220 protein-coding genes, 2 tRNA genes and 1 pseudogene (2 of these 223 cut by a window edge) are annotated in these 221,695 nt (G+C 68.4%); 112 read left to right on the plus strand and 111 right to left on the minus strand.

Features of this window, described 5'->3' with window-relative positions:
• Positions 1 to 162, minus strand: the 5' portion of a protein-coding gene (locus tag LC068_RS08795; protein ID WP_226636398.1) for a DsbA family oxidoreductase. It extends 75 nt beyond the left edge of the window; only the first 162 of its 237 coding nucleotides appear in the window; the start codon lies at positions 160 to 162; the stop codon falls past the left edge of the window.
• Between the two features lie 101 nt (positions 163 to 263).
• On the opposite strand from LC068_RS08795, the gene LC068_RS08800 reads away from it, so the two are divergent.
• Positions 264 to 410, plus strand: a complete 147-nt coding sequence (locus LC068_RS08800; RefSeq protein WP_226636400.1) for a hypothetical protein — start codon at positions 264 to 266, stop codon at positions 408 to 410.
• A 52-nt stretch (positions 411 to 462) separates the two neighbouring features.
• Here the strand turns inward: LC068_RS08800 and LC068_RS08805 are convergent, their stop codons facing one another.
• The 3 genes from LC068_RS08805 to LC068_RS08815 form a co-directional block, all read right to left on the minus strand.
• Positions 463 to 1,146, minus strand: coding sequence for a DsbA family oxidoreductase (locus LC068_RS08805; RefSeq protein ID WP_226636402.1), 684 nt, complete (start codon positions 1,144 to 1,146; stop codon positions 463 to 465).
• A gap of 561 nt (positions 1,147 to 1,707) precedes the next feature.
• On the minus strand, positions 1,708 to 2,385 hold the full coding sequence (locus tag LC068_RS08810) for a bifunctional 4-hydroxy-2-oxoglutarate aldolase/2-dehydro-3-deoxy-phosphogluconate aldolase (protein ID WP_226636405.1): 678 nt from the start codon (positions 2,383 to 2,385) through the stop codon (positions 1,708 to 1,710).
• Positions 2,386 to 2,441: 56 nt separating this feature from the next.
• Entirely contained in the window at positions 2,442 to 3,206 is a 765-nt protein-coding gene (locus LC068_RS08815) for an alpha/beta hydrolase (RefSeq protein ID WP_226636407.1), read from the minus strand.
• A 116-nt stretch (positions 3,207 to 3,322) separates the two neighbouring features.
• Between LC068_RS08815 and LC068_RS08820 the strand changes: the two genes are divergently transcribed.
• On the plus strand, positions 3,323 to 3,577 hold the full coding sequence (locus LC068_RS08820; protein ID WP_226636409.1) for an Lrp/AsnC family transcriptional regulator: 255 nt from the start codon (positions 3,323 to 3,325) through the stop codon (positions 3,575 to 3,577).
• Positions 3,578 to 3,583: 6 nt separating this feature from the next.
• On the opposite strand, the gene LC068_RS08825 is transcribed toward LC068_RS08820, so the two are convergent.
• From LC068_RS08825 to LC068_RS08845, 5 genes are all read right to left on the minus strand, one after another.
• Positions 3,584 to 4,951, minus strand: a complete 1,368-nt coding sequence (locus LC068_RS08825) for an amidohydrolase family protein (RefSeq protein ID WP_226636411.1) — start codon at positions 4,949 to 4,951, stop codon at positions 3,584 to 3,586.
• A 1-nt stretch (position 4,952) separates the two neighbouring features.
• Positions 4,953 to 6,449 carry an amidohydrolase gene (locus LC068_RS08830; protein ID WP_226636413.1) on the minus strand — a complete coding sequence of 499 codons (1,497 nt, stop codon included), beginning with the start codon at positions 6,447 to 6,449 and terminating at the stop codon, positions 4,953 to 4,955.
• Between the two features lie 103 nt (positions 6,450 to 6,552).
• A complete protein-coding gene (locus LC068_RS08835; protein ID WP_226636415.1) occupies positions 6,553 to 6,831 on the minus strand; it encodes a DUF167 domain-containing protein in 279 nt (92 codons plus the stop codon).
• 148 nt (positions 6,832 to 6,979) lie between these two features.
• On the minus strand, positions 6,980 to 7,909 hold the full coding sequence (locus LC068_RS08840) for an electron transfer flavoprotein subunit alpha/FixB family protein (protein ID WP_226636418.1): 930 nt from the start codon (positions 7,907 to 7,909) through the stop codon (positions 6,980 to 6,982).
• Complete coding sequence (locus LC068_RS08845; protein WP_209119740.1) at positions 7,909 to 8,673, minus strand: electron transfer flavoprotein subunit beta/FixA family protein; 765 nt, start codon at positions 8,671 to 8,673, stop codon at positions 7,909 to 7,911. The genes LC068_RS08840 and LC068_RS08845 overlap by 1 nt, the downstream gene beginning before the upstream one ends.
• A gap of 135 nt (positions 8,674 to 8,808) precedes the next feature.
• Here LC068_RS08845 and LC068_RS08850 point away from each other — a divergent pair, with 135 nt between their 5' ends.
• Entirely contained in the window at positions 8,809 to 9,150 is a 342-nt protein-coding gene (locus LC068_RS08850; protein WP_226636419.1) for a hypothetical protein, read from the plus strand.
• A 3-nt stretch (positions 9,151 to 9,153) separates the two neighbouring features.
• On the opposite strand, the gene LC068_RS08855 is transcribed toward LC068_RS08850, so the two are convergent.
• The 3 genes from LC068_RS08855 to ahcY form a co-directional block, all read right to left on the minus strand.
• A complete protein-coding gene (locus tag LC068_RS08855; RefSeq protein ID WP_226636422.1) occupies positions 9,154 to 9,726 on the minus strand; it encodes a cob(I)yrinic acid a,c-diamide adenosyltransferase in 573 nt (190 codons plus the stop codon).
• A gap of 3 nt (positions 9,727 to 9,729) precedes the next feature.
• The gene (locus tag LC068_RS08860; RefSeq protein WP_209119743.1) at positions 9,730 to 9,936 is read right to left on the minus strand and encodes a twin transmembrane helix small protein; all 207 of its coding nucleotides are present in this window, start codon (positions 9,934 to 9,936) and stop codon (positions 9,730 to 9,732) included.
• A gap of 67 nt (positions 9,937 to 10,003) precedes the next feature.
• Entirely contained in the window at positions 10,004 to 11,395 is a 1,392-nt protein-coding gene (gene ahcY / locus LC068_RS08865; RefSeq protein WP_226636424.1) for an adenosylhomocysteinase, read from the minus strand.
• A gap of 176 nt (positions 11,396 to 11,571) precedes the next feature.
• Between ahcY and LC068_RS08870 the strand changes: the two genes are divergently transcribed.
• Genes LC068_RS08870 through LC068_RS08885 form a run of 4 tightly spaced genes read left to right on the plus strand, consistent with a single transcriptional unit; the run spans position 11,572 to position 14,571 of the window.
• A complete protein-coding gene (locus LC068_RS08870) occupies positions 11,572 to 12,498 on the plus strand; it encodes an aspartyl protease family protein (protein WP_226636425.1) in 927 nt (308 codons plus the stop codon).
• Positions 12,499 to 12,541: 43 nt separating this feature from the next.
• Positions 12,542 to 13,540 (plus strand): biotin synthase BioB, encoded by a 999-nt coding sequence (gene bioB, locus LC068_RS08875; RefSeq protein WP_226636426.1) that lies wholly within the window; start codon positions 12,542 to 12,544, stop codon positions 13,538 to 13,540.
• Positions 13,537 to 14,178, plus strand: coding sequence for a hypothetical protein (locus LC068_RS08880; protein WP_226636427.1), 642 nt, complete (start codon positions 13,537 to 13,539; stop codon positions 14,176 to 14,178). Before bioB ends, LC068_RS08880 begins: the two co-directional genes overlap by 4 nt.
• A 57-nt stretch (positions 14,179 to 14,235) precedes the next feature.
• Positions 14,236 to 14,571, plus strand: a complete 336-nt coding sequence (locus LC068_RS08885; protein WP_209119747.1) for a Tat pathway signal protein — start codon at positions 14,236 to 14,238, stop codon at positions 14,569 to 14,571.
• 6 nt (positions 14,572 to 14,577) lie between these two features.
• Here LC068_RS08885 and LC068_RS08890 read toward each other — a convergent pair whose 3' ends face one another.
• Positions 14,578 to 15,552 carry an ABC transporter ATP-binding protein gene (locus LC068_RS08890; RefSeq protein ID WP_226636428.1) on the minus strand — a complete coding sequence of 325 codons (975 nt, stop codon included), beginning with the start codon at positions 15,550 to 15,552 and terminating at the stop codon, positions 14,578 to 14,580.
• A gap of 94 nt (positions 15,553 to 15,646) precedes the next feature.
• Here LC068_RS08890 and LC068_RS08895 point away from each other — a divergent pair, with 94 nt between their 5' ends.
• From LC068_RS08895 to polA, 4 genes are all read left to right on the plus strand, one after another.
• Positions 15,647 to 15,895 (plus strand): zinc-finger domain-containing protein, encoded by a 249-nt coding sequence (locus tag LC068_RS08895; RefSeq protein WP_226636429.1) that lies wholly within the window; start codon positions 15,647 to 15,649, stop codon positions 15,893 to 15,895.
• A gap of 101 nt (positions 15,896 to 15,996) precedes the next feature.
• Positions 15,997 to 16,437 carry a VOC family protein gene (locus LC068_RS08900; protein ID WP_226636432.1) on the plus strand — a complete coding sequence of 147 codons (441 nt, stop codon included), beginning with the start codon at positions 15,997 to 15,999 and terminating at the stop codon, positions 16,435 to 16,437.
• The gene (locus LC068_RS08905; protein ID WP_226636434.1) at positions 16,434 to 17,045 is read left to right on the plus strand and encodes a DUF6655 family protein; all 612 of its coding nucleotides are present in this window, start codon (positions 16,434 to 16,436) and stop codon (positions 17,043 to 17,045) included. Before LC068_RS08900 ends, LC068_RS08905 begins: the two co-directional genes overlap by 4 nt.
• Positions 17,046 to 17,102: 57 nt before the next feature.
• Positions 17,103 to 19,994: a DNA polymerase I gene (gene polA / locus LC068_RS08910; protein ID WP_226636436.1), complete on the plus strand. Its 2,892-nt coding sequence runs from the start codon at positions 17,103 to 17,105 to the stop codon at positions 19,992 to 19,994.
• Positions 19,995 to 20,006: 12 nt separating this feature from the next.
• Here the strand turns inward: polA and LC068_RS08915 are convergent, their stop codons facing one another.
• Positions 20,007 to 20,978, minus strand: coding sequence for a calcium/sodium antiporter (locus LC068_RS08915; RefSeq protein ID WP_226636438.1), 972 nt, complete (start codon positions 20,976 to 20,978; stop codon positions 20,007 to 20,009).
• A gap of 81 nt (positions 20,979 to 21,059) precedes the next feature.
• Between LC068_RS08915 and LC068_RS08920 the strand changes: the two are divergent.
• Both LC068_RS08920 and LC068_RS08925 read left to right on the plus strand, forming a co-directional pair.
• A pseudogene (locus LC068_RS08920) lies at positions 21,060 to 22,285 on the plus strand (NAD(P)/FAD-dependent oxidoreductase).
• Positions 22,286 to 22,545: 260 nt separating this feature from the next.
• Positions 22,546 to 22,872, plus strand: a complete 327-nt coding sequence (locus LC068_RS08925) for a TFIIB-type zinc ribbon-containing protein (protein WP_226636440.1) — start codon at positions 22,546 to 22,548, stop codon at positions 22,870 to 22,872.
• A 6-nt stretch (positions 22,873 to 22,878) separates the two neighbouring features.
• Here the strand turns inward: LC068_RS08925 and LC068_RS08930 are convergent, their stop codons facing one another.
• On the minus strand, positions 22,879 to 24,591 hold the full coding sequence (locus tag LC068_RS08930) for a hypothetical protein (RefSeq protein ID WP_226636442.1): 1,713 nt from the start codon (positions 24,589 to 24,591) through the stop codon (positions 22,879 to 22,881).
• Positions 24,592 to 24,770: 179 nt separating this feature from the next.
• Between LC068_RS08930 and LC068_RS08935 the strand changes: the two genes are divergently transcribed.
• From LC068_RS08935 to LC068_RS08955, 5 genes are all read left to right on the plus strand, one after another.
• Positions 24,771 to 25,475, plus strand: a complete 705-nt coding sequence (locus tag LC068_RS08935) for a response regulator transcription factor (RefSeq protein ID WP_226636444.1) — start codon at positions 24,771 to 24,773, stop codon at positions 25,473 to 25,475.
• Complete coding sequence (locus LC068_RS08940) at positions 25,450 to 27,063, plus strand: ATP-binding protein (RefSeq protein ID WP_226636446.1); 1,614 nt, start codon at positions 25,450 to 25,452, stop codon at positions 27,061 to 27,063. The genes LC068_RS08935 and LC068_RS08940 overlap by 26 nt, the downstream gene beginning before the upstream one ends.
• Positions 27,060 to 27,509 (plus strand): HPr kinase/phosphorylase, encoded by a 450-nt coding sequence (locus tag LC068_RS08945; protein WP_226636448.1) that lies wholly within the window; start codon positions 27,060 to 27,062, stop codon positions 27,507 to 27,509. The genes LC068_RS08940 and LC068_RS08945 overlap by 4 nt, the downstream gene beginning before the upstream one ends.
• A gap of 107 nt (positions 27,510 to 27,616) precedes the next feature.
• Positions 27,617 to 28,021: a PTS sugar transporter subunit IIA gene (locus LC068_RS08950; RefSeq protein WP_226636450.1), complete on the plus strand. Its 405-nt coding sequence runs from the start codon at positions 27,617 to 27,619 to the stop codon at positions 28,019 to 28,021.
• On the plus strand, positions 28,018 to 28,311 hold the full coding sequence (locus tag LC068_RS08955) for an HPr family phosphocarrier protein (protein ID WP_226636451.1): 294 nt from the start codon (positions 28,018 to 28,020) through the stop codon (positions 28,309 to 28,311). The genes LC068_RS08950 and LC068_RS08955 overlap by 4 nt, the downstream gene beginning before the upstream one ends.
• Here the strand turns inward: LC068_RS08955 and arsC are convergent.
• Positions 28,308 to 28,655, minus strand: a complete 348-nt coding sequence (arsC, locus tag LC068_RS08960) for an arsenate reductase (glutaredoxin) (protein ID WP_226636452.1) — start codon at positions 28,653 to 28,655, stop codon at positions 28,308 to 28,310. The genes LC068_RS08955 and arsC overlap by 4 nt on opposite strands.
• A gap of 37 nt (positions 28,656 to 28,692) precedes the next feature.
• A tRNA-Ala gene (locus LC068_RS08965) sits at positions 28,693 to 28,768 on the minus strand.
• 151 nt (positions 28,769 to 28,919) lie between these two features.
• Here LC068_RS08965 and LC068_RS08970 point away from each other — a divergent pair.
• From LC068_RS08970 to hisS, 5 genes are all read left to right on the plus strand, one after another.
• Positions 28,920 to 29,243 (plus strand): YggT family protein, encoded by a 324-nt coding sequence (locus LC068_RS08970; RefSeq protein WP_226636453.1) that lies wholly within the window; start codon positions 28,920 to 28,922, stop codon positions 29,241 to 29,243.
• Between the two features lie 95 nt (positions 29,244 to 29,338).
• Complete coding sequence (locus LC068_RS08975; protein WP_226636454.1) at positions 29,339 to 30,217, plus strand: 3-hydroxybutyryl-CoA dehydrogenase; 879 nt, start codon at positions 29,339 to 29,341, stop codon at positions 30,215 to 30,217.
• Positions 30,214 to 30,783 (plus strand): phthalate transporter, encoded by a 570-nt coding sequence (locus LC068_RS08980; RefSeq protein WP_226636455.1) that lies wholly within the window; start codon positions 30,214 to 30,216, stop codon positions 30,781 to 30,783. The genes LC068_RS08975 and LC068_RS08980 overlap by 4 nt, the downstream gene beginning before the upstream one ends.
• A 92-nt stretch (positions 30,784 to 30,875) precedes the next feature.
• Positions 30,876 to 32,123: a DUF418 domain-containing protein gene (locus LC068_RS08985; protein WP_226636457.1), complete on the plus strand. Its 1,248-nt coding sequence runs from the start codon at positions 30,876 to 30,878 to the stop codon at positions 32,121 to 32,123.
• Positions 32,124 to 32,170: 47 nt separating this feature from the next.
• Positions 32,171 to 33,688, plus strand: coding sequence for a histidine--tRNA ligase (gene hisS, locus LC068_RS08990; RefSeq protein WP_226636459.1), 1,518 nt, complete (start codon positions 32,171 to 32,173; stop codon positions 33,686 to 33,688).
• Between the two features lie 324 nt (positions 33,689 to 34,012).
• Here the strand turns inward: hisS and LC068_RS08995 are convergent, their stop codons facing one another.
• Positions 34,013 to 36,160 (minus strand): M13 family metallopeptidase, encoded by a 2,148-nt coding sequence (locus tag LC068_RS08995; protein WP_226636460.1) that lies wholly within the window; start codon positions 36,158 to 36,160, stop codon positions 34,013 to 34,015.
• Between the two features lie 166 nt (positions 36,161 to 36,326).
• On the opposite strand from LC068_RS08995, the gene LC068_RS09000 reads away from it, so the two are divergent.
• The 3 genes from LC068_RS09000 (at position 36,327) to LC068_RS09010 (ending at position 39,725) form a co-directional block, all read left to right on the plus strand.
• Positions 36,327 to 38,213: a cation:proton antiporter domain-containing protein gene (locus LC068_RS09000; RefSeq protein ID WP_226636461.1), complete on the plus strand. Its 1,887-nt coding sequence runs from the start codon at positions 36,327 to 36,329 to the stop codon at positions 38,211 to 38,213.
• 127 nt (positions 38,214 to 38,340) lie between these two features.
• A complete protein-coding gene (locus tag LC068_RS09005) occupies positions 38,341 to 38,994 on the plus strand; it encodes a TetR/AcrR family transcriptional regulator (protein ID WP_226636462.1) in 654 nt (217 codons plus the stop codon).
• Positions 38,995 to 39,239: 245 nt separating this feature from the next.
• Entirely contained in the window at positions 39,240 to 39,725 is a 486-nt protein-coding gene (locus LC068_RS09010; protein WP_226636463.1) for a DUF805 domain-containing protein, read from the plus strand.
• A gap of 32 nt (positions 39,726 to 39,757) precedes the next feature.
• Here the strand turns inward: LC068_RS09010 and LC068_RS09015 are convergent, their stop codons facing one another.
• Complete coding sequence (locus tag LC068_RS09015; RefSeq protein WP_226636464.1) at positions 39,758 to 40,873, minus strand: aromatic ring-hydroxylating oxygenase subunit alpha; 1,116 nt, start codon at positions 40,871 to 40,873, stop codon at positions 39,758 to 39,760.
• Between the two features lie 123 nt (positions 40,874 to 40,996).
• Between LC068_RS09015 and LC068_RS09020 the strand changes: the two genes are divergently transcribed.
• Together LC068_RS09020 and LC068_RS09025 are read left to right on the plus strand one after the other, a co-directional pair.
• Positions 40,997 to 41,920: an alpha/beta fold hydrolase gene (locus tag LC068_RS09020; protein WP_226636465.1), complete on the plus strand. Its 924-nt coding sequence runs from the start codon at positions 40,997 to 40,999 to the stop codon at positions 41,918 to 41,920.
• A 129-nt stretch (positions 41,921 to 42,049) separates the two neighbouring features.
• Complete coding sequence (locus tag LC068_RS09025) at positions 42,050 to 44,143, plus strand: transglycosylase domain-containing protein (protein ID WP_226636467.1); 2,094 nt, start codon at positions 42,050 to 42,052, stop codon at positions 44,141 to 44,143.
• On the opposite strand, the gene LC068_RS09030 is transcribed toward LC068_RS09025, so the two are convergent.
• Positions 44,140 to 44,859, minus strand: coding sequence for a M48 family metallopeptidase (locus LC068_RS09030; RefSeq protein WP_226636470.1), 720 nt, complete (start codon positions 44,857 to 44,859; stop codon positions 44,140 to 44,142). The genes LC068_RS09025 and LC068_RS09030 overlap by 4 nt on opposite strands.
• On the minus strand, positions 44,831 to 46,105 hold the full coding sequence (locus tag LC068_RS09035; protein ID WP_226636472.1) for a polyhydroxyalkanoate depolymerase: 1,275 nt from the start codon (positions 46,103 to 46,105) through the stop codon (positions 44,831 to 44,833). The genes LC068_RS09030 and LC068_RS09035 overlap by 29 nt, the downstream gene beginning before the upstream one ends.
• A 712-nt stretch (positions 46,106 to 46,817) precedes the next feature.
• Here LC068_RS09035 and LC068_RS09040 point away from each other — a divergent pair.
• From LC068_RS09040 to LC068_RS09050, 3 genes are all read left to right on the plus strand, one after another.
• Positions 46,818 to 47,489: a hypothetical protein gene (locus tag LC068_RS09040; RefSeq protein ID WP_226636475.1), complete on the plus strand. Its 672-nt coding sequence runs from the start codon at positions 46,818 to 46,820 to the stop codon at positions 47,487 to 47,489.
• Positions 47,490 to 48,135: 646 nt separating this feature from the next.
• Positions 48,136 to 48,720: an RNA polymerase sigma factor gene (locus LC068_RS09045; RefSeq protein WP_226636478.1), complete on the plus strand. Its 585-nt coding sequence runs from the start codon at positions 48,136 to 48,138 to the stop codon at positions 48,718 to 48,720.
• A complete protein-coding gene (locus LC068_RS09050; protein ID WP_226636480.1) occupies positions 48,717 to 49,094 on the plus strand; it encodes a DUF6768 family protein in 378 nt (125 codons plus the stop codon). The genes LC068_RS09045 and LC068_RS09050 overlap by 4 nt, the downstream gene beginning before the upstream one ends.
• A 3-nt stretch (positions 49,095 to 49,097) precedes the next feature.
• On the opposite strand, the gene LC068_RS09055 is transcribed toward LC068_RS09050, so the two are convergent.
• On the minus strand, positions 49,098 to 49,736 hold the full coding sequence (locus tag LC068_RS09055; RefSeq protein ID WP_226636483.1) for an SCO family protein: 639 nt from the start codon (positions 49,734 to 49,736) through the stop codon (positions 49,098 to 49,100).
• 83 nt (positions 49,737 to 49,819) lie between these two features.
• Here LC068_RS09055 and LC068_RS09060 point away from each other — a divergent pair, with 83 nt between their 5' ends.
• Positions 49,820 to 51,361 (plus strand): ActS/PrrB/RegB family redox-sensitive histidine kinase, encoded by a 1,542-nt coding sequence (locus tag LC068_RS09060; protein ID WP_226636486.1) that lies wholly within the window; start codon positions 49,820 to 49,822, stop codon positions 51,359 to 51,361.
• A gap of 19 nt (positions 51,362 to 51,380) precedes the next feature.
• Entirely contained in the window at positions 51,381 to 51,935 is a 555-nt protein-coding gene (locus LC068_RS09065) for an ActR/PrrA/RegA family redox response regulator transcription factor (RefSeq protein WP_209120731.1), read from the plus strand.
• Positions 51,936 to 51,938: 3 nt separating this feature from the next.
• On the opposite strand, the gene mmcB is transcribed toward LC068_RS09065, so the two are convergent.
• From mmcB to thpR, 4 genes are all read right to left on the minus strand, one after another.
• The gene (mmcB, locus tag LC068_RS09070) at positions 51,939 to 52,394 is read right to left on the minus strand and encodes a DNA repair putative endonuclease MmcB (RefSeq protein ID WP_404825211.1); all 456 of its coding nucleotides are present in this window, start codon (positions 52,392 to 52,394) and stop codon (positions 51,939 to 51,941) included.
• Between the two features lie 44 nt (positions 52,395 to 52,438).
• The gene (locus LC068_RS09075) at positions 52,439 to 52,969 is read right to left on the minus strand and encodes a lipocalin family protein (protein WP_226636488.1); all 531 of its coding nucleotides are present in this window, start codon (positions 52,967 to 52,969) and stop codon (positions 52,439 to 52,441) included.
• A 63-nt stretch (positions 52,970 to 53,032) separates the two neighbouring features.
• The gene (locus LC068_RS09080; RefSeq protein WP_226636491.1) at positions 53,033 to 53,599 is read right to left on the minus strand and encodes a GNAT family N-acetyltransferase; all 567 of its coding nucleotides are present in this window, start codon (positions 53,597 to 53,599) and stop codon (positions 53,033 to 53,035) included.
• Entirely contained in the window at positions 53,596 to 54,135 is a 540-nt protein-coding gene (gene thpR, locus LC068_RS09085; RefSeq protein ID WP_226636494.1) for an RNA 2',3'-cyclic phosphodiesterase, read from the minus strand. Before thpR ends, LC068_RS09080 begins: the two co-directional genes overlap by 4 nt.
• A gap of 128 nt (positions 54,136 to 54,263) precedes the next feature.
• On the opposite strand from thpR, the gene LC068_RS09090 reads away from it, so the two are divergent.
• Complete coding sequence (locus LC068_RS09090) at positions 54,264 to 55,007, plus strand: Bax inhibitor-1/YccA family protein (protein WP_226636497.1); 744 nt, start codon at positions 54,264 to 54,266, stop codon at positions 55,005 to 55,007.
• Between the two features lie 78 nt (positions 55,008 to 55,085).
• Here the strand turns inward: LC068_RS09090 and LC068_RS09095 are convergent, their stop codons facing one another.
• The 4 genes from LC068_RS09095 to LC068_RS09110 all read right to left on the minus strand — a co-directional run bounded on the left by LC068_RS09095 (position 55,086) and on the right by LC068_RS09110 (position 59,507).
• Positions 55,086 to 55,430 carry a DUF2794 domain-containing protein gene (locus tag LC068_RS09095; RefSeq protein ID WP_226636499.1) on the minus strand — a complete coding sequence of 115 codons (345 nt, stop codon included), beginning with the start codon at positions 55,428 to 55,430 and terminating at the stop codon, positions 55,086 to 55,088.
• A gap of 436 nt (positions 55,431 to 55,866) precedes the next feature.
• Positions 55,867 to 57,210: a trypsin-like peptidase domain-containing protein gene (locus LC068_RS09100; protein ID WP_226636501.1), complete on the minus strand. Its 1,344-nt coding sequence runs from the start codon at positions 57,208 to 57,210 to the stop codon at positions 55,867 to 55,869.
• Positions 57,211 to 57,241: 31 nt separating this feature from the next.
• Positions 57,242 to 58,690 (minus strand): sensor histidine kinase, encoded by a 1,449-nt coding sequence (locus LC068_RS13860; protein ID WP_226636504.1) that lies wholly within the window; start codon positions 58,688 to 58,690, stop codon positions 57,242 to 57,244.
• 7 nt (positions 58,691 to 58,697) lie between these two features.
• Positions 58,698 to 59,507: a response regulator transcription factor gene (locus tag LC068_RS09110; protein WP_226636506.1), complete on the minus strand. Its 810-nt coding sequence runs from the start codon at positions 59,505 to 59,507 to the stop codon at positions 58,698 to 58,700.
• 148 nt (positions 59,508 to 59,655) lie between these two features.
• On the opposite strand from LC068_RS09110, the gene LC068_RS09115 reads away from it, so the two are divergent.
• The gene (locus LC068_RS09115) at positions 59,656 to 60,459 is read left to right on the plus strand and encodes a DUF3313 family protein (protein WP_226636508.1); all 804 of its coding nucleotides are present in this window, start codon (positions 59,656 to 59,658) and stop codon (positions 60,457 to 60,459) included.
• On the opposite strand, the gene LC068_RS09120 is transcribed toward LC068_RS09115, so the two are convergent.
• On the minus strand, positions 60,456 to 61,643 hold the full coding sequence (locus tag LC068_RS09120) for an acyl-CoA dehydrogenase (RefSeq protein WP_226636510.1): 1,188 nt from the start codon (positions 61,641 to 61,643) through the stop codon (positions 60,456 to 60,458). The two genes, LC068_RS09115 and LC068_RS09120, sit on opposite strands and share 4 nt — an antisense overlap.
• 127 nt (positions 61,644 to 61,770) lie before the next feature.
• Between LC068_RS09120 and LC068_RS09125 the strand changes: the two genes are divergently transcribed.
• Positions 61,771 to 62,037 carry a DUF6356 family protein gene (locus LC068_RS09125; RefSeq protein ID WP_226636512.1) on the plus strand — a complete coding sequence of 89 codons (267 nt, stop codon included), beginning with the start codon at positions 61,771 to 61,773 and terminating at the stop codon, positions 62,035 to 62,037.
• Between the two features lie 74 nt (positions 62,038 to 62,111).
• Complete coding sequence (locus LC068_RS09130; protein ID WP_226636513.1) at positions 62,112 to 63,341, plus strand: CaiB/BaiF CoA transferase family protein; 1,230 nt, start codon at positions 62,112 to 62,114, stop codon at positions 63,339 to 63,341.
• On the opposite strand, the gene LC068_RS09135 is transcribed toward LC068_RS09130, so the two are convergent.
• From LC068_RS09135 to LC068_RS09185, 11 genes are all read right to left on the minus strand, one after another.
• The gene (locus LC068_RS09135; RefSeq protein ID WP_226636514.1) at positions 63,338 to 63,781 is read right to left on the minus strand and encodes a putative signal transducing protein; all 444 of its coding nucleotides are present in this window, start codon (positions 63,779 to 63,781) and stop codon (positions 63,338 to 63,340) included. The genes LC068_RS09130 and LC068_RS09135 overlap by 4 nt on opposite strands.
• A 15-nt stretch (positions 63,782 to 63,796) precedes the next feature.
• Complete coding sequence (locus LC068_RS09140; protein ID WP_226636515.1) at positions 63,797 to 64,156, minus strand: hypothetical protein; 360 nt, start codon at positions 64,154 to 64,156, stop codon at positions 63,797 to 63,799.
• Between the two features lie 42 nt (positions 64,157 to 64,198).
• Positions 64,199 to 65,707 carry a 2-oxoglutarate dehydrogenase complex dihydrolipoyllysine-residue succinyltransferase gene (odhB, locus tag LC068_RS09145; RefSeq protein ID WP_226636516.1) on the minus strand — a complete coding sequence of 503 codons (1,509 nt, stop codon included), beginning with the start codon at positions 65,705 to 65,707 and terminating at the stop codon, positions 64,199 to 64,201.
• A gap of 28 nt (positions 65,708 to 65,735) precedes the next feature.
• A complete protein-coding gene (locus LC068_RS09150) occupies positions 65,736 to 68,762 on the minus strand; it encodes a 2-oxoglutarate dehydrogenase E1 component (protein WP_226636517.1) in 3,027 nt (1,008 codons plus the stop codon).
• A gap of 151 nt (positions 68,763 to 68,913) precedes the next feature.
• Positions 68,914 to 69,816 carry a succinate--CoA ligase subunit alpha gene (gene sucD / locus LC068_RS09155; RefSeq protein ID WP_226636518.1) on the minus strand — a complete coding sequence of 301 codons (903 nt, stop codon included), beginning with the start codon at positions 69,814 to 69,816 and terminating at the stop codon, positions 68,914 to 68,916.
• 62 nt (positions 69,817 to 69,878) lie between these two features.
• Complete coding sequence (locus LC068_RS09160; protein WP_226636520.1) at positions 69,879 to 70,484, minus strand: hypothetical protein; 606 nt, start codon at positions 70,482 to 70,484, stop codon at positions 69,879 to 69,881.
• Between the two features lie 26 nt (positions 70,485 to 70,510).
• Positions 70,511 to 71,065, minus strand: a complete 555-nt coding sequence (locus LC068_RS09165) for a hypothetical protein (protein ID WP_226636522.1) — start codon at positions 71,063 to 71,065, stop codon at positions 70,511 to 70,513.
• Between the two features lie 27 nt (positions 71,066 to 71,092).
• A complete protein-coding gene (locus LC068_RS09170) occupies positions 71,093 to 71,560 on the minus strand; it encodes a hypothetical protein (RefSeq protein WP_226636524.1) in 468 nt (155 codons plus the stop codon).
• On the minus strand, positions 71,560 to 72,750 hold the full coding sequence (gene sucC, locus LC068_RS09175) for an ADP-forming succinate--CoA ligase subunit beta (protein ID WP_226636526.1): 1,191 nt from the start codon (positions 72,748 to 72,750) through the stop codon (positions 71,560 to 71,562). Before sucC ends, LC068_RS09170 begins: the two co-directional genes overlap by 1 nt.
• 95 nt (positions 72,751 to 72,845) lie before the next feature.
• On the minus strand, positions 72,846 to 74,393 hold the full coding sequence (locus LC068_RS09180) for a spinster family MFS transporter (protein ID WP_226636528.1): 1,548 nt from the start codon (positions 74,391 to 74,393) through the stop codon (positions 72,846 to 72,848).
• A gap of 138 nt (positions 74,394 to 74,531) precedes the next feature.
• A complete protein-coding gene (locus tag LC068_RS09185; protein ID WP_226636530.1) occupies positions 74,532 to 76,733 on the minus strand; it encodes a TonB-dependent receptor in 2,202 nt (733 codons plus the stop codon).
• Between the two features lie 209 nt (positions 76,734 to 76,942).
• Here LC068_RS09185 and LC068_RS09190 point away from each other — a divergent pair, with 209 nt between their 5' ends.
• Complete coding sequence (locus LC068_RS09190; protein WP_226636532.1) at positions 76,943 to 77,692, plus strand: TetR/AcrR family transcriptional regulator; 750 nt, start codon at positions 76,943 to 76,945, stop codon at positions 77,690 to 77,692.
• Here LC068_RS09190 and LC068_RS09195 read toward each other — a convergent pair.
• The 3 genes from LC068_RS09195 to ftsY form a co-directional block, all read right to left on the minus strand.
• Positions 77,689 to 78,321, minus strand: coding sequence for a MarR family winged helix-turn-helix transcriptional regulator (locus tag LC068_RS09195; protein ID WP_226636534.1), 633 nt, complete (start codon positions 78,319 to 78,321; stop codon positions 77,689 to 77,691). The genes LC068_RS09190 and LC068_RS09195 overlap by 4 nt on opposite strands.
• A 115-nt stretch (positions 78,322 to 78,436) precedes the next feature.
• The gene (locus LC068_RS09200) at positions 78,437 to 79,108 is read right to left on the minus strand and encodes an inner membrane-spanning protein YciB (protein ID WP_226636536.1); all 672 of its coding nucleotides are present in this window, start codon (positions 79,106 to 79,108) and stop codon (positions 78,437 to 78,439) included.
• Positions 79,105 to 80,046, minus strand: coding sequence for a signal recognition particle-docking protein FtsY (gene ftsY / locus LC068_RS09205; RefSeq protein ID WP_226636538.1), 942 nt, complete (start codon positions 80,044 to 80,046; stop codon positions 79,105 to 79,107). The genes LC068_RS09200 and ftsY overlap by 4 nt, the downstream gene beginning before the upstream one ends.
• A gap of 136 nt (positions 80,047 to 80,182) precedes the next feature.
• On the opposite strand from ftsY, the gene LC068_RS09210 reads away from it, so the two are divergent.
• Together LC068_RS09210 and LC068_RS09215 are read left to right on the plus strand one after the other, a co-directional pair.
• On the plus strand, positions 80,183 to 82,264 hold the full coding sequence (locus tag LC068_RS09210) for an NAD(+) synthase (RefSeq protein ID WP_226636540.1): 2,082 nt from the start codon (positions 80,183 to 80,185) through the stop codon (positions 82,262 to 82,264).
• Positions 82,261 to 82,485, plus strand: a complete 225-nt coding sequence (locus LC068_RS09215; protein ID WP_209119635.1) for an alkylphosphonate utilization protein — start codon at positions 82,261 to 82,263, stop codon at positions 82,483 to 82,485. Before LC068_RS09210 ends, LC068_RS09215 begins: the two co-directional genes overlap by 4 nt.
• Before the next feature lie 11 nt (positions 82,486 to 82,496).
• Here LC068_RS09215 and LC068_RS09220 read toward each other — a convergent pair whose 3' ends face one another.
• Together LC068_RS09220 and LC068_RS09225 are read right to left on the minus strand one after the other, a co-directional pair.
• The gene (locus LC068_RS09220) at positions 82,497 to 83,378 is read right to left on the minus strand and encodes an alpha/beta fold hydrolase (RefSeq protein ID WP_226636542.1); all 882 of its coding nucleotides are present in this window, start codon (positions 83,376 to 83,378) and stop codon (positions 82,497 to 82,499) included.
• Between the two features lie 56 nt (positions 83,379 to 83,434).
• Positions 83,435 to 83,962: a D-glycero-alpha-D-manno-heptose-1,7-bisphosphate 7-phosphatase gene (locus LC068_RS09225; protein ID WP_226636544.1), complete on the minus strand. Its 528-nt coding sequence runs from the start codon at positions 83,960 to 83,962 to the stop codon at positions 83,435 to 83,437.
• Positions 83,963 to 84,150: 188 nt separating this feature from the next.
• Here LC068_RS09225 and LC068_RS09230 point away from each other — a divergent pair, with 188 nt between their 5' ends.
• The 3 genes from LC068_RS09230 to LC068_RS09240 are packed head-to-tail and all read left to right on the plus strand — an operon-like array spanning position 84,151 to position 86,747.
• A complete protein-coding gene (locus LC068_RS09230) occupies positions 84,151 to 85,323 on the plus strand; it encodes a DegT/DnrJ/EryC1/StrS family aminotransferase (RefSeq protein WP_226636545.1) in 1,173 nt (390 codons plus the stop codon).
• Between the two features lie 5 nt (positions 85,324 to 85,328).
• Positions 85,329 to 86,249 carry a Gfo/Idh/MocA family protein gene (locus LC068_RS09235; RefSeq protein ID WP_226636546.1) on the plus strand — a complete coding sequence of 307 codons (921 nt, stop codon included), beginning with the start codon at positions 85,329 to 85,331 and terminating at the stop codon, positions 86,247 to 86,249.
• 51 nt (positions 86,250 to 86,300) lie between these two features.
• Positions 86,301 to 86,747: a hypothetical protein gene (locus tag LC068_RS09240; protein WP_226636547.1), complete on the plus strand. Its 447-nt coding sequence runs from the start codon at positions 86,301 to 86,303 to the stop codon at positions 86,745 to 86,747.
• On the opposite strand, the gene LC068_RS09245 is transcribed toward LC068_RS09240, so the two are convergent.
• Genes LC068_RS09245 through LC068_RS09255 form a run of 3 tightly spaced genes read right to left on the minus strand, consistent with a single transcriptional unit; the run spans position 86,725 to position 88,723 of the window.
• On the minus strand, positions 86,725 to 87,285 hold the full coding sequence (locus LC068_RS09245; RefSeq protein WP_226636548.1) for a DNA-3-methyladenine glycosylase: 561 nt from the start codon (positions 87,283 to 87,285) through the stop codon (positions 86,725 to 86,727). The genes LC068_RS09240 and LC068_RS09245 overlap by 23 nt on opposite strands.
• Complete coding sequence (locus tag LC068_RS09250) at positions 87,282 to 87,734, minus strand: MaoC family dehydratase (protein WP_226636550.1); 453 nt, start codon at positions 87,732 to 87,734, stop codon at positions 87,282 to 87,284. The genes LC068_RS09245 and LC068_RS09250 overlap by 4 nt, the downstream gene beginning before the upstream one ends.
• Positions 87,731 to 88,723, minus strand: a complete 993-nt coding sequence (locus LC068_RS09255) for a threonine ammonia-lyase (RefSeq protein ID WP_226636552.1) — start codon at positions 88,721 to 88,723, stop codon at positions 87,731 to 87,733. The genes LC068_RS09250 and LC068_RS09255 overlap by 4 nt, the downstream gene beginning before the upstream one ends.
• Before the next feature lie 82 nt (positions 88,724 to 88,805).
• Here LC068_RS09255 and glpK point away from each other — a divergent pair, with 82 nt between their 5' ends.
• Positions 88,806 to 90,323, plus strand: a complete 1,518-nt coding sequence (gene glpK / locus LC068_RS09260; RefSeq protein WP_319002490.1) for a glycerol kinase GlpK — start codon at positions 88,806 to 88,808, stop codon at positions 90,321 to 90,323.
• Positions 90,320 to 91,396 (plus strand): phosphotransferase family protein, encoded by a 1,077-nt coding sequence (locus LC068_RS09265; RefSeq protein ID WP_226636554.1) that lies wholly within the window; start codon positions 90,320 to 90,322, stop codon positions 91,394 to 91,396. The genes glpK and LC068_RS09265 overlap by 4 nt, the downstream gene beginning before the upstream one ends.
• A 3-nt stretch (positions 91,397 to 91,399) precedes the next feature.
• Here LC068_RS09265 and LC068_RS09270 read toward each other — a convergent pair whose 3' ends face one another.
• The 6 genes from LC068_RS09270 to LC068_RS09295 form a co-directional block, all read right to left on the minus strand.
• A complete protein-coding gene (locus tag LC068_RS09270; protein WP_226636555.1) occupies positions 91,400 to 93,133 on the minus strand; it encodes a CHAT domain-containing protein in 1,734 nt (577 codons plus the stop codon).
• 31 nt (positions 93,134 to 93,164) lie between these two features.
• A complete protein-coding gene (locus tag LC068_RS09275; RefSeq protein WP_226636557.1) occupies positions 93,165 to 93,848 on the minus strand; it encodes a hypothetical protein in 684 nt (227 codons plus the stop codon).
• Between the two features lie 115 nt (positions 93,849 to 93,963).
• Complete coding sequence (locus LC068_RS09280; RefSeq protein WP_226636559.1) at positions 93,964 to 94,719, minus strand: DUF1223 domain-containing protein; 756 nt, start codon at positions 94,717 to 94,719, stop codon at positions 93,964 to 93,966.
• A 71-nt stretch (positions 94,720 to 94,790) separates the two neighbouring features.
• Positions 94,791 to 97,031 (minus strand): prolyl oligopeptidase family serine peptidase, encoded by a 2,241-nt coding sequence (locus LC068_RS09285; RefSeq protein ID WP_319002491.1) that lies wholly within the window; start codon positions 97,029 to 97,031, stop codon positions 94,791 to 94,793.
• Positions 97,032 to 97,196: 165 nt separating this feature from the next.
• The gene (locus LC068_RS09290) at positions 97,197 to 99,344 is read right to left on the minus strand and encodes a prolyl oligopeptidase family serine peptidase (protein ID WP_226636563.1); all 2,148 of its coding nucleotides are present in this window, start codon (positions 99,342 to 99,344) and stop codon (positions 97,197 to 97,199) included.
• A gap of 98 nt (positions 99,345 to 99,442) precedes the next feature.
• Complete coding sequence (locus tag LC068_RS09295; RefSeq protein ID WP_209118700.1) at positions 99,443 to 100,252, minus strand: potassium channel family protein; 810 nt, start codon at positions 100,250 to 100,252, stop codon at positions 99,443 to 99,445.
• Between the two features lie 91 nt (positions 100,253 to 100,343).
• On the opposite strand from LC068_RS09295, the gene dapF reads away from it, so the two are divergent.
• Both dapF and LC068_RS09305 read left to right on the plus strand, forming a co-directional pair.
• A complete protein-coding gene (gene dapF, locus LC068_RS09300) occupies positions 100,344 to 101,189 on the plus strand; it encodes a diaminopimelate epimerase (protein WP_226636565.1) in 846 nt (281 codons plus the stop codon).
• A 102-nt stretch (positions 101,190 to 101,291) separates the two neighbouring features.
• On the plus strand, positions 101,292 to 103,571 hold the full coding sequence (locus tag LC068_RS09305) for an NADP-dependent malic enzyme (RefSeq protein ID WP_226636567.1): 2,280 nt from the start codon (positions 101,292 to 101,294) through the stop codon (positions 103,569 to 103,571).
• A 22-nt stretch (positions 103,572 to 103,593) separates the two neighbouring features.
• Here LC068_RS09305 and LC068_RS09310 read toward each other — a convergent pair whose 3' ends face one another.
• The 9 genes from LC068_RS09310 to rdgB form a co-directional block, all read right to left on the minus strand.
• The gene (locus LC068_RS09310) at positions 103,594 to 105,330 is read right to left on the minus strand and encodes an AmpG family muropeptide MFS transporter (protein ID WP_226636569.1); all 1,737 of its coding nucleotides are present in this window, start codon (positions 105,328 to 105,330) and stop codon (positions 103,594 to 103,596) included.
• 35 nt (positions 105,331 to 105,365) lie between these two features.
• On the minus strand, positions 105,366 to 106,877 hold the full coding sequence (locus LC068_RS09315) for a response regulator (protein ID WP_226636571.1): 1,512 nt from the start codon (positions 106,875 to 106,877) through the stop codon (positions 105,366 to 105,368).
• 34 nt (positions 106,878 to 106,911) lie between these two features.
• Positions 106,912 to 108,489: a YifB family Mg chelatase-like AAA ATPase gene (locus LC068_RS09320; protein ID WP_226636573.1), complete on the minus strand. Its 1,578-nt coding sequence runs from the start codon at positions 108,487 to 108,489 to the stop codon at positions 106,912 to 106,914.
• 53 nt (positions 108,490 to 108,542) lie between these two features.
• Positions 108,543 to 109,793 carry a M1 family aminopeptidase gene (locus tag LC068_RS13865; RefSeq protein ID WP_226636575.1) on the minus strand — a complete coding sequence of 417 codons (1,251 nt, stop codon included), beginning with the start codon at positions 109,791 to 109,793 and terminating at the stop codon, positions 108,543 to 108,545.
• 155 nt (positions 109,794 to 109,948) lie between these two features.
• Positions 109,949 to 110,893 (minus strand): glutathione synthase, encoded by a 945-nt coding sequence (gene gshB, locus LC068_RS09330; RefSeq protein WP_226636577.1) that lies wholly within the window; start codon positions 110,891 to 110,893, stop codon positions 109,949 to 109,951.
• Between the two features lie 15 nt (positions 110,894 to 110,908).
• A complete protein-coding gene (locus LC068_RS09335) occupies positions 110,909 to 111,328 on the minus strand; it encodes a YraN family protein (RefSeq protein ID WP_226636578.1) in 420 nt (139 codons plus the stop codon).
• On the minus strand, positions 111,325 to 112,206 hold the full coding sequence (rsmI, locus tag LC068_RS09340; RefSeq protein WP_226636579.1) for a 16S rRNA (cytidine(1402)-2'-O)-methyltransferase: 882 nt from the start codon (positions 112,204 to 112,206) through the stop codon (positions 111,325 to 111,327). The genes LC068_RS09335 and rsmI overlap by 4 nt, the downstream gene beginning before the upstream one ends.
• Before the next feature lie 42 nt (positions 112,207 to 112,248).
• On the minus strand, positions 112,249 to 113,400 hold the full coding sequence (gene hemW, locus LC068_RS09345; protein WP_226636580.1) for a radical SAM family heme chaperone HemW: 1,152 nt from the start codon (positions 113,398 to 113,400) through the stop codon (positions 112,249 to 112,251).
• Positions 113,393 to 113,995 (minus strand): RdgB/HAM1 family non-canonical purine NTP pyrophosphatase, encoded by a 603-nt coding sequence (gene rdgB, locus LC068_RS09350; RefSeq protein ID WP_226636581.1) that lies wholly within the window; start codon positions 113,993 to 113,995, stop codon positions 113,393 to 113,395. The genes hemW and rdgB overlap by 8 nt, the downstream gene beginning before the upstream one ends.
• 462 nt (positions 113,996 to 114,457) lie before the next feature.
• On the opposite strand from rdgB, the gene LC068_RS09355 reads away from it, so the two are divergent.
• Genes LC068_RS09355 through LC068_RS09365 form a run of 3 tightly spaced genes read left to right on the plus strand, consistent with a single transcriptional unit; the run spans position 114,458 to position 115,815 of the window.
• Positions 114,458 to 115,033 (plus strand): DUF2975 domain-containing protein, encoded by a 576-nt coding sequence (locus tag LC068_RS09355; protein WP_209118635.1) that lies wholly within the window; start codon positions 114,458 to 114,460, stop codon positions 115,031 to 115,033.
• Between the two features lie 19 nt (positions 115,034 to 115,052).
• Positions 115,053 to 115,298 carry a helix-turn-helix domain-containing protein gene (locus LC068_RS09360; protein WP_226636582.1) on the plus strand — a complete coding sequence of 82 codons (246 nt, stop codon included), beginning with the start codon at positions 115,053 to 115,055 and terminating at the stop codon, positions 115,296 to 115,298.
• Positions 115,282 to 115,815 (plus strand): Smr/MutS family protein, encoded by a 534-nt coding sequence (locus tag LC068_RS09365; protein ID WP_226636583.1) that lies wholly within the window; start codon positions 115,282 to 115,284, stop codon positions 115,813 to 115,815. The genes LC068_RS09360 and LC068_RS09365 overlap by 17 nt, the downstream gene beginning before the upstream one ends.
• A 77-nt stretch (positions 115,816 to 115,892) precedes the next feature.
• Here LC068_RS09365 and LC068_RS09370 read toward each other — a convergent pair whose 3' ends face one another.
• Positions 115,893 to 116,375, minus strand: coding sequence for an Hsp20 family protein (locus tag LC068_RS09370; RefSeq protein WP_209118629.1), 483 nt, complete (start codon positions 116,373 to 116,375; stop codon positions 115,893 to 115,895).
• A gap of 287 nt (positions 116,376 to 116,662) precedes the next feature.
• On the opposite strand from LC068_RS09370, the gene LC068_RS09375 reads away from it, so the two are divergent.
• The 3 genes from LC068_RS09375 to LC068_RS09385 all read left to right on the plus strand — a co-directional run bounded on the left by LC068_RS09375 (position 116,663) and on the right by LC068_RS09385 (position 119,607).
• Positions 116,663 to 117,442, plus strand: coding sequence for a class I SAM-dependent methyltransferase (locus tag LC068_RS09375; RefSeq protein ID WP_226636584.1), 780 nt, complete (start codon positions 116,663 to 116,665; stop codon positions 117,440 to 117,442).
• Positions 117,443 to 117,556: 114 nt separating this feature from the next.
• Entirely contained in the window at positions 117,557 to 118,495 is a 939-nt protein-coding gene (locus LC068_RS09380; RefSeq protein ID WP_226636586.1) for a class I SAM-dependent methyltransferase, read from the plus strand.
• A complete protein-coding gene (locus tag LC068_RS09385) occupies positions 118,492 to 119,607 on the plus strand; it encodes an alpha/beta fold hydrolase (RefSeq protein WP_226636588.1) in 1,116 nt (371 codons plus the stop codon). The genes LC068_RS09380 and LC068_RS09385 overlap by 4 nt, the downstream gene beginning before the upstream one ends.
• Here LC068_RS09385 and LC068_RS09390 read toward each other — a convergent pair.
• From LC068_RS09390 to htpX, 6 genes are all read right to left on the minus strand, one after another.
• Complete coding sequence (locus tag LC068_RS09390; protein WP_226636591.1) at positions 119,604 to 120,743, minus strand: serine hydrolase domain-containing protein; 1,140 nt, start codon at positions 120,741 to 120,743, stop codon at positions 119,604 to 119,606. The genes LC068_RS09385 and LC068_RS09390 overlap by 4 nt on opposite strands.
• Positions 120,740 to 121,999 (minus strand): BaiN/RdsA family NAD(P)/FAD-dependent oxidoreductase, encoded by a 1,260-nt coding sequence (locus tag LC068_RS09395; protein WP_226636593.1) that lies wholly within the window; start codon positions 121,997 to 121,999, stop codon positions 120,740 to 120,742. Before LC068_RS09395 ends, LC068_RS09390 begins: the two co-directional genes overlap by 4 nt.
• Positions 122,000 to 122,658: 659 nt before the next feature.
• Positions 122,659 to 123,192: a hypothetical protein gene (locus tag LC068_RS09400; RefSeq protein WP_226636596.1), complete on the minus strand. Its 534-nt coding sequence runs from the start codon at positions 123,190 to 123,192 to the stop codon at positions 122,659 to 122,661.
• A 33-nt stretch (positions 123,193 to 123,225) separates the two neighbouring features.
• Positions 123,226 to 123,672 (minus strand): hypothetical protein, encoded by a 447-nt coding sequence (locus LC068_RS09405; RefSeq protein ID WP_226636599.1) that lies wholly within the window; start codon positions 123,670 to 123,672, stop codon positions 123,226 to 123,228.
• Positions 123,673 to 123,805: 133 nt separating this feature from the next.
• Positions 123,806 to 125,041 carry an argininosuccinate synthase gene (locus LC068_RS09410; protein WP_226636601.1) on the minus strand — a complete coding sequence of 412 codons (1,236 nt, stop codon included), beginning with the start codon at positions 125,039 to 125,041 and terminating at the stop codon, positions 123,806 to 123,808.
• A 113-nt stretch (positions 125,042 to 125,154) separates the two neighbouring features.
• Entirely contained in the window at positions 125,155 to 126,105 is a 951-nt protein-coding gene (gene htpX, locus LC068_RS09415) for a zinc metalloprotease HtpX (protein WP_226636603.1), read from the minus strand.
• 107 nt (positions 126,106 to 126,212) lie between these two features.
• Here htpX and LC068_RS09420 point away from each other — a divergent pair, with 107 nt between their 5' ends.
• Together LC068_RS09420 and LC068_RS09425 are read left to right on the plus strand one after the other, a co-directional pair.
• Complete coding sequence (locus LC068_RS09420; protein WP_226636605.1) at positions 126,213 to 126,446, plus strand: succinate dehydrogenase assembly factor 4; 234 nt, start codon at positions 126,213 to 126,215, stop codon at positions 126,444 to 126,446.
• A 101-nt stretch (positions 126,447 to 126,547) separates the two neighbouring features.
• Positions 126,548 to 127,201 (plus strand): hypothetical protein, encoded by a 654-nt coding sequence (locus LC068_RS09425; RefSeq protein ID WP_226636607.1) that lies wholly within the window; start codon positions 126,548 to 126,550, stop codon positions 127,199 to 127,201.
• On the opposite strand, the gene pyrF is transcribed toward LC068_RS09425, so the two are convergent.
• Complete coding sequence (gene pyrF, locus LC068_RS09430; protein WP_226636609.1) at positions 127,198 to 127,923, minus strand: orotidine-5'-phosphate decarboxylase; 726 nt, start codon at positions 127,921 to 127,923, stop codon at positions 127,198 to 127,200. The genes LC068_RS09425 and pyrF overlap by 4 nt on opposite strands.
• 95 nt (positions 127,924 to 128,018) lie before the next feature.
• On the opposite strand from pyrF, the gene LC068_RS09435 reads away from it, so the two are divergent.
• Complete coding sequence (locus tag LC068_RS09435; RefSeq protein WP_226636611.1) at positions 128,019 to 128,717, plus strand: MarC family protein; 699 nt, start codon at positions 128,019 to 128,021, stop codon at positions 128,715 to 128,717.
• Here LC068_RS09435 and LC068_RS09440 read toward each other — a convergent pair.
• Positions 128,714 to 129,514 carry an SDR family NAD(P)-dependent oxidoreductase gene (locus LC068_RS09440; protein ID WP_226636613.1) on the minus strand — a complete coding sequence of 267 codons (801 nt, stop codon included), beginning with the start codon at positions 129,512 to 129,514 and terminating at the stop codon, positions 128,714 to 128,716. The genes LC068_RS09435 and LC068_RS09440 overlap by 4 nt on opposite strands.
• Positions 129,511 to 129,975, minus strand: coding sequence for an Rrf2 family transcriptional regulator (locus tag LC068_RS09445; protein WP_226636615.1), 465 nt, complete (start codon positions 129,973 to 129,975; stop codon positions 129,511 to 129,513). The genes LC068_RS09440 and LC068_RS09445 overlap by 4 nt, the downstream gene beginning before the upstream one ends.
• Before the next feature lie 164 nt (positions 129,976 to 130,139).
• On the opposite strand from LC068_RS09445, the gene LC068_RS09450 reads away from it, so the two are divergent.
• On the plus strand, positions 130,140 to 132,122 hold the full coding sequence (locus LC068_RS09450; RefSeq protein ID WP_226636618.1) for a potassium transporter Kup: 1,983 nt from the start codon (positions 130,140 to 130,142) through the stop codon (positions 132,120 to 132,122).
• Positions 132,123 to 132,125: 3 nt separating this feature from the next.
• Positions 132,126 to 133,409: an RsmB/NOP family class I SAM-dependent RNA methyltransferase gene (locus LC068_RS09455; RefSeq protein WP_226636620.1), complete on the plus strand. Its 1,284-nt coding sequence runs from the start codon at positions 132,126 to 132,128 to the stop codon at positions 133,407 to 133,409.
• On the opposite strand, the gene LC068_RS09460 is transcribed toward LC068_RS09455, so the two are convergent.
• Positions 133,406 to 134,410 (minus strand): adenosine kinase, encoded by a 1,005-nt coding sequence (locus LC068_RS09460; protein WP_226636622.1) that lies wholly within the window; start codon positions 134,408 to 134,410, stop codon positions 133,406 to 133,408. The two genes, LC068_RS09455 and LC068_RS09460, sit on opposite strands and share 4 nt — an antisense overlap.
• 91 nt (positions 134,411 to 134,501) lie before the next feature.
• Between LC068_RS09460 and LC068_RS09465 the strand changes: the two genes are divergently transcribed.
• Positions 134,502 to 135,377, plus strand: coding sequence for an ATP-grasp domain-containing protein (locus LC068_RS09465; RefSeq protein WP_226636624.1), 876 nt, complete (start codon positions 134,502 to 134,504; stop codon positions 135,375 to 135,377).
• Here the strand turns inward: LC068_RS09465 and nth are convergent.
• A complete protein-coding gene (gene nth / locus LC068_RS09470) occupies positions 135,367 to 136,089 on the minus strand; it encodes an endonuclease III (protein ID WP_226636627.1) in 723 nt (240 codons plus the stop codon). The two genes, LC068_RS09465 and nth, sit on opposite strands and share 11 nt — an antisense overlap.
• A 164-nt stretch (positions 136,090 to 136,253) precedes the next feature.
• Between nth and LC068_RS09475 the strand changes: the two genes are divergently transcribed.
• The 5 genes from LC068_RS09475 (at position 136,254) to LC068_RS09495 (ending at position 140,940) form a co-directional block, all read left to right on the plus strand.
• A complete protein-coding gene (locus tag LC068_RS09475; RefSeq protein WP_226636629.1) occupies positions 136,254 to 137,375 on the plus strand; it encodes an HlyD family secretion protein in 1,122 nt (373 codons plus the stop codon).
• On the plus strand, positions 137,372 to 138,973 hold the full coding sequence (locus LC068_RS09480; RefSeq protein ID WP_226636631.1) for a DHA2 family efflux MFS transporter permease subunit: 1,602 nt from the start codon (positions 137,372 to 137,374) through the stop codon (positions 138,971 to 138,973). Before LC068_RS09475 ends, LC068_RS09480 begins: the two co-directional genes overlap by 4 nt.
• Positions 138,973 to 139,572, plus strand: a complete 600-nt coding sequence (locus LC068_RS09485) for a TetR/AcrR family transcriptional regulator (protein ID WP_226636633.1) — start codon at positions 138,973 to 138,975, stop codon at positions 139,570 to 139,572. Before LC068_RS09480 ends, LC068_RS09485 begins: the two co-directional genes overlap by 1 nt.
• An 89-nt stretch (positions 139,573 to 139,661) precedes the next feature.
• The gene (locus LC068_RS09490; protein ID WP_226636635.1) at positions 139,662 to 140,414 is read left to right on the plus strand and encodes a creatininase family protein; all 753 of its coding nucleotides are present in this window, start codon (positions 139,662 to 139,664) and stop codon (positions 140,412 to 140,414) included.
• Between the two features lie 22 nt (positions 140,415 to 140,436).
• Positions 140,437 to 140,940: a phasin family protein gene (locus LC068_RS09495; protein WP_226636637.1), complete on the plus strand. Its 504-nt coding sequence runs from the start codon at positions 140,437 to 140,439 to the stop codon at positions 140,938 to 140,940.
• Here LC068_RS09495 and LC068_RS09500 read toward each other — a convergent pair.
• From LC068_RS09500 to tsaD, 3 genes are read right to left on the minus strand one after another with little or no spacing between them, the layout of a single operon-like run.
• Positions 140,937 to 141,329: a Rieske (2Fe-2S) protein gene (locus tag LC068_RS09500; RefSeq protein WP_226636640.1), complete on the minus strand. Its 393-nt coding sequence runs from the start codon at positions 141,327 to 141,329 to the stop codon at positions 140,937 to 140,939. The genes LC068_RS09495 and LC068_RS09500 overlap by 4 nt on opposite strands.
• Positions 141,326 to 142,327: an NAD(P)H-dependent glycerol-3-phosphate dehydrogenase gene (locus LC068_RS09505; RefSeq protein ID WP_226637083.1), complete on the minus strand. Its 1,002-nt coding sequence runs from the start codon at positions 142,325 to 142,327 to the stop codon at positions 141,326 to 141,328. The genes LC068_RS09500 and LC068_RS09505 overlap by 4 nt, the downstream gene beginning before the upstream one ends.
• A 23-nt stretch (positions 142,328 to 142,350) precedes the next feature.
• Complete coding sequence (gene tsaD / locus LC068_RS09510) at positions 142,351 to 143,502, minus strand: tRNA (adenosine(37)-N6)-threonylcarbamoyltransferase complex transferase subunit TsaD (RefSeq protein WP_404825206.1); 1,152 nt, start codon at positions 143,500 to 143,502, stop codon at positions 142,351 to 142,353.
• Positions 143,503 to 143,577: 75 nt separating this feature from the next.
• Here tsaD and hemC point away from each other — a divergent pair, with 75 nt between their 5' ends.
• From hemC to LC068_RS09530, 4 genes are all read left to right on the plus strand, one after another.
• Complete coding sequence (hemC, locus tag LC068_RS09515; protein WP_226636642.1) at positions 143,578 to 144,522, plus strand: hydroxymethylbilane synthase; 945 nt, start codon at positions 143,578 to 143,580, stop codon at positions 144,520 to 144,522.
• A gap of 4 nt (positions 144,523 to 144,526) precedes the next feature.
• Positions 144,527 to 145,207, plus strand: coding sequence for a uroporphyrinogen-III synthase (locus LC068_RS09520; protein WP_226636645.1), 681 nt, complete (start codon positions 144,527 to 144,529; stop codon positions 145,205 to 145,207).
• A 41-nt stretch (positions 145,208 to 145,248) separates the two neighbouring features.
• Positions 145,249 to 145,324, plus strand: a tRNA-Thr gene (locus LC068_RS09525).
• A gap of 419 nt (positions 145,325 to 145,743) precedes the next feature.
• Positions 145,744 to 146,367: a 2OG-Fe(II) oxygenase gene (locus tag LC068_RS09530; RefSeq protein WP_226636647.1), complete on the plus strand. Its 624-nt coding sequence runs from the start codon at positions 145,744 to 145,746 to the stop codon at positions 146,365 to 146,367.
• Between the two features lie 133 nt (positions 146,368 to 146,500).
• On the opposite strand, the gene LC068_RS09535 is transcribed toward LC068_RS09530, so the two are convergent.
• From LC068_RS09535 to LC068_RS09555, 5 genes are all read right to left on the minus strand, one after another.
• Positions 146,501 to 147,046, minus strand: coding sequence for a lasso peptide biosynthesis B2 protein (locus tag LC068_RS09535; RefSeq protein ID WP_226636649.1), 546 nt, complete (start codon positions 147,044 to 147,046; stop codon positions 146,501 to 146,503).
• 89 nt (positions 147,047 to 147,135) lie between these two features.
• A complete protein-coding gene (locus tag LC068_RS09540) occupies positions 147,136 to 147,702 on the minus strand; it encodes a hypothetical protein (protein ID WP_226636652.1) in 567 nt (188 codons plus the stop codon).
• A 279-nt stretch (positions 147,703 to 147,981) separates the two neighbouring features.
• Entirely contained in the window at positions 147,982 to 149,838 is a 1,857-nt protein-coding gene (locus LC068_RS09545; protein WP_226636655.1) for an asparagine synthase-related protein, read from the minus strand.
• A gap of 5 nt (positions 149,839 to 149,843) precedes the next feature.
• Positions 149,844 to 150,137 carry a PqqD family peptide modification chaperone gene (locus tag LC068_RS09550; RefSeq protein ID WP_226636658.1) on the minus strand — a complete coding sequence of 98 codons (294 nt, stop codon included), beginning with the start codon at positions 150,135 to 150,137 and terminating at the stop codon, positions 149,844 to 149,846.
• The gene (locus tag LC068_RS09555) at positions 150,134 to 151,114 is read right to left on the minus strand and encodes a phosphoenolpyruvate carboxykinase (ATP) (RefSeq protein WP_226636661.1); all 981 of its coding nucleotides are present in this window, start codon (positions 151,112 to 151,114) and stop codon (positions 150,134 to 150,136) included. Before LC068_RS09555 ends, LC068_RS09550 begins: the two co-directional genes overlap by 4 nt.
• A 169-nt stretch (positions 151,115 to 151,283) precedes the next feature.
• Here LC068_RS09555 and LC068_RS09560 point away from each other — a divergent pair, with 169 nt between their 5' ends.
• The 4 genes from LC068_RS09560 (at position 151,284) to trmB (ending at position 155,525) form a co-directional block, all read left to right on the plus strand.
• A complete protein-coding gene (locus LC068_RS09560) occupies positions 151,284 to 152,444 on the plus strand; it encodes a putative 2OG-Fe(II) oxygenase (RefSeq protein WP_226636664.1) in 1,161 nt (386 codons plus the stop codon).
• Between the two features lie 397 nt (positions 152,445 to 152,841).
• Complete coding sequence (locus LC068_RS09565; protein ID WP_226636666.1) at positions 152,842 to 153,405, plus strand: biotin transporter BioY; 564 nt, start codon at positions 152,842 to 152,844, stop codon at positions 153,403 to 153,405.
• A gap of 60 nt (positions 153,406 to 153,465) precedes the next feature.
• Positions 153,466 to 154,656, plus strand: coding sequence for a methionine adenosyltransferase (gene metK, locus LC068_RS09570; RefSeq protein WP_226636667.1), 1,191 nt, complete (start codon positions 153,466 to 153,468; stop codon positions 154,654 to 154,656).
• 164 nt (positions 154,657 to 154,820) lie between these two features.
• The gene (gene trmB / locus LC068_RS09575) at positions 154,821 to 155,525 is read left to right on the plus strand and encodes a tRNA (guanosine(46)-N7)-methyltransferase TrmB (protein ID WP_226636668.1); all 705 of its coding nucleotides are present in this window, start codon (positions 154,821 to 154,823) and stop codon (positions 155,523 to 155,525) included.
• Here trmB and LC068_RS09580 read toward each other — a convergent pair.
• Entirely contained in the window at positions 155,486 to 156,001 is a 516-nt protein-coding gene (locus LC068_RS09580) for a phosphatase domain-containing protein (RefSeq protein WP_226636669.1), read from the minus strand. The genes trmB and LC068_RS09580 overlap by 40 nt on opposite strands.
• Positions 156,002 to 156,178: 177 nt before the next feature.
• Here LC068_RS09580 and rimP point away from each other — a divergent pair, with 177 nt between their 5' ends.
• The 14 genes from rimP (at position 156,179) to LC068_RS09650 (ending at position 171,913) form a co-directional block, all read left to right on the plus strand.
• The gene (rimP, locus tag LC068_RS09585) at positions 156,179 to 156,736 is read left to right on the plus strand and encodes a ribosome maturation factor RimP (protein ID WP_226636670.1); all 558 of its coding nucleotides are present in this window, start codon (positions 156,179 to 156,181) and stop codon (positions 156,734 to 156,736) included.
• Between the two features lie 3 nt (positions 156,737 to 156,739).
• Entirely contained in the window at positions 156,740 to 158,503 is a 1,764-nt protein-coding gene (gene nusA / locus LC068_RS09590) for a transcription termination factor NusA (protein ID WP_226636671.1), read from the plus strand.
• 18 nt (positions 158,504 to 158,521) lie between these two features.
• The gene (locus LC068_RS09595; RefSeq protein ID WP_209119592.1) at positions 158,522 to 159,238 is read left to right on the plus strand and encodes an RNA-binding protein; all 717 of its coding nucleotides are present in this window, start codon (positions 158,522 to 158,524) and stop codon (positions 159,236 to 159,238) included.
• Between the two features lie 80 nt (positions 159,239 to 159,318).
• Positions 159,319 to 162,279, plus strand: coding sequence for a translation initiation factor IF-2 (gene infB, locus LC068_RS09600; protein WP_226636672.1), 2,961 nt, complete (start codon positions 159,319 to 159,321; stop codon positions 162,277 to 162,279).
• A 35-nt stretch (positions 162,280 to 162,314) separates the two neighbouring features.
• Complete coding sequence (locus LC068_RS09605; RefSeq protein ID WP_226636674.1) at positions 162,315 to 162,833, plus strand: hypothetical protein; 519 nt, start codon at positions 162,315 to 162,317, stop codon at positions 162,831 to 162,833.
• A gap of 72 nt (positions 162,834 to 162,905) precedes the next feature.
• Positions 162,906 to 163,445 (plus strand): hypothetical protein, encoded by a 540-nt coding sequence (locus LC068_RS09610; protein ID WP_226636676.1) that lies wholly within the window; start codon positions 162,906 to 162,908, stop codon positions 163,443 to 163,445.
• Between the two features lie 23 nt (positions 163,446 to 163,468).
• A complete protein-coding gene (locus LC068_RS09615; protein ID WP_226636679.1) occupies positions 163,469 to 164,161 on the plus strand; it encodes a DUF2459 domain-containing protein in 693 nt (230 codons plus the stop codon).
• A 73-nt stretch (positions 164,162 to 164,234) separates the two neighbouring features.
• Positions 164,235 to 164,675: a 30S ribosome-binding factor RbfA gene (gene rbfA / locus LC068_RS09620; protein WP_226636681.1), complete on the plus strand. Its 441-nt coding sequence runs from the start codon at positions 164,235 to 164,237 to the stop codon at positions 164,673 to 164,675.
• 142 nt (positions 164,676 to 164,817) lie between these two features.
• A complete protein-coding gene (gene truB / locus LC068_RS09625) occupies positions 164,818 to 165,780 on the plus strand; it encodes a tRNA pseudouridine(55) synthase TruB (protein WP_226636684.1) in 963 nt (320 codons plus the stop codon).
• Between the two features lie 19 nt (positions 165,781 to 165,799).
• Complete coding sequence (rpsO, locus tag LC068_RS09630) at positions 165,800 to 166,069, plus strand: 30S ribosomal protein S15 (protein WP_209119599.1); 270 nt, start codon at positions 165,800 to 165,802, stop codon at positions 166,067 to 166,069.
• A 219-nt stretch (positions 166,070 to 166,288) separates the two neighbouring features.
• Positions 166,289 to 168,526, plus strand: a complete 2,238-nt coding sequence (gene pnp, locus LC068_RS09635) for a polyribonucleotide nucleotidyltransferase (RefSeq protein WP_226636687.1) — start codon at positions 166,289 to 166,291, stop codon at positions 168,524 to 168,526.
• Between the two features lie 263 nt (positions 168,527 to 168,789).
• Positions 168,790 to 170,382: a murein biosynthesis integral membrane protein MurJ gene (gene murJ / locus LC068_RS09640; protein ID WP_226637088.1), complete on the plus strand. Its 1,593-nt coding sequence runs from the start codon at positions 168,790 to 168,792 to the stop codon at positions 170,380 to 170,382.
• A 45-nt stretch (positions 170,383 to 170,427) separates the two neighbouring features.
• Positions 170,428 to 171,462, plus strand: coding sequence for a tryptophan--tRNA ligase (gene trpS / locus LC068_RS09645; RefSeq protein WP_226636690.1), 1,035 nt, complete (start codon positions 170,428 to 170,430; stop codon positions 171,460 to 171,462).
• A 1-nt stretch (position 171,463) separates the two neighbouring features.
• Entirely contained in the window at positions 171,464 to 171,913 is a 450-nt protein-coding gene (locus LC068_RS09650) for an OsmC family protein (RefSeq protein WP_226636693.1), read from the plus strand.
• Here the strand turns inward: LC068_RS09650 and LC068_RS09655 are convergent.
• The 5 genes from LC068_RS09655 to LC068_RS09675 form a co-directional block, all read right to left on the minus strand.
• Positions 171,910 to 172,659, minus strand: a complete 750-nt coding sequence (locus LC068_RS09655) for a dienelactone hydrolase family protein (protein WP_226636695.1) — start codon at positions 172,657 to 172,659, stop codon at positions 171,910 to 171,912. The two genes, LC068_RS09650 and LC068_RS09655, sit on opposite strands and share 4 nt — an antisense overlap.
• A gap of 105 nt (positions 172,660 to 172,764) precedes the next feature.
• Complete coding sequence (gene purH / locus LC068_RS09660) at positions 172,765 to 174,366, minus strand: bifunctional phosphoribosylaminoimidazolecarboxamide formyltransferase/IMP cyclohydrolase (protein WP_226636698.1); 1,602 nt, start codon at positions 174,364 to 174,366, stop codon at positions 172,765 to 172,767.
• Positions 174,367 to 174,477: 111 nt separating this feature from the next.
• Entirely contained in the window at positions 174,478 to 175,356 is an 879-nt protein-coding gene (locus LC068_RS09665) for a metallophosphoesterase family protein (RefSeq protein ID WP_226636699.1), read from the minus strand.
• Complete coding sequence (locus LC068_RS09670; RefSeq protein WP_226636700.1) at positions 175,356 to 176,309, minus strand: diacylglycerol/lipid kinase family protein; 954 nt, start codon at positions 176,307 to 176,309, stop codon at positions 175,356 to 175,358. The genes LC068_RS09665 and LC068_RS09670 overlap by 1 nt, the downstream gene beginning before the upstream one ends.
• 56 nt (positions 176,310 to 176,365) lie before the next feature.
• The gene (locus LC068_RS09675) at positions 176,366 to 176,701 is read right to left on the minus strand and encodes a hypothetical protein (RefSeq protein ID WP_226636701.1); all 336 of its coding nucleotides are present in this window, start codon (positions 176,699 to 176,701) and stop codon (positions 176,366 to 176,368) included.
• A gap of 185 nt (positions 176,702 to 176,886) precedes the next feature.
• On the opposite strand from LC068_RS09675, the gene LC068_RS09680 reads away from it, so the two are divergent.
• The 3 genes from LC068_RS09680 to LC068_RS09690 all read left to right on the plus strand — a co-directional run bounded on the left by LC068_RS09680 (position 176,887) and on the right by LC068_RS09690 (position 180,094).
• The gene (locus LC068_RS09680) at positions 176,887 to 177,243 is read left to right on the plus strand and encodes a YMGG-like glycine zipper-containing protein (protein ID WP_226636703.1); all 357 of its coding nucleotides are present in this window, start codon (positions 176,887 to 176,889) and stop codon (positions 177,241 to 177,243) included.
• 91 nt (positions 177,244 to 177,334) lie between these two features.
• The gene (locus tag LC068_RS09685; RefSeq protein WP_226636705.1) at positions 177,335 to 177,802 is read left to right on the plus strand and encodes an OmpA family protein; all 468 of its coding nucleotides are present in this window, start codon (positions 177,335 to 177,337) and stop codon (positions 177,800 to 177,802) included.
• 114 nt (positions 177,803 to 177,916) lie between these two features.
• Positions 177,917 to 180,094 carry a protein-disulfide reductase DsbD family protein gene (locus tag LC068_RS09690; protein ID WP_319002494.1) on the plus strand — a complete coding sequence of 726 codons (2,178 nt, stop codon included), beginning with the start codon at positions 177,917 to 177,919 and terminating at the stop codon, positions 180,092 to 180,094.
• 17 nt (positions 180,095 to 180,111) lie between these two features.
• On the opposite strand, the gene LC068_RS09695 is transcribed toward LC068_RS09690, so the two are convergent.
• Positions 180,112 to 180,594, minus strand: a complete 483-nt coding sequence (locus LC068_RS09695) for a hypothetical protein (protein WP_226636707.1) — start codon at positions 180,592 to 180,594, stop codon at positions 180,112 to 180,114.
• 143 nt (positions 180,595 to 180,737) lie between these two features.
• On the opposite strand from LC068_RS09695, the gene pgi reads away from it, so the two are divergent.
• Positions 180,738 to 182,372 carry a glucose-6-phosphate isomerase gene (gene pgi, locus LC068_RS09700; RefSeq protein ID WP_226636709.1) on the plus strand — a complete coding sequence of 545 codons (1,635 nt, stop codon included), beginning with the start codon at positions 180,738 to 180,740 and terminating at the stop codon, positions 182,370 to 182,372.
• Positions 182,373 to 182,375: 3 nt separating this feature from the next.
• Here pgi and LC068_RS09705 read toward each other — a convergent pair whose 3' ends face one another.
• Entirely contained in the window at positions 182,376 to 182,894 is a 519-nt protein-coding gene (locus LC068_RS09705) for a hypothetical protein (RefSeq protein WP_226636711.1), read from the minus strand.
• A gap of 127 nt (positions 182,895 to 183,021) precedes the next feature.
• Between LC068_RS09705 and LC068_RS09710 the strand changes: the two genes are divergently transcribed.
• From LC068_RS09710 to LC068_RS09745, 9 genes are all read left to right on the plus strand, one after another.
• Positions 183,022 to 184,566 carry a tetratricopeptide repeat protein gene (locus LC068_RS09710; protein ID WP_226636714.1) on the plus strand — a complete coding sequence of 515 codons (1,545 nt, stop codon included), beginning with the start codon at positions 183,022 to 183,024 and terminating at the stop codon, positions 184,564 to 184,566.
• Between the two features lie 136 nt (positions 184,567 to 184,702).
• Positions 184,703 to 184,990: a co-chaperone GroES gene (gene groES, locus LC068_RS09715; protein WP_123288102.1), complete on the plus strand. Its 288-nt coding sequence runs from the start codon at positions 184,703 to 184,705 to the stop codon at positions 184,988 to 184,990.
• Positions 184,991 to 185,044: 54 nt separating this feature from the next.
• A complete protein-coding gene (groL, locus tag LC068_RS09720) occupies positions 185,045 to 186,691 on the plus strand; it encodes a chaperonin GroEL (protein ID WP_226636716.1) in 1,647 nt (548 codons plus the stop codon).
• A 278-nt stretch (positions 186,692 to 186,969) separates the two neighbouring features.
• A complete protein-coding gene (locus LC068_RS09725; RefSeq protein WP_226636718.1) occupies positions 186,970 to 187,926 on the plus strand; it encodes an ABC-three component system protein in 957 nt (318 codons plus the stop codon).
• Between the two features lie 52 nt (positions 187,927 to 187,978).
• On the plus strand, positions 187,979 to 188,167 hold the full coding sequence (locus LC068_RS13870) for an ABC-three component system middle component 8 (RefSeq protein ID WP_319002498.1): 189 nt from the start codon (positions 187,979 to 187,981) through the stop codon (positions 188,165 to 188,167).
• On the plus strand, positions 188,154 to 189,950 hold the full coding sequence (locus LC068_RS09730; protein WP_226636720.1) for a DUF2326 domain-containing protein: 1,797 nt from the start codon (positions 188,154 to 188,156) through the stop codon (positions 189,948 to 189,950). Before LC068_RS13870 ends, LC068_RS09730 begins: the two co-directional genes overlap by 14 nt.
• On the plus strand, positions 189,944 to 190,477 hold the full coding sequence (locus LC068_RS09735) for a hypothetical protein (RefSeq protein WP_226636722.1): 534 nt from the start codon (positions 189,944 to 189,946) through the stop codon (positions 190,475 to 190,477). The genes LC068_RS09730 and LC068_RS09735 overlap by 7 nt, the downstream gene beginning before the upstream one ends.
• 281 nt (positions 190,478 to 190,758) lie before the next feature.
• Positions 190,759 to 191,412, plus strand: coding sequence for a LysE family translocator (locus tag LC068_RS09740; RefSeq protein ID WP_226636724.1), 654 nt, complete (start codon positions 190,759 to 190,761; stop codon positions 191,410 to 191,412).
• A 128-nt stretch (positions 191,413 to 191,540) separates the two neighbouring features.
• Positions 191,541 to 192,092 carry a CC0125/CC1285 family lipoprotein gene (locus LC068_RS09745; RefSeq protein ID WP_226636726.1) on the plus strand — a complete coding sequence of 184 codons (552 nt, stop codon included), beginning with the start codon at positions 191,541 to 191,543 and terminating at the stop codon, positions 192,090 to 192,092.
• A gap of 26 nt (positions 192,093 to 192,118) precedes the next feature.
• Here the strand turns inward: LC068_RS09745 and LC068_RS09750 are convergent, their stop codons facing one another.
• Positions 192,119 to 192,859: a DUF6065 family protein gene (locus LC068_RS09750; RefSeq protein ID WP_226636728.1), complete on the minus strand. Its 741-nt coding sequence runs from the start codon at positions 192,857 to 192,859 to the stop codon at positions 192,119 to 192,121.
• 82 nt (positions 192,860 to 192,941) lie between these two features.
• On the opposite strand from LC068_RS09750, the gene LC068_RS09755 reads away from it, so the two are divergent.
• Genes LC068_RS09755 through LC068_RS09770 form a run of 4 tightly spaced genes read left to right on the plus strand, consistent with a single transcriptional unit; the run spans position 192,942 to position 195,373 of the window.
• Complete coding sequence (locus LC068_RS09755) at positions 192,942 to 193,544, plus strand: prolyl-tRNA synthetase associated domain-containing protein (protein ID WP_226636730.1); 603 nt, start codon at positions 192,942 to 192,944, stop codon at positions 193,542 to 193,544.
• A complete protein-coding gene (locus tag LC068_RS09760) occupies positions 193,545 to 194,462 on the plus strand; it encodes a thioredoxin family protein (protein ID WP_226636732.1) in 918 nt (305 codons plus the stop codon).
• Between the two features lie 10 nt (positions 194,463 to 194,472).
• Positions 194,473 to 195,132, plus strand: a complete 660-nt coding sequence (locus tag LC068_RS09765; RefSeq protein ID WP_226636734.1) for an LON peptidase substrate-binding domain-containing protein — start codon at positions 194,473 to 194,475, stop codon at positions 195,130 to 195,132.
• Between the two features lie 46 nt (positions 195,133 to 195,178).
• Positions 195,179 to 195,373: a Trm112 family protein gene (locus LC068_RS09770; RefSeq protein ID WP_209119621.1), complete on the plus strand. Its 195-nt coding sequence runs from the start codon at positions 195,179 to 195,181 to the stop codon at positions 195,371 to 195,373.
• On the opposite strand, the gene LC068_RS09775 is transcribed toward LC068_RS09770, so the two are convergent.
• Together LC068_RS09775 and LC068_RS09780 are read right to left on the minus strand one after the other, a co-directional pair.
• Positions 195,370 to 195,699, minus strand: a complete 330-nt coding sequence (locus LC068_RS09775) for a hypothetical protein (protein ID WP_226636735.1) — start codon at positions 195,697 to 195,699, stop codon at positions 195,370 to 195,372. The two genes, LC068_RS09770 and LC068_RS09775, sit on opposite strands and share 4 nt — an antisense overlap.
• Entirely contained in the window at positions 195,699 to 196,952 is a 1,254-nt protein-coding gene (locus LC068_RS09780; RefSeq protein ID WP_226636736.1) for a UbiH/UbiF/VisC/COQ6 family ubiquinone biosynthesis hydroxylase, read from the minus strand. The genes LC068_RS09775 and LC068_RS09780 overlap by 1 nt, the downstream gene beginning before the upstream one ends.
• Positions 196,953 to 197,110: 158 nt before the next feature.
• Between LC068_RS09780 and LC068_RS09785 the strand changes: the two genes are divergently transcribed.
• The 3 genes from LC068_RS09785 (at position 197,111) to LC068_RS09795 (ending at position 201,444) form a co-directional block, all read left to right on the plus strand.
• Positions 197,111 to 199,474 carry an FtsK/SpoIIIE family DNA translocase gene (locus tag LC068_RS09785; RefSeq protein ID WP_226636737.1) on the plus strand — a complete coding sequence of 788 codons (2,364 nt, stop codon included), beginning with the start codon at positions 197,111 to 197,113 and terminating at the stop codon, positions 199,472 to 199,474.
• Between the two features lie 253 nt (positions 199,475 to 199,727).
• A complete protein-coding gene (locus LC068_RS09790) occupies positions 199,728 to 200,384 on the plus strand; it encodes a LolA family protein (RefSeq protein WP_226636738.1) in 657 nt (218 codons plus the stop codon).
• A gap of 262 nt (positions 200,385 to 200,646) precedes the next feature.
• On the plus strand, positions 200,647 to 201,444 hold the full coding sequence (locus LC068_RS09795; RefSeq protein ID WP_226636740.1) for an exodeoxyribonuclease III: 798 nt from the start codon (positions 200,647 to 200,649) through the stop codon (positions 201,442 to 201,444).
• A gap of 3 nt (positions 201,445 to 201,447) precedes the next feature.
• Here LC068_RS09795 and LC068_RS09800 read toward each other — a convergent pair whose 3' ends face one another.
• Entirely contained in the window at positions 201,448 to 202,854 is a 1,407-nt protein-coding gene (locus tag LC068_RS09800) for an SLC13 family permease (protein WP_226636742.1), read from the minus strand.
• 103 nt (positions 202,855 to 202,957) lie between these two features.
• Here LC068_RS09800 and LC068_RS09805 point away from each other — a divergent pair, with 103 nt between their 5' ends.
• Positions 202,958 to 203,824, plus strand: a complete 867-nt coding sequence (locus tag LC068_RS09805) for a hypothetical protein (protein ID WP_226636744.1) — start codon at positions 202,958 to 202,960, stop codon at positions 203,822 to 203,824.
• Between the two features lie 43 nt (positions 203,825 to 203,867).
• Here LC068_RS09805 and LC068_RS09810 read toward each other — a convergent pair whose 3' ends face one another.
• Complete coding sequence (locus tag LC068_RS09810) at positions 203,868 to 204,554, minus strand: response regulator transcription factor (RefSeq protein ID WP_209119628.1); 687 nt, start codon at positions 204,552 to 204,554, stop codon at positions 203,868 to 203,870.
• 60 nt (positions 204,555 to 204,614) lie between these two features.
• Positions 204,615 to 205,313, minus strand: a complete 699-nt coding sequence (locus tag LC068_RS09815) for a YggS family pyridoxal phosphate-dependent enzyme (RefSeq protein ID WP_226636746.1) — start codon at positions 205,311 to 205,313, stop codon at positions 204,615 to 204,617.
• Between LC068_RS09815 and LC068_RS09820 the strand changes: the two genes are divergently transcribed.
• Complete coding sequence (locus LC068_RS09820; RefSeq protein WP_226636748.1) at positions 205,312 to 205,968, plus strand: thiamine phosphate synthase; 657 nt, start codon at positions 205,312 to 205,314, stop codon at positions 205,966 to 205,968. The genes LC068_RS09815 and LC068_RS09820 overlap by 2 nt on opposite strands.
• On the opposite strand, the gene LC068_RS09825 is transcribed toward LC068_RS09820, so the two are convergent.
• Entirely contained in the window at positions 205,965 to 206,408 is a 444-nt protein-coding gene (locus tag LC068_RS09825) for an NtrZ family periplasmic regulatory protein (RefSeq protein ID WP_226636750.1), read from the minus strand. The two genes, LC068_RS09820 and LC068_RS09825, sit on opposite strands and share 4 nt — an antisense overlap.
• A 370-nt stretch (positions 206,409 to 206,778) precedes the next feature.
• On the opposite strand from LC068_RS09825, the gene LC068_RS09830 reads away from it, so the two are divergent.
• The 4 genes from LC068_RS09830 (at position 206,779) to holA (ending at position 211,477) form a co-directional block, all read left to right on the plus strand.
• Positions 206,779 to 207,237, plus strand: a complete 459-nt coding sequence (locus tag LC068_RS09830) for a DUF3576 domain-containing protein (RefSeq protein ID WP_226636752.1) — start codon at positions 206,779 to 206,781, stop codon at positions 207,235 to 207,237.
• A 116-nt stretch (positions 207,238 to 207,353) separates the two neighbouring features.
• The gene (gene leuS / locus LC068_RS09835; RefSeq protein WP_226636754.1) at positions 207,354 to 209,915 is read left to right on the plus strand and encodes a leucine--tRNA ligase; all 2,562 of its coding nucleotides are present in this window, start codon (positions 207,354 to 207,356) and stop codon (positions 209,913 to 209,915) included.
• Entirely contained in the window at positions 209,912 to 210,418 is a 507-nt protein-coding gene (gene lptE, locus LC068_RS09840; RefSeq protein WP_226636756.1) for an LPS assembly lipoprotein LptE, read from the plus strand. Before leuS ends, lptE begins: the two co-directional genes overlap by 4 nt.
• Positions 210,419 to 210,424: 6 nt before the next feature.
• A complete protein-coding gene (gene holA, locus LC068_RS09845) occupies positions 210,425 to 211,477 on the plus strand; it encodes a DNA polymerase III subunit delta (protein WP_226636757.1) in 1,053 nt (350 codons plus the stop codon).
• A 27-nt stretch (positions 211,478 to 211,504) separates the two neighbouring features.
• On the opposite strand, the gene LC068_RS09850 is transcribed toward holA, so the two are convergent.
• The 11 genes from LC068_RS09850 to hemE all read right to left on the minus strand — a co-directional run.
• Positions 211,505 to 211,708, minus strand: coding sequence for a hypothetical protein (locus tag LC068_RS09850; protein ID WP_226636759.1), 204 nt, complete (start codon positions 211,706 to 211,708; stop codon positions 211,505 to 211,507).
• 26 nt (positions 211,709 to 211,734) lie between these two features.
• Entirely contained in the window at positions 211,735 to 212,628 is an 894-nt protein-coding gene (locus LC068_RS09855; protein WP_226636761.1) for a ParB/RepB/Spo0J family partition protein, read from the minus strand.
• Positions 212,629 to 212,654: 26 nt separating this feature from the next.
• Positions 212,655 to 213,479: a ParA family protein gene (locus LC068_RS09860; RefSeq protein WP_209118729.1), complete on the minus strand. Its 825-nt coding sequence runs from the start codon at positions 213,477 to 213,479 to the stop codon at positions 212,655 to 212,657.
• The gene (gene rsmG, locus LC068_RS09865; RefSeq protein WP_226637092.1) at positions 213,463 to 214,035 is read right to left on the minus strand and encodes a 16S rRNA (guanine(527)-N(7))-methyltransferase RsmG; all 573 of its coding nucleotides are present in this window, start codon (positions 214,033 to 214,035) and stop codon (positions 213,463 to 213,465) included. The genes LC068_RS09860 and rsmG overlap by 17 nt, the downstream gene beginning before the upstream one ends.
• A gap of 53 nt (positions 214,036 to 214,088) precedes the next feature.
• On the minus strand, positions 214,089 to 215,945 hold the full coding sequence (gene mnmG / locus LC068_RS09870) for a tRNA uridine-5-carboxymethylaminomethyl(34) synthesis enzyme MnmG (RefSeq protein ID WP_226636763.1): 1,857 nt from the start codon (positions 215,943 to 215,945) through the stop codon (positions 214,089 to 214,091).
• Between the two features lie 64 nt (positions 215,946 to 216,009).
• Positions 216,010 to 217,329, minus strand: a complete 1,320-nt coding sequence (mnmE, locus tag LC068_RS09875) for a tRNA uridine-5-carboxymethylaminomethyl(34) synthesis GTPase MnmE (RefSeq protein ID WP_226636765.1) — start codon at positions 217,327 to 217,329, stop codon at positions 216,010 to 216,012.
• A gap of 7 nt (positions 217,330 to 217,336) precedes the next feature.
• Entirely contained in the window at positions 217,337 to 217,561 is a 225-nt protein-coding gene (locus tag LC068_RS09880) for a DUF6489 family protein (RefSeq protein ID WP_209118735.1), read from the minus strand.
• A gap of 112 nt (positions 217,562 to 217,673) precedes the next feature.
• Entirely contained in the window at positions 217,674 to 219,074 is a 1,401-nt protein-coding gene (gene rho / locus LC068_RS09885; protein ID WP_226636768.1) for a transcription termination factor Rho, read from the minus strand.
• Between the two features lie 235 nt (positions 219,075 to 219,309).
• The gene (locus tag LC068_RS09890; protein ID WP_226636770.1) at positions 219,310 to 219,780 is read right to left on the minus strand and encodes a CopD family protein; all 471 of its coding nucleotides are present in this window, start codon (positions 219,778 to 219,780) and stop codon (positions 219,310 to 219,312) included.
• Positions 219,777 to 220,838: a ferrochelatase gene (gene hemH / locus LC068_RS09895; RefSeq protein WP_226636773.1), complete on the minus strand. Its 1,062-nt coding sequence runs from the start codon at positions 220,836 to 220,838 to the stop codon at positions 219,777 to 219,779. Before hemH ends, LC068_RS09890 begins: the two co-directional genes overlap by 4 nt.
• Positions 220,838 to 221,695, minus strand: the 3' portion of a protein-coding gene (gene hemE / locus LC068_RS09900; protein WP_226636775.1) for a uroporphyrinogen decarboxylase. Its footprint extends 177 nt past the window's final position; the window shows 858 of its 1,035 coding nt (coding positions 178–1,035); its start codon lies off the right edge, out of view; the stop codon is at positions 220,838 to 220,840. The genes hemH and hemE overlap by 1 nt, the downstream gene beginning before the upstream one ends.

A 221,695-nucleotide genomic window follows, 5' to 3' on the forward strand; every position in this document is an offset into this window, starting at 1 on the left:
CCCCTCTACCGCCACGGCAGGCACGGCGGTGATGCCGCGGCTACGCCACAGGGCCTCGGTGTCGCGGACCTCGGCGGCATAAAGGGCGTCCACCGGCGCTCCGGCTTCCGGAGAAACCGGGGGACTTGCGCCCGGCCCCGCCTCGGTCATTCTGTGCCCCATGACCCGGCCCCTAGCCCCCGCCCGTCGCCGTCCGCTCCGCCAGGGCCGGCGCCGTCGCGTCCGGCGCGGGCGCCCTGGGGACCGGGGCGGTCGGCTCGCTGATGCTGGGCGCGCTCGCCGTGGGGGCGCTGGCCATCGGCGCCCTGGCCATCGGCCGGCTTTCGGTGGGCCGTGCCCGGGTGCGCCGCCTGCATGTGGACGAGCTCAGCGTCGGCCGCCTGCGCATCGGACGGATCGAGCGGATCTAGCGGGCACGGCCGAGGCGGCGCGATCCTGATCCTTCTCCCATCGGGAGGGGGCTCAAACCTCCCCCGCGATCTTCCTGAGCGCCTCTTCGAACACCGCCGTCGGCTGGCCGCCGCTGATCAGGTATTTGCCTTCCACCACCACGGCGGGCACGCCGGTGATGCCACGCGCGTGCCACAGGGCTTCGGCCTCGCGGACCTCGGCGGCATAGAGGCCGTCGGCCAGCACGCGGGCGGCCTCGTCGCGGTCCAGCCCCGCGGCCTCTGCGGCGCCCGTCAGCACATCGGCGTCGGGCAGGGGGCGGTTGTCGGTAAAGTGGGCGCGGAACAGGGCTTCTTTCAGCGCCCTCTGTTCGGCCGGCCCCACCGTGCCGGCCCAGTGCAGCAGCCGGTGGGCGTCAAAGGTGTTCCAGATGCGGCTGTCCGGCCCCATCCGCATTTCGAAGCCCTTGCCGTCATCCGGCCAGGCTTCCGCCGCCCGGTCGCGGATCATGGCGCGGTTGTTCGCCGACTGTTCGGGGGTGGCGCCGTATTTGCGGCCGATGTGTTCGGTGATGTTTTCCCCTTCGGGCGCCATGTCGGGGTTCAGCTCGAACGGCTGGAAGTGGATCTCCGCCGCGATCCCCTCGGCCGCCAATGCCCCCAGCGCCGTCTCCAGTCCGCCCAGCCCCACCACACACCAGGGACAGACGACATCCGAGACGAAATCGATCTGCAGGGGTCTGGGCGATGCGGTCATGGGGGGCTCCTTTGGCTTTACATGGTCCTTCTCCCCCCGGGGGAGAAGGTGTCGGGCGAAGCCTGACGGATGAGGGGGACGCCGGACTTGCACAGGAAGGGCGGCCGCGTCGGCACCCGCCCCCTCATCCGGACCGCTCCGCGGCCCACCTTCTCCCCCGAGGGGAGAAGGGCGCTCCGGCCCGCACGCCTGCCCACCGTTTTCGCAATCCTTTCAACACCCCCGCCCGTTTCCGCCCCGATCTGCCCGACCGGGTCGCGGGGTGGTGCAGGATGTCCGGTTACCCGCCCCCCCTCACGGCACGGAGACGCAATCGAGACGATTCAGACGGTTCAGACGGTAATTTCTCGAAACCAGGCCCTCGAAGCACCTCCCCTCCCCCTCGATGGGGGAGGGGTCGGGGGTGGGGGTGCTTGCACTGTCTTCCAGGGAAAAGGCGCGCGAGAGACGGGTGTCAGAGCGATCGGCGCCTGAGGGTGCGCGGCACCCCCACCCAACCCTCCCCCATCGAGGGGGAGGGCTCTGGATTTGAGACCATTCAGACGATTCAGACGGTCTTTTTTACCCGCGCACCGACCGCGCCATCTGCACCGCCCGGCCGATGTGGGCTTCCAGGGCGTCCCAGTCGGCCTCGTCGACCAGTTTGTCGGGGATCAGGCGCGAGCCCATGCCGGCGGCGATGATGCCGGCGTCGAACCAGGCCTTTAGCGAGGCCTCCTCAGGCTCGACCCCGCCGGTGGGCATGATCTTGGTCCAGGGCATGGGGCCCATGACCGCCTTGACGAAGGCCGGGCCGCCGACCTGAGCGCCGGGGAACAGTTTGACGACGTCACAGCCCCATTCCTGGGCCTGGCTGATTTCGGTGACCGAGCCACAGCCGGGCATATAGGCCACGCGCTTGCGGTTACACAGTTTCGCCACCGCCTCGACGCCGCAGGGGCTGACGACGAAGCGGGCGCCGCGCGACAGATAGAGGGCGGCCGTGCCCGGATCGACGATCGAGCCGATGCCGAGGATCACCTCCGGGTCGGTGCGGGCCAGCGTCTTCGACAGCTCGGCAAACAGGTCGGCGGCGTGGTCGCCCCGGTCGGTGAACTCGATCACCCGGGCCCCGCCGCGGGCCGAGGCGCGGATGATGCCGAGGCAGGCCTCGACCTCGGGGTGGTAGAAGACCGGGCAGATGCCCTGCGCCTCCAGCGCGGCCACGACGGTCAGGCGGTCGGCGGGGTAGGCGGGCATGGGGCAGGCTCCGGAGGCTGGGTCAGTCCGAGGGGTGCGACCAACCGGGCCGCGCGTCAAGCCGGGGCGGCTTCACGGCTGGTTTCGTGGGCCAGCTGGACCAGTCGCGCGACCTCCGGGCTGCTGGCCTCGAACAGGGGGTCCAGCACGGTGAAGTGGTTCAGCCCGGGAAGCTCGCGGACCGAGGTGTCGGCGCCGCCCGCGCCCCAGCGCTCGGCCATGGCGTGCGACTGGCGGCGGAACTCGGCGCTCTCCTCGGCCCCGACCCAGCAGTCCAGGGTGGTGCCGCCGGGGCTGGACCCATCGGGCACCGGCCAGTGGATCGGCGACAGGGCGGTGGCCATCAGGGGGTCGAGCTGGAGCGCCTCGTTCAGGCTGGTGCGGGTCAGGGGCAGGAGGTCGAACACGCCCGAAATGGCCACGGCCGCCCCCGCCCGGCCCTCGGACAGCAGGGCCGCCGCCATATGGCCGCCCGCCGAATGGCCGAACACCAGCGGGCGGTATCCGGTGCGATCGCGGATCAGCTCCGTGGCCGTCCGGACCTGCCGCAGGATCCGGCCCAGGCTGACCGCCGGGGCGAGGTCATAGGTGGGGATGGCGACCGCGATGCCGTGGCTCAGCAGCGCCGGGGCAATGCCGTGGAAGGCCGCCCCGTCCAGTGCCTGCCAATAGCCGCCGTGCAGGAAGACGGCGACCGGTGCCTCCGGCTGCCCCTCGGGCGTGAACAGGTCCAGCACCTCGCGCGGCCCGGGGCCATAGGCGATCCGCTGGTGCGGATGAGCCGCCCGCGTCGCCTCGGCCCGTTCGGCCCACCTCGCCATGACGGCGCCGTGGTCGGGCACCCGCCGGCGGTTGTTGTATTCGGCTTCGAGGTCCAGGCCCTTACTCCGTCCGTCCGCATCCGCTACAGACCTCCGACCGACCGGAGGGACCGCCCATGATGACCGCCATCTTCGTCTTCATCAAATGCGAGCTGGGGCACGCCAACGATGTCGCCGCCGACATCGTCGACAACGTCGAGCGGGTCTCCGAGGTCTATTCGACCTCGGGCCAGTACGACCTGCTGGCCAAGTTCCAGCTGCCCAGGGAGATGGACATCGGCACCTTCGTCACGAAGGAGGTCCAGACCCGGCCCCACATCCGCGACACCTTCACCGTCATCACCTTCTCGCCCTTCCTGCCGGGCGCCTGACGGCTCCTACTGCGCGGAGTAGGCGGGGGGACGCGCCCCCTCGCCCCCGCCCAGATAGCGGTCGCGCAGCAGATAGGGCCGGCTCTCCAGCGGCTGCTCGACGCCGCCGATGTAGATGGCCACGGGCTGGCTCAGCGGCTCCAGCGGATCGCCGGTCCAGATGACCACATCGGCGGCGGCGCCCGCGCGCAGCTCTCCGAACTGGCCGTCCATGCCGAAGATGCGCGCCGGATTGACCGTGATGGCCGCGATCGCCGCCTCATAGGGCAGGCCGTGCGAGACGGCGTTGCCGGCGTTGTAGCGGGTCTCGCGCGCCCGGTGGATCGAGCCCTCATTGCCCTTGATGGCGATGACCACCCCGGCCGCATTCAGGGCCGCCGCATTCTGCATCCGCGCCGCCCGGCGCTCGAAATTGCCGGGCAGGTTGGTGATGGGGTTCAGCAGCACCGGCACACCGGCGGCGGCGATCTGGTCGGCGACCAGCCAGCCTTCCTCGGCGCCGTCGAGGATGACCTTGAGGCCCTCTTCCTCGGCCAGACGCAGGACCTGCAGAATGTCGGCGGCGCGCGACACGGTAATGATCAGCGGCATCCGCCCCTCGGCCACCGGGATCAGGGCCTCGAGGTCGGCGCGCGACAGCGACAGCGGGCGCAGGTCGTCGCGCTGATAGGCCGCCTTGTTGCGGGCGTAGAGGCGGACCTCCGCCAGGGTCTCGCGGAACAGGACCATGGCCCCGCCGCGCGAGCCACCGGCCACACCGGCGCCGGCTTCACCGAAGGGGGCGACCATGGCCACGCGCGGCTTGACCAGAATGTCGGTCCCGGCCGCCAGATGAATGACGGCCGCCTGACCCGCGAACAGGCCCGGCGAGTGATAGCCGCCCTCGCCCGCGCCGGCGGTGTCTTCCTCGTGATAGTGGCCGCTGGACGAGCCGGGGTGGTTCGGCACCACAATGGCGCGGGTCACCCCGCCCAGCCGCGCAACCGGCAGGGTGATCGACCAGGGGTCCAGCCCGTAGGAGACGTCAAAGGCGGCACTCAGGGTATTGGAGGCATTCCGGAGGTCATTGGTGCCGCCGACCGAGGACACCTCGGATCCGCCGAGGCCCGAATCGACCGCGACGAAGCCGGGCGCGACGACCTGGCCCGTCGCGTCGATAACGCGGGCACCAGCCGGAGCCGCGCCCGTGCCGACCGAGACGATCCGGCCGCCACGCATGACCACGGTGCCGCTCTCAATGACCGAGGTGCCGGTCAGGACGCGACCGCCGGTCACGGCGACGGTGTCCTGGGCGAGGGCGGGGCTGGCTGCCAGACCGACGGCGGCCACGGCCCCGAGAACCAGCGACTTGAGGGGAGAAAGACGAAGGGTCATGTCAGCGTGCTCCCTGACGGGTACCGGCGGCCGACAGGCCATAGCCCGGCTGACCCAGTTCAAAGTCGGAGACCGGCTGATAGGCCGGGTCGAAGCGATCAAAGGCCAGGCCCCCGTCCACGAACACCTGATCGGCGCGGGCATAGATCGAGAAGGGATCGGCGCTCCAGATCACCACATCGGCGCGCTTGCCGGGGGTCAGCGAGCCGGTCTGGTCGTCGATGCCGATGGCGCGCGCGGCGTTCAGCGTGATCCAGCTGATGGCGTGCTCCTCGCTGATGTCCATCCCGGCGCGGCGACCGGCAGCCAGCGCCGCGGCGGCTTCCTGGTTGAGGCGCTGGATCAGCTCGGCGTCATCCGAGTGGACGACGGCGCAGGAGCCTTCGGGCGCATCGACCAGGGCGACGTTCTCCTCGATCGCGTCGAGGCTCTCCATCTTGAAGCCCCACCAGCCGGTCCACATGGCCGCGCAGATGCCCTCGCGGGCCAACAGCGGCGCCACCTTGTAGGCCTCGGTCGCGTGGTGGAAGGTGGTGATGCGATAGCCGAACTCCTTCGACATATCGATCATCAGGGCCATCTCGTCCCCGCGATAGCAGTGGTTCTGGATCAGGATCGAGCCGTCCAGCACGCCCACCAGTGTCTCATGCTGCAGGTTGCGGGTCGGCGGCGAGCCCTCGCCCGTCTCGCGCCACTTGTCCCACTTCTGCTTGTAGTCCCGGGCGGCGATGAAGGCGGCGCGATAGCCGGCCATATTGCCCATGCCGGTGGCCGGCGAGCGGCCGCGACCGCCATAGACGCGGCTGGGGTTCTCGCCGCAGGCCATCTTCACCGTATAGGGGGCGTCGGGGAACTTCATGCCCTGCATGGTGACCGAGGGCACATTGCGCAGGGTCACACCACGACCGCCAAACAGATTGGCCGAACCGGGCAGGATGTGGAGGGTGGTCACGCCGCCGGCGCGAGCGGTGTTGAAGCCCGGATCCTGCGGCCAGACCGAATGCTCGGCCCAGACCTCGGCGGTGTTGGGGTTGGTGGCCTCGTTGCCGTCGCTCATCCCCTGCACGCCGGGGGACGGATAGACGCCGAGGTGGCTATGCACATCGATGATGCCCGGCGTCACATAGCGGCCGCGCGCATCGATCACCCGGTGCCCGCCCGGGACGGCCGTCGAGGCGTCACCGACCGCGGAGACCTTGCCGTCAGTCAGGATGACCACGCCGTTCTCGATCTTGCGGCCGTCACCGGTCAGCACCGTGGCGCCGACGATGGCCAGGTTCTCGCGCGGCAGGCCGCGATAGGTCGAGGGATAGGGGTCCGGATTGGCGGCGGCATCCATACCGGTCGGCAGGGCCCTGGCCTCGCGCGCGGGCGTGGCCTCGCCATTGCCGGAGGACGACCCCTCATCGGTCGTGGCACAGGCCGACAGGCCGAGCGTGGCCGCCAGAACAAGGGCGAGCGGCCCGGACGCGGACCCCCGCAGACGTGATGTGAACATGGTGGTCAGCTCCCCAGTCAACCGGATCGTCACGCGCCCCGGGCAGGGCGAGCGAAGACGCGATTACAAGAGGCTTCCGCTCGCCGCGTCAAAGCCCGATTCATTACAAAGCTGTAAGGCGCTCCCGGACTTCATCGTCGTCGAGGCCGTCGACCTCCAGCCGCTTGATCCGGCTGCGGTCCCCCTGCACGAGAGAGACAGCACGACGCGGGACACCCAGGGCGTCGGCGACCAGACGGACGAGCGCCTCATTGGCCTTGCCCTCGACCGGGCGGGCGCGGACCCGCACCTTGAGCACGGGCCGCCCCTCCGGATCGCTGTCCCAGCCGTCCAGTCGATCCTGCGCCGCCCCGGGTGTGAGCTTCACGAATAGGCGAGCCATCAGGCCAGCGTCAGGGCGACCAGCCCGCCCCCGGCGCACAGTTTCTCCGGCTGATCTTCGCTCTCGATGGTCACGAGTGGCGTCCTTCAACGAGAAAGGGGCGCGGGTCCGTGACGCCGCGCCCCCTGCCTTCAGTCTGCAGACCGGATCAGCCCAGCGCCGCCATCAGTTCGGGCACGGCGATCTTGTAGTCCGCGACCAGGCCATAGTCGGCGACCTGGAAGATCGGGGCATCGGGATCCTTGTTGATCGCGACGATGATCTTGGAGTCCTTCATGCCGGCCAGGTGCTGGATGGCGCCCGAAATGCCGATGGCGATGTAGAGCTCGGGGGCGACCACCTTGCCGGTCTGGCCGACCTGATAATCGTTCGGGGCATAGCCGGCATCCACGGCGGCGCGCGAGGCGCCGACGGCGGCGCCCAGCTTGTCCGCCAGCGGATCCATGACCGCGTGGAACTCCTCGGAGGAGCCGAGGGCCCGGCCGCCGGAGACGACGATCTTGGCCGCACCCAGTTCCGGACGATCCGACTTGACCATCTCCTCCGAGACGAAGGTCGTCTTCGGAGCATCACCACCGGTGACGGACTCGACCGGGGCCGAGCCGCCTTCTTCCGCGGAATCGAAGCCGGTCGGACGCACGGTGATCACCTTCTTCGCATCGGACGACTGCACCGTCTCCAGCGCATTGCCGGCATAGATGGGGCGCACGAAGGTATCGGGCGACACGACCTCGATGATGTCCGAGATCGGGGCGACATCCAGCTTGGCGGCGATGCGCGGGGCGAAATTCTTGCCGTCCGTGGTGGCCGGGGCGAGGATGGCGTCATAGCCGTCCGCCAGCGGCAGGACGGTGGCCTCGACGGCCTCGGCCAGCACCTTGCCCAGACCGGCGCTCTCGGCCAGCAGGACCTTGCGCACGCCCTTGATCTTCGCGGCCGCATCGGCCGCGCCCTTGGCGCCTTCGCCCACGACCAGGATGTCGATGTCGCCGCCGATCTTCGCGGCAGCGGTCACGGTCTTATGGGTGGTGTCCCGGACGGTCGCGCCGTCGTGGTCCGCAATGACGAGAACGGCCATCAGATGACTCCCTTGGACTTGAGCTTGGCAACCAGTTCGGCGGCGTCGGCCACCTTCTCACCCGCCTCGCGCTTGGGCGGCTCGGTGACCTTGATGACCTTGAGGCGCGGCGCCGTATCGGTGCCGTAGTCGGCGACCGCCTTGGTGGCGATCTCCTTCTTCTTGGCCTTCATGATGTTGGGCAGCGAGGCATAGCGCGGCGTGTTGAGTCGTAGGTCGACGGTGATGACCGCCGGCAGGGCGACCTCGATCGTCTGCAGGCCGCCGTCGATTTCGCGCGTGACCTGGGCCTTGCCGTCCTTGATCTCGACCTTGGAGGCGAAGGTGGCCTGGGGCCAGTCCAGCAGGGCAGCCAGCATCTGGCCGACCGCATTGTTGTCGCCGTCGATGGCCTGTTTGCCCATCAGCACCAGATCGGGCTTTTCCTCGTCGACCACGGCCTTGAGCACCTTGGCCACGGCCAGCGGCTCCAGATCCGTGTCGGACTGCACCAGGATGCCGCGGTCGGCGCCGATGGCCAGGGCGTTGCGGATCGTCTCCTGGGCCTGGGTCACGCCGACCGAGACGGCCACGATCTCCTCGGCCGTATTGGCCGCGTGATGCCCCTTGCCTTCCTTCAGGCGGACGGCCTCCTCGACGGCAATCTCGTCGAAGGGGTTCATGCTCATCTTGACGTTGGCCAGGTCGACACCGCTCTGGTCGGCCTTGACCCTGGCCTTGACGTTATAGTCGATCACCCGTTTGACAGGGACGAGAACCTTCATGAGTCTATCCATTGAAACGCCGCAATATGTGGCGAGGGACATGGAACGGTCGAACCGGACTGTCAATGTAACGTGGGGTCAAGCTTTCTGCGGCAAAGGCGCCGCGCGCCCCTGTAATCGAGCCTTGAGGCCCCCATGCGTCGCTTTCTGACCCTTCCGCGATTGGCCGCCCTGTTCTTTGGCGTGTTCGGGGTAATCGCCGCGGGCGTTCTGGTGTTCCATTTCTTCTGGGTGACGCCGGGCGAGCGCTGCGAGGCCAGGGGCAACTGGTACGACATCGAGACCCGCACCTGCGCCACGCCCATCTATATTCCGGACATCACCGGCCGCCCGCCCGGCATGTCGCGGGCCGAGGCGTCGAAGGCCAAGGGGCAGGAGCTGGTCCAGCTGGAACGGCAGGTGGCGGCCGAAAGGCGTGCCCGCCAGGAAGCGACCGACGCGGAACGGGCCCGCGTCCGGGCCCTGCAGGGCAAATAGGCGTTAGCGCGTGGCGCCCGGGCGCCATTTGACGTCATCGGCGCCGTGGTGATTGGCGCGGCGACCGGCGACAAACAGGTGATCGGACAGCCGGTTCAGATAGCGAAGCGCGGCCGGCGTCACCGCCACCCCGGCCTCGACCAGGCGCACGGCGCACCGTTCAGCCCGACGGCAGACCGTCCGGGCCAGATGCAGATGGGTCGACAGCGGTGATCCGCCCGGCAGGATGAAGCTGTCCAGCGGCTTCTGGCTCTCGTTCATCCAGTCGATTTCCTGCTCCAGACGCTCGACCTGGCTGTCGATGATGCGCAGGGCCTCCCACTCGGGAGGTGGGTCGAGCGGCGTCGCCAGATCGGCGCCCAGATCAAACAGTTCGTTCTGGATGCGGGCCAGCATGGCGTCGATCCGGTCGTTCTGGCCCGAGTTCAGACGGGCCAGGCCGATGACGGCATTCAGCTCATCGACCGCGCCATAAGCCTCGACCCGCAGGTCGGTCTTGGACACAGGCGCGCCATTGGCCAGACGGGTCTGACCCTCGTCGCCGGTACGGGTGTAGATCTTGTTCAGAACGACCATGGCCTAGGCCCCGTGCGTGGATTTCCACCACATGGCAGCGACCAGCAGCACGACGGCCACGGCCTGAAGCGCGACCCGGAGACGCATCAGATGGTTCGAGCGGCTGCGTGCCGCGTCCCCCGGCGTGAACAGCGCCTTGAGACCAAAGCCCAGGGTGATGGCGACCGCCGCGATGGCGCCGAGGATCAGGATGTCGACGATATTGCCCATGCCGGCAACCTAGGCCCGCCGCCCCGCCCTGACCAGAGGGCCGGGCGGGGTGCGGCGTCAGCGCCGGTCAGTAGCGGTAGTGGTCGGGCTTGAACGGCCCTTCGGTCGGCACCGAGATGTAGTCGGCCTGGGACTTGGTCAGGGTCGTCAGTTTGGCGCCCAACTTGTCGAGGTGCAGGGCGGCGACCTTCTCGTCAAGGTGTTTGGGCAGGACGTAGACCTGGTTTTCGTACTTCGACTTGTTGGTCCACAGTTCGATCTGGGCCAGCGTCTGGTTGGTGAAGGAGGCCGACATCACGAAGCTGGGGTGGCCCGTGGCGTTGCCGAGGTTCACCAGACGGCCCTTCGACAGCAGGATGATCTTCTTGCCGTCCGGGAATTCGACGTGGTCGACCTGCGGCTTGATCTCGTCCCACTTCATGTTCTTCAGGCCCGCGACCTGAATCTCGGAGTCAAAGTGGCCGATGTTGCAGACGATGGCGTTGTTGCGCATGGCCCGCATGTGATCGACGGTGATGACGTCCTTGTTGCCGGTGGCGGTGACGAAGATGTCGGCCTTGTCGGCCACATCGTCGAGGGTCTGGACCTCGTAGCCCTCCATGGCCGCCTGCAGGGCGCAGATCGGGTCGATCTCGGTCACGATCACGCGAGCGCCGCCCTGGCGCAGCGAGGCAGCTGAACCCTTGCCCACGTCGCCATAGCCGCAGACCACCGCGACCTTGCCCGACAGCATGACGTCGGTGCCGCGACGGATGGCGTCGACCAGAGACTCCCGGCAGCCGTACAGATTGTCGAACTTGGACTTGGTGACGCTGTCGTTGACGTTGATGGCGGGGAACGGCAGCTCGCCGCGCTCGGCCATCTGGTACAGGCGGTGCACGCCGGTAGTGGTTTCCTCCGAGACGCCGCCAATGGCGTCACGAATGGCCGAATAGAAGCCCGGCTTTTCCTTCAGATACCGCTTCATCACGGCATAGAGGGCCTCTTCTTCCTCGTTCTCCGGATTGTCGAGGATCGAGGCGTCCTTCTCGGCCTTGGGGCCCAGCACGCACAGCAGGGTGGCGTCGCCGCCGTCGTCGAGGATCAGGTTCGGATAGCCGCCGTCGGCCCATTCGAAGATCTTGTGGGCATAGTCCCAGTACTCTTCCAGCGTCTCGCCCTTGGTGGCGAACACCGGCGTGCCGTTGGCCGCGATGGCGGCGGCGGCGTGGTCCTGGGTCGAGTAGATGTTGCACGAGGCCCAGCGGACCTCGGCGCCCAGCGCTTCCAGCGTCTGGATCAGCACGGCGGTCTGGATGGTCATGTGCAGGCTGCCGGCGATGCGGGCGCCCTTCAGCGGCTGGGCCGCGCCATATTCCTCGCGCAGCGCCATCAGGCCGGGCATTTCGGTCTCGGCGATGGCAATCTCTTTATTGCCGTAGGGCGCGAGCGAAATGTCGCGAACGATGTAGTCGGTCATGGGGATACCTTCGCGGCAGGGGCCTTTCGGCCGGTCACGGACAGGGGGCCGCTATAGACCGCACGGGCCGCCGGGGCAACAATCATATAAGGATATCCTTATATCCCGCCCTCGCTTCCCGGCCCGTCCTGTGCCAGCCTCGGCTCCGGACACCGCTTTGGGAGGAGCGATCCGTCATGAACAGAGCCGGGCTGTCACGCCGTCTGGTGCTGGCGGGATCTGCGGGTCTCGTCCTTCCCGGACTCGCCCTGGCCCAGGATCCCGTGCCGGCCGCCCCGGACCACTCCGGACGCGGCGTCGTCGAGGTCGAAATCGACGGACAGCCGGGGCTTCGCTTTGCGCTGGACACGGCGGCCAGTGCCTCGGTGCTCTCGGCCGACATGGTCTCGCGCCTCGGCCTGACGGTCGGCGGCGAGATTGAAATGCACACCGTCGTCGGACGCGAGCGCGTGCCATGGGTCCGGGCCGGTGAGATCCGGAGCGGCGCCATGCACCGGCAGGGCGCCCGCCTGGCGCTGGGAGACCGTCGGGGCTTGCTGGGCCTCGACGGACTGCTGGGACTGGATTTGCTGGCCGGGCAACGGCTGGAGTTCCGCTTCCGCGGGCGACAGCGCGCCAGCATCGGCCGCCCCCGGATCGAGGAGCAGGGCTTTCTGGCCGCAGAGCGACCCCGCGTGCGCTTCACCCCGCCCGTCGTGCGCGAACCGGACGGAGTGGCCGAGGATCTCATGGTGGTCGACGCCCGCGTGCGGGGACGCCCTGTCCGCGCCGTCATCGACACCGGGGCCGAGGTCAGCCTGATCAACCCGGTTCTGGCCGCAGAGGCCGGCGCGCGCGATCTGGTCCTGCGCAATTCCGACACCGGACAGGCCGTACAATCCCCCACGGGACGCGCCACAGCGGCGCGGCCGATGGTGGTGGATGCGGTGCGGCTGGGCGACATGGTGCTGGACCGGCTGGGCGTGCTGATGGGGGACTTCTACATCTTCCGTCACCTCGGGCTGGCGGATCGCCCCGCCATGCTGCTGGGCGTCGACGTTTTGGGGGTATTCAGTCGCGTCGTGATCGACCTGCATGACGGTGAACTGCTGATGGAAATCTAGCGGCCTCTTGCCCCGAGGCGCGGGTCGTCGCATCAAGCGCCCCATGACCCGTGACCTCGCCATCCCCCGCCACGACTGGACCCTTGAAGAGGTCGAGGCCCTGTTCGAACAGCCCTTCATGGAGCTGGTGTTCCGGGCCGCCGAGGTGCACCGCCGGACCTTTGACCCGTCGGAAATCCAGCTGAGCCGACTGCTGTCGATCAAGACCGGCGGCTGCGCCGAGAACTGCGGCTACTGCTCGCAGTCGGCCAGTTTCGACACGGGCCTCAAGGCCGAAAAGCTGATGGACACCCAGGCCGTGCTGGCCGAGGCCATGGCGGCCAAGGCCGGCGGCGCCGACCGGTTCTGTATGGGCGCAGCCTGGCGCGAGTTGAAGGACCGCGACACGCCGAAACTGGCGGCGATGATCTCGGGCGTGAAGGCGCTGGGGCTCGAGACCTGCGCGACACTGGGCATGCTGACCGCCGATCAGGCTCGCCAGCTCAAGGACGCGGGCCTCGACTATTACAACCACAACCTTGACACGGGCCCGGACTACTATGCCGACGTCGTGACCACCCGGACCTGGCAGGACCGGCTGGAGACGCTGAAGCATGTGCGGGATGCGGGGATGAGCACCTGCTGCGGCGGCATCGTCGGCATGGGAGAGGCGCGGCGCGACCGCGCGGGCCTGCTGCATGCCCTGGCCACCCTGCCCGCCCATCCGGACAGCCTGCCGGTCAATGCCCTGGTGCCCGTGACCGGCACGCCGCTGGGCGACCGGGTGAAGCGCGAGGGTGAGATCGACCCGATCGAATTCGTCCGCACGGTCGCCGTGGCCCGCCTCGTCTGCCCCCGCGCCATGGTGCGCCTGTCCGCCGGACGCGAGACCATGAGCCCCGAGATGCAGGCCCTGTGCTTCCTGGCCGGAGCCAACTCCATCTTCGTCGGCGACCGCCTGCTGACCACCGCCAACCCGGACGCCGACGCCGACACCCGGCTGTTCAATCAGCTGGACCTGCGGCCGATGACACCGGAACGGGCCGGCGCGCCCCTCCAATGACTCCGGCCCGGGGGGCTCTGGCGCTCGTCTGTCTGGCGCTCGCAGCCTGCTCCGGACCTGCGGGCGACGATCCGATAGCGACCGGGACGACCCTGCTGGAGGTTCGTCCGGCGACGGTGGCCGCCCCGGCAGGCGATCGCTCGGTGATCTACGGCGGCGAGGATGATCCCCGCCTGACGTTCAGTGCGGGCTTCATGAAGCGCGTTGACCTCGGCAGGATCCAGCCGGTGTCCACCCTGTCGTGGGCCCCGGATTCGCGCAGCTTTTACGTCAATGACTCCGGCAATGCCGCCTGGAGCGAGCTGCGGCTATGGCGCGTCGGAGGACGGCAGGTGGCGCAGGAATCCGCGACGGTTCGCGAGGCGGCCGTCGCCGACCTGGCCAGACGAAACACCTGCAGTTCGCCAGCGCCTGATGAGTATTCGACCCGGGCCCTCGGCTGGGGCGACCGTGGCAAGACCGCCTATGTGCTCACGGGCGTGCGCCGCGTGGTGAACTGTTCGCCGGACATTCGCCAGGAAGAGCGGATCAGCGTGATCGAGGTCGAGACGGGCCAGGTCATTCAGTCGGCGGCCGTCGACGACGCGGTCCGCGAATGGCCGGCGCTCTCGGCAGTCTTGCGCAGACCGGCCCCGTAACCGGCCCTTAAGCCCGGTGTGTCAGGACTGGCCCGACGACAGTTTCGGGAGACAGCCATGTCGGGCGGCGGTGGCGGCGGTGGAACCCGCCAGACCTATATCCAGATCGGCACCTCGACAGCCAACTACACCCGCTCGGGCGGGCGTCGGGGCGTGCTGACGGTCGAGACCGGGCTGGATGTGGCCGATGCGGCCCTGCACACGCGTGCCGGACAGTCCGCGCCTCGCCTGCGCGCCGCCTACAACAGCGTGATCACGCGGGTGGCCGGCAGTCTGAGAGGCGATGCGCCGCCGGACGTCGAGCGGCTGGCGCGCGAGCTGCAGGCCGCGACCGACCAGACACTGGGCCAGTCCGGCGCACGGTTCCTGCTGGGCACAGTAATGGCCTACTGAGGCCCCTCAGTCCTTCGTGGGATCACCCTGGGCTTCGTCGCCGTAGGTCAGGGCCAGGAAGACGTCCTCCAGATCCGGGTCTTCCGTCGAGATGTCGGCGATCGTCACCCCGGCCGCACGGACCGCCGCCAGCACCTGTTCCACCGATGAGCGCCCCTTGCGGTAGGTGACGGCAAAGCCGCCGCCTGACCGGGCGGTCACATCGAAGCCGTCGAGCACCGGGGGCGTCTCCAGCGGCGTCTCGGGCGTCACCACCACATTGCGCGTATCCAGCCGACGTAGCAGCTGGGGGGTGGGCTCGCACGCCACGACCTGGCCCCGGTTGACGATGGCGATGGAGTCGCACAGCTCCTGCGCTTCCTCCAGATAGTGAGTGGTCAGCAGGATGGTCACACCCTCGGCGTTCAGCCGCCGCACATAGTCCCAGAGCTGGCGGCGCAGTTCGACATCCACACCGGCGGTCGGCTCATCCAGGATCAGCACAGGCGGGGCGTGCACCAGTGCCTTGGCCACCATCAGCCGCCGCTTCATCCCCCCCGACAGGGCCCGGACATAGGCATTGGCCTTGTCCGACAGGCCCAGCGCCGCCAGTAGGGCGTCGGACCGGCGCTCGTCGGCGGGCACGCCGTAGAAGCCGGCCTGGACCTCCAGCGCCTCTCGCGGCGTGAAGAACACGTCGGCGACGATTTCCTGCGGGACGACGCCGAGGGCGGCACGGGCATCGCGGGGCTGGGTGTCGATATCGCGCCCCCAGATCGAGACCTCGCCCGAGGTCTTCTTCACCACGCCGGCCAGAATGTTGATCAGCGTCGACTTGCCCGCCCCGTTCGGGCCCAGCAGGCCAAACATGGCCCCGCGCGGAATCTCGAGATCAATGCCCTTCAGCGCCTCCTTGGGCGGGGCCTTCTTCGACCCGGCGTAGGTCTTGGTCAGACCCCGGATACGGATGGCGGAGTCGGGTAGCGAGGAATCAGAAGTCATGAGGTCCCGGGAGGCAAGATCAGGCGTTTGACGCCGATGGGCGCGCCGCATAGGTATGCCTCGCCCGCCTCCGCGCCAAGATCAGGGTTCACAAATGCCGCCGCGTCACCCGCTTCCCGCTCCCGGTTCCTCGGAACTGACCCCCGAGCAAATCGCCGTCCTCCATCACCGTGTCGCCTGTGACGGCGGTGGCGGGGCCCTTGGACATCCGCTGGTCTATATGGAGATCGGCGACGAGGGCTTTGTCGAATGCGGCTATTGCGACCGCCGCTTCGTGCTGGTGGCCGAATCGGTGACCGACGCCGAATACCGCGACCCGGCCCCCCGCCACGACGCGCACTGAGGCGACCGCCTCCGCCTTTTACGCGAATTGATTCCCCGGACGGACAGTGAGCGGCTAGACCTCGGCCCTCCTGTTCCCTCTCCCCGAACCGGCCAGACGTCATGCGCTATCTGCACACCATGGTCCGGGTGTCCGACCTGGACGCCTCGCTCCGCTTCTACTGCGACCATCTCGGCCTGACCGAGGTTGGACGCATGGACAATGAGGCGGGCCGGTTCACCCTGGTCTTCCTCGCGGCGCCAAAGGACATGGACCGCTCGGCGGCGGACCGCTCGCCCGAGCTCGAACTGACGTACAACTGGGATCCCGAACCCTATACCGGCGGCCGGAATTTCGGCCATCTGGCGTATAAGGTGGATGACATCCATGCGACCTGCCAGCGCCTGATGGACGCGGGCATCACCATCAACCGCCCGCCCCGCGACGGCCGGATGGCCTTTGTCCGCTCGCCCGACGGAATCTCGATCGAGCTGCTGCAGGAGGGCGAAGCCCTGAGCCCGTGCGAGCCCTGGACCTCCATGCCGAACGAGGGCAGCTGGTGAGGGGCGCGCTCGCGACCGGCCTGATGGCCCTGACGCTGGCGGCCTGCGCCTCGACCACCGAGACCAATCCGGGCCGGACGGCGACCGAACAGCTGCTGGTGGCGCGCGCCACCGACGCGGCGGTCGAAAGCCTGCGCCTGCCGGTGCCGCCCGGGACGCGGGTGTTTGTCGACGACACCTATTTCCGCGCCGAGAGCGCCCCCTATGCCGTCAGTGCCATTCGCGGCGCGGTGGCCGAGGGCGGCTATCGCCTCGCCCGCACCCGGGACGAGGCCGACGTCATTCTGGAAATCCGGGCTGGAGCCCTGTCGCTGGAGCAGATGCGTCGCGTATTCGGCATCCCGGCCGTGCGCCTGCCGATCAACGACAGCTTCAATGTCGTCTCCCTGCCCGAGCTGTCGGTCTACAGCCGGCGCGACCGGGTAGGCGTCGCCGAGTTCTCGGGCTTCGTCTACGATTCCAAGACCGGCGAGGCGCTGGGCGCCATCGTGCCGATGACGGGCCAGTTCCGCATTCGCAGCCACCAGATGCTGATGATCTTCGCCTGGGGGCAACAGCGGTTGGATCCGGGCGATCGCGAGCCGGGCGACAGCTGGTTCGAGTTCTGACGAGCGGCGCCGTGCTTGGCGGCTGACGGACGGCCCCGGCCGCTCTATGGTCGCCGCATGAGCGAGCCCTCCCTCCCCGAATCTGACGCCTCCGCATCCGGCGGCGACCTGCGCCTGTGGCTGATCGATGCCTCGGCCTACATCTTCAGGGCCTATCACGCCCTGCCGCCGCTGACCCGCAAGTCGGACGGCCTGCCCGTCGGGGCGGTGCAGGGATACTGCAACATGCTGTGGAAGCTGTTGCGCGAGATGAAGGGCGAGGGCGGACCGACCCATCTGGCCGCCATCTTCGACCATTCGGAGAAGACCTTCCGCAATGATCTGTATGCGGACTATAAGGCCCACCGCCCCCCGGCGCCCGAGGATCTGGTGCCGCAGTTCGCCCTGGTGCGCGAGGCCACGGCGGCCTTTGGGGTGCACTGTGTCGAACTGCCGGGCTACGAGGCGGACGACCTGATCGCCACCTATGCCTGCAAGGCGAGGGATGCGGGGGGCGAGACGATCATCGTGTCGTCGGACAAGGACCTCATGCAGCTGATCGGCGGCGGGGTCGTGATGTGGGATCCGATGAAGGACCGGGTCATGGCCGAGGACGCGGTCATGGAGAAGTTCGGGGTCACCCCGGACAAGATGATCGACCTGCAGGCCTTGGTCGGGGACAGCGTCGACAATGTGCCGGGCGCGCCGGGCATCGGCCCCAAGACGGCCGCCCAGCTGCTGGATGAGTACGGCGACCTCGACACCCTGCTGGCGCGTGCCGGCGAGATCAAACAACCCAAGCGGCGCGAGACCCTGCAGACCCACGCCGAACAGATCCTGCTGTCCCGACAGCTGGTGCGGCTGACGTGTGATGCGCCGGCGCCCGAGCCGATCGCCGACTTTGCCGTGCGAGATCCCGATCCGGAGACGCTCTCGGCCTTCCTGGAAAAGATGGAGTTCCGCTCGCTGGCGCGACGGGTCGGCGACGGCAAGGCCACGCCGCTCGAGCCCGCACCCAACGGCCGGCCCAGGGCGCTGAACGCCCCGGTGGCCGCGCCCCGCCATGCGCCGCGTCCGGCGGTCGCCGAGGTGGCTCAGACCTTCGACACCACCGCCTATGCGTGCGTCCGGACCGTGGACGACCTCAAGGCCTGGATCGCGCGGGCGACCGAAGCGGGCGTGGTCGGCTTCGACACCGAGACCGACGCCCTGTCGTCCAGCCATGCGGGCCTTTGCGGCGTATCGCTGGCCGTTGCCCCGGGCGAGGCCTGCTACGTCCCCCTGACGCACGAAGCCGAGCCGAAGGCGCAGTCGGGCGGGCTGGATTTCGACGGCGACGCGGCCCCGGAAGCCATCGACCAGATTTCGCCGGACGAGGCCCTGCCTCTGCTTAAGGCCCTGCTGGAAGACCCGGCGGTGCTCAAGGTCGGCCAGAACATCAAATACGACCTGGCCGTCATGGCCCGTCACGGCATCGCGGTCGGGCCCATCGATGACACCATGCTGATCTCCTATGTGCTTGAGGGCGGGGTGCACGGACACGGCATGGACGAGCTGTCGCGCCTGCATCTCGGTCATGAGCCCATCCCCTTCAAATCAGTGTGCGGCACCGGCAAGTCGCAGAAGAGCTTCCGCCACGTGGCGCTTGAGCCCGCCACCGCCTATGCGGCCGAGGATGCGGATGTGACCCTGCGGCTGTGGCACATCCTGAAGCCGCGCCTGGCCGAGGCGCGGCTGGTGACCGTCTATGAGACGCTGGAGCGGGGCATGCCCGCCGTGCTGGCCGACATGGAACTGGCCGGCATCCGCGTCGATCCAGATCGCCTCAAGCGGCTTTCGTCCGAGTTCGGACTGAAGATGGCCGAGCTCGAGGCCCGCGCCCACGAGGTGGCCGGACGCCCGTTCAACATCGCCAGCCCGCGCCAGATCGGCGAGATCCTGTTCGGCGAGATGAACCTGCCCGGCGGCAAGAAGACGGCCTCGGGCCAGTGGGGCACCGATGCCGCCCAGCTGGAGGCGCTGGCCGAGAGCCACGACCTGCCGCGCGTCATCCTTGACTGGCGCCAGCTGGCCAAGCTGAAGGGCACCTATACCGACGCCCTGACCGAAGCCGCCGACCCGGCCACCAACCGGGTGCACACCGCCTATCAACTGGCGGCAGCTTCGACCGGGCGACTGGCCAGCTCCGACCCCAATCTTCAGAACATTCCGATCCGCACCGAGACCGGGCGACAGATCCGGCAAGCCTTCATCGCCTCACCGGGACAGGTGCTGATCAGCGCCGACTACAGCCAGATCGAACTCCGCCTGCTGGCGCATATCGGCGACATCCCCGAGCTGAAGTCTGCCTTCCGCGCTGGCCTCGACATTCACGCCGCCACGGCGTCCGAAATGTTCGGCGTGCCGGTCGAGGGCATGTCGTCCGAGACCCGGCGGCGCGCCAAGGCCATCAATTTCGGCATCATCTACGGCATTTCCGCCTTTGGCCTGGCGGCCCAGCTGGGCATCGATAACGGCGAGGCCGCGACCTACATCAAGACCTATTTCGAGCGCTTCCCGGGCATCCGGACCTATATGGACCGCACCCGGGCCGAGGTGAAACAGGCGGGCTTCGTGTCGACGCTGTTCGGCCGCAAGGTGCACATTCCGGCCATCCATTCCAAATCCGGCGCCGAGCGCCAGTTCGGCGAGCGGGCGGCCATCAATGCCCCGATCCAGGGCACCGCCGCCGACATCATCCGCCGCGCCATGATCCGCATGCCGGGGGCGCTGAAGGCCGAAGGGCTCGAGACGCGCATGCTGTTGCAGGTGCACGACGAACTGGTGTTCGAGGCCCCCGAGGCCGAGGCCGAGCGGGCCATCACCGTCATCCGTCAGGTCATGGAGAGCGCGGCCGAGCCCGCCGTCGCGCTAAGCGTGCCGCTGGTCGTCGACGCCCGGGCGGCGAACAACTGGGACGACGCCCACTAGCCCAAAAACCAACTAACCGAGCGGCAGCAGGTCCCGCGCCAGCCAGGTGACATACACCCCGTAGGCCACCAGCAGGGCCAGGCCCTCAAGGCGCACGATGCGCATGCCCGTGCGCACGAACAGGATCACGAGAGCGGTGGCTGCGACCATGACCCAGATGTCCAGCCGGATGATCTCGGGCGGCACCCGTATGGGCGAGACCACGGCGGTGACGCCCAGAATGCCCAGCACATTGTAGATGTTGGAGCCGACGACATTGCCCAGCGCCACATCCGCGTGCCGCCGGAAGGCCGCGACCACCGAAGTGACCAGTTCGGGCAGCGACGTCCCCACCGCCACCACGGTCAGACCGATCACCGTGTCCGATACGCCGATGTCGCGCGCGACGATCACCGCATTGTCGACCAGCAGGCGGGCCCCGCCGATGGTCAGGGCGATCCCGACCACAGCCAGACCCAGCCCTGACCAGAAGCCACCCCGCGCGTCGGGTACATCCTCGGTCATATGTTCGAACTTGCGGGCCTCGCGGTCGCGGTGACGACGCTCACCCCACCAGGCCCAGACCATATAGGCCAGCAGCAGCACCAGCATGGCGGCGCCCCAGCGGGCATCGATCGTCCCGACCAGAACCGCGCCCACGCAGACCGCCGTGGAGAGGATGAGCATCCAGCCATCTCGGCGGAAGGCGCCCCGGTCCACAGCGATGGGGGCGATCAGGGCGGTCGCGCCCAGGATCAGCAGCACATTGGCGATATTCGAGCCGACCACATTGCCCATGGCCAGACCGGGTGAGCCCTGGAGCACAGCCGTCAGGCTGGTGACCAATTCCGGGGCGGACGTCCCCATACTGACCAGTGTCAGGCCGATCAGCAGGGGCGACACCCCCAGACTGCGGGCCGCGGTGGTAGCCCCACGGACCAGGGTGTCGCCGCCGAGGATCAGCAGCACCAGGCCGGCCACCAGCAAGCCGTAGGTCATGGTCATGGGCAACACCCCCCTGCTAGAACCCGCCTCTCACAAAGCGATGCGCCACACAACGGCGGTCGCCGGAAAAGGGTTTCCCGCGTGTCTTCTACGGATGTCGATGTCCTGATCGTCGGAGCCGGCGCTGCCGGCATGATGACGGCCATCGAGGCCGGGCGTCGCGGCCGGAGCGTGCGCATCATCGACCATGCCCGGGCGCCGGGCGAGAAGATCCGCATCTCGGGTGGCGGGCGCTGCAACTTCACCAATCTGGGCTGTGGGCCGCATGCCTTTCTGGGCCGCAATCCGCGCTTTGCCACCTCGGCCCTGAAGCGCTTCACCCAGCAGGACTTCATCAAGCGGGTGGATCAGGCGGGCATCGCCTGGCACGAAAAGACCCTCGGCCAGCTGTTCTGCGACGACAGCGCCAAACAGATCATCCGTATGCTGACGGACCAGATGCGGGCCGCCGGGGTCACGCTGTCTCTGGGACTTGCGGTGGATCGAGTGACGCGCGAGGCCGACGGCTTTGCCCTGTCCCTGTCGGACGGGACCACCCAGCGCGGTCGCTCTCTGGTGCTGGCGACCGGCGGCAAGTCCATCCCGAAGATGGGGGCGACGGACTGGGCGCTGGACACGGCCCGTGCTTTCGACCTTGCGGTGACCGACACCCGCCCGGCACTGGTGCCCCTGGCCTTCGAGCCCGGCTTTCTTTCGCGATGGGAGGGTCTGGCCGGCGTGTCGGTCGAGGCCGAGGTCGCCCATACCTTGCCCAAGGGCACCCCCCGGACGGGCCGCCCCACCGGCACCACCCGGTTTCGCGAAGGCCTGCTGTTCACCCATCGGGCCTCAGCGGCCCCTCTATCCTGCAGATCAGTTCGTACTGGCGCGAGGGCGAGGCCATCCGCCTCAACCTTGTGCCGGACGTGGCCACCTTCGACTGGCTGAAGGCTCAGAAACAGGCCGAGGGCCGGCGGCAGATCACCACCGTCCTGTCGCGGATCGTGCCCCAGAGGCTGGCCGAGCGCATTGCCGCCCGCCACGGCCTGTCGGGCAATATGGCCGACCTGCCCGACAAGGCACTGGCCCGGCTGGCAGAGCAACTGAACCAGTGGACCGTCACCCCGGTCGGCAGCGAAGGCTATCGCACCGCCGAGGTCATGCTGGGCGGCGTCGATACCGCCGAACTGGATCAGGCCGCGATGGAGGCCCGACGTGTCCCGGGCCTGTTCATCATCGGCGAGGCGGTCGACATAACCGGCTGGCTGGGCGGCTATAATTTCCAGTGGGCCTGGAGTTCGGGCTGGGCGGCCGGACAGGTCGCCTGAGGCGAGGATCGCCGCCGGGCCTGTGACGTCCTGTCACCTTGTTCCGTCGCGTCAAGCTGGAGAGATTGGCGATGCGGGACGGGCCCCTCTGGCACGTTCCGGGGCCCCCCTCGTCCTCCGCCCCGGGATGTGTGATGTCGGACCGCATCGGGTGCGCCCGGTGTCGGTCCTGATCCCGTTCAGACCTCACCGGCACCGGGTGCATTTTCTTCCTGATCACTGCCTGCCGCAGAGCAGGCGGTCCCGTGCCCGGAGAGACCATGCCGCTGCTGATGTGCCCCAACGACAATTCCGCCATGCAGACGGTGGAGCGCTCTGGCGTCCAGTTCGACATGTGCCCCGCGTGCCGGGGTGTCTGGCTGGATCGGGGCGAGCTGGAAAAACTGATGGCCTCGGCCGCCGACGAAGGGCGCGCGACGGCCCCGGCCGCCCCTGCCCCGGCGTGGTCTGCCGCTCCGGGACGGGTGACGCATCGCGACGAGGGCTCCCGCGATGACAGGCGACCGGATGACCGGCGCTATGATGACCGGGGCCGCCCGCGCAAGAAGAAGCGCGACAGCATTTTCGAAATCTTCGACTTCGACTGAGCCGGCTCAGGCGGCGAGGCCGGCGGTCCGCATCAGTTCGCGAATGGGCTCCAGTTGCGCCGGCGTGGACCCCAGCTCGGCCCGGACCTTGGGGTGGCGCAGCAGCTTCAGCGCCTCGGCCCGCGCCCGGTCGGTCACCGGCCCCTGAGGCCCGGTTTCCCCCGCCGCCAGACGCAGCAGGACTTGCAGCTTTTGCGGGACGGGCACGGGGGCACGCACCATCTGGTCGATCAGGCGGGCCGCCCGCTCGACCGAGGCCCCGACCTTGCCCAGCGCTTCGCAAATCTGGCTCTCGTCCGTGTCGGACAGATCGACCTTGCGCGCGGCCCGCTGGAGCCCGGCGAGGGTGGCCAGCACCTGACCCGGGGGCGTATCGACATTGCGCATCTCGGTCTCAAACCGCAGGGAGCTGAGACAGGCGTGCAGCCAGCGCGCCGCCGACCGCTTGTTGGCCGCACCGGTGACGTTTTCGCACAGGCGCATCAGGTGCTCGGCCTCGCACAGCACTGTGCTGCACGGCTTGACGAAGGCGGCGACGAAATCGGCCGTGATCAGGCTCTTGGAGCGTTCGGTGAAGGCCTCCTGCACCTCCTCCAGCGTCAGCAGGCGTCCGGCGGTCGCCGTCAGCGACACCGCGAGCGCCCGCAGGATATCGATCTCGCCTTCCGGATCGGTGGGTCGCAGACGCCGGGGTGAGCGCAGTTCGCGCAGGACCATGCGCGCCAGCGCGGCCGACAACAGCGGATATTCCGCGCCCTGCAGACGCATGCCCAGCCGCCGGGCCGGGCCTTCTATCGTCGGAATCAGCAGGCGCAGGCGGTGATCCTGGGCGATCAGGGCCTCGATCTCGGTCGGCGCCACCATTCGCACAACGGCCGCGAGGCTGGCGCCCTGATCCAGTGACGGTCCGAGAATGTCGGCCAGACTGGTCCGCTGGGCCATCATCTCGCAGAGGATCTGCTCGATCGCCACCATGACGATGGCCCGCGGCGGGCCATCCATGGGGGCGGCATCGGCCATGTCCATCAGCCGATCCAGGCGCGCCCGGGCCCCCTTCAGGTCCGTCAGCTCGCCCGAGACAATCCCGCCCATGATGAAGGCACGGTCGGCGGTGCCCGCCAGACGGTGTGCGAGGTCTGCAAGGGAGCGTCCCTCAAGCCCGGGAAACTTCTGCGCACGGCCGGCGGCCACCAGTCGCTCGATCGCAGTATCGGCCAGCTTTTGATAGTGGCGGATCAGCTCGTGAACCGGCTGTCCGACGGCCTGGCTTTCGGGAACGGAAACCTTCTGGACGGCGTGCTGGAGCTCGACGCCCGAGGCCTCGAGCACCTCGGCCAGATCCGGGCGGTGCAGCAGTTCAAAAGCCGTGATGCCGCGCCGGGTCAGCCAGTCCTCCAGCACCCGGCCGATCAGCTCACGGGCATGGGGCGTGTAGAAGTCCTGCACGCCTGAGCAGCGCGGGCCGACCTCCTCGTCCGGAATGACGCGCTTCTTGCGGACCTCGGGCGCGCCCCGGGTCAGCACGGTGACGCTGGAGAACTCCATGGTTTCGGAGTCGAGCGTCTCCTTGGTCACGCGGACCGCAACCGCGCGGTTGTCGGCCAGAGTGTCCTCGGCGGTCTCGATGGCGTGGGTACGGCTCTCTGTCGCCATCAGCAGGGCCCATGGCGCGGGGGCGGTCTTTCGGATGAAGACTTCGTAGTGAACGGGGCCGGCCATGATACACCTGAGAACGCAACTGGCCTCCGTTGTGCCCCATGAGGCCTTAAGGCGGGGTTTCGCTATGGCGACACGGGCCGACGCGCCCTAATGTCACCGCGATTGCATCCGAACGGTTACGCTTGCTGCGCGTTGGATCGTCTGGCGGCGTGCCGCGCCGAACCTCTGAGGAGTAAACCTTGGCGAATATTACCCTGGTCGACGACGACGAGAACATTGTCGCCTCCGTGTCCCTCGCGCTCGAAAGCCATGGACACAAGATCACGGCCTACCACGACGGGGCCTCGGGTCTGGAGGCCCTGCAGGCGTCTCCGCCGGACCTCGTCATCCTGGACGTGAAGATGCCGCGCATGGACGGCATGGAGGTGCTGCGGAAGCTCCGTCAGAGCTCGCAGATCCCGGTCATCATGCTGACGTCCAAGGACGAGGAAATCGACGAAATCCTCGGCTTCAACCTGGGCGCCGACGACTACATCCACAAACCCTTCAGCCAGAGGCTGCTGCTGGAGCGGGTCAAGGCCCTGCTGCGCCGCTCGGGCATTGGAGTGGGCGAAGGCGAGGCCAACGGAGACAGCGCCGCGCGCGCCATCCGCCGGGGCAAGCTGACCATGGACCCCGCCCGCCACGAGAGCACCTGGGACGGCAAGCCGGTCAAGCTGACCGTCACCGAATTCCTGCTGCTGCAGGCGCTGGCCCAGCGTCCCGGTTTCGTGAAGAGCCGCGATAACCTGATGGATGCGGCCTATGACGATCAGGTCTATGTCGACGACCGCACCATCGACAGTCACGTAAAGCGCATGCGCAAGAAATTCCGGGTCGTCGATCCGGAGTTCGACGCCATCGAGACCCTGTACGGCGTTGGCTATCGATACCGCGAAAGCTGACCCCGGCGAGGCGCGCGAGGACCGGCCCCGGCCCCGGCGGCTGGTCGGATCGCGCCTCGGCGCGCTGATCCTCGCCCTCAATCTGCTCAGCCTGCTGATCCTGTTCGTGGGGGCCCTGGCCCTCAACGAATGGCGGCGGGGCCTGATTGAGGCGCGCCAGGACGCCCTGACCGCCCAGGCCGAGCTGCTGGCCAAGGTGCTGGGCGACCGCGAGGCCACCCAGGGCGTGCCCTATCCTGCGCTCGATCCGTATGAGGCCGGACTGGTGCTGCGCGACACCTTCGTGCCCCGCAATCAGCGGGCGCGCCTGTACGATGCCGACGGCGCACTGGTGATCGACAGCTATGAGGTCTCCGACACCATCCCGGGCCGGCCGCTCGAGCCCGCCCGGCCCGCCGGCAGCCCCCCCGCCGAGGTCGACCCCGAGCAGACCCGACGGGAGTCCGCAAAGCTTGAAGAGGCCCGCATGGCCCTGGCCGGCGAGGTCGAGGCGGCCCTGACCGGCGAACCCCAGGCCCAGCTGCGGCGCTCGGAAAGCGGCGACCGGGTGGTCTCGGTCTCCATTCCCGTCCGGCACGTGGAAAAGGTGCTGGGCGTGCTGACGCTGGAAGCTGCGGACGTCGACGAGATTCTGGCAGCCCAGCGCGCGGCCCTGATGCCGTTTGCCATAGTGGCGCTGGTCGTGTCGCTGTTCTCCTCTCTGCTGCTGCACCTGTTCGTGGCGCGGCCGGTCATGCGGCTGTCGGCGGCGGCGGACAGCGTGCGTCTGGCCCAGACCCGGGCCATTTCCCTGCCCGATCTGGAGGAGCGTCGCGACGAAATCGGCGACCTCGCCCGGTCGCTGGAGACCATGACGCGCGCCCTGTCCGACCGGATGGAGGCCATCGAGCGCTTCGCCGCCGACGTCTCGCACGAGATCAAGAATCCCCTGACCTCGATCCGTTCGGCGCTCGAGACCCTGCCGCTGGTCAAGGCCGAGGCCCAGCGCGAGAAGCTGACCGCCCTGTTGCAACAGGATGTCCGCCGGCTGGACCGGCTGATCACGGACATCTCCAATGCCTCGCGGCTGGATGCCGAGCTGGCGCGCGACCGGCCCCGTACCCTGGACCTCGCGGCCCTGCTCACCGACATCGTCGACGTCTACCGGACCTCCGCCAAGCCGGGGGATGTTCCGCTTGAACTGACCCTTGAGACGACAGGGCCGACCCGCATCATCGGTCGCGACGGGCCGCTGGGTCAGGTGGTGCGCAACCTGATCGACAATGCGCGCTCCTTCAGCCCGCCCGATGGGTCGGTGCGCATCACCCTCGACCGGCCGGGCGAGGGGTCGCCCACCCTGCGCATCCGCGTCGAGGACGACGGCCCCGGCATCCCGGAAGAGAACCTCGAGACCGTCTTCCAGCGCTTTTATACCTCGCGGCCCAAGGGGACGGTATTCGGCACCAACTCCGGCCTCGGCCTGTCGATCGTGCGCCAGATCGTCGAGGCCCACGGCGGCGAGGTCCGGGCCGAGAACATCGTCGACCCGGACAGCCCCGACAGGGTGGCGGGCGCCCGCTTCACCGTCACACTGCCGACCCGCGCGTGACGGGCCCGCGCCAGATCCAGACCACAGTGGTCGCCCGCCCCTCCGCCGAGGGCTGGGTCGGCGTGGCCCTCAGCGGACCTCCGGGGATGGGCAAGTCGGCACTGGCGCTGGCCCTGATGGGACAGGGTTGGCGGCTGGTCGCCGATGACGGCGCGCTCGTCTGGACCAGCGGCGGGCGGCTGTGGGCGCGCGCGCCCGAGCCGACCCGGGGCATGATCGAGGCGCGGGGGCTGGGCATACTGTCAGTACCCTGTCTGGACCACTGCCGGCTGGCGCTGGCCGTCACCCTGACCGCCGGAGAGCCCGAGCGTCTGCCCGAGCCGACGCAAACCGTGTGGCTGAATATAGCGCTCCCGACCCTCGCGCTCAGGGCCCACAGCACCGCCGCTCCCCGCCTTGTGGCGCTCGCGCTCGCAGAGGCGCTGCGGCGACCCGTCTCACCTTGATGCTTTAACCCGGGCCCGCTTTGCCCTATCAAGCGCGGCTTGTGGCCCGGACCGGACGTCCCGGCCGGGGATGCTGTCGGGGCGGAAGCCGTCGTGGTGAAGGCTGTATGATCGGGCTTGTGATCGTAACCCATGGCGGGCTGGCGTCGGAATTCCTGGCGGCCATGGAGCATGTCGTGGGGCCGCAACGCGGCGTCGCGGCCATCTGCATCGGGCCGGACGACGACATGGAGCGCCGCCGTCGCGACATCGTCGATGCCGCAGGGGCGGTGAACGACGGGGATGGCGTCATCCTGCTGACCGACATGTTCGGCGGCACGCCCTCCAACCTCGCCATTTCCGTCATGGAAGAGACCCATGCCGAGGTCATCGCCGGTCTCAACCTGCCCATGCTGATCAAGCTGGCCAGCGTGCGGGGACGCGAGCCGATGGATGCCTGTGTGGCCCATGCCCAGGACGCCGGCCGCAAATATATCTCGGTCGCCTCGTGGGTGCTGTCGGGGGACAAATGAGCGACGCCGACACTCCGCCGACCGCCAGCACCGTCGTCGACATCTGCAATTCGCGCGGCCTGCATGCTCGCGCCTCGGCGAAATTCGTGAAACTGGCCTCGGAGTACGAGGCCGACATCCGCGTGACGCGCGACGGGGTCACGGTCAATGCCCTGTCGATCATGGGGCTGCTGACGCTGGGGGCCGGCAATGGCTGCGGCCTGACGATCGCGGCCGAGGGGCCGGATGCCGAGGCGGCGGTCGCGGCCCTGCGCGATCTGGTGGCCCGCCGCTTTGACGAGGAAAACTAGAGCAGGGCGTCGACGCGCTCGGCGGGGCGGCACAGGGCCGCACCCTTGCCGGTCACCACGATCGGCCGGTTGACCAGGATCGGGTCCTCGACCATTGCCGCCAGCAGGGCCGCATCGCTGACGTCATCGGCGGTCAGGCCACGTTCCTCAGCCGAGGTCCCGCGCACCCGCAACAGGCCCTTCAGCCCCTCGCCCGACCGCGCGGCCAGATCGGTCAGCTGGTCGGCGGTCCAGCCGGCCTTCAGATATTCGACGACCTCGGGCTCGATGCCGGCCGCCCGCACGCGCTCCAGCACGGTCCGCGAGGTTCCGCATTTCGGATTGTGGTACACGGTGACGGTCATGACGGCCCTTCTGTCAGGGTCATTCCGGATGGGCGCCTGGTGGAGCCGAGGGGAGTCGAACCCCTGACCTCGTCATTGCGAACGACGCGCTCTACCAACTGAGCTACGGCCCCGATCCATGCTCGGGCACAGGCGAGCGCGGGACATAGGCGGGCAGGGCTTGTGGTGTCAATGGCGTCGTGCGTCAGCTCGCCCTTGGACGCCGCGACCGGCTCAGGCTAGAAGCGGTCAACCCGTTCCCCGCCATTGCCGAAAAGGATCGACATGGGCACCGCCATCGCCGGATTCATCTGCTTTCTGGTCGACTCCGTCTTCATGCTTCTGTGGCTGGCGATCATCGTGTCGGCGGTCATGAGCTGGCTGTTCGCCTTCGATGTGATCAACTATCGCAACCGGTTCGTGGGTCAGCTGGCCTATTTTCTGGACAGCGTTACGGCCCCGATCCTGGCCCCGCTGCGGAGCATCATTCCGTCGCTGGGCGGGATCGACATCACGCCGATCATCGCCCTGCTGATCATTTCCGGCATCCGCAGCTACATCCTGCCGGCCAGCTGCACGGCCCTCTACCAGTTGCTGGGCGGATTCTGATGCATCGGGGCCACGCGGGGGTGCTTCCTTGCGGCGCCCCGAACGCCTAAGGTGCCCCTCCCCCGGCGCCCCGGCGCCCACGAATTTCGAAGGTCATGACCACGATCAGGACGGTCGCCATCATCGGCGCGGGACAGATGGGATCGGGCATTGCCCAGGCGGTGGCCCTCGGGGGCTATGCGGTCAGCCTGTATGACGTGGACCCCGCGCGCCTGCCGCTGGCGCACGGGGTGATCGCCGAAAGCCTGGCCCGCCGCGTCGAGCGTAACGACCTGTCGGCCGACGAGGCCCAGGCCGTTCTGGGCCGCATCACTGATGCCCCGGACCTCGAGACCGTCGGTCGCGCCGATCTCGTGATCGAGGCCGCGGTCGAGGACGAGGCCGTCAAGACCGAAATCCTGAAGTCGCTGACGCCCCATCTGGGGGCGGAGACGCTGGTCGCCTCCAACACTTCGTCCATCTCGATCACGCGGTTGGCCTCGGCGACCGACCGGCCCGGGCGCTTCATCGGCCTGCACTTTATGAAGCCGGCGCCGGCCATGCGTCTGGTGGAGATCATTCGCGGCATCGCCACCTCGGCCGACACCTATGAGGCGGCCGTCGCCTTCGCCGAATCGCTGGGCAAGACCACGACCAATGCCGAGGACTTCCCGGCCTTCATCGTGAACCGCATTCTGGTGCCGATGATCAATGAGGCGATCTACACCCTGTACGAGGGCGTGGGCGGCGTGGCCTCGATCGACAAGGCGCTCAAGCTGGGGGCGAACCACCCCATGGGCCCGCTGGAACTGGCCGACTTCATGGGGCTGGACGTCGTTCTGGCCATCATGAATGTGCTGTACGACGGGCTGGCCGACAGCAAATACCGTCCCTGCCCGCTGCTGGTGAAATATGTCGAGGCCGGCTGGCTGGGCCGCAAGTCCGGGCGCGGCTTCTACGACTATTCCGGCGAGACCCCGGTGCCGACCCGATGAAGACCCGTTTCGAACGACCCGAGGATCTGCCCGGCCAGCGCCAGGTGACCTGGCGCCCGTCCGGAGGCTGGATCGCGCTGGCGGCCGTACTCGGCATCGCCTGGCCGCCGCTGATCCTGACCTTCATAAAATGGCCGCCCCAGACCTGGATCGACGGCCTCAACACCGACTGGCGCATTCTGGTGCTGGCCGTGGGCGTGGTGGCTGTGCCGGCCTGTCTGTGGCTGCTGGCCAAGGAGCGCGAGCGCACCGGGCGCCCCGCGACGCGGCTTGGGATCGTGTGGCGCTTCATGTTCTACGGAGGGCTGCTGGCAGCGGCCCTGCAGGCCTTCAATGCCCTGGTCCTGTCGGGCATCGGCGCCTTCCGCTCGGCCGACATCGGTCAGGCCCTGGGCTATGCCGAGACGGCGCTGCTGATCTTTGGCGTGGGCGGGGTGCCGCTCGCGATCCTCGTGGGGATCAGCTACGCCCTTTGGGCGGGCCTGTGCGCCGCCTTCCTCGCCTTCATGCCGCGCAATGCGCCGGTCCGGAACCGGCTGGGTGTCATGGGATCCGACGCCTCCTGACACCGGGAGACAAGGTTACAGGGAATTTAGTTTCCTGAACGCCTTCCGGCTGCGACGGTCCGCCCGGCAAATTTCATGTCGGGGGCGACATCATGACCACTGCAGACCTGCACAGCGGGCCAGGGCTGGACGCGCTTCGGCCCGTCGCACCCAAGGACCGCATCTTCAACCTCGACATGCTGCGGGGCTGGGCCATCCTCGGCATTCTGGCGGTCAATGCGATCGCCTTTGCCTGGCCGGCCGCCCTGACCATGGCCGAGGCGCCGCCCCCCCTCAATGCGAGCCATGCCGACACGATCGGCGTCTGGGTCATTGACGTCTTCTTTGCCGACAAGATGCGGACGCTGTTCACCCTTCTGTTCGGGGTCTCCGTCTTTCTGGTGGGCGGCGAGCGCAGCGATCTGGACCGGGGGGCCCTGCTCCGGCGCCGTCTGGGCTGGCTTGCCCTGATCGGTGCCCTGCACGGGGCGCTGCTGTGGTTCGGCGATATCCTGCTGCTTTATGCCGTCTCCGGCTTCATCTTCCTGATGTTCCGCTCGTGGTCGGCCCGTCGACTGCTCTGGGTCGGCGGAGGCGTAACCCTGCTCTGGGCCCTTCTCGCCATCGGTATGTACTGGGGCATGGCCAATCTGCCCCCCGAGTTCGCGAGCAAGATGGCGGAGGGAATGCCGACCGCGAACCCCGACCGGATCCAGGCAGCCGTCGATACCTACCGCTCCGGCTGGCCGGCCGGATGGATCGCCAACTTCATGGTCTGGATCAGTTTCCTGTTCCCGATGGCGATCATGACCGTTGTGACGGTCCCCCTGATGATGCTCGGCCTTGGCCTCTACAAGTCGGGCTACCTGACCGGCCAGTCGCCGATGTGGGTCTATCTGACTGTTCTGGTGGTCGGGGGCGCCAACCTGGCGCTGTCGGCGATCTGGGGCTGGCAGGCCGCCATGGCGCCGGACGGGGTCGACCCGACCGGCGGGTGGGCCCACGCCTCGACCGGCGCCGCGCCGCTGGTCACTCTCTTCTATGTCACCGCCCTCATCCTGCTGACGAAGTTCGGGCTGAAGGCCGTGACCGCCGTGTTCGTGCCGGTCGGTCGCATGGCCTTTACCAACTATCTGACCCAGACCCTGATCATGGTGACCCTCTACTATGCGCCGTGGGGGCCGTTGTGGTTCGGCACGCACACCACCTCGCAGATGTGGATGGTGGTCGGGGTGATCTGGGTGGCCCAGCTGCTGTGGTCGCCGCTGTGGCTGTCCATGTTCCGCATGGGACCGCTGGAGTGGGTCTGGCGCTGCCTGACCTACGGCCGGATGGTGCGCCTGTCGAAGGGCGGAGACTGACCGGCGGCCGCATTGCGGGACGGGGGGCGATGGCGTAATCGCCCCCCATGAGCACCGACACGCCCGATGACGCCCCGAACGCCGAAGCCGCCCGTCCCGAAGCGCGGGGTCCACGGGGATTTCAGGACCGTCGTGGACCCGACCTGATCGCCGAACGTCGCATCGTCGAGCGGGTCTCGGCCGTCTATGAGCGGTGGGGTTTCGAGCCGCTCGAGACCTCGGCCTTTGAGTATGCCGACGCCCTCGGCAAATTCCTGCCGGACGCCGACCGCCCGAACGAGGGTGTGTTCGCCCTGCAGGACGACGACGACCAGTGGATGGCCCTGCGCTACGACCTGACGGCGCCGCTCGCCCGCTATGCCGCCCAGAACTGGGAGACCCTGCCCAAACCGTTCCGGCGCTATGCCTTCGGGCCCGTCTGGCGCAACGAAAAGCCGGGCCCGGGGCGCTTTCGCGAGTTCATCCAGTGCGATGCCGATACGGTCGGCTCGGACCGGCCCGAGGCGGATGCCGAAATCCTGGCCCTCGCGGTCGAGGGGCTGACGGCGGCGGGGCTGGACCGCGACCAGGCCCAGATCAAGGTCTCGAACCGCAAGCTGTTCGACGGCCTGTTCACGGCCGGCGGCATCGACGATCCGGCCCGGCGCCTGACCGCGCTCCGGGCCATCGACAAGTTTGACCGCCTGGGCTGGGAGGGCGTCGCCGCCCTGCTGGGCGAGGGCCGTCTGGACGAGTCGGGTGACTATACCAAGGGGGCCCAGTTGCCCGGACCGCTGATCGCCACGATCGAGCGGTTCCTCGCATCGGCGGGCGACGCCGCCCTCAGCCGGGCCGACACCCTGTCCGCGATCGCCCGCGCCGGGGACCTGGGGGCCGAGGGGGATCAGGCCCTGAAGGAACTGCAGGCCGTCGACACGGCGCTGGGCCTGATGGGGGTGGATGAGGCGGCCGTCCGGTTCGACCCGACCGTGGTGCGGGGGCTCGAGTATTACACGGGTGTGGTGTTCGAGGCCGAGCTGCTGCTGCCCACCACCGACGAGAAGGGCCGGCCGGTGCGCTTCGGCTCGATCGGAGGCGGCGGGCGCTATGATGATCTGGTCGCGCGTTTCACCGGCCAGAGCGTGCCGGCGACGGGCTTTTCCTTCGGTGTCTCGCGCCTCGCCGCCGCCCTGCGGGCCAGCGGCCGGGACCCGGCGGGCGAAGTGCGCGGGCCGGTCGTGGTGATCGCCTTCTCGGACACCGACATGCCCCACTATCTGGGCGCGGTGGCCGAGCTGCGCGCCGCCGGCATCGCTGCCGAACTCTATCTCGGCCGGGCAGGCATGAAGGCCCAGATGAAGTATGCCGACCGCCGGGGCGCGCCCGTGGTGGTCCTGTTGGGCGGCGACGAGATTGCCTCGGGGCAGGTCACTCTCAAGGACCTCGACGCCGGGCGCCGGCTGTCGCAGGCGGTCTCGGACAATGCCGAATGGAAACAGGCGCGTCCGGGCCAGCAGACCCTGCCGAGAGGCGAGATGGTCGCCGCCATCCGGGCCATTCTCGAAGGATCGTCAATAAGCGGCTGATCCGAAGGCTGACTTATCGACGATCAGTCAAGAAAATGGCGGATTTCGCCTTGGCTTTGATTGACTTGGCCGGTCCGGATCGTATGAATGAACCACTCGAAGCGCGCGACGCGGTGCGACGCGCAAACTTCGTAGGCGTTTCGGGGAGGAAACGTCCGCTCCTAGACGAGCGAGAAGAAGCCCGCCGCGATGTATCCCCCGCGGCGGGCTTTTTTCATGCCTGAAACCCAACGCGCGCCAGGCCACCTCGAAGGCGGCCCTCTGCGCCCATGAAAAAGGGGGCCGCCCCTGCGGGCAGCCCCCTCTTCCAGTCTGCGATGGCGACTACCAGAGGCGGACGCGTTCTTCCGGGGTCAGATAGTATTTGTCGCCCGGCTGGACGTTGAAGGCCTCGTACCAGGCGTCGAGGTTGCGCACCGGCCCGATCACCCGGAACTGGGCGGGCGAGTGCGGGTCGGTCGCCACCTGGTTCTTCAGGGCTTCGTCGCGGTACTTGCTGTTCCACACCTGGGCCCAGCCCAGGAACACCCGCTGGGTACCCGTGGTGCCGTCCAGGATCGGGGCTTCCTCGCCGTCAAGCGACAGTTGATAGGCCGCCAGACCCAGGGTGATGCCGGCCAGGTCACCGATGTTCTCACCCATGGTCAGGGCCGGACGCACCGGATAGCCGGGCAGCGGCTCATAGGTGCCGTACTGCTCGCCCAGCATTTCGGCGCGGGCCTCGAAGCGCTCGGCGTCGGCGGCCGTCCACCAGTCGCGCAGCACGCCGTCGCCGTCCGACTTGCGGCCCTGGTCGTCGAAGCCGTGGCCGATCTCGTGACCGATCACGCCGCCGATGGCGCCATAGTTGACGGCCGGGTCGGCGTGCGGATCGAAGAAGGGCGGCTGCAGGATGGCGGCCGGGAACACGATCTCGTTCTTGGTCGAGTTGTAATAGGCATTCACGGTCTGCGGGGTCATGCCCCACTCGTCGCGATCGACCGGACCGTCCATGCGCCCCAGCTGGTACTGCCAGCGGAAGGCGCCGGCGCGCTCGACATTGCCGACCAGATCATCGGCGCGAACCTCCATGGCGGAATAGTCGCGCCACTTGTTCGGATAGCCGATCTTCACGGTGAAATTGTCGAGCTTGTAGAGCGCCTGCTCCTTGGTCTCCTCACCCATCCAGTCCAGCTGGCGGATGCGACCGGCCAGGGCCACGCGCAGGTTGGCGACCAGCTCTTCCATCATCGCCTTGGACTCGGCGGGGAAGTATTCGGCCACATAGATACGGCCGAAGGCCTCGCCCATCACGCCTTCCGAGAAGCTGACGGCGCGCTTGTCGCGGGCGCGCTGTTCCGGCTGGCCCGACAGGTCACGGCCGCGGAACTCCCACTGGGCGTCCGAGAAGCGCTGCGACAGATAGGGGGCCATGTCGTCGACGGTGTGGAAGGCCTGCCAGGCCTGCAGCACCGGCATCGGCGCGTCGGCGAAGATCTGGGCGATCTTGGGCAGGGCCGTGTCCTGACGGACCACCAGACGCTCGATGCCGCCCAGGCCCGCCGCATTCAGATAACCGGCCCAGTCAAAGCCCGGCGCGGCCGAAGCCAGTTCGGCCGGGGTGAAGGGGTTGTAGGTCTCGTCACGGTTGCGGTTCTGCTCCGGGGTCCAGTGCGCCTCGGCGATCTGCGACTCCAGATCGACGATCTGCTGCGCCGTTTCAGCGGGGTTTTCCCAGCCGATCATGGTCAGCATGCGCTCGACATAGGCGAGGTACAGCTCCTTCTTGTCGGCGTAACGCTCGTCCAGATAGTAGCTGCGGTTCGGCAGGCCGAGGCCCGACTGGCTGGCATAGGTGATGTAGCGGTCGGGGTCCTTGGCGTCGTCGCCGATGCCGATCCCGAAGAAGGAGCTGCCGAAGCGGCCCTGGGTGCCGCCCATATAGACAGCCATGGCGTCATGGCTGTCGACCGCGCGGATCGCGGCCAGATAGGGCTGCAGCGGCTGGGCATCCAGCGCCTCGATCCGGTCGGTGTCCATATAGGAGCGGTACAGGTCCGCGATCTTGCGTTCGTCGGTGCCGGCGGCCAGCGACGGATCGGCGACCAGGGTATCGATCATCACCTTCAGGCGGTTGTCCGACAGTTCGCGCAGCAGGGCGAACGAGCCGTACGAGGTGCGGTCGCCCGGGATTTCGATCTGGTCGAAGGCCAGACCGTTGGCATAGCGGAAGAAGTCATCGCCCGGCGCGACGCTCAGATCGCGGGCGGCGAGGTCGAAGCCCCAGGTGCCGTAGCGCGGCGCATCCGTGCCCTTCCAGCCCGAACCGGCCGGATCCTGGCCCACGCTCGGGAACAGGGAGAAGACAGTGCAGGCCTCGTCCATGCACTCGTGTTGGTGACCGTCGTCGAAGGTGTGCATCTGCTGGGCGAAGGTGGCCGTGGCCGGCAGCATCAGGGCACCGACAGCGGCACCGATCAGAAGGCGTTTCATTCTCGAACCTCTCGAATTGACGCGGGAAGGCCGCGCCCGGAAATTTCCAGTTCCGGACCCTAGAGCCCCCTCGCAGGGATGCTCCTTAAAAAAAATTCATGATCGGCGGCCCGTCCAGCTTCGCCGTGGGTTTCGCGAGCCCTCGGGGCTGCTGTATGCACGACGGATGGCTCCTCCCCACGGCGACGGCTCCGAATACAAGGACCTGCTGGTCTTCCTCGCGGCGGCCGGCGTGGTCGTGCCCCTGTTCAACCGGATCAAGATCAGTCCGGTCCTCGGCTTTTTGGCCGCTGGCGTACTGCTGGGGCCCGATGGACTGGGCCGGTTTGCCGATGACGCGCCCTGGCTGGCATGGCTGGGGTGGCTGACGCTCGACGATCGCGACCAGATCGCCCAGCTGTCGGAGCTGGGCGTCGCCTTCCTGCTGTTCATGATCGGACTGGAACTGTCGTGGGAACGGCTGAAGTCCATGCGGCGGCTGGTGTTCGGACTGGGGCTCAGCCAGATCGCCATCGCCACGGCCGTCATTGCCGCGGGCTTCATGCTCACCGGACAGACCTTTGTCTCGGCCATGGTGCTGGGGATGGGCCTGGCCCTGTCGTCCACCGCCGTCGTCATGCCGGTGCTGGCCGAGCGGAAGCGGCTGCACGGCACGGCCGGGCGCGCGACCTTCTCGATCCTGCTGGCGCAGGACATGGCGGTCGCCCCCATCCTGATCACCGTGACCGTGCTGGCGACGCTGGCGCAGAGCGGCGGGGACCTGAACCCGGCGGTGCTGGGCGCGGCCCTGCTGACGCTGGCGCCGGCGGCCATCGGTCTGGCAGGGCTGATCCTGCTGGGGCGGCTGGTCCTGCGCCCCATGTTCAAGTCGGTCGCCCGGGCGCGGGCGCGCGGTCAGGGACAGGAGATGTTCGTCGCCGCCAGCCTGCTGGTGGTAGTGGCCGCGGGTTTGGCCGCCCAGGCCGTCGGCCTGTCCATGAGTCTGGGCGCCCTGGTCGCCGGGGTGCTGCTGGCCGAGACCGAATTCCGGCGCGAGGTCGAGATCTCGATCGACCCCTTCAAGGGCCTGCTGCTCGGCGTGTTCTTCATCGGCGTGGGCAGCGGCCTCGACATCGATGCCATTGTCGCCGATCCGCTGGGCGTCATCGCGCTCGCCGTCGCCATCACCGTGGCCAAGATCGGCGTCATCTTCACCCTCGCCCGACGCTGGGGACTGGGTCCGCTGGCGGCGCTGGAGACGGCGCTGGTGCTCGGCCCGGCCGGGGAGTTCGCCTTCGTTATCCTGACGGCCGGCATGGTCGAGGGGGTGGCCCCGCCCGGTATCACCCAGTCGGTTCTGCTGTCCGCCACCCTCAGCCTGTTCACCATCCCCTTCCTCGCCCTGCTGGGCCAGAAACTGGCGACGCGGCGCATCGAGACCCAAGTCGACCTGCCCGCCGCCGCGCTGCAGCCGCCGGACTCGGGCGGACAGGTCCTGCTGGTCGGCTATGGCCGGGTCGGCCGTCTGGTCGGCGAAATGCTGGCCGAGCACAAACAGTCGTTCGTGGCGCTGGACACCGACCCCGGTATCGTGGCGGGTGCCCGCCGCGAGGGGTTGAACGTTCACTATGGCGACGCCGGCCGGCGCGAGATGCTGGAGCTCTGCAATGTGGCCACCGCCCGTGCGCTGGTGGTGACCATGGACGCTCCCGGCAAGGTGGATGAGGTGGTCGAAGCCGCGCGCTCGCTGCGGGACGACCTGATCATCATCGCCCGGGCGCGGGATGACCGACACGCGGTCCGCCTCTACGGCCTCGGCGTCACCGATGCCGTGCCAGAGACCACCGAGGCGAGCCTGCAACTGGCCGAGAACACCCTGGTCGATCTGGGCGTCCCCATGGGGCTGGTGCTGGCCTCGATCCACGAGCGGCGGGACCGCTTCCGCGACGTCTTCCAGAAGGCCCAGACCCGGGCGCCCAATCCGACCTCGCGTCCCAACCGGGCCCTGAGGCGTGGGCTTTCCGCGCCTGACGCCGTCCGTCCGCCTGCGACATCTTCGAACGGGACGGAATAGGTTTCGTTCGCATTTTGGTCATTGTTCGGTGAGAAAGCGGCGTTTCCGCCCTCCCCGGCGATGAACGACCGCGGCTCCCGCCTTTCCGACCCGGCTGTTCATGCCTGTTATTCAGAGTAGCCCCTGTATGCGTGATACCGTTGTGAACCCGACCCCGGCCACCTCCGAAGCCGGGTCGCGCCCGCTCAATCGTCGCCAGGTCGCCAAACAGCGCACCCGCGGCAAGGTGATCGAGGCCTCGCGTCGCCTGTTCGCCCAGCGCGGCTATGACGCCGCCACCATCCGCGACATTGCCAAGGAAGCCGGCATGTCGACCGGCGCCGTCTTCGCCAACTTCCAGGACAAGGCCGAACTGTTCGACACGGTGCTGGCCGAGGACATCGACGCCCTGACCCTGGCGCTGGCGGGCGGCATCAAGGGCGGCTCGGACATGAAGTCGCGCCTGCTGGGCGGTCTGACCGCCGGCTATGAGGCTACGCTGGACCAGCTGCCGCTGGTTCAGGCGGTGGTCGCCCGCGCCTGGCACCAGCCGCTGGAGGACGCCCGCAAGGGCCGCGAGGTCCTGGCCCCCGTGACCAGCCAGATCGAAGATGTGGTTGCCGACGCCATCAAGGCCGGCGAGCTGAAGGCCGGCACCGACGCCGCCCTGGTCAGCGAACTGGTCTGGATCGCCTACCTCGCCAACTATCGCCGCGCCGCCTATGACGGCTGGACCGTCGAGCAGCTGAAGTCGCACCTCGGCAACCAGATCGACATGATCCTCGCGGGTCAGCTCAGCTGATAGGCGCGGCATTCCCCTGAGATCGTTGAAAGGCCGCGATCCCCGTCGCGGCCTTTTCGCTGCGTGGGGCCAGGACGGGTCGGGGTGCATTCGCGACGCATCCGGGTTTTGGGCAGTGTCCGACGCGCACCGGCCTCGCTGGCCCGAAATGTGCGTTTCCGGTTCCGCCTTCTCTTGTCAGGCGAGCGACGTTACGCCACGCTACTGCCATCGCATGACGCCGATCAGCAGCGGGGGACGCTCAAATGACCGACCAGGTTTCGACTTCGGGTTCAGGCTTCGATTTCCAGAAAGCCCTGTTCAGCTTTGAGGGTCGGCTGCGCCGCTCGCATTTCTGGATCGGCTGGCTGATCTGCCTTGGCATCGGCGTCGTCGCCGGCTGGATTCCCCTGATCGGTCTGGTCATCTCGCTCGGCCTGATCTGGCCGAACCTCGCCATCACGGTGAAGCGCCTTCATGACATGGGCCTGAGCGGCTGGCTGGCGGTCATCCCCATCGTGGCCAATATCGTCGGCTTCATCATGATGTTCGTCAGCGTCGGAGCCTCGGCCCTGATGAACTCCGCCGCGCTCGAAAACGAGGACCCCGCCGCCATCATGGCCCTGATCGGGCCGATGTTCGGCATTGTCGCCATCCTGTTCCTGGTGAACATCGGCTTCCTGCTCTGGGTCGGCCTGTCCGAAGGCAAGCCGGGGCCGAACAAGTACGGCCCGAATCCCAAGGGCCTCTGAACCCGCCCGGTTGACCGGGGAGACCTACCGCCTCAGCTCTTCCAGCGCAGGGTTTCCGGCTTGACCGGATTGACGAACGGGCGGGCCTCGGCGCGGCTGTTGGCCCACTCGCGTTTCAGCTGCTGGTACCATTTGGCCTGACGGTCGGCGTCGTCGATCCACAGCATGGCCGGGTCGAAGTCGAGCCCCATGTTCTGCAGGTTCACCATGTCGCCGTCCTGCTTGAGGAAGGCGCGCACGCCCTGCCGCAGGATCGGGCGGGCGAGGGCGAAGATCCAGTGGTCCGACCAGAACATCTGGGTGATGCGGGTGCGGTTGGCGGTCTCGGGCGTCAGGCAGGTCAGGCCCAGCACCTGTTTCTCGCCGACCTCGATGTGCTCCCAGCGATAGCCGGGCAGGCGGAAGGTGATCTCGGTCGCCGGCGCCCCGCCCAGCAGCTTGTAGGCCCGGCTGTTCGACGAGGGGCGGTGGCGGACCATGGCAAAGCCCTGATCGCGTGGCTCGAACGCCTTTTGCTTGTCATGCATGGAATGCTGCGAGCGCCACCACCACTGCTGGTGGACGTAGGGGCCGTGCGCCGGATCCATCAGACCGACTACCGCATGGTCGATGTGGCTGTCGAACACCATGGCCTCGACGAGGCGCGGCGCAGGGCCCTCGGCGCCCGGGAACAGCGGCGGGGCGTGATCGGGCTCGGCCGGACGGCGGGGATCGGACGGCATCCAGACGAACACCATCCCCTGGCTCTCGCGCACCGGGTAGGCCCTGACCCGGATGCGATCGACCTCAAAGTCTGAGTCGTCGGTCAGCGAGGGGATGGCCGCACACTGGCCGTCGGTGCGGAACCGCCAGCCATGATAGGGGCACTCGATCGTCTCGCCCTCCCCCGCATGCTCGACCTGTCGGCCCGCCGACAAAGGCGCGGCCCGGTGCGGGCAGATGTCGCGCAGGGCATAGACCTGACCCGACCGGGTCCGGCCCAGCAGGACCGGCTCGTCCTGCAGCATATAGCGCGCCTGGCGGCCGGGCTTCAGCGCCTCGGCCACTTCGACGAAGTACCAGCAGTCCTTCAGGAAGCCCTTGCCGAACGGCATGGGCGCGGGCCGGTTGCGGGTTTCGCCGGGGATGGGGGTCTCAACTGCCGTCATGACCGCAGTGTTAGGACCACTCCCTTTCCGATGCCAGCCTCCGTCCGAATCCATCGCCGGGGATTGCCTGCGGCCGTTACTTTGTTTTACAAAGCATCCCTCGATCACAGGATACCGGCCGTCATGAAACGCTTCGCCCTCGCCCTCGCCGCCCTTGCCCTGACGTCGACGGCGGCCTGCGCCCAGACTGCGCCGGGCGCCGCTCATCCGGCAGGCGGGCATGGGCATGTCCACGCCGATTTTGACTCGGGCCGCTTCCATGTGCGGGTCGAAGGCGAGGGGCGTGACATCATCCTCATCCCCGGCCTGACGTCCTCGCCCGAAGTCTGGGAGCCGCTGGTCGAGCGGCTGGAGGGCGACTGGCGCGTGCACATCCTGCACGTCCAGGGCTTTGCCGGCGCGCCGGCGAAGGACAATGCCGAAGGCCCGGTCTCGGCCCCCGTCGCCGAGGACATCGCCCGCTATATCGAGGAGCAGGGTCTGGAAGATGTCGTGGTCATCGGCCACTCCATGGGCGGCACCATCGCCATGATGCTGGCGGCCCGCCACCCCGATCTGGTCGACCGGCTGGTGGTGATCGACATGATCCCCTTCATGGGCAATGTGTTCGGCGGCGCCAATGCCACCCCCGAAAGCGTGGCCCCGATCGCAGACCAGATCGCGGCCGGCATGGTCAACTCGACGCCCGAACAGTGGCGCGCCTCGTCCACGGCCAGCATCACCGGCATGGTCCAGACCGAAAGCCTGCGGGCCGGGCCGATCGAGGACAGCGTCAACAGCGATCCCGTCGTGGCCGGCCACGCCATGCGCGAACTGATCGTCACCGACCTGCGTCCGGAACTGGCGTCCATCACCGCGCCGACCGAGGTCATCTATGTGACCTTCAACGGACCGGGCATGAGCCCCGAGGTCACCGACGCCATCTATGCGGCCTCCTATGCCAATCTGGAGGGTGTGGCGCTGAAGCGGATCGACGACAGCGCCCACTTCATCATGCTGGATCAGCCCGACGCCCTGGCCGAGGCGATCAACGCCTTCCTCGACTGATTGTCGTCTTCGTCACGCTTTCGACGGAAATTGCCGGGATGGTGCCGGACCACGGGTCTCCGGGTGATTTCCGTTAAGCGCTTTCGGCGCTAAAAGGCCGCAGGGCTCTGGCTGGGCGAGAGGGTGACTATGGCGGGTAACGCCTTTCTGGATCGACTGAAGCGGGGCCCGGGTGGCCAGGGCCAGAGCAACCTGCTGCAACGCATCCTGTACTGGAGCGTCGTGGCCGGCGTTTGGGGCCTGATCTTTCTGGTCGTCTTCTTTGCCGTGTTCGCCCGCGGGCTGCCGGACACCTCTTCCCTCTATGACATCGACCGCCAGCCGTCCGTCACGTATCTGGATCGCAACGGGGCCCTGATCGCCGTGCGCGGCAGCCAGCAGGCTCCGCCCGCCGATCTCGATGCCCTGCCCGACTATGTGCCGGCCGCCTTCATCGCCATCGAGGACCAGCGGTTCCGCTGGCACCCGGGCTTTGATCCCATCGGCATGGTGCGCGCCATGGTCTCGAACATGCGCGCCGGCCGCGTGGTCCAGGGCGGCTCAACCATCACCCAGCAGCTGGCCAAGAACCTGTTCCTGACGCCCGACCAGACCCTGCGCCGCAAGGGGCAGGAGCTGATGCTGGCCGTCTGGCTGGAGATGAAATTCTCAAAGGACGAAATCCTCGCCCTGTATCTCAACCGGGTCTATTTCGGCGCCGGCGCCTATGGCATCGAGGCCGCGTCCCAGCGCTATTTCGACAAGTCGGCCAAGGACCTGACGGTCGGGGAAGCCGCGCTGCTGGCGGGTCTGCTGAAGGCCCCGTCGCGCTATTCTCCGGTGTCCGAGAGCGAACGCGCCGCCGCCCGCGCCACCGTCGTGCTCGACGAGATGGAGGAGAGCGGCGTCATCACGGCCGAACAGCGCGCCGCGGCCGTTCTGGAGCCGGTGCGGGTGTCGCGGACCCTGGCCACCCAGCACGCCCAGTATTTCGTCGACTGGCTCGACAAGGAGATCCGCGGGCTGGTCGGTGAACCGACCGAGGACCTGATCGTCGAGACCACCCTCGACCTGACGCTGCAGACCGCGGCCGAGCGGGCCGTGAGCAAGGTGCTGAAGGACAACGCCTCGCGCGGGGTCGAACAGGCAGCGCTGGTGGCGCTCGACGGCGATGGACGGGTCCGGGCCATGATCGGCGGCGCCTCCTATGCCGACAGCCAGTTCAACCGGGCCGTGGACGCGCGCCGTCAGGCGGGCTCGGCCTTCAAGCCGTTCGTCTATCTGACCGCCGTCGAGGCCGGCTACACGCCCCAGACCCCGGTGATTGACGAACCGATCCGCATCGGCTCGTGGGAGCCGCGCAACTATTCCGGCCGGTTCATCGGGCGCACGACCCTGTCGAACGCCGTGGCCCAGTCGACCAACACCGTGGCCGTGTCGCTGGCCGACAGTCTGGGCCGGGACAATGTGGCCCGCACCGCGCGGCGGCTGGGCATCACCAGCCGGATCGGCCTGGAGCCCGCCATGGCGCTGGGTGCAGTTGAGGTCTCGCCGGTCGAGATGGCCCAGGCCTACGACGCCTTCGCCAACGGCGGCAAGCGCGTCACGGCCTATGGCATCAGCCGCATCCGCACCCGCGAGGGCCGGGTGATCTACCAGCGGTCGGCCCGTGAGAGCCGTCCCATCCAGGCCATCGCCAACCCGCCGCTGCTGTACATGAACGACATGCTGCGCGGCGTGATCTCGTCCGGGACGGCCCGCTCGGTGGCCATTCCGGGCCGGGACCTGGCGGGCAAGACGGGCACGACCTCGGACTACAAGGACGCCTGGTTCGTCGGCTACACCGGCGGCTTCGTCACCGCCGTCTGGGTCGGCAAGGACGACAACAGCGCCATGCGGGGCGTGACCGGCGGACAGGCCCCGGCGGCCATCTGGCGGGCCTTCATGACAGCGGCCCTGCCCCGGCTGGATGCCCCGCGCATTCCCGACGGCCCGCCCCTGCCCGAAGGCTGGCAGCCGCCGGACGCGGTCGGTGAGCTGATCGGCTCGATGGAAGACCCCTATGCCGACGAGATCGAGCGCGGCATCGAGCCGACGCCCGAACGGCGCGAGCCCGAGCGGCCGTCCCCCGACCAGCCGGTCATCCGCCCGACCACGCCCCAGCCCGAGCGGCGCGATCCGGAAGACCAGCGGCCGGAGCCGGCGCCGCCGCCCGAGAAAAAGGCCGATCCGCTCTTCTTCTAGACCGTCAGGGCGTGCAGCGCCGCGCCGTGCTGTTTCAGCCAGGCGCGGTGCGGAGACGGATCGCCGATCCTCTGCGCCACCACCGCCCAGAAGCGCGGGCTGTGGTCGGCATGGACCAGATGGGCCACCTCGTGCGCGGCCAGATAGTCGAGCACGGCAGGCGGGGCGAGGATCACCCGCCAGGAATAGCGGATGGTACCCCGGCCGGGGGTGCAGGAGCCCCAGCGCGAGCGCGGATCGTTGATCGAGACCTTCGGCAACGGCAGGCCCAGGGCGCGGCAGTGAACCTCGGTCCGGGCGACCAGGGCCTCGCGGGCGCGGCGTTTGAGGAAGTTGAGGATGCGCCGGCTCCAGGCCGCGCCCTCGCCGCCGGCGGCCAGTTCCTCGCCCCCGTCAGCACCGACGCGCAGCCGGGCCGCACCGGCGCCCGGCAGGACGGCCAGGGTGACGGGGCGACCCTCGACAGTCAGCACCTGGCCCGGGGCGAGGCCGACGGGCTCGGGGCGATCGGCCAGCCGGTCGCGGATCCAGTCGGCGCGGGTGCGGGCAAAGGCCACGGCATCTGCCAGCCGGCGCTCGCTGGGGGCGACCAGTACGGCCTCACCCGCGCGGGCGTCGATGCGGATCGAGACCCGGCGGGCCCGCCGGTTGACCGACAGGCGCAGCGGCGCGCCGTCCGCGTCGAGCCTAAGCCGCTGCCCGTCGCGATACGCCACGGGCGGCCTCGTTCCGGGCGATGAAATCGCGCACGCGGGGATAGATGTCGTCCCGGAACCGGCGCCCGTTGAAGACGCCATAATGGCCGACCTCGGGGTGGACATACAGCTCGCGCCGGTCGTCCGGGATATTGGGGCACAGGCCATGGGCGGCCTGGGTCTGGCCGACACCGGAGATGTCGTCCTTTTCCCCCTCGACCGTCATCAGGCCGATGTCGGTGATCTTCGACAGGTCGACCTTGTGCCCGCGGTGCTCCAGCGCGTTCTTCGCCAGCAGGTGCTGCTGGAAGACGATGTCGATGGTCTGGAGATAGAATTCCTCGGTCAGGTCCAGCACCGAGAGATATTCGTCGTAGAATTCCTCGTGTTTCTGGACGCCGTCGCCGTCGCCCTGGACCAGATTCTGGAAATAGTCGAACTGGGCGTCGCGGTGGCGATCCTCGTTCATCGACATGAAGCTGTAGAGCTGGACAAAGCCCGGATAGACCCGCCGCCCGGCGCCCGGATAGGGCAGGGGCACGGTGTGGATCATGTTTGACCGGAACCAGGCGAAGGGCCGGGCCTCGGCCAGACGGTTGGTGACGGTCGGCGACAGGCGCGCATCGATGGGCGAACCCATATAGGTCATGCTGAGCGGCCGGTGCGGATCCTTGTCCTCGGCCATCAGGGCGCAGGCGGCCAGCACGGGCGGTCCCGGCTGGCACACGCCGACCACATGGACGCCGGGGCCGATGGCGGCCAGCATATCGCGGATGTGGTCGATGTAGTCATAAAAGTCGAACCGGCCCTCAAGCATGGGCACCTGACGGGCGTTGACCCAGTCGGTGACATAGACGTCGTGGTCCTGCAGGAAGCCCTCGACCGTGCCGCGCAGCAGGGTCGCATAGTGGCCGGACAGCGGCGCCACGATCAGGACGGCGGGGCCATCCGCGGGCTTACCGGCGCGCTGCAGATCGCCGAGGTTGCGCTGAAAGCGGATCAGGCGGCACCAGGGCGAGGTCCAGATCGTCTGTTCCGTGGTGCGGAGGGTGTGGCCCTCGGCCGTCACCACATCGAGGTTCCAGGCCGGCTTGCCATAGCGGCGGGTCAGCCCCTCGAACACCTCGGCGGCGGCATAGGCCGTGCGCCCGATGGCGGTGTCGGCAGCCGGATTGAACGGGGAGGACCAGAAGGACCGGGCCAGCTGGGCCCCCAGGCGGAAAGGGGCGGCCGAATAGTAGGAGAATTCGTGCAGGGAATAGAGCATGCGTCTCTTCGAATGGCGGCGTGCGGCCGGCCGGACTGTGCAGCGCAGCATAGTTCGCAAGGCACTGCAAAAGGATTATCGGACGCAGAGGTTCCCGGGCGTTCAAACACCCGTGAGGGGAGCGGGCAGGCGAAGGCGCCCGTCCGTGGTGGCGGCGGGTTGGAGGGCAGGCGGAGCGCCGGGCCTTCGCCCGGATGAGAACAAGAAATACCGTTTCGACGAAGACCGACGCTCCGCGCGGTGGTTTTCCGGAAGCTTGCGTCGGGTGGCCGTATTCGGGCCTTACCGCAGCGCCCCCGGCGGGCGGGCTGAACCTGCATTCAGTCCCGGAACGGCCGAGTATCCCCCTCGACCCTTGCCCCGATCCCGCACCCGGAGGCGGAGATCGAGGGTGCTCGGACCCGGAGGTCCGACCCCGCTCCATCGCTCCCGTCACTCAAAAGGTCGCAGGCCTTACGAGCCCTCCGTGCGACGGGACGGGGGAAGGTTTGCACAGACCCGGGCTGAGGCGGGAAGAACGGTGCGGGAAAGGGTGGGGGTGTTGAAACGATGGGGGAATTCGGGGGCGGTTGTGATGGCTGGGGGGTTTGGGTCAGCAGACGGCTTCTCGTCCGGGTAGGACGCGCAGTTTGTGGGACGTGTTTTCGACTTTAAGCAATCGCGCTCAAATTCTTCGATAGTGCCAGATGATTCAGGCTTAGGCTCCTGCGCCATGACAAAACCCAACGAGAATGGGCCGCCACAGGCGGCGTTCGACTTCGATGCGCGTTTCATGCGCAAAGGCAAACGCAGCGCAATCGTGCTGCTGCCCCCAGACTACCTCGCACCAATCGGACTAATTATCGCTCATTGGGGGCAATTCGAGCGGCTATTTGCCGTTGCCATCGACGCAATGTTGCGCGCGGAAGCAGCCGACGGGATAGCCCGCGATTGGGTCAGGGACTCAAAGCGGACCAGCTTTAAGACCCGGTGCCGACTGCTGAAGGACCTCTGTCGAGAGTGGCTGGCCATCAAACGTCCAGAGCAGGCCAAGGCTCTAATGGGCATCATTGATCGGGCCAGTAGCCTCGCAAGCAAACGGAACCTGATCGCCCACGGCTCATATGCCTACGCAATTGAGCCGCACTCTAGCACGGTTACAAACTGCCGCGCGGTGGATCACGATACAGGAAAGGAAATGGCGTTCGACGAAACGGTATTAAAGAAATTGTACCATGACATTGCACACGAAACCGCCGAGCTTTGGTTCACTCTTAGGTCGTTCTGCACCATCGATGGTCAGCTTTGGACATTCGAAGACGCAGAGATTTTAAGAATATATCGAGAGACCGATCATCCATGGAACCCCAATCCCAATAGGCAGAAACTCACGCCTCAATCTTAGCGGCGACCACTTCTAAAGCACCGGGCGATCCCAGCAGATCTTTGATCGAGGCATGCCCATTCTCAGATACCGCACCCCCACAGGTAAGTTCAGATACGGGCACCGGCCTCCGCCGCGGGCGGCACCGATCCCTGGGTCGAGCCCGAGGATGACGAGTCATCGCCTTCCGGTCCCTTCTCCCGGTGGGAGAAGGTGGCGCGTGAGCGCCGGATGAGGGTCGGCGGGGTCATTCGGCGACAGCCGTGGCAGGGCCGGTACGACGGCTCACGCCGAAGGCATTGGAGAGCCCCTCACCCCCGACCCCCTCTCCCACGGGAGAGGGGAGATACGCCTAACGGTTCACGTCGCGGGCGGCACCGATCCTCGGGTCGAGCCCGAGGATGACGGGGGCTGCTGTCTCCTCCCTATCGGAGATGGGGAGGTGGCGCGGCGCCTCTTGCGCCGTGACGGAGGGGCTCTTGGGGGCGGGCCTGCGGTGAAGAACCCCTCCACCCTGCTTCGCCAAGGCTTCAGGCTCCGCGCTGCCCTTCGGGTCGCAGGGTCCCCCTCCCCATCGTGACGGGGAGGAGACAGAATGCGGCGACCGATTGAACCGGATCGGGCGTTCGCGGCACCTTGTTCCCGAGAGTGCGGAGGGTCTGTTTCGATGTCGCCGATCCCGAGGGACAAGGCCCGCCTGCTGGACGCCTACCTGGTGGCGGCGGCGCGGGCGGGGGACGTGGCGGCGCGGGCGCGGCTGGTCGCGCGGTGGCAGCCGAAATTGCTGGGTCATGCCTGGCGGCTGACCGGCGATGCCGAGATGGCGCGCGAGGCGGTGCAGGACGGCTGGATCGAGATCCTGCGTGGGCTGGGGGGCTTGCGCGACGAGCTGGCCTTTCCGGCCTGGGCCTTGCGGATCGTGACGCGCCGGGCCCGGCGACTGGGCGGGCGGCGGGGTCTGGACCGGGCGCGGCAGGCGCCGCTGGACGACGATCTGGCGGACGCTGCGGCCGGGGGTGAGGGCGAGAGCGGAGGCGGGGCCGATGTGCTGGCCCGGCGGACGCTGCAGCGGGGCATTGAGGCCCTGCCGCCCGACCAGAGGGCCGCGCTGGCGCTGGTCTATCTGCACGGGCTGAGCGTGGCCGAGGCGGCCCTGGCCCTCGAGACGCCGGAAGGCACGATCAAGACGCGCCTGATGCATGCGCGGCGCAAGCTGCGTGATCACCTGATTGACCAAGGAGTGAGCCCATGACCGACGATATCGACACCCTGATCGCCCGCACGCTGAGGGAAGAGGACCGCGCCCTGCTGGAGCGGGCCGGGGCCGAGCCGGGCTATTTCCGGCAGATCGGGGAGACCTTTACCGGGCCGACCGGCTGGATGAATGTCGTGCTGCTGGTCACCCAGACGCTGCTGTTCATCGCCGGGGTCTGGGCCGCGTGGCGGTTCTTTCAGGCCGGGGAGGCGCTGGAGGCGCTGCGCTGGGGCCTGCCGGCGGCGGTGCTGATCCTGTCGTCGCTGATGCTCAAGCTGTCGATCTGGCCGGCCATCCATGCCAACCGGACGATCCACGCCCTGCGGCGACTGGAACTGCAGCTGGCGCTGCGCGGGCAGGCGCGGCCCTGAGCCCTAGCCCCGGGCCATCACGCGGCGGACGATGTCGGCGGCGGTCTCGGGGCCAAGTTCGTAGTTGAGGGTCTGGCGGGCCTTGCCGTCCGGGCCCATCAACCAGATGGCGAGCGAGTGGTTCATCGTATAGGCCTCGCCCGTGCCCGAGCGGCTGTAGAAGACGTCATAGGCGTCGGCGGCGGCGGCGACCTGTTCCGGGGTGCCGGTCAGGCCGATGACCCCTTCGGGAAAGCCGTCGGACGACAGATAGTCCTTCATCACCTGCGGCGTGTCGCGCCCGGGGTCGACCGAGATGAAGATCATCTGCAGGTCCTCGCCCTGGGGCCCCAGTTCGGTCTTGAGCGCCTGAAGGAAGGCCAGGGTGGTCGGGCAGTAGTCGGGGCAATACGTAAAGCCGAAGAAGACCAGGCTCCATTTTCCGTCCAGCAGGGTCTGGTCGACCGTCTCGCCGTCCTGGTTGACCAGGGTGAAGGGGCCGCCGGCGGTCGGCTGGCCCTCGACGCCGGCCTCGCGCGCCTGACCGGCGGTGCCGGCGTTCGTATCGCCCCGCCCCTGCACCACGATCAGGGTGACGAGCGCCAGAGCCGCGGCAATGCCCAGACAGGCGGCGGCCAGAACGACGGTGGTCTTGCGCGGCATGGGGCCTCCGGAACAGGTGCGGCGAACGATTGCGGCGACGCGGCGTCTCGCCCCGCGTGTCGGCCCGGGTCTATAGAGGGGATGTGGAAACGATAGAAGCCGATAAAGGGCCGCAGGGGCCGGGGCTGAAGGGGTGGCGGAACCTGCCCCGGCGCAGTCGCGGCCTGTCGCTCAGGACGCTGATCATCCTGCGCTGGCTGGCGATCACGGGCCAGAGCGCGACCATTGCGGTGGCCACCCTGGGCTTTCACTTCGACCTGCCGCTGCTGGCCTGTCTGACGGTGATCGCGGCCAGCGTGGCCATGAACCTGCAGGCGACGCGACGGCTGAAGCGGCCCGATCCGCCGGTGGCCGACGGGGGGCTGACGGCGGCGCATCTGGGGTTCGACATCCTGCAGCTGACCTTGCTGCTGGGGCTGACGGGGGGGCTGCAGAACCCCTTCTGCCTGCTGCTGGTGGCGCCGGTGACGGTGGCGGCGGCGTCGCTGCCGGCGCGGCAGGCGATCGTGCTGGGGCTGATGGTGCTGCTGGCGACGGTCGGGCTGTTCTTCTGGGCCCTGCCCCTGCCGTGGCAGGCGGGGACCGAGCTGAACCTGCCGGCGCTGTACCGGTTCGGGATCGGCCTGGCGCTGGTGACCGGGGTGGTGTTCACGGCGGCCTATGCCTGGCGGGTCGCGGCCGATGCCGAGAAGCTGGAGCTGGCGCTGGCGACCACCCAGGACGTCTTGCAGCGCGAGCAGAGGCTGGCGGCGCTGGGCGGGCTGGCGGCGGCGGCCGCGCATGAGCTGGGCACGCCTCTGGCGACCATCCAGATCGTGGCCAAGGAGCTGAAGCGCGCCTTTCCCGCCGATGCGGCGGCGGCCGAGGATGCGGCCCTGATCCTGGAACAGGCCGAGCGGTGCCGGCTGATCCTGAAGCGGCTGTCGCAGCGGCCCGAGGACGGCGATGCCCTGTATGACGACGTGGACCTCAAGGCCCTGCTGGAAGAGGTGGCGGCCCCGCACAAGGGCTTCGACCTGGATTTCCGCATCGTCGTGCGGGTGGCCGACGGCAGCCCGCCGCCGCGCATCAAGCGCATGCCCGAGGTGATCCACGGCCTGTCGACCCTGGTCGAGAACGCCGCCGACTTTGCCACGCGCGAGGTGCGGCTGACGGCGGCGGTCGATGCGGGCTGGATCGAGATCGAGATCGCCGACGACGGGCCGGGCTTTTCGCCCGATATCTTGCCCCGGCTGGGCGAGCCCTATGTGACCTCGCGTCCGCAGGGCAAGGCGCGGCGGGCCCTGGCCGCCCAGATCGCCGCCGCCGCCATGCCGAAGGGCGCCCGCAAGCCGCGCCGGGGCCGTGCCGCGCCTGAACCCGAGCCGACGACCGAAGACCTGATCGCGCCCAGCCAGGGCGGCATGGGCCTGGGCTTCTTCATCGCCCGCACCCTGCTGGAGCGATCCGGCGGGCGGGTGTCGGTCGGCACCGGGGCGGGGCCGAAGGGCAAGCCGCGCGGCGCCCGGGTCGCCATCCGCTGGTCCCGTCAGGCGCTGGAGCCGATGCGGGCGGGCGGGCCCGATGCCGAAGTGTCGCAGGGCGGCGGTGAAACCTTGACCGCACCCGGTTCCGTAACGACGTGATGGACGTTGGAGACAGATCATGACGGATACCGACCCTCGCATCACCCGGCTGGATGACCGGTCGCTGCTGGTTCTGGACGATGACAATGCGCTGAGGACCCGGCTGGGTCGCGCGCTGGAGGCCCGTGGCTTCGAGGTCGCGACCGCCGCCTCGATCGCCGAGGCCCAGACCGCCATCGCCGCCCGCACCCCCGCCTTCGCCGTGCTGGACATGCGGCTGGAGGACGGCAACGGCCTGAAGATCGTCGAGGCGATCCGCGAGCGGCGCGAGGATGCCCGCATCATCATGCTGACCGGCTATGGCGCCATCGCCACGGCGGTGGCGGCGGTCAAGGCCGGCGCGGTCGACTATCTGCAGAAGCCCGCCGATGCTGACGATGTGGTCAAGGCCCTGCTGGCTACCGGCGACGCACCCGAGCCGCCCGACAATCCGATGAGCGCCGACCGGGTGCGCTGGGAGCATATCCAGCGCGTCTATGAACTGTGCGACCACAATGTCTCGGAGACGGCGCGGCGGCTGGGCATGCACCGGCGGACCCTGCAGCGCATCCTGGCCAAGCGGGCCCCGCGCTAGCCCTCAGAAGGGCCGGCGAAAGGCCGCCAGTCGGCCAAAGGCGATGGTCAGGGCCTTGCGGCGCGCGGGCGCCAGCGGCCGGGGACCGGAATCGCGCAGGATGGCCCCGCCGAAGTCGTCGGCGACGATCAGCCCCACCTCGTCCGGCAGGATGTGGTGCGGAAAGCCGGTCGAGACCGCGAAATAGAACCGGTCACAGAAGGGGGCGTAGTCGCCCCATTTGCGGTCGCAGCGATAGTCCTCGGCGCTCGACTTGACCTCGCAGATGACGATCTCGCCGCGCGGCCCCAGCGCCATGACGTCGGCGCGCCGACCGTTGGGCAGGGCCACCTCGGTCAGCGGAGCATGGCCCAGATCGACCATCAGCCGCGCCACCCCGCGCGTCACCCGGCGGGTAGTCTCGGGGCGGGGGCCTTCGACCGGCGACAGGCTGAGCGTGAGGAGCGGCGTGGCAGACACGCCACCACTATGTTCCACCTATGTTCCGCATTCAAGCGCGGCAGTTAGCGGCCCGTGTGGACCGTGCGGCTGGTGTTGAAGCCCAGCTGGCCGGCGCGGGCGACCAAGCGGCTGCGCTCGGCAGCCGAGGGACTGGCGCTGCGGTGCCAGATCCACCAGTTCGACTTGTCCGGCAGCCCCATGATGGCCCAGCTGTAGTCGGGGGCGTGGTCCCAGACCCAGTAGTTCTGGCCGGCCAGTCCGCCGAAGCTGAGCAGGCCGGTCAGGGTGAAGCGGAATTTGGCGTTGGTGGCCGTGTCGGTCACGCGGGCGTTGGCGCGCAGGGTTTCGACCTCGCCGTCCGCGCGGCGGGTGCAGGTGACCGTCAGGCCATAGCGCCCGGCGCGTGACTGGGGCGTGAAGTCGATCTGGGCGCGGCTGCAGTCCTTCTGGACGTTGTTCGGATTGCGGACGACCTCGAACCAGCGGCCGTCGAAGCGGTCGAGGTCGACATTGGTCGCCTGGGCGAAGGCGGGGGTGGTGAATGCCAGGGCGGCAACCGCGACCGGGGCGGCGAGCATGCGCGACAGGGACATGGATCTTTCCTTCAGCGGCTGAACCGTCCCGGCAGTTACGCGCCGAGGGACCGTTCGGTTGCCTCAGGACCGGCTGCGCGCCGCCCAGTCGGCCCGGGTCTGGCCCCACAGATCGACGCGGATCTCCTCGAACGGGGCCGGCAGCCGGGTCGGGCCGCGGTTCACCGACCCCAGCCGTTCGGCCAGCACCTGCGACGGGCGGTTGTCGGGATCGATGGAATGGACCACCTCGTCCCAACCGAGAATGTCAAAGGCATAGTCGATGCTCGCGACCGCCGCCTCCATGGCATAGCCCTTGCCCTGGGCGTCGGGATGCAGGCCCCAGCCGACCTCCGGCCCTGGCCAGCCCTCGGGCTGCCACGGGCCGATGCGGCCCAGCCACTGGCCGGTGTCGCGATCCAGCACCGAGAACATCGACACCCCGGTAAGCGCCCAGGCGCCGGCCATGGTCATCAGGCCGCGCCAGACGGTGGCGCGCGGCTGGACCCCGCCGATGAAGCGGGCGGCCTCGGGGTCGGCCATCAGTTCGGCCCAGCGGGGGAAGTCCGACATGGACGTGGGACGCAGGATCAGGCGTTCGGTCTCGATCCACGGGCCGGGGGCGACGTCGGCGGTGTCGGCAAGGGTCATAGGGGATACTCCTGTTCGAGCCGGTAGGTGCCGCCGTGGGGACCGGTGACGCTGGAATAGAGGCCGAAGTGGTCCAGCCGGAAGGGCGGGGATTGCAGAAGGTTGTGGCCCTGGACCCAGGCGCCCACCCGGTCGGGCCGGGCGTCGCCCTTGAGATAGGCCAGGGTGACGTGGGGGTGATAGGCGCGGCGCGGCGGATTGAGCCCCGCCCGGCGACCCGCAGCCTCGCATCGGGCGGCCAGCTGATGAAGGGCGTCATTCTGGGCCACCCCGGCCCAGACGGCATGGGCGCGGTGGCCGTCGCCGAAGGCCCCGACGCCGGACAGGGACAGGGTCAGCGGCCCCCGCCCGCCTGCACGGGACAGCTCGCCGTCCAGATCGTCGGCCTGTTGCCGGGTGACCTCGCCGTAGAAGCTGAGGGTGATGTGGAGCGCCTCCACCGGGCGCCAGGCGGCACCGGGCAGGCCCGTCTGACGCCGGGTCAGGGTTTCGGCGATGTCGGGCGGCAGGGCCAAGGCGGTGAACAGGCGCAACATGCGACCCTTGGTAGCGGGCCGGATGCGGCCCTCCAAGCCCGGTTTCCCTTGCGTGGAGGGCATGCGCTGACGATATTCAGTCCCAAGGCGGCGATCAGCCGCAGACCATCAGCGGGAGAGACGCGCGAATGAATGAATTCCGGAATCCGGCACGCCCCCTGCCGCAATCCGCCGACATGGCGGTGGACGCAGGCCTGCGTGCCTTCATGCTCGGGGTCTATAACAAGCTCGCCCTCGGGCTCGTGGTGGCCGGGGTGCTGGCCTATGTGACCGGCAACGTCCCGGCTGTCGGGCAGTATCTGTTCGGTGTCGGTCCCGACGGCCGCGTCGGCCTGACCCTGCTGGGCATGATCGTCCAGTTCTCGCCGCTGGTGCTGCTGTTCGGCTCGATGTTCTTCATGAAGAACCCGACGGCGGGCGGGGTGAACCTGCTGTACTGGGCCGTGGTCTCGACCATCGGCGCGGGCATGGGCGTGCTGTTCTTCATCTACACCGACAGCTCCATCGCCTCGACCTTCTTCGTTACGGCCGCCGCCTTCGGTGCGCTGAGCCTGTTCGGCTATACGACCAAGAAGGACCTGTCGGGTCTGGGCACCTTCCTGATCATGGGCGTCATCGGTCTGGTGATCGCCATGGTGGTCAACATGTTCTTGGGCAACGGCATGCTGTCGCTGATCATCAGCGTGGCCGGCGTGCTGATCTTCTCGGGTCTGATCGCCTATGACACCCAGCGCCTGAAGATGACCTACTATGCGCTGGGCGGGAACCAGGCGGCGATGGGCGTGGCCACGGGCTTTGGCGCGCTGAGCCTGTTTATCAACTTCGTGAACCTGTTCCAGTTCCTGCTGGCCCTGATGGGCGGCCGCGAATAGGGGGCCCCCCACGGACACCCGAAATCAAGGGCCCCGGTGGAAACGCCGGGGCCTTTTCATTGGTCCGTTTCCTGGGGGTCAGTCGATCACCTGGAAGCGCCGGGCGTCGAAGACGCGCAGCACCTGGGCCAGGTCGCGGCCACGCTTGAGCACCTGCCCGCCCTGACCGATGACGGCCCACTGGCCCTGGCGGGTCTGGAGCGCCGGACGCTTCTCGATCCGGTAGAGCGGGGCGTCGCCCGAGCGGGCATAGACGGCGAACTCGGCCACATCGGCCCCGCCCGTCATGCTGTAGTCGCGCCAGTCCCCGGCCGCGACCAGCCGACCATAGACCCGGAGCAGCTGGTCCAGCTCGCGACGCTCGAAGAAGACGGGACCGCGCCCCGCCGGGGCCGTCGAAGGATCGTGGGAGGCGCCGCTCATACCCTGAAACCTAGTATGCGATCCGCGAAAGGCCAGAGGCCGCTCCGAAGGGCGCACAGCGCCGACGCGACCCGAAAACCATGACTATCGGAAAAAATGCAGGGGCCACGAAAACGCCCCCATTTGGTCCTTCGCGCGCCCCCTTGCAGAGAGACAAGGACACATCGGCCCGCTGGAGCCCGGAGCGATCCTGGATCCTGAACAGCCCCCCCAGCCCCCCGGGTTCCTCCCCCCAAGGGTTTCAGTGGGCCGACGCTTCCTCCAAGCGAGCATCGCCCGTTCCGGCCATCCCCCCCTCCCCCCCGGCCGGAGCGGGCGTTTGCGTTGGCGGGGACCGGGCAACCGGTCCCCGTCAGCCTCCTCTCCCAGAGCAAGGCAAGGCACGCCGCCCGGGCCGCATCCGGCCCGGCGCACACGCGCATCAGGCTAGCTGCGGTCAGGGATTGAGCGTCAGGGTCACGGTTTCGGACCCGCGCGACACCACCAGACGGATCGCCCGACCGTTCGAGTCGAGCGCGCTGGACAGCCCCTGCAGGCTGGAGACGTTCCGGCCATTGACCGACACGACCAGATCGCCGGCCACCAGACCGGCCGCGGCGGCCGGGGTGCCGCCCTCGACCGCCTCGACCACAATGCGATGATCCTGACCGCCGCGCTCGCCGCTGCGGGCCTCGCGGAAGCCGGCGCCGTGCGCGACCAGGGCATCGCGGCCCAGGGCGATGCGACCGGGCTCGGCCATCTCGACCACGACCGTGGTCTGGCGCTCGAAGCCATCGCGGAGGTAGGCGACGTCCAGCCGGCTGCCGGGAGCCGCCACGCCGACGGTCGCCAGCACGGACCCGGCATTGGCGACCGGGCGCGACTGGATACGGATGATCACATCATCGGGCTGCAGACCCGCCGCCTCGGCCGGAGAGCCGGGCGCGACGTCCCGGACTACGGCGCCGCGCACGATATTCAGACCCAGGTCGCGCGCGGTGGCCGCATTCAGCGAGCTGAGCAGGGCGCCGGTGCCGCCGCGGCGGACCTCGCCCGTCTCGCGGATCTGGCCGACCACATACATCATGATGCGGGTGGGCACGGCGAAGGCGATGCCGTCATTGCCACCGCCGCCGCCCGACAGGATGGAGGTGTTGATCCCGATCAGCCGGCCCCGGCTGTCGAGCAGGGGACCGCCGGAATTGCCCGAATTCACCGCGGCATCCGTCTGGATATAGTCCTCGACCGCATCGCCGAGGCCCGAGCGGTTCAGACCCGAGATGACGCCCATGGTCAGGGTCTGGTCCAGCCCCAGCGGATAGCCGACGGCAAAGGCCAGGTCGCCGGTGCGCAGGGTGTCGGAATCGGCGATCTCGACCTGGGACAGGCCCGTGCCCTGGATGCGCAGGACGGCGATGTCGGTGGCCTTGTCGGTGCCGATCAGCACGGCGTCGAACAGGCGACCGTCAGCGAGGTCGACCGTATACTTCGAGCCGCCCTCGATCACGTGGTTGTTGGTGATGATGATGCCTTCGGCCGCGTCGATGATGACGCCCGAGCCGGTGGCGAAGGGCTGGGCCTCGGTGTCCTCGGAGCGGGGGCCGCGTGACTGGCCGAGGGTGGTGACCTGGACCACCGCAGGCAGGGTACGCTCCAGCCCGGCGGCAAAGGTGAAGACGCCGCGCGCCTCGTCATACGGAAGGGGGCCGGCCTGGGCGTTGGCCATCCCGGCCGGGATCACACCCAGGCTGAGGGCCACCACGGCCGCGGCCGACATCTTCAGCAGGACAGACCGACGCATCGCATTCCCCTTATCCATTCCTGACCGAGTCTTAGCGCGAGAAACGCGCCGTGACGATGGCCCCCGGCGCAGCGTCATCGATTGTCAGGGTTCCGCCGTGGCGCCGCACCACCGCCCGCACGAACGGCAGGCCCATGCCGTGGCTCTCGACCTCGGGCCGGCTGGTCGTGTCGTCGGCATCGACGGCGCCCCGGGCCCGGGCGGGATCCATGCCGGGGCCCTGATCGGCGATGGTGAAGGCGACCCCCGTGTCGATCGGGCGGGTCGACACGGTGACCGTGCCGCCGTCGGGCGAGAACTTGATCGCATTGTCGACCAGATTGGTCAGGGCGCGCTGCAACAGGGAGCGCACGCCCAGCAGGGCGGCCGGCTCGACGTCGGCCACCAGCCGGATGTCGCGGGCCTCGGCGAGCGGCTCATAGAGCTCGACCGTGGCCCGGACGAGGTCGTCGAGCTGGACCGTCTCGAACACCCAGGCCGAGCCGTCGCGGAGCGCCAGGGTCTCGTTCATGGCGCGGGTCAGCTGGCGCAGGTCGTCGCCGGCCAGCCGGGCAAGGCGGGTGCGCTCACCGGGGGTGTCGGCCTCTTCCAGCCGCTCGAGCCGGGCGGTGGCGCGGGCCAGCGGCGTACGGAAGTCGTGGGCCAGCTGGTCCGAGGAGTCACGCAGCCAGCCCAGCAGCTCCTCCAGCCGGTCGAGGGTGCGGTTGACCCGCAGGCTGAGGGGACGAAGTTCCGGCGCGATGTCATCGACCGGCGGGCGGCGCGAGAAATCGCCCATGGCGGCGCGGTCCAGCGAAGCACTGACCTCGGCCAGCGCCTGCCCCAGCCGCCGACGGGCAAAGACGGCGGCAGTCAGCCCCGAAATCAGGATCAGCAGGCCGCTGAGACCGACGATCAGGGCGGCCCGGCCCCAGGCCTCGCCCGCGCGGTCCACCACCCGCCCGACGATGATGCTGAGCGCGCCCGTCTGGCGCTTGACCACCACCACCTCGACGTCACGGCCCGGGCAGAGGGTGCCCGACGGCAGGCGGACCGCATAGACGTCGTCGCCGAGGCCCGGGAGGCGGCGGGCCTTCGCTTCTTCCAGTTCGGCCAGACCGGCGGGCTTGCCGGTCGGAGCACGGATGAAACGGACCCCGGCCCCGCCGCGGCCGGTGCGGCAGACCTCTTCGAGCGTGGCGTCGTTGCGGTTGGGACCCGACTGGAAGGCCGTCAGCCAGGCCGAAAAATAGGCAGCGTCAGCCTCGGTCACCTGATCGGCGCCGAGGTAGGCCTGGACGCCCAGCTTGTCGACCATGGCGGCATAGTCGGCCAGCGCCGAGAGGGCGGCCTTCTGGCGCTGGTCGGCGCGGACGGCCTGCCCGGTGATGACCACTGAGCCGGACAGGGCCAGCGCCGCCAGCACGGCGACGGCGACCGACAGCTGGGCCGTCGTGCGTCGCGACAGCCAGCCGCGCAGGAGGCCTGTCGGGCCCGTCACCCGGGCCTCAGCCGACGCCGTCGAGGTCCCGGAACACCAGACTCTGGCTCCGGGCCGAGACGATCAGCGGATGCATGGCCTCGGGCACCTCGGGGCACTGGTCCTTGAGCCGGCGGCGCAGGGCGCTGATCCGGGCGTCGATGATGTTGACGAAATTGTCGGGCAGAAAATTCCACTCCACCCAGCATTTGTCCCACAGCATGGTCTTGGTCACCGGCTGGCCGCGCGCGGTCATCAGCTCACAGACAATGGCGAATTCGAGCGGGGACAGGTCGATGGCGCGCTGGCTGCCGTCGGCGGCCCGGATCTGCAGGGTGCGGGCGCCGGGCGACAGGGTGAAGGGGCCATTGGTCACATCGCCGCCGTTCGCCTTCGAGCGGCGGCCCGAGCGGCGCAACTGGGCCGCGATCCGCGCCAGCAGTTCCTCGTCGCCCACGGGCTTGGCCAGATAGTCATCCGCTCCGCCCAGCAAGCCCTCGACCTTCTGCCGCTCGGCGCCGAGCGCGGTCAGCATCAGGGCCGGAGAGTCTGCCGAGGGCCCCGATCCCGCGCGGATGCGCTTTAAGGTCTCCAGCCCGTCCAACCCGGCCGTCAGGCGATCGAGGATCAGCACATCATAGGGGGTGTCGGCCACGGCCTCGATCGCGGCCTCGCCCGACTCGACCCGGTCCACCCGGGCAAAGCCGGCGCGCGTCAGCCGGCTGGCAACATGTTCGGACAGGGCCGGTTCGTCCTCGAGCAACAGGGCGGTCAGGCCGGCGAACTGGTCGCGGAGGGCCGCAAAGGCGTCCGTTTCGTCAGTGATCGGGTCTGTCATCTGGCCTCCCCCACGCCCGGCAAGGATAGAGCGCAGACCGGGATTGGCAACGCTTGCACGACCGGCCGGTGCAACCATGGCCGCAGGGCAACGTATGTAAGGCATGCCGGCGCGCCGGGGCGCTGACGTTTTCTGATGAGGCCTGTCCATGAAGCTCCACCCCATGCTGCCTGTTACGCTCGGTGCCCTGCTGGTTGCGGCCTGCGGCACGCCCGGCGCGGCCCCGTCCGGCCTGCTGAGCAATTATGACGGGCTGGTCGAGCGGGACGACATGGTGCGCGCCTCGGTCCGGCAGCGCCGGGATGACGACCGGGCGGCGACGGTCGAGCGCCTGTTCCTTGAGCCCGCTGTGCTGGCCGACGGCGCTGGCGAGGGGCTGACGGAGGCCGAGATCGCGCTGGTCCTGCGCGAGGTCGACCGGCAGGTCTGCTACGAGCTGAGCGAACGCTTCACCGTGATCCCGGGGCCCGAGGCCGGTGCCGGGCGGGTGCGGGCCGTGGTCAGCCGCATCGGGCCGACGGGGCGTGCGGCGTCGGCGGTGTCGGCGGCCAGCGGCTTCTTCATTCCCGGGCCGATCGGCGTGCGGGTGCCCGGCACCCTGGGCGGGCTGTCGGCCGAGGCCGAACTGCTGGCCGGCAACGACCAGGGCCAGGTGGCGGTCATCCTGTGGTCGCGAAATGCCCAGGCCATCGGCACGGACAACCCGTCGCTGTCGCGGGTCGGCGACGCCGTGCAACTGGCCGAACCGTTCGGCGACGCCGTGGGCGATGCCTTTGCCCCGCCCGAGCGGGAGGTCCGGGCCATCGCCGACCCGGACCCCTGTGCCCGCTTTGGCCCGCGCATCCGGCCCGAGGGCTTTGCCGCGAGGCTGGTCACCGGCCTCTATTCGCCCGAACTGAGCGGGGCGGCGGCCGAAGAGACCGAAGAGTCAGACGGGTCCGAAGAACCCTAGAAGGCGCTCTGGCCGGTGATAGCGCGGCCCAGGATCAGGGCGTGTACGTCGTGGGCCCCCTCATAGGTGTTGACCGTCTCGAGGTTCATGGCGTGGCGCATGACGTGCATTTCGCCGGTGATGCCGGCGCCGCCGTGCATGTCGCGGGCCTCGCGGGCGATGGCCAGCGCCTTGCCGCAGTTGTTGCGCTTCATCATCGAGATGGCCTCGGGCACCCAGGCGCCGGTGTCGAGCAGGCGGCCGAGCGCCAAGGCGCCTTCCAGTCCGAGGAAAATCTCGGTCTGCATGTCGGCCAGCTTCTTCTGGACCAGCTGACGCGAGGACAGGGGCCGACCGAACAGCATGCGCTCGCCCACATAGTCGCGGGTGGCGTGGAAGCAGAACTCCGCAGCCCCCATGGCGCCCCACGCGATCCCGTAGCGCGCCTTGTTCAGGCAGCTGAACGGACCGCGCAGCCCCTTGACGCCCGGCAGCAGATTGGCCTCGGGCACGAAGACGTCATTCAGGCCGATGTCGCCGGTGATGGAGGCGCGCAGCGACAGCTTGTCGCCGATCTTGTCGGTGGTGAAGCCGTCGAAGTCGCGCTCGACGATGAAGCCGCGGATCACGTCATCCAGCTTGGCCCAGACGATGGCCAGATCGCTGATCGGGCTGTTGGTGATCCAGTATTTGGCGCCGTTCAGGCGATAGCCGCCGTCGACCTTGTCCGCCTTCGTCTTCATCGAGGCCGGGTCCGAGCCGCCGTCGGCCTCGGTCAGGCCGAAACAGCCGATCAGCTCACCGGCGGCCATCTTCGGCAGGAATTTCGCCTTCTGCTCGTCGGAGCCGAAGGCATAGATGGGGTACATGGCCAGCGACGACTGGACCGACATGGCCGAGCGATAGCCGCTGTCGACCGCCTCGATCTCGCGGGCGATCAGGCCATAGGCCACGTGGCTGGCGTTCGAGCCGCCGTATTCCTCGGGCAGCATGGCGCCGAGGAAGCCCATCTCGCCCATCTCGGTCATGATCGACCGGTCGAAGGTCTCGTCGGCGAAGGCGCGCACCACGCGCGGCAGCAGCTGGTCGCGCGCATAGGACCGGGCGGCGTCGCGGATCATGCCCTCGTCGTCGGTCAGGCGGCTGTCCATATCCAGCGGGTCATCCCAGCGGAAGGTACGGGTGGGGGTGGCGCCGTCGGCCATGGTGCGCTCCTGAAAGTCTGCGGGCGGGTCTCCGGGCGGACCTCTTGTTCAGCCCCTGCCGCGGGGGTGTAGGACAGAACGTGCCGGACGGGTAGAGGGCCGCGCGGACTGCGGCTATGATCCGCGCATGAGCCGCCTGTTTCACCGTCTGTTCGTCGACCACCCGCGCGAGGTGGACGAGGGGTATTTCGAGCATATGGCCGCCTCGTCGCGGTTCGGCTTCCGCCTGCTGAGGCTGGCCGGTGCGGCCTTCGTGCATTCGGTGGTGCCAGGCCTGTGCAAGACCACGGTCTCGCGCGAGGTCTGTTGCATGGCCGAGGAGATGGACGGCCGGGCCCGCGAGGCGCGCGAGTGCCGCATGCGCGAGGCGGGTGTGTGGGATCCGGGGCTGTAGACAGTGATGAGTGGCGAGTGGCGAGTGGCGAGTGACTTTGGCGCGGGGCGGGCAGCACGCCCGGTCATGGCCCGATGACCGACCCCCAGGCGGAGGACCAGCTCGCCACGCGTCACTCGCCACCCGCCACTCCGAAAGGACCGCTGTCCGGGGTGCGGGTGCTGGACCTGTCGCGCGTTCTGGCCGGACCGTGGGCGACGCAGACCCTGGCTGATCTGGGCGCCGAGGTGATCAAGATCGAGCGGCCGGGGGCGGGCGACGATACCCGCCTGTGGGGACCGCCCTTCACCACAAGGACCGACGGGTCGCGCGGGGATGCCGCCTATTTCCTCTGTGCCAACCGGGGCAAGAAATCCGTGGCGCTGGACATCGCCACGCCCGAGGGGGCCGAGGCGGTCCGCAAACTGGCCATGACCTGCGATGTCGTGGTCGAGAATTTCAAGACCGGCGGGCTGAAGAAGTACGGGCTGGACTGGGCCTCGCTGAAGGCGATCCATCCGAAGCTGGTCTATTGCTCGATCACCGGCTTCGGGCAGGACGGGCCCGACGCCCACCGGGCGGGCTATGACTATATGATCCAGGCCATGGGCGGGCTGATGTCGATCACCGGCCAGCCCGACGGGGCGCCGGGGGCCGAGCCGATGAAGGTCGGGGTGGCGGTCGTGGACCTGTTCACCGGCCTCTACGCCTCCAACGCCATTCTGGCCGCGCTCTGGCATGCCCGGGCGACCGGCGAGGGCCAGCAGATCGACATCGCCCTGTTCGATGTCCAGGCCGCCATGCTGGCCAATCAAGCGACCAATTATTTCGTCTCGGGCACCGCGCCGACGCGCATGGGCAATGCCCACCCAAATCTGGCGCCCTATCAGCCATTTCCGTGTACGGATGGTATGGTCGTCATCGCGGTCGGCAATGACGGACAGTTCCGCGCCCTGTGCTCGGCTCTGGGCGCCCAAGGCATGGGCACCGACCCCCGCTATGCCAGCAATGCCGTGCGGATCGAGCACCGCGCCACCCTGTCGGCCGAACTGTCGGCGATGACAGCCGGGCACACCATGAAGGGGCTGATGGCCGTACTGGAGGCTGCGGGCGTGCCCTGTGGTCCGGTGAATACGGTCGATCAGGTGTTCGAGGAGCCGCAAGCGAAGCACCGGGGGCTGGAGGTCGAACAGGTCCGCGCCGACCTGTCGGAGCCCATCCGCACTGTCGCCAGTCCGATCCGGATGTCGGCCACGCCGGTCGCCTATGATCGGCCCCCGCCCGCGCTGGGGGAACATACGGACGAGGTGCTGGGAGACTTCTAGGGCGGGTCGAGGATCAGCTTTGCCGCGATCCAGATCAGCAGGATGCCGAGGCTGACGGCGCCGGCGCTGATCAACATGCCCTGCCATGCCAGAGGGCGAAAGCGGCGCGGCAGGCTGGTGCCCCAGAAGCCGCCGGTCGCGAACGCGGCCAGAGCCATGACCGTGCCGGTAGCGCGTGTGCCGGTGTCGATCGGCGGAAGGTCGTCTCCGTCCGGCTCGGCGAACTCGCCGGCCCTGGCCCGCTCCAGAAGGTCGCGCGCCTCGGCGATCTCGGACTCGTGGGCCATCAGACGGATGCCCAGCGCGCGCTGCATCAGGGGGTCGACCGTCGTCTGGAAGCGCTCGGTGACGGTGACGCGGATACCATGTGACTCGAGGAAGGCCGCCGCCAGATCGGCCTCATAGACATCAACGAAGCGGGCGATTTCACGAAGGGCCATCTATCCTCCTCGGACCTACAGACCCAGCAGGGAGCGAATAAGGGGGGCGCCAAACAAGGCCCCCACGATCACCATCGGTATCACAATGAACGGCGCCCAGCGGGCCAGCGCAGAGGGCGGCCGATACCTCGGGGCAGACGCAAGGTCTGCCCGAAGTTGCTCGGCGACGACATTGCCGGACCCTTCCAGGCCATAGTCGGGGTATGAACCGGCTTCGAGCCGGCGCAGGAAATCACGGGCCTGCCCAGCGTCGTTGGCTGCCACGAACACCGGCGCCTCGCCCACCGCATACCTGCCGCCCTCGGGAGCCCAGGCAGAAACACCGCAGGTCTCAAGATAGTCCACCACATGGGCGGCCATCCAGGTGTCGCTCATCCAGGCGACCGCGACCCAATCCGAGTCCGGCCGCGCCATGGCTTACAGGTCCAGCAGGAAGCGTTGCGGGTCCTCAAGGTGCTCCTTGATCCGTACAAGGAAGGTCACGGCTTCCTTGCCGTCGACGATGCGGTGATCGTAGCTGAGGGCCAGATACATCATCGGGCGGATCTCGACCTTGCCGTCGATCGCGACCGGGCGCTGGACGATGTTGTGCATGCCGAGGATACCGGCCTGGGGCATGTTCAGGATCGGGGTCGACATCAGCGAGCCATAGACCCCGCCGTTGGTGATGGTGAAGGTGCCGCCCTGGAGCTGGTCCAGCGTCAGGTCACCGTCACGGGCGGCCCGGCCCAGATCGCCGATGCCCTTTTCGATCCCGGCCAGCGACAGGACGTCGGCGTCGCGCAGCACCGGCACGACCAGACCCTTGTCGGTGCCGACGGCCACGCCGATGTCGTAGTGGTTCTTGTAGATGATGTCGGTGCCGTCGATCTCGGCGTTCACGGCGGGCAGTTCCTTGAGCGCCGCGACCGTGGCCTTCACGAAGAAGCTCATGAAGCCCAGCTTGATGCCGTGGTGCTTTTCGAAGGCGTCCTTGTAGCGATTGCGCAGCGCCATGATCGCCGACATGTCCACCTCATTGAAGGTGGTCAGCTGGGCGGCCGTGTTCTGCGATTCCTTGAGACGGCGGGCGATGGTCTGGCGCAGGCGGGTCATCTTGACCCGTTCCTCGCGCGGACCGACCTCGCGCGGCGGGGCCGCCGGCGCGGCCTTGGCCGGAGCGGCGGCGGACGGAGCCGAAGCCTGCGGCTGCGACGCGGCCTTCAGCGCATCGGCCTTGGTGATATTGCCCTTGGGTCCGGTGGCCTGGATGGACTTCGGGTCAAGGTTGTTTTCGGCCACCACGCGCTGGACGGCGGGGGACAGGTGCGGCGCGTCCGAGCCGGAGGCGGCCTTGGCGGGCGCGGCCTCGGCCTTGGGCGCCGCGGCAGCAGCCTCGCCCGAGGCGGCGATCTGGCCGATCACCTGACCGGGGGTGACGGTCGAACCGGCCTCGGCCGAAATGCTCAGGACGCCATCGGCCGGGGCGCTGATTTCCACGGCCACCTTGTCGGTCTCGATCTCGACCAGCAGCTCATCCTTCGACACCCGGTCGCCGGACTTCTTCTGCCAGGTTCCGACCGAACCCTCGGCGACGCTCTCGCCCATGGTCGGCACCTGGACGGGCACCGAGGCTTCTTCCTTGGCGGCGGCCGGAGCGGCGGCAGGCTTGGCCTCGGCCTTGGGGGCAGCCTCACCGGCGGGGGCGGCGGCGCCCTCGGTCACCTTGCCCAGCACGGCGCCGGGGGTGACGGTGTCGCCGGCGTCGAAGGCGATTTCGGCCAGGGTGCCGTCGGCGGGCGAGACCACCTCGAGCGAGACCTTGTCGGTTTCCAGCTCGACCAGCAGCTCATCGCGCTTGACCGGGTCGCCGACCTTTTTCGTCCACTTCGCAATGGTGGCTTCGGCGACGGATTCACCAAGGGCGGGGGTCAGGATATCAGCCATGTCAGTTCCGGTTCCGGATAAGCAGGGGTCAGTTCGGGGTGGCGAGGGCGTCGGCGAGGAAGGCGTCGAGCTCGGCCTTGTGGCGGCTCATCAGACCGGCCGCCGTCGAGGCCGAGGCAGGACGACCGACGTAACGGGCGCGCTTTGACTTCACATCGAGCTTGTCGAGCGTCAGTTCAAGCCAGGGGTCGACGAAGGTCCAGCCGCCCATGTTCTTGGGCTCTTCCTGACACCAGACCAGTTCGGCGCCGGGGAAGCGGGCCAGTTCGGTCATCAGAGACTTCATGGGCCAGGGATAGAACTGTTCCAGACGCAGGATGTAGATGTCGTCCACGGCCTTGCCGTCCTTGAAGGCGGCCTCGCGGGCTTCCAGCAGGTCGTAATAGACCTTGCCCGAGCACAGGATGACGCGCCGGACATCGGCATCGCCCTTCAGCGTCATGCCGGCCACGTCGGGACGGGTCTGGGCGTCGTCGTGCAGCACGCGGTGGAAGGAGCTGCCCTCGGCCAGATCCGACAGGGGCGAGACCGCCTTCTTGTGACGCAGCAGCGACTTGGGCGTCATCAGGATCAGCGGCTTGCGGAACGGCCGGTGCATCTGGCGACGCAGGATGTGGAAATAGTTGGCGGGTGTCGTGCAGTTGGCGACCTGCATGTTTTCCTCGGCGCAGGCCTGCAGGAAGCGCTCCAGACGGGCCGAGGAGTGTTCGGGTCCCTGCCCTTCGTAGCCGTGCGGCAGCAGCATGGTCAGGCCGCACATGCGCAGCCATTTGCGCTCGCCCGAGCTGATGAACTGGTCGATGACGACCTGGGCGCCGTTCACGAAGTCGCCGAACTGGGCCTCCCACATGACCAGCGTATTGGGGTCGCTGAGGGCATAGCCGTACTCGAAGCCCAGCACGGCCTCTTCCGACAGGGCCGAGTCGATCACCTCGAAATGGGCCTGGCCGTCGCGCAGGTGATTGAGCGGAACGAAGCGTTCTTCCGTGGTCTGATCAATGATGCCGGAGTGGCGCTGGGAGAAGGTGCCGCGCACCGAATCCTGGCCGGACAGGCGGACGGGGAAGCCCTCGTCCAGCAGGGTACCGAAGGCGAGGCTTTCGGCGGTGGCCCAGTCGAGGTCCTGACCGGTCTCGATCATCTGGCGGCGCCCATCGAGCACGCGACGCAGCGTCTTGTGCACGTCGATGCTGTTCGGGGCGGTGGTCAGGCGGGTGCCGATCTCGACGAGGCGATCCTTTGCCACTGCGGTCTCGCCGCGCAGCTCGTCGCCCTCGGGCTTGCCGATGCCGTGCCACTGGCCGTCCAGCCAGTCGGCCTTCTCGGCCTTGAAGGTCTTGCCGGCGTCAAATTCGGCGTCGAGGAACTCCTCGAAGCGGGTGATCTCGGCCTCGACCTCCTCGGCGGTGATGACACCCTCGGCGACCAGACGCTCGGCATAGAGTTCGCGGGTCGATTTCTGGGCCCGGATCTTCGAATACATCAGCGGCTGGGTGAAGGTCGGATCGTCGCCTTCGTTGTGGCCGAAGCGGCGGTAGCAGAACATGTCTACCACCACGTCCTTGTGGAATTTCTGGCGGAACTCGGTGGCCACCTTGGCGGCGAAGACCACCGCCTCGGGATCATCGCCGTTCACGTGGAAGATCGGCGCCTGGACCATCAGGGCCACGTCCGACGGATAGGGCGACGAGCGGCTGTTGCGCGGGGCGGTGGTGAAGCCGATCTGGTTGTTGACCACGAAATGGACCGTGCCGCCGGTGCGGTAGCCCTTCAGCCCCATCAGGGCGAAACATTCGGCCACCACGCCCTGACCGGCGAAGGCCGCGTCACCGTGGATCAGCAGGGGCAGCACCTTGGTGCGGTCCAGCGCCCATTCGGCCTCGGGCTTGCCGGCATTGGCCTCGCGGATGTCGAAGGCCTGTTTGGCGCGTGCCTTGCCCAGCACCACCGGATTGACGATCTCGAGGTGGCTGGGGTTGGCGGTCAGCGACAGGTGGACCCGGTTGTCGTCGAACGACCGGTCCGAGCTGGCGCCCATGTGATATTTGACGTCGCCCGAGCCATCGATGTCGGACGGCACGGACGAACCGCCCTGGAATTCGTGGAAGATGGCGCGATAGGGCTTGCCCATCACGGCCGACAGGACGTTCAGGCGACCCCGGTGGGCCATGCCGAGCACGATCTCGTCAACGCCCAGATTGCCCCCGCGCTTGATGACCTGCTCCAGCGCCGGAACCATGGCCTCGCCGCCGTCCAGGCCGAAGCGCTTCGTGCCGGGGAAGCGCTTGTGCAGGAAGCGCTCGAAGGTCTCGGCCTCGATCAGCTTGTTGAGGATGGCCAGCTTGCCCTCGCGGGTGAAGGCGTTTTCCTCGTACTTGTCGGGGCCTTCGATGCGCGCCTGCAGCCAGGATTTCTCCTCCGGCTCGGCGATGTGCATGTACTGGATGCCGATGTGCCCGCAGTAGGTGCGCCTCAGGATGGCCAGCACCTCGCGAAGGGTGCCGGTCTCAAGACCGAGCACGCCATCAAGGAAGATCGGCTTGTCGAGGTCGGCCTCGCTGAAGCCGTAGAATTCGGGGGTCAGCTCGGGGTTCTGGACCGGCGGCTCCATGCCCAGCGGATCGAGCGTGGCCTGCAGGTGGCCGCGCACGCGGTAGCTGCGGATCAGCATCAGGGCGCGGATCGAATCGTGGGCGGCGGCGCGCACATCCTCGGGCGTGGCGGCCGAGGCGGCGGGCGCGGGTGCGGCGGCCTTGCCCGGCTTTCCTGCCGATTTGGCGGCGGGCTTCGCTTCGGGCCAGCGGCCGTCGAACACGCCGGTGTCCTCGGACGGTTCGCCCGCGCCCTTGCGGCCCCAGGCACCGGCGCCGGCCGAGGCCTTTACCGTCGAGGCGGAATCGCGCAGCTGGTCAAAGAAGGATCGCCACTCGGCCGAAACCGAGGCCGGGTCATCGGCCCAGCGGGCGTGGAGATCCTCGATAAAGGCGGCGTTCGCCCCGTAGAGAAAGCTGGTCTCGGCAAAGACCTGGTTCAGCCGACCGGCATCATCCGCCATCGTGTTCGTCGCAGTCCCTTGGCCGCGGAGCGGCACGCTCCGTCGGTGACGGGACATATACGCACGGTTCGGCGGCGGGTCATGACCGAAACGGGGCGAAAGAGCGGGAAATTTGGTCCTGCGACCAGAAATTTCCCGCAACAGCCCCGCTTCAGCCCTTCAGGACGTCGACCAGGGTGGTGCCCAGGCGCGCCGGGGACGGCGAAACCGTAATGCCCGCCGCCTCCATCGCCGCGATCTTGGACTCCGCATCGCCCTTGCCGCCCGAGACGACCGCGCCGGCGTGGCCCATGGTGCGACCCTTGGGCGCAGTCCGGCCGGCGATGAAGCCGACCATCGGCTTCTTGCGGCCCTTCCTGGCCTCGTCGATCAGGAATTGGGCGGCGTCCTCCTCGGCCGAGCCGCCGATCTCGCCGATCATGACGATCGACTTCGTGGCCTCGTCGGCGAGGAACATCTCGAGCACGTCGATGAACTCGGTCCCCTTGACCGGGTCGCCGCCGATGCCGACCGCCGTGGTCTGGCCCAGGCCTTCATTGGTGGTCTGGAAGACGGCCTCATAGGTCAGGGTGCCGGAACGCGACACGATGCCGACCGAGCCCTTCTTGAAGATCGAGCCCGGCATGATGCCGATCTTGCATTCCTCGGGCGTCAGGATGCCGGGGCAGTTCGGACCCAGCAGGCGCGAGTTCGACCGGTCGAGACGCGCCTTGACCCGCACCATGTCGGCGACCGGAATGCCCTCGGTGATGCAGACGATGAAGGGCACCTCGGCCTCGATGGCCTCGATGATGGCATCGGCGGCCCCGGCCGGCGGCACATAGATGACCGAGGCGTCGGCGCCGGTCTGGTCGCGGCCCTCGGCCACCGAGGCGAAGATCGGCAGGCTCTCGCCCTCCGACCCGTGCCAGGTCTCGCCGCCCTTTTTCGGGTGCACGCCACCCACCATCTTCGTGCCGAAATAGCGCAGCGCCTGTTCGGTGTGGAAGGTGCCGGTCTTGCCGGTCAGCCCCTGGACGAGGACCTTGGTGTTCTTGTCGACGAGAATGGACATTGTAGACCTGAATTGAGCGCCGCAGGGCGGCAGGCGTTTGAAAGAAAAGGGTTCTGGGGGACCTAGTTCGCGACGGGCCGCATGAACATGATCATGATCACGCCATCCGAATCCCCGGTCATGACGACCCGCACCTGGCCCGACTCGACAAGGGCCTTCAGCTCGTCCTCGGCGAGATCGGCCGGCAGGGCCTGACGTCGGCCGTTGACGAGGGTGTAGGGATAGCCCCGCAGGCCGTCCGTGCTCATGATCGTGTTGGGCGTCATGCCGAGCCAGTCGGCCACCACCCGGTCCACAGCCTCATAGTCGCCCGGCATCGTCCCGATCGCGCAGACCGCCATATGCACGTTACCGCTGTCGGTCAGGGTGCCCATTTCGTCGGCCATGTCGCCGGTCATGGCGATCACCATGCCCTCGCCCTCGAACTTGATGCGGGCCTGCATATTGTCGAACGGGGCATCCGCACCCAACAGCTCCGGGGGCAGCACCTGCCAGTCCTGGCCATCCAGCTTGGCCATGGCGGCATCCGCCGCCCCGTCCGTGGCGACGCAAACCGACTGGAAGGTGGACAGCAGGGGGTCAGGCTGGGCCTGGGCATGGGCCATGGCGGGCACCAGCGTCAGGGCCGCTGCGACGGCGAGGGGTTTGAGAAGCGGGGAAAGAGTCATGGGATGAGCTCCGCGAAGAGATTGGGTTACGGCCGGACAGGTGAGACGGAGACGGATGTGTTGATGACGATCTGACGCGAGAGGGAAATGGCCGCGGCGTTATCAGAGCCTTCGGCATAGGACAGGGTCCACTCGCCGGTCGAGGACCAACTGCGGACGAGGCCGCGCCCGCCCAGGCCGGCAGGCAGATCCGCCGCCTCAAGTCCGAGACTGGCGGCGAACTCCGCGATCTCGCCCTCGAGCGAGGCCGGGGCATGCTCGACCGAGACCACGCAGACGGAGCCCACGGACGCTTCGGACTCGCGGCGAGGATCAGGAATCCGGGTAAGCATGATCTGGGCATCGGGGGTGCGATACGCGACGTTCCAGCCGGCCCCATCCGAGGTCATTCGAACCCGCCGCCAGCGACGTTCCCGACCAAGGCTCTCGAATGCGGTGCGGTCCAGGCCGGTCTCGATACAGGCGTCCCGAATGAGCTGCACTGCGGCACCCCCCTGCTGGGCCTGGGCATGAGCCAGACCGGGAATCAGCGTCAGGACCGTCACGGCAGCGAGCGGCTTGAGTATCGAGGGAAGAGTCATTGGAGAAGCTCCGAGTCCTCTGTCGCGTCAGGGCCGCACGGGGTGGGCGAGGATAAGCATGGTCGTCCCGGCCTCGTGGCTGGCGAAGACGAAATCGAAATCGCGAGCCTCGGCGGCCTCGAAGCTCGGTGCGACGACATACATGCCCTGCGCGGCGTCCACGGCTCCGGTCGCAGGCGACAGCCCCGACGGCAGGCCCTCCAGGTCTTCCGGAACGCTATTGGTCCACTCGAGCGAGCAGGCGTCCTTCGGGCCCCTGACGTCGACCCGATCGGTTGTCAGGGTGATGACCTGATCCCCCTCGGACCGCTCCCACATCTTTCCCGCCGACGTGGAGTCCACAAAGGTCCAGCCGCCGTTCGCCGTCACCAAGGCCTCCACGCTGGCCGTATCGGCCCGCGTCGCCACGCAGTAGTGCGCAAACTCGGCCTGCCGGTCATTGGCGGGGCGCTCCTGGATCAGGAACGCCAGCCCCAGGGCAACACCGGCCAGCATCAGCCGACCGCCTTGACGATCTTCCGGGCGGCGTCGTCGAGGTCGTCAGCGGCGGTGATGGCGAGACCCGATTCGTTCAGGATCCGTTTGCCTTCGTCGACATTGGTGCCTTCCAGACGCACGACCAGCGGCACCTTGAGGCCCACTTCCTTGACGGCCGCGACCACGCCCTCGGCGATTACGTCACAGCGCATGATGCCGCCGAAGATGTTGACCAGGATGCCCTCGACCCGGGGGTCGGCGGTGATGATCTTGAAGGCCGCCGCGACCTTTTCCTTGGAGGCGCCGCCGCCGACGTCGCAGAAGTTGGCGGGCTCCTTCCCGTACAGCTTGATGATGTCCATGGTCGCCATGGCAAGTCCGGCGCCATTGACCATGCAGCCGATGTTGCCGTCGAGGGCAACATAGGCGAGGTCCCACTTCGAGGCCTCGATCTCCTTGGGGTCTTCCTCGGTCTCGTCGCGCAGGGCGACAATGTCGTCGTGGCGGAACAGGGCGTTGCCGTCGAAGCTGACCTTGGCATCCAGCACGCGCAGGCGGCCGTTCTCCATGACGATCAGCGGGTTGATCTCGAGCAGGCTCATGTCCTTCTCGACGAAGGCCTTGTAGAGCAGCGGGAACAGGGTCTTGCCGTCGGTGGCGGCCTCGCCGTCCAGCTTCAGCGCGTCATTGATGCGGGCCACATCGGCATCGGTCACGCCGGCCTCGGGATCGATGGCCACGGTGACGATCTTTTCCGGGGTGTCGTGGGCGACGGCCTCGATGTCCATGCCGCCCTCGGTTGAGACGACGAAGGCCACCCGACCGACCGAGCGGTCGACCAGCAGCGAGCAGTAGAGTTCGCGGGCGATGTCGGCGCCGTCCTCGATATAGAGGCGGTTGACCTGCTTGCCGGCCTCGCCCGTCTGGGCGGTGACCAGGGTGTTGCCCAGCATTTCGCGGGCGTGGGAGACGGCTTCCTCGACCGATTTGGCGAGGCGCACGCCGCCCTTGGAGTCCGGGCCCAGTTCCTTGAACTTGCCCTTGCCGCGGCCGCCCGCGTGGATCTGGGACTTCACGACATAGAGCGGGCCGGGCAGGGACCGGGCGGCGGCCTCGGCCTCGTCCGCCGAGGTGATGGCCACGCCCGCCGCGACCGGCGCGCCATAGCCCTTCAGAACCTGCTTGGCCTGATACTCGTGAATATTCATGGAAACCGTCGCGACCGCTGATGGGAAAGGGTGCGAGGCTTATAGGCCCCGCCTGTTCGCAGGCGCAACAGGCGGGGCGTGTCAGTAAGCGTGGATCAGTCGACCCAGTCGCGCTTCAGGGTGCGCGAGGCGCCGATCAGCAGCAGGGCGGCCAGCACATAGAAGCCCATACCGGTGTAGATGGCCCAGCGCAGGCTTTCGTCGCCGAACTGCGGCCGGAGCATGTCCGAGACGGCGCCGAAATAGTAGAAGCCCACGGCGATGCCGAGCAGGTTGTTGATCAGCAGGAACAGGGCCGAGGCGGTCGAACGCATCGGGGCGGCGACCAGATTCTGGATCGAGGCCGTGATCGGCCCCAGCCAGGCGAGGTTCAGCCCGGTCGGGATGATGAAGATCAGGAAGGCGACCGTCAGCGACTGGGCACGGGTGCCGCCGTCGGCGAAGATCTGGGCGATCAGCCAGTCGGAGTTCATCGCGAGGATGAAGCACGGCGCCGAGATCAGAAAGGCGATGGCCGGGACCAGCGGATAGGCGCCCTTGCCGCGCTTCGCCAGCTTGTCGGCGATCATGCCGCCCAGCCAGATGCCCAGGGTGCCGCCGATCAGGGCGATGCCGGAATAGTACCAGCTGACCTCGCGCAGGGTCAGGTCGAAGCTGCGCATGAAGAACAGGGGCAACCAGCCCGCCACGCCATAGCCGCACACCGAGGACGAGGCCGCCCCAAGGGCCAGCAGCCAGAAGCTGCGCTTCGGAATGACGACCGAGGCCGTCGAGCGGGCGATCATCAGCGAAATGCCGATCACGAGGGCCAGAAGGCCGCCAAAGCCCAGCACATTGCGGCTGGCGAAATCGATCAGGCCGAAGTGGACGAGCGCGGCAAGGGCCATGAGACCGGCGCCGAGGCCCAGCATGATCAGGGAGGCGGTCCGGCCGACCGACGAGGGGGCCGCCGGCGGATGCGAGGCGACGGGCGCCGCATCGGCGGGGGCGGCCGGGGCAATGGGCTTGGGCGTATCGGTGCCGCCCCGCTTCGGGTCGCGCACCGTCAGGCGCAGGACCGGCGCCACAATCAGCCCCAGCAGGCCGACGGTGATGAAGGCGGTGCGCCATCCGTATTCGGCGGCCAGCAGACCGCCGACCAGGGTGCCCGCGGCGGTGCCCAGCGGAATGCCGAAGGCGAAACCGGCCAGGGCGCGCGCCCGCTGATGCGGCGGGAAATAGTCGGCGACCAAGGAATAGGCCGGGGCCACGCCGCCCGCCTCGCCCACGCCGACGCCCATTCGGTAGAGGAACAGCTGGCCATAGGAGCCGGCCACGCCGCACAGCGCGGTGAAGCCCGACCAGACCGCGAGCGCCCCGGTCATGATCCAGACGCGGCTGTAGCGATCGGCCAGCCAGGCCAGCGGAATGGCCAGGGTAGAATAGACCGAGGCGAAGGCGATGCCGCCGAGCAGCCCGAACTGGCTGTCGGACATGCCGAACTCTTCCTTCAGCGGCGCGGCGAGGATGCCGATGATCTGCCGGTCGAGGAAGTTCAGCATGTAGATGAAGATCAGAACCGCCAGCACATAGAAGCGGTATCCGGGGGCGACGGGTTTTTCGCTGCCGGTCTGCTCCGGGCCGGGCACGGTGGCTTCGGTCATGGACGATTTCCCCCTGGTGGTCTTGATGCCGGGTAGGACGGTAGCGCCCCCGGCCGCGCATTCAAAAGAAAAAGGGCGGCGGCCCCCGAAGGAACCGCCGCCCCGTATGGTGTCCTCAGACGGTCACCGGTCGCCGGATCAGAACTTGATCTGGATCGAGCCCGTGACGGTCCGCGGCGGGCCGTAGTAGCCGATGATCGAGTCGTTGAAGAGCGCGCCGGGGAAGTTGTAGCCGCCCACGCGGTACTCTTCATCGGTCAGGTTCTTGCCGAACACGCCGATGCTCCAGCGCTCGCTGGGCGCGGTCCAGATCGCCGACAGGTCAACCAGCGCATAGGCTTCCTGATCGAGGGTCGGGTTCGGGAACTCGAACTGGCTGTAGTCGTCGCGGTAGCTGACCGAGGGGGTCACCACCAGCTCGCCGCCGGCCAGCTGGCTCTGCCAGGTCAGGCCGAAGTAGCCGGTCCATTCCGGAGCGTTTTGCAGAACCACCTGATCCGAGATGTCCTCATAGACCATGGTGGTGAGGTTGTAGCGCAGGAACTGGTCGAACTCGGCGTTCAGATAGCCGACCGCGAAGTTGGCCGACAGGTTTTCGGTCAGATAGACCGAGCCTTCGAACTCGGCGCCGTAGATGGTGGACTGGCCGACGTTGTCCACGAAGCTGGCGATACCGCCCACAGCCGGAACCTGGGTGGTGACCTGCTGGTCCTTGTACTCGTTGTAGAAGATGGCCGAGCTGAACGACAGCGGACCGGCGCGGCCCTTCAGACCCATTTCGTAGCTGTCGACCGTTTCCGGATCATAGCCGTTGACCGTGTCCGGGGTCAGGATGGCGTCGCCGCGCATGTCGAAGCCGCCGGACTTGAAGCCCGAGGACCACGAGGCATAGCCGGTGATGTCGTCGGAGAAGTCGTATGACAGGGCCACGCGCGGCGAGATGTCATCGAAGGTGCGCGAGTTGGTGTAGTCGGTGCGCAGCAGGATCGGCGCACGAGCCGAACCGCCCAGCAGGGGCGAGCGGGTCGCGCCCAGGTAGTTGGCCCGGAAGACTTCACCGGTCTTGGAGTCCTGCGTCCAGCGGACACCCAGGCCCAGGTGCAGACGATCGGTCAGGTCCAGGTTGACGTCGCCGAACATGGCCACGCTCTCGGTTTCCACCGAACCGCCGGTGCCGATCACAATGCCCGCACCGCCGAGGATGGTGTCGAAAGCGCCTTCCGCAGTGGCGTCCAGATAGAAGACACCGAACACGCCCTGGATCCGGTCGTAATCGAACTGGAACTGCAGCTCCATGGTGTGCTGCTCGTCGGCGTAATAGGCCGGGATGTCGAGCGTCGGCGCGGGCGTGTTGTCGAAGTCGATGACCGTGTCCGTGCTGCCTTCGCGCCAGGCGGCGATCGCCTTGAAGGTCCAGTGCTCGCTGACGTCCACCTGACCGGTGAACGACAGCCCCTCGCTCTCGACCGAGTTGTCGTCGCCGACACCGGCATAGGTGTCATAGACGCTGTCGGGCGAACCGGCGCCCGGGCCGACACCGGCCAGTTCACGGTGGCCGTGGCGGGGGTTGGAGTCGTCCTGGGTCCGGTCATAGGCCAGACGGAAGAAGACCTCGTCGCGCGGCGTGAATTCGGCGCTGGCGCGGAAGGCGGTGACGTCCTTGTCGTAGTGTTCGGCGCCGGTGTTCAGATTGGTGCCGTAGCCGTCGCGCGTCAGATTGGCGAAGGCGGCGCCGACGCGGAAGCTGTCGGTCAGCGGCAGGCTGCCCGAAGCGACCAGATCGACCTGGTTGTAGCTGCCATAGGCGGCGCGGACGGTGGCTTCAGCCTCGGGCGACAGGCGCGAGGTGACGTATTTGATCGCGCCACCGACGGTGTTGCGGCCGTACAGCGAGCCCTGGGGTCCGCGCAGGACCTCGATGCGCTCGATGTCGAAGATATCGAGCACGGCGGCCTGCGGACGGGCGATATAGACGTCGTCGACGTACAGGCCCACGCCCGGCTCGAAGCCCCACAGGGGATCCTGCTGGCCGACGCCGCGGATGAAGGAGATCAGGGTCGAGTTCGAACCCCGGGCCACCTGGACGGTCGCGTTGGGCGACTGTTGCTGGAGGGCGGTGATGTCGGTGGCGCCCGTTTCCTCGAGGCGCTCGGCGGACAGGGCGGTCACGGCGACCGGCACGTCCTTCAGTTGCTCGTCACGACGACGGGCGGTGACGATGATTTCGTCCAGCGAGGTAGCGGTCGGCTCCTGCGCCGGGGCCTGCTGGGCGATAGCGGTGGCGGACAGCGCACCCCAGGCGGCTCCCGCCAGGAGGACGGTCTTCACAAGTCTGTTCATTTGAAACCCCAATCTCTGTTTCCAGCCCGAGACGCTTTTTATTCAGCGTTCAATGATTTTCCGCAGAGTGACCCTGTTTTTGCCATTCTGTCAAACGGTGAAGCCTGTCGCGGCCGGGGAATGGGGCGCCCCTGTGGCAGGAATGCACAGGCTTACGACCGTCCGCGCCGCCGATTGCCCCGCTTGACGGGCGCGACTAGCTTGCCGCCATGAGCAAGCCTTCCGCCCCGCAGACCGAGGATGCCGCCGCCGAGCCCGGCCGTCGGACCAGGCCCGAAACCACCTCGGCCAAACGGGGGCGGCCCGCCAAGAATCAGGCCGGCCGGAATGGCGAGACACGCGACTCGATCCTCGATGCCGCCGAGGACCTGTTCTCGAAGCACGGCTTCTATGGGGTGACCATCCGCGAGGTGGCCCGCGAGGCCGGGGTCGATACGGCCCTGGTGCACTATTATTTCGGGGCCAAGCGCGACCTGTTCGACGCTGTCTTCCTGCGCCGGGCCGAGGTCTGGAACAATGAGCGGGTCGAGGCCATCAACCGCTATGCCCGCGAGCACGAAGGGGCCATGACGCTTGAGGGCCTGCTGGAAGCGTTCCTGCGGCCGCCGTTCCAGTGGTCGCTGAAGGGCGGCCCGGGCTGGAAGCACTATTCCGCGCTGGTGGCACAGACCAACGCCAATCCGACCTTCGGCGGCGAGACGATGGCCCGCTATTTCGACCCGTCGATTCGGCGGCTGATCGACCTGTTGCGCGTGGTGCTGCCGGACGCCAGCGACGCCGACCTGTACTGGGGCTGGCACAATCTGTCGGGGGCCCTGACCCTGACGCTGGGCGAGACAGGACGGCTGGACCGGCTGTCGGGCGGCCTGTGCCAGTCCGGGGATCTGGACAGCGCCTGCGCGTATATGGTGCGGTTTGCCTCGGCCGGCTTCCGGGCCGTCAGCGGGACGCGCGCCTAGGCGGCCTCGGGCTCGGGTTTTTCGACAGGGGCGTCCTTGGCCTTGCCCTTGCCACCCTTCTTGCCCGACTTTTTGGAGGCGGCCTTCTCGGCCTTGAGGGCCGCCTTTTCGGCCTTGCGCAGCTCCTTGAGGCGCTTCTTCTCGGCGCGGGCCTCGGCCTTGGCCTCCTCGGGGGCCGCATCGGCCGCTCCGGCCAGTTCGGTCAGGATTTCGAGGAAGGTCTCGCGCCGGCCCTTGGGCAGCAGGGCCATGATCTGGCGGTCGGCCTCAATCACGCGCGGGCGGGCCTCCGCGAGGGCGGTTTCGCCCTCGGGTGTCAGGTGGACGGCCATGGCGCGGGCATCCAGCGTCGAGCGCTCGCGCGACAGCAGGCCCCGCCGGGTCATGCGGGCCACCAGATCGGCCAGGGTGGAGCGGTCGATGCCGGTCGCCTTGACCAGATCGGTCTGGGTCAGACCGCCCCGCAGGGAGACCGCCTCAAGCACGGCGAACTGGCGCTGGGTCAGGCCGTCCGATCCGACTTCGCGCGTATAGACGTCCAGCGCGAGCTGGAGGGCGCGATGGATCAGATGGCTGGGGGATTCGGCGAGCGCGCCGGCCTCGCGCGCCTTCTTGCCCGACTTGACCATACTGATCGCCTCCCCTCGGCGTTCCTGAACATCCAAGGGCTATCAGCGCCGCTTTACGCTTTGACGACGGCTGCGCGACATTTCTTCCGTTGGCGCAGCCCATTGGCCGCCGGAATCACGGCGCGGCGTTGGGCCCCTCGATCGGCGGGACGTCCTCATCGCTGCCCGGCACGAGATTGCGCAGGATCAGGGGCAGGTTGCAGATGCCGAAGACCGAGGAAGCGATCCACAGCACGCCCCGGAAGCTGACCCAGACATCGGCGGGGTCGATCCCCTCGCGCCCGATCTGGCTCATCGCCCAGCCGACCAGCGCCTCGCTGCGCACCAGCTCATTGGTCAGGCCGACGACCGCGAAGAACAGGCCGTAGCGCAAGGTCAGGATGCGCCAGGCGCGGTCATTGATCGGAATGACGCTGCCCAGCAGCAGTTTCAGCGGGTTCTTGCCCAGCCGCAGGCCCCCGAGCAGGGCGACCGCAAGCGTCAGGTTCAGCACCGTCACCTTCAGCTTCACCCAGATATCGTCCTGCGTGACGAGCGTCAGCACGCCGAACACCAGGGCAAAACCCCCGACGATCAGGGGCATGAGGGCCAGACGGCGCTCGACCACCGCCCCGACGATCACCGCGATCGCGGCGCCGCCGACGAGGAACCATGTGGCCTGGACGAGGGCCTCGTCGCCCGGCAGGCCCTTGATCCGGTAGAACAGGAAGGCGCCGCCGAAGGCCGCCAGCGCCCCGAAGTCGACGGCCTGACGGACCCAGGCGGGAGGCTGTTTGTGCGTGCTCATGACCGGGCCTCCAGACCCACCAGCGACCGGGAGAAGGCCTCGGCATCGAAGGGCTGGAGATCGTCGATCCCCTCGCCCACCCCGATCAGCTTGATGGGGGCGTCCGACGCCTGGGCGACCGGGACCAGCACCCCGCCCCGCGCCGTGCCGTCCAGCTTGGTCATCACCAGACCCGAGACATAGGCCGTACGGCCGAAGATCTTTTCCTGCTCCAGCGCATTGCGGCCCACCGTGGCGTCCAGCACCAGCAGGGTCTCGTGCGGGGCCTCGGGATCGACCTTTTTCAGGACGCGGACGATCTTCAGCAGCTCGTCCATCAGGGCCGACTTGTTCTGCAGGCGGCCGGCGGTGTCGATCAGCACGACGTCATAGTCCTCGGCCCGGGCCTTGGTCAGGGCGTCGAAGGCCAGGCCGGCGGGATCGGCGCCGTCGCGGCGGCTCTCGAAGGTGGCGCCGGCGCGGTCGGCCCAGACCTTGAGCTGTTCGCGGGCAGCCGCCCGGAAGGTGTCGCAGGCCACAATCATGACCTTTGCGCCCTGCCCCGTCAGATCGGCGGCGATCTTGCCCAGAGTGGTCGTCTTGCCCGAGCCATTCACCCCGACGAACAGGGTGACGAAGGGGCGCGGGCCGTCCAGCGGCTCATAGCGGGCCTCGTGCGCGCGCAGTTCGTCAGCCACGGCCTCGGCCAGGGCCGTCTTGACCTCGACCTCGGAGGCACCGGCGCCGAAGCGCAGCGCACGGAAGCGCTCGACGATGCGGTCGGTCGCGGCCGGGCCCAGATCGCTTTCCAGCAGATGCTCTTCCAGCTGTTCGAGGGCCGCCTCGGACAGGGGCTCCTTGACGAAGGTGGCCACCACCTGTTCGGTCATCTGGCGCGAGGAGCGGGACAGCCCGTCGCTCAGCCGCTGGAACCAGCCTTTTTTCGGTGCGTCGTTCATGGGTCCGCTTTAGCGGTCGCCGTCGCCAGCGTCACCTGTGACACGAAGAAACCCCATCTTGGGAAATCTGCCTTCTATGTGCGACAAGGCGGCGGTCGGCGCCCAGAGGCGCCTCGGCGCGCGCCCGGATGGATTGATGGCCCAGACACATCCCTTCTTCAGCCCCGCGACCCACGGCTTTGTGCGCGTGGCGGCGGCCACCCCTGTCGTTCACCCGGCCGATCCGAAGGCCAATGCCGACGAGCACATCCGCCTGATCGACCAGGCGGCCGAACAGGGCGTCGACCTGATCGTCTTTCCCGAGCTGAGCCTGAGCGGCTATGCGCTGGACGACCTGCTGATGCAGGAGGCGCTGCTGGACGAGGTGGAACGGCAAGCCCTGCGGCTGGCCGAGGTGACCGAAGGTATGGCGATCACCGTGGTCGTCGGCGCCCCGATCCGTCACGCCGAGCGGCTCTACAACTGTGCCGTGGTGATGGCCGAAGGGCGGGTGGTGGGCGTGGTGCCGAAGACCTATCTGCCCAACTATCGCGAATACTATGAGAAGCGCTGGTTCTCGCCGGCCTCGGATGATGTGTCCTGCGGCCTGCCCTTCATCCTCAACGACGAGGCGGTTCCCTTCGGGTCGGACCTGCTGTTCGAGGCCGACAATCGCCCGGGATTCTGTTTCGGGGTCGAGATCTGCGAGGACTTCTGGGCGCCGCTGCCGCCGTCGACCCTTCAGGCCATGGCCGGGGCGCGCATCCTGTGCAACCTGTCGGCCTCCAACATCGTGATCGGCAAGGCAGACGAGCGCGCCCTGCTGTGCGCCAGCCAGTCGGCCCGCAGCCTGTCAGCCTATGTGTTCTCGGCCTCCGGCTGGGGCGAGTCGACCACCGACCTCGCCTGGGACGGCCAGAGCCTGATCCACGAACTGGGCGCGCAACTGGCCGAGGGCGAACGCTTTGCCCTGACGCCGCACCTGACGATCGCCGACGTCGATGTGGCGCGCGTCGGCGACGACCGCCTCCGGAACGGCACCTTTGCCGACTGCGCGCGAGCCGAGGTGAGCCCCTCCGCTTTTGACACCGTTCTTTTTTCGACCCGCGAGGCATCGGGCGGCGTGGACCTGATCCGCCCCCTCGACCGCTTCCCGTTCGTGCCGGACGACCCGGCGCGGCTGGATCGCGACTGCTATGAGGCGTTCAACATCCAGGTCCAGGGCCTGATGAAGCGGATGACCGCGACCGGGTCGAAGACCGTGGTCATCGGCATCTCGGGCGGGCTGGATTCGACCCACGCCCTGCTGGTGGCCTGTCGCGCGTTTGACCGGTTGGAGCTGCCGCGCACCGGCATACGCGCCTGGACCCTGCCGGGCTTCGGGACGTCGGAGGGGACGAAGGCCAACGCCTGGGCCCTGATGAAGGCGCTGGGCGTGACGGCCGCCGAGCTGGATATCCGCCCGGCTGCGGAGCGGATGCTGGCCGACATCGGCCATCCGGCGGCGAACGGCGAACCGGTCCACGACATCACCTATGAGAATGTGCAGGCGGGCCTGAGGACCGACTATCTGTTCCGGCTGGCCAATCAGCACGACGGCTTTGTCATCGGCACGGGCGACCTGTCCGAGCTGGCGCTGGGCTGGGCCACCTATGGCGTGGGCGACCACATGAGCCACTATGGCGTCAACTCCGGCGTGGCCAAGACCCTGATCCGGCACCTGATCCGCTGGGTGGCCGACCGGGAGCTGGTCGGCGCCGAGGCCACCCCCGTGCTGAAGGCCATCCTCGACACCGAAATCTCGCCCGAACTGGTGCCGGCGAAGGACGGCCAGATCCAGTCGACCGAGGCGACCGTCGGCCCCTATGCGCTGAACGACTTCTTCCTGTTCCACTTCAGCCGCTATGGCATGGCGCCGTCCAAGGTCGCCTTCCTGGCCTGGCAGGCGTGGAAGGATGCCGGAAACGGGCACTGGCCCTCGGGGACGCCGGACACCGAAAAGGTCGAGTACGACCTGGAGACGATCATCTTCTGGCTGCACAAATTCCTGTTCCGCTTCTTCCAGACCAGCCAGTTCAAGCGCTCGGCCCTGCCGAACGGGCCCAAGGTGGTGACCGGCGGATCGCTGAGCCCGCGCGGCGACTGGCGCGCGCCGTCGGATGTGTCGGCCCGCGTGTGGCTGGACGAACTGGATGCCAATGTGCCGATCAAGGCGCCTTCAACGAAAGACCCGAAATGAGCGATACCCCGACCCGCGACGCCAATGGCAATGAACTGTCCGACGGCGACAGCGTCACCCTGATCAAGGACCTGAAGGTCAAGGGCTCGGGCGGAGTCACGCTGAAGCGCGGCACCATGGTGCGCAAGATCCGCCTGACCGGCGACCCCGACGAGATCGAGGCCAATGTCGACAAGGTGAAGGGGCTGGTGCTGCGCACCGAGTTCGTCAAGAAGGCCTGAGCCCCCTTCGCTCAGGGCACGTCCGACAGGAATTCGAAGATGGCGGCCCGGGCGGCGGGTTCGTCCAGCATGGGCGCATGGCCGATGCCGGGCACCTCGACATAGTCCATCTTGGGCGCGCGTTTCCGCATCTTCGCGGCGATGTCGGCGCTGAGCAGGTCCGAGGTTTCACCCCGCACCAGCAGGGTCGGGCGCCCTTTGGCCAGTCGCCCGAACATGGGCCACAGATTGGGGACCAGCGCCTTGTCGCCCGCCTCGCGGATCGGCACCGAAATGTCCGGATCATAGTCGAGCACCGGCGTGCCCTCGGTGCCCTCGCGGAACACGCGCCTGGCAAAGGCCGCCCAGTCGTCGGGGCCATAGTGGGGGAAGGCGACGCCATTGGTCTTTTCGACATAGGCGGCGGCGGCCTCCCAGGTCGGGGTGTCGACCGGCTGGCCGGTGTAGGCGGCGATGCGGGCCAGACCCGCCTTGTCCACCTCGGGCCCGATGTCGTTGAGGATGGCCGCCGCGATCACCCGCGACCGCAGGGCGGCAACCGCCATGGTGATCAGACCGCCCATGGAGGTCCCCAGAAACACGGCGCGCTCGATGCCCGTCTGGGCCAGCAGGGCCAGAACGTCTTTCGCATAGGTGGCGGGCTGATAGGTCATGGGATCGGGGGCCCGGTCCGACCGGCCACGCCCGCGCACATCGACCGCCAGGACGCGACGGCCGCTCTGGGCCAGCAGGGTGGCGATGCCGTGGAAGTCGGCCGAATTACGGGTCAGGCCATGGATGGCGATGACCGGCAGGCGCGCCTGACCGTCCGCCCCGGCGTAGTCGCGGGCATAGAGGTCAAGACCGTCCTCGGAGGTGAAGCGACGCTCGGCATAGGTCCGGGTCTCGGTCATGGTCAGGGCTCCGACAGGCTGGGGCGGGGTATTTCACCCCATGTAGAATTTATGCCTCAGATCGCCAGCAGGTCGCGAACGAAATCGTCGAGATTTCCGCCGTCGAACAGGAAGCCCGGAATGCCGGCGCGGCGTGCGGCCTCCATGTCGCTGGGGCGGTCGCCGATCATGAAGGCGCGCTTCGGATCGATGCCGTGGTCGGCGATGGCGCGGTGGATCATGCCGGGGTTGGGCTTGCGGTCCGGATGGTCCGGGTGGCGCCAGGCCGGATCGACCGCCTCGGCGTGATACGGACAGGCATACACCGCCCCGATGCGGGCGCCCTTTGCCGCCAGCCGACGCACGATCAGATCGTTGAAGGCTTCCATCTGGCGGTGGGTGAACATGCCGCGCGCCACGCCCGACTGGTTGGTCACGATCACCACCAGATAGCCCAGGGTGTTCAGCCGACGGACGGCCTCGGCCGCGCCGGGCACAAAGGCCAGCTGCTCCTCGCGGTGGGGGTAGCCGACGTCGTCGATGAGAACCCCGTCCCGATCCAGAAATACGGCCGCTAGGCCGGCGGACGCCGGTGTTGAAGTCACGCCTTCTCCCGTGGGTGGCTGTCGATCTGGCCCATCCGGGGGACAGGCATTGAGGTCGCCCTGATTAGGGCGCATCGTAAAAAGCCGCAACGTGAAGTGACCGTTTCCCGTTTGGTCAGTGAGGCGCGCGCTTGCTATGGCGCGCCACCGGACGCGGGGCACCCCGCCGCACAGGAAGACAGACGTTCATGAGCATCGCCTTCATCGACCTTCAGGCCCAACGCCGTCGCCTCGGCGGCAAGATCGAGGCCGCCGTGATGGCCGCCGTGGAAAGCGGCGCCTGGGTCATGGGCCCGCCGGTCCGCCAGTTCGAGGAAGACCTGGCCGCCTTTGGTCAGGCCAAACATGCGCTGGGCTGCGCCAACGGCACCGACGCCCTGATCCTGCCGTTGATGGCCTGGGGCCTGCGCACCGGCGACGCGGTGTTCGTGCCCAGCTTTACCTTCACAGCCACCGCCGAGGTGGTGCCGTGGCTGGGCTGCACGCCGATCTTCGTCGATGTCGATCCGAAGACCTACAATATGGACCCGCAGAAGCTGGAGGCCGCCATCGAGGCGGTGAAGGCCGAGGGCAAACTGAAACCGCGAGTGGTCATCGCCGTCGACCTGTTCGGCCAGCCCGCCGACTATCCGGCGATCCGGGCCCTGTGCGACCGCCATGACATGAAGCTGATCTCGGATTCGGCGCAGGGCTTTGGCTGTACGCTGCACACGGCCCATCCGCTGAAGTGGGCCGATGTCACGACCACCAGCTTTTTCCCGGCCAAGCCGCTGGGCTGCTACGGCGACGGCGGAGCGGTACTGACCGACGACGCAGATCTGGCCGAGGAAATGGATTCGCTGCGGGTGCACGGCAAGGTCGTGGCCAAGGACATGCAGGGCCGGACCTTCGACCACGATCCCAAATATCTGGCCATGCGGATCGGCATGAATTCGCGTCTTGATACGATTCAGGCCGCCATCCTGATCGAGAAGCTGAAGGTCTTCCCCGAGGAGATCGAATGGCGGAACCGCATCGCGGCCCGCTACAACGAGCACCTCGCCCCCCATGTCGCGGCCGTGCCGCACGTCATTGAGGGCGGCGTTTCCGTGTGGGCCCAGTACACGATCGAGCACGACGACCGTGAAGGCCTGATCGCCCATCTGAAGGGTGAGGGCGTGCCGACCGCCGTCTATTATCCGGTGCCGATGCATATGCAGCCGGCCTATGCCCGCTTCCCGCAAGGAGCCGGGGGCCTGCCGGTGACCGAGCGGCTGAAGGACCGGGTGCTGAGCCTGCCCATGCATTCGGATCTGGACGAGGCCACCCAGGACCGCATCCTCGCCGCCGTCGCCAGCTACGTCGCCAGCTACAAGGGATAAGCCTGATGCAAGTTCTGAAGATCGGCGTGGCCGGGGCGGGCGTCATGGGCCGCAACCACGCCCGGGTGCTGACCGACATCCGTGATGTGGAACTGAGCCATGTGTTCGACCCCGATGCGGTGGTCGCCCAGGGCGTGGCCGAGGCCTATGGCGCCTCGTCCGTGACCAGCGCTGAAGCCTTTGCCGGGGCAGGTCTGGACGCCGCCGTGATCGCCACCCCCAACCGCACCCATGCCGACCTGGGCGTGGCCCTGCTGGAGCGCGGCGTCCATGTGCTGGTCGAAAAGCCGATCGCGGCGACCGTCGAGGACGCCCAGCGCCTGATCGATGCGGCAAAGGCCAATGACCGGGTACTGATGGTCGGTCAGGTCGAGCGCTTCAATCCGGCGGTCGAGGCGGTCAAGCGCGCGATCAAGGACGAGGACGTCATCTCGATCCAGATTACCCGGGTCGGCCCCTTCCCGCCCCGCATGGGCGAGGTCGGGGTGGTGATCGACCTGGCGGTGCACGACATCGACATCATCCGCCATCTGACGGATTCCGAAATCGTCGAGGTCCAGCCGCAACTGGCCCGCACCAAGGCCGAGCGCGAGGATACGGCCCTCCTGCAGTTCCGGCTGGCCAACGGCACCATCGCCCACATCACCACTAACTGGGTGACGCCCTACAAGACCCGCACCCTGCAGGTCGCGACCAAGGCCAAATTCGTGGTGGCCGACCTGATGACGCGTCAGGTCACCGAATATTTCGGCCAGCAGCCCGACGGCAGCTATTCGACGCGCGGCGTGCACAGCTGGCCCAATGAGCCGCTCAAGAAGGAGCTGGAGGCCTTCGTCCACGCCATCCGCACCGGCGAGACCCCGGCGGTCACAGGCGAGGACGGCCTGCGCAACCTTGAGGTCGCCCTGAGGTGCCTGGGGGAATAGCGGCGTTCTGCCGTCTGGTGCCACAGCCTGATTGCGCCCAATAATTGCGCGATGAAACGTTCTGCATTCAGAACCATCATGATCTTCCTGATCGTGGGCGCCCCGACCGGCGGGATGGCGCTCGGACTTGCGGTCTTTGGCGAGCGCGCGCTGGCAGGGGGAGGCAGCGAGGCCGGTGAGTTGGCGTGGGGCCTGCTCATGTCAGGGCTCGCCGGATATGTTTACGGCTCAATTCCCGCAACGATCACGGGGCTGGTCGCGGCCCACTATTCCGACCGTATCCGGCGTACACCTTCATGGCTGGGAATGGCCACCGGTGTGGGAGCGGCGGTAACCGGTCTCCTGAGCCTCATTGGAGGCCCGGGTCTTCCCGTGTTGCTGAGCCCCTTGGGCGCCCTTGCCGCCTTCGTGAGCGCACTGGTGGCGCTCAGGGTTCGCCCTCTGGGCGGCGGCGTCCGAGCGGGTGCGGGAGAGGTCACCCCCGGAACGGCCGGCTGAGAAACGGGGAGCCCTTGAGGCCGAAGCGCCACGGCGTGTCCACGCCCTTGGTAATGCCGATGCGGGGCCCGATGGCGAGGCTCGCGGGGGGCTGGCCTGGCTCAAGCACGAAGGGCGGGGCATCCAGCGGGGCGTGGTCCAGCGCCTTGTCGATCGCCAGCGCCTGACACAGTTTCCCGGGTCCGGAGCACAGGTTGCGCGGGTCGTCTGTGCCGCGCCGGGTGGTCATGACGTCCAGCCCGTCGGTCGGCTCCAGCGCCCGGATCAGGACGGCGCTGCCCGGCCTTGTCCGGTCACAGACAATGTTGAAACACCAGTGGGCGCCGTAGATCCGGTAGACATAGGCCCGGCCGACGGGGCCGAACATGGCAGCATTCCGGGGCCGGGGGCCGCCAAAGCTGTGCGACGCGGGATCGGCCGGATCGTAGGCCTCGGTCTCGACGATGGTGCCGCCGACACCGTCGACCAATAGCCGCGCGCCGATCAGGTCACGGGCGACCGTGACGGCATCGCGCGCCAGCCAGTCGGTCAGGCTCAAGCGACGACCTGCATCCCCAGCCATTCGGCGATGAGGGCCGGTTTGTCGCCGCCCTCGATCTCGACGGTCAGTTCGTGCTTCAGAAGCCAGCGGCCGCCGCCCTTGTCCTCGGCCGACAGCAGTTTGAACCGGCCGCGCACCTTCGACCCGGCGGGCACGGGGGCGAGGAAGCGCAGCTTGTCGAAGCCATAGTTGACGCCCATCACCACGCCTTCCAGTGGCTTGACCGCATCATAGGACATGGCCGAGGCGAGGCTGAGGGTCAGGAAGCCGTGGGCAATGGTGCCGCCGAACGGGGTGGCCTTGGCCGCTTCCGGGTCGACGTGGATGAACTGTTCGTCCTCGGTGATCTTCGCAAAGGCGTCGATGCGGGCCTGATCGACCTTGATCCAGCGGGAGACCCCCACTTCGGTGCCGATCAGGGATTGCAGGTCACTCGGCTTGGTCATGCGGGGGCTCCGGGCGTGAAACGATCCTCGATGATGGCGGCAAACAGGGCGGGGTCAATGTTTCCGCCTGAGAGAACGATGGCCGTGGTGCGGCCCGCCGCCTCGACCTTGCCCGCCAGAAGCGCCGCCAGCGACACCGCCCCGCCCGGCTCGACCGCCAGTTTCAGCGTGCGGAAGGCATACCGCACTGCCTCGGCTACCTCTTCATCGGTGACGGTGAGGGCGGCGGCGAGTCGCTGGTTGATGGGGAAGGTCAGCTCACCGGGCCGGTCGCTCATCAACGCATCGCAGATCGAGGGCGCGGCCCCCGGCGGGAAGGTCACGCGCTCGCCGGCCTCGAGGGAGCGGCGCGTGTCGTCATAGGCGGCGGGCTCGACCGCCAGCACCCGGGTGTCCGGCGAGCGCGCGGCAAAGGCCAGATTGATCCCGGCGATCAGCCCCCCGCCCGAGGCCCCGCACAGCAGCTGGTCGATGGGCGCATTGGCCTGTTCGAGGATTTCCAGCCCGGTCGTGCCCTGCCCCTCGATGATGAAGGGGTCGTCGAAGGGACGGACCAGCACACTGCCGCGCGTGCGGGCGATCTCTTCGCCGATGGCCTCGCGCGATTCGGTCCAGCGATCGTACGATCGGACCTCGCCGCCGAAGGCGATCACGCCCTCGACCTTCACCCGGGGGCTGTCGGCGGGCATGACGATGACGGCCGGGGTGCCCATCCGGCGCGCGGCGGCGGCCACGGCCTGGGCATGGTTGCCGGAGGAATAGGCGACCACGCCGCGGGCCTTTTCTTCCTCGGTCAGGCGACTGATCCGATTCCAGGCCCCGCGGAATTTGAAGGCTCCCGCGACCTGCAAGGTTTCGGCCTTGATCAGCACCCGGCCACCCAGGCGATCATTCAGCGCCGGGCTTTCGATCAGGGGGGTGCGCACGGCGGCGCCGGCGATCTGGCGGGCGGCGTCGAGGACACCGGAAAAGGAGGCTGTGTGGGTCATGGCCGCATCTAGCGCGGCTTGCGGGCGCGTGGCGAGGGGCATCCCGCTTGCCTCGCCCGGCGTCCGTCGTCACTAATCCCCCATGAGCCGGATGATCCTCTCCATCGACCTGGGCACGACCTCGACCCGGGCCATCGCCTTTGAGGTGTCGGACGCCGGAGCCTTTTCGGCGGCGGCGGTCAGCCAGATCGAACTGCAGCAGCATTTCCCCAAACCCGGCTGGGTCGAGCACGATGCAGGCGAGATCTGGACCGCCACCCTGCAGACCTGTCGCGAGGTGATCCGCAAGGCGGGGGGCATCGACCGCTTCGCCGCAATCGGTATCACCAACCAGCGCGAGACGGCGGTGCTGTGGGATGCGCAGACGGGCGAGCCGCTGCACAAGGCCATCGTCTGGCAGGACCGGCGCACGGCCGATGTCACCACGGCACTGGCGCGTGCCGGCCATGAGCCGGCGGTGCAGGGGCGCACCGGCCTGATCCTCGACCCCTATTTCTCGGCGTCGAAATACGCCTGGCTGCTCGACGCGGTACCGGGCAGCCGCGAACGGGCCGGGGCGGGCGGCGTCAAGCTGGGCACGATCGAAAGCTGGCTGGTCTGGAAGCTGACGGGCGGCCGATCGCACATCACCGATGCCACCAATGCGGCGCGCACCAGCCTGATGGATCTGGGCACCCTGAGCTGGCAGGCCGATCTGGCCGGGCTGTTCCGGGTGCCGATGGAGGCCCTGCCGGAAATACGCGGCTGTGCGGATGCGCTCGGCGACTGTGACCCGTCGCTGTTCGGCCGGGCCCTGCCGGTGCACGGCGCGGCCGGCGACCAGCAGGCGGCGCTGGTCGGTCATGGGGCGTTGCAGCCCGGGGATGCCAAGATCACCTACGGAACGGGCGCGTTTCTGGTCGCCAATGTGGGCGCGGAGCCGGTCATCTCGACCAACCGCCTGCTCGGGACCCTGGCGTATTCCGTGAACGGACAAACTGCCTATGCGCTGGAGGGATCGATCTTCTCGGCCGGCTCCGCGATCCAGTGGCTGCGGGACGGTCTGGGCGTGATCAGTCAGTCGCGCCAGTCCGAAGCCATGGCCCAGAGCCTGCCGGACAATGGCGGGGTCTATCTGGTGCCGGGCTTTACCGGGCTGGGGGCGCCCTGGTGGTCGCCCGAAGCGCGCGGAACCCTGACCGGCCTGACGCGGGATACCGGCCCGGCCCATCTGGTGCGGGCGGCGCTGGAAAGTCTGGCCTATCAGACGCGGGACCTGCTGGATGCGCTGGCCGCCGACGGCGCACCCCGGCTGGCGCGGCTGAAGGTCGACGGCGGGGTGACCGCCAATGCGCTGGCCATGCAGTTCGTGGCCGACATCTGCGAGGTCGAGGTCGAGCGCCCGGCCTTTCAGGAGATGACCGCGCTGGGGGCCGCCAAGCTGGCGGCACTGGGTGTCGGCCTGATCGACCGGCTGGATATTCCGCCCCTCGAGACACCCGCCGTCTGGCACCCCCGCATGGATGGCGCGACCCGCAACCGCCTGCTCGATGGCTGGAAGGGCGCGATCCGCGCCACCCTGGCCGCTGCCGAAACCGCCGCTGAACCGGAAACCGCATGACCGACCCGACCCTCGATCCCCAGTCCGCCTTTTCCGGTACGCGCGAGGTCGATCCCCGGCACGCGCTGGACGAGACCACCCTAAACGCCTGGCTGGCCGAACACGTCGAGGGGTATCAGGGGCCGCTGACGCTCCGCCAATTCAAGGGCGGACAGTCGAACCCGACCTATGAGCTGACCACGCCCGGCCGGACCTATGTGCTGCGCCGCAAGCCGCCGGGCGTTCTGCTGCCCAGCGCCCATGCGGTCGATCGGGAATTCCGGGTGATCTCGGCCCTGCATGCCCAGGGCTTCCCCGTCGCCCGGCCCTATATTCTGTGTACGGACGATAGCGTCATCGGTTCGATGTTCTATGTGATGGACAAGGTCGAGGGCCGGGTCTTCTGGGACCTGAAACTGCCCGATCTGTCGCCAGCCGAACGGCGCGCCATCTATGAGGCCCAGACCGATACACTGGCGGCCCTGCACCGGTTCGATCCGGATGCGATCGGCCTGTCGGACTATGGCAAGCCCGGAAACTATTTCGCCCGTCAGGTGGGCCGCTGGACCAAACAGTATCAGGCGTCCGAGATCGACACGATCGAGGCCATGGACCGGCTGATCGCCTTCCTGCCCGAGAGCCTGCCGCCGGACGGGCCGACGCGGATCGTGCACGGCGACTTTCGCCTCGACAATATGATCCTGGCGCCTGAACGGGCCGAGGTCCGGGCCGTGCTGGACTGGGAGCTGTCGACGCTGGGCGATCCGATGGCGGACTTTTCCTATCTGCTGATCGCCTGGGTGATTCCGGCAACCCTGAGGAACGGCCTGGCCGGGGCAGATCTGGAGGCGCTGGGCATTCCGTCGGTCGAGGAGACGGTCGCACGCTATGCCGAGAAGACCGGAACGGCGGGGCCCGCCAATCTCGACTGGCTGTTCGCCTATAATCTGTTCCGGCTGGCCGCCATCTGTCAGGGGATCGCCGGGCGGGTGCGCGACGGCACCGCCGCCAGCAGCCACGCCCGGACCATGGCCGCCCAGGTCGGGCCGCTGTCGGACGCAGCCTGGAGCTTTGCCAAAAAGGCCGGCGCCTGACGCCTAGCTGGGCGTGCCCACGAGGGTGAAGGCCGCCCAATAGGCCGGGTGCTGCCAGCGGCGTTCGGCGCGCACCTCGCGCATGGCGCCCTGCAGGGCCACGGCCCGGTTGCCGGGCGTGCGGTCGAGGCCCGCAAAGGTGCCGGTGATGAGGGCGGTCGTGGCCTGGTCCGACACTTCCCAGTGCGAGACGAGGATGGAGCGGGCCCCGGCGTAGAAGAAGGCCCGGGCCAGACCCGACAGCCCCTCCCCCCCCGGCCGGCCGTCGGAGGCCGCCGTATTGCAGGCCGACAGCACCACGAAGTCGGCGTTGAGGCGCAGACCGGCCGCTTCCGACGCGGTCAGATAGCCGTCGTCCTCGGCGGTCGCCAGTTCGGGCGGGGTGAGCACCAGACCGGGTTCGGCGAAACTGGCCCCCGCCATCAGTCCGTGGGTCGAGAAGACGACGAAGCGCGCCTCGGACAACAGATCGGTGTCGGTCTTGCGGACGGCGGTCTCGGTGGCCGCCGCCCCGATCCGCACGACGCCCTTGGGATAGATGCGGCCCAGCGCCATCAGCTCGGCCCGGGCGCCGGGCAGGTCCGGCAGGGCGCGCAGTTTCTCGACATCGGCCAGCTGGCCCTCGCCCAGTATGCCGTCGGCATCGGGTGCGCCGCGCGCGGCGGGCTCTGGCGTACCCGTCAGGACCGGGGCCCCGAAGGCCACGAGCGGCAGGCGATCGCCCGTCAGCACGGCCCGGCGGCCGTCCCCGCCGGTGAGACGGGCCGGGCACCCCGGATGGCGGTCCTCGTCCGCGGCCAGATGACAGCGCAGGGCCTTGAGGCTGGACACAGACGGCAGGGTCGCCAGCGCATAACGGTCGATCAACCATTCGGTCGTGGCGAGGGCCTCGGGGGCCGTGTCCTCGCCCACCGGTGGGGCGGTCACGAGGGCCGCGAGCGGGAGGGTGGTCAAAGGTCCGCTGACCACAGTGATCAGGGTGGAATGGCCGGCGAAGATGCCCTCGACCGGCTGGATCAGGGATGTGTAGAGGCGGTAGGCCTCGGCCCGGTCATAGGCGCGGACCGGGCGACCGGCGAACAGGGCGGGGTCGAGCGTCGGGTCGTTGCGCGCGCCCGCCGTGGTCAGCGAGGCCCGCAGGCGGTCGACCGAGGCGGCCAGCGCCGCCTCGCCCAGATCGGCGGCGCGCGCCCATTCGATCCGGTCCGAGGTGATGCCCCAGACATAGGTCGCCTCCGGATTGACGAACACCAGCAAGAGGGCCTCGTCCGGATTGAGCAGGGCCTGGGTCTCGGTGACGCTCAGCGCGCGCGGGCTGGTCAGCTCGGCAAAGGCGGGAAAGGACTCCTGGATTTCGGCGTCGACCTCGCCCAGCTCGGCAAGCGTCTGTTCATAGCTGCGGCTGAGGATCCGGCGGCGCTCGCGGGCCGAGGGTGTGTCCTGGGCGTAGAGGCCCTCGACCTCACGCTCCAGCGCGTCGCGGCGCTGGATCAGCCGCTCGCGCCGCTCGGCCAGCTGCCCCAGGGCATCGTCGCCCTCGGCGAAGCGGGCCGAGACCTTGGCGAGGGCGTCGGCGGCATCGGACACAATGGCCCACTGGGCCGCTTCGAACGCCTCGGCACGCAGGGATTCGGGTGTGTCGGGATCCTGTCCGGACCCGGCGCGCGCCAGCGCCCCCCCGGCCAGGGCCAGACCGAGCAGGATGAGCAGGCCCAGCCTCCAGGCCCCGATCCTCATGCCGCGCTCTGCCCCTGCCCCCATGCCGTCCTCAGTTGCTGAGGATCTGGACCTTGGTCCAGATCGCGCCCCGATTCACCACGCTGACCCGCACCTTGCCCGCCAGCTGCGGCATCAGGGTGCAGACGGGATAGTGGTCGCCGAACCCGTCCTGGCACAACAGCCGGCCCTCGGCGTCGCGCACGATCAGGTCGATATTGGTGTCGCCGTCGCCGATGGCGGCGATGCGGAGGATTTCGCCGCCGCGCGCATCGACGTCAAAGCCGAAGGTCTCGCGTGCCCGCACGTCCTTGACGGTGGCGATCGGGCCGCGACCGAAGGGCGACGACACCACCCCGCGGGTGACCTGTCCGCGCAGCTGTTCGATGGCCGCCAGATAGGCGGGCTGGCCGGCCGCCATTTCCTCGGCCTCGGTCAGCAGGCTGTCGAAGGTCAGGAAGGGCAGCTGGTCGCCCTGGTTGCGCAGGGGCACCTCGCCGACGATCCGGGCCGCCATGATCAGGGCACCGGGGTCCTGATGCGCGCGGCCCCAGTCGGCCAGACCCGCCGCCGTCACCAGTTGCGACACACCGGCGGCCTCGGGCGAGGGCACCATGGGCGCAGGGTCCTGGGCGCGGCCCAGACCGGCGCAGGCCATGACCGTCAGGGCCGCGACGAGCGCCAGCAGCCCCGTGCGGAGCGGGCCGGTTGCGATCCTGTATGCGTGGCTGCCCATGCGTTCGTTTCCCCATGCCGTGCGCGCCAGGGTGCGCGTCGCGACAGTCTGCCCGCCCCCGGGCAACCGGAATACTGACCGAATGTGATGGCGTCCGCAAAGGGGCTTTCGCCGTTCAGCGAACCGCGGCCCCCAGAATGTGGCGATCGTCGCGCGACTGGATCAGCACCGCCACCCGGTCGCCGGCCTCGATCCCGTCGGGCAGGGACAGCAGGATCGGGCGTCCCGTCCATTCGCCGATCGGCTGGATCGAACGGACCACATTGGTGTGCCGGACAACCCGGCCGCGGTTGTCGCCGCTCTCGACCCGGACCAGCACCGGGCCGGGCGTATAAACCACCGCCAGCACATCGGCCCCGCCGTCCTCGACCCGGCCCGAGCCGATACCGACCCGGTCGCCGGAGGTGCGGAACTCGATATCCGGCGCCCACAGCCGGCGGGCGGATTCCTCATTCACCGCGACGCCGAGGCTGTCCTCGTCGCGCGGCGCCACGGTGCGATAGCCGTCGAGGATGACCTGGGGCGTGGAGACGGCGCGCAGGCGCAGGGCCTGGCGATAGGCCTGCTGGCGCTCGCTGAACTCGGGGCGGGCCAGGGTGTCGGTCCAGCCGGTGTAGTCCCAGTAGTCGACCGGATAGGTCAGGACGATCACGCCGGGGCGGTCGACCAAAGTCTCGACCCGCTGGTTGGCTTCGGGACAGCCGCCGCAGCCCTGGGCGGTGAACAGCTCGACCACCACCGGGGCCTCGCGGACCGCCACATCGGCGCGGGCGACGCGGCGCACGGACTGGGCCGAGGTCGCAACTGCCCCGAACAGGCAGGCGCCAGCGGCCCCCGCGATCACCAGACGTGTCCAGCCCCGAACTCCCATGGGTCCGACTCCTAGCCGCTCCGGCGTATTCGCGCCCCTCATTTTCGCGTGAGGGGCGCGTGAAGCCGCCGTCAGTCCATCAGCTGCTGAGCCAGATAGACATAGTGCCGGGCCCAGCGCCGGGCGTTGGCGACCGGATCGGCATCATTCGAATGGCCGCCGGCGGTGTCCTCGAAATAGAGGTGGTCGTGGCCTTGCGCCTCCAGCCGGGCCGCGAATTTGCGGGCGTGGCCGGGGTGGACGCGGTCGTCGCGCGTGTTGGTGGTGATGTAGACGCGCGGATAGTCGACCTCGGGGCTCAGCCGCTGATAGGCCGAGTAGTCCGCGATCCAGGCCGCTTCCTCGGGAATGCGGGGGTCGCCGTACTCGCCGATCCACGAGGCCCCGGCGGGTAGTTCGTGATAGCGCAGCATGTCGATCAGCGGGCTTTCGATCACGGCCGCATTGAACAGCTCCGGATGCTGGGTGATCGAGACCGAGGTCAATACCCCGCCGTTCGACCGGCCATAGATGCCCAGATGCCGGGGCGAGGTGATGCCGCGCGCGATCAGGTCCTCGGCCACGGCGGCGAAGTCATCAAAGGCGCGCTGGCGGTTTTCATTGAGGGCCGCCTGGTGCCAGCCCGGGCCGAACTCGCCCCCGCCGCGGATATTGGCCTGGACGAAGACGCCGCCATTCTCGAGCCACAGCTTGCCCATCTCGGGCTTGTAGGCAGGCGGGAAGCTGATCTGGAACCCGCCATAGCCGAACAGGATGGTGGGCGCCGTGCCGTCCAGCGCGAGGTCGCGCGGCATGACGACGAAATAGGGGATCTTCGTCCCGTCGGTCGAGGTGGCCTCATACTGCCGGACCACATGGGTCGAGGCATCGAACTTGGGCGGCGCGGAGCGGAGGGGCACGATCGCATTGGGCGAGGTAGCCACGTCCGTCTGGTGCCGCTCCACCAGGAAGTCGACATCCAGCAGACCGATCATTGGCGGCGTCAGGAAGCCTTGGGACGAAACGAACAGTTCCTGGCGACCCTTGGACGAGTCTCCCAAGCCGATGGCGCTGTTGGGTGAGACTGAAACCTGTCTTTCCGCCCAGCCGAATTCGCCCGTGTTCTTGAAGAGGGAAAGACGACCGCTGACGTTGTCATTGATCGAAATGGCGACGCGGTCACCAAAGACCGCGACGTCGCTGATCGACTGCCGGGGACCGGGCTGAAAGATCAGCCGCTCCTGATTGCTAATGGTGACCTGGTCTCTCTCGCGGAGATCGGCCATGGGAAAAGACAAGAGTGAACCGGCCGCATATTCTATGCCACCCGGCGACCATGCCTGTTCCGGGGAGAATATCAGCAGGTCGCCCATAGTGCCGTACACGGCGACACGCTCAGGCAGCTTCAGTCTTTGCACCTGCCCGTTCCGCCATTCCGATGTCTCGCTGCGGAAGGTGTCGAGCGGTCGGTTAAACAGCACGGCCTCGATCCGCCCTTCTGCGTCGCGGAAGACCGAGGCGCTGACCCCATAGCCACCGTCACCGGCCTCGCCGCGATAGACCTCGGTCGCCTGGGCGAGGGTCTGGCCGCGCTTCAGCGACTTGACGATATAGGGATAGCCCGACTCGGTCAGGGTGCCGGGTCCGAAGTCGGTGGCGACCAGCAGGGTGTCGGCGTCCAGCCAGCTGATGCGGTGTTTGCCCTCGGGCAGGACGAAGCCGCCCTCGACGAACGTCTTGGTCGTCAGGTCGAACTCGCGGACCACGACGGCGTCCTTGCCGCCGTCGGACAGATTGACGAGGCAGCGGGTCTCGGCGGGCGGCAGGCAGCTGGCCCCCTTGAACACCCAGTCCTTGCCCTCGGCGCGGGCGAGGGCGTCGATGTCGAGCAGGGTCTCCCACTGCGTGTCGCCGGACGCATAGGACTCCAGCGTCGTGCGGCGCCAGATGCCCTTCGGATTAGTGGCGTCCTGCCAGAAATTGCCGATGCCGTCGCCGAGGAAGGACGGGGCAGGAATCCGGTCGGTAGCCGTCAGGATCGCCTCGGCCTGCTGGCGGAAGGGCTCATAGCGGGGGTCGCCCTCCAGCGTCGCCAGCGCGCGTTCGTTCTCGCGGGCGACGAAGGCCATGGCCTCGGCCCCATCCACCTGTTCCAGCGCCAGATGATCGTCGGCGGCCGCCACGCCCTCGGGCGAGAGGTTCGAAGGGAAGCCGGGCATGGAGGCCTGCGAGACCGGGACGGCGGTGTCCGCGGGGTCCTGGACGCCCGGCATGCCGGCGCAGGCAGACAGCATCAGGGCCGGAACGGCCACGGACAGAATCAGGCGACGCATCATGCAAACTCCATCTTGGTGATCCTCCCCCGCCTCGCGGGGGAGGGGGACCGCCTTCTGGCGGTGGAGGGGGCGGAGCCGGACGGTGCGCTTGAAGTCGCCCCCTCCACCCCTTCGGGGTCCCCCTCCCCCGTTTCGCAAGCTTCACGGGGGAGGATCGGGTTTTCAGTCCATCAGGCGGCGGGTCAGATAGGTGTATTCCAGCGCCAGACGCCGGGCGGTCTCGCGCAGATTGGCGCCGGCGGCGTGGCCCCCGTCGGTGTTCTCATAGAAGAGGACGTCATAGCCCAGCTCTTCCATGCGGGCGGCGGCCTTCCTCGCATGGCCGGGGTGGACGCGGTCGTCCTTGGTCGAGGTGTGGATGAAGACCTCGGGATAGGGCTGGCCCGCGCGCAGGTTCTGGTAGGGCGAATAGGCCGCGATCCATTCGCGCTCTTCGGGGATGTCCGGATTGCCGTATTCAGCGATCCAGCTGGCCCCGGCCAACAGCTTGTGGAAGCGCAGCATGTCGAACAGGGGCACCTGGATGACCGCAGCGTTGATCAGGTCCGGGCGCTGGGTCAGCATCGCCCCCATGAACAGGCCGCCCTGGCTGCCGCCCATGATGCCGAGGTGCGGCTGGCTGGTGATCCCGCGGTCGATCAGGTCGAGCGCCACGGCCTGGAAGTCCTCATGCGCGCGCTGGCGGTTCACGCCCTGGGCCGACTGGTGCCAGGTGGGGCCGAACTCGCCGCCGCCGCGGGTGTTGGCGACGACATAGACGCCACCGCGCTCCAGCCACAGCTTGCCGACCGTGGCCGAATAGCCGGGCAGCATCGACACCTGGAAGCCGCCATAGCCGTACAGCAGGGTCGGGTTGGAGCCGTCCATCGGCATGTCCGACCGGCCCACGACGAAATAGGGGATACGGGTCCCGTCGGCCGACACCGCCTCGAACTGGCGGACTTCCAGGCCGTCGGCATTGAACTTGGCCGGCAGGGACTTGATCACCTCGCCCTCGCCGGTCGCGGCGTCGAACAGCCACAGGGACTGCGGGTTCAGATAGCCGGCGACGCTGACGAACACCCGGTCGTCCATGTCCGACGCCGAGCCGACGCCGACGGTGACGTTCTCGGGCAGGTCCAGCCGCGTGCGGCTCCAGTCCGAGGGGTCATAGACATAGACGGCGCCCCGGACATTTTCGAACAGGGCGACGACCAGACGGTTGCGGGTGGCGGTGATGCCCTCGATCGACTCGCGCGGGCCGGGGCGGATGACCAGATGGGCCTCGACCGTCGGATCAGCCAGCCAGGCAGCAAGGTCGTACGCCAGCACGTCGCCGGTCCTGAACTCTTGCCCGGACGGGGCGGCCCAGTCCTGATCCGTGGTCACGATCAGCTGGCCATCGACCAGGGCTGTGATGCCCCCCTTGAGCGGCAGGGGCAGCTGACGCGTCGTGCCGTCCGCGTTCAGCAGCCAGGTCTCGCTCTCATAGAAGTTGATACCGCGGTTGAGCAGCACGGCCTGCACCACGCCATCGGAATCGCGCAGGGTGAAGCCGCTGACCGAGACGTCGGTCTGCCGGCCCTCGAACACCACGGGGGCGTCCTCGATCGACTGGCCGCGCGTCAGCAGGCGCACGGTGCGCGGATAGCCGGAATCAGTCAGGGAGCCTTCGCCGAAGTCGCGCGAGACCAGGAGGGTGTCGGCGTCGATCCACGATACCCCGCCCTTGGATTCCGGCAGGGTGATGCCGCCCTCGATGAACTGGCCGGTCTCGCGGTCGAACTCGCGCACGGTGACGGCGTCCTTGCCGCCGTCCGAAAGATTGACCAGGCACAGCCGGCCCTCGGGCGGCAGGCAGCTGGCGCCCTTGTAGACCCAGTTGGCACCTTCGGCGGCGGCCAGGGCGTCGAAGTCGAGAACCGTTTCCCACTGCGGATCGTCGGTGGCGTAGCTGTCGACCGTGGTGGTGCGCCAGATGCCGCGCACATGGTCGGCGTCCTGCCAGAAATTGTCGATCATCTCGACGCCGCCCGCGCGGCGGAAGCCCGGCGAGGGGATGCGGTCGCGCGCCTCCAGCAACGCCAGCGCCTGATCGTGCAGCCCCTGATAGCGCGGGTCCCCCGTCAGAATGCCCAGCGAACGGGCATTCTGTTCCTCGACCCAGGCCATGGCGCGCTCGCCGTCGACCTCTTCCAGCCAGAGGTAGGGATCGTCGGCGTCGGCGGGTGCGGTCATGGTCGGGTCGGAAGCGCTCTGGGCAAAAACGGGGGCTGCCACCAGCGACAGCGGCAGGGTCAGGGCGAGGGCGGTCAGGGTGCGACGAAGCATGGACGGGGTCTCCGGGCGAGGGTGGGGCACCTTACCCGGGCGAGGGGCGACGACAAGCCATGGCCCCGTTCATTACGGTTTCGTCATCCGTTGCCGGTTCAGACCTCGTAGTTCGGAATGCACAGGCCCTGACCGCAGGCCTTGCAGTGCACCGCATCGGGGTCGTGCCGCTGCAGGCCGCAGTTGGGACAGGGGTGGTGCACCTTGGGCGGGCGCAGCAAGGTCTGGCCCAGCCGGACGAACAGGGTCACGCCCGTCAGCATGATGATGATCGACACGATCCGCCCCCAGGCGCCGGGCAGCAGAATGTCCCCATAGCCGGTCGTGGTCAGGCTGGTGACCGTATAATAGAGGGCGTCGACATAGCCGGTCAGGCCCTCATGGGTGCCGACGAAGGCGGTATAGACGAACCCCGTCGCCACGAAGATGAAGGTGACCAGCGCGGCCAGCGCCTTGATCACATCCTCGACATGGGTGTCGTCATACTTCCGGCCGACCGTCCGCCAGAAGAAGTCGGAGTTGATCAGGGTCCACAGGCGAATGACCCGGAGGAAGCCGAAGTTGAACAGCCAGGCCGGGAACAGCAGGGTCGCCAGGATGAACAGGTCCGCCCAGACTACCGGCCGCTTCAGCCACGAGCGGATGTCGGTCCAGGCCATGGCCCGGGCCAGCAGGTCGGCGGCCAGCAGGGCGGCGATCACATAGTCGAGGACATAGAACAGCCAGCCCAGATTCTGGCCGCGCATGACCGGGGCGGCGACGAAGAAGGCGATGATGGCCAGATCGATCACCAGCACTCCGTAGCGGAAGCGGACCGCCTGACGGGACTGGCCATGATAGAGGGCCCTTAGCCTGGCCCGGATGCGCCAGCCGCGATGGGAGTCTGGGGAGCTCGTCTCGGAGGCCATGCCCTGCGATAGCGCGGATGGCCGCCCGTGCAAACCGTTCGTGATGGGCGGGGCGCTCGCACACCGGCCATGGCTGGCCTATAGGCAGGGCATGAGCGCGCGCGGAATGCCGTATCTGAAGATGAACGGGGCGGGGAACGCCTTCATCGTCCTGCGCGCCGATGCGCCGGGGTTCGATCTCGATGCCGATACGGTGCGGCGCCTGTCCGATCCGGCCACCGGCCCGGGCTGTGACCAGCTGATCGTGATCGAGCCGCCGGCAGAGGCGGGTCGGACCGCCTTCATGCGGGTCTGGAATGCCGACGGCGGCAAGGTCGAGACCTGCGGCAATGCCCTGAGGTGCGTCGGCTGGCTGTTGCTGGAGGCCTCGGAACAGGACCGGGCGGTGATCGGCACCCTGGGCGGGGCGACCGTGGCGCGGCGGGCCGGCGACCACCGCATCGAGATCGACATGGGCGAACCGCGGCTGGCGTGGCAGCAGATCCCCCTGGCCGAGGAAATGGACACGCGCGGCATCGAGCTGCAGGTCGGGCCGGTCGACGCCCCGGTGATCCACACCCCGGGGGCTGTGTCGATGGGCAATCCGCATGTGGTCTTCTTTACCGACCGGCAGGACGACGCCTTTGTGCGTGGGGCCGGCTCGCTGATCGAACATCATCCGCTGTTTCCGGAAGGCGTGAACGTCGGCTTTGCCCATGTACTGGCCCCGGATCACATCCGCCTCAGGGTCTGGGAGCGCGGGGCGGGCCTGACGCAGGCCTGTGGCACCGGGGCCTGTGCCGCCCTGGTGGCCGCCCACCGGCGCGGCCTGACCGGACGGTCCGCCACCCTGACGCTGGACGGAGGCGACCTCGACATCCGCTGGGACGCCGACAGCGGCCACGTCTTCATGACCGGGCCCGTAGAGCTGGAGGGGACAGGGACGCTCCCCCTGTGACCCCTGCCGCCTGACGTAACGTCAAATCCGGCCTCGCTGCCGTTGTTTGCGCGGCACCCGCCCTCTAGGATCGCCGCCTTCCTCTCTGATCGAAACGACCTCATGCCCGACCTGACCGACAAACAGACCTTCTCCGACACCGACGCGCTGGAGTTTCACAGCGATCCCGTGCCGGGCAAGATTTCCATGGCGCCGACCAAGCCCATGGCGACCCAGAGGGACCTGTCGCTGGCCTATTCGCCGGGGGTCGCGGTGCCGGTGCTGGCCATCGCCGACGATGCGGACCGGGCCTATGACTATACGTCCAAGGGCAATCTGGTCGCTGTGATCTCGAACGGCACCGCCATCCTGGGCCTCGGAAATCTGGGCCATATGGCCTCCAAGCCGGTGATGGAGGGCAAGTCGGTCCTGTTCAAACGGTTCGCCGACGTCGACAGCTTTGACGTCGAGGTGAAGACCACTGATCCGGACGAATTCGTCACCGTGGTCAAGAACATCGGCGACACCTGGGGCGGCATCAATCTGGAGGATATCCGCTCACCGGAATGCTTCGTGATCGAGAGCCAGCTGCAGGACCTGCTGGACATTCCGGTGTTTCACGATGACCAGCACGGCACGGCCATCATCTCGACTGCCGGCCTGATCAACGCCTGTCACATCACCGGCAAGAAGCTGGAAGACATCAAGGTCGTTCTGGCCGGCGCCGGGGCGGCGGGCCTGTCGTCGATCGGGCTGATGAAGGCCGTCGGGGTCAAGGCCGAGAACACGGTGATCGTCGACCGCGACGGCGTGGTCTACAAGGGCCGCGAGAACGTCGATCAGTGGAAGGCGGCGCACGCCACCGACACCCCGCACCGGACGCTGGCCGAGGCCATGGTCGGTGCCGATGTGGTGCTGGGCCTGTCGGCCAAGGGCGCGATCACCAAGGAAATGGTGGCCTCGATGGCGGCCAATCCGATCATCTTCGCCATGGCCAATCCCGACCCGGAGATCACGCCCGAGGATGTGATGAGCGTCCGCTCGGACGCCATCATGGCTACCGGCCGGTCGGACTATGTGAACCAGGTCAACAATGTGCTGGGCTTCCCCTACATCTTCCGGGGGGCGCTCGACGTGCGGGCGCGCACCGTCAATCACGAGATGAAGATTGCCTGCGCCTACGCCCTGGCCATGCTGGCGCGCGAGGATGTGCCCGACGAGGTGGCCGCCGCCTATTCCGGTCGCAAGCTGAAGTTCGGGCCCGAGTACATTATTCCCACGCCGTTCGACCCGCGGCTGATCTGGTACATTCCGCCCTTCGTGGCCCAGGCCGCCATGGACACAGGCGTGGCCCGCCAGCCGATCGAGGACATGGAGGCCTATCGCATCGCCCTGCGCCAGCGGGTCGATCCGTCCGCCGCCCTGATGCAGAAGATCGCCTCGGCCGTGCGCGCCGCCCCCAACAAGCGGGTGGTGTTCGCCGAGGGCGAGGAAACCTCGGTCATCCGTGCCGCCTGGGCCTTCAAACAGGCCGAGCTGGGCACGCCGGTCCTGCTGGGCCGCGAGGACCTTATCCGCAAGAATGCCGCCGAGGCCGGGCTGAATTTCGACGATCTGGACATCGAGATCGTCAATGCCCGCATCTCGGACAAGAACGACGCCTATACCGACTGGCTATACGGGCGCCTGCAACGACGTGGCTATCTGCGCCGCGACGTCCAGCGGATGATCAACCAGGACCGCAACTATTTCGCCGCCACCATGGTCGCGCGCGGTGACGCCGATGCAGTCGTGACCGGCACCACGCGGAACTTCAACATGGTGCTCAAGGAAGTCCGGCGCGTGCTGGACGTCCGTGACCGGCTGATCGGCCTGTCGGTGCTGCTGGCGCGCGGGCGCACCCTGTTCGTGGCCGACACCTCGATCCACGAGCTGCCCAATGCGACCGAGCTGGCCGAGATCGCCATCCAGGCCGCCGCCACGGTGCGCAAGCTGGGCCGCACGCCCCGCGTCGCCTTCCTCAGCTATTCGACCTTCGGCAACCCTCCGGGCGACCGCAGCGAACAGGTGCGCGAGGCGATCCGCATCCTCGACCAGAAGGGCGTCGATTTCGAATACGAGGGCGAAATGCCGGCCGAGCTGGCGCTCGATCCCGAGGCACGCTCGTCCTATCCGTTCATGCGCCTGACCGGCGATGCCAATGTGCTGGTCATGCCGGGCATCCACTCGGCCTCGATCTCGACCCGTCTGGTCGAGGCGCTGGGCGGCGCCACCGTGATCGGGCCGATGCTGGTCGGCCTCGAGAAGTCGGTCCAGATCGTCAGCCTGGGCGCCTCGGTCAGCGAGATCATGACCGCCGCCACCTTCGCCGCCTATGACGAGGGCGCGGGCGAGGAGGGCTGACCCGCCAAAAGAGGCAGGGGGCTCAGCCGGCCCCCTCGCCTTCCTCCGCCATCCGCCTGCGGGTTTCCGCCTCGACGGCCGGCTGCCGCGCGGCCACGTAGAAGGCCAGTACAATGGCGAACACGCCGATCACGGTGGAATAGAGGAAGAAGGTGAAATAGCCGGCGCCGAGACCCTGGACGGTCACGCCGCTCTTGGTCGCGCCTTCAACGAGCGTCCCGTCGGGCAACCGGTTGAACAGACCCCTGAACAGGGCGGGCAGCCCCCCGCTGTCGGCCGAGCGGGCCGAAGCCTCGACAATTTTGCCGGACTGCGAGGCGATGATCTTGCCCGGCAGGGCGTAAAGCGAGCTGAACAGGGCGTACTGGGTGGCGGTAAAGCCGATCGAGGTCAGGCTGGACATATAGGCAATCAGGGCCGTGCCCGCGATGCCGGTGGCCACATTGTCGATGCCGATGGCGATGAACAGGGCCGACAGGTCATGGCCTTGGGTCGCAAGCCAGGCGAAGGCCAGGTTGGACACGGGGCTCATGAAGGCGCCGATGACCATGGACCGGATCAGACCCAGTTTGGCGACCATCCAGCCCCCGGCGAACACCCCGACCGAGGTGGCGACGACGCCAAACACCTTGCGGACCTCGGCCACCTCGATCTTCGAAAAGCCGAGATCGAGGTAGAAGGGGTTCATGATGTTCAGCACGAAATCCGCCAGTCGGTAGAGGCAGATGAGCGCCAGAATGGGCAGGGCCAGCCGACCGAAGCGAACGAAGAAGTCCATCAGCGGCGCGCCGAAGGACCCCGCCAGATAGGCGCCCGGCCGGGTCCGGAAGCCGGGCAGAGGCCAGCACGCCAGGGTCAGCAGGGTAAAGCCCGCGATGATGTAGGCGAACTGGATCAGCACGCCCGACAGCTCGCCCTGTTCCAGCCCGGCGCTGACCGCTGCGCTGCCGCCCTCGCCCAGCAGCCCCCCAAATGCCCACAGAAGGGCATCCGCCTTGTCCGTCAGGCCTGTGCCGATGATCAGGGCCGCGATAACGATCAGCGAGAGGCGTACTATCCACTCGACGACCTCCAGCGCGGGGCGCGAAGGAACGTCGCCAACCGGAATCGGACGGATGATGTGCTGGCGCTCGCGCGGCGCCATAACCACGCCGATGATGCCGAAGCCCATGAGGGCAGCCATCACGGCATAGGAGAAGTTCCAGTTGTAGAGCTGGGCCAAAATCAGCGGCACGGCCCCGGCCACGATCTGGGCGGCGCGCCAGCCAAGCTGGTATGAGGCGGCCATGGCGCCCTGACGGTCGTCATCGGTCACCTCGATCCGCCAGGCATCAATGGCGATGTCCTGGGTCGCGCCGAAGAAGCCCACGATGACCGCGAACAGTGCCACTCCGCCAATGTTCGACTGGGGATCCGAACCGGAGATGAGCCACAGGCCGACCACCACCAGCAACTGTGCAGCCAACATCCAGGAGCGCCGGTGCCCCAGCCATTGGGTCAGCACCGGAATGTTGGTGCGGTCCAGCAGGGGTGCCCAGACGAATTTCAGGGCGTAGGTCAGGGTCGCGAGTCCGAAGAAGCCGATCACTTCCAGCGAAACCCCGTCGTCGCGAAGCCACGCGCTCAGGGTATCGAAGATCAGCAGGTTCGGGAGGCCCGACGCGAACCCGAGCAGCAGCATGGCGAAGACCTGCCGCTCGCCATAAACAGCCAGACCCCATAGGCGTCCGGCGGAACGGTCAGCGGTGGGATCGGTCATGCGGCTCGTCCTCTGCGGGGACGCGACAACCGTCCCTATGCGGAGGCGACCTTGGCGCGCTCCGGCGGGTTCGTCCAGCGGGTCAGGGCGGCGGTCAGGGCCTCGACGCCCAGCGGCTTGGTCAGATGGTCGTCCATACCGGCGTCCAGACAGGCGCGGCGATCGTCGGCAAAGGCATTGGCGGTCAGGGCCAGCACGGGGGTGGTGTCGCCGCGCGCGCGCAGGGTGCGGGTGGCGGTCAGGCCATCCATGCCGGGCATGCGCATATCCATGAGTACGAGATCGAACCGGGCGCGCGTCAGGGCATCCAGCGCCTCCTCGCCGCCCGCGGCCGTCTCGACCACACAGCCCTGACGCTTCAGCAGGGTGGTGGCCAGCAGGGCGCCGACCGGATTGTCCTCGACCAGCAAGACCCGCACGCCGGGGAAGGCCGGGCGGACGAGGCGGTCATCCTCGGGCCCGGCGGGCGGCTGGCCGGCGGCCGAAGGACCGGCGCCCAGCGCCCGGGCACGCTCGACAAGCGAGGCGGGGCGTAGCGGCTTGATCAGATAGCCGTCGAAGCCGACGGCGCGATAGTCGGCGATGCGGTCGCGCCGACCGGGCCGGAGCAGGACCACGGCGTGGGGCCGATCAGGACGGGGAGCGAGGGTTTGGTCTTCCGCCCGGCCGTCATCATCGACCAGCATCAGATCGGCCTGCCGGGGATCGACCGATGTAGCCCCCGCCGCTTCGGCCATGGCCGTGGCGGCCGCCGTCGTGAAGGGATGGGCACCCACCACCGCGATTTTCAGACCCTTGAGGGGGGCCGTCGCCGGTCGGGCCTCACCGGGGACCGGATCGAAACGGGCCTCGAACACGAACCGGGCCCCGCCACCGGGCCGGTCGTCGACCGACAGGCTGCCGCCCATGGCGAGCGCCAGCTTGCGGGCCACCGCCAGGCCGAGCCCCGCGCCGTCGTGGCGGGTGGCGTCGGAACTGTCGGCGTGGCCGAATTCCTCAAAGATGCGGGCGCGGGCTGCCTCGGGCACGCCAGGTCCGGTGTCCTCGACGACGAAGGCCAGGGCGCTGTCCTCCGTGCCGGAGACCGCAATCGACACTCCGCCCGACGGCGTGAACTTCACGGCATTGCCGGCCAGGTTAAACAGGATCTGGCGCAGGCGCCCCTCGTCGGCCCGCACGCAGGGCACGTCGGGCGCCACGGCCCAGGCAATCTCCAGCCCCTTGTCGTGGGCCCGGGGGCTGAGAAGTTCGGCCACCCCGCGCACCAGATTGTCGATGTCCACGGGGGCGAGGTCGAATTCCAGACTGCCGGCATCCAGACGGGCATAGTCCAGCAGGTCATTGACCAGACCCAGCAGATGGTCGGCCGAGGTGCGCGCCGCCTCCAGATAGGCCTTTTGCGCCGGATCGAGCCCGCTGTCGGACAGCAGACCCAGCATGCCGATCACCCCGTTCAGGGGCGTGCGCATCTCATGGCTCATCAGCCGCAGGAAGCGGACGGCGGGATCCGTGTCGTCCGGATCGGCGGGGCGGGCAGGCGCGCTCATGACGCCAGACTAGCGCCGACCTCTTAACACCCGCTCAAACGGGGGCGTGGGCCCCCGACGTCGCCCGGTTGAACTGGGCTTCAGCATCCATGCGGTTGTGGCGATAGATGAGGGCCTCGGCCACATGGCGGCGCAGAATGCCGGTCGAGCCGTCCAGATCGGCGATGGTGCGCGCCAGGCGCAGGGTCCGGGTCCAGCCGCGCGCCGTCAGACCCCCGGCCTCGCCCGCCCGCATCAACAGGGCCCGCCCGTCGGCATCGGGTTGGGCGAACCGGTCCAGCAGGGCCCCGGCCAGATGGGCATTGATGACGGGCTCGCCCTCATGGTCGGCCTCGTCCAGACGGGCGGCCTGAACCTCGCGGGCGCGGGTGACGCGGGCGGCGGCCTCGGCCGTGCCCTCGGTCGGGGGTGGCAGGCTCATGTCGGCGGCGGTCACCGGCGGCACCTCGACCGTCAGGTCGATGCGGTCGAACAGCGGGCCGGAGATGCGGTTCTGGTAGTCCCTCTGGCAGCGCGGGGCCTTGCCGCAGGCCCCCTTTCCCGCTCCGCCCAGCCCGCAGCGGCAGGGATTCATGGCGGCCACCAGCTGGACCCGCGCCGGATAGCGGACATGGGCATTGGCGCGCGCCACGATCACTTCGCCGGTTTCCAGCGGCTGGCGCAGGGAATCCAGCGCCTGGGGCGAATATTCGGGCAGTTCATCCAGAAACAGCACGCCGTTGTGGGCCAGCGACACCTCGCCGGGCTTGGCCCGGTGCCCGCCGCCAGTCAGGGCGGCCATGGACGCTGAATGATGCGGCGCGCGAAACGGCCGCTCGCGGGTCAGGCCGCCGCGCTCGATCAGCCCGGCCATGGACCAGACCATGGAGGTCTCAAGCAGTTCTTTGGGCGTAAGCGGCGGCAGCAGGCCGGGCAGGCGCTGGGCCATCATCGACTTGCCCGAGCCGGGTGGGCCGATGAACAGCAGATTGTGCCCGCCGGCGGCGGCAATCTCGAGCGCGCGCTTGGCCCCTTCCTGCCCCCTCACCTCGTTCAGATCGGGCACCGGGCCGTTCGACTTGAGCGGACCCGGGCGCGGTGCGCTGAGCACCTGACTGCCCTTGAAATGGTTGATCAGGCCGATCAGCGACCGGGGCGCCAGCACGGCCACATCCGGCCCGGCCCAGGCGGCCTCGGGGCCGTTGGCCTCGGCACAGATCAGCCCCAGCCCCATGCCGTTCGCCGCCACTGCGGCGGGCAGGGTACCGCTGACCGGCACGATCCGTCCGTCGAGGCTGAGCTCGCCCAGCGCGGCCCAGCCGTCCAGTGCATCGGGCGCGATCACCCCCATGGCCGCCAGCAGGGCCAGGGCGATCGGCAGGTCGAAATGGCTGCCTTCCTTGGGCAGGTCGGCGGGCGCCAGATTGGCAATGATCCGCCGCGACGGCAGGGCCAGACCGATCCCGGCAAAGGCGCCCCTGACCCGCTCGCGGCTCTCGGCTACGGCCTTGTCCGGCAGACCGACGAGGGTGAAGCTGGCCTGGGTGCCCTCACCCCCCAGAATCTGGACCTCGGCATCGACGCGCCGGGCATCCACCCCGTCGAACGCAACCGTCACCACCCGCGCGACCATGGCCGTCCCTCCGCTCCCGCAGATGAGAACAAACTATGAACGAACAATGTTTGTCAAGCGGACGGGACCAGGGCCTCGGCCGAACCGTAGACCCAGCTATCGAAAAGCGGGGACAGGTCGGTGGGGGTCCGGGCCTGCATCGCCCTTTCGAAATCCTCGCTGGTTACGGACCGGCCGAGGTTGTCCCGGGTGTAGGTACGAATGCCCAGCCAGAAGGCGTCCTCGCCCATCGTCTGCCTCAGCACATCCAGAAAGACGCTGGCCTTGGAATACTGGAAGCAGCGGCGCACGCCGAGGGACGGCCACGGACCTGCAAAGGTCAGCGGCACATCCTGCCACCGCTCCCGGCATCCCTCCCACCGGGTACGCGCCAGGCCGATTTCACGATCATAGGCGTCCCGACCCCAGCGGTGCTCCTTCCAGGCCGCCACCATGAAGGTCACCACGCCCTCGTTGAGCCAGAACTGGGTCAGGTCACGCGCCGTGATGCGATTGCCCCACCATTGATGCGCCAGCTCATGGGCCACAGCCCAATCCTCGGTCGGGTCCTCGCGGACGGCCAGAACAGAGCTTCCCCCCAGAATGCTGTGGGAGACCGCTTCCTGGGCCTCATTGCGGTCCGGAATGAAGAGCTGGGCATAGTGCGGCGCCGGGAAGGCCACCCCGGCCCGACCTTCGAAAAAGCGCAGCATGTCACAGGTTTCGGCGAAGACGGGCTCGGTCGTTGCCACGCCTTCGGGGGCCCACACGTCCAGCTTGACCGGACAGTCGCCCGGGAGGGGCATCCCGTGCAGGCGTCCTGCCGCGAAGGCATGAACATAGGCCGGGAAAGGCTCGGCGGTACGCCACAGGTGGCGTTCCCGGTCCGGACCCTGACTTGTGCGATCGACCTGACTGCCGGGGCCGAGGGTGGTCATCCCGCTCGGGACGACAAGCGCGAGGTCCATGGTGAAACGGTCGGCAAAGTCAGACTGTCGGCACACCATCCAGTCACAGGCGAAATAGCCGGTGTAGACCCGATCGGCGGACCGCTGAACGCCGCGCGGCTGGTCCACGGAATAGGCGACCGTCAGCGCATGCTCTGTTCCGACCTGCAGGGCGTTGGGAAGCTGGAAGCCGGTGCCGGCGTCGTCCGTATGCAGGGCGGGAACGGGCTGACCATCCAGCTCCGCCGAAGCCACCTCCAGTGCGCCTGTGTCGAACTGCAGCCGGTCCCCGGCACCGGTCACGACAAAAGTCAGTGTCTGGAGCCCGGTCAGGGTTCCATCGGCGCCAAAGGGGTCGAGCTCGACAGACTGATGCACAATGTCGATCTGTGCAGGGCCAGACGCCGGCGCGGGCCGAGGGGGAGCCTGAACCGACGGTATCGCCGAACAGGCGGCAGGCAATCCGCTCAGCAGAGCCAGCGAGAGGGCCAGGCCCGAGGCCCTGCCCGAGGGGGTGCCGGCCCGTGTCATGATCAGCTGGCCCGCTTCGCCTCGATCACCTCCCACATGCGGGCGGTGGCGTCGATGCCGGTGAAGCGCTTGAGCTGCTGCGCCCCGGTCGGGGAGGTGACGTTGATCTCGGTCATCCAGTCCCCGATCACATCAATGCCGACGAAGATCAGGCCACGCTCTTTCAGCGTCGGGCCGATGGCGGCGCAGATTTCCTGATCGCGCGCGGTCAGCTCGACCGGCTGGGCCGTGCCGCCGACGCGCAGGTTCGAGCGGACCTGATCCTTTTGCGGAACACGGTTGATCGCCCCGACCGCCTCGCCGTCGACGATCAGGATGCGCTTGTCGCCCGCCGACACGGCCGGCAGGAATTTCTGGATGACCAGAGGATCGCGCGAGCCCATGGCGTGGATCTCGACCAGGGCCGCCAGATTGGGGTCGCCGGCCTTGAGCCGCACCACGCCCGAACCGGCGGCGCCGTGCAGGGGCTTCAGCACCACATCGCCGTGGCGCGCATGGAAGTCGGTCAGCTGGACCACATCGCCGGTGATCATCGTCGGCGGCGTCAGGCCCTGGAATTGCGCGACCAGCAGCTTCTCCGGCGACGAGCGCACCTCGGCCGGATCGTTCACCACCAGGGTGTGCGGATGGATGGTCTCCAGCAGATAGGTGGCCGTCACATAGGCCATGTCGAACGGCGGATCCTGTCGCATCAGGACGACGTCGACGTCCGCGCCCAGGTCCAGCCGCACCCAGTCGCCGAAGGTGGCGTGATCGCCCTGTTTCTCCTGGACCGTGACGGGACGCGCCCGGCAGAACAGCCGCCCGTCTTCCAGCGCCAGGGTGCGGAAATCATAGACCCACAGCCGGTGGCCGCGCGCCTGTCCGGTCAGGGCCATCAGGAAGGTGGTGTCCGAGGCGATGTCGACCGCTTCCATCGGGTCCATCTGGATGGCGACCTTGAGCATGGCGGACCTTTCGGATCAGAGACGATAGCGGCCGTCGAGGTCGGTCTCGGCGGCCAGACCCCGGATATGGCGCGGCAGACGCCCGGGCGCCAGTGCGATCAGGTCCAGCCGCAGGGTCAGGGCGCGCAGACCCGGCCGGGACTTGCGCACGGCGGCGGCGGCGCGCACCAGCCGGCCGTGCTGGACGGGGCCCAGAGCGTCGAGCGCGGCCTCGCGCGTGGCGCGGCGCTTGACCTCGACCGCCGCCAGCACCCGGCCCTTGCGAGCGAGGATGTCCAGTTCGCCGTGGCGGGTCTTCAGCCGGAAGCCGAGAATCTGATAGCCCTTGAGCATCAGCCAGACCGCCGCCGTCCATTCGGCGGCGTGACCTTCGGAGTGGGCCAGCCGGCCCTTGCGGGTTCGTCCCTCGCGCCGGTCGGGGACGGTCGGGGTCACCGGCCCGACAGCTCCAGCGCGCGGCGATAGACCTGTTTCCGGGGCAGGCCGAGGCTTTCGGCCACGCGGGCGGCGGCCTCGGACACGGAGCGGTCGGCCAGTTCGGCGGTCAGGGCCTGATCCAGGGTTGCGGCATCGGCCGGCGCCTCGGCGGCGGGCCCGATGACGATCACCATTTCGCCCTTCGGCGACTGGCAACGCGGGTCACCGGCCAGCTGGTCGAGCGGGCCCCGCACCCAGGTCTCGTGCAGCTTGGTCAGCTCGCGGGCGACGACGGCTTCTCGCGGACCCAGCACCTCGGCCATGTCGGCGAGCGAGGCCGCCAGGCGCGGGCCGCTTTCGAAGACCACGACCGTCTGGCCGGGGGCCTTCAGCGACTCCAGCGCCGTGCGCCGGGCACCCGACTTGGCCGGCAGGAATCCCGCGAACAGCACCCGGTCGCTGGGCAGGCCCGCCCCGGTCAGGGCCGCCAGCAGGCTGGAGGCCCCGGGAATGGGGAAGACCGGCAGGTCCGCCGCCACCGCGGCCCGCACCACCGGATAGCCCGGATCGCTGACCAGCGGCGTGCCGGCGTCGGACACCAGCGCCACCACCTGGCCGGCCTCAAGCCGCTCCAGCACCTCGGGGATGGCCCGTTCGGCGGCATGGTCGTCGCAGCGCTCCAGCCGCGCGCGAAGGCCGTAGGCGGTCAGCAGGCGTGCGCTGACCCGTGTGTCCTCGGCCAGCACCAGATCCGCGGCGGCCAGCACGTCCAGCGCCCGGAGCGTGATGTCGCGCAGATTGCCGATCGGGGTCGACACGACATAGAGGCCGGGGTCGACGCGGCGGGGCGGCGGGGCAGTGCCCGTCCAGAGCGGGGGAGCGTCGGGGTGAGTCATCGGCGGGACCGTGCCAGCCGCGAGGCGCCACCTCAAGCACGATCAGGTGAGCAGCGCCTTCAGCACGCCATCCAGCACGGGCCGGCCCTTTGGCGTGGCGACAATCCGGTCGCCCGTGGGGACGAGGAAGCCGTCGGCCAGCAGGTCACCGAGCGGAGCGGTGTCCACCGACAGCCCCAGCCGTTCCAGCCGGGGGAGAGCCACCCCTTCGACGGTGCGCAGGCCCAGCAGCACCGCTTCCTCATCGGCCTCGGGGGCGGACAGGGATGTGACCTCCGACCAGGGCGACCCGCTCGCGACACCGGCGACATAGTCGGCGACACGGCGGTGGGCGACGGTCGCGGTGCGCTGGCCGTCGAGGGTCAGGCGCCCATGGGCCCCGGGGCCCAGACCCAGATAGTCGCCTGCCCGCCAGACATGCAGATTGTGCTGCGAGCGGGCCGCCGGATCGCGGGCGTGGTTGGACACTTCATAGGCCTCGAACCCGGCCTGACCGAGGATCGACTGGGTCGCGTCATACAGGTCGGCGGCAAGCGCCTCGTCCGGCGGGCTCCAGACGCCGCGGCGGACCGCGCGCCCGAAGGCGGTCTCGGGTTCGATGGTCAGCTGATAGGGCGAGACATGCTCAAAGCCGCTGTCGAGGGCCCAGAGCAGTTCGGCGCGCCAGTCGTCCACCGTCTGGCCCGGCCGCGCATAGATAAGGTCGATCGACAGCCGGTCGAAATGGCGCCCGGCGAGGGCGACGGCCCGCCGGGCCTCCTCGCCCGAGTGATTCCGGCCGAGGAAGGCCAGCGCGGCATCATCCAGCGACTGCACCCCGAGCGACAGCCGCGTCACGCCGGCGGCGGCAAAGGCGGCGAAGCGGTCGGCCTCGGCATCCGTCGGATTGGCCTCCAGCGTCACCTCGACGGGATCGGTCGCGGGAAACAGGTCGCGCGCCCGCGCAATGACCTCTGCCACCCGGCCCGGCGGCATCAGGGACGGGGTGCCGCCCCCGAAGAAGATGGACACCAGCGGGCGCGGCCTCAGCCGGGCGGCCTGGGCGTCCAGATCGGCCAGCAGGGCATCAGCAAGCGCATCGGCCTCGGCCTCGCGGCCACGGGCCCGCACCACGTTGAAGTCGCAATAGGGACAGATGCGCGCACAGTACGGCCAGTGGACGTAGAGGGCGACACCCGGCAGGGCGTCAGTCAATCAGGGCGTCTTTCAGCAGGGCGAAGGCGCGGGCGCGGTGGCTGATGCTGTCCTTGTAGGCCGGCTCCATCTCGCCAAAGGTCTGGTCGTGGCCCTCGGGGATGAAGACGGGATCATAGCCGAACCCCCGCTCGCCCCGCGGCGGATAGGTCAGGGTGCCGTCCACCCGTCCCTCGACCACCACGGCCGGCCCCTGCGGCCAGGCCACCGCCAGCGCCGAGGTGAACCAGGCGAACCGGTCGTCCGAACCGATTTCCTCCAGCCGCTGCTCGACCTTGGCCATGGCGTGAGAGAAATCCTTGTCCGGTCCGGCCCATCGGGCGGAAAAAATGCCCGGCGCCCCGTCGAGGGCGCGCACGGACAGGCCCGAGTCATCGGCCAGCGCCACCAGCCCCGAGGCCTCGGCCGCATGGCGCGCCTTCAAGAGGGCATTCCCGGAAAATGTGCTCTCGGTCTCGTCCGGTTCGGGCAGATTTTGATCACTCATTGTGACGACGTCGTAATTTCCATCCAGCAGGGCGGAAATCTCGACCGCCTTGCCCGGATTGTGGGTCGCGACGAGCAGCTGCATCCCCTTGATTAATTTAAGTTTCATCGGGCGGGTCACTCCACGGCTCAGGATTGCCAAAGTTTAACATCGTTAAACGATATGTAACGTGATTTCTCGGCGGGGCAGGGCTATCTATTATTTCAAGGACGAGGGGTTGCAACGTTCTTGCCGAAGGCTCAAAGCGCAACCACATTTCAACCGCGCGAAGATAAGCGCAAAACCCGCCCCCTCAGGGCACTATGGAGAAGAACAATGAACGCCATGCCTGTCACCATGATGATGGACCGTATCGGCACCGTCGTCCTGAACGTCGCCCTTCTGGCCGCGATCCCGACCGCCCTGGTCGCCTTTCTCGTCCAGTCCTTCTGATCCGGCCCGGCCTTGAAGTTTCCGACTTTGACGCTGCCCACAAACACCGCGATTGTAGAGTCCGCGCGGGCCTGAACGGCCGGACACCCGCGCGGCGATCGCCCTGATCGCCTGACGATCCTGCCGGCGAGCCTTCCGATGCGCCTTCCTTCGCCTCGATTTCCCCGCCGTATCCTTCCTGCCTTCCGGGCGCTTGGTCCCGGATCCGTATCCAGCCTGCTGAAGACCGCCCTGGATATCGCCTACGGCCTGCTGATCCTCATGACCCTGCTGGCCTGTCTGGTCTTTGCCGTGGTCGCGGTCATTCCCATGGACCAGGTCGGCCTGACGGTCATGTCCGACACCGGCGGCACCCGCATTCCCCTGCCCCGTGCCCATGCCCTGTTCGGGATCGGCGCCTTCATCGGCTATTTCGGTGGCTTCGCCCTGATCCTGCGCCACCTGCGGCGGATCTTCCGCACCCTGACGCTGGGCGACCCCTTCCATCCCGACAATGTCAGCCGTCTCAAGCAGATCGGCCTGATCCTCGCCATCGTCACCGGCGGAGTCTGGCTGGGCCAGATGCTGGTCTCGCGCCTCGCCCGCGGCGTGATGGACCCGCCCAGCCTGTTCAACCTTGTCACGCCGGCCTTTTCCGTGCTCGTGGTCTTCGTGCTGGCCGAGGTGTTCCGCGAGGGCGCCCGCCTGCGCCGCGAATCCGAACTGACGATCTGAGCGTACCCCCGAGAGACCCATGGCCATCCGCGTCCAACTTGATCGGCTGCTGCTGGAGCGGCGCATGTCCCTGACCGAGCTCAGCGACCGGGTGGGCGTGACCGTGGCCAATCTATCCATCCTGAAGACCGGCAAGGCCCGGGCGGTCCGCTTTTCGACGCTGGACGCCCTGTGCCGCGAGCTGGGGTGCCAGCCGGGCGACCTGCTGACCCAAGACCCGGGTCCGGCCGGCGGCGATGAACCGGTCGATGACCCGCAAATCTGATCCGCCGGTCGAGGACGGCGCGCCGCTCTGGCGGCGGGTGACCTCGACCGTGACCCCCCTCGCCCCGCGCCGGATGCCCCTCGAGGCCATGCCGCCCATCGACACGGCCCCGACCCGGCGGCCCCGCGCCGCGTCGGGCCAGCCCCCGGCGCCCCCGCCCGCCCCGGTCGTCCGCCCGCAGAGCCCGCCCTCGGATCTCGACGTCCGCCGTCACCGGCGGCTGGCGCGCGAGCGCGATCCGATCGAGGCCCGACTGGACCTGCACGGCCATGGGCGCTTCCAGGCCGAGGATGTGCTGACGGAATTCCTGACACGCTGTCAGACCCGGGGCCTCCGCGCCGTTCTGGTGATCACCGGCCACGGCCGGCGCGCGGGCGGCGGCGAGGGCGTGATCCGCGCCTCCCTGCCCGAATGGCTGAGGGGGCACGCCCTGCGCGGCGTGGTCGCCGCCTATGCCCCGGCCCACCGGCGCCACGGGGGCGAGGGCGCCTGGTACATCACCCTGCGCCGCAGCTGAGCACGCACGAAAATGGCCCGGATGGCGAACCACCCGGGCCGGAAGTCGATTGGGGATTTACAGGAAGACCGGCCGGCTTACGCGGCCTTCTTCTCGATCTTCGGCTGGGGCCGCGACTGGGCCTTGCCTTCGATCGCCGAAGGACCGGTCACGATCTCGATCTGGCGGGGCTTGAGCGCCTCGGGCAGCTCGCGCTTCAGATCGACGGTCAGCAGGCCATTCACCAGCCGGGCTTCGGTCACCACCACATAGTCGGCCAGCTGGAAGCGGCGCTCGAAGTCGCGCTCGGCCAGGCCGCGATGCAGATAGGTCCGGTCCTCGCCGGTGTTCGCCTTCTTGCCGGTGACGGTCAGGAGGTTCTCCTTGACCTCCATGGTCAGTTCTTCGGGCGTGAAGCCGGCGACGGCCAGCTCGATCCGGTAGGCGTTCTCGCCGGTCGTCTCGATGTTGTAGGGGGGCCAGCCCGCTTCGCTGGTGCGCGCGGCGCTCTCCAGCATGCCGGCCAGACGGTCAAAGCCGACGGCGGAACGGTAAAGGGGGGTCAGGTCAAAGGTACGCATGTCATCCTCCTGGGATCAGCAAGGTTGATCCGCCCGGCGATTTGCCCGGACGGCGGGGTGATGGGCGATACGACCCGCTCTGCGGCGCCGCTCGTCCCGGGAGCCCGACATCGGCGCTCCTGAACAGGGATTTGGGATGGCGTTTGCCCCCGTCAAGAGGCGGACGATTGCCGATGATGCGAAAATCGGTCGCGGCCCGGCAGGACGGGCCGGGCCTTTGATCGCTTGCCCTTGCGCCCCGGTGCCTTAAGGCTCTTGGCCTGACCCCCTGACCGAGGATTCCGACGATGTCCCACGCCCCTCGCCTGCCTCTGCTCGTGATCGCCGGCCTTGCCCTGGCCACCCCCGCCATGGCCCAGACGCCTCGCCCGGCGCAGGACCCGGCCCTGATCCGGCCTATGGTCCAGGAGGACGAAGTGCTGAAGGCCGCGATCGCCTCGGACAGCCGCGCCGAGGCCGACCGTGCACGCGACGTCTATCGTCACCCGTATGAAAGCCTGACCTTCTGGGGCCTGCGTCCCGGCCTGACGGTCGTCGAGATCGAGCCCGGCCGGGCCGGCTGGTGGAGCGAGATCCTCCAGCCCTACGCCGAGGCCACGGGGGGCCGCTATGTGGCCGTGAACCGGCCGCTGGAGACCATGGGTGTCGCGTCCGGTGAGGCCGACTTTGTCCTGGTGGCGCGGGCCTTCCACAACTGGCATCGCGCCGGCCGTACCGACGCCTATATGGCCGCCTTCTTTGACGCGCTGGCCCCGGGCGGCATCCTCGCCGTCGAGCAGCACCGCGCCCCGGCCGGGTCGGACGTCGATCAGACCGCCGGCACCGGCTATGTGCCCGAATCCTACGTGATTTCCGCCGCCCTCAAGGCGGGCTTCGAACTGGAGGCCTCCAGCGACCTCAACGCCAATCCGGCGGATGATCGCCAGCACGCCTTCGGGGTCTGGACCCTGCCCCCCGTCCGCCGCAGCGAAGGCGATGGCCGGGTGCTGACCGAGGCCGAGCGTGCGGCCTATGACGCGATCGGCGAAAGCGACCGGATGACCCTGCGCTTCCGCAAGCCGGAATGATTGCGCACGACGGCTTTGACCCTGCCTGCGAAGCTGGGTAAGCCGGTCAGGCCGTCGGCCCGCCCGGCGTCGCCCACCCGTGACCGCACCCGAGAAGTGTCCCTGGAACGCGACATGTCCGATCCGACCCCGCCCGTCCTCCGGCCTTCTGCCGACGGCCTGACCCGGCCATCGCGCCGCGGCTTGCTCGTGGGCGCCGGTCTGGCCGGTCTGGTTGCGGCCTGCGATCGCGGCAAGAAGGCCCCCGAACCGGCGCCCGAGACCCCGCCCGAGCCCGAAGGTCCGCCCGAGGGCAGCCTGGCCTGGGCCATCGCAGGCAACTGGCGCGGCGAGGAACGGGCGCGCGACGAATGGCGCCATCCGTTTGAAACCCTGCGCTTCTTTGATCTTCAGCCGAAGATGACCGTGGTCGAGTTCTGGCCCGGCAGCGGCTGGTACACCGAGATTCTGGCGCCCTATCTGGCTCGCAACGGCGGGAAATATATAGCGGTGAACTTCCAGGCGGGACTGGGCAACGACCCGGCCCAGGCCAAGATGGTCACGGCCTATGAGCAACGCTACCAGGCCAATCCGCGCCTGTACGGCGAGATCACCTATGCCGATTTCGGCCCGACCAGCGGCCCGGTGGCCGAAGCCAACTCGGCTGATCTGGTCCTGTTCATGAGCCGGCTGCACTCCTGGATGGCGGCGGGTATTGCCGAAAAAGCCTTTGCCGACGCCTTCTCCGTGCTGAAGCCCGGCGGAATTCTGGGCATCGAACAGCACCGGCTGTCGCCCGAGAAGGATCAGGATCCGATCGCGGCCAGCGGCTATGTGCAGGAGGCCTATGTCCGCCAGCTGGCGGCCGAGGCCGGCTTCATCTTCGTGGCCTCGTCGGAAATCAACGCGAATGAAAGGGATGATCGCGATCATCCGTTCGGCGTCGACACCTTGGCGCCGGTCCGACTGACGGCCCCGCAGGGCGAGCCCCCCAACCCCGATTTCGACCGTACCGAATACGACGAGATCGGCGAGAGCGATCGCATGACGCTCAAATTCAGGAAACCCGAGTGAATCGAGTCGCTGCCTATGCTGCCAATGCCCCGCTGATGGGCGTGCCCGGGGCCTCGGCCCCGCCGCATGGCGAGGGTGAGTGGTTCCGGGGTGCCGGCGGCCTTCGGCTGCGGGCCGCCTTCTGGACGCCGTCCAGTCTGGTCGCGGCCAAACCCCGCGGCACGGTCGTGCTCAGCCCCGGCCGCACCGAGCCGATCGAGAAGTATTTCGAGGTCATCGGCAACATCCTGGCGCGCGGCTTTTGCGTGCTGGCCCACGACTGGCGCGGTCAGGGCCTGTCGGCGCGCCTGCTGCCGGACCGGCTGAAGGGGCATGCCCGCGCGGTCGAGGAGTTCCTCGACGACTATGCCCGCCTGCTCGACGCCTTTGAGGCGCGGGCGCCCAAGCCCTGGATCATGGTCGGCCATTCCATGGGCGGCGCCCTCAATCTGATGAGCCTCGAACTGGGCGAGAGCCGGTTCTCGGGGGCGGTGCTCAGCGCCCCCATGCTCAAGATCAAGACCGGCAAGCGGTCGATGTGGTCGGTCAAGCTGGCGGTGCGCTGGAACCTGCGCCACGGCAAGGCCGGCGACTATGTGCTGGACGATCCGGACGATCCCTTCGAGCACACCTTCGAGAAGGACGCCCTGACCTCGGACGAGACCCGGTACGAGCTGTGGCGCCAGCAACTTTACGCCTGCCCGCACCTGGCGGTCGGGGGACCGACCTGGGGCTGGCTGGGCTTTGCGCTGGATCTGGGTGAGCGAGCCCTCAAGCCCAAGGCCCTGAAGTCCGTGCGGATTCCGGTGGCCATCGTCCAGCCGGGCGAGGACGACCGGGTCTGGAAGCAGACCAACCGCTGGGCCTCCAAGCGCCTCGGACGGGGCCGCTATGTCGAGGTCCCGGGCGCGAAGCACGAAGTGCTGATGGAGACCGACCCCCTGCGCGCCGTCTTCCTCGAGGAGTTCGACGCCATGGCCGACTATGTGTCGCCGCAGCAGGACCTGTCGCCCGTCGCACAGACCGGGACGGAGACCGCTCCTGTGGTCACGACCGCGCCGGTGGAAGACCCGCTGGCCGTGCCGGACGCCCCCGATCTGGCGCCGACCGGCACCGAGCCGCGCTCCAGCTAGAGCGCCGCGTACAGGGCGTCGATCAGGGCCGTGGCGCGGGGATCCCCGATCAGGTGCGGCGACTGGCGCGTCATGACATAGGCCGCCGTCACACCGTTTTCGGGATCGGCCAGTGCACATGACCCGCCCCAGCCGCAATGGCCGACGGTGTCCGGGTTGGGACCGAAGATGCCCAGCCCCTGATTGCGCGTGAAGCCCGCCGCCCAGGACATGTCGAACGGCAACACACGATCCGGGCCGGAGATGCGTTCGCGCGTCATGGCCGCGCGGGTCGCCCCGGACAGCGTCTTGCCCGCGACACCTTCAGGCAGGGCCAGCGCCAGCATCCGCGCCAGCGCGTCAGCGGTCGCGTGGATGTTGGCCGAGGGGATCTCCATCCGGCGCCAGTCGGCCGAGCCCCGCCCGGCGGGCGCCGAGCCCTTGTCGAGAAAGGCCGCCGTCTTGATGGCGTCGATCGGCCCGAGGTCGGGGGCCGAGGTGGGCTTCTTCATCTGCGCCACGCGGCCGTGCTCGGCATCCGGCAGGCCCAGCCACAGGTCGAGGTCGGCCGGATCGGCAAAGTCCGCCTTGAGCGCCTGGCCCATTCTGCGGCCGTCAGCGCGGCGGAAGATCTCGCCGGCCAGATAGCCGATGGTGATGGGGTGATAGCCCGAGGCCGTGCCCGGGTCCCACAGGGGCGCCTGTTGGCACAGGGCCTCCAGCACCTTTTCCGGCTCGAACCAGACGGTCGGGTCGATGGCGGGCGAGAAGCCGGACAGGCCCGCCTGATGGCTCATCAGCTGTCCGAGGGTGATGGCGGACTTGCCCGCCTGACCGAAGTCGGGCCAGACCTCGGCGACCGGCGCGTCATAGTCCAGCAGGCCACGCTCGACGGCCCAGCCGATCATCAGCGCCATGACGGCCTTGCCGGTCGAGAACACGGGGACGAGGGTGTCGTCGGCAAAGCGGCGGCTGCGGGCCGTATCGGCATGGCCGGCCCACAGATCCAGCAGGACCTCTCCCCCCTGACAGACGGTGAACCGGGCGCCGATTTCGTCGAGGCCCTCGGGTCCGTCGGTGAAGTTGCGCCGGAAGGCGGCCTTCACCCCGTCAAAGCGGGCGGGGCAGGTGCCGTGGATGTCAGGAGCGTCGGTCATGGTGCCTCCCTAGCGGGCGCGGCCCCGGCGATCCAGCCCAGCACGCCGTCGGCGGCGACCACACCCGAGGCCATGACGGCCTGTAGCAGATAGCCGCCGGTCGGGGCCTCCCAGTCCAGCAACTCGCCCGCGACGAACAGGCCGGGATGGCCGTCGACCATCAGCGTCGGGGTGAGGGCTGCCGGATCGATCCCGCCGGCGCTGGAAATCGCCCGCTCCAGTCCCTGCAGCCCGGTGACGGTCAGGGGGACGGACTTGATCCGGTCCGCGAGGGTCCGGTCGTCGGTGTCCGGCGGCAGGGGCGGCGCCTCGCGCAGCAGCCCGGCCTCGACCGGCCTGAGCCTTGCGGCCCGGCGCAGGCGGTTGGCCCGCGACTGGCTGGACGGCACCCGCGCCAGACGGGCCGCGAGGCTTTCGACCGTCTCCGAGGGCCGAACATCGATGTGGAGCGTGGCGCGACCGTCCCGGTCCAGCGCCCGGCGAAGATCCGGGCCCAGCGCATAGACGGCGCCGCCCTCAAGCCCCCCTCGCGTCACCATGGCCTCGCCTAGAACCGTGCGGTCCCCGACCGTGAGCGCAATGGCCTTGAGGGGCTGACCGGCATGGCGGGCGGCGAAATCCGGCGACCACGCCACCACCGTCCCCACATTGGCGGGACTGAACGGGCGGGTGGCGATGCCCTGTCCGGCCAGCAAGTCCAGCGCCTGGCCGTCAGAGCCCAGCCGGGGCCAGCTGGCGCCGCCGGTGGCGACGATCACGGCCCGGGCGGGCACGGGTCGACGCCCGGCCTCGCCCTCGAACACCGGCTGACCGGCCTCGAAGCCGGCCCAGCGCGAGCCGGTGTGAAGCGACACGCCCTGATCCCGCAGGCGCTGCAACCAGGTCCTGAGCAGGGGCGACGCCTTCATGGCCCGGGGAAAGACACGACCGCTGGAGCCGATGAAGGTCCCGGCGCCCAGACCGTCGGCCCAGTCGCGCAAGGCTTGCGGATCGAAACGGCCCAGCCAGTCCATCACCTGGGAGGCCCGGTCGCCGTAGCGGGCGGGGAACCGGTCCAGCGGCTCGCTGTGGGTCAGATTGAGGCCGCCACGCCCCGCCATCAGGAATTTGCGCGCCGGCGAGGGCATGCGCTCATGGACCTCAACCGCCAGACCCGCCGCCGACAGGCGTTCGGCCGCCATCAGGCCGGCCGGGCCCGCGCCGATGACGACGACGGGACCGGCGGGGTCAGGCTGGAAGGGCGGCGGTGCGGTCATGGCGTGGTGTCTAGAGCAACCGTCCGGGTCGGGCGAGAATACACCGTCTGAATAGTCTGAATGGTCTGAAGGGGTCTGAAATCCATTCCTCCCCCATCGGGGGAGGGGAACCATCCGAAGGATGGTGGAGGGGGCGGACGTCATCAGAGGCACGGGCCCTTCACGCGAGGCAGCTCTGCCCCCACCACCCCGGCGCAGAGCGCCGCGGTCCCCCTCCCCCGGTGGGGGAGGAATGGTCGCGGATGCGCGGAAGCGCCCGTCCGTGGTGGCGGCGGGTTGGAGGGCAGGCGGAGCGCCGGGCCTTCGCCCGGAGTGACTAGAGTTTACCGTTTCGACGAAGGCGACGGGACCCGGGGAGGTTTGCACAGGACGGGAGTGGGGCGAGGAAGTCGGCTCGGGAAACGGGCGGGGTGTTGAAAGGATGGGGGAATTTCGGGGGCAGCGATCATAGCTGAGGCGTTCGACCCAGCGTCCCTTCTCCCCTTGCGGGAGAAGGTGGCAGGCGAAGCCTGACGGATGAGGGGTCTCTCAGTCGGGTGAAGAGGAGTCCGCTTCAGTCGGCTGGATGGCCTTCTGATCTCGGCGCGACCCCTCATCCGCCCCCTTCTCAGGGGGCACCTTCTCCCACAAGGGAAGAAGGACGGACAATACCGTTGACCTCAGTCCTCGGGGGACGGCTCGCTGTCCGGCTCGATCTCGACCGTATCCATGGCCTGGCCGAGGGCGTAGTCGGCCATCAGGCCATAGGTGGCCTGGTGCTCGGGGTCGTCGCTGGCCCAGGCGCCATTGGCCATCATGCCGTTGCCGACGGCGACCGCCTCGGCAATGCCCATGCCGCCGGCCAGATCAGCCTCGGCTAGCGCTTCGGCGACCACGGCCTCGACGTCGACCTCGGCAAGGGCGTCGGCGACGATATCCGGGATGGCGACCGCGACCGACTGGGTGAAGGCGGCCACGTCCGGCTGGTATTCGGACCACAGCGCCATGATGGCGGCTTCCTTCTGGTCCTCGCTCAGGGTCTCGCCGTCGCCAATGGCCTCGGCCCGCTCGGCGAATTCGTCCATGCGGCTCTCGAACGCCTCGGCGGCCGCATCGAGAGCGGCCTCGGCAGCGTCGGGATCAGAGGACTGGGCAAAGGCGGCCGAAACCGGCAGCAGGGCCAGGGCGGCGGCGAGGGACAGGGCGCGGATCATGGTCGATCTCCCGGAAGGAACGGAGGGAGGGGGTTATTCCCCCTCGCCTCCCATTTCGGCGGCGATTTCGCCGGACAGCAGGCCCTGGATCAGCATGTTGGAGAACATACCCTCGATCATGGCGGCGGCCGTTTCGGCGTCCTCGGCGGTGCCGCCCTCGTCGAGGGTCTGCTGGCGAACAAAGCCGGTCAGCAGGGAGACGAAGGTGTCGATCTCGGGTTGTTTGCGGTCGATGGCGGCCTGCATGCGGGCCTGACGGTCCTCTTCGCTGAGGCTGCTGTCGGCACGGATCGTCTCGACCTCGGCCACCAGGGCTTCGAGCGTGACTTCAAAGGCCTCTGCCGCGGCCTCGACATCGGCCTCGGTGATGGGGTCCTGGGCGACGACGGCAGCGGCAACCGGCGCGGCCGAGGCCGGCAGGGCAAAGGCCGAAAGCGCGAGGGCGGAGACGGCAACGGCAGACAGGATCAGGCGACGCATGGGGAGAGCCTCTGGGCTTGAAAGAAGGTCGCCCAAACCTCTGCCCAACACCGCGCGCCTTCAAGTGAAATCGCGGTAAGGCTGCGCGCCGTCTCGATTCCGGCCTGGTTCAGACCGTAATTGAGGCCGGAATTCAGGCCCCGCCGGTCCGGCGATTGCGGCGCTCCAGCACCCGCAGGCGCAGGGCATTCAGCTTGATGAAGCCCGCCGCGTCGCGGTGATCATAGGCCTGGACGCCCTCCTCGAAGGTGACCAGATCCTGATCGTACAGGCTGAACGGGCTCTCGCGGCCGATGACCGTGGCATTGCCCTTGTAGAGCTTGACCCGGACGGTGCCGGTGACCTGTTCCTGGCTCTTGTCGATGGCGGCCTGCAGCATCTCGCGCTCCGGGGCGAACCAGAAGCCGTTGTAGATCATCTGGGCGTAGCGGACCGCCAGTTCGTCCTTGAGGTGCATGGCGCCGCGATCCAGGGTGATCGACTCCATACCCCGGTGGGCGGCCAGCAGGATGGTGCCGCCCGGCGTCTCATAGATGCCGCGCGACTTCATGCCGACGAACCGGCCCTCGACCAGATCCAGACGGCCGATGCCGTTGTCCCGGCCCAGATCGTTCAGCCGGGCCAGCAGGGTGGCGGGCGACAGGGCCTCGCCGTCGATCGAGACCGCATCGCCGCGCTCGAAGCCGATCGTGATGACGGTCGGCTGATCGGGGGCATCCTCGGGCGAGATGGTGCGCTGATAGACGAATTCGGGCGCCTCGACGGCCGGATCTTCCAGAACCTTGCCCTCGGACGAGCTGTGCAGAAGGTTGGCGTCGACCGAGAAGGGCGCCTCGCCGCGCTTGTCCTTGGCGATCGGAATCTGGTGCTTTTCGGCAAAGTCGAGCAGGGCCTCGCGGCTCTTGAAGTCCCACTCGCGCCAGGGGGCGATCACGCGGATGTCGGGCTCCAGGGCATAATAGCCCAGCTCGAAGCGGACCTGGTCATTGCCCTTGCCGGTGGCACCGTGACAGACGGCGTCGGCGCCGACCATGCGGGCGATCTCGATCTGGCGCTTGGCGATCAGCGGCCGGGCGATGGAGGTGCCCAGCAGATACTGGCCTTCATAGAGGGCGTTGGCGCGGAACATGGGGAAGACGAAGTCGCGGACGAATTCCTCGCGCAGGTCGTCGATGAAGATGTTCTCGGGCTTGATGCCCATGCGCAGGGCCTTCTCCCGCGCGGGCTCGAGTTCCTCGCCCTGGCCCAGATCGGCGGTGAAGGTGACCACCTCGGCGCCGTACTCGGTCTGCAGCCACTTCAGGATGATCGAGGTGTCGAGCCCTCCGGAATAGGCGAGGACGACCTTTTTGGGCTTGGGCTCGGACATGGGGGCTATCTCGAAACAGGGGTCAGGCGGCGGGGGAGGGCCGCGCGGAAAAACGCTGGCCGCGCTTAAAGAACCAGATGACCGTCAGTGCAAGCCCTGTGGGGACCGGGCGGTCAGCCCCAGGGGCCCCGGGCCGGCGCGCGTGTCGGCGTGGCGGGCACGGTGGTGCCGGAGACCGGGGCCGCGAACATCTCGGCCCGGCGCGGCCTCGCCCCCGTTGAGGTCGCCAGCGCCATCAGCGCCTTGACCCGGTTGCCGGTGGCCGGGTGGGTCGAGAACAGGCTGTCGGCGCCCTTGCCCGCCAGCGGATTGATGATGAACAGCTGACCCGAGGCCGGATTGCGCTCGGCCACCGGATTGTGGATGCGCCGGGCGTGGGCCTCGATCTTTTGCAGGGCCGAGGCCAGGGCGTGGGGATCGCCGGCGATGTCGGCGCCGACGCGGTCAGCCTCATATTCGCGGGCGCGGCTGATCGCCATCTGCACCAGACCGGCGGCCAGCGGGGCCAGCAGCATCAGGGCCAGGGTACCGATCAGGCCGCCGGGGCGCTCGCGGTCGCCGCCGAAGAACAGGGCGAAATTGGCGAGCGCCGAGATCGCCCCGGCCACGGTAGCCGTGACCGTCATGGTCAGGGTGTCCCGGTTCTTCACATGGGCCAGCTCGTGCGCCATCACGCCGCGCACCTCGTCGCGCGTCAGCAGGTCGAGCAGGCCCGAGGTGGCACAGACGGCGGCATTCTCGGGATTGCGACCGGTGGCGAAGGCATTGGGCTGGTCGTTCGGAATGATGGCCACCACCGGCCGGGGCAGGCCGGCGGCCTCGGCCATGGCCAGAACATCCGCCACATAGGCGCGCACCACCGCATTGGGATGATGTTCGTCGACCGGCTGGGCCCGGTACATGCGCATGACGATCTTGTCGGCGTTCCAGTAGCTGAACAGGTTGAGGGCCGCCGCCAGCCCGAGGGCGATGACCATGCCGGTCACGCCGCCGATCAGATAGCCGATGCCGACGAACAGGGCGGCGAGGGCCGCCAGCAGGATGAAGGTCTTGGCGTGGTTCATCACCGGAGGAAGACTCTGACTGTTGCCGGACGAGGAAGCGGACTGGTCGGGTCGCGACCGTCTTCCTATGTGTCTCGGGCCCCGAGATGCCTCAAGAGGACCCGCCTGTGACCGAATCGCCCACCCCGCCGGTGAAAGCCCCGCAGCACAACGCCGACCTGCCGGGTGCGACACCGGACCGCCCCCTGAGCGAGGTCGAACGGCGCGCCCTTGAGGAGGCCGCCGCCCGCCGCGCGGCCAGCGAAGCCGCCGAGGCCACCGACGAGGTCGGCGGACCGCGCGGGCCCGAGCCGACCCGCTATGGCGACTGGGAGCGCAAGGGTCTGGCCGTCGACTTCTGAGGGTATCCGTCGCCTCGCGGGGGAATACCGAACGATCCGGCCCATATGGCGTTAACCTTTTCAGCGAAACCCGCCGTTCCGGCGATCTCGAGGACAAGGCGATGTCGATTTCCCCTTCCCGCCCCGGCCTGCATCTGGCCTGTGGCCTCGCGGCCCTGACGGCGTGTGCGGCGCTGGCCGCCCCGACCCTGGCCCAGACCTGGGGCGGTGACGCCTATGGCCAGGGCTACAGCCGCAGCTATTCGCAGAACAGCTACTCGCAGAGCCGCTATTCACAGGGCTATGCTCGCAGCGAGGGCCGGGTGGTGATCGCCTATGACGCCCCCTCGCCCTACGACTACGGCTACAGCTATGGCCGGTCGGGGGTCAGCGGACCCGTCTATGAGGGCGAAACGCGCGTCTATGCCGCGACGGGTGCCGCCGCGACCGGGCGGTCCGGCTATGGCTATGACTACGGCTATGGCTATGACCACAGCGGACGCGGCGAAGTCTGGTACCAGCCGCCGCGCCAGCATGACCGCTATGCCTGGCGCGATCGCAGGCGCCATGACGGATACGGTGACCGCTATGAACGCGGGTACGACCGGGGCGGGCGCTATGGCTACAGCGTCTATCAGGGCTACCGCGACGAATACGGCTATCAGGACGACCGGCCGCGCTCGGCCCGGCACCGGGGGTATGAGCGTCGCGACGACCGGTACGACCGCCGCCGTCACGACTGCGGCTGTGCCGACGTCTATCTCTACGACCGCTAGGCGATCTCGAGCATTTCGGAGGCGATCCGGGCCGCAGCCATGGCCGGACTGTCGGCCGCGACCACCGGACGGGCGACCACCAGATGGCTGGCCCCGGCCCTGAGGGCCTCGGCGGGCGTGGCGACGCGTTGCTGATCGCCTTTATCGGCGCCCGCGGGGCGCACACCGGGGGTCACCACCAGAAACGTGTCCCGGCCCGCCGCGCGGGCCAGTTCGCGGACGCGCGCCGCTTCCAGCGGGCTGGCGACCACGCCGTCCATGCCGATGTCGAGCGCCTGACGCACCCGCTGTTCGACCAGCTCGGAAGCCGTGCGGCCATAGCCGATCTCGACCAGATCCGCGTCCGACAGGCTGGTCATGACGGTCACGGCCAGCAGGCGTGTGTCCGAACCTGCGGCATCCCGGCCCCGGATCGCGGCCTTCATCACCTGCGGCTCGGCATGGACGGTCAGCAGGTCGCAGCCGCCCTCGGCCACCGCGCGGGCCGCGCCCTCCACCTGGGCGCCGATGTCGTGCAGCTTCCAGTCCTGAAAGACCATCTTGCCCCGGGCGCGCAGCTTGTGGGCGAAGGCCACGCCGCCCGGACGGGCCAGCAGGGTCAGGCCGACCTTGTAGGCCAGCACCCCGTCCGCGATCCGGTCCACCAGCGCCTCGGCCGCCTCGATCGAGGGAAGGTCCAGGCCGACGATCAGGCGCGGATCAGCCAGAACAGGAGAGGTCATCGACGGCATCCTTGCAAGCGGCTATGGGTGGTCGCGGGCGCGCCGGGGCGCGCGGCACCATCACCATACGGGTCTGAAACAGGGGGCATTCAGTCATGGGCGCGGTCGATCTTGGCGTCAACCTGTTCGTGGCCCTGTTCGCCCTGGTCGATCCGATCGGCAACATCCCGATTTTCGCCGCCGCCACGGCGGGCGCGACGCTCAGCCAGCGGATGTCGGTGTCGGCGCTCATCTGCCTGTTCATCGTCGCCTTTCTGGTCTTCTTCTTCTTCACCGGCCTGGCGCTGCTGGAGTTCTTCGGCATTTCGCTGGCCGCCTTCCGCATCGCGGGCGGCATCTTGCTGCTGCTGCTGGGTCTGGACATGGCCCGCGAGGACTTCCTCAAGATCTTTGCCGACGCCGATGCCCAGTCGGATCTGGCCGATGTGCGGGGCTATGCCCGTCGGCGCTTCCAGCGGCTGATCGTGCCCTTTGCCATGCCGCTGCTGATCGGGCCGGGCGCCATTTCGACCATCATCATCCAGGCGGGTGAGGCCACCAAGATCGGACCCGCCGGCCATGCCGCAGGCCTTGTCGCCATCGCGGCAGCCGGGATCGCGACCTTCGTCTGCTTTGCCATGACGGGGCCGATCAGCCGCCTTCTGGGCGAGGTGGGCATGGCGATCGTGGTGCGGGTTCTGGGCCTGATCCTGTGCGCCCTGGCCATCCAGTTCATTCTGGCGGGCCTCGGCGAGGCCATCCCCGGCATGTTCTCGGGCGATGTCACCACGCCCTATCCGTCAGGCGGCCACTAGATTCGCTTCAGCCGTTTCGCGTGGCCGCCGACCATGGACAGGGCCATGCGGTCGGGCAGGTGTTTGGCCAGACCGGCCATGAGGTTGTTCATGATCCCCGGGGTCACCTGCGGACGGTTTGCCTCGCAGGCCTGCCAGCCGACGCGAGCCACATGGTCGGCTGTCTGCCACATCCAGGCGGGATAGGCCGAGGAGACCTCCTCGCGGGTGCCATTCACATCGTGGAATTCGGTCAGGGTGTAGCCGGGGCAGAGGGCGGTCACATGCACGCCCGTGCCCTGCATCTCCAGCCACAGCCCCTGTGAGGCCTTGATCAGGAAGCTCTTGATCGGCCCGTACAGGGTGTCGCCACCGGTCGCGGGCATCCGCCCGGCCAGCGAGGCGACATTCAGCACCCGGCCAAAGCCGCGCTCGACCATGCCCGGTACCAGCGCGCGGCTGAGCGCCACCGGGGCGGTCAGCATCACCCGGATCATGGCCTGCTGGGCGTCGGGATCGGTATGCAGAAACCCCTCGGTGCGGCTGAAGCCGGCATTGTTGACCAGACCGTCGACCGTGAGCCCCAGGTCCACGATCCGGTCGACCAGACCGGTCACCGCGCCCTCCTCGGCCAGATCGGCGAGGAACACCCGGGCGTCGCAGCCGGTCTCCGCCGCCAGATCGGCCGCCAGCGCATCCAGGGGGGCCTTGCGCCGTGCGGTCAGGATCAGGTCCCAGCCCTCACGCGCATAGACGGTGGCGAGGGCCCGGCCGATGCCGGCCGAGGCGCCGGTGACCAGCACCCGCCGCCGGGTCATGCGCCGGTCGCGGCCGGCAGGGCGAAACCGGCCAGCGAGGGCGGGTTGTCCGCCAGCAGGTCGGCGATGGTGATGCGCGACAGGGCGGCGCCCGCCGCCTGGTCCGCCGCGACCAGCGCCCGGGCCACCTGACGGGGAATGTGTTCGCCAACCGGGCATCCCTTGGCCCCGGCGGGCGGTGAGCCGAGATGGGCGCAGCCGTGGACGGCCTTCAGCACCTCGTCCAGCCGGATGGTTTCGGGCTTGCGCACCAGCCAGGCACCGCCACTGGCGCCTGAACGGGTTTCGATCAGGCCGGCGCGGGCCAGAAGGCCGGTAACGCGCCGGATCACCACCGGATTGGTCGGCACCGAGGCGGCCAGTATCGCGCTGGGCACCGCCTGGGCAGGGCCATAGGCGCCCTTATGGGCCAGATAGGCCAGGGCGTGGGCCGCGACGGGAAATCTTTGACTGTCGGACATGAGGTTCGGGTTCCGTATCCGGATTTAGGCGTTTGTCGGAGGAATCACAAACCATGGCGGCAGGGGCCGTCCCGGGAGGCACGATTGAACCGTCCGTCGAAAGGGTCTAAAGCCCCGCGGCTTCACGGAAGGGACCGTCCTCCCACGGCTCCCGGAGACCTGGCATGATCGGGGATACCCCCAGGGCCGATGCCGCCGCGTCCAGCGAGGCAGCCGGCTCCACAGCGTCAGACGCCTGCCCGCCCGGTACCTCGCCGGGCGACGGCCACGCAGGTCACGGTCCCACCGGCAAGGGCAAGCTGGGCCTTATGATCGGCGCCATCGGCGTCGTGTTCGGCGATATCGGCACCAGCCCGCTGTACGCCATGCGCGAGGCCCTGCATCACAGCCGCTCGGGCGGTGCCGCCGAACTGGCGGTGCTGGGCGTCGTCTCGCTGGTCTTCTGGGCCCTGATCCTGGTCGTGACGCTGAAATACGTCGTCTTCCTGATGCGGGCCGACAACAAGGGCGAAGGCGGGACCCTGTCGCTGATGGCGCTGGCCCAGCATGCCATCGGCAAGCGCTCGGCCGTGGTCTTCCTGCTGGGCGTCTGCGGCGCCGCGCTGTTTTATGGCGACGGGGTGATCACCCCGGCGATCTCGGTGGTGTCCGCCATCGAGGGCCTGCGCGATGCGCCGGGCATGGGCGATACCTTTGCGCCGTTTGTCGTGCCGATCGCGGCGGGCATCCTGATTGCCCTGTTCATGATCCAGTCGCGCGGCACGGCCAGCGTGGCGAAATTCTTCGGCCCGCTGACGCTGGTCTGGTTCCTGATGCTGGCGGGGCTGGGCCTCTACCACATCTTCGACGACCTCTCGATCCTGCGGGCCCTGTCGCCGCACTATGGCGTGATGTTCCTGCTCGATAACGGCTTTCTGGGCTTCGTCATTCTGGGCAGTGTCTTCCTCGCGGTGACGGGGGCGGAGGCCCTCTATGCCGACATGGGCCATTTCGGAAAGTCGCCCATCCGGGCCGGCTGGCTGTGGGTGGTCCTGCCGTGCCTGACGCTCAACTATCTGGGCCAGGGCGGGCTGGTGCTGTCGCACCGGACGGCCGCCGAGAACCCCTTCTGGATGATGGTGCCGGAAGTGGCCTACTGGCCCGTGCTGATCATGGCGACCATCGCCACCATCATCGCCAGCCAGGCGGTGATCACCGGCGCCTTCTCGGTCACGCAACAGGCTGTCCAGCTGGGCCTGCTGCCGCGCATCGACATCCGCAACACCTCCGAAAGCCAGGCCGGCCAGATCTATGTGCCGGCGATCAATATGATGCTGATGGTCGGGGTGCTGGCCCTGCTGGTGACCTTCCAGACGTCGACCAGTCTGGCCGCGGCCTACGGGATTGCGGTGACCGGTTCGATGTTCGTCGACAGCCTGCTGGCCTGGTTCGTCGTGCGCCATCTGTGGAAGTGGAAGCTGCCGCTCAGCCTGCTGGTCATCACGCCCTTCCTCGCGCTGGACGTGATCTTCCTGACCTCGAACATGCTGAAAATCCCGCAGGGGGCGTGGTTCCCGCTGGTGCTGGGCGGCGGCCTGCTGCTGCTGATGTGGACCTGGGTGCGCGGTACCCAGATCCTGACGGCCAAGACGCGCCGCGACAGCCTGCCGCTGTCGGACCTGATCGACATGCTTTCGGCCCGGCCGCCGCACCGCACGCCCGGCACGGCCATCTTCCTGACCTCGGACCCCGAGGTCGCGCCCGTCGCCCTGATGCACAATCTCAAGCACAACAAGGTGCTGCACGAGAAGAACATCATCCTGACCGTGCGCACGGCCCAGCGGCCCCGCGTACCGACGGCCGACCGGGTGACGATCGAGCCGATCAACGGCGACTTCAAACGGGTCATCCTGTCGTTCGGCTTCATGGAACGGCCCAATGTGCCCAAGGCTCTGGGCCTGTGCCGCAAGCAGGGGCTGAAGTTCGACATCATGTCGACCAGCTTCTTCCTCGGCCGTCGCTCGGTGGTCGCCTCGGCCACCCAGGGCATGCCCCTGTGGCAGGACCGCCTGTTCATCTTCCTGCTGCGGAATGCCGCCAATCCGACCGACTTCTTCCACATCCCGCCCGGCCGCGTGGTCGAGCTGGGCACCCAGGTGTCGGTCTGACGCATGACGGATGATCCCGGCATTCAGGCCCGCCACGCGGCCGGGCTGTTGCTCAATGCGGCGCTGGAGCGGCGGAACGGCCTCGACGAGACCCTGGGCAAGGCGCCCGTCTCGACCCTGGCCCCACAGGACCGGGCCTTTGCGCGGGCGGTGGCCATGGCGGCCCTGCGACGACTGGGCGAGATCGATGCCGTCCTCGACGGGCGGCTGAAGCGATCGCCTCCCCCGGCGGTGCGCACCCTGATGCGGATTGCGCTGGCCCAGACGCTCAGCCTCGGCACCCCGGCCTTTGCCGCCGTCTCCAGCGCGGTCAAGCTGGCCGAGCGGGATCCGGCCACCCGGCCGTACAAGGCGCTGGTCAATGCGGTGCTGCGCGGCGTCGGACGGGACGGCTTCGGCGCGCCCGATCCTGTGGCCAACTTCCCCGACTGGCTCGCCGCCCGCTGGCGTCAGACCTGGGGCGAGAGCGCGCTTCAGGCCATGGCCCGGGCGGCGATTGCCGAGCCGCCCACCGACCTCAGCCTCAAGCCCTCGGCCGACGGCCCGGCGCTCGCCGAGGCGCTGGAGGGCGAGCTGCTGTTTGCCGACACGGTCCGCACCCGCCGCCGGGGCGACCTGCGCGACTGGCCGGCCTTAGAGGCGGGGGAGTGGTGGGTGCAGGACGCTGCGGCCGCCGTGCCCGCGCGCCTGCTGTCGGCCCGCCCCGACCATACGGTCCTCGATCTGTGCGCGGCCCCGGGCGGCAAGACGATGCAGCTGGCGGCGACCGGCGCCCGCATCACGGCGCTGGACCGCTCCGACAAGCGGCTGGACCGGCTGCGCGCCAATCTGGAGCGGACGGGCCTGACCGCCGAGGTGATCGCCACGCCGGCCGAAGCCTGGGACGACCCGCGGACCTTCGACCGGGTTCTGCTGGATGCGCCGTGCTCGGCTACCGGGACCTTCCGCCGCAACCCCGAGGCCCTGCGTGCCACCCGGCCGGCGGATATCGGCAATCTGGCCGATGTGCAGCACAGGCTGCTGGATGCCGCCGCTGCCCGCGTCGCGCCCGGGGGTCGGCTGGTCTATTGCACCTGTTCGCTGGAGCGCGAGGAGGGCGAGACCCAGATCACCGCCTTCCTGCGCCGCAACGACGCCTTCCGGACCGTGCCCGCCGATCCGGCGACCGTGGGCGCCCCGCCCGAGTCGCTGACACCCGAGGGCTGGCTGCGTATCCTGCCCGGCCAGTGGGAAGATCGGGGCGGTCTGGACGGCTTCTTCGTCGCCGCCCTGGAGCGCGTGGGCTAGAGGCGGATACCGGCCGCCCCGGCCAGGTCCTTGAGCGAGGTCATCGGACGCGGGCCCCAGTGGGCGATCACCTCGGCCGCGGCGATGGCGCCCAGACGACCGCAGGTTTCCAGCGGCAGGCCGCGCGCCAGACCGAACAGCACGCCCGCGGCGTATTGATCGCCGGCACCGGTCGTATCGATGACCTTGGCGACCGGCTCGGCGGCGATGTCGGCGCGCTCGCCGCCCCGCACCAGCACCGAGCCCTTCGGCCCGTGGGTCACGGCGACCACCTCGACCTTTTCAGCCAGGGCTGCAGTCGCGGCCTCGACATCGTCGGTCTCGAACAGGGCGCAGGCCTCGGCTTCATTGGCGAAGACGATGTCGGTCGAACTGTCGAGGAAGCCCAGCAGCTCGCTGCGCCAGCGGGCGACGACGAAGGTGTCCGACAGGGTGATGGCAACCTTGCGTCCGGCCTTGTGGGCGGCGTCGGCCGCGGCCTCGAAGGCGGCACGGGCCGGGGCCGGATCGAACAGATAGCCTTCCAGATAGACGATGGCGCTGTCGGCCACCCGGGCCAGGTCAACGTCTTCGGGGGCCAGCTGGTTGGCGGCGCCGAGGAAGGTGCACATGGTGCGCTGACCGTCCGGCGTGACATTGATCAGGCAGCGGCCCGTGCCCGCGCCGTCCTTCAGCACCGGCGTATCGAAGGCCACGCCCGCCGCGCGGATGTCGTGGGTGAAGACCTGACCCAGCTGGTCGTCGGCCACCTTGCCGATATAGGCCGGGCGTCCGCCCAGGCTGCCGATGCCGGCCACCGTATTGCCGGCCGACCCGCCCGAGGCCTCGACGCCGGCGGCCATGGCCTCATACAGGGTGGCGCTCTGGTCTTCGTCGACCAGCTGCATGGAACCGGGTGCCAGACCCTTTTCGCTCAGGAATTCCGGGGTGCAGGGGCTGAGCACATCGACGATGGCATTGCCGACAGCGCAGACGTCATGGGTGGGGGCGGAATGGGTCATGGGCGCCGCTTAGCCCGACTGTCCGCGCATGACCAGTGCGGGGCGACGGGGCGAGGCTTTGCCAGCGGGCAATTTCCGCTATGACCCGCCCATGTCCGATATCGTGATCCTGACCCCGAACCCCGAAGACCCCTCCTTTGCCGGCCAGTGGCCGCAGGTGCGCGACCGGCTGGTTGCCGCCTTTGCCGCAGGGGGTCTCGACGCCCGGTCGGAGGCCTGGACCGATCACATCGAGGCGGCGGACGGGCTGGCCTCGGCCGATCTGATCATGCCGCTGGTGGCCTGGGGCTATCACCGCGACCACGTCCGCTGGATGAAGGCTTGCGCGACCTGGCAGGCGGCCGGCCTGCCGATGATGAATCCGGCCCCCGTGCTGGCCTGGAATTCCGACAAATCCTATCTGGAGCGGCTGGGCGAGGCGGGCCTGCCGGTGCCGCCCACGCTGTGGAGCGAACAGGTCACGGCGGATCAGGTGGCCGACGCCTTTGATACGCTGGGCGCTGACGAACTGGTGATCAAGCCGCGCGTCTCGGGCGGCGGATGGCAGACGACGCGGCTGGCGCGGGGCGAGGCCCTGACCGAGACGCCGGAGGGACCGGCCCTGATCCAGCCCTTCATCGCGGCACTGGAGACCGAGGGCGAGCTGTCGCTGCTGGTCTTTGGCGGGCGCTTCAGCCACGCGGTGCGCAAACGCCCCCGCGCCGGCGAGTTCCGCATCCAGCAGCAGTTCGGCGGCCTCTATGCCCCCGAGCCGGATCCCGATCCGGTGGCGCTGGCGCTGGCCCGCCGGGTGCTGGCCACGGTCGAGGAGGAGCTGCTGTACGCCCGCATCGACCTGGCGCGCGGAGCCGACGGCCAGTGGCTGCTGATGGAGGCGGAGCTGATCGAGCCGGACTTCTACCTCAACCACGCCCCCGACGGCGGGCAGGCCTTCGTCGCCGCCGTCGCCGAGTACCTCAATCGTTGAGGCCGAGCGCGACCGACGGGCACAGGTCGCGGATCACGCAGGCGTCGCACTTGGGCTTTCGCGCCACGCAGGTGTAGCGGCCGTGCAGGATCAGCCAGTGATGGGCCTTGGGCAGCCAGGCCTCCGGCACGACCTGATGCAGCTGGGCCTCGACCTTGTCGGGGGTTCCGGCATTGGCCAGACCCAGCCGGTGCGACACGCGAAAGACGTGGGTGTCGACGGCGATGGCGGGTTCGATCTCCAGCTCGTTCAGCACCACGCTGGCGGTCTTGCGCCCCACGCCCGGCAGGGCCTGTAGCGCCTCGCGCGTCAGGGGCACCTCGCCGCCGTGCTGCTCCAGGACGATCCGGCTGAGGGCGATGACGTTCTTCGCCTTGTTCCGGTAAAGGCCGATCGAGGCGATGTAGGGGATCAGGCCTTCTTCCTCCAGCGCCAGCATTTTTTCCGGCGTGTCGGCCACCGCGAACAGGCGGTCGGTGGCCTTGTTGACCGAGACGTCGGTGGCCTGGGCCGACAGGGCGACGGCCACCACCAGTGTGTAGGGGCTGCTGAAATTCAGCTCGGTCTTCGGCTCGGGCATGACCGCCGACAGGCGGGCGAAGATGGCCTCGACCCGGTCGGGATCCGGCGGCCAGACGACCGCGCCGGTGGCACGCCCCGCAGAAGGGGTCTTGCGCGAGGCGGTTGCGGTCTTTCGGGAAGCACGGGCCATGACCCACGGCATCGCCGCCCCCGCCCACCGGGTCAAGAGTGGGCCAGTTGCCGGACGAGTCAGGCCTTGAAACAGAGCGTGTTTGCTGCGCCGCAACATGGGCTCTTGATTTCTGGACGCTTCGGTCCATTTTATGCCGCACCTCCCCTTCCCGAGTATGCGACATGGCTCTTTCTCCCTCCCTCAAGGCCCGACTGCCCCTGATCGTCGGCGTGATCGCCGGTCTGGTGGTGCTTGCCGGCGGCACCCTGTGGTGGCTGGACAAGCAGCACTGGGAAACCACGGACAACGCCTTCGTCCAGGCCGACACCACCCTCGTCAGTCCGCAGGTCAGCGGCACCGTCGTCGAGGTGCTGGTGGCCGACAATCAGGCGGTCGAGGCCGGTCAGGTGCTGGTGCGGCTGGATGACGCCGATGCCCGGGCCAAGCTGGCCGAGGCGGAAGCCAATCTTCAGGCGCTGGTCGCCGCCGTCGGGAATGTCGATGCCCGCGCGGCCCAGGAACAGGCCCTGATCGCCTCCCGCGCGGCGGGCGTGGCCCAGGCCCGCGCCCAGGCCGATCTGGCCCGGGCCGAGGTGGACCGCTATGGCCGGCTGGCCGAACAGGGCTGGGTCTCCCAGCAGCGGATGCAGACCGAACAGGCCGGGGCCCAGACCGCCCAGGCCGCCGTCGAACAGGCCCAGGCCGCCCTTGTCGCCGAACAGCGCACCGCCGCCGTGCTCGGCTCGACCCGCGAACAGAGTCTGGCGGCCGTCGAACAGGCCCGTGCCGCGGTCGAACAGGCCCGCACGGCGCTGGACCGGACCGTGATCCGCGCCCCCGTCGCCGGGGTCGTCGGCGCCCGCAGCGTACGCGCCGGACAATACGTCAGCCCCGGATCGCAGCTGCTGTCGATCGTGCCGCTGGGCGAGACCTATGTGGTCGCCAACTTCAAGGAGACCCAGCTGGACCATCTGCGGCTGGGTCAGGCGGTCGAAATCAGCGCCGATGCCTTCCCCGGCCAGACCCTGCACGGCCGGATCGACAGCTTTGCCCCCGCGACGGGGTCGGAATTCGCCCTGATCCCCGTCGAGAATGCGACCGGCAACTTCACCAAGATCACCCAGCGGGTACCGGTGCGGATCGTGGTCGACCGCGCCGGGGGACAGCCGGTGTCGCTGCGTCCCGGCCTGTCGGTCGAGGTCAAGGTCGATCTGAGAAGCCCGGGCGGGGCCAGCTTTGCCGAGGTCGGCAATGAGGCGCCGCAGATGGCGGGCGCGCCGGTTCTGGCGGTCGCCCGCCCATGACCGCCACCGCCCTCGGCGGTGCGACCCCGGCGCCCGCCGCCCCGCCGAAGTCCGCGCCCGAGGTCAACTGGACCTATCTGCTGCTCGGCTTTGCCGGGATGGTGATCGGCCAGTTCATGGCCATTCTGGATATCCAGATCGTCGCCGCCTCCCTGCCCCAGATCCAGGCCGGCATCGGCGCCTCGGCCGACGAGATCAGCTGGATCCAGACCGCCTATCTGATCCCCGAGGTCGTGATGATCCCGCTGTCGGGATACCTGTCGCGGCTATGGGGCACCCAGAAGGTGTTCCTGGTCTCCTGCACCGGCTTCCTCGTGATGAGCGTGGCCACCGGCCTGTCCAGTTCGATCGACATGATGATCCTGTTCCGGGCGCTGCAGGGCTTTCTGGGCGGGGCCATGATCCCGACCGTGTTCGCCGTGGCCTTTACCGCCTTTCCGCCCGAGCGGCGCGTGACCGCCAGTGTGGTCATGGGCCTGATCGTCACCCTGGCCCCCACGGTCGGGCCGACGCTGGGCGGGCACCTGACCGAATGGCTCAGCTGGCGCTGGCTGTTCTTCATCAATGTCCTGCCGGGTATGCTGGTGCTGTTTCTGGTCGGCCGGTTTGCGCGCTTCGACACCGGCGATGCCTCTCTGTCCAAAGGGTTTGACTGGGCCGGTCTCGGACTGATGGCTGTCTTTCTGATGAGCCTGCAGTTCGTGCTGGAGGAAGGCGCCAAGAATGACTGGTTCGCCGATACCGCCATTCTGGGACTCGCTGTGGTCGCGGCCCTGACCGGACCGGCTTTCATCTGGCGATCGCTGACCTATCGCAACCCGATCGTCGAGCTGCGCGCCTTTGCCAACCGCAACTTCACCGTCGGGGTCATCATGACCTTCATCGTCGGCGCGGCCCTGTTCGGCGGGACCTTCCTGCTGCCGCTGTTCCTCGGGCGGGTGCTGGCCTATTCGCCGTCCGAGGTCGGGACCACCATGGTCGTCTCGGGCCTCGCCATGTTTGCCACCGCGCCGCTGGCCGGGCGACTGGTGCGCAAGCTGGACGTGCGCATCCTGATGTTCGTCGGCTTCATCCTGTGCGCCTGGGGCATGTGGGATGCCCGGGCCCTGACCGAGGAATGGGGCTTCTGGCAGTTCGCCGGCGTGCAGGCGATGCGCGGCGCCGGGGTCATGCTGGCCATGATCGCCGCCCAGCAGGTGACCATGTCGACCCTGCCCCCGCACATGGTCAAGAACGCCTCGGGCCTGGTCAATCTGGCTCGCAATGTGGGGGGCGCCTTCGGTCTCGCCTTCCTCAACACCTCCCTGACCACCAATACGGCGGTCCACATGGGCGAACTGACCAGCCGGATCAGCCAGTCGGACAGCCAGATGCAGGGCCTGCTGGCCGGCATGGCGCAACGGTTTTCCGACTCCGTCGATCCCCATGCCTCGGCGCTCAAGGCCGTCTGGGGCATGCTGCAGAAACAGGCGACCACCCTGGCGTTCGGCGATGCCTTTGCCCTGCTGGCGCTGGCCTGTGCGGTCGCGGCCTTCGTCACCCTGTTCGCCCGGCCGGTGAAGGGCCCGACCGGCGCCCCTCCGGCGGAGGCGCACTGATGGCGCGCGCCCTCGGACAGGTTGATGAGCGCAAGGGCGAGGCCATTCTGGACGCCGCCCGCGATGTGTTCGCCGAAAAGGGCCCCGCGGCCACGATGGAGGAGATCGCCCGCCGCGCCGGGGTGTCGAAACAGACCCTCTACAACCGCTTCGGCTCCAAGCTGGAGATCGGGCGGGCGCTGGCCGCCCGGCGGTCCGAGGCCGTGACCGCGCCGCTGCGCACCGCCGGCGATCCCGAGACCGTGCTTACGGCGCTGGCCACCGCCCTGCTCGAAAAGATCCTGTGCGGCGATGCGGGATCGTCCATGCGGGGGCTGGCCCTGATGTCACCCGAGGCGCCGGACATCGGGCGGGCCATCTATGACAGCGGGCCGGGCGAGAGCCTGCGCCGACTGTCCGCCTGGCTGGCCGAACAGGACCGGCGGGGCCTGATGCGGGTACCCGACCCCGACCATGCGGCCGAGATGTTCTCGGGCATGGTGCTGGGCCATGGCCATCTGCGTCTGGTGCTGGGGGCCGCTCCGCCCGAGGTCGCCGACATCCCTGCGCGGGCCCGCGAGACGGCCCGACGTTTTCTCAGGGCCTTCGCCGCCGGCTGAGCCCCCGATCGAGCCCACTGCCATTGGCCCCTCCGGCGGATCGGCGTAGGAAGGCGGCCCTGTTGCGTCCCCATCCGGAGTTTGTCCCCATGCTGATCCACCTGTCGTCCTGGCCCGAGATCGAGGCCCGGCTGAAGACCACGAAGACGGTGGTGGTGCCGATCGGCTCGAACGAACAGCACGGCCCCACGGGCCTGCTTGGCACCGACTGGCTGTGCCCGGAGATCATCGCCCATGCCGCCGAGGCCCAGGACGAGGATCTGGTCGTCGCCCCGACTTTCAACATCGGCATGGCCCAGCACCATCTGGCCTTTCCGGGGACCATCTCGCTGCGGCCCTCGACCTTCATGGCGGCCATTTCCGACTGGGTCAGCTCGCTGACGCGCCACGGCTTCGAGCGGATCTATTTCCTGAACGGCCACGGCGGCAATGTCTCAACCATTGAGGCGACCTTTGCCGAAATCTATGCCGAGTGGAGCTTCCTCGAGAAGCGGGCGCCGTTTGCCCTCAGGCTGGTGAACTGGTGGGACCTGCCGGGGGTCCACGCCCTGTGCAGCTCGATCTTCCCGACCGGCCACGGCATGCACGCCACCCCGTCCGAGATCGCCGTCACCCAGGCCGCTTGGCCGGACTGCATCAAGACGGCCGACTATTCGCCGAAGATCGCGCCCGTTGGCCCGATCCGCGACGCGCTGGACTACCGGGCCCGCTTCCCCGACGGCCGCATCGGCTCGGACCCGGCCCAGGCCAGCCCCGAGAAGGGCCAGCGCATCATTGATGCCGCCGTGCCGGCTCTGCTGAAGGATGTCGCGGCCTTCGGAAAAGAAATCGCACCGGACTGAGGAAACAGGCTAGGCTGGACCCATGGCCTCTCCCCGCAAGACGACCCGTGACGGCGACCGTCTGATGCGCGACGCGCGAACCGCCATGACCACGGCGACGCACGGGGGCGAACTGCTGTCGGCCTCGTCCGACGTCATCGCGGCGCGCATGGAGATCATGGCGCGCGCCATGGCCGATCCGCTGCGGGCCGACATCGGTGAGCTGTCCCTGATGGGCACTGAAAAGCTGGAGGCGCTCAGCGCCTCAGCCGCCTCGCTCACCGGCAATATGGGGACCCTGGCCGCCCGGGCGTCAAAGTCGGCACTGGCCGAGGTGGACCATGCCCGCCGGGCGGCGGTTGCCGTGTCCTCGGCGCCTACCCCTGTCGCCGCGGCCTCGGCCCAATTCAACTATGCACTGGGATGGTGGGGCCGCGCCGCCAGCCAGATGATGGCGTTCAACTCGGGCCTGCTGAAAACCCAGGCCGAGGCGCTCAAGCCTCTGCACGACAAGGCCACGGCCAACGCGAAACGCCTGAAGCGTTAGGCCGTCCGGATCACCCCGCCCGAGGCCTCGACCGGCCAGGGCGTGAGGCGCGCCCCCGCGCACGGCCCGCCGACACAGGCCCCGTCCAGAGGCTCGAACACCGCCCCGTGCCAGCCGCACAGGATCAGGGACCCATCGGGCGTCAGATACCGGTCCAGCTCGAGCGCCATGGGAAAGCCCTGATGCGGGCAGCGGTCGACCCAGCCGGCGACCTGGCCGTCCTTCCGCACCACAAAGCCGTGGAAGTACGCCTCGCCGATCTGCAGGACAAAGCCGCGCGAGCCGGGTTCGGCGATGTCGTCCAGCGCGCACAGGGCGACGCCGGGCGGGGTCTTCCAGACGCGTTTGCGCTCAGGGTCCGGCGCTTCGGGGGCCGCGCCGTCGGTCATCCGTCGGTTTCGGCGCGCAACGGCCGCGACAGCAGGCCCTCGATGATCTGGTCAACCGTTGCCTCGCCCGCCAGCAGGGCAGCGACCCCATAGGCGATCGGCATGTCGAGACCCAGCTTCCGACCCAGATCGCGGACGGCGGGCGCGCTCTGATAGCCCTCGGCCACCGAGCGCTTGCCGGCCAGGGCCTGCTCGACCGTCTGGCCTTCGCCGAGCGCCAGACCCAGGCTCATGTTTCGCGACTGCGGGCTGGAGCAGGTCAGCACCAGATCCCCCAGACCGCACAGGCCCGCGACCGTCTCGGCACGGCCGCCCAGAGCCACGCACAGGCGGGTCATTTCGGCAAAGCCCCGGGTGATCAGGGCGGCATGGGCGCTGCGGCCCAGCTGACGCCCCTCAACGATGCCGCAGGCGATGGCCAGCACATTCTTCAGCGCCCCGCCGGCCTCGGCCCCGATCAGGTCGTCGGTCAGATACAGGCGGAAGCCCGGCGGCGACAGGCGCGCCATCAGGGCCTCGCCCAGACCGGCGTCGGCGACCGCCAGCGTGACCGCCGTCGGCAGTCCGCGCGCCACCTCACCCGCGAAACTGGGGCCCGACAGGACCGCCGGGGTGGCGTCCGGCAGGGTCTCGTGCAGCACATCGGTCATCAGCTTCAGCGTGCCGCGCTCAATGCCCTTGGAGCACAGGATCATGGGGGTGCCGGCCCGATAGTGCGGCCGGAAGGCCTCAAGCGTCGCGCGGAGGTGCTGGGCCGGCGGCACCGCCAGCACCAGATCGCATCCGGACAGGTCCGCCAGATCGGTCGTGGCCGTGATCGCCGCATCCAGCGGCACATCGGGCAGGAAGGCCGCATTGACCCGGTCGCGGGTGATGCTGTCGACCACCTCGGTTTCGCGCGCCTGCAGCGTGACCGAGAGGCCCGCGCGCGCCACCACCTGGGCCAGGGCCGTGCCCCAGGCGCCGCCGCCGATCACGCCCGCCGTCTTCATCTGCATCGGTTCACTCCCGTCCTGACGGCTCATGCCTTGGCCCCCTTGCGCCCGGGTGGGTGGGCCGGATCGGACAGGGCGCGCGCCTCGTCCAGTGGCCAGCGGGGGCGGGCCGCGACCGCAAGGTCACTGGTCAAACCCAGACGCAGCCGTTCGGCTCCCGCCAGGGCGATCATGGCGGCGTTGTCGGTGCAATAGGCCATCGGCGGCGCGACAAAATCAAATCCCCGCGCCTCGGCAACCCCGGTCAGCCGCGCCCGGACGGTGGCATTGGCCGCCACCCCGCCCGCCACGACAAAGGCCGGGCGCTCCAGCGCCGGGTGGTGCTCGCGGAACAGGTCCAGCGCCCGCACCGAGCGTTCGGCCAGCTGGCGGGCGATGGCGGTCTGCACCGCGCGGGCCAGATCGGCCTTGTCGGCGTCTGACTCCAACCCCTGCGACAGCCGGGCCGCGGCCGTCTTCAACCCCGAGAAGGAAAAGTCGCAGTCGCGGCGTCCCAGCAGCGACCGGGGGAGGTCGAACCGTTCGGCGCCCTCATCGGTGCCGGTCGCGGCCAGCCGTTCCAGCGCCGGGCCGCCCGGATAGCCCAGCCCCATGGCCTTGGCGATCTTGTCGAAGGCCTCGCCCGCCGCATCGTCCAGAGTTGTGCCCAGCCGGGTCATGTCGCCGATGCCGCGCACCTCCAGCAGCTGGCAATGCCCGCCCGAGACCAGCAGTAGCAAAAAGGGATAGGCCACCGGCCGGCCCAGCCGCGCCGAGACCGCATGGCCCTCCAGATGGTTGACGGCCACCAGCGGCAGGCCGCGACCCATGGCCACGCCCTTGGCATAGCTGAGGCCGACCATGACGCCACCGACCAGTCCGGGCCCGGCGGTCGCCGCCACGCCGTCGAGAGCAGTCCAGTCACAGCCGGCGTCGGTCAGGGCGCGCCGGACAATGCCGTCTATGGTCTCGACATGGCTGCGCGCGGCGATCTCGGGCACAACCCCGCCATAGGCCGCGTGATCGTCGATCTGGCTGTGGACCACCGAGGACAAGACCTCGACCGTACCGTCGGCCTGCTGGCGCACGACCGAGGCCGCCGTCTCGTCGCAACTGGTCTCGATGCCCAGCAGGATGAGCGGGCCGGTTGCCGTCTCCGGCCCCGTGCTATAGGGCGCGGCCCTGGTGTCCATGCTCATCGGTGTGGCCACAGTCCTGTTCACCGGGTCGAGGTAGCGGCCCGCACCCCGCGACGCAACGGCCACGGTCCGACCATGACGCACCTCCTTCGTATCGGCACCCGCCGCTCGACCCTGGCCATGACCCAGACCGGCCATGTGCGTCAGGCGCTGGCCGACGCACTGGGCGTGGAGGCGCAGGACATGGACGCCCGCCTTCCGCTGGTGCCGATCGTCACCACCGGCGACCGGATCCAGGACCGGCGCCTGCTCGAGGTCGGCGGCAAGGCCCTGTTCACCAAGGAAATCGAGGCCGCCCTGTTCGACGGCCGCTGCGATCTGGCGGTGCATTCGCTGAAGGATGTGCCGGTCGAGCCGCCGCCCGGTCTGGCGCTGGCCGCCATTCCGGTCCGCGAGGACCCGCGCGATGCCTTCGTCAGCGAGCGTTTCGACACCGTCGCCGACCTGCCCGAGGGCGCGCGCGTCGGCACCGCCAGCCTGAGACGACAGGCCCAGTTGCTGGCCCTGCGCCCCGACCTGCGGATCGAACTGCTACGCGGCAACGTCGACAGCCGGCTGAAGCGCGTGGCCGACGGCGAGTTCGAGGCCATCCTGCTCGCCGCTTCGGGCCTGAACCGGCTGGGCTACAGCGATCGTATCCGCGCCCTTCTGTCGGTCGAGGATTTCGTCCCCGCCCCCGGTCAGGGGGCCCTGGCCCTGCAGACCCGCGAGGGCGATGCCCCCGCGATCGAGGTCTGGGGGCCAGTCCTCAATCACGCCGCGACCGCCCTGGCCGTCCGGGCCGAGCGGGCCGCCATGCGGGCCCTGGAAGGGTCGTGCCGCACGGCCGTCGGCGCCCATGCCTGGCACGACGGCGACGATCTGGTGCTGGTGGCCGAGCGATTGCGCCCCGACGGCACGCGTCGCTGGCGCGAGACGGCCCGGATTCCCCTCGCCTACGATGTCGAGGCCGCCGCCGAGGCCCTGGGCCAGACCGTCCAGAACCGCGCCCTCGCCGACGGCGAACCGGTCGAAAACTAGGGCCATGCGCCTCTGGGTCACCCGCACCGTGCCGGCCGCCCACGAGACCGCCGCGCGCCTCGCCGCCCTCGGCCACACGCCGCTGGTCGCCCCCCTGCTGGTCGTCCGCCCGCTGCCGCTGACAGGCCCGGTGCCCGACCATGCCGCCCTCGCCTTCACCGGCCGCAATGCCGTGGTGCTCTGGAGCGCGCACGACCCCGACCGCAGCCGTCCCGTCTATTGCGTGGGTGACGCGACTGCTGATGCCGCGCGCGCGGCCGGTTACACCGATGTGCACTCGGCCTCGGGCGATGTGCGCGATCTGGCCGCCCTGATCCGCCCGGACGCCCCCGGCCCCATCCTCGCCCCCGGCCCGGCACGACCGGCCGCCGATCTGGCGGCTCTGGTCGGCCCCAACACGCCGGTACACACGCTGGCCGTCTATGAGACCGTCGAGGCAGACGATCCGGCCCCGGTCGCCTTCGACGGCGTGCTGTTCCATTCGCCGCGCGCGGCGGCCGCCTTTGCCCACCGCCATGCCGGCACGGCCCCCGGACGCCTCGCCTTCGCAATGTCCCCCGCCGTCGCCGCGCCCCTGGAGGCGCTGGGCTTTTCCGGGGTCCGCATCGCCGCCCGCCCGGACGAACAGGCCCTGATCGACACGCTCGATGCACAGACGCTTGGCAAGCCGCCCCGCCCCGTATAAACAGCGCCCTCGCGCCGGGCCGCTCAGGCCCGCCGATCAGGGCCGCTTTAGCTCAGCTGGTAGAGCATCGCATTCGTAATGCGGGGGTCAGGTGTTCGAGTCACCTAAGCGGCACCACTTTTTCCAGATCTCCATGAGATGGACTGGCGGCCGGCGCTGGGTGAAAGTCCCCGTCATCGGATGACTATGTGCGGCCGGGCTGGGTGCGCGTTCAGCAAGAAGCCAGGTTCGCCCGATGGAAAATGGTCTTGCTCGGCCACGCGCAGGTGGTCAGGGCCTCCCCCGGGGACGGGCGGCAGACGGGCGAGTCACAAACCGGGTTGCCCTCCGGAGTCGCTCTCGCCGTTTTCCGGTTCTTCTGGCCATGAGTTCTGAGCAGGCAAGGGCTGACAACGTCATCGGCGGCCTTTACCAACGTGGCGACAGTTATCCGCACTCTAGGTGTCGCCGATGCTTTCGTCTTGCAATCACGCATTCTGGCCTCAGGCCCGGCTCGTAGGGCGCCAGCGCAGATGAACGGTGCCGGGGACTGTGCCATGACCTTGACGCAACCGACCCTTGCTGCGGTGCCCGCGATATTCATCAAGCGCGGCTTTTTGGCCCCCGCCGATCACAGGGACCTGCTTTTGGGGAGTCTGGCAGCCGAGGGCGATTACAAGCCAACCCTGGTCTCTAACTACAGGGAGGGCGCCTCTCGCATGGGGCGGGTCGATGAGACCATTCGTCGATCAACGAAGCGTAGTCTCGACCCCCGCTACAAGAAGCTGTTTGCCGATGGGGTGCTCGCCCTGAAGAATGAGATCAGCGCTTCAATCCGAGTGGACTTTCCTGACCGGAGCGAATTTGAAATTGAGGCTGTCAACAGCGGTGACGGTGCATTCTTTTCGACTCACATAGATACCGCCCACGGTTCGTCGTCGTGTCACCGTGTAATTAGCTCAGTCTATTATTACAGCCGATCGCCGAAGCGTTTTTCAGGAGGGCAACTGAAGATATACTCGCTTGATAGGACCGGTTTCCGACTGATAGAGGCGGACGACAATTCGATAGTATTTTTTCCGTCGTTTTTCCCTCATGAAGTTCTGCCGGTTGCCGTGCCCGGGAGGGCCTTTGAGGATGGTCGATTTTCCGTCAATTGCTGGATCAATCGCCGCAACTAATCCGGCCTACAACGAGGTGTTTGCAGACTCACGCTGAAAGCGGGCCTCATGATCAGACCAGGGCTATTCCGGACTGTTCGCCTTCATCAAAGTCCGATGAAAACACTGCCGCCGCGCAGACTTATCGCCGGCCTCAGCTTGGTTGCCGCTCGGTAACGAAGCAGCGCACGACTGTGTAGCGGGTCAGATCGGGCCCGCCACACACGACGTGATCTCCCGCCACGACCCAAGCGTGAGCGGCGAGCGCGTTGTTACCTGATTTTCGATGCACTCCGAAGAAAAGTGCGTGATCGAGCCCGGAGAGGGAAAGCAGCAAGTGAGCAACCAAGGCTTGCGGGTAGCAGTTTGCGCTTCGGGGACTGTAGCGCGCTGCGAGAGCCATCGCGGCTGAAACCTCCAAAGCACGCGCCTGGTCGGGGCGGTTCAACGCGGGCGCCACGCCTTCAAGAGCACGGTCCTGTCCCAACAACCGCTTCAGAACCCGGATTGGAATTGTGATTGCCGCCACCTTTGCCGGCCACAGGAGAAGCCATGCTGCAGCGGTGAGGCAAAGGCGGCGACGGGGCAAGGCGAATGCGGTGGCCAGTTTTCGCTGCACCGTCGCCGACAGCCGAATTGCCTGTCCCGGCATCAGCGCGAGCCTTGGCTTTCGGCATAATTGCTTTGCGTTATCTGGCATGAACCCGGGCGTCCTGGCCAAGCTCGATCTTTTGGGTGTGCAGGCTTGCGATCGACCGAGGCCCTTGTCCTCCTAGTGAAGGGCGATCGTCAGGTCGCCGGGGCGGCAGGCTCTACATTGCGGCGGTCAAAAGCGTAGTCGGAATAGGGGCCGTCCTTCCGCACATAGTGGAGGAAGATCTGCTTGTGCCACGGCGCGGTCAGCGGCTCGCGCCAGTGTTGCATCAGGTTGCCGCGGAACAGGAGGCCAGCGCCCGCCGGGATCACAATGTCTGCGATTTCGCCTTGGAGGTCGATCAGTGTGATCGGCCAAGGTTTGGCCCCAGGCGCGGTTTCGATCGTGATCGTCGCGCTGATCTCGCACGCTTCCCGATCCTTGTGCGGACGTAGGGCTGACCCTTCGAGATACAGTCGCCAGTAGGAATAGCTTTCGACCAAATCGCGTCCGACGATCGTCCCGATGGGCGCGCGACAGTGCCGAAGCAGCATATCGCCCAGAACCGGGCTGTAGGCACCAAGTGCTTCGGTTGCGCTGGATGCAGATTGGTCGACCAGTTGGCCGCCCTGATGGTTGAGGTCCATCGCCCTTGCCATCAGGGTCAGTTGCTCGGGCCTTACGAGATCCTCGACGAGAATGTAGCCGCGCCGCCAGAACATCTCACCCTGGGAGGCCGGACCGCCATCCACGTCCTGATTGGGCGAAGCGATCAGGATGCCTGGAGGATCGTAGGAAACTCGAAGGGATCTGGGAATGGGCCGGTCTCTGTTCCCTTGACGTCGAGCACGTGAACATCCGGCTTGACGAATGCCTTCAGTGAGTGCTCGCCATCCGTACGGAGATCATTATCGGACATCAGAATTCCCCAGCGCAATCGCTGCAGAAATTCTTTATGGCGCCGTGTCCAATTGTCAATGGCAGCGATACTGCCGCCCCCGCTAGGCGCCTTCGAGCCACACGCACAACTGGCGAACCTGCCAGAAAAAGTAGCGCCGGCGCATGGCGTCAACCGAGAAGTCATCAGCCTCTTGCTGCAAACGAATCATGGTTCGTTCGAACGAAACACGGTCGAATACCCTGCGCAAACTCTCCGGCATGTCGTCAAAGGCCTTCGGCGGCGCCCTGTCAATCGCAGGCCTGCCATTGATGAAATCGCCCACGTATTTGGATTTCTGCCACTGAACGCGCGGCGGTATGCGACCTTCCATCGCGCGACGATGGAGGTAGCGGCCCATGCCTCCGCGGCGCTTCTCGATCGAGGGGGTTGCGAAGTATTGCTGAACAAGTTGGCGGTCATACATTGGAAATCTGTACTCTGCACCAAAGGTCGAGGCGTAGATTGCTGAACTTTCCAGTCTGCCCGCCCTGCCGAAACGAAAGCCCGGTTCGTTGCCCGCAATTGCGTTGAGCGTGAACGCGTCTCGTTTCGGCAGGAACCAATGTTCGATCCGCTCGCCCAGTCCGGTGTCCTCGAGGAACTCCCGGCTGAGCCCGGCGATGCCGAGCTTCGTCTCCATCAGGCCCCGCGCCCGGATTTCGGGGTCGGCCGGCCCTTGCATCAGCCGCCTCGCCCAGCGCGCCGCCCGCGTCGGAAAGGCGCCCGGCAGTTCAGCGAATACGGCTGCGTATTCCCCGCGATGATGAAGCTCGTCGATCAGATAGCGGGCCTGGTTCGTGACGATCTCGTCCCCGCCATAGCCCGAGAGGATCGTGCGAATGCCGAACTCACGGAACAAGGCAAAGAATTCGGGATGGAGCAGCAGCTGTCCGTGCTCTGGCGGATGGCCGAGTGCTGTGAGCGCCCTTTGGAAGCTGTCATCGATCCGCAGCGTCTCGATTCCGGCCAGCCTGTGCGTGTACCGCACACCACACATCGCCGAGACGGCGTCAACCAGCTCAGGTTCCTGCTCCATCGCAATCATCGCAAAGACGTGAAAGTCAGCCGGATCGTGCGGAAGCAGGGACGTCAGGGTCGCGATGACCGAGGCGGAGTCCAGTCCACCGGAACTGTCGGCCCCCACGAGAAACTCGCTGCGGGCGCGCACCCTGACCGCGCGATCAAATGCCGCGCGGTAGTCCTCCACCCAGCGCTCGTCACGCCGGGCGGAATGCGGCGCTGCGAGATCGAAGGTGAAATATTCCCGCGGCCCCGTCGAGGATCCGCTGTCGAGCGCCATGTCGTGCGCGGGAGGCAGTTTGCGAACCTGCTCATAGGCTCCTTGGTCATGGGCGAACCCCATGCCGGCCGCGAACAACGCCGCCCATTTGAGGCAGGGCGTGAGGCGCAAGCTGCTGATGGATCTGATTGCCGCGATGGACGTCGCCGCGACGAGGAACGCATCGTCCAGAAAATAGTAGAGCGGCCTGGCGCCCATAGCGTCGCGCGCGCAATAGGTTCTGCCGCTTGCCGGATCATGGATCACGAAACTGAAATCACCCTCGAGGCGGCGCGCGCAGCTCTCTCCCCATTGTCGGTGCGCGGCCAGAATGATCTGCGGATCGGTGAGAGCGCCCGGCCGGGCCAGACCGAGCGACGCACTCAACGCCTCACGATTGTCGAGCCGGGCCCAGCTCACGATCACGCGCCCTGTCTCCCGGCAGGTTTCGGGGACCTGCTCACGCAACGATTCGGGGGTGTTGTGGATCAGCCCCTGAACCAACAGGGCCCGACCGTCTTGCCAAACGCCGGTCCGGTCGGGCCGGGCGAAGGGAAACAGGGCGCCGAGCAAGATATCGGCCGCTGCCAATTGCTCCGGCCCGGAACGCGTCGCGCGGGCGACGACCGCAGCGAACATGGCGCCTAATCTACCGGGACGACCAGCTCGTGATCCAGCAGCTTGCCGACAAACTCGGTGATCATGGCGTCCAGGTCGTCGATCTGGGTAACGTCAAACTCGCGCCTGACGAAGGCAATGATTTCAGGCAGCGCGGCGGGCTCGTCGAGCGCAGCCCAGATCGGCCCGCCGCTGCCGGTCAAGGCAAAATAGGTGCCCTTGTCCACGCTCATCATCACGGTCTCGCCATTCATGTCGGTGGCAACGACGTCGCGGGTGCGCCGCAGCTTCGTTGCGGGGGTCAGGGTCGCAATGGTCATGGCCGGTTTCCTGCCTCAGGGCGCCCCTTGTCCCGAGGTGCCTCAAAGGATGTTTCGTGTTCATCGTAGAGATTGGAAATCACGTCTAGAAGAGGGTCAAGATCGGACCCTGCGAATGGCCGGATGACCTTGTAGACCCGGGCTCGTGCCGCAAGCCTAGAAACCTGCTCAAGACCGGCCGCGCTGAGCTGCAGCGGCAACAGATATTCGGGCCGGTACAGATTGTTGCGGAGCACCACAAACTTCGCAAAGCCGGTGATTTCCTCAATCTCCACACGAGTGGTATCGGCAGGCACCAGCCAGATGAATAGGTTTACCTGGCGGGGTTCGGGGCAATGGAAAGCACCCAAAGGGACGTAGAACTTGGTTTCTCGGGTCCGGAGGGGGACGAGCGAGGCAGGGTCGATCCCGAAGTCCATCGCTGTATTTTGCCACAATTTGACGTGGGGCATGCCGGGCGCGGCCCAGCCGCCGGTGTCGATCGGGCAGACGTCATCGGCCAGCGCCAAAAATCCGCGTCGGGTCATCGCGATCGCAGTGGTCGATTTGCCGGCTCCGGAGTCGCCAATGCACATGAGTGCGTTGCGGGAGCCGGCGCGGGTGATCGCATTTCCGTGGAGCACGACAAACCCGCGTTGCATCAGCACACCGCCTAGCCCCGACGCGAGCAGGAAAGGCCGCGCGGCGTCCAGTCCTCCCGCCCCCTCCAACTCGAACGTCAGGCTCGAACCGCCACGTATCAGCATTCTGATGACATCCGGAACCCTCAACCAAAGCTGCTCCGGTGTCCCGTCGACGATGGATCGTACGTTCAGTGGATCGGTGATCTCCCAGACAGCAGGCACGGTACCGCGCTGGATCACGACTTCTGGCGATGCGTCCGGACGGGTTGCGGGGAGTTCGGGGAGCGAAACGTCGCTGGCCAGCGTCAGGCCGTAAATAATGCCGTGCGTACGATCAAGGACGCGTCCATCCATCCTTCATCGGTCTCCGGCACTCGCTCAGCATCCTCACCTTCAGGATCGTCCGCGGATCGCGCCTACGTCAAGCGCGGTGCGTTGCCTCAGCCGTAGACGCAGGATGCCTGATGCCGACTGGCCCCGGGGCTACCGGATAGTTCGGGAATTGCCTATGGATTGATCTACCATGCAATGGATCGAACCGCGCTATCCTCCAAGGCCAAGCGCCGCAGTCCTCGCGAACCTGGCGCAGCAGGCCGCTTCGCACAGTCCCGCATCGCCATGGTCGATCCTAGCAGAAGCAAATGCGGCGTTTTCCAACCGCGACTTCGCCAAGGCGACCGATCTGTTCGAGGTCGCCGCGAAAGCCGGTATCCCGATGGATGTCGGGTGGGCGAGGCTTGCCCGCTGCTATCTCGAGATCGGCCGTGCCAGCGATGCGTTGCTGGCGTGCGATCGCGGCTTCGCGGCACACTCCGCGCCGGGTTACGATCTCAGCATGCTGGCCGGTCTAGTCCACACCGTCCTTGGGAACCACAGGGAGGCCCGGGCCCATTTTCTGACCGCGGCCCGACTGGGGAACAAAAACGAGGCATGCTGGCATATTCTCCATCGCCCGGCGCGGGAGAAGGACGCGTCGACGATGTTCGCCCTGTGCGATGAGTTGGAAGCACGCTTCGGAACGAGCTCAGTCTTTACGGCCAATCGAGCACTTGCCTTTTCCATGGTCGGGGACCAACGAAGTGCAGCCCGCCTAGTGGACCTCAACAAGCATGTTCGGGTCGGCCCGATCGAGGAATTTCTCGACGCAGATCTCACGGAGTTCAATGAGGCGCTAGCCCGGGAAGCCTTTGAAATAGCCTCTGGCAACGGCCCCCCCGAGAAGACGATCGTACCCCACCCCGATCTTTCCGGATCGCCGACGATCAAGAGGTTGCAGGCGGCGGTTCGCGCAGCGATCGACACCTATCTTGTCGAAGCGGAGGAGCGGGGGCTTTTCCATTGCCTTCCACTGCCGCTGGAGAGGGCCACGCTCTCGACCGGCGCGACGTTGCTTAGCCGGGGAGGGCGGAACGGCCAGCACATCCACCTGACGTCAGTCATATCCGCAGTTTATCACCTCGATAATCCGGCCCCCAATGCTGCGGAGACCGGCGCGGGGGCGTTGCAAATCGGGCCTGCCGACCAGTACGCAGGAGGTCATGTGGCGTGCTGGGGGGAAAGACGAGTCATGCCTCGGCCGGGGCAGCTCACGGTATTCCCCGCCCACTTCTTTCACGACGTAATTCCCACCGGATCGGACCGGATGAGGATTTCTTTCCCATCTGATGTGCACTCAGTCTTTTGACGTCGGTGCTGCCAGTCGAGCTGAAGCTTCTCTCCTCTCGCCGCAAATGAGGCAGGGCGCTCACAGGCGCGGGAGGGGCGCGAACCGAGCCGGCGGTCGTCTCAAGATCGACCAAGCCAGACAGCGCAACCATCGGCAGCTATCTGGACTTAGCAGCGGCAGCTCGCAGGTATAGTGCAGGTCGGAATTTCGGCCGTTCCCACGTTAAGGCGCGTAAATTAGGAAATGTGCTCACCGTTCCCTCAAGCGAGGCTGGGAAGAGGCTGGGTTGGCGTGCCAGCCGTCGACAAGACTTGCTGGAAGCCGTTGCCCGAGAGGCTTTGCTTGCTAAGCTGGACTAGCCTTCGTAATGCGGGGGTCAGGTGTTCGAGTCACCTAAGCGGCACCACCTTTTCCCATGATCCATACCCCTTCCCGACGCGCGCTGGCGTGCGCTGTGGCCTGTCTCGGCTTCGTCCTGCTGATCGCGCTGGGCGCCCGGGTGGATGTGGCGGTGCCGGGGTCGCCGGTGCCGCAGTCGTTGCAGACCCTGGCGGTTCTGGCCGCCGGAGTGGCGCTGGGGTCGCGCTGGGGGGCGGCCGCCGCGGCCCTCTATGTCCTCGCGGGCGCGGCGGGCCTGCCGGTCTTTGCGGATGGCGCCTCGGGGCTGTCGGTGCTGACGGGGCCGACCGCCGGCTATCTGGCGGGCTTTGTGCTGGCCGCCGGTCTTGTCGGCGCGTTGAGCGATGATCTGCCCAAGGGGCGATGGGGGCGACAGATCGTCACCGCGCTTGGCCTCGCGCTGGCGGGCCACGTCCTCATTCTGGCGCTCGGCTGGGGCGCGCTGGCCCTGCGGCTGGGCCCGGCAGCGGCCCTGTCGGCGGGCGTTCTGCCGTTCCTGTGGGGCATGGCGGTCAAGTCGACGATCGTCGCCGTCGCGGCTCCGGTCCTGCTGGGCCTGCGACAGCGCTTGAACATATAAGCATATCTTTATATCTCTTGCGGCCTACAGTTGGCGCCCACGCCAGATCGGAGCCCGCCCGTGTCCCGCACCTCCTTCCATTTCACCTCGGAGAGCGTCTCCGAAGGCCACCCCGACAAGGTCTCGGACCGGATCTCGGACACCATCGTCGACCTGTTCCTGTCGAGGGATCCCGAGGCCCGCGTGGCCTGCGAGACCCTGACCACCACCAATCGGGTGGTGCTGGCGGGGGAAATCCGGGGCAAGGGCATCTGGGAGAACGGGGGCTGGGCCCCCGGGATCGAGGCCGAGATCGAGGCCGCCGTGCGGGATGCGGTCCGCGACATCGGCTATGAGCAGGACGGCTTCCACTGGGAGACGCTGGAGTTTTCCAACTATCTGCACGGCCAGTCGGCCGACATCGCGGTCGGTGTCGACGCCACCGACACCAAGGACGAGGGCGCCGGCGATCAGGGCATCATGTTCGGCTATGCCTCAAACGAGACGCCCGAGCTGATGCCCGCTACCCTGGCCTACAGCCACCGCATCCTGCGTCGCCTGTCGGAGCTGCGCCATGGCGGCGAAAAGCGGCTGGAGCCTGACGCCAAGAGCCAGGTCACCCTGTTCTACGAAGACGGCCTGCCCGTCCGGGCCACCTCGATCGTGGTCTCGACCCAGCATGCAAGGGGCCTGTCGCAGGGCGATGTCGGAGCCCTGGTGAAGCCGGTGGTCGAGGAGGTCCTGCCCAAGGGCTTCATCACCAATGAGACCGTCTGGCACATCAATCCGACCGGCGTGTTCGAGATCGGCGGGCCGGACGGCGATTCCGGCCTGACCGGGCGCAAGATCATCGTCGACACCTATGGCGGGGCCGCCCCGCACGGCGGCGGCGCCTTCTCCGGCAAGGACCCGACCAAGGTCGACCGCTCGGCGGCCTATGCCTGTCGCTATCTGGCCAAGAATGTCGTGGCGGCGGGTCTGGCCGACCGCTGCACCATCCAGCTCAGCTATGCCATCGGGGTGGCCGAGCCGCAGTCGGTGCACGTCGACCTGCACGGCACGGGCAAGATTTCCGAAGAGGTGCTGGAGCGAGAGCTGCCGGCCCTGATCGGCGGGGCCACGCCGCGCGCCATCCGCAGGCATCTGGGCCTCAACAAGCCCATCTATGCGCGCACCGCCGCCTATGGCCATTTCGGGCGCGAGCCCGATGCCGACGGCGGCTTTTCGTGGGAGAAGACCGATCTGGTCGACCGGCTGAAGGCGCTGGCCTGAAGCGAGTGACGAGTCGCGAGTGAGGAGTGGCGAGACCCTTTCAACTCGCCCGGTGACGCCTTAAGGCTGGGGACGTTGCTGGATCGTCGGCTGGTTCGACCCCCAACGCTCTCCTCGCCACTCGCCACTCGCCACTCGCCACGCGTCACTCGCCACTCAAAGTCATGTCCGACCCCTCCTCCCATGGCCCGATCCGCAGCTTCGGCCGCATCAAGTCGCGCACGCTGAAGCCGCGTCAGGCGGCGCTGTTCGACACCCTGCTGCCGCGTGTGGCGCTGCCCGATCCGGCCGGGGGGCCGCTGGACCCCGGAGCGCTGATGCCGGACGCGAAACAGGTGTGGCTGGAGATCGGCTTTGGCGGCGGCGAGCATCTGGCCGGTCAGGCCGCCCGCCACCCCGACACGCTGATGATCGGCTGCGAGCCCTTCCTGAACGGCGTCGGGTCAGCCCTGCGCCATATCGAGGAAGGCGGCCTCGAGAACGTCCGCATCCATGCCGACGATGCCCGCGCCGTGATCGCCGCCCTGCCGGACGGCTCGGTCGACCATGTGCTGATCCTGTTCCCCGACCCCTGGCCCAAGGCCCGTCACGCCAAGCGGCGGCTGGTCCAGACCGATGTGGCGGCCGGGCTGGCCCGCATCCTGAAGCCGGGCGGTCGCCTGCGGTTCGTCACCGACTGGAAGGCCTATGCCGACTGGGCGCTGGAGCGGTTCCTGGAGACGCCGGGCCTGGTCTGGACGGCCGAGAGCGCCGACGACTGGCGCGTCGCTCCGCCCGACCACATCCGCACCCGCTATGAGGAAAAGCGGCTGGGCGATACGGAGCCGGTCTATTTGCTCTTCGAACGCCGCGCAGCCGCCGCGGCCTGACGCTCGGCAAAGGCGTGGATGAAGGCGTACTGGCTGTCCATCTCGGGCACGGTGCGCCCGCGCGCGGCGCCCACGCGCAAGACGGCCTCGTCCGGGTGCAGGCCACCGGCCACCAGCAGGCAGCAGGCCAGGGTCGGCGCGCGGCCGAGGCCGGCGTTGCAGTGGATGACCATCCGCTCGCCCGCTTCGAGACGCTTGCGCAGCTGCTTCACCAGACGGTCAAAGGCCGCCACGTCCGGTGGCACATCGTGGTCGGGCACAGGCAGATTGTCGAAGGCCACGCCGTGCGCCTTGCAGACGGCGGCCTCGCCCGTGATGCCCAGCCGCTCGGCCTCCTCGGCCTCCAGCAGGGTGATGACCCGGTCGACATAGCCGAGGTTGGACACCAGCACGGGCTCCATCTCCTCGCCGCCGGGCGGGCGGCGCGACACGCCGAGGCTGCCGGGCGTGTCCTGGGGTATCCAGTGAATCTCCATGGCCGGGGCTGTAGGCGAGGAAAGGGGTCTTGCAAAGGCCGATCCGTTTCCGGGGGGCTGACAAGGCGGCGCGAGGGCGCTATAGGGCAGGCCACATCGTTAGACCGGCGTCGAACGGCGTCGTGATCAAGCGGCGGCCGTACGGGCCAGCCGCTTTTTTGTTGGAGCAGACCCCGCGTGCGCGCCAGGACCGCAGAAGACCGCGCCCTGATCGAGATGATCGACCCCATCGCCGAGACCCTCGGCCTGGCGGTGGTGCGCGTGCGCCTGATGGGGGGCAGCCAGCGTCGCCGCCTGCAGGTCATGGCCGAGCGCCCCTCCGACAATGATATTTCGGTCGAGGAATGCGCCCGGCTGAGCCGCGCCATTTCAGAAGTGTTCGACGCCGCCGATCCGATCTCGGGCGAATATCTGCTTGAGGTCTCGTCGCCGGGCATCGACCGGCCCCTGACCCGGCTGTCCGACTTCGAGCTGTTCGAGGGGCTGGAGGCCCGGCTGGAAACCGATCGCATGGTCGAGGGCCGCAAGCGCTTCAAGGGCACCCTGGCCGGCACCGAGGACGGTCATGTCTGCATCGACCTCGAGGGCGAGGAAGACACCGCCCTGATCCCCTTTGACTGGCTGGTGGATGCCAAGCTGGTCCTGACTGATGAGCTGATGAAGGCGGGCGCCGAAAAGCGCGCCGCCCGATCGGCTACCGATACCGAAACCAACCCCGACGATTCCGAGGACTGATCCATGGCCGTGACCGGCGTTTCCGCGAACCGACTCGAACTGCTCCAGATCGCCAATGCCGTGGCGCAGGAGAAGAATATCGACCGCGAGATCGTCATCGAGGCGATCGAGGAGGCGATCCAGAAGGGCGCCAAGTCGCGCTATGGCGCCCACCACGACATCCGCGCCAGCCTGGACGGCAAGACCGGCGAGCTGTCCCTGACCCGCCACGTGACCATCGTCGAGGACGACTGGCAGCCCGAGGACGAGCTGGAAGAGTTCAATGACAGCGCCATGGTGCGCCTCAAGGATGCGCTGAAGCGCGACCCCGAGGCCGTCGTCGGCAAGGAATATGTCGAGGAGCTGCCGCCGTTCGAATTCGGCCGCGTCCAGACCCAGATGGCCCGTCAGGTCGTGACCGGTAAGGTCCGCGAAGCCGAGCGCGCCAACCAGTACGAAGAGTTCAAGGATCGCGTCGGCGAGATCGTCAACGGCACCGTCAAGCGCGTCGAATACGGCAACACCATCGTCGATCTGGGTCGCGGCGAGGGCATCATGCGCCGCAATGACTCGATCCCGCGCGAGCTGTTCAACATCGGCGACCGCATCCGCACCTACATCTATGACGTCCGGCCCGAGGCCAAGGGTCCGCAGGTCATGCTGAGCCGCGCCCACCCGGGCTTCATGGCCAAGCTGTTCGCCCAGGAAGTGCCCGAGGTCTATGACGGCGTGATCGAGATCCGCGCCGCCGCCCGCGACGCCGGCTCGCGCGCCAAGATGGCCGTGCTGTCGAACGACAGCTCGATCGACCCGGTCGGCGCCTGCGTCGGTATGCGCGGCTCGCGGGTGCAGGCGGTCGTGGCCGAGCTGCAGGGCGAGAAGATCGACATCATCCAGTGGAACCCGGACGAGCCCACCTTCATCGTCAACGCCCTGGCCCCGGCCGAGGTGTCCAAGGTGGTGCTGGACGAGGAAGCCGACCGCGTCGAGGTGGTCGTGCCCGACGAGCAACTGTCGCTGGCCATCGGCCGTCGCGGCCAGAACGTGCGTCTGGCCTCGCAGCTGACCGGCTGGCAGATCGACATCATCACCGAGACCCAGGACTCGGAGCGTCGCCAGCGCGAGTTCGCCGAGCGCACCACCCTGTTCCAGGAAGCCCTGGACGTCGACGAGGTGATCGCCCAGCTGCTGGTCACCGAAGGCTTTGCCACGGTCGAGGACCTGGCCTTTGTCGAGACCTATGAGATCTCGGACATCGAGGGCTTTGACGAGGAAACGGCCGAGGAACTCCAGGCCCGCGCCCGTGACTTCCTGGACCGTCAGGCGGCCGAGCAGGACGCCAAGCGCAAGGAGCTGGGCGTCGAGGACGGCGTGCTGGACGTGCCGGGCGTGACCCTGCCGATGGCGGTCGCCCTGGGCGAGAACGGCGTCAAGACGGTCGAGGATCTGGCCGATCTGGCCACCGACGAAATCCGGGGTGGCTACGAAATGAAGAACGGCGAGCGGGTCAAGCTGGCAGGCGTGCTGGAGAGCTTCAACCTGGCGCAGGAAGAGGCCGAAATGCTGATCCTGCAGGCCCGCGTTGCGGCCGGCTGGATCGACGCCTCGGAGCTGCCGCAGCCCGAGCCGGAGCCCGAATATGAGGCCGAGGACGGCGACTATGGCGAGGAGTCCTTCGACGCCGACGCCGTCTTCGCGGCCCCCGCCGGCGACGACGAGGCCGTGGAGGATGTCGAGGGTGAGACCCCCGACACCGTCGACGCCGACCTCGACGACCGCGACGCGTGATGGGAGACCGGACCGTCCATGGGGCTCGCCGAAGCACAGGCTGAACGGGAACGCCGCGATCTGGTCACGCGCCAGGTCATGGACGAGTCTGCCCTGATCCGCTTCGTCGTGGCCCCGGACGGTCAGGTCGTGCCCGATCTGGCGCGCCGCCTGCCGGGCCGGGGCATGTGGGTGGCCGCCGACCGCGCGTCGGTTACGGCCGCCGCCAAAGGCCTGTTCTCGCGGGCCGCCAAGGCCCAGGTGCAGGCGCCCGCCGACCTTGCCGACCAGGTGGAACGGCTGCTGGTGCGGCGCTGTCTTGAGCAACTGGGGCTTGCCCGGCGCGAAGGCGTGCTTATCTCCGGTTTCGAGAAATCTGCCGCGGCGATCCGGGGCGGGAAGGCCGGCTGGCTGATCGAGGCGTCCGACGGCGCCCGCGACGGCCGCCAGCGTCTGACGGCCCTGTTGCGACACGCACCGCGCCCTGTGGGGCTGTGCGGGGCGTTTGACGCCGAAGAATTGAGTTTGGCCCTGGGGCTGGAAAATGCGATACACAGCGTCCTGCTTGCAGGTGGACGCGCGGATCGCTGGACCCTTGAGGTCAACCGACTTGCGGGGTTTCGGCCTCTTCATCCACCGGAGTGGGATCGGGCCGGACCCGGGCGACCCTCCGGGGACGGACCGGACGACCCTCGCAAGGAAGGGCCCGACGACGGGCCCGGGCAGGCTGTGGACGGGCAGGGTTCCGACTCCTGAAAGGGAGGCGGGGCGCGCTCGCCCTTTTGTGTTTGATACGTGGCGTCGGGATTGTCCCGGCGTCCAGACGAAGCGACCGGATGACCGACGAGAACGACAAGACCCAGGACGGCAAGACGACCGAAACCCCGAGCGCCAAGGCCTCTGGTACCGCGACCCCGCAGACGGGTCCGCGCGCACCGCTGAGCCTCAAGCCGCGCTCGACGGGGTCCGTGTCGACCGGCACGGTCCGCCAGAGCTTCAGCCACGGTCGCACCAAGACGGTTGTGGTCGAGACGAAGCGTCGCGCCGGAGCGCCCGTGCAGCCGCGCACCCAGGGCTTTGACGTCGCCGGACGCCGCCCGGCGCCGCCGCGCCCGGCCGCCCCCGCATCGGCCCCGACCGAAGCCGGTGGCCTGTCGTCCGAGGAACAGGAAGCCCGCCGCCGCGCCATCGAGGCCGCCCAGGCCGAACGCGCCGCCCGCGAGAAGGCCGAAGCCGCCGAGCGCGCCGCCCGCGAGGAAGCCACGCGCAAACAGGCCGAGGCCGCCCAGTCGGAAGCCGCTGCCGCCCGCGCCGCTGCCGAAGCCGCCCGCGCCGAGGCCGCAAAACTGGGGGCTGCTGCACCCAAGGCCGAGGCCAGGCCTGCCAAGCCGGCCGCCAAGGCCGAGCCGGCCCAGGCCGCTGCACCGGCCGCCGAGGACAAGCCGGCTGCGCCGGCCGAGACGAAGCCCGCCGAGGCCCCGGCCCGTCCGGCCCGTCCGGCGGTCAATTTCGGCCAGCGCGTGCCCAAGCCGGGCCAGCAGCGCCGCGATCCGCCCGAGCGCCCCGCCTTTGGCGGTCGTTCGGCCCGTGAAGTTGCCCTGAGCGGTCCCGCCGGCGGTGCCGCCGGTCGCCCGCGCGTGCCCAGCGAGCCCGTTCGGTATTCGGCCAATGCACCGCGTCCGGCCCCCGGTGCCGCGCGCCCCGGCCCCGGTGGTCGGGGAGCGCCCGCCGGTCGCGGAGCCCCCGCTGCCGCGCCCGCCACGCCGGAAGTGTCGCGTCCCAGCCGTTCGGCCGGAGGATTCTCGGGCCGTGGCGGTCGTGAGGACGATCGCGATCGGCGCTTCTCGGACGCCGGTCCGGGCAAGGCCATCAGCCGCACGCGCGGCGAGCCCAAGCGTCGCGAAGGCCGCCTGACCATCCAGGCCCTGGCCGGAGGAGACGAGGACGCCGCCGAGCGGATGCGCTCGCTGGCCTCGGTGCGCCGGGCCCGCGAACGCGAGAAGGAAAAACGCAAGGGCGGCACGTCGGAAGTGCCGAACCGTCCGCGCGAAGTGGTCATCCCCGATGTCATCACCGTCGGTGATCTGGCCAACCGGATGGCCGTGCGCGGCGTCGACGTCGTCAAGTTCCTGATGCGTCAGGGCATGATGATGAAGATCAATGACGTGATCGATTCCGACACCGCCGAACTGGTGGCCGACGAATACGGCATGACCGTCAAGCGCGTGTCGGACTCCGACATCGAGGAAGGCTTCCTGGCCGAGGCGGATGACGCCGACGCCACCACGCCCCGCTATCCGGTCGTGGCCGTCATGGGCCACGTCGACCACGGCAAGACCAGCCTGCTGGACGCGCTGCGCACCACCGATGTGGCGACGGGCGAGGCCGGCGGCATCACCCAGCACATCGGCGCCTATCAGGTGCGTCTGAAGGACGACCAGCGCGTCACCTTCCTCGACACGCCGGGCCACGCGGCCTTCTCGGCCATGCGGGCGCGCGGTGCCAATGTCACCGACATCGTCATCCTGGTGGTGGCGGCCGACGACGGCGTCATGCCCCAGACGATCGAGGCCATCCAGCACGCCAAGGCGGCCGAGGCCCCCCTCATCGTGGCGGTCAACAAGATCGACAAACCCGGTGCCAATCCGCAGAAGGTCGTCAACGAGCTGCTGCAGCACGAGGTGATCGCCGAGAGCCTGGGCGGTGACACCCAGGTGATCGAGGTGTCGGCCAAGGAGCGCACCAATCTGGATGGGCTGCTGGACGCCGTCCTGCTGCAGGCCGAGGTCATGGACCTGCGGGCCAATCCGGACCGGTCGGCCGAAGGCGTGGTCATCGAATCCAAGCTGGACAAGGGCCGTGGCCCGGTCGGCACCGTGCTGGTCAAGCGCGGCACCTTGCGTCGCGGCGACATCGTCGTGGCCGGCTCGGCCTGGGGCAAGGTTCGCGCCCTGCTGGACGAACGCAACGCCCAGCTGGAAGAAGCCGGTCCCTCGACGCCCGTCGAAATCCTCGGCCTGGACGAGCCGCCCTCGCCCGGCGAAGTGTTCGCCGTGGTCGAGACCGAAGCCCGCGCCCGCGAGCTGACCGACTTCCGCGAGCGCAAGCAGCGCGAGAAGGCAACCGCCTCCAACCCCGTCTCGCTGGCCGATATGATGGCCAAGCTGGGCACCCAGAAGATCAGCGAGCTGCCGGTGGTCATCAAGGCCGACGTGCAGGGCTCGGCCGAGGCGATCTCCGGATCGCTGCAGGCCATGGGCAACGACGAGGTCCGGGCCCGGGTGGTCTTCCAGGGCGCCGGCGGTATCACCGAGAGCGACGTCAACCTGGCCAAGACGGCGGGGGCTCCGATCCTGGGCTTCAACGTCCGGGCCTCGAAACAGGCGCGCGAACTGGCCGACCGGGAAGGCGTGGAAATCCGCTACTACTCGGTGATCTACGACCTGCTGGATGACATGAAGGGCGTGCTGTCGGGCATGCTGGCGCCGATCCAGCGCGAAACCTGGCTGGGCAATGCCAAGGTCCTGCAGGTGTTCGACATCTCGAAGATCGGCAAGATCGCCGGTTGCCGGGTGGCCGAGGGCGTGGTCCGCAAGGGCGCGCGGGTCCGGATCGTGCGCGACGATATCGTCGTGCTGGAACTGGGCACGCTCAACACGCTCAAGCGCTTCAAGGATGAGGTCAACGAAGTGCCCTCGGGCCAGGAATGCGGCATGCAGTTCCAGGGCTTCCAGGACATCAAGGAAGGCGACCTGATCGAATGCTTCACCGTCGAGGAGATCAAGCGCGAGCTGTAGGTCGCGCCTGATCGCCCGCTGTCCGGAGACCGCCCATGATCCGTCTTGCCACAGGCCTTCTGTTGCTGACGCTCACGGCGGGCCCGGCGGCGGCGGAGACCCGCTACTGGGCCTATGACGCGGCCGACCGCGTCACCCAGGCCCTGACGAAGGGCATCACCATCGAGATCCACCGGAACTTCTTTGGCGCCGTCAGCGTGCAGAGACTGTTCTCGACCTCGGCCCGCGGCTCGGCCGAGATCCGCCGGGGCGGCCCCGCCGCCACGCGGTCGGTCCTGCCGGAGGGTGTCCGGGCCAATGACGTCTATCAGATCGTCAAGGAAGGCGACGGGCGCGGTCTGGTGCGGGCCCTGTGCCCGGGAGCCGACGACGCCTGGCTGCTGACCGGTCGTATCCGTCAGGGCGATCCGATCGCGATGCACGCCGTGGGCCGCTGGGCCGACGGCACCTATCGCCACTGCGTGACGCTCAGCTATGCCTATCGCGGCGAATGGAGCCTGCCGGACGGCGCCGCGGCGCCCCGGGCGGACGAAACCTCGCCCTCCGCGCGATAGGGCTTCCGAAGCCTCGGCGATCGCTGTTAGCGTGGGAGGGATGACTCCCGCCCGCCTCCCCCTTCCTGACGCATGAAGCGCCTGCTCGATCTGTTCGGGGTGCTGGTGCTGGTCCTGCTGCTGTCGGCCTTCGACGAGCGCGGGGCCGAGCAGACGGTCGTACGCGCCCGCGCCGGGCTGGATGACGTCTGGACCCGGCTGTCGCCCCGGGGGCAGCCTCCCGTCTCAAGCCTGCCGACCGAGGCGGTCGACAATGGCCTGCGCGGCCAGTTTGCGGCGGTGGACGAGCGGTCGCCCTGGACCCTGCTGATGGCGGACGGGGCCGAACTGGACATCGCGGGTCTCGGCCGGATGCAGACCCGGCCGCTGCGGATCGCCGATGCGTCGGAGCCCCCGCTGGCCGCCCTTCGCCTTCCGGCGGGGCATCAGGTCGAGCTGCGCGAGATCGTGGCGCTGGACCCGGCCCCCGGCGGGCAGGCCCTGTGCCCCGAATATCCGGCCCGCTATCTGGCCCTGGCCTCGCGCGGGGATCGGCTGGAACTGGCGGCCTTTGCCGACCCTCCCGAAGGCGAGGCGCGGCCTTGTTCGCGCCTGAGTTTCCGTCTTCCCTGAGCCGGCATTCGCGGAGACACTGAATGGGCGGGGCCATCCGTATTCTGATCGCGGGCCTGATCGGCGCGATCCTGGGCCTGGTCAGCTGGACCGAGCAGGGTCCGGCCCTTCCCCCGCCCGGCGCGGGCGCCGTCACCGTCAGTATCGAGAGCAACGGCTTTCACACCGATCTGGTGATGGATCGCGCGCCGCTTGTGGAACGGGGCGGGCCGCTGGCCGGGCGGGTCGCGGCGCTGGCCCCCGGCGAGGCGGTGCGGATCGGCTGGGGCGATGCGCGCTTCTATGTCGACCAGACCCCGATCATGGGGCGCCTGCCGGATGGCGCCCGGGCCCTGTTCAAGCGCGGCAATGCCTCGGTGCTCATGCTCAGCCCTGTCGCGCGGATGCGGCCGGTGCGGGATCCGGAGCGGCAGGTGCGCATTCGCCTCTCCCCGGAGGCCTTCGAGGCGCTGGCCCGCCGGATCGAGGCCTCGCTGGACCTGTCCGGGGGCGAGCCCCGGCTGGTCGCCACGGCGCCGGACGGGCGGACCCGCTTCTATGCCTCGCACGAGACCTTCTGGATCGGACGGATGTGCAACCGCTGGACGGCCGAGGTGCTGTCGGCCGCCGGCCTGACCGTTCATCCGGGGCGGGCGCCCGTGGCCGCCTCGGTGCTGGCCGACGCGCGGGCGAATGCCCGGGCCGCTACGCTGGACACAGGCCCACCGGGCGACTAAACCGCGCCCCCTTGCCGCCCGCCCCTTGCCATCAGGTCCGGGGCCGGGCGTCGCTGAACGGGAAGGACCCGCCATGAGCCGACGCAAACACAGCGACACGGCCGGTCACGGCCCCAGCCAGCGCCAGCTGCGCGCCGGCGAACTGGTGCGCCACGCCCTGGTCGACATCCTGCGCGAGGAAGACATCCACGACGAGGCCCTGTCCGGGGTGTCGGTGACGGTGACCGAGGTGCGCCTGTCGCCGGACCTGAAGCATGCCACCTGTTTCGTCGAACCGCTGGGCGCCGGGATCGACACCGCGCCGGTCGCCGGCCATGAGAGCGAAGTGGTCAAAGCCCTGAACGCCCACGCCAAATTCCTGCGCGGCCTGCTGGGCCGACGGATCGACATGAAGTTCACGCCGGACCTGCGCTTCCGCCACGACGAGAGCTTTGAGGTCGCGGCCCGCATGGACGCCCTGCTGGCCGACCCGCGCGTGCAGGCGGACCTGCAGGACGACGGGGACGAAGAATGATCCTCCCCCGCCGCCTTGCGGGGGAGGGGGACCCCGAAGGGGTGGTGGGGGCGACGGCCGTCGCACCGCTTGATTTCGCCCCCTCCACCAGCTTCGCTGGTCCCCCTCCCCCCTTCGCTACGCGAGTGGGGAGGATTCTCTGATGGGCCGCCGCAAGCGCGGGCAGCCGGTCGACGGCTGGGTCTGTCTGGACAAGCCGCTTGAGATGGGCTCGACCCAGGCGGTATCGATCGTCCGGCGCCTGTTCGATGCGCAGAAAGCCGGTCATGCCGGAACGCTGGACCCGCTGGCCACCGGCATCCTGCCGATCGCCCTGGGCGAGGCGACCAAGACCGTGCCCTTCATGATGGACGCCGAGAAAGTCTATCGCTTCACCGTCACCTGGGGGGTGTCGACCGACAGTGTGGACGCCGAGGGCGTCGAGATCGCGCGCTCGGACGTGCGGCCGTCGTGCGAGGCGGTCGAGGCCGCCCTGCCCGCCTTTGTCGGCGATATCGAACAGGTGCCGCCGCGCTTTTCCGCCATCAAGGTCGACGGCCAGCGCGCCTATGACCTCGCACGGGACGGCGAGGAATTCGAGCTGAAGGCCCGTCCCGTCACCATTCATGAGGCGGCGATCACGGCGTCGGACACTGACAGCGTCGAGATCACGGTGCGGACCGGCAAGGGGGTCTATATCCGCTCGCTGGCGCGGGATCTGGCGGCCATGCTGGGGGCCGAGGGCCATGTCACGGCGCTCCGGCGCGAGCGGGTCGGGCCGTTTTCGACCGAATCGGCGGTCACACTGGATATTCTGCGGGAAATGGTGCATAGGGGCGCCGCCTCGGAAGGTCTCCTTCCGGTCGCGACCGCTCTGGACGACATCCCGGACCTGGCCGTGACCGAGACGGATGCCTTCTCGCTTCGGCAGGGACGGCCGATCGTTCTGCTTCCCCGACACGTCGAAACGCTGAAAGCCCGGCTCCGGCCCGGCTCGCGGACGGTTTCGGTATTCGGGAACGGAACCCTGGTCGCCCTCTGTTCGATGCGGGCCGGTCGGCTTGAACCCGACCGCGTTTTCAACCTCCAGCCCTCAAGCAGCGAGGCCCCGCGGGCCGAGCGATAGGGCAAGAAAGGACTGCCCGATGTCGATTACGCCTCAACGCAAGGCCGAAGTCATCACCGATAACGCTCGCGGCGCCGCCGATACCGGTTCCGCCGAAGTGCAGGTGGCCATCCTGACCGAACGGATCGCCAACCTGACCGAGCACTTCAAGACCCACAAGAAGGACAACCACAGCCGTCGCGGCCTGCTCAAGCTGGTGTCGCAACGCCGGGGCCTTCTGGACCACCTCAAGAAAAAAGATGCGGCCCGCTATCAGGCCATCATCGAAAAGCTGGGCCTGCGCCGCTAGGGCCAGGTGACGGGAAGGGCCCGCTCGACGGGCCCTTTCTCTTATCCGCCATCGGCGGACCGGAGGCAGACGCCTCCACGACGCGAGGGCCACGCCGGTCCTCTTCCACCCCCGCCCGGATGCGACGGCGTATCCGGGTTCCTGGGCCCGAAGGACTGAGAATAGCCCTGACTGTCCGTCCCCATCGGCAATCCGGCCATGGGATTCGAAAGAGAAAATATGTTCGATATCAAACGCAAGACCATTGAGTGGGCCGGTCGCCCGCTGACGCTGGAAACGGGCCGCATCGCCCGTCAGGCGGACGGCGCGGTTCTGGCCACCTATGGCGAGACCGTCGTGCTGGCCACCGTCGTCTACGGCCGCGCGCCCAAGCCCGGCCTCGATTTCTTCCCCCTGACGGTCAACTATCAGGAAAAGACCTTTGCCGCGGGTCGCATCCCCGGCGGCTACTTCAAGCGTGAAGGTCGTCCGACCGAAAAGGAAACCCTGGTTTCCCGCCTGATCGACCGTCCGATCCGCCCGCTGTTCGTCAAGGGCTTCAAGAACGAGACCCAGGTCATCGTCACCGTCCTGCAGCACGATCTGGAAAATGATCCGGACGTCGTAGGCATGGTCGCGGCCTCGGCGGCCCTGACCCTGTCGGGCGTGCCCTTCATGGGCCCGATCGGCGGCGCCCGCGTCGGCTACATCGACGGCGAGCTGGTTCTGAACCCGACGCTCGACCAGATGCCGAACTCGGATCTGGACCTGTTCGTCGCCGGCACCCAGGACGCCCTGATGATGGTCGAGTCCGAAGCCAGGGAGCTGTCGGAAGAGACCTTCCTCGAGGCCCTGATGTTCGCCCACCGCGGCATGCAGCCGGTCATTGATGCCATCATCGACCTGGCCGAACACGCCGCCAAGGAGCCGTTCGACTTCACCGCCGAGGATCACTCGGACGTGGTCGCCTCGATCAAGAAGCTGGTCGGCGACGACATCAAGGCCGCCTATACCCATCAGGCCAAGCACGCCCGCCACGAAGCGGTCGGCGCCGCCAAGAAGAAGGCCGCCGAGGCCCTGGTGAAGACCGACGAGAACCCGGACGGCGTCGAGCCGGCCAAGTTCGCCGCCGCCTTCAAGGAATGCGAGGCCGAGGTCCTGCGTCGCGACATCATCGAGAACAGCCACCGCGTCGACGGTCGCGCCCTCGACAAGGTCCGTCCGATCGTTTCGGAAGTCGGAGTCTTCCCGCGCACCCACGGTTCGGCCCTGTTCACCCGCGGTGAAACCCAGGCGATCGTGGTCGCCACCCTGGGCACCGGCGAGGACGAGCAGTACATCGACGCCCTGACCGGGACGTACAAGGAGAAGTTCCTCCTGCACTACAACTTCCCCCCCTATTCGGTCGGGGAAACGGGCCGCATGGGCGGCGCCGGCCGTCGCGAAATCGGTCACGGCAAGCTGGCCTGGCGCGCCATTCGCCCGATGCTGCCGACCTCGGAAGAATTCCCCTACACCATCCGTCTGGTGTCGGAGATCACCGAGTCGAACGGGTCGTCCTCGATGGCCACGGTCTGCGGATCGTCGCTGGCCCTGATGGACGCCGGTGTGCCGCTCAAGAAGCCGGTCTCGGGCATCGCCATGGGCCTGATCCTGGAGCCCTCGGGCGAGTTCGCCATCCTGTCGGACATCCTGGGTGACGAGGATCACCTGGGCGACATGGACTTCAAGGTGGCCGGCACCCGTGACGGCATCACCAGCCTGCAGATGGACATCAAGGTCGCCGGTATCACCGAGGAGATCATGAAGAAGGCCATCGCCCAGGCGTCGGCAGGCCGTCTGCACATCCTCGACGAGATGGACAAGGCCATCGACGGTGCCCGCACCGAGCTGGGCGAGTACGCGCCCAAGATCGAGCAGATCAAGATCCCGGTCGACAAGATCCGCGACGTGATCGGCACCGGCGGCAAGATCATCCGCGAAATCGTCGAAAAGACGGGCGCCAAGGTGAACATCGAGGACGACGGCACGGTCAAGATCGCCGCCTCGGAGCAGGACAAGATCGACGCCGCCCGCGAGTGGATCAAGTCGATCACCTCCGAGCCCGAGCCCGGCATGATCTATTCCGGCAAGGTCGTGAAGGTCGTCGACTTCGGCGCCTTCGTGAACTTCTTCGGCGCCAAGGACGGTCTGGTCCACGTGTCGCAGATCTCGCTGGAGCGTGTCGCCAACCCTGCCGACGTCCTGTCGGAAGGCCAGGAGGTCAAGGTCAAGTTCCTGGGCTTCGACGATCGCGGCAAGACCAAGCTGTCGATGAAGGTCGTCGATCAGGAAACCGGTGAGGACATCACCGACAAGATCAACGCCGAGCGCGCCGAGCGGGGCGAGCCGCCCCTGTCGGAAGACACCGGCGGCCGTCCGAAGCGGGACGGAGACGGCGGTGGCCGCGACCGCAGCCGTGGTCGTCGTCGCGACTGATCGCTGATCCACCCTTAAGGAAGAGGCCCCGTCGGAAACGCCGGGGCCTTTTTCTTGGGCCCTCGTCGCCCCGGCCCATTCACGCGCCGTTATCGATGAGTGCGCCATCGTCGAAATCGGCCTATGGCTGACATTCCTCCGATCCTGATCCGAGCCTGCCGGTGAGCCTGCCCCCCGAGACCGTTCCGACGCCCGAGGCCACGGCCACCACGCCCCCCGGCGGGACCACCCCCGCGAGCCCGCCGGCCCGGCGCGGCGGCGGGATGATGCGATCCTCGGCCATCTTCAGCGGCCTGACCCTGATCAGCCGGGGCGCGGGCTTCGCGCGCGATGTGGTGATTTCGGCGGCGCTGGGCGCCTCGGCCGGACCCGCCGCCGACGCCTACAACACCGCCCTCAGCTTCCCCAACCTGTTCCGGCGCATCTTTGCCGAGGGGGCGTTCGCCGCCGCCTTCGTGCCTGCCTATTCGAAAACCCTGGAACTCGACGGCCCGGAGAAGGCCGACCGGGTCGCCACCCAGGCGCTGGCCGCCGTCGCCGCCGCGACCGTCGTCCTGACCATTGTCGCCCAGCTGGCCATGCCGTGGCTGATGATGGTCATCAACGTCGGCTTCCTCGAGGATCCGGCGCGTTACAAGCTGGCCGTGGTGCTGACCCAGATCACCATGCCCTATCTGCCCTGTATGGCGATCGCGGCCCTGCTGTCCGGGGTGCTGAATGCGCGGGGACGGTTCATCGTCTCGGGCGCCTATCCCATCCTGCTGAACCTGATCATGCTGGCGGCCGTCATACCGGCCACGGGCGGGCAGGTGGGCGCGGCCTATGCCGCCTCCTGGGCGGTGCTGGCGGCGGGCGTGGCCCAGGCGGGCCTGTGCTGGTGGGCGGTGCGCAAGGCCGGGGCCAATATCCATCTGGCGATCCCGAGGCTGACGCCCGAGGTCAAGGCCATCATCATCACCGCCATTCCGGCGGCCGTCGGCAATTCGGCGACCCAGCTCAATGTGTTCGTGTCCGGCAATCTGGCCAGCTTCGTCGATGGAGGCCGGACCTGGCTGGCCACTGCGGATCGCCTGTACCAGCTGCCGCTGGGGCTGGTCGGGGTGGCGATCGGCATCGCCCTGCTGCCCCGCCTGTCGGCGGCCGTGGCTTCGAATGATCACGCCCGGCAGAAGGCCTCCATGGATCAGGCCGTCCTGCTGTCCATGGCCCTGACCCTGCCCGCCGCTGCCGCCCTGATGGGCATGCCCTATTTCCTGATCGACGCCCTGTTCACGCGGGGCGCCTTCCTCGATGTCGATGCCGAGGCGACCGCCCGGGCCCTGTTCCAGTTCGGCTGGGGCGTGCCGGCCTTTGTGCTGATCCGCATTCTGGCCCCCGCCTATTTTGCCCGGGGCGACACGAAGAGCCCCATGCGGTTCGCCCTGGTCTCGGTGGTGGTCAATGTGGGGCTGGCCGTCGGCCTGTTCTTCGGAGCCAGAATGGGTGTGCCCGGCATCGCCGCCGCCGTCAGCGCGGCCGCCTGGTCCAACGCCGGCCTGCTGGCCCTCAACCTGTGGCGACGGGACCATTACCGTCCAGGGCCCGCCCTCGTCTCGCGCCTGATCCGGATCACCCTGGCCGCCGCCGGTATGGGGGCGCTGGTCGCCTTCGCCAGCTGGGCCCGGCCGTATTATCAGCCCGAAATCCAATCGGTTCTGGCCGCTGCGGGCCTGTCGGTCGGGGCCAAGGAGATCGCCGTGGGGCTGGTCTCGGCGCTGGGCGGACTGGCCTATGCCGGGCTGGCGCTGGCGACCCGGGCGGTGACGATTGCCGAGCTCAGGGCGCTGGTCCAGCGCGGCAACGGCGGCAAGGACTGATGCCCGCTCTTGCCACCCCGGCCCGGCTGGGGCATGGCCCTTGCCATGTCTGATACGCCTCCCGCCTATTCCGGTCCGCGCCGCATTCTGAGCGGCATCCAGGCCTCGGGTGCCCTGCACCTCGGCAACTATCTGGGCGCGCTCAAGCGCTTCACCCAGCTGCAGGACGCGGGCGCCCCGTGCTTCCTGTTCGTCGCCGATCTGCACGCCATCACCGTCTGGCAGGAGCCTGACAAGCTGACGGCCCAGACGCGCGAGATCGCCGCCGCCTATCTGGCCTCGGGCCTCGATCCGGCGCGCTCGGTGATCTTTCCGCAGTCGGCGGTGCGCGCCCATGCGGAGCTGGCCTGGGTATTCAACTGCGTCGCCCGCCTCGGCTGGCTGGACCGGATGACCCAGTTCAAGGAGAAGTCGGGCAAGCACAAGGAGCGGGCCTCGGTCGGCCTCTATACCTATCCGGTGCTGCAGGCGGCCGACATCCTCGTCTACAAGGCGACCGAGGTGCCGACCGGGGAGGACCAGAAACAGCACCTCGAGCTGACCCGCGACATCGCCCAGAAGTTCAACAATGACTTTGGCGTGCCGGGCTTCTTCCCCCAGCCCGAGCCGGTCATTCAGGGCCCCGCGCCGCGCGTCATGAGCCTGCGTGACGGTCAGGCCAAGATGTCCAAGTCAGACCCGTCGGACCTGTCGCGCATCAATCTGACCGACGATGCCGACACCATCGCCGCCAAGGTGCGGAAGGCCAAGACCGATCCGGAGCCCCTGCCCGAGACGCTGGACGGGCTGGAGGGACGGCCGGAAGCGAAGAACCTGGTGACGATCTATGCCGCCCTGTCGGACCAGACGAAGGAGGCTGTGCTGGCCGAATTCGCGGGGCAGGGCTTTGGCGCCTTCAAGCCGAAGCTGGCCGAGGTGGCGGTCGCCGCCATGGCCCCGGTCACGGCCGAGATGCGCCGCCTGATGGCCGATCCGGCCGAGATCGACCGGGTGCTGAAGGACGGGGCCGAGCGCGCCTCGGCCGTTGCCGACCCGGTCGTCGACGAGGTCAAGAAGATCGTTGGCTTCTGGAGGCCCTGAAGTGAGCACCTATACCGCCACGGTCGACTGGTCGCGCGGCGATCAACCGTTCACCGACGGGGCCTATTCGCGGGCGCACGACTGGCGGTTTGACGGGGGTGCCGTGGTGCGGGGCTCGTCGGCTCCGCCGGTGCCGGGCTCGGACCCCGCCGCCGTTGACCCGGAAGAGGCGCTGGTGGCGGCGGTGTCGGCCTGCCACATGCTGTTCTTTCTGGCCTTTGCGGCCAGGGCCGGCCTGACGGTCGACCGCTATACCGACGCCGCGGTGGCCGACATGGGCCGGGACGACCGGGGCAAGATCTCGATCACTCGCGTGACCCTGCGTCCCGACATCCGCTGGGTCGGCGAGACTCCTCCGGCCGGGGTGCTGGACGACCTGCACCACCGGGCGCACGAGGCCTGCTATCTGGCCAACTCGATCCGCGGCGAGGTCGTCGTCGAGCCCGTCTAGAGAGCGGGCGCCAGATCGGTCAGCAGGGCGGTGAAGCGCCGGATCGCCTCCTTTGCCAGCTCGGGGTCATGGCGCATGGGCGGGGCGCTCATCGGTTCGTCGAAGGCGTGGGTGCCCTCGGCGATCCAGGTCTCGACCTCAACGCCGCAGTTCCGGACCATGGCATGGACCCGTTCGGCATTGCGCACCGTCGTCAGGTGGTCGGTGCGGGCGATGACGCCGAGGGTCTTCGGACAGTGCCGCCAGGGCTTCATCCGGTTGGCCGCAAGGAAGCCGACGTAAGGGTAGGCCAGCCAGGCGCCCTTCACCCCTGCGAGGTCACAGGCAGCCGGGTCCGACAGGCCGAGCGCCCCGGGCCGGGGATCGGCGCTCATGGCCTCCATAATGCCCCAGCCGCCGTGACTCCATCCGGCGAGGCACAGGCGACCGGCATCGACCTCGGGCCGGCGCGACAGGCCGTCGATGGTGGCCAGCACATCCCCACCCCGGGCATGTCCGCGAAAATGCAGGCCGGTGCAGACGGTGGCCATGGCGAAGCTGCGGCTCCACCCCCGGGCGGCGAAGGAATCAACGATGTATGCCCGCCAGCCCGCCGCCCTGGCCGCCTCGGCATAGAGGGGCAGGTGATCGCGGACGCCCCCGCAGCCGTGAAACAGCGGGACCGCCGGACGCGGCCGGTCGTCGTCCGGCTCCACCACCGTCACATGGGGCTCCAGCCGGGCCCAGCGTTCCGCAAGCGTGTCCATATTCACCCCCATAGCCCTCAAGCCGCGAGCGACCGCGTCGCGAGCCCAGGGCCAGTGTCAGCTCAAGCAGCGAGCAACCGCGTTGCGAGCGTTAGCGCCCCCCAATCAGTGCCGGAAGACCCGGGTTCCCGTAAAGGCCATGGCGATGCCCTTGTCGTCGGCGGCGGCGATCACCTCGGCGTCACGGATCGACCCGCCCGGCTGGATGACCGAGGTGGCCCCGGCGGCGACCGCTTCCAGCAGGCCGTCGGCGAAGGGGAAGAAGGCCTCGGACGCACAGGCCGAGCCTTCGGCCAGCGACGGCAGGCCCTGGGCCTCTCCGGCCTCGCGGGCGCGGATGGCGGCGATGCGGGCGCTGTCGCGGCGGTTCATCTGGCCCGCGCCGATGCCGGCGGTCTGGCCGTCCTTGGCATAGACGATGGCATTGGACTTGACGTGCTTGGCCACGGTGAAGGCGAACAGCATGTCGCGCACCTCGGCGTCGGTGGGCTGGCGCTTGGTGACGATGGTCAGGTCGGCGGGCGTGATCCGCGCCAGATCCCGCGACTGCACCAGGAAGCCCCCGGCGACCGAGCGGAACACCGAGCCGGCCTGCATCGGATCGGGCAGGCCGTCGGTCAGCAGCAGGCGCAGGTTCTTCTTCGCCGCAAAGACCGCCATCGCCTCCTCATCGGCGCCGGGGGCGATGACCACCTCGGTGAAGATGTCGGTGATCAGCCGGGCGTCGGCCGCTGTCAGGGGGCGGTTGACCGCGACCACGCCGCCGAAGGCCGAGACGGAATCGCAGGCCAGCGCCCGCTGATAGGCCGCCGACAGGTCGCTGCCGATGGCCACACCACAGGGGTTGGCGTGCTTGACGATCACACAGGCGGGCTCGCTGAACTCGGCGACCAGTTCATAGGCGGCGTCGGCGTCGGCGATATTGTTGTAGCCCAGCTCCTTGCCCTGCAGCTGGCGGGCGTTGGCGACGCCGGGACGGCGGTCGGCGGTGCGGTAGAAGGCACCCGACTGGTGCGGGTTCTCGCCGTAGCGCAGGGTCTGGGCGAGGGTGCCGGCAATGGATTTGCGGACCGGGGCCGCATCCTCGACCCGGTCGGCGAACCAGCCGCTGACGGCAGCGTCATAGGCGGCGGTTCGGGCAAAGGCACGCGCGGCCAGCTGTTTGCGAAGGGCCAGCGAGGTCGCGCCGTCGGCCTTGAGCGCGGCGATCACCTGATCCATAGCGTCGCGATCGACGCAGACGGCGACGTGGCCGTGGTTCTTGGCCGCCGAGCGGATCATGGCCGGGCCGCCGATGTCGATGTTCTCGATACAGGCCTCGAAGCCCGCGCCCGATTCAACGGTGGATTCGAAGGGGTAGAGATCGATCCAGGCGATATCGATCGGGCCGATGCCGTGTTGCTCCATGGCCGCAGCGTGGGCCGGGGCATTGCGGACCCCCAGCAGGCCGCCGTGCACCACCGGGTGGAGCGTCTTCACCCGGCCGTCCATCATTTCCGGAAAGCCGGTCAGGTCGGCGACATCGCGCACCGGCAGGCCGGCCTTGTCGATCGCGGCGCGTGTGCCGCCGGTCGAGACCAGTTCCACGCCCAGATCGTTGAGCGCCTGCGCGACCTCGACCAGGCCGGCCTTGTCGGACAGGGAGATCAGCGCCCGGACGGGACGGACGGCATCGGGGGCGGGCGGAAAGTCGGGAGCAGCGGGCATGACGGGGCTCGGTCTGGAGGGGCGCGGGGAGGGCGGCGGGAGGACCGCGCGTCTAGCATTCCCCTCGGCAATGGTCACGCCCGCCGTGCATCCGCCCGGGCGGAAGGCGGCTCAGCGCGCCTCGCTGTCGGCCATCTGCTGCATGTCGGCGGCCACCGCCTCGGGGCGGGGGGCGGTCTCGGCATGGCGGGTGTCCTGACGGCGGGCCAGGGTCCACACCTTGTCCTCGACGAATGCCGTCCCGTCGAAGGCCAGCACGGTCACGGTGATGGAGCGATCGTCCCACTCGATGCGGTTGATGCTGGGCGGCACGCCGCGCAGCCGGTGCGACAGGGTCCCGCAGCCGACGGCGTAGGATTTGTGATCCCCCAGCTGGATGGGCAGGGCGAACGGAACATGGACATGGCCGCTGAGCACCAGATCGACGCCGGCGTCGGCAAACAGCTGGGCGGCCCGGCGACCGCGCTTCACATCACCGGTGACGGGCGCGCCTTCCATTTCGATCAGGGGATGATGGACGGCGACGATGCGCAACGCCCCGACGGGTGCCCGCGAGAGGGCCTCGGCGGCCCGGGACGTCTGGTCCAGATCGATGACGCCCTTGGACCAGTTGAGGCGGGCCTGCCAGCCACGGGCCGTGGTGATGCCGCGCACCATCAGGGCGGTGTCGGTGAAGCGGGCGCTGAACTGGTGGTCGTGGGCCGGGTGGCCGACGGCGTCCTCGAACGCCCCCCACGGATTGAAGACACGCGCCATCACATCCCAGTAGGGCACATCGTGGTTGCCGACGGTGACGAACACCGGCGTCGGCAGGCTGTCGATCCAGCGGGCGGCATCGAGGAATTCGGAGCGCGCGCCGACCTGGGTGATGTCGCCGGTGATCAGGGTCAGGTCCGGACGGACCTCGTGCAGCAGGTCGTGAACGGCGGTCACCGCCTCGGGGATCTCGCAGCCGAAATGCACGTCCGAAACCTGGATAATCCGCCCCACTAGACCCCTTCCTCCCCCGATGGCTCCGCATCGGCGGCAGGGGCGAGGGCGCGGAAGGCCACGGCGTCGAAGACGACCTCGGCCTCGGCATCGAGCAGGGTCGGTTCTCCGTCGATCACGGCAGGAATACGCGAGCGGGCCGAGACGGTGACGTAGCGGGTGGGTCGGGTACGCACCGAGGAATCCCGGCGCCAGTCGTCAAACAGGGCATGCGCCGCCAGACGGAAGGCGTCGACGGCGCCGCGAGTGTTCATGGCGGCGGCCTCGAGCCCCGTCGGGGCCTCCATGGCGCGGGAGATGGTGGGGCTGATGAGCACCAGAGCCTCGGCGCGGCCGGGGCCTTCCCCGACCAGGGTGTAGCGGAGGCGCCCGGTGAAGGCGCGTTTCAGCGCGCGCTGGCCATGCAGCCAGGCCAGACGCAGCCGACCCACGCGGACGGCTTCTCGCGCCGGCGCCCACAGGGCGGGCGCCCCCAGAATGGCCGCACAGTAAAAGGGCCGGGATTCGATGCGGTCGACGACGCGTCCCCCGGCAACCGGCACCTCGGTGCCGGACTCCAGCGCGCTCCGGAGCGCCTTCTTCCAGTCTGCGGTGCCGTAGAGGGCCTTGGGCAGCATGTTCATCGTGCCGCCGGGCAGGGGCGCGATGAGCGGGCCGTCCGGCCCCGCCCGGGCCGCGATGGTGCCGGCCGTGCCGTCGCCCGCCAGCACGAACAGGGCGTCGGCCTTCGCCTCGAAGGCTTCATCGATCCGGGCGTCGAAATTATCGGCGTCCAGTCCGACCACCGTGGCCTGGAGGTCGTAGTCGGCGAGGATGGCCTCGACCTCCTCGAGGGCCTTGTCCCCCACGCCGCCGGACAGCGGATTGACCAGCACCACGATCGAGCGCAGGGGCACGGCCGACGTCAGCGGCCGCGCGGTCGACGTCTCTTCAATGGTCAAGGTTTCCGCCATGGCGGCTGAACGTGCCGAAGGTCCGGGCGTTCCAGCCGCCGGAGACGAAGCCGCGATCAGGGGTTCTTGAGTTCCTCGGCCGTGCGCTCGGCGCCGGCCTCGAGGGCGTCGCCGGTCTTCTCGGCCAGATCCCCGGCATCGTCGGCCACGGCCTCGGCCGCCTCGGGCGCCTGACCGACCAGACCCTTGACGCCGTTCACGCCGCTGGTGATCCAGCGATCAATGGTGGCGCCCCCTCCGGCGACGGACCCTTCCTTGATGCCCAGCGCCACCGTCAGGGCCCCGAACACGGCCAGGAGGACGATGATGAGCCCGATGATGCCCGACAGGCCGGCGCCCGAGCGGCGCTTCTTGCGGGCCCACACGGGGCTGGCATGACCGTCATCGGCCATCCGAGTGATCTGGTTGAAACGCATACGCAAATACCCCCTGGTTCTTGAAGGGGCCCCGGCTGGTATGCCCCCCGGCCCCTCTCCCGGACCTTAATACAGTCTTAATGCGAGATATAGTCGAGGAACCGGGGCCATAATCCAGCGTTCTCACCCCGGGGGCGAACTGAAGGGAAAAGGGATTGACGATGAAGAGAGCGATTTTCGCCATTGCGGCCGCCGGCCTGCTGAGCACGGCCTGCGCCAGCGACCCGTACGGCTACGGCGGTACCAATGAAACCGTCCGTCAGGGCGCGGCCGGTGCGGCCATCGGCGCTGTCGCCGGTGCCATCATCGGTAACAACGTGGGTGACGGCAGCGCCGGCACCGGTGCGGCCATCGGTGCCGCCGTGGGCGGTGCCGCCGGCGCCATCCGTGGCTCGAACCAGGACCGCGCCAACCAGCGTCGCAACTATGACCAGCAGCGCGGCGCCTACTACTACTGCTACCCCGAAGGGGACTGCTATTGGGAAGACGGTACGCGTCGGAACCCGCCGCGGTACTGATCGGACCTGAATCTGAAGGAGAAGGCGGCCTTTCCGTGCGGAAGGGCCGCCTTTTTCTGTTAGGGTGAGGGCCAGGTTGGGGAGAGATGGCATGTCATCGGTATCGATTTCGCGTTTTGCGGCGCTGGCGGCGGTCGCCGGTGTCGGGCTGGCGAGCTGTTCGGGGTACGGGCCGTTCCGCGACCGGAGCGACCTGGTGGTCGAGCCCGCCACCTGCACCGCCAAGCGGTTCGACATCTATTTCGCCGAGGGTCAGGCGCGCCTGACCGATCCGGCGATGCAGGCCATCCGCATGACCGCCGACCAGCTGCGCGGGTGTGACATCCGGAAGGTGCAGGTGATCGGTCTGGCCTCGTCGACGGGATCGTCGGCCGCCAACCAGACCCTGTCGGAGCGTCGGGCCATTGCGGTGACCGAGGCGCTGGAAGCCGAGGGCTGGCCCCTGCCGGTGTTCGAGATCGCGGTCGCCGGCGATACAGGCGCGACCTCGGGCGACGGGACGGCCGTGCCGCTGCGCCGCCGCACCGAAGTGCTGATCGAGGCCGCGCCCCCGCGCTAGGCCGTGCGTCCCGCCGTCGCAGATGAGTCGTGAGCGCTCCCGAGGGAGGTGACCCGGCGCGCGCGCGCGCCTAGGGTCGCGCCGTCCTCATTGCTTCGGGAGCCGAGAGCGCCGGTGCCGACCCTGTCCCTGTTCCTGCGACGGCTGCTGCTGGCGGCGCTGCTGGCCATGTCGGCCGTCGCCCCGGCCCAAGCCCAGTCGGGGGCGCAAAGCTCAATCGCGGCAAGGACCGGCCCGGCCTCGACCGAGCGGATCACGGCAGAGCTGGTGTCGATGACGGCCAGCGCCACGCCGGGATCGACCCTGATCCTGGCGGTACGACAGGACATCCGGCCCGACTGGCACACCTATTGGCGCAATCCCGGGGATTCCGGCGGGGCGACCACCCTCAGCTGGCACCTGCCCGAGGGGCTGGACGCCGGAGACATCGTCTGGCCGACACCCGAGCGCCTGCCGCTCTCCGGGTTGATGAATTACGGCTATGAGGGCGTCGTCTATCTGCCGGTGCCGGTCGCCGTGCCCGCCGATGCTGTGCCGGGCGAGATGCTGGACCTGTCGGTGACCGCCCTGTTTCTGGTGTGCAGCGCCGAAATGTGCGTGCCGGACCAGCTGGAGCTGGCCCTGAGGCTGCCGGTCGGCGCGGCCGACCAACGCGCGCTCGAGACCCCCCATGCCGACGCGATGCAGGCCGTGCTGGACAGCGCACCCCGCCCCGCAGGTCTGGAGGCCCGCGTGGCCCGGGGCCCGGGCGGCGCCCTGACGCTGGCGGTGACCGGAGATGCGCTCAAGGGCGAGGGCGGTCCGGGTCCGGTCTATTTCTATCCGTTCGGGACGGATGTGATCGACCATGCCGCGCCCCAGACCGGGACCTGGGGGCCGGAGGGGCTGGCCCTGACGCTCCGCCCGGGCAGCCGGCCCGCGGACGGGCCGCCGGAGGCGATCGCCGGGGTGCTGACCACCGCGCGCGGCGCCTATGAGATCATCGCCCGGCCCGGCCCCTTGCCGGACGGGACGAACGGGTCGGGGACGCTCGACAGCGAGGCACAGACCCGGGGCGGGTTCGATCTGTCGGCCCTGCTGCAGGCGGCGCTGCTGGCGCTGGCAGGCGGGCTGATCCTGAATCTGATGCCCTGCGTCTTCCCGATTCTGGCGATGAAGGCGGCGGCGCTGGCCCGGGCCGCCCACGACCCGCGCGAGGCTCGGCGCGACGGTCTGGCCTTTCTGGCGGGTGTACTGGTGACCTTCCTGTTGCTGGCCGGGCTGATGCTGGGCCTGAGGGCAACGGGAGAGGCGATCGGCTGGGGCTTTCAGCTTCAGAGCCCGGTCGTGGTGCTGTCGCTGGCGCTGCTGACGCTGGCGGTGGGGCTGAACCTGTCGGGCGTCTATCACATCGGCCAGTCGCTTCAGGGGCTGGGCGAGGTGCGGCTGGCGCGCCTGCCGGGCGGCACCGGGGCCTTTTTCACGGGGGTGCTGGCAGTGGCAGTGGCGGCGCCCTGTACCGCCCCCTTCATGGCGGCGGCGCTGGGCGCGGCGCTGGTCATGCCCTGGGCGGCCGCGCTGATGGTGTTCCTGATGCTGGGGCTGGGTCTGGCCCTGCCATTCGTGGCCATCAGCCTGAGCCCGCCGCTGCTGGCGCGCCTGCCGCGGCCAGGACCGTGGATGGACCGGATGAAAGGTCTGCTGGCCTTTCCCATGTATGCGACGACGCTGTGGCTGATGTGGGTGGCGGCACGGCAAGCGGGCAGCGAGGTGCTGGCGCTGGGCCTGCTGGCGGGTCTGATGCTGGCCTTTGCCCTGTGGCTGTGGGGCACGCGACAGGCGGGCGCCGGGCGGTGGGCGGTGGTCCTCGGCCTGATCTCCCTGCTGGCCGCAGGGGCCGCCCTGGCCGTGGCCGCCCGGATGGAGCCGGACGTCCCGGCCGCGTCCGCAGACGGCACCGAAGCACTGGCCGCCGGGGTCTGGTCATCCGCAGCGGTCGAGGCTGCCCGCGCCGAGGGGCGGCCCGTGCTGGTCAATTTCACCGCCGACTGGTGCGTGACCTGCAAGATCAATGAGCGGGTGGCACTGTCATCCGCCGAGGTGGCGAAGGCCCTGGAGGAGACCCGGGGCGTCTATCTGGTCGGGGACTGGACCGTGCGCGACCCGGCCATCACCCGCGAGCTGGAGCGTCACGGGCGCTCGGGCGTGCCCCTGTATCTGCTCTATGCGCCCGGACAGGCGGAGCCGCGCGTCCTGCCGCAGCTGTTGACGCCAGGGCTGGTGGCGGAGGCGGTCCGCGACGCGGGCCGCTGATCGCTTCAGCCGGGGCTCTATTCGGGGAAGGTCTGACCCGGGGCGGTGATGACGGCGATGTTGTCGTCGAACAGGTGCACCAGTTCTGACAGGGCCAGATCTCGGCTTTCGCGCGTGTCGGCAGCCTCCATGTCGGCGATCCGGCGCGGCATGTCCTCGGACAGGCCCCGGAGGATGCAGGTCATGTCGCCCTGGCTCTCGCGCGACTTGAGGATCAGGTGGCCCTGCATGTCGAGGTCGCTGAGGGCCAGCGCCTCGGTACGGAAGCTGAGCCAGTCTTCGCCGGTCAGGAAGTTCGGCTGGTGCACGGCGCCGCTGGCGGCCCAGCCCTCGGTGACGCCCTTCAGGTGTTCGGCGCGCGAGACGATGTCGACGAACAGGGGCTCGGTCACCAGACCGGTCAGGTCGGCCGGCACGGCGGCCGGATCGAGCGAGGCGGCGAGCGCCACATCGGGATTGGTGAGCAGCAGGGCCGTGGCGACCGCCAGTCCACAGGACATGATGACCTTTCCGGGCACGGGGCCCTTGAATGGTGTCGACCCGTCGGCGCATCCCGAATCAGGTCGACCGGGGGGATTGCACCGGTTTACGCCCGAGCCGTAAACGAGGCCTTGACGTTCCCCCTCCCCATCCGGAGCTGCCCATGACCCCCGCCCTGCCCGAGACCGATGCCAAACGCCGGGCGGATGCCTGGGCGGCCCTTGAGGCGATCGCGCGGCGTGACCGCGATGTGCGGATCGAGACCCTGTTCGGGGCCGAGCCCGACCGGGTGGAGCGGCTGACGCTCGAGGCGGCCGGGCTGTGGCTGGACCTGTCGAAACAGGCCTTCACCCGCGAGGGGCTGGAGGCCTGTCTGGCGCTGGCGGAGGCCTGTGACGTGCCGGCATGGAAACGGGCCCTGTTCGGCGGGGCGGCGGTCAATGACACCGAGGGGCGCGCGGTGCTGCACCCGGCACTGCGGGCACCGGACGGCGCGCATTTCGAGGCGCTGGGCGAGCCGGTCTCGCGCGAGGTCGAGCAGGTGCGGGACCAGATGGTGGCCTTTGCCGAGGCGATCCGGTCGGGCGAGCATGCCGGGGCGACCGGCGAGCGCTTGCGGGCCGTGGTGCATGTCGGCATCGGCGGATCGGATCTGGGCCCGCGGCTGGTGTGGGATGCGCTGCGGCCGGTCGACCCCGAGGTGGACGTTCGCTTCGTGGCCAATATCGACCCGCGCGAGATGGCCGAGGCGCTGAGCGGACTGGATCCGGCCTCGACGCTGGTGATCGTGGTCTCCAAGACCTTCACCACCCAGGAGACCCTGGCCAATGCGGCGCTGGCGCGCGACTGGCTGGCCGCTGCCCTGCCCGCCGAGGGCCTGCGGCGGCATCTGGTGGGGGTGTCGGCGGCGCCGGACCGGGCCGAGGCCTTTGGCTGTGGCCGGGTGTTCGGCTTTTCGGACTGGGTCGGCGGCCGCTATTCCCTGTGGTCGGCCGTCAGCCTGTCGTGCGTGATCGGTCTGGGCGGAGAGGCTTTCCGGGACCTGCTGGCCGGGGCGGCGGGCATGGACCGGCACACGCTGGAGACCCCGCCGGGCTGGAATGCGCCCGTGCTGATGGCGCTGGCCGAGATCTATAATGTCGAGGGGTTGGCGCGGCGCGCCCGCACCGTGGCGCCCTATGCCCAAGGCCTGCGTCGCCTGCCGGCCTTTCTGCAGCAGCTGGAAATGGAGTCGAACGGCAAGGGCGTGACCCGCGACGGCCAGGCCGTGCCGCACGGCACGGGACCGGTGGTGTTCGGGGAGCCCGGAACCAATGGCCAGCACGCCTTTTTCCAGCAGCTGCATCAGGGGCCCGAGGTGGTGCCCGCCGATTTCATCGTCGTCCGCGAGACCATGCCCGGGGTGGACGGTGCCCCCCTGTGGTCCAATGCCCTGGCGCAGGCCGAGGCCCTGATGCGGGGGCGGACCACCGCCGAGGCACGCGAGGGGATGATCGCCGACGGGCTGGATCCGGACGAGGCCGACCGTCTGGCCCCGCACCGGACCTTCCCCGGCAACCGGCCCTCAACCACCGTGGTGATGGACCGGTTGACGCCGCACGCACTGGGGGCGCTGCTGGCCCTCTATGAGCACAAGACCTTCGTCGAGGGCGTCATCTGGAACATCAACAGCTTTGACCAGTGGGGCGTCGAGCTGGGCAAGGTGATGGCCAAGCGGGTGCTGGGGGCTGCACACGAAAAACGGGCCCCACAGATGTGGGACCCGTCAACGCGGTCTCTGTTCGACCGTCTGGCCTGACCCCTACCAGCGGCGGTCGTAGCGATAGTCGCGGCGGTCGTCGCGGCGATCCCGACGGTCGTACCGGCGATCGTAGCGGCGGTCATAGCGATCATCGCGGCGATCCCGGCCGTAATAGTTCTGGTCGCGGCTGTTGATGCCGTGCTCGCGCTCCCAGTGGCCACGGTTCCGGTAGCAGCGCCCGTCGCGATAGTAGTCGCAGTCGTCGCCGCGGTTGGCGGTGGCACCTATGGCCGCGCCGGCCACAGCGCCGCCGAGGATGTATTCGCCGTCGCCATTGCCGATCAGGGCGCCCGCCACGGCGCCGACGGCGGCGCCGATCAGCACGTCTTCGGTGCTGGAGGACCGGTCGCGGTCCGGATAGCGGTCATAGCGATAGGACTGGGCCGCCGCCGGATCGGCCGCCATCAGGCCGGCCGCCACGGTTGCGGCGGCGATCAGGCCGGCGAGGACCGCCGGGCGTGCGGACGGCGCGGTGGGGGCCGCAGCGCGGGCGTGGATCTGGCTTTCGGAGCGGTTCATGGGGTGTCCCTTTCCTGAAGGTGGCGTGAAGCTCATGGCGCCATACTGGGGGCGCGGGCCTGAACCCGCCGGGAGGGGGCCGTTCATCCCCCGTTCATCCGGTCAGATTCCGTCAAGGCGCGCACCCTTGTCTGAAAGCGGTGTTCGGCGCACCTTGCCGCCGATGATCGCGCGCGCCGCCCCTCTTCGTCGAAGCCTGGCCCATCTGCTGCTGGCAGCGGGGACCCTGCTGGTCGCGCTGCTGCTGGCGCAGGCGGCAATGGCGCAGGATCGACCGCCACCGCCACCCCCTCCTCCGCCACCGCCGCCCCCGACCGATGTCCGGGTCTCCAGCCCGGATGAACTGGCCCGCCAAACGCTGGAGGCCGCCGCGGCCGCCCGCGACGCCGGGGATGTGGCCACCGCCGAGGCGGGCTTTCTCTCGGCGGCCGAGGCCTTTGCCCGCCTGGACCAGCCGGTCGAGGCGTCGAACGCCTGGATCGATGTGGCGCGCCTGAGACTGGCGGACGACCGGGTCGAGGCGGGGGCCGAGGCGCTGGCGCAGGCCGTGCATGTGGTCGAGGCGGCGCGTGGTCCGGACGATCCGGCGCTGGTCCTGCCGCTGCAGATCCAGGGCCGGCTTTATTACATCCAGGGGCGCTATGAGGCGGCGCTGACCAATATCGCCCGGGCGCGGGCCCTGCTGGCCGACCACGGTGACGGAGTAGTGGTCGCCGAACTGCTGTTCGAGGAAGGGCGGGCGCTGGACGCCCTCGGCCGGTTCGCGGAGGCCGAGACAGCGGCGCGGCTGGGACTGGGCCTGAGGCTGGACCTGCTGGGCCCCGACGATCCGGTCACGGCCGATACGATGAACCAGCTGGCCAATGCCCTGATGGCCCAGGGCCGGTTCGCCGAGGCCGAGCCGATCTTCCGCCGCGCCCTGTCGGTCTATGAGGGGGCCTATGGACGCGACAGCGACACGGTGGCGCTGGTGCTCAGCAATCTGGGCAATGTGCTGCGCCGGACGGGCCGGATGGAGCAGGCCGAGGCCGCCTATGCCCGGGCGGTCGGCATTGCCGAGGGAGTGGGCGACCCCTTCCTGCTGGCCCAGCTGCTGAACAATTTCGGCTGGTATCTGCATATGGCGGACCGCGATGTGGAGGCCCAGCCGGTGTTCGAGCGGGTGCTCGCCATGGCGCTGGAGCTGGCCGGGCCCGAGCATCCCTTTACCGGCATTGCGCGGGCCAATCTGGCCATCACCCTGTCGGGGCAGGGCCGTCATGCCGAGGCCCTGCCGCTGTTCAGCGAGGCGCTGGCGGTGCTGGAGCCGGGCCTGGGGGCCGACAGTCCCGATCTGGTCACAACGCTGGAGGGGCGGGCTCTGGCGCTGGCGGAAACCGGCGATGATGCGACGGCCGAGGGCCTGTACCGCCGCTCGCAGGCCATCGTCGCCGCACGACTCGCGCCCGGCCATCCCGAGGCGACGCGTCTGGCCGGGACCATGGCGGGCTTCCTGACCGACCGGGACCGGCCGGCCGAGGCCCTGGCCGTGGTGCGACCGGCGCGGCGGGACCTGTTTGCCCGCAACGGCATGGTGCTGGAAGGGCGCGACCCCCTGCGCCGCGCCGCGCCCCTGTTCGCCCAGCAGGTCCGGGCCAGCTGGGACCTCGCAGAAACCCTGCAGACCCCCTGACAATTTTCGCAAGGCAACCCGGCCGGACCCTTGACGGGCCGGGGGTCGCGACCCTACGTGCAGGCCGCATTAGCACTCTCGACCTGTGGCTGCCAAAGCCGGGGCGGGGGACCATTCCAAAGGGAGATACACACAGATGGCGTTTCGTCCTCTCGGCGACCGCGTGCTGGTCAAGCGCGTGGAAGAAGAATCCAAGACCAAGGGCGGGATCATCATCCCCGACACCGCCAAGGAAAAGCCCCAGGAGGGCGAGGTCGTCTCCGTCGGGCCCGGCGCCCGCGACGACAGCGGCAAGGTCAATGCGCTCGAGCTGAAGGCCGGCGACCGCATCCTGTTCGGCAAGTGGTCGGGCACCGAGGTCAAGATCGACGGTGAAGACCTGATCATCATGAAGGAATCCGACGTCCTGGGCGTGCTTTCCTGAGCACCCGGCGCCTGATTTCACGCACACAAACAGATAGATAGGGAGCTGCCGCACATGGCCGCCAAAATCGTACAGTTCAACACCGACGCCCGCGACAAGATGCTGAAAGGCGTCAACGTCCTGGCCAATGCCGTCAAGGTCACCCTGGGGCCCAAGGGCCGCAATGTGGTCATCCAGAAGTCGTTCGGCGCCCCGCGCTCGACCAAGGACGGCGTCTCGGTCGCCAAGGAAATCGAGCTGGAAGACGCCTTCGAGAACATGGGCGCCCAGATGATCCGCGAGGTCGCCTCCAAGACCAACGACAAGGCCGGTGACGGCACCACCACCGCCACGGTGCTGGCCCAGTCGATCGTCCAGGAAGGCCTGAAGTCGGTCGCCGCCGGCATGAACCCGATGGATCTGAAGCGCGGCATCGACAAGGCCGTCGCCGCCGTGCTGGCCGAGGTCAAGTCCAACGCCCGCAAGGTCTCGGCCAACTCCGAAATCGCCCAGGTCGGCACCATCTCGGCCAACGGCGACCAGGAAGTCGGCGACATGATCGCCAGGGCCATGGAAAAGGTCGGCAACGAAGGCGTCATCACGGTTGAAGAAGCCAAGACCGCCGAAACCGAGCTGGACGTCGTCGAAGGCATGCAGTTCGACCGCGGCTACCTGTCGCCCTACTTCATCACCAATGCCGACAAGATGGAGGCCGACCTCGAGGAGCCGCTGATCCTGCTCCACGAGAAGAAGCTCTCCAGCCTGCAGTCCATGCTGCCGATCCTGGAAGCCGTGGTGCAGTCGGGCCGTCCGTTGGTCATCATCGCCGAGGACATCGAGGGCGAGGCGCTGGCCACCCTGGTCGTCAACAAGCTGCGCGGCGGCCTGCGCGTCGCCGCCGTCAAGGCGCCGGGCTTCGGCGATCGCCGCAAGGCCATGCTGGAGGACATCGCCGTCCTGACCGGCGGCCAGGTGATCTCGGAAGACCTGGGCATCAAGCTGGAAAACGTCACCCTGGACATGCTGGGCAAGGCCAAGAAGGTCACCATCACCAAGGACGACACCACCATCGTCGACGGCGTGGGTGAAAAGGCCGCCATCGAGGCCCGCATCGCCCAGATCAAGCGCCAGATCGAGGACACCACCTCGGACTACGACAAGGAGAAGCTGCAGGAACGTCTGGCCAAGCTGGCCGGCGGCGTCGCGGTCATCCGCGTCGGCGGCTCGACCGAGGTCGAGGTCAAGGAGAAGAAGGACCGCGTCGACGACGCCCTGAACGCCACCCGCGCTGCGGTGGAAGAAGGCATCGTCCCGGGCGGCGGTATCGCCCTGCTCAAGGCCACCAAGGCGCTGGAAGGCCTGACCGGCGACAACGCCGACCAGACCGCCGGCATCGCCATCATCCGCCGCGCCATCCAGGCCCCGATCCGTCAGATCTCGGAAAACGCCGGGGTCGAAGGCTCGATCGTGGTCGGCAAGGTGCTGGAGAACAAGGACGCCTCGTTCGGCTTCAACGCCCAGACCGAGGAGTATGGTGACCTGGTGAAGATGGGCGTCATCGACCCCGCCAAGGTGGTCCGCACCGCCCTGCAGGACGCGGCCTCGGTCGCCGGCATCCTGATCACCACCGAAGCCGCCGTGGCGGACGCCCCCAAGAAGGCCCCGGCCGGCGGCGCCCCCGACATGGGCGGCATGGGCGGCATGGGCGGCATGGACTTCTAAAGAAGCCCGTCATCCCGGCCAACGAGGGAGGCGCCTCAGCGCCTCCCGAGGCCGAGCCGGGACGTCCGGCGGTTCATCGCTGAAACAGAAGAGGCGCTCCGGGAGACCGGGGCGCCTTTTTTTATGGGCTTCTTTGAAGTCGGCAGCGAGGTGTATGGGTGCTCAATGGCACCGTTGCGATAGTGCGGTTGAACGCCGCCGGGCCTGTTTCCCTTGGCTGCACGACTAAGTTGCGCAACGATCCGGGAGAATGCGCTTCGGGTGCGGTGGGGATTCGGATGAAGTACGCCTACGAGAACCTCAGTCCTGAACAGTTCGAGCGCCTGGTCGTCTTCATCTGCCAGAAGCTGCTCGGCATGGGAGTGCAGGGATTTGCAACCGGACGCGACGGAGGCCGCGACGCCAAGTTCATCGGCTTGGCCCAACTGCATCCGAGCACCAACCGGCCTTGGGACGGCAAGGTCGTGATTCAAGCCAAACACACGAATGGGCTCAATAAGAGTTGCTCTGAGACCGACTTCTTCAACTCGAAATCCGAGAAGACGACGCTCGGGGAAGAAATCCCCCGGATTGCTCGCCTGAAGTCTGCTGGCGAGCTCGATCACTACATGATCTTCACCAATCGGCGTCTAACGGCGGGAACGGAGGCGATCCTGCGAAATCATATCAGTAGCTCTTGTGGCATCGCCGAAGAGTCGCTTGCGATATTCGGGCTTGAGGACCTTGAGCGGCTTCTGAGGACTTTCCCTGACATCGCAGATCAGGCCGATCTGGACCCGATCGATTCTCCCCTAATCGTCAGCTCAGACGAACTAGCGGAAGTTGTGGAGGCGCTTTTTCGGCAACGCGAGATCTTCGCCGAGGTGGCCGACACGCCGCCCGTGCCTCGCACTACCTATGCCGAAAAAAATATCATCAACAACATGACGATAGACTACGCCAAGGAGATCCGGCGCAAGTTTTTGAAAGAGGCGGCGCAGATCAAGGCCTTCCTCTCAGCGCCGGAGAATGAAGAGCTGCTCCGCGCCTATGAGGCGGTTGTCGACGAGTTTCAGCTGAGAATCCTCGCCAAGCGAAAGGACTATCAAACCTTCGACGAGGTGATGGAGTACCTGCTAAGGCAGCTCTTCGAGCGTGACGCCGTCCTTCGCCAGCGGGCCCACAGGGCACTGACGCGGGCGATGGTGTTCTACATGTATTGGAACTGCGACATCGGAAAGGAAGCGGATGCTTAGGCCCAGCAAGCACGCGCACCCCGATCGCACTGTCGTCTTCGCGGCGATGGTGATGCTATCGCGACTGAAATTCCGGCGCCAAGAGGCCTACTCGGACCTGAAAGGGTATGTGAGAAAGAAGGTTGTGGGAGGGGAAACCCTGTTCCTGCCTTCGCTGAACTTCCTCTTCCTGCTCGGATTGGTGGACTATCATCCTAAGACCGACGCCATCGAATATGTGGGTCCCAATGAGGGTCTCTAGATTCTATTCCAATCAGGGCGACGCCTTTCCGCCGATCGACTTCGTCGACGGTATGAACGTCGTCCTGGCCGAAATCCGCCTGCCGCAGAACCGGTCCCGCGACACCCATAACCTTGGGAAATCGACGCTGGGGAGGCTGCTTGACTTTGGATTCCTAGCTGGCCGTGACCCCAAATTCTTCCTCTTCAAATACCCCGACCGCTTCGAAGGCTACACCTTCTTCTTGGAGATAGAGCTCCACGACGGGACCTATGTGACCGTGAGGCGGAGCGTCGCCAACCACAGCCGGATCGCCTTCAAGAAGCATCAACTTAGTAAGCAGGACTTTTCGGAGCTTGCTGACCATGCTTGGGATCATTGGGATGTCGCCTTCGATCGCGCACGAGAAATCCTCGACAGCCTCCTCGACTGGCGCGCGTTGAAGCCATGGCCCTACAGAAAGGGGCTGGGATACTTCCTTCGGTCGCAGGAAGATTTCCGTGAAGTTTTTCAACTGCGGCGCTTCCAGAACGCTCATTCCGACTGGAAACCGTTCCTCGCTCATCTCCTCGGGTTCGACGGCGAGCTGATCGGGAGTCATTACAGGGCCGAAGACCGCCTCAAGACACTGAGACAGACGGAGGAGACCGTACAATCTGAACTGGGCGGCACGGTTATCGAAACCGGCAAGGTCGAAGGGCTGCTGCTGCTCAAACAGAACGAGGCCGCCAATAAACAGGCACTGCTCGACGCGTTCGACTTCCGAGCGGGAGACAGAGCGGCAACCAGTGCGCTCATCGAGGAGATCGATCAGTCGACGGCTCGTCTCAATGGGCGGCGCTACACCCTTCAGGCCAACCGCAAGAAGATCGAGCTCTCACTTAAAGAGGATCAAATTCTCTTTGATCCGGCCGACGCGCGGGAGCTGTTTGCCCAAGCCGGAGTCCTGTTCGAGGGGCAAATCAAAAAGGACTTCGAACAACTCTTGGCGTTCAACAAAGCCATCACCGACGAGCGGAGAGGTTACCTACTTGAGGAGCGGGAGGAGATCGATGTGGAGCTCGCGGCAATTAATGCCGAACTCAACGCACTCGGCCAGCGGCGGTCGGAGACTCTGCGCTTCCTGACTGACACCGACAGCTTCGCAAAATACCGCCAGCTCTCGTCGGAACTCGTTGTCCTGAAGGCTGACATCACTACCTTGGAACGACAGCGCTCGCACCTTCACAGGTTACAGGAGCTACGCGCAGAAATCCGCGCCGCTGAGGCCGAAATGGGCCAGCTTCAGTCCCGTGTGGAAGCGGACGTCGAGGCCCAGCAGTTCGATCCCGCGTCCAAGTTCTCCCGTATTCGACTGTTTTTCAGCGAAGTCATCGAAAAGGTTCTCAGCCGGAAGGCGCTGCTGAACGTGTACGTTAACAAGCTAGGACATCTGGAATTTCAGGCAGACATTCTCGACGAGAGCGGCAACACGACCAGCGCAGCCGACGGACACACCTACCGCAAACTTCTTTGCGTGGCATTCGACCTGGCAGTCCTGAGAGGGCACCTGCAAGAGAAGTTTCCTCGATTCGCCTATCACGACGGGGTATTGGAGTCTCTCGATGATCGGAAAAAGGAGAACCTGATCGCGGTTCTCCGCGCTCATGCTGACTTAGGAATCCAAGCGATAATTACACTGATCGACTCCGATCTGCCGGCGCGCGTTACTGCCGATTCCCCTATATTCGACGATGAGGAGATTATCCGCATCCTGCACGATGAAGGCGAAGCGGGGCGCTTGTTTCGAGTGCCAGCGTGGTGACCTCAGGTCCGTTGCTTTTGGGGATCCCAGCTGGCGATTGGCTGCAAGCATTCAGCGGCATCATCGGAGTGGTGCTGACGGTCCTTGTGACTCTATGGATAGAGGGGCGGCGGAGACAGGCTGAAGAGCGCGCCGATCTTAGGATTGTCGAGACGGCCGTCCGCGACCTCGAAGACGCTCTCGACGCATGCGAAGCTCCTCTTCCTCATGATCAGAATTTGCAGGGTCGTTTGGCCTTGGCCATAGCGGCGCAGAAGCGACTGCACGAAGCTACCCCCGGATATGAGTTCGCTCGCGCGCAAACCGTAGTTCGCGACCTGACTGTTTTTCGAGAGCTTCGCTATCTGGATGGCGCCCTTGCAAGCAAGGCTGCGACTATCGGCTCTGAGTACAATATTCTGCTCGGGGGAGCGGGCCGCGTGACTGAGGCCGTGTTACAGGTCAATCAAGTCAGGGTGCGTGAGATAGCGGCCTACCTAAGGCCGTTCGTGAGCGGGGCATCCGAGACGCTGAGCGCGAAACTCTAGCTACCTGACGAAACGAGCCACCCGCCCCGGTGCGCCTCAAGGACGCTGCGCGCCGCTGGCGCGGCAGGCCTGCGAGGCCTGTCCTTGACCCGCTCCGGGCCGGGCGACCGGGGCTGGGCGTGTCGGACGCGCGGGGCGCGCCGACGCTTTGGGAGGCGGGGTGGTGTGCGGGGGGAGAACCCCTCCACCACTACGCGGTCCCCCTCCCCACGGGGTGGGGAGGAGACGGGGCGGCGGGCGTTGGCTCTTGACCGCACCCGTGCCCTCGGCCATCGGGCGGCATGACCTATGCCTTGCCCGTCGATCCTGAGCGGTATGCGGCCTTTCTGGGGGTGATGGCGGTGCTGGCGGTGACGCCGGGGCCGGCCAATCTGTTCTCGATCGCCAATGGCATGGCGCGGGGGAAGCGGGCCGTGGTGGTCGGGGTGCTGGGCATGAGTCTGGCGACGCTGGTGTGGTTCACGGCGGCGGCGCTGGGGCTGGGGGCGCTGGTGCTGGCCTTTCCCGAGGCGTTCCGGCTGATCGCCGTGGGCGGGGCGCTGTATGTGGCCTGGCTGGGCGGCAAGGCGCTGTGGGGGGCGGTGCGGGGGCCAAGGGAGAGAGAGGGGCCGGGCAAGCCCGAGCGGCCGAGCCTTTCGCTGGGGCGCAGTGCCTTTTTCGACGGCTTCATGGTGCAGCTGGCCAATCCCAAGGCGGTGCTGTTCTTTACCGCCGTGCTGCCGCCGTTTCTGGATCTGGCGCGGCCGCTGGTGCCGCAGCTGGCGCTGTTCGCGCTGGCGACCGTCGGCATGGATATGATCACCATGAATGCCTATGGCCTGGGCGGGGCGGCGCTGGCGCGGCGGATGACGGCGCCGGGGTTCCGGCGCGGGTTCGATGCGGCGGTGGGGGTGCTGTTACTGCTGGCGGCGGTGCTGATCGGCCTTCGGGTCTGAGGCGGAACCGGGGGCGTTCAGGCTTCGTTCAGGTGGAAAGGCCCTGGCTGGACACAGCCAAGCTCTTGTTTCGGGCGGCGGGTGAGCGCACCTGTTGTCCCGGACGCCCCTCGCTTTCGGAGATGACCATGACCCTTCGTTCGACTCTTCGTCGCCCCGCGATGTTCGCGGTGGCGGCCAGCGCCCTGGCCCTGACGGTCGCGGCCTGTGCGACGCCGACCGCCTATGGACCCATGCAGCCCGGTCGCTCGGGCGGCTATGCCGAGCAGCGGCTGGAGGCCAATCGCTTCCGCGTGGCCTTTGCCGGCAACTCGGTGACCTCGCGCGAGCAGGTCGAGATGTCGCTGCTGTTGCGCGCCGCCGAGCTGACGGTGCAGGAGGGCTATGACTGGTTCGCCACGGTGGACCGGGCGACCGACCGCGACACCCGCTATGTGGGGACGCGCGACCCCTTCTATGACCGGTACTATCGCGGCTGGAGCCCCTACTGGCGCTTCTACCGGGGCGGGGCCTGGAGCCGTTACGACCCGTTCTGGGACGATGTGAATGTGCGCCAGATCGACCGCTTCGAGGCGACGTCCGAGATCCTCATGGGCCGGGGGCCCAAGCCCGCCGGTGACCCCAATGCCTTTGACGCGCGCGACGTGATCGCCAACCTGGCCCCGCGCATCGCGCGCTAGGGCCGGCTGAGGACGCCCCGGCCGGGTCAGCCCAGCCGGGGTGTCTTAAGGCGCCGCTTGTTGGCGTGGGTGTCGGGTGCCGCGCCCAGATCCTCGGGGATCTCGCCCTTGAAGTAGTAGCGCTGCCAGGCCTCCTTGGCGGCCTCGGGATCGCCCTTGGCCAGACGCTGGTTGAAGTCGGTGCGCTGGCGGTTCCAGGCCTCGAACTGGTCCTTCATGCCCGGATTGGACTCCAGCGAGCGGATCACCGGCTGGAACTGCTCGACCTTGCGCGCCTCGATCAGGGTGATGAAGCAGAAGGGCTCGCCGCGCTCGAACTTGACCGTGCAGGGGCGGGTGAAGATCCAGTTCATGGTGAAGGGGAAGGGCAGCCAGTCGGTCTCGATCAGGCCGGTCAGGGGCTGGATGCCGTCCTTGACGTGATTGGGCGCGCCGGTCGCCATCATCTGCCAGCCCGGCGGGGTGCGGAACAGATATTGCGGATGCATGGTGATCACCCCGCGCGAGAAGTGCGAGGTAACGAAGTGGCTGAGGTCGGTGTTCACCCGGTCGGTGCGAATGCGGATGTCTTCCTGACGCGGGCCGCCGTTCCATTCGGCGGTGAAGTCGACCGGGCACAGGATCTCCCAGCCCGTCGTATTGGCCATGTTGAGCGGCAGGCAGCGATAGGGGTGGCGGCTGGCGAAGGCGTCCATCCAGGCGCGCGACTGGCGCCCCGGGACCATGTCCGGCGGCCGGGCCGTCATGGGATAGCACTCCAGTTCCACCTTGGACCCTCCGGTTCGGCGTCGGTTCAGACCTCTCCTCTATCCGGTGGCCCCGCGCGCGGTCAAAACCTATGATCGGAGGATGAGCGCGATCCCCACCCCGCCCCTCGACCGCGACGGCCTGCTGGACTGGATGACCGGCCACGGTCTTCGGCCGCAGACCCACGATCATCCGCCGGTGTTTCGGGTGGAGCAGGGACACGCGATCAAGGCCGCCCTGCCCGGCGCCCACACGAAGAACCTGTTCCTGAAGGGGCGCGGCGACCGGCTGTGGCTGGTCAGCGCGAAGCAGGACACGACCATCGACCTGAAGAAGCTGGCGAAACTGCTGGGCTCGGACCGGCTGTCGTTCGGCTCTGAGGCCGCCATGGTCGAGACCCTGGGGGTGACGCCCGGCTCGGTCACGGCGTTTGGCCTGATCAATGATGTCGGGCAGCGGGTGCAGTTCGTGCTGGACCGGGCGTTGTGGACCGCGGCGGTCGTCAACTTTCACCCCCTGACCAATACGGCGACCACCGCCATGGGCCAAGGCGATTTCCGGCGATTTCTGGCCCTGCTGGAACGGACGCCGGTGGTGGTCGATTTCACAGGGGAAGACGGCCCCGCGATCCTTGACCCGGTTGCTGATCCCGTGCCCGATGACCATGTGGCGTCAGACGCCCCGACCCATTCCGAGGAACCCTGAATGTCCCTGATCGACCCCGGCCAGCCGAACAGCAATGCCAGCCCCGAAGATCTGATCGTCGACGGCTCGGACGCGCAGTTCATGAAACAGGTGGTCGAGGCCTCGATGAGCCGGCCCATCCTTGTGGATTTCTGGGCCAGCTGGTGCGGCCCGTGCCGGCAGCTGACGCCCATGCTGGAAAAGGCGGTCAAGGCCGCCGGCGGCGCCATCGGCCTGGTCAAGATCGATATCGACAAGAACCCGGCCTACGCCCAGCAACTGCGGGTCCAGTCGATTCCGACCGTCTATGCCTTTGTGGACGGGCGACCGGTCGATGCCTTTCAGGGGGCGGTGCCGGAGAGCCAGCTGAAGGCCTTCATCGACAAGCTGACCGGCGGCAAGAGCGGCAATTCCGACGTCGAACAACTGCTGGCGCTGGGCAAGGAGTCCCTGTCGCTGGACGATCTGGGCGGGGCGGCCCAGGCCTTTGCCCAGGTCCTGACGCTGGACCCCGAGAACCCCAGGGCCATCGCCGGCATGGCGCGGGTCTATCTGGCCGACGGCGACCGGGAGCAGGCGCTGCAGACGATTGCCATGGCCGGGCCGAATTCGACCGACCCCGATGTCCAGAGCGTGCGGGCCCAGCTGTCTCTGGGCGCGGCCCCGGTCGCGGACGACAGCGAGCTCAATGCCCTGAAGGACCGGCTGTCGGCTGATCCGGGCGATCATCAGGCGCGCTTTGACCTGGCCGGGCTGATGGCCGCGCGCGGCGATCTGGCCGGGGCGGTTGATGCCCTGCTCGAGATCGTGCGGGCCGACCGGGAATGGAACGATCAGGCGGCGCGCAAACAGCTGCTGACCGTGTTCGAGGCGGCGGGGCTGAACTCTGACGTGGCGAAGGACGGGCGGCGTCGCCTGTCGTCGCTGCTGTTCTCCTAGGGCCGGCGCGGTGGCCCAGGGCATCGTCAAGGTGACCGACCTGCCCCAGGTCATCCCCGTCTTTCCGCTGGACGGAGCGGTGCTGCTGGCGCGCGGTCAGCTGCCGCTCAACATCTTCGAGCCGCGCTATCTGAACATGATCGACGACGCCATGGCGGGCGATCGCATCATCGGCATGGTCCAGACCACCGGTGGTCCCCTCGACCGGCCGCATCTGGCCCCGGTGGGATGTGCCGGTCGGATCACCAGCTTCGCCGAGACCCCCGACGGCCGCTATATGATCACCCTGACGGGCTTGTGCCGGTTCGCCTCGGTCGAGGAGATCGACGCGCGGGCGCCCTACCGGCAGGTGCGCGCCGATTTTCAGGCCTATGCCGCCGATCTGGTCCCCGCGCCGTCCAGTGCAGAGATCGGCCGTCCCGGGCTGCTGGAGGCGCTGGGCCGGTTCCTGGATCACCGGGGGCTGGACATCGACTGGGACACGGCGCGTGAAGCGCCGGCGGAAGCCCTGGTCAACAGCCTGTGCATGGCGCTGCCGTTCGAGGTGGCCGAAAAGCAGGCCCTGATCGAAGCGAAGGATCTGGGGGCGCGGGCGCAGGCCCTGACCGCGCTGCTGGACATCAATGCCGCCGACAGCGGGGACGAGGACGATCCGCCCCCGATGCAATAGGTCGGATGCCGCTGGACGCCCGCGCGGCGGCTTCTATGATTGCGGCATGAGCGACAGTTTCAACACCCCCTCGACCGTCGACCCGCGCCTGCTGGAGGTGCTGGTCTGTCCCGTGACGCGCGGCACGCTCAGCTATGACCGGGCGCGGCAGGAACTGGTGTCCAAGGGGGCCAAACTGGCCTTTCCGATCCGCGACGGCGTGCCGATCCTGCTGGTCGGCGAAGCGCGACAGCTGGACTAGCGACGACAGCGGCCGCGATCGGCCAGGGCTTCGTCGGCGCTGCAGGGCCGGTCGATCAGGAGCCAGCCGGACCCGCTCTTCGCAACGACGGTCGACAAGCCGACCCAACTGCCCGACCCCGCCCGTTCCTCATAGCGACAGACCCATTCCGATCCCTCTTCGGGGATGAAGTCACACTGCACCCCACGCAGTTCCGGAGCCTCGTTCCGGTCTGTTCCCAGAAGATCGGCAAGCACGGCCGGGGCGGGACCCGGAGGGTCATGGGACGCCGCCGTCGCGCATCCCCCCAGCCCGATCACCAGGGCGGCGACGAGCGGCCCTCGCATCAGACCGCCTCACCCCTGAGGAGCTTCGGCAGGTCGCCGGTGGCGCCGCCGGCTTCGTGCATGAAGGCGCGGCGCAGGGGGGCGATGCGGTTTACCGCGGCCATGCCGAGGTCGCGGACCGCGCGGACGGGCGCGATGTCGTTCGAGAACAGCTTCACAAAGGCGTCGAAGGCCAGGGTCAGCGCCACGGTGTCGAAGCGCCGCCACTGGGCATAACGCTCCAGTACCGGCTCGGCGCCGATGTCCTCGCCCAGCAGGCGGGCATCGGCCAGAACCTCGGCCAGGGCGGCCACATCCTTTAGCCCCATGTTCAGCCCCTGCCCGGCGACCGGGTGGACCCCGTGGGCGGCATCGCCGATCAGGGCCACGCGCGGCGCGGTCATGGCGGTGGCGAGGCTGAGCTCCAGCGGATAGACGAAGCGCGGTCCCTCGGGCCGGACCTCGCCGAGGAAGTCGCCGAAGCGCCGCGTCAGATGGGCGAGGAAGGCCCTGTCTGAGGCGCTGCGCAGGGCCTCGGCCGCGCGGGTCGGCTCGGTCCAGACCAGACTGGCGCGCTGGTCCGTCAGCGGCAGGATGGCGAAGGGTCCGCCCGGCAGGAAATATTCATGGGCCACATTGCCGTGGGGCTCGGCCATGCGGACGGTCGCGACCACGCCGCTCTGGCCATAGGGCTGACGGATGACACCGATCCCGGCGGCGTCCCGCACCACCGACCGCCGGCCCTCGGCCCCAACCACGAGAGACGCCCGCACGCGCGAACCGTCCGAGAGGGTCACGGTGGAGCGGCCGATGCCGGTCTCGACCGCCGTCACCCCGACCGGGGCGCGCACGGTCACATCGGTCTCGCCCAGTGCCCGCGCCAGCGCCACGCGCAGACGGCGGTTCTCGATCATATAGCCGAGCGGTTCGCCCCCGGTGGAGGCGCCGATCTCGTCCGCGTCGAAGCGCAGGAAGGCCGACGACGGGGCGCGCGCCGCGGCCCCCGGGCGCCGTCCGTCGGTCACCAGAATCCGGTCCATCCGGCAGGCATGCGGGGCCAGATCCTCGCCCAGACCGAGCGTGTGGAGCATGCGGTAGGTCGAAAAGGCGATGGCGGTCGAGCGGCCGTCGAAGGTGGGGGCCAGCTGGGCCTCGAACGGCTGGGGATCAACCACCGTCACCTCGAGCCCGGCCCGATGGAGGGCCAGGGCCAGGCTGGCCCCGGCCAGGCCGCCGCCGGCGATCAGGACGTCGGTGTCTGTGGTCTCGCTCATGCCCCCTTGTCGCGCCGGGAAGGCCGTCCGTCCAGTGCGGCGAAAGGCCCTCGCGAAGGGGCGAGGCGGCCGGTGAGGTAAACAGCCCCTTAACCCTCCTTCGGTCATGCTGGCGCATCGTCGCCCGATTGCCCGTGCCCGAGGAACACCGTCCGTCCATGTCCGCCGCCCTCGCCATCAGTCACCGCCTCTGGCTGAGCGCCCGCATCGTCTGGCAGGCCCCCGCCATCGTCCGCTTCCGCGGCATGCTGCAGGCCCTGCTGTCCGTGCTGCTGCTGATCGCCCTGATCTCGTGGAACCGGGACGATCCCAGCTGGAATGCCGCCTCGAGCCACGCCCCGACCAACTGGCTGGGCGCGCAGGGCGCGGTGGTCGCCGACCTGTTCATGCAGTCGCTGGGGCTGGCGGTCTGGCCGGCCGCCCTGTTGCTGCTGGCGTTCGGACTGGCGATCGCCGTGGGCGACACGGTGCGGCACCGGCTGACGGTGACACCGATGCGGAGCCTGACGGCCACCCTGGGCGTGCTGGCGCTGGCCGCAGCCCTGTCGGCCCCGACCCCGCCGGCCATCTGGCCTTTGGTGACCGGGATGGGCGGTCTGGCCGGAGACGGGTTCAGCGGGGTGCTGGCCGCCGGGCTGGACGCCCTGGGCCTGCCGGGCGAGAGCGCCCTTGCCCGGACCGTCATTGGACTGGTGTTTCTGGCCGGGGCTGTCGCGGCGCTGGGCCATGCGCTCGGCCTGAGACCGGCGGATCTGGCAGAAGGTCTGGCCTGGGTCCGGGGCCGGGGACAGGCCCGCCCGAGGCCGGCCGCCGAAACGCCCCGTGCCCGCGCCCCGCGCCGGGCCCCGCCCCGACCGAAGCCGGTCGATCCCGACACCGAGGAGGCCCCGACGCCCGCGCCCATGGCCGCCCGCACGGCCACGGCCCCCGCAGAGACGTCCGAGCCCCGCGTGGCCCCGACCCGCACGGCCCGCGCCCGCAAGGATGTCGATGTCGATCAGCGCACCTTTGACTTCGTGCGGCCGGAGGGGGCGTTTGACCTGCCGTCCCTGTCGACCCTGGCCAAGCCCGAGAAGCGCAATGGCGCGGTCGACGAGGATGCGCTGAAACAGAATGCCCGCCTGCTGGAGGAAGTCCTGCAGGAGTTCGGCGTGCGCGGCACGATCGACCAGATCCGGCCGGGCCCGGTGGTCACCCTGTACGAACTGGTGCCCGCTCCCGGCGTCAAGCACGGCCGGGTTGTGGCCCTGGCCGACGACATTGCGCGGTCGATGTCGGCCCGCGCCTGTCGCATCAGCGTGGTGCAGGGCCGGAATGCAATCGGCATCGAACTGCCCAACGCCAAACGCGAGACCGTCTATCTGCGCGACCTGCTGGCCTCGGGAGAATATGACAAGCCCGCCCATCTGTTGCCGCTGGCGCTGGGCGAGACCATCGGCGGCGAGCCCTATGTCGCCGATCTGGCGCGCATGCCGCACCTGCTGATCGCGGGGACCACCGGCTCGGGCAAGTCGGTCGGGGTCAATGCGATGATCCTGTCGATCCTGTACCGGCTGAGCCCCGAGGAATGCCGGTTCATCATGATCGACCCCAAGATGCTGGAGCTCAGCGTCTATGACGGCATCCCGCACCTGCTCAGCCCGGTCGTGACCGATCCGAAGAAGGCGGTCGTGGCGCTGAAGTGGACGGTGCGGGAGATGGAGGACCGCTATCGCCGCATGTCCAAACTGGGGGTGCGCAACATCGCCGGCTACAACGCGCGGGCGCGGGAGGCCCAGGAAAAGGGCGAGCATTTCGAGCGGACCGTCCAGACCGGCTTCGACGATCAGGGCCGCCCGGTTTATGAGTCCGAGAAGATCCGGCCCGAGCCCATGCCCTATCTGGTCGTGGTGATGGACGAGATGGCCGACCTGATGCTGGTCGCCGGCAAGGACGTCGAGGGCGCGGTCCAACGCCTGGCCCAGATGGCGCGCGCGGCCGGGATCCACCTGATCATGGCGACCCAGCGGCCCTCGGTCGATGTGATCACGGGTACCATCAAGGCCAATTTCCCGACCCGGATCAGCTTCCAGGTCACCTCCAAGATCGACAGCCGCACCATCCTCGGTGAACAGGGCGGCGAGCAGCTGCTGGGCCAGGGGGACATGCTCTATATGGCCGGCGGCGGCCGCATCACCCGCCTGCACGGCCCGTTCGTGACGGACCGCGAGGTCGAGGAAGTCTGCGCCCATCTGCGGGCGCAGGGGTCGCCCGACTATCTGGACCTGATCACGGATGAGCCGGATGACGAGGGCGGATCGGGCGGCGGCGACGCGGGCGGCACGGGCGACGACCTGTACGACCGCGCGGTGGCCGTGGTCACGCGCGACCGCAAGGCCTCGACCTCCTACGTCCAGCGGCGGCTGCAGATCGGCTACAACCGCGCGGCCTCGCTGATCGAGCGGATGGAGCAAGAGGGCGTGGTCAGCCCCGCCAACCACGCCGGCAAGCGCGACGTCCTCGCCGGACCGCCGCCTGTTTAGGTAGCTCTACCGCTCGGCTCGCGGAGCCTCGCTTCTTGAGAGCAGGTTTCTTCGCCCTGGCGCTCGCTGTTTGAGGGCGTGAACCTGCGTGCGGGAAGGGCGTTGATCGGGACCGCCGGTGCGGTGAGGGCCCGATTTCGATGAACGGGGCTTCATCGCAGCGCCGGAATATGGTCAGGCTGGAGCCATGACCGCGCCTTTCGGACGGGGGATGTTCCACCCTCGATCCCCGCAACGATCAAGGATGGATTCCATGACCACGCCCCCTCTTTCCCGCCGCGATTTCGGCCTGGGCGCCGCGCTGGGCGTGACCGGCCTGCTGGTCGGCGCCCCTGCTGTCATGGCCCAGGCCGGCCTGTCCGAGGCCGATCAGGCCGCCGTGCGCCGCGCCCAGACCTATCTGCGCGGCCTGACCTCCGCCCAGGGCGAGTTCGTCGAGACGGGTGCCGGCGGCCAGCGCCGGACCGGCCGGTTCTGGCTGCAGCGCCCCGGCAAGATGCGCTTCGAATACACCAACCCGGAAGGGCTGCTGGTGGTCTCGGACGGCAACAACGTCATGCGCTATGACCCGCGGCTCGAGGTGTTCCGCCAGGTGCCGCTGGGCGAAACCCCGCTGTCGACCTTCCTGTCGCGCGAGGTTCGTCTGGACCAGGGCGTGCGCATCGAGCGGGTCGTGCGTCGCGACTCGGGCGCCTTTGCCCTGGTGGCGCGCGATGCCCGCCGGCCCAATGACGGCTCGGTGACCCTGGCCTTTGCCGGCGATCCGATGCGGCTGCAGGAATGGACGGTGGTGGACGCCCAGGGCGCCCGCACCCGGACCCAGCTGACCAGCCTCCGCCCCGCGAGCGGCCTGTCGAACAGCCTGTTCCAGCTGCGCGACCCGACACGCCGTCCCGGCCGCAATCGTTGACGCTGACGCCCAGGGGGCGAATCGTGGCGGGCCGGTCACAGAAAAGGCCGGCCGATTATCGGTTTGACTTTTTCCCTTGGGCGTTGCACAATCACAACAGGCTGGGAGCAGCCATTTGACCGCTACGGATGTCATCCCCCTCCCTGCGGCAGAGACACCTTTGAAACGCCCGGTCTCCCCCCTTGGCCGGGCGTTTTTTTGCGAGCGGGCCAGGGCGGCAAATTCTTGACGCAGGGCGGCTCCCGGCTGCTAAGCCGGGGCCATGAGCCTTCGACTGACCACCTGGAACATCAATTCGGTCCGCCTGCGCATCGATCAGGTCGCCCGCTATGTGGCCGAGAGCGCCACCGACGTCCTGCTGCTGCAGGAGATCAAATGCACGGAGGACCAGTTCCCCGTGCGCGCCTTCGAGGAGATGGGCCTGCCCCATCTGAAGATCGGCGGCCAGAAGGGCTGGCACGGGGTGGCGATCGCCAGCCGCCTGCCGCTGGAGGAGGCGCCGAACCTGGGCCTGTGCCGCGAAGGGCATGCGCGCTGCGTGTCGGCCACGGTGCGCGGCGTCGAGATCCAGAATTTCTACATTCCGGCCGGCGGCGACCTGCCCGACCGTGAACTCAATCCGAAATTCGACCACAAGATGGATTTCTACGAGCGGCTGACCGCCGAGGTCGGTCGGCGGGATCCGAAGGCGCCCCTGCTGCTGGCGGGGGATTTCAACATTGCGCCGGGCGAGTTCGACGTCTGGAACCACCGCTATATGCTGAAGGTCGTCAGCCATACACCGGTCGAGATCGAGACCCTGACCCGGCTGCAGGCGGCCGGGCAGTTTTCCGACGTGATCCGCGACGCCTTCCCCGAGCCTGAAAAGCTGGCCAGCTGGTGGAGCTATCGGGCGCAGGACTTCCGCAAGTCCAACCGCGGCCTGCGACTTGACCACATCTGGACCTCACCGGGCCTGACGTCGTCGGTCGTGGCGGGCAGCGCCCGCATCCACGAGCCGGTGCGGGCCTGGGAACGGCCCAGCGACCATGCCCCGGTCAGCGTCGACCTGGACGTCTGATCCCTAGAAGGGGAAGAAGATCGGGATGGCGACCATGGCCGCCACCCAGGTGACCAGATTGAGCGGCACGCCGATGCGGACGAAGTCCATATAGCTGTAGCCAGCCATCTGATAGACGAGCACATTGGTCTGGTAGCCGAACGGGGTGGCGAAGGCCGCCGAGGCCGCCATCATCACCGCCACCAGGAAGGGCCGGGGGTCGACGCCCAGGCTGACGGCCAGTGCCACCGCGACCGGCGTGATCAGCACCGCCACCGTGGCATTGGACAGCAGTTCGGTCGCAAACAGGGTCACGCCGTACAGGATAATCAGGGCCGCCAGCGGTCCGAGAGGCCGGATCACATCGATCAACATGCCGGCGCCGGCCTGGGCCAGGCCGGTGACCTCGATGGCAATACCCAGCACAACCATGCCAGCGATCAGCAGCAGGATGTCGGGGCGCAGGCCGGCATAGGCTTCCTCGGCCGTCAGGATCCGCAGCAGGATCAGGGCGACCGCACCGCCAAAGGCCGCCGCGGCGATAGGAATCCAGCCGAGGCCCGCCGCCACGACCACCACCACGAAAATGGCGAGCGCCACCATGGCGCGCTTGAACTCGAACGGCCGGTCGGCCGCGCTGTAGAGGCTGACGTCACCCAGATGGGCGTCGCCCGAGCCGTCCTCATTGGTGCGGGCCTCGCCCAGACGCGGCAGGTTGAAGGGCAGGCGGAAGCGTCGTGCCGCCTGCTGGGTCTCGGCCTCGATACGGGCCTCCTCGGCACGCTTGCGGCGGAGCGCCTCGGCCTCGTCGGCGGCCACTGACCGGCCCAGCTGGCGCGCACCCACGAAATAGAGCCAGACCGCGCCGCTGGCCGCGATCACCAGACCCACCGGGGTGATCTCGAACAGGCCGAACACCGGCTGGCCGACATTCCGCGCCATGTCATTGACCAGAAGATTGGTCGAGGTGCCGATCAGGGTCAGCAGACCCCCCATGACCGAAATGTGCGACAGCGGCATCAGGAAGCGCTTGGGCGACAGGTCGAGCGTCTTGGCCACATCGCGGATGACCGGCGCGGCCAGCACCACCACCGGCGTATTGTTGATGAAGCCGCCCAGCAGGCCGCACATGGCCATCACCAGCCAGACACCGGTCGTGCCCAGCCGCAGGCACAGCTTGGTGGCCTGACGGATCAGCAGGCCGAGCAGGCCGGTCAGTTCGATCGCATAGGCAATGACGAACAGAGAGGCCAGGGCGATGACCGCGGGACTGGCAAAGGCGGCCTGCACCTCGACCGGACGCACCACGCCCAGCAGCAGAAGGACAGCGGCGCCGGTCAGGGCCACGACGTCCGACCGTACCCGGCCGTGAATCAGCACCCCGACCACGGCCACCAGCACCGTCAGCGCTATGATCTGGTCGAAAGTCATCCGCCTTCAAGACGCGTCGCCGGGCGCGGCGTCAATACGGGTAACGGAAATTCGTCTTCCGCCCGGAGTGTGCTAAAGCCTTGGCATGTTTGGCATTGCGACGATGGCATCACGGCGGGGTCTGGTCGCGGGGCGGATGGCCCTGGGCCTCAGTCTGGGCCTTGGCCTGACGCAGTGCGACCGCGAGCCGCGGCCCGAACCGGCCGACGCCACGCCCATCGTCGACGAAGCCCCTGCACAGGCGGAAATGCCGCCGCCGACCACCCTGGACCGCAGCGCCCTCCTCGGCGCCGTCTCCCGGGCGGGCTCGGCCTATGCCGCCGGATCGACGCCGGAAAGCCCCGACACCCTGGTCGGCCGGACCTTTGCCGTCCGCCTGCCGTTCGGCTGTGGCGAGCCGCGCCCGGCCCCGCCCATCGACGCCGCCCCGGCCCGCGAGGAAACCGACGCCGGCCTGCCGACCGTCAGCTGGGGCACAGACAAGGCCACCCTGAACCTGTCGCTGACGCCCGATGACTGGGCCGAGACGGCGCTGATCGTGGGATCGGGTGCCTCGGATCGCTGGGAAGCGGTCGAGGGGTTCTGGGTGCCCCGGCCGTGGCTGGGCAATGAGACCTGTCCGCAGATCACGCGCGACCCGCTGGTGGGCGTCAGTGGCCAGCCGGCGGCCCAGACGGTCGGTCTGGCCTCGGTCCATGAGACGAACGGATCGCGGCTGGCCCGGCGCGACGGCCAGGCCTATCGCTTTACCCTGCGCGGCGAGGACGGGCGCCCGCCCGTGCCCTCGCCCATGGGCTATCGCGTGGTGCTGGAGGGCCGGTTCGCCGCCTTCCCCGACGGTCGCGCCATTCGCTGCCGCGCCGCCAGCATCGACCAGCGCCCGATCTGTATCGCCGCCGTCCAGCTGGACCGCGTGGCGTTCGAGGACGGGGGCTCCGGCGCCGTGCTCAGCGAGTGGCGTCCCGGATAACGCCTTCGGCGTTTCCGGGATGACAAAACGGGTTCCTGGGCGCCTACGGCTGGAGGCGGTAGCCGCCCTGGTCGGTGACGAGAATGCGGGCCTGGCCCGGTTCGGGCTCGATCTTCTGGCGCAGGCGATAGATGTGGGTCTCCAGCGTGTGGGTGGTGACCCCGGCGTTGTAGCCCCACACCTCGGTCAGCAGCTCCTCGCGCGACACGGCCTTGGCGCCGGCGCGATACAGGTATTTGAGGATATTGGTTTCCTTCTCGGTCAGGCGGATCTTGCGCCCGCCCGAGGCGGTCAGCGACTTGGCCGCCGGACGGAACTCATAGGGCCCGATGCCGAAGACCGCGTCCTCGGACTGTTCGTGGCTGCGCAGATGGGCCCGGATACGGGCCAGCAGCACGGCGAAGCGGAAGGGCTTGGCGATATAGTCGTTGGCCCCGGCGTCGAGGCCGAGGATGGTGTCGGAGTCCGAGGTCTGGCCCGTCAGCATGATGATGGGCGTCGAGACACCGGCCTTGCGCAGGAGGCGACAGGCCTCGCGGCCGTCCATATCGGGCAGATCGACGTCCAGCAGGATCAGGTCCACGCGCGAATCCCGCCCCATGCGGATGCCGTCGGTCGCATTGGCGGCCTGTCGGGGCACGAACTCCTCGTGGAGGGCCAGCTGTTCGGCCAGCGCCTCGCGCAGGTCGTCGTCGTCGTCGATGATCAGCAGGGTCTTGGGCGTGGGCATGATCCGATGATGGCGAGCGTCGCGCCCCACGCCAAGGGCAGGCCTGCGTTTTCCGTCGTTTCAGCCCGGGTCGCGTTCGCCGAACAGGGCCGTCCCGACCCGCACATGGGTGGCGCCCAGCCGGATGGCGGTCTCGAAATCGCCGCTCATCCCCATGGACAGGACCGGCAGGCCGTTGCGACGCGCGATCTTCGCCAGCAGGGCGAAATGGGGTCCGGGGGCCTCGTCGACGGGCGGAATGGCCATCAGTCCCTCGACCGACAGGCCGTGCACGTCGCGCACGCGGGCGATGAAGGCGTCGGCGTCGCGCGGGGCGATGCCGGCCTTCTGCGGCTCCTCGCCCGTATTGACCTGGATCAGGACGCGCGGCCGCTTGCCCAGCTTGTCGGCGGCCCGGGCGAGGGCATCGGCCAGCCGGTCGCGATCGACCGTCTCGATCACATCGAACCGCGCCAGCGCCGCCTCGGCCTTGTTGGTCTGCAGCGGGCCGATCAGGCGCAGTTCGCCGGCCAGACCCTCCGCTTCGGGCGCACCCCAGCGGTCGTCGGCCTCCTGAACCCGGTTTTCGCCAAAGACGGTCTGGCTTGCCTCGATGAGGGCCTTCACCCGGCCCCAGGGCTGGGTCTTGGTGACCGCCACCAGGGTGACATCGGCCGGATCGCGGCCGGCCTCGCGCGCGGCGGCGGCCATCCGCGCCTGTACGTCGGCGAGACGCGCGGCGATGGACTGGGGGGCGGAGTCGGGCGAAGAGGAGGACATGGCGGGCAATCCGGACGAACGAGGCCTCTGGCAGGCCGCACAGGCTCTAAACCGCGCGGCGGCGGCTGTCAGCCCGGCGGCATCCGCCCTGCCCCCCCTGCTGTTCTTCACCGATCCCGCGCGCACCCCCCGTCCTTGGGAGGTGGCCGCCCGGATGCCGGCCGGGTCGGGCGTGGTCTATCGGGGCTTTGGTCGCGCGGAGGCGGGCGCGGAGGCCCGGCGCCTGAGACAGGCGACCACTGCGCGCGGCATGGTGCTGCTGATCGGACAGGATGAGGGTCTGGCGGAGGCCGTGGAGGCGGACGGCGTCCACCTGCCCGAGCGCGATCGGGGCCGGGTCGCCGATCTTCGCCGCCGGCATCCGCGCTGGATTCTGACCGGGGCCCTGCACGATCCAGAGGCCGGGCCAGCGGATACGGACCGCGCGCTGGACGCCTTGGTGCTGTCGCCCGTGTTCCGCGCGGGCGGGGCCAGTGCCGCGCGCCCGCCGCTGGGCGCCGAAGGACTGGCCGAACGGGTCGCCCGCCTCGGCCTGCCGGTCTATGGGCTGGGGGGGATTACCGCCGGGAGCGTCAGGGCACTGCCCGGCAGCGGCCTGTGCGGGGTTGCGGCGATTGAGGGGGTGCTGGAAGCCTATGGCCCCGGGCGGTCCTAGAAGCGGAAGATGCTTTCCAGACGGACGCGCGGCTGGGCGCGGGCATCGGATTCGCGCACCCGGGCCGGGTCCGGATCGGGCGTGGCCAGACCGGCCGCCGCCCCCACCCGCAGGCTGGGATTGACGCGGTAATAGGCACCGGCCTCGACATCGCCCCACTCGGCCTCGCGGCCGACGGGCTGGCTGAGATTGAAGTCCAGACCCCAGCGGCCGCTCTCATTGATGCGCAGGCCCCGGCGCTGGCCCGAACGGGCGGCACGGTCGGCGTCGCTGAGCGAGACGGCAGGCGCCTGGGCGCGGGGGGTGGCAGTCTGGGTACGGGTCTGGGCCGAAGCGTCGGGCGCCGGGAGCATCACCAGGCCGGCGATGGCAGCCGCCAGCGGCAGGGCAAGGCTAATGCCGAGCGGGCCACGGGGGGCCTTGTCCGGTCCTGTGCGCATGTGGCGCATATTCCTGCCCTTCGAGCCTTCGACTCTGGTTGATACCTTCAGGCAAATACGCGCCCGTGGCACTTTTATGATCAAATCTAAGACACTGGGTGGTCGCACGGTCAATGCAAACCGGCCCGGGAGGTTGCCCGACCCCCGACTCATTTCCCGGCTGTGGCGCAAGCGTCACGCGAATTCCGGCCCTGCCCGACGCCCGCCACAAGGCGAGTTGGCCGCTGGCAGGCGCAGATGCGGCCTTTGCCTTGTCTTTGCCCCTTTTCCCCGTGCTATAGGACGGACAGGTGCGGGCCCGACGGGTTCGCGCAGACGCATGCGCTCCTGTCCGGGGGCCATGAGGTTGAATCTGAACGGAGAGTCCTGAATGGCCACCCAGTCGGCTGTGGTTCGCGGCGCAGCAATGGTCCTGATGGCATCGAGCCTGGCCCTGGCCGGATGCAGTTCCATTCCGCTGGTTGGCGGATCGGGCAATTCGTCCGATGCCGAGGCGGCCTCCGTCGGTATCGGCGTGAACGCCTATCTTTGGCGCGCCTCGCTGGACACGCTGAGCTTCATGCCGCTGTCGAGCGCCGATCCGTGGGGCGGCGTGATCAATTATGACTGGTATTCCGATCCGGCGGCGCCCAGCGAGCGCTTCAAGGCGACCGTCTTCATCCTCGACACGCGACTTCGGGCCGACGCCCTGAACGTGGCCGTGGTCAAGCAGGTGCGCGGTGCCGATGGCCAGTGGGTGGCCGCTCCGGTCGATCCGCAGACCGAGACGGACCTCGAGAACGCCATTCTGACGCGCGCCCGCCAGCTGAACCTGGCCGACGCCCGCTGATCCGGCGGAGCTTCGGCTCCGCCTGCCCGACCTGATGGCCCTGCCCGGGCCGTCCTTCCCGACCGACGCATCCGGGCCCGGCCCGCGCCGGGCTCGTTCAAGGAGCCCTCTTCCGCGTGGCCCGATACGACCCCAAGACCGCCGAACCCCGCCAGCAGGACCGCTGGCGTGAGGCGGATGCCTTCACCACACCGGTCACGCCGACCGGCAAGCCCAAATACTATGTGCTGGAGATGTTCCCCTACCCGTCCGGGAACATCCACATGGGCCATGCACGCAACTATGTGATGGGCGATGTGGTGGCCCGCTTCAAACGGGCCCGGGGGTTCGAGGTCCTGCACCCCATGGGCTGGGACGCCTTCGGCATGCCGGCCGAGAACGCCGCCATGGAGCGCGGCGTGCACCCGGGCGAATGGACCTGGTCCAACATCGCCACCATGCGGGACCAGCTGAAGCTGCTGGGCTTGTCGCTGGACTGGTCGCGCGAGTTCGCCACCTGCGACCCGGCCTATTACGGCAAGCAGCAGGCATGGTTCCTGCAGCTGCTGAAGCGCGGTCTTGTTTATCGCAAGGACTCGGTGGTCAACTGGGACCCGGTCGACAACACCGTCCTTGCCAATGAGCAGGTGATCGACGGGCGCGGCTGGCGCTCGGGGGCCGTGGTCGAGAAGCGCAAGCTGAACCAGTGGTTCCTGAAGATCACTGACTATGCCGACGACCTGATCGACGGGCTGAAGACGCTGGATCGCTGGCCCGACAAGGTCCGGACCATGCAGGAGAACTGGATCGGACGCTCCAGCGGCCTGCAGATGACCTGGGCCTTTGCCGGGACGGCCCCGGCCGGGTTCGAGGACGGGATCGAGATCTATACCACCCGGCCCGACACCCTGTTCGGGGCCTCCTTCCTCGGCCTGGCGCCCGACCACCCGCTGTCGAAACAGCTGGCCGACGCCGATCCGGCAGTCGCAGAATTCGTTGCGGAATGCCGTCGCGGCGGGACGTCCGAGGCCGAGATCGAACAGGCCGAAAAGATCGGCCGTGATACGGGCCTGAAGGTCCGCCATCCCTTCACCGGGGCGGAGATCCCGGTCTGGATCGCCAACTTCATCCTGTCGGAATATGGCACGGGCGCGATCTTCGCCTGTCCGGCCCACGACCAGCGGGATCTGGAGTTTGCGCGCAAATATGACCTGCCGGTGCTGCCGGTCGTGCGGCCCGAGGGTGCCGGCGACGACTTCACGGTCGATGACGAGGCCTATACGGGCCCGGGGACGCTGTTCAATTCGGACTTCCTGAACGGCAAGGGGATCGCCGAGGGCAAGGCCGAGGTCATCGCCCGGGTCGAGGCTGCAGAAGCGGGCGAGGGCAAGACCCTCTATCGCCTGCGTGACTGGGGCGTCAGCCGCCAGCGCTACTGGGGCTGTCCGATCCCGGTGATCCACTGTGAGGCCTGTGGCGCCGTGCCGGTGCCGGCCGACCAGCTGCCGGTGGTGCTGCCCGAGGACGTCACCTTCGACAAGCCCGGCAATCCGCTGGATCGCCACCCGACGTGGAAGCACGTCAAATGCCCGTCCTGTGACGGCGAGGCAGTGCGCGAGACCGACACGCTCGACACCTTCGTCGATTCCAGCTGGTATTTCGCCCGTTTCACCGATCCGAAAGCCGAGGCGCCGATCAACCGGGAGGCCGCCGACCACTGGCTGCCGGTCGATCAGTATATCGGCGGGGTCGAGCACGCAGTGCTGCACCTGCTGTACGCGCGCTTCATCACCCGTGCCCTGTCGGACGCGGGCATGCTGTCGGTGAAGGAGCCCTTCGCCGGCCTGTTCACCCAGGGCATGGTGGTCCACGAGACCTATCGCACCCAAAGCGGGGCCTGGGTCGAGCCGACCGATGTCCGCCTCGAGACCGTGGACGGCAAGCGGGTCGCAACCCGCCTGTCGACCGGGGAAACCCTGTCGATCGGCGACATCGAGAAGATGTCCAAGTCCAGGAAGAATGTGGTCGCTCCGCAAGAAATCCTCGACAGCCACGGCGTCGATGCCGGGCGTTTGTTCGTGCTGTCGGACAGCCCGCCCGAGCGGGACGTCCAGTGGACGACCGGCGGTCTGGAAGGCGCGGGCCGCTTCGTCCAGCGCGTCTGGGCCGAATTCGACGGATTCGACGGTGCTGCGCCCGATCAGGGCGAGGTCGACCAGACCCTGCGCCGCGAGACGCACAAGGCGATCAAGGCTGTCACCGAAGGGGTCGAGGGCTTCCGCTTCAACTCGGCCATCGCCAAGCTGTACGGCTTCCTGTCGACCCTGCGCGCCCATGCCGGCGCGGGCGGCGCGGCGCGGCGCGAGGCCCTGTCGGCCTTTGCCCGTCTGATCGCGCCCTTCACCCCGCACCTGGCCGAGGAATGCTGGAGCGCGCTGGGCGAAGACGGCATGGTTCTGGACGCCCCCTGGCCCGAATGGGACCCGGCGCTGGCGGCCGATGACCAGCTGACCCTGCCCGTCCAGATCGGCGGCAAGAAGCGCGGTGAGATCACCATGGCACGCGGGGCCGATCCGAAGGCGGTCGAGGCCGAGGCGCTGGCCAATCCGGCGGTGCAGGCCTACCTTGAGGCCAATGGTCTGTCGGTCCGGAAGGTGATCGTGGTGCCTGATCGCATCGTCAATCTGGTGGCGGGATGACCCGGGGCCTGCGCGGCCTCGGGCTTGTCGCCCTGCTGGCCGGTCTTTCGGCCGTCGCCGGCTGTGGCTTCACCCCGCTTTATGGCGAGGCGGCCATGGCCGGGCTGTCGCGGGTCGAGGTCCAGACCCCGGACACACGGCTGGGCTATCGCCTGCGCGAGCGGATGGGAGACGCCCTGCTGTTCGACCGATCGGCCGCTCCGGCCTGGCGTCTGGCGGTCGCGCTGGAGCCGTCGCGGCGCCCGCTGGGCCGCCGGATCGATGACACCGCGGCCCGCTATGAGCTGACCCTGGTCGGTGACTGGTCGCTTACGCCTGCTTCAGGCGGCGAGGCCCTGACGGGACAGGAGACAGTCACCGTCACCTACGCTGCGGCCGATCAGCCCTATGCCGCCATCGCCGCCCAGCAGGACGCCGAGGATCGCGCGGCCGAGGCCCTGGCCCAGCGGATCCGGCTGGCGCTGGTGCGGGCCATGGGCCCGACCGGCCCCGGGCGGCCCTGACGGGATATGCAACTCTCCAAGGCCCCGGAGATTGAGCGGTTCCTGAAGTCTCCCGACCCGTCGGTGCGGGTTGCCCTGATCCATGGGCGGGACCGCTCGGGCGTCGGCGAACGGGCCGAGCGGCTGTGCAAGACCGTCACCCCGGACCTCAACGACCCGTTCAACGTCTCCCTGCTGACCGAAAGCGATGTCGAGGCCGATGACGGCCGGCTGGAAGACGCCCTGTCCGCCCTGTCGATGATGGGGGGGCGCCGTCTGGTTCGCCTGAGGCTGGGCGGCGAGCGGGTGCCGCAGGAGAAGGCGCTGGCGGCCTTGGTCAAGGCCCACACCGACGGCCAGTTCAATCCCGACGCCGTCTGGGTGATCGAAGCGGGCAATCTGGGCCGCGACTCCGCCCTGCGGCGCGCCGCGGAGGGCCAGGCCGGTGCCGTGGGCATCGTCTGCTATGAGGACGAGACGGGCGACGTCGCGCGGATGACGCGCGAGGCGCTGCAGGCGGACAATGTCAGCCTGACGCGTGAGGCTCTGGATCATTTCGTGTCGCGCCTGCCGCGCGAACGCGGGCTGATGCGGCAGGAGCTGGAGCGGCTGATCCTCTACATCGGTCCGGGCTCAGGTCGGCAGATCGATGAGACGGAGCTGGAGGCCCATCTGGGCGTCGAGCCCCAGGCCTCGTTTCAGGATGCGGCCCAGCAGGCCTTTGGCGGCAAGGCCGCGGCCTGTCAGGGCGCGCTGCGCCGCGCCTTTGCCGAGGGCGAGGCCGCCGTGGCCGCCGTACGCGCCGCGGGTCAGCATCTGGGCCGCCTGCGCCGGATCTCGGCGGCGATCGCCGGAGGTCAGGGTGCACGTGAAGCCGCGAAATCGGCCGGTGTCTTCTGGAAACAGGAGGCCGAGATCCTGCGTCAGGTGAAGGTCTGGTCGCAGCGGGACCTTCAGGAGGTGACCGAAGCCGTGGCGCTGGCCGAGGTGCGGACCAAGACGACCGGCCTGCCCGACCGGCTGATCACCGAGCGGCTGTTTCTGGAAATCGCCGCCCGGGCCCGCAGACTGGGCCTATAGGCACAGATTGCTATTTATTTCAGCGCCTTAGCCGCGCTTCGAGGCCTTGCGGAAGGCGGGCTTGTTGGCCGCCGCATTCTGGCGGGCGACCCGCTTTTCCTCATGCTGCCCCGGCTTGAAGCCGCCGGACGTGGTTGCGCCGGGTCCACCCGCCTTTTTGGCGGCCAGGGCCCGCTTCATGGCCTCCGCAGTCGGATTCGAGGGGCTCGGAACGTCAGGGGTGTCGGTCATGGCACCACCCTAGCACCGCCCGGCGATCAGGACCGCATCAAACGGCGGCAGAGCTCGTCCAGCTGTTCGAGGCTGGCATAGCGGATCGTCAGCTCGCCCTTGCCGTTGCGGTCCACCAGATCGACCTTCATGCCGAGCGCATCGGCCAGATCCTGTTGCAGGGCCTCAATATCGGCCGAGCTGTCTGCCCCGCCGCCAACGGGGCGGCTGGCACTGCGTTCCGGGCGCGGCCCCTCATTGCTCTGGCGGGCGAGGATTTCGGTCTGGCGCACATTCAACCCCTTGGCCAGCACCTCTTCGGCCAGCGACACTGGATTGGCGGCGGTGATCAGGGCGCGCGCATGGCCGGCGGTCAGGCGACCGGCCATCACATGGTCCTGGACGGCGGCCGGCAGCTGCATCAGGCGCAGGGTGTTGGCCACATGGCTGCGGCTCTTGCCGACCACGCCCGCCACGGCGTCCTGGGTACGGCCGAAGCGCTCCATCAGCAAGGCATAGGCGCTGGCCTCTTCCATCGGATTGAGGTCGGCGCGCTGGACGTTCTCGATGATGGCGACCTCGAGCACCTCGACGTCGTCCATGCTGCGCTCGATGACCGGGACCTCGGTCAGGCGCGCCGCCTGGGCGGCCCGCCAGCGGCGCTCGCCGGCGATGATCTGCCAGCGGTCGGTTTCGCCCGGCCAGGGACGCACCAGAATGGGCTGAAGCAGGCCGTGGTCGCGGATCGAGGTGGTGAGCTCCTCAAGGTCCTGCGGCGTGAACTGTTTCCGGGGCTGGTCCGGATTGGGGCTGAGCATCTCGACCGGCAGCAGACGCACGCCTGCCGGCGCCCCCTCGCCCGACACGGACACGGGTTCGGCCACCGTCTCGCCCAGCAGGGCCGACAGACCGCGCCCCAGACCTCTTTGACGTTCAGACACTCTATTTATTCTTTCTTATCAGTGGCTTAGGCGGCCGCCAACCGGCGCGACCGCTCCCGCTTCACGACTTCCCGCGCGAGCTTGAGATAGGCCTGGCTGCCGGCGCATTTCAGATCGTAGATCAGGGCGGGCTTGCCATAGGACGGCGCCTCGGAGACGCGCACGTTCCGGGGAATGACGGCGTCATAGACCTTGTCGCCGAAGTGGGCGCGGACATCGTTGGCCACCTGCCCCGACAGGGCGTTCCGCCGGTCGTACATGGTCAGCACCAGTCCCTGGATTTCGAGCCGGGGATTGAGGTTGTGGCGGACCATTTCGATGGTCTTCATCAGCTGGCTCAGGCCCTCAAGGGCAAAGAACTCGCACTGCAACGGCACCAGCACAGCATCCGCGGCCGCCATGGCATTCAGGGTCAGCAGGTTCAGCGACGGCGGGCAGTCGATCAGGACATAGTCATACCGGGTCTGACCGCTGCGGGCGTGCGCCGACAGGGCGTCGCGCAGACGGAAAGAGCGACGATCGGCCTGACTCAGCTCGATCTCCACGCCGGACATGTCCGGGTCGGCCGGAATGATGTGCAGGCCGGGTACGGCCGTCTCCACCGCGGCCTCGGCCACGGCCCTACCATCGGTCACGACGTCATAGATGGTCACCCGGCGCGTTTCACGTGAAACACCCAGGCCGGTCGAGGCATTGCCCTGCGGATCCATGTCGACGATCAGAACCGACTCGCCGATCGCGGCCAAGGCCGTGCCGAGGTTGATGGCGGTCGTGGTCTTGCCCACCCCGCCCTTCTGATTGGATACCGCCAGGACTCGGGGTCCGGGTTTGGTCTCAGAGAGGACGGACACGGCGGAGGCTCCCGATGCGGACGATACGGCCCCGCGCGTCACTCAGCGAGGGCTTCAGCTCAGCCTCGAATTTCCAGGATTTACGGGCCTGGCGCAACTCCTCCTCGGCCCGTTCCCCCTTGAGAAACACGGCTTGTGCACCCCTATCCATATAGGGCTGTGCATAACCGAGCAGGCGCTCCAGCGGGGCGACCGCGCGGGCCGTGACCCGTTCCACGGTGACCGACTGTTCCTCGGCCCGCCCATGGACAACGGTTGCAGGGAGATTGAGCTCCGCCACGAGCGCCGACAGGAAACGACAGCGTTTGCCCAAGCTGTCGATCAGCCAGACATGCGCGTCCGGCTGGTCCTTCAACAGTATGGCCAAGATTACACCGGGAAAGCCGGCCCCCGCCCCAAGATCGGCCCAGGTCCGCGCCCCGGATTCCAGCTCGAGCAGCTGGGCACTGTCCCAGGCATGCCGGGACCAGAAGTCCGGGAGGGTGTCCGGTCCGACCAGATTCATGACCTGGTTGGTCTCGGTCAGGCGGTCGAGGAACAGGCGCAGCTCGTCCATGCGCGCGTCTGCGGCCCCGGTGCGGGCCTGGAACGCCTCGGCCGTACTGACGGTCACGCGGCCACCCGGCCTTTTTTCACATGAGCGAGCAGGGCTGTCAGCGCACCGGGCGTCATGCCTTCGATGCGCGAAGCCTGACCGAGGGTCAGGGGGCGGATGCGGGCCAGCTTCTCGCGCACCTCGGACGACAGTCCGCCAAGGGCGGCATAATCCAGATCGGCGGGCAGGCTGAGCCCTTCCTCGCGCTGCAGGGCCTGGGCGTCGGCGGACTGCCGATCCAGATAGCCGGCATAGGTGGCTTCGATGGCCAGCTGCTCGCGGACGGCCGGGCTCCAGTCGTCGAGCCCCGGATGGACCGCCCGGAACTGGTCGAGGGTGACGCCCGGATAGGCCAGCAGGTCCCGCACGGACCGGCGCTGCCCGTCGGCATTGACCCGTATGCCGAGCTTGTTCGCCTCACCCGGCGTGAAGCGCGTCTGGTTTGCCCAGGTCAGGGCCTCGTCAAGCTGGTGTCGCTTGGCCTCGTGGACCCGGCGCCGCTCGGCTCCGGCCAGTCCCAGCTCAATGGCCAGAGGCGTCAGGCGACGGTCGGCATTGTCGGCCCGCAGGCTGAGGCGATATTCGGCCCGGCTGGTGAACATGCGGTAGGGCTCGGTCACACCGCGTGTGACCAGGTCGTCGATCATCACCCCGATATAGGCCTGGTCGCGGCGCAGGACGACGGCGTCTTGACCCGAGGCCGCGCGGGCGGCGTTCAGACCGGCCATCAGGCCCTGGGCCGCCGCCTCCTCATAGCCGGTCGTACCGTTGATCTGTCCGGCCAGATAGAGGCCCGGCCGTGCCTTGACCTCCAGCGTGGGCAGCAACTCGCGCGGATCGACATAGTCATATTCGATCGCATAGCCGTAGCGCATGACCTCGACCGCCTCGAGCCCCGGGATGGTGCGCAGGAAAGCGTCCTGCGTCGTGTCCGAGACCGAGGTCGAGATGCCGTTCGGATAGACGGTCGGATCGTCCAGACCCTCGGGTTCGAGGAAGATCTGGTGGCTGGTCTTGTCCGCGAACCGGACGACCTTGTCCTCGATGGACGGGCAATAGCGCGGCCCCCGGCCGGACAGGTGACCGCCATAGACAGCGCTCTCGCCCAGATTCTCGGCGATGATCCGGTGGGTCTCTTCGGTCGTATGGGTGATGCCGCAGGCGATCTGGGGCACGGTGATCCGGTCGGTCAGGAAGCTGAAGGGCACGGGCTCGGCGTCAGCCTGCTGCATCTCCAGCTGGTCCCAGGCGATGGTACGGCCGTCCAGACGCGCGGGGGTGCCGGTCTTCAGTCGACCGAGGGCCAGACCGGCGGCGTGCAGATCTGCGGCCAGCCCCGTCGAGGGCGCCTCGCCATGACGGCCGGCGGGGATGCGCTGATCCCCCCGGTGGATGACGCCGTTGAGGAAGGTGCCGGTCGTCAGGACCACGGCCGCGGCGCCGAGCGTCTCGCCCGCCTCAGTCTCGATACCGATCACGCGGTTGCCGTCCATGAGCAGGCGATGCGCCGTGCCGGCCATCCGTTCGAGATTGGGCGTGGCGGCGAGTTCGGCCTGCATGGCCTCGCGATAGAGACGGCGATCGATCTGCGAGCGGGGACCCTGAACCGCGGCGCCCTTTGACCGGTTCAGCATGCGGAACTGGATGCCGGAGACATCAGCGAGCCGGCCCATGATGCCGTCCAGGGCGTCGATCTCGCGGACAAGATGGCCCTTGCCGAGGCCACCGATGGCCGGGTTGCAGCTCATCTCGCCGATGGTGTCGAGCCGCTGGGTCAGAAGCAGGGTCCGGGCGCCCGCGCGCGCGGACGCCGCCGCGGCTTCGCAGCCCGCGTGCCCTCCCCCGATGACGATGACGTCAAAACGCTTCATGGGCTGCCACATAGGCCAAAACCGGTCGTTTCGCCACCACGGGCCCGGATTGTTTCACGTGAAACTATTTGCCGATGCAGAAGGTGGAGAAGACTTCGCCAAGGACATCTTCGACCCCAATCTGCCCCGTGATGCGGGCGAGGGCATCGGCGGCGCGCCGGAGATCTTCCCCGGCGAGTTCGGGCGCAGAGGACAGGCGCCCCTGCGCCGCCTGCACCGAGCCCAGCACGTCCTGAAGCCGCCGGCGGTGTCGGGCCCGCGTCAGGGCCGGAAAATCGCCGCCGCTCAGGTCACTGGCCAGACGCTCGGCCAGCCAGCTATCAAGCCGATCCATGCCCTTCCCATCCGTGGGCGAGACGACAAGCGACTGTACGTCCGCCCCGCCTTTCGGCCAGTTGGTGCGGCCGAGATCGGCCTTGGTGCACACCCGGAGGTCGCCGGGCCGCACCAGTCCGAGAGCGGGCCCGTCGACGGGGTCGCCGGGCGCGACCACCCAGAGACGCAGGTCGGCCTCCTCGGCCCGGACCCGGGCACGACGGACACCTTCAGCCTCGACCGGGTCGTCGCTCTCGCGAAGCCCCGCCGTATCCGACAGGGTCACCGCATAGCCCCCGAGGGTCAGGGTCGCATCCAGCACATCGCGCGTGGTGCCGGCGATCGGCGTCACGATTGCGGCTTCCCGTGAAACGAGGGCGTTGAACAGGGACGACTTGCCGGCATTGGTCTCGCCGATCAGGACGATGCGATACCCGTCGCGGATCCGTTCGCCGCGCTGACCATCGGCCAAGGCCGCCTCCAGATCGGCTTCGAGCGAGGAGAGCACCGGCGCTGCCCTCTGGGCGAGGGCATCGGGGACATCCTCGTCGGGAAAGTCGATTTCGGCCTCGACGAGGGCCAGAGCCGTCAGCAGGTCCCGCCGGAAGCCCCCATAGACCTCGGCCAGCGCCCCGCCGAGCTGACCGAGCGCCTGCGCTGTCTGTTCGGTCGTTTCGGCATCGATCAGGTCGGCGACGGCCTCGGCCTGCGTCAGGTCCAGCTTGCCATTCTCGAAGGCCCGGCGCGTAAACTCTCCCGGTTCGGCCGGCCGGACGCCCAAGGCAGCAAGAGCGTCGCTGACGCCTTCGACGACCGCCCGTCCTCCGTGGAGATGGAGTTCGACGCAGTCCTCACCGGTGTAGCTGTTCGGCGCCTTGAACCGCAGCACAAGCGCCTGGTCCAGCTTCCGGCCCTCGTGTCGAAGATCCCGCACCACGGCCTTGCGCGCCGGGGGACAGCCCGCCCCCAAGTCGGCGAGCACGCGGTCACAGTCTGGCCCGGACAGGCGGATGACAGCGACCGCGCCCCGACCCGGCGGCGTCGCCAGAGCAAAGACGGTGTCCGTCACCGCACGCTCACTTGGTCGCGGCTTCCATCATGCGACGGAACTGCTCCTGGGCCTGAAGGCCGAAGCCGGTCCAGGTCTTCATCAGCTCTTCCGGCTGCATGGCCGCCATATTGTCCGACATGCGCTTTTGCATCTCGGAGACCATGGCCTCGTTCAGCGGCGTCACATCGGGCAGTCCCATGAAGGCGCGCGCCTCGGCGGGGGTGCAGTCGATCTCGATATTGACCTTCATGATGTCTCCTTTGTCCTACCGCTCGGTTCGCGGAACCTCGCTGCTTGAGGACGTTTCACGTGAAACACGGCCTCAAGTAGCCTCGCGCCGCGTGCGAGGCGATAGGGCCAGATTAGGTGTTCATCGACTGGAAGAAGTCCGAGTTGTTCTTGGACTGGCGCAGCTTGTCGAGCAGGAATTCGATCGCGTCCTGCGGGCCCATCGGATTGAGAATGCGGCGCAGGACATAGGTCTTGGCCAGCTGATCCTTCGGCGTGATGAGGTCTTCCTTGCGGGTGCCGGACTTGAGCACATCGATGGCCGGGAAGATGCGCTTGTCAGCGACCTTGCGGTCCAGAACGATTTCCGAGTTACCGGTGCCCTTGAACTCTTCGAAGATCACCTCGTCCATCCGGCTGCCGGTGTCGATCAGGGCGGTGGCGATGATGGTCAGCGAGCCCCCCTGCTCCACATTCCGGGCGGCACCAAAGAAGCGCTTGGGCCGTTGCAGGGCGTTGGCGTCCACACCGCCGGTCAGCACCTTGCCCGACGACGGGACGGTCGCATTGTAGGCGCGGCCCAGACGGGTGATCGAGTCGAGCAGGATCACGACATCCTTCTTGTGCTCGACCAGGCGCTTGGCCTTTTCGATCACCATTTCGGCCACGGCCACGTGGCGGCTGGCGGGTTCGTCGAAGGTCGAGGCGACGACCTCGCCCTTCACTGTCCGCTGCATGTCGGTCACTTCTTCCGGCCGCTCATCGATCAGCAGCACGATCAGGAAGACCTCGGGGTGGTTGGCCTCGATCGACTTGGCGATGTTCTGCAGCATGACCGTCTTGCCGACGCGCGGCGGGGCCACGATCAGGCAACGCTGGCCCTTGCCGAGCGGGGCGACGATGTCGATCACGCGGCCCGAGCGATCCTTCAGCGTCGGATCCTGGATTTCCATGTGAAGCCGCTCTTCCGGATAGAGCGGCGTCAGGTTGTCGAACAGGACCTTGGTCTTGACCGTCTCCGGGTCTTCCAGATTGATCGTGTCGACCTTGAGCAGGGCGAAATAGCGCTCACCCTCCCGGGGACCGCGGACGGCGCCGTGGATGGTGTCCCCCGACCGCAGGCCAAAACGGCGGATCTGCGAGGGCGAGACATAGATGTCGTCGGGACCGGGCAGGTAGTTGGCATCCGAGCTGCGCAGGAAGCCGAAACCGTCGGGCAGGATTTCGAGCACCCCGTCGGCAATGATCTCGACCTCTTCCTCGGCCAGGGCCTTTAGGATGGCGAACAGCAGGTCCTGTTTGCGCAGGTTGGAGGCGTTCTCGACCTCGAGCTGTTCGGCGAAGGCGACCAGATCGGCCGGCGTCTTCTCGTTCAGCTCGGCGAGGGTGATGCGACCCGAGGGGACGATCGACTCGCCGTCGTCCTCATCCTCGTCGGACGCATCGACGTCGGTGGCCGGCGTATCGGCATGCGCGTCCTCTGCGGGCAGGACGTCAGTCGCGGGCGATTCAGGGGTCTCGGGGGTGTCGCTCATGGGAACTCACACAGGCGCTGCCTCCTGCAGGACCACCCCGCAGAAGAAAAACACCAATAATTTCAAGGCCTTAAGGCCGTCAGGAAGGCTCCGCCATCTGCAGGGTCGCTCTCGCGAAGGGGATTGGGCAAATGGGGAGAAGAGAAGGGCACCGCCCGGGGGGCGGCTCGGGACCACGGAAACCACGCCACCCGCTCCGGGTCAAGCCCGGGCCAAGCTCCAGGGGGTGGGGCGCCTAGCGCGTCCCCCACTCCAGCGTCACGGACAGCACCATGACGATGGCGATGACGAAGGGCACCTCATTGGTCATCCGCCAGAAGCGCCCGGTGCGGACGGAGGTGCCGGCCTGGATGCGGCGGAACTCGGCCGACAGATAGCCGTGCCAGCCACTGAGCGCGAAGACGCCCGCGATCTTGGCCAGCATCCACGGCTGATGCGCGAAGCTCCAGTCCGCGCCCTCACCGCTGCGCAGCCAGAACAGCCAGAGGCCAAAGGCCCAAGCTGCGATCATGGCCGGGTTGAGGATGATCTTCAGCAACCGCCTCTGCCAGACCCGCAGCAGGCCCCGCATCTCGGACCGGAGCGGCTCGGGCTTGTCCGCCTGTTCGGCGTCATAGGCATAGAGCCGAGGCAGAAAGAGCAGGCCGGCCATCCAGGCGATCACCGCAAGGATGTGCAGACCCCTGGCCAGATCATAGGCGTTCATGCGGCAGCTCCCTCGACCGACCGCCCGCGGCAGGGACAGGCCTTCCAGTCCGACTGACACCCCGGGCCATAGGGCGCCGTACCCGTGCGACCCAGAGCCTCGATCACACCTTCGGCCAGCCCCGAGATGAAGGCCGGGGCGACGCTGACGGTCGGCACCCGGATATAGGGCTGGATGCCGGCCTCATGGGCCAGTTCGGCATATTCGATGTCCAGCTCGACCAGGGTCTCGATGTGCTCCGAGACAAAGGCAATCGGGACGAGGACAACGCCGACGCCGTCCTTCGCGGCCTGTTCCAGCGCCTCGGGCGTCGACGGGCCCAGCCACTTCATGGGCCCGACACGGCTCTGGTAGCACAGGGCCCAATCGCCGAGGCCCAGACGCTCGGCGATGGCGCGACAGCCGGCCTCGACCTGTTCGGCATAGGGGTCGCCCTTTTTCGTAACGAGCGACTCGGGGATGCCGTGGGCCGAGAACAGCACCCGGACGGGGGCCTCCCCCGCCTTCTCCAGCCCCTCGCGGATCAGATCGGACTGGGCCGCGACCCAGCCGCCGGCCTGCGGATAGCAGCAGATGGTGCGGCTGACACCGGGGCCGCGATAGGTCTCGTGCCACAGCTTCAGCGACGAGGCCGTGGTGGTCGTGGAAAACTGCGGATAGAGCGGCAGAAGTACGATCTCGTCGGGGGCAAAGGCCTCGACCTCGGCCGCCACCTCGGCGGTCATCGGATGCCAGTAGCGCATGCAGATGAAGGCGCGGATGTCGTCGACCGGCAGGCGGTCGGCCAGCGCGCCTTCCAGAGCCCCCGACTGGGCCCGCGTTCCCGGCAACAGGGGCGAACCGCCGCCCATAAAGGCATAGTTGGCTTGGGCGCTCTTTTCGCGGCGGCTGGAGATCAGGCGGGCGAGGGCCGTCCGGAACAGGCCCGGCAGGCCGATGATCGCCGGATCATTGAACAGGTTGAACAGGAAGGGCCTGACCGAGTCCGGTCGGTCCGGTCCCCCCAGATTGAACAAGACGACGGCGATGCGCCGCCCCTGACCCGTCGCCGACCCCATCACTGCGCCCCGATCCGCTTCAGCACCTGCTCCACATGGGCGATCGGCACATCCGGCAGGATCCCGTGGCCCAGGTTGAAGATCCAGGGCCCCTGCCCCCAGGCCTCCATCAGCTGGTCCACCCGTCGGTCCAGGGCCGGACCGCCGGCGCGCAGCAGCAAGGGATCCAGCGCCCCCTGGATCGGCTTGATCGCCTGCACCCGGCGACCGACCTCAAGCGGGCAGGCCGTATCGAGGGCGACCGCCTGAACATCGCATTGCCGCGCATACTGCTCGGCGAGGGCAGCCGAGCCCCTCGGAAAGCCGATCAGGGGCACGGTCACGCCCAGTTCCCGCACCCGCGCGACCAGCTTCTGATGCGGCGCGAGCACCAGGGTCTCGAACAGGTCATCCGGCAGCCCCTCGGCCCAGCTCTCGAAGATCTTGAGCACCTGGGCGCCGGCATCGGCCTGCATCTTCAGATAGTGGGCCGTCGACTCCACCAATATGTCCAGAACGGCCGAAACCGTCTCCGGGTCCCGATAGTAGAAGCTGCGGGCCTGGGCGCGCTCGCCCTTGCCGATCGAGCGGCTTTCGCCGTCGAGCATATAGGTGGCGACCGTCCAGGGCGCGCCGGCAAAGCCGATCAGGGTCCGCTCGGGGTCCAGGGCGGACCGCACGCGCGACAGGGTCTCGCCGACCGACGACAGGGCCTCGCCTGCGCCTTCGGCCAGGTCGCGCATGGCGGCCGGATCCGGCAGGGCGCCCAACCGCGGCCCCTCGCCCGCCTCGAACCAGACCTTCTGGCCCAGGGCACGCGGGATCAACAGGATGTCGGCAAAGACAATGGCCGCATCGAACCCGAAGCGCCGCATGGG

The organism is Brevundimonas poindexterae (assembly GCF_020524625.1).
Classification (GTDB): Bacteria; Pseudomonadota; Alphaproteobacteria; order Caulobacterales; family Caulobacteraceae; genus Brevundimonas; species Brevundimonas poindexterae_A.

Bases quoted from the DNA above. Each gene is read 5' to 3' on its own strand.
- LC068_RS08800 (WP_226636400.1), top strand. From the start codon at position 264: ATGCTGGGCGCGCTCGCCGTGGGGGCGCTGGCCATCGGCGCCCTGGCC.
- LC068_RS08805 (WP_226636402.1), bottom strand. From the start codon at position 1,146: ATGACCGCATCGCCCAGACCCCTGCAGATCGATTTCGTCTCGGATGTC.
- LC068_RS08810 (WP_226636405.1), bottom strand. From the start codon at position 2,385: ATGCCCGCCTACCCCGCCGACCGCCTGACCGTCGTGGCCGCGCTGGAG.
- LC068_RS08815 (WP_226636407.1), bottom strand. From the start codon at position 3,206: ATGGCGAGGTGGGCCGAACGGGCCGAGGCGACGCGGGCGGCTCATCCG.
- LC068_RS08820 (WP_226636409.1), top strand. From the start codon at position 3,323: ATGATGACCGCCATCTTCGTCTTCATCAAATGCGAGCTGGGGCACGCC.
- LC068_RS08825 (WP_226636411.1), bottom strand. From the start codon at position 4,951: ATGACCCTTCGTCTTTCTCCCCTCAAGTCGCTGGTTCTCGGGGCCGTG.
- LC068_RS08830 (WP_226636413.1), bottom strand. From the start codon at position 6,449: ATGTTCACATCACGTCTGCGGGGGTCCGCGTCCGGGCCGCTCGCCCTT.
- LC068_RS08835 (WP_226636415.1), bottom strand. From the start codon at position 6,831: ATGGCTCGCCTATTCGTGAAGCTCACACCCGGGGCGGCGCAGGATCGA.
- LC068_RS08840 (WP_226636418.1), bottom strand. From the start codon at position 7,909: ATGGCCGTTCTCGTCATTGCGGACCACGACGGCGCGACCGTCCGGGAC.
- LC068_RS08845 (WP_209119740.1), bottom strand. From the start codon at position 8,673: ATGAAGGTTCTCGTCCCTGTCAAACGGGTGATCGACTATAACGTCAAG.
- LC068_RS08850 (WP_226636419.1), top strand. From the start codon at position 8,809: ATGCGTCGCTTTCTGACCCTTCCGCGATTGGCCGCCCTGTTCTTTGGC.
- LC068_RS08855 (WP_226636422.1), bottom strand. From the start codon at position 9,726: ATGGTCGTTCTGAACAAGATCTACACCCGTACCGGCGACGAGGGTCAG.
- LC068_RS08860 (WP_209119743.1), bottom strand. From the start codon at position 9,936: ATGGGCAATATCGTCGACATCCTGATCCTCGGCGCCATCGCGGCGGTC.
- ahcY (WP_226636424.1), bottom strand. From the start codon at position 11,395: ATGACCGACTACATCGTTCGCGACATTTCGCTCGCGCCCTACGGCAAT.
- LC068_RS08870 (WP_226636425.1), top strand. From the start codon at position 11,572: ATGAACAGAGCCGGGCTGTCACGCCGTCTGGTGCTGGCGGGATCTGCG.
- bioB (WP_226636426.1), top strand. From the start codon at position 12,542: ATGACCCGTGACCTCGCCATCCCCCGCCACGACTGGACCCTTGAAGAG.
- LC068_RS08880 (WP_226636427.1), top strand. From the start codon at position 13,537: ATGACTCCGGCCCGGGGGGCTCTGGCGCTCGTCTGTCTGGCGCTCGCA.
- LC068_RS08885 (WP_209119747.1), top strand. From the start codon at position 14,236: ATGTCGGGCGGCGGTGGCGGCGGTGGAACCCGCCAGACCTATATCCAG.
- LC068_RS08890 (WP_226636428.1), bottom strand. From the start codon at position 15,552: ATGACTTCTGATTCCTCGCTACCCGACTCCGCCATCCGTATCCGGGGT.
- LC068_RS08895 (WP_226636429.1), top strand. From the start codon at position 15,647: ATGCCGCCGCGTCACCCGCTTCCCGCTCCCGGTTCCTCGGAACTGACC.
- LC068_RS08900 (WP_226636432.1), top strand. From the start codon at position 15,997: ATGCGCTATCTGCACACCATGGTCCGGGTGTCCGACCTGGACGCCTCG.
- polA (WP_226636436.1), top strand. From the start codon at position 17,103: ATGAGCGAGCCCTCCCTCCCCGAATCTGACGCCTCCGCATCCGGCGGC.
- LC068_RS08915 (WP_226636438.1), bottom strand. From the start codon at position 20,978: ATGACCATGACCTACGGCTTGCTGGTGGCCGGCCTGGTGCTGCTGATC.
- LC068_RS08925 (WP_226636440.1), top strand. From the start codon at position 22,546: ATGCCGCTGCTGATGTGCCCCAACGACAATTCCGCCATGCAGACGGTG.
- LC068_RS08930 (WP_226636442.1), bottom strand. From the start codon at position 24,591: ATGGCCGGCCCCGTTCACTACGAAGTCTTCATCCGAAAGACCGCCCCC.
- LC068_RS08950 (WP_226636450.1), top strand. From the start codon at position 27,617: ATGATCGGGCTTGTGATCGTAACCCATGGCGGGCTGGCGTCGGAATTC.
- LC068_RS08955 (WP_226636451.1), top strand. From the start codon at position 28,018: ATGAGCGACGCCGACACTCCGCCGACCGCCAGCACCGTCGTCGACATC.
- arsC (WP_226636452.1), bottom strand. From the start codon at position 28,655: ATGACCGTCACCGTGTACCACAATCCGAAATGCGGAACCTCGCGGACC.
- LC068_RS08970 (WP_226636453.1), top strand. From the start codon at position 28,920: ATGGGCACCGCCATCGCCGGATTCATCTGCTTTCTGGTCGACTCCGTC.
- LC068_RS08975 (WP_226636454.1), top strand. From the start codon at position 29,339: ATGACCACGATCAGGACGGTCGCCATCATCGGCGCGGGACAGATGGGA.
- LC068_RS08980 (WP_226636455.1), top strand. From the start codon at position 30,214: ATGAAGACCCGTTTCGAACGACCCGAGGATCTGCCCGGCCAGCGCCAG.
- LC068_RS08985 (WP_226636457.1), top strand. From the start codon at position 30,876: ATGACCACTGCAGACCTGCACAGCGGGCCAGGGCTGGACGCGCTTCGG.
- hisS (WP_226636459.1), top strand. From the start codon at position 32,171: ATGAGCACCGACACGCCCGATGACGCCCCGAACGCCGAAGCCGCCCGT.
- LC068_RS08995 (WP_226636460.1), bottom strand. From the start codon at position 36,160: ATGAAACGCCTTCTGATCGGTGCCGCTGTCGGTGCCCTGATGCTGCCG.
- LC068_RS09000 (WP_226636461.1), top strand. From the start codon at position 36,327: ATGGCTCCTCCCCACGGCGACGGCTCCGAATACAAGGACCTGCTGGTC.
- LC068_RS09005 (WP_226636462.1), top strand. From the start codon at position 38,341: ATGCGTGATACCGTTGTGAACCCGACCCCGGCCACCTCCGAAGCCGGG.
- LC068_RS09010 (WP_226636463.1), top strand. From the start codon at position 39,240: ATGACCGACCAGGTTTCGACTTCGGGTTCAGGCTTCGATTTCCAGAAA.
- LC068_RS09015 (WP_226636464.1), bottom strand. From the start codon at position 40,873: ATGACGGCAGTTGAGACCCCCATCCCCGGCGAAACCCGCAACCGGCCC.
- LC068_RS09020 (WP_226636465.1), top strand. From the start codon at position 40,997: ATGAAACGCTTCGCCCTCGCCCTCGCCGCCCTTGCCCTGACGTCGACG.
- LC068_RS09025 (WP_226636467.1), top strand. From the start codon at position 42,050: ATGGCGGGTAACGCCTTTCTGGATCGACTGAAGCGGGGCCCGGGTGGC.
- LC068_RS09035 (WP_226636472.1), bottom strand. From the start codon at position 46,105: ATGCTCTATTCCCTGCACGAATTCTCCTACTATTCGGCCGCCCCTTTC.
- LC068_RS09040 (WP_226636475.1), top strand. From the start codon at position 46,818: ATGACAAAACCCAACGAGAATGGGCCGCCACAGGCGGCGTTCGACTTC.
- LC068_RS09045 (WP_226636478.1), top strand. From the start codon at position 48,136: ATGTCGCCGATCCCGAGGGACAAGGCCCGCCTGCTGGACGCCTACCTG.
- LC068_RS09050 (WP_226636480.1), top strand. From the start codon at position 48,717: ATGACCGACGATATCGACACCCTGATCGCCCGCACGCTGAGGGAAGAG.
- LC068_RS09055 (WP_226636483.1), bottom strand. From the start codon at position 49,736: ATGCCGCGCAAGACCACCGTCGTTCTGGCCGCCGCCTGTCTGGGCATT.
- LC068_RS09065 (WP_209120731.1), top strand. From the start codon at position 51,381: ATGACGGATACCGACCCTCGCATCACCCGGCTGGATGACCGGTCGCTG.
- LC068_RS09075 (WP_226636488.1), bottom strand. From the start codon at position 52,969: ATGTCCCTGTCGCGCATGCTCGCCGCCCCGGTCGCGGTTGCCGCCCTG.
- LC068_RS09080 (WP_226636491.1), bottom strand. From the start codon at position 53,599: ATGACCCTTGCCGACACCGCCGACGTCGCCCCCGGCCCGTGGATCGAG.
- thpR (WP_226636494.1), bottom strand. From the start codon at position 54,135: ATGTTGCGCCTGTTCACCGCCTTGGCCCTGCCGCCCGACATCGCCGAA.
- LC068_RS09090 (WP_226636497.1), top strand. From the start codon at position 54,264: ATGAATGAATTCCGGAATCCGGCACGCCCCCTGCCGCAATCCGCCGAC.
- LC068_RS09095 (WP_226636499.1), bottom strand. From the start codon at position 55,430: ATGAGCGGCGCCTCCCACGATCCTTCGACGGCCCCGGCGGGGCGCGGT.
- LC068_RS09100 (WP_226636501.1), bottom strand. From the start codon at position 57,210: ATGCGTCGGTCTGTCCTGCTGAAGATGTCGGCCGCGGCCGTGGTGGCC.
- LC068_RS09110 (WP_226636506.1), bottom strand. From the start codon at position 59,507: ATGACAGACCCGATCACTGACGAAACGGACGCCTTTGCGGCCCTCCGC.
- LC068_RS09115 (WP_226636508.1), top strand. From the start codon at position 59,656: ATGAAGCTCCACCCCATGCTGCCTGTTACGCTCGGTGCCCTGCTGGTT.
- LC068_RS09120 (WP_226636510.1), bottom strand. From the start codon at position 61,643: ATGGCCGACGGCGCCACCCCCACCCGTACCTTCCGCTGGGATGACCCG.
- LC068_RS09125 (WP_226636512.1), top strand. From the start codon at position 61,771: ATGAGCCGCCTGTTTCACCGTCTGTTCGTCGACCACCCGCGCGAGGTG.
- LC068_RS09130 (WP_226636513.1), top strand. From the start codon at position 62,112: ATGACCGACCCCCAGGCGGAGGACCAGCTCGCCACGCGTCACTCGCCA.
- LC068_RS09135 (WP_226636514.1), bottom strand. From the start codon at position 63,781: ATGGCCCTTCGTGAAATCGCCCGCTTCGTTGATGTCTATGAGGCCGAT.
- LC068_RS09140 (WP_226636515.1), bottom strand. From the start codon at position 64,156: ATGAGCGACACCTGGATGGCCGCCCATGTGGTGGACTATCTTGAGACC.
- odhB (WP_226636516.1), bottom strand. From the start codon at position 65,707: ATGGCTGATATCCTGACCCCCGCCCTTGGTGAATCCGTCGCCGAAGCC.
- LC068_RS09150 (WP_226636517.1), bottom strand. From the start codon at position 68,762: ATGGCGGATGATGCCGGTCGGCTGAACCAGGTCTTTGCCGAGACCAGC.
- sucD (WP_226636518.1), bottom strand. From the start codon at position 69,816: ATGTCCATTCTCGTCGACAAGAACACCAAGGTCCTCGTCCAGGGGCTG.
- LC068_RS09160 (WP_226636520.1), bottom strand. From the start codon at position 70,484: ATGACTCTTTCCCCGCTTCTCAAACCCCTCGCCGTCGCAGCGGCCCTG.
- LC068_RS09165 (WP_226636522.1), bottom strand. From the start codon at position 71,065: ATGACTCTTCCCTCGATACTCAAGCCGCTCGCTGCCGTGACGGTCCTG.
- LC068_RS09170 (WP_226636524.1), bottom strand. From the start codon at position 71,560: ATGCTGGCCGGTGTTGCCCTGGGGCTGGCGTTCCTGATCCAGGAGCGC.
- sucC (WP_226636526.1), bottom strand. From the start codon at position 72,750: ATGAATATTCACGAGTATCAGGCCAAGCAGGTTCTGAAGGGCTATGGC.
- LC068_RS09180 (WP_226636528.1), bottom strand. From the start codon at position 74,393: ATGACCGAAGCCACCGTGCCCGGCCCGGAGCAGACCGGCAGCGAAAAA.
- LC068_RS09185 (WP_226636530.1), bottom strand. From the start codon at position 76,733: ATGAACAGACTTGTGAAGACCGTCCTCCTGGCGGGAGCCGCCTGGGGT.
- LC068_RS09190 (WP_226636532.1), top strand. From the start codon at position 76,943: ATGAGCAAGCCTTCCGCCCCGCAGACCGAGGATGCCGCCGCCGAGCCC.
- LC068_RS09195 (WP_226636534.1), bottom strand. From the start codon at position 78,321: ATGGTCAAGTCGGGCAAGAAGGCGCGCGAGGCCGGCGCGCTCGCCGAA.
- LC068_RS09200 (WP_226636536.1), bottom strand. From the start codon at position 79,108: ATGAGCACGCACAAACAGCCTCCCGCCTGGGTCCGTCAGGCCGTCGAC.
- ftsY (WP_226636538.1), bottom strand. From the start codon at position 80,046: ATGAACGACGCACCGAAAAAAGGCTGGTTCCAGCGGCTGAGCGACGGG.
- LC068_RS09210 (WP_226636540.1), top strand. From the start codon at position 80,183: ATGGCCCAGACACATCCCTTCTTCAGCCCCGCGACCCACGGCTTTGTG.
- LC068_RS09215 (WP_209119635.1), top strand. From the start codon at position 82,261: ATGAGCGATACCCCGACCCGCGACGCCAATGGCAATGAACTGTCCGAC.
- LC068_RS09220 (WP_226636542.1), bottom strand. From the start codon at position 83,378: ATGACCGAGACCCGGACCTATGCCGAGCGTCGCTTCACCTCCGAGGAC.
- LC068_RS09230 (WP_226636545.1), top strand. From the start codon at position 84,151: ATGAGCATCGCCTTCATCGACCTTCAGGCCCAACGCCGTCGCCTCGGC.
- LC068_RS09235 (WP_226636546.1), top strand. From the start codon at position 85,329: ATGCAAGTTCTGAAGATCGGCGTGGCCGGGGCGGGCGTCATGGGCCGC.
- LC068_RS09240 (WP_226636547.1), top strand. From the start codon at position 86,301: ATGAAACGTTCTGCATTCAGAACCATCATGATCTTCCTGATCGTGGGC.
- LC068_RS09250 (WP_226636550.1), bottom strand. From the start codon at position 87,734: ATGACCAAGCCGAGTGACCTGCAATCCCTGATCGGCACCGAAGTGGGG.
- LC068_RS09255 (WP_226636552.1), bottom strand. From the start codon at position 88,723: ATGACCCACACAGCCTCCTTTTCCGGTGTCCTCGACGCCGCCCGCCAG.
- glpK (WP_319002490.1), top strand. From the start codon at position 88,806: ATGAGCCGGATGATCCTCTCCATCGACCTGGGCACGACCTCGACCCGG.
- LC068_RS09265 (WP_226636554.1), top strand. From the start codon at position 90,320: ATGACCGACCCGACCCTCGATCCCCAGTCCGCCTTTTCCGGTACGCGC.
- LC068_RS09270 (WP_226636555.1), bottom strand. From the start codon at position 93,133: ATGAGGATCGGGGCCTGGAGGCTGGGCCTGCTCATCCTGCTCGGTCTG.
- LC068_RS09275 (WP_226636557.1), bottom strand. From the start codon at position 93,848: ATGGGCAGCCACGCATACAGGATCGCAACCGGCCCGCTCCGCACGGGG.
- LC068_RS09280 (WP_226636559.1), bottom strand. From the start codon at position 94,719: ATGGGAGTTCGGGGCTGGACACGTCTGGTGATCGCGGGGGCCGCTGGC.
- LC068_RS09285 (WP_319002491.1), bottom strand. From the start codon at position 97,031: ATGCGTCGCCTGATTCTGTCCGTGGCCGTTCCGGCCCTGATGCTGTCT.
- LC068_RS09290 (WP_226636563.1), bottom strand. From the start codon at position 99,344: ATGCTTCGTCGCACCCTGACCGCCCTCGCCCTGACCCTGCCGCTGTCG.
- LC068_RS09295 (WP_209118700.1), bottom strand. From the start codon at position 100,252: ATGGCCTCCGAGACGAGCTCCCCAGACTCCCATCGCGGCTGGCGCATC.
- dapF (WP_226636565.1), top strand. From the start codon at position 100,344: ATGAGCGCGCGCGGAATGCCGTATCTGAAGATGAACGGGGCGGGGAAC.
- LC068_RS09305 (WP_226636567.1), top strand. From the start codon at position 101,292: ATGCCCGACCTGACCGACAAACAGACCTTCTCCGACACCGACGCGCTG.
- LC068_RS09310 (WP_226636569.1), bottom strand. From the start codon at position 105,330: ATGACCGATCCCACCGCTGACCGTTCCGCCGGACGCCTATGGGGTCTG.
- LC068_RS09315 (WP_226636571.1), bottom strand. From the start codon at position 106,877: ATGAGCGCGCCTGCCCGCCCCGCCGATCCGGACGACACGGATCCCGCC.
- LC068_RS09320 (WP_226636573.1), bottom strand. From the start codon at position 108,489: ATGGTCGCGCGGGTGGTGACGGTTGCGTTCGACGGGGTGGATGCCCGG.
- gshB (WP_226636577.1), bottom strand. From the start codon at position 110,893: ATGCTCAAGGTCGCCATCCAGATGGACCCGATGGAAGCGGTCGACATC.
- rsmI (WP_226636579.1), bottom strand. From the start codon at position 112,206: ATGACTCACCCCGACGCTCCCCCGCTCTGGACGGGCACTGCCCCGCCG.
- rdgB (WP_226636581.1), bottom strand. From the start codon at position 113,995: ATGAAACTTAAATTAATCAAGGGGATGCAGCTGCTCGTCGCGACCCAC.
- LC068_RS09355 (WP_209118635.1), top strand. From the start codon at position 114,458: ATGCGCCTTCCTTCGCCTCGATTTCCCCGCCGTATCCTTCCTGCCTTC.
- LC068_RS09360 (WP_226636582.1), top strand. From the start codon at position 115,053: ATGGCCATCCGCGTCCAACTTGATCGGCTGCTGCTGGAGCGGCGCATG.
- LC068_RS09365 (WP_226636583.1), top strand. From the start codon at position 115,282: ATGACCCGCAAATCTGATCCGCCGGTCGAGGACGGCGCGCCGCTCTGG.
- LC068_RS09370 (WP_209118629.1), bottom strand. From the start codon at position 116,375: ATGCGTACCTTTGACCTGACCCCCCTTTACCGTTCCGCCGTCGGCTTT.
- LC068_RS09375 (WP_226636584.1), top strand. From the start codon at position 116,663: ATGTCCCACGCCCCTCGCCTGCCTCTGCTCGTGATCGCCGGCCTTGCC.
- LC068_RS09380 (WP_226636586.1), top strand. From the start codon at position 117,557: ATGTCCGATCCGACCCCGCCCGTCCTCCGGCCTTCTGCCGACGGCCTG.
- LC068_RS09390 (WP_226636591.1), bottom strand. From the start codon at position 120,743: ATGACCGACGCTCCTGACATCCACGGCACCTGCCCCGCCCGCTTTGAC.
- LC068_RS09395 (WP_226636593.1), bottom strand. From the start codon at position 121,999: ATGACCGCACCGCCGCCCTTCCAGCCTGACCCCGCCGGTCCCGTCGTC.
- LC068_RS09400 (WP_226636596.1), bottom strand. From the start codon at position 123,192: ATGATCCGCGCCCTGTCCCTCGCCGCCGCCCTGGCCCTGCTGCCGGTT.
- LC068_RS09405 (WP_226636599.1), bottom strand. From the start codon at position 123,672: ATGCGTCGCCTGATCCTGTCTGCCGTTGCCGTCTCCGCCCTCGCGCTT.
- LC068_RS09410 (WP_226636601.1), bottom strand. From the start codon at position 125,041: ATGTCCGAGCCCAAGCCCAAAAAGGTCGTCCTCGCCTATTCCGGAGGG.
- htpX (WP_226636603.1), bottom strand. From the start codon at position 126,105: ATGAACCACGCCAAGACCTTCATCCTGCTGGCGGCCCTCGCCGCCCTG.
- LC068_RS09425 (WP_226636607.1), top strand. From the start codon at position 126,548: ATGTCGATTTCCCCTTCCCGCCCCGGCCTGCATCTGGCCTGTGGCCTC.
- pyrF (WP_226636609.1), bottom strand. From the start codon at position 127,923: ATGACCTCTCCTGTTCTGGCTGATCCGCGCCTGATCGTCGGCCTGGAC.
- LC068_RS09435 (WP_226636611.1), top strand. From the start codon at position 128,019: ATGGGCGCGGTCGATCTTGGCGTCAACCTGTTCGTGGCCCTGTTCGCC.
- LC068_RS09440 (WP_226636613.1), bottom strand. From the start codon at position 129,514: ATGACCCGGCGGCGGGTGCTGGTCACCGGCGCCTCGGCCGGCATCGGC.
- LC068_RS09445 (WP_226636615.1), bottom strand. From the start codon at position 129,975: ATGTCCGACAGTCAAAGATTTCCCGTCGCGGCCCACGCCCTGGCCTAT.
- LC068_RS09450 (WP_226636618.1), top strand. From the start codon at position 130,140: ATGATCGGGGATACCCCCAGGGCCGATGCCGCCGCGTCCAGCGAGGCA.
- LC068_RS09455 (WP_226636620.1), top strand. From the start codon at position 132,126: ATGACGGATGATCCCGGCATTCAGGCCCGCCACGCGGCCGGGCTGTTG.
- LC068_RS09460 (WP_226636622.1), bottom strand. From the start codon at position 134,410: ATGACCCATTCCGCCCCCACCCATGACGTCTGCGCTGTCGGCAATGCC.
- LC068_RS09465 (WP_226636624.1), top strand. From the start codon at position 134,502: ATGTCCGATATCGTGATCCTGACCCCGAACCCCGAAGACCCCTCCTTT.
- nth (WP_226636627.1), bottom strand. From the start codon at position 136,089: ATGGCCCGTGCTTCCCGAAAGACCGCAACCGCCTCGCGCAAGACCCCT.
- LC068_RS09475 (WP_226636629.1), top strand. From the start codon at position 136,254: ATGGCTCTTTCTCCCTCCCTCAAGGCCCGACTGCCCCTGATCGTCGGC.
- LC068_RS09480 (WP_226636631.1), top strand. From the start codon at position 137,372: ATGACCGCCACCGCCCTCGGCGGTGCGACCCCGGCGCCCGCCGCCCCG.
- LC068_RS09485 (WP_226636633.1), top strand. From the start codon at position 138,973: ATGGCGCGCGCCCTCGGACAGGTTGATGAGCGCAAGGGCGAGGCCATT.
- LC068_RS09490 (WP_226636635.1), top strand. From the start codon at position 139,662: ATGCTGATCCACCTGTCGTCCTGGCCCGAGATCGAGGCCCGGCTGAAG.
- LC068_RS09495 (WP_226636637.1), top strand. From the start codon at position 140,437: ATGGCCTCTCCCCGCAAGACGACCCGTGACGGCGACCGTCTGATGCGC.
- LC068_RS09500 (WP_226636640.1), bottom strand. From the start codon at position 141,329: ATGACCGACGGCGCGGCCCCCGAAGCGCCGGACCCTGAGCGCAAACGC.
- LC068_RS09505 (WP_226637083.1), bottom strand. From the start codon at position 142,327: ATGCAGATGAAGACGGCGGGCGTGATCGGCGGCGGCGCCTGGGGCACG.
- tsaD (WP_404825206.1), bottom strand. From the start codon at position 143,502: ATGAGCATGGACACCAGGGCCGCGCCCTATAGCACGGGGCCGGAGACG.
- hemC (WP_226636642.1), top strand. From the start codon at position 143,578: ATGACGCACCTCCTTCGTATCGGCACCCGCCGCTCGACCCTGGCCATG.
- LC068_RS09520 (WP_226636645.1), top strand. From the start codon at position 144,527: ATGCGCCTCTGGGTCACCCGCACCGTGCCGGCCGCCCACGAGACCGCC.
- LC068_RS09530 (WP_226636647.1), top strand. From the start codon at position 145,744: ATGACCTTGACGCAACCGACCCTTGCTGCGGTGCCCGCGATATTCATC.
- LC068_RS09535 (WP_226636649.1), bottom strand. From the start codon at position 147,046: ATGCCAGATAACGCAAAGCAATTATGCCGAAAGCCAAGGCTCGCGCTG.
- LC068_RS09540 (WP_226636652.1), bottom strand. From the start codon at position 147,702: ATGTTCTGGCGGCGCGGCTACATTCTCGTCGAGGATCTCGTAAGGCCC.
- LC068_RS09545 (WP_226636655.1), bottom strand. From the start codon at position 149,838: ATGTTCGCTGCGGTCGTCGCCCGCGCGACGCGTTCCGGGCCGGAGCAA.
- LC068_RS09550 (WP_226636658.1), bottom strand. From the start codon at position 150,137: ATGACCATTGCGACCCTGACCCCCGCAACGAAGCTGCGGCGCACCCGC.
- LC068_RS09555 (WP_226636661.1), bottom strand. From the start codon at position 151,114: ATGGATGGACGCGTCCTTGATCGTACGCACGGCATTATTTACGGCCTG.
- LC068_RS09560 (WP_226636664.1), top strand. From the start codon at position 151,284: ATGCAATGGATCGAACCGCGCTATCCTCCAAGGCCAAGCGCCGCAGTC.
- LC068_RS09565 (WP_226636666.1), top strand. From the start codon at position 152,842: ATGATCCATACCCCTTCCCGACGCGCGCTGGCGTGCGCTGTGGCCTGT.
- trmB (WP_226636668.1), top strand. From the start codon at position 154,821: ATGTCCGACCCCTCCTCCCATGGCCCGATCCGCAGCTTCGGCCGCATC.
- LC068_RS09580 (WP_226636669.1), bottom strand. From the start codon at position 156,001: ATGGAGATTCACTGGATACCCCAGGACACGCCCGGCAGCCTCGGCGTG.
- nusA (WP_226636671.1), top strand. From the start codon at position 156,740: ATGGCCGTGACCGGCGTTTCCGCGAACCGACTCGAACTGCTCCAGATC.
- LC068_RS09595 (WP_209119592.1), top strand. From the start codon at position 158,522: ATGGGGCTCGCCGAAGCACAGGCTGAACGGGAACGCCGCGATCTGGTC.
- infB (WP_226636672.1), top strand. From the start codon at position 159,319: ATGACCGACGAGAACGACAAGACCCAGGACGGCAAGACGACCGAAACC.
- LC068_RS09605 (WP_226636674.1), top strand. From the start codon at position 162,315: ATGATCCGTCTTGCCACAGGCCTTCTGTTGCTGACGCTCACGGCGGGC.
- LC068_RS09610 (WP_226636676.1), top strand. From the start codon at position 162,906: ATGAAGCGCCTGCTCGATCTGTTCGGGGTGCTGGTGCTGGTCCTGCTG.
- LC068_RS09615 (WP_226636679.1), top strand. From the start codon at position 163,469: ATGGGCGGGGCCATCCGTATTCTGATCGCGGGCCTGATCGGCGCGATC.
- rbfA (WP_226636681.1), top strand. From the start codon at position 164,235: ATGAGCCGACGCAAACACAGCGACACGGCCGGTCACGGCCCCAGCCAG.
- truB (WP_226636684.1), top strand. From the start codon at position 164,818: ATGGGCCGCCGCAAGCGCGGGCAGCCGGTCGACGGCTGGGTCTGTCTG.
- rpsO (WP_209119599.1), top strand. From the start codon at position 165,800: ATGTCGATTACGCCTCAACGCAAGGCCGAAGTCATCACCGATAACGCT.
- pnp (WP_226636687.1), top strand. From the start codon at position 166,289: ATGTTCGATATCAAACGCAAGACCATTGAGTGGGCCGGTCGCCCGCTG.
- murJ (WP_226637088.1), top strand. From the start codon at position 168,790: ATGATGCGATCCTCGGCCATCTTCAGCGGCCTGACCCTGATCAGCCGG.
- trpS (WP_226636690.1), top strand. From the start codon at position 170,428: ATGTCTGATACGCCTCCCGCCTATTCCGGTCCGCGCCGCATTCTGAGC.
- LC068_RS09655 (WP_226636695.1), bottom strand. From the start codon at position 172,659: ATGGACACGCTTGCGGAACGCTGGGCCCGGCTGGAGCCCCATGTGACG.
- purH (WP_226636698.1), bottom strand. From the start codon at position 174,366: ATGCCCGCTGCTCCCGACTTTCCGCCCGCCCCCGATGCCGTCCGTCCC.
- LC068_RS09670 (WP_226636700.1), bottom strand. From the start codon at position 176,309: ATGGCGGAAACCTTGACCATTGAAGAGACGTCGACCGCGCGGCCGCTG.
- LC068_RS09675 (WP_226636701.1), bottom strand. From the start codon at position 176,701: ATGGCCGATGACGGTCATGCCAGCCCCGTGTGGGCCCGCAAGAAGCGC.
- LC068_RS09680 (WP_226636703.1), top strand. From the start codon at position 176,887: ATGAAGAGAGCGATTTTCGCCATTGCGGCCGCCGGCCTGCTGAGCACG.
- LC068_RS09685 (WP_226636705.1), top strand. From the start codon at position 177,335: ATGTCATCGGTATCGATTTCGCGTTTTGCGGCGCTGGCGGCGGTCGCC.
- LC068_RS09695 (WP_226636707.1), bottom strand. From the start codon at position 180,594: ATGTCCTGTGGACTGGCGGTCGCCACGGCCCTGCTGCTCACCAATCCC.
- pgi (WP_226636709.1), top strand. From the start codon at position 180,738: ATGACCCCCGCCCTGCCCGAGACCGATGCCAAACGCCGGGCGGATGCC.
- LC068_RS09705 (WP_226636711.1), bottom strand. From the start codon at position 182,894: ATGAACCGCTCCGAAAGCCAGATCCACGCCCGCGCTGCGGCCCCCACC.
- groES (WP_123288102.1), top strand. From the start codon at position 184,703: ATGGCGTTTCGTCCTCTCGGCGACCGCGTGCTGGTCAAGCGCGTGGAA.
- groL (WP_226636716.1), top strand. From the start codon at position 185,045: ATGGCCGCCAAAATCGTACAGTTCAACACCGACGCCCGCGACAAGATG.
- LC068_RS09725 (WP_226636718.1), top strand. From the start codon at position 186,970: ATGAAGTACGCCTACGAGAACCTCAGTCCTGAACAGTTCGAGCGCCTG.
- LC068_RS13870 (WP_319002498.1), top strand. From the start codon at position 187,979: ATGCTATCGCGACTGAAATTCCGGCGCCAAGAGGCCTACTCGGACCTG.
- LC068_RS09730 (WP_226636720.1), top strand. From the start codon at position 188,154: ATGAGGGTCTCTAGATTCTATTCCAATCAGGGCGACGCCTTTCCGCCG.
- LC068_RS09740 (WP_226636724.1), top strand. From the start codon at position 190,759: ATGACCTATGCCTTGCCCGTCGATCCTGAGCGGTATGCGGCCTTTCTG.
- LC068_RS09745 (WP_226636726.1), top strand. From the start codon at position 191,541: ATGACCCTTCGTTCGACTCTTCGTCGCCCCGCGATGTTCGCGGTGGCG.
- LC068_RS09755 (WP_226636730.1), top strand. From the start codon at position 192,942: ATGAGCGCGATCCCCACCCCGCCCCTCGACCGCGACGGCCTGCTGGAC.
- LC068_RS09760 (WP_226636732.1), top strand. From the start codon at position 193,545: ATGTCCCTGATCGACCCCGGCCAGCCGAACAGCAATGCCAGCCCCGAA.
- LC068_RS09770 (WP_209119621.1), top strand. From the start codon at position 195,179: ATGAGCGACAGTTTCAACACCCCCTCGACCGTCGACCCGCGCCTGCTG.
- LC068_RS09775 (WP_226636735.1), bottom strand. From the start codon at position 195,699: ATGCGAGGGCCGCTCGTCGCCGCCCTGGTGATCGGGCTGGGGGGATGC.
- LC068_RS09780 (WP_226636736.1), bottom strand. From the start codon at position 196,952: ATGAGCGAGACCACAGACACCGACGTCCTGATCGCCGGCGGCGGCCTG.
- LC068_RS09785 (WP_226636737.1), top strand. From the start codon at position 197,111: ATGTCCGCCGCCCTCGCCATCAGTCACCGCCTCTGGCTGAGCGCCCGC.
- LC068_RS09790 (WP_226636738.1), top strand. From the start codon at position 199,728: ATGACCACGCCCCCTCTTTCCCGCCGCGATTTCGGCCTGGGCGCCGCG.
- LC068_RS09795 (WP_226636740.1), top strand. From the start codon at position 200,647: ATGAGCCTTCGACTGACCACCTGGAACATCAATTCGGTCCGCCTGCGC.
- LC068_RS09800 (WP_226636742.1), bottom strand. From the start codon at position 202,854: ATGACTTTCGACCAGATCATAGCGCTGACGGTGCTGGTGGCCGTGGTC.
- LC068_RS09805 (WP_226636744.1), top strand. From the start codon at position 202,958: ATGGCATCACGGCGGGGTCTGGTCGCGGGGCGGATGGCCCTGGGCCTC.
- LC068_RS09810 (WP_209119628.1), bottom strand. From the start codon at position 204,554: ATGCCCACGCCCAAGACCCTGCTGATCATCGACGACGACGACGACCTG.
- LC068_RS09820 (WP_226636748.1), top strand. From the start codon at position 205,312: ATGGCGGGCAATCCGGACGAACGAGGCCTCTGGCAGGCCGCACAGGCT.
- LC068_RS09815 (WP_226636746.1), bottom strand. From the start codon at position 205,313: ATGTCCTCCTCTTCGCCCGACTCCGCCCCCCAGTCCATCGCCGCGCGT.
- LC068_RS09825 (WP_226636750.1), bottom strand. From the start codon at position 206,408: ATGCGCACAGGACCGGACAAGGCCCCCCGTGGCCCGCTCGGCATTAGC.
- LC068_RS09830 (WP_226636752.1), top strand. From the start codon at position 206,779: ATGGCCACCCAGTCGGCTGTGGTTCGCGGCGCAGCAATGGTCCTGATG.
- lptE (WP_226636756.1), top strand. From the start codon at position 209,912: ATGACCCGGGGCCTGCGCGGCCTCGGGCTTGTCGCCCTGCTGGCCGGT.
- holA (WP_226636757.1), top strand. From the start codon at position 210,425: ATGCAACTCTCCAAGGCCCCGGAGATTGAGCGGTTCCTGAAGTCTCCC.
- LC068_RS09850 (WP_226636759.1), bottom strand. From the start codon at position 211,708: ATGACCGACACCCCTGACGTTCCGAGCCCCTCGAATCCGACTGCGGAG.
- rsmG (WP_226637092.1), bottom strand. From the start codon at position 214,035: ATGGACGAGCTGCGCCTGTTCCTCGACCGCCTGACCGAGACCAACCAG.
- mnmG (WP_226636763.1), bottom strand. From the start codon at position 215,945: ATGAAGCGTTTTGACGTCATCGTCATCGGGGGAGGGCACGCGGGCTGC.
- LC068_RS09880 (WP_209118735.1), bottom strand. From the start codon at position 217,561: ATGAAGGTCAATATCGAGATCGACTGCACCCCCGCCGAGGCGCGCGCC.
- rho (WP_226636768.1), bottom strand. From the start codon at position 219,074: ATGAGCGACACCCCCGAGACCCCTGAATCGCCCGCGACTGACGTCCTG.
- LC068_RS09890 (WP_226636770.1), bottom strand. From the start codon at position 219,780: ATGAACGCCTATGATCTGGCCAGGGGTCTGCACATCCTTGCGGTGATC.
- hemH (WP_226636773.1), bottom strand. From the start codon at position 220,838: ATGGGGTCGGCGACGGGTCAGGGGCGGCGCATCGCCGTCGTCTTGTTC.